212 protein-coding genes, 1 tRNA gene, 1 other RNA gene, 1 pseudogene and 4 other annotated features (2 of these 219 cut by a window edge) are annotated in these 230,686 nt (G+C 52.7%); of the genes and pseudogenes, 43 read left to right on the forward strand and 172 right to left on the reverse strand.

From position 1 onward, the window contains the following. The 6 genes from alaS to cymR form a co-directional block, all read right to left on the reverse strand. Nucleotides 1-2,496: the 5' portion of an alanine--tRNA ligase gene (alaS, locus tag BMX91_RS06645; protein ID WP_092051313.1), read on the reverse strand. Its footprint begins 138 nt before the window's first position; the window shows 2,496 of its 2,634 coding nt (coding positions 1-2,496); its start codon is at nucleotides 2,494-2,496; its stop codon lies off the left edge, out of view. A 303-nt stretch (nucleotides 2,497-2,799) separates the two neighbouring features. Further along, a complete protein-coding gene (recD2, locus tag BMX91_RS06650) occupies nucleotides 2,800-5,298 on the reverse strand; it encodes an SF1B family DNA helicase RecD2 (protein ID WP_092051314.1) in 2,499 nt (832 codons plus the stop codon). A gap of 19 nt (nucleotides 5,299-5,317) precedes the next feature. Further along, nucleotides 5,318-5,986: a tetratricopeptide repeat protein gene (locus BMX91_RS06655; RefSeq protein WP_092051316.1), complete on the reverse strand. Its 669-nt coding sequence runs from the start codon at nucleotides 5,984-5,986 to the stop codon at nucleotides 5,318-5,320. A 12-nt stretch (nucleotides 5,987-5,998) separates the two neighbouring features. Further along, nucleotides 5,999-7,114, reverse strand: coding sequence for a tRNA 2-thiouridine(34) synthase MnmA (mnmA, locus tag BMX91_RS06660; protein ID WP_092052148.1), 1,116 nt, complete (start codon nucleotides 7,112-7,114; stop codon nucleotides 5,999-6,001). A gap of 20 nt (nucleotides 7,115-7,134) precedes the next feature. Then, the gene (locus tag BMX91_RS06665; protein WP_092051318.1) at nucleotides 7,135-8,280 is read right to left on the reverse strand and encodes a cysteine desulfurase family protein; all 1,146 of its coding nucleotides are present in this window, start codon (nucleotides 8,278-8,280) and stop codon (nucleotides 7,135-7,137) included. Nucleotides 8,281-8,346: 66 nt separating this feature from the next. After that, nucleotides 8,347-8,766 carry a cysteine metabolism transcriptional regulator CymR gene (cymR, locus tag BMX91_RS06670; protein WP_008299834.1) on the reverse strand — a complete coding sequence of 140 codons (420 nt, stop codon included), beginning with the start codon at nucleotides 8,764-8,766 and terminating at the stop codon, nucleotides 8,347-8,349. Nucleotides 8,767-8,889: 123 nt separating this feature from the next. Here cymR and BMX91_RS06675 point away from each other — a divergent pair, with 123 nt between their 5' ends. Continuing rightward, nucleotides 8,890-10,170 (forward strand): replication-associated recombination protein A, encoded by a 1,281-nt coding sequence (locus BMX91_RS06675; protein ID WP_092052151.1) that lies wholly within the window; start codon nucleotides 8,890-8,892, stop codon nucleotides 10,168-10,170. Nucleotides 10,171-10,457: 287 nt separating this feature from the next. Here the strand turns inward: BMX91_RS06675 and BMX91_RS06680 are convergent, their stop codons facing one another. The 4 genes from BMX91_RS06680 to hisS form a co-directional block, all read right to left on the reverse strand. After that, complete coding sequence (locus BMX91_RS06680; RefSeq protein ID WP_092051319.1) at nucleotides 10,458-11,222, reverse strand: tRNA threonylcarbamoyladenosine dehydratase; 765 nt, start codon at nucleotides 11,220-11,222, stop codon at nucleotides 10,458-10,460. A gap of 71 nt (nucleotides 11,223-11,293) precedes the next feature. Further along, nucleotides 11,294-11,475: non-coding RNA, 6S RNA (gene ssrS / locus BMX91_RS06685), on the reverse strand. Between the two features lie 35 nt (nucleotides 11,476-11,510). Further along, complete coding sequence (aspS, locus tag BMX91_RS06690; protein ID WP_092051321.1) at nucleotides 11,511-13,304, reverse strand: aspartate--tRNA ligase; 1,794 nt, start codon at nucleotides 13,302-13,304, stop codon at nucleotides 11,511-11,513. Nucleotides 13,305-13,325: 21 nt separating this feature from the next. Continuing rightward, nucleotides 13,326-14,594: a histidine--tRNA ligase gene (gene hisS / locus BMX91_RS06695; protein WP_092051323.1), complete on the reverse strand. Its 1,269-nt coding sequence runs from the start codon at nucleotides 14,592-14,594 to the stop codon at nucleotides 13,326-13,328. 53 nt (nucleotides 14,595-14,647) lie between these two features. Then, nucleotides 14,648-14,888: a binding site (T-box leader), on the reverse strand. A 118-nt stretch (nucleotides 14,889-15,006) separates the two neighbouring features. Here hisS and BMX91_RS06700 point away from each other — a divergent pair. Further along, the gene (locus BMX91_RS06700; RefSeq protein WP_092051325.1) at nucleotides 15,007-16,560 is read left to right on the forward strand and encodes an N-acetylmuramoyl-L-alanine amidase; all 1,554 of its coding nucleotides are present in this window, start codon (nucleotides 15,007-15,009) and stop codon (nucleotides 16,558-16,560) included. Nucleotides 16,561-16,800: 240 nt separating this feature from the next. Here the strand turns inward: BMX91_RS06700 and dtd are convergent, their stop codons facing one another. The 7 genes from dtd to BMX91_RS06735 form a co-directional block, all read right to left on the reverse strand. Then, entirely contained in the window at nucleotides 16,801-17,259 is a 459-nt protein-coding gene (gene dtd / locus BMX91_RS06705; protein ID WP_092051326.1) for a D-aminoacyl-tRNA deacylase, read from the reverse strand. A gap of 18 nt (nucleotides 17,260-17,277) precedes the next feature. Beyond that, nucleotides 17,278-19,473 carry a RelA/SpoT family protein gene (locus tag BMX91_RS06710; RefSeq protein ID WP_092051328.1) on the reverse strand — a complete coding sequence of 732 codons (2,196 nt, stop codon included), beginning with the start codon at nucleotides 19,471-19,473 and terminating at the stop codon, nucleotides 17,278-17,280. Between the two features lie 118 nt (nucleotides 19,474-19,591). Then, a complete protein-coding gene (locus tag BMX91_RS06715) occupies nucleotides 19,592-20,110 on the reverse strand; it encodes an adenine phosphoribosyltransferase (protein ID WP_092051330.1) in 519 nt (172 codons plus the stop codon). After that, complete coding sequence (recJ, locus tag BMX91_RS06720) at nucleotides 20,101-22,449, reverse strand: single-stranded-DNA-specific exonuclease RecJ (RefSeq protein WP_092051332.1); 2,349 nt, start codon at nucleotides 22,447-22,449, stop codon at nucleotides 20,101-20,103. Before recJ ends, BMX91_RS06715 begins: the two co-directional genes overlap by 10 nt. Before the next feature lie 328 nt (nucleotides 22,450-22,777). Next, nucleotides 22,778-23,146 (reverse strand): LapA family protein, encoded by a 369-nt coding sequence (locus tag BMX91_RS06725; RefSeq protein ID WP_092051334.1) that lies wholly within the window; start codon nucleotides 23,144-23,146, stop codon nucleotides 22,778-22,780. Nucleotides 23,147-23,223: 77 nt separating this feature from the next. After that, complete coding sequence (gene secDF, locus BMX91_RS06730) at nucleotides 23,224-25,491, reverse strand: protein translocase subunit SecDF (RefSeq protein WP_092051336.1); 2,268 nt, start codon at nucleotides 25,489-25,491, stop codon at nucleotides 23,224-23,226. 116 nt (nucleotides 25,492-25,607) lie between these two features. Then, nucleotides 25,608-25,961, reverse strand: a complete 354-nt coding sequence (locus tag BMX91_RS06735) for a post-transcriptional regulator (protein ID WP_177168305.1) — start codon at nucleotides 25,959-25,961, stop codon at nucleotides 25,608-25,610. 94 nt (nucleotides 25,962-26,055) lie between these two features. Here BMX91_RS06735 and BMX91_RS06740 point away from each other — a divergent pair, with 94 nt between their 5' ends. Then, on the forward strand, nucleotides 26,056-27,567 hold the full coding sequence (locus BMX91_RS06740) for a putative polysaccharide biosynthesis protein (protein WP_092051338.1): 1,512 nt from the start codon (nucleotides 26,056-26,058) through the stop codon (nucleotides 27,565-27,567). 3 nt (nucleotides 27,568-27,570) lie between these two features. Here the strand turns inward: BMX91_RS06740 and BMX91_RS06745 are convergent, their stop codons facing one another. From BMX91_RS06745 to BMX91_RS06780, 8 genes are all read right to left on the reverse strand, one after another. Continuing rightward, a complete protein-coding gene (locus tag BMX91_RS06745) occupies nucleotides 27,571-28,212 on the reverse strand; it encodes a DUF421 domain-containing protein (RefSeq protein ID WP_092051340.1) in 642 nt (213 codons plus the stop codon). Nucleotides 28,213-28,961: 749 nt separating this feature from the next. Beyond that, entirely contained in the window at nucleotides 28,962-29,222 is a 261-nt protein-coding gene (gene yajC / locus BMX91_RS06750) for a preprotein translocase subunit YajC (RefSeq protein ID WP_092051342.1), read from the reverse strand. 39 nt (nucleotides 29,223-29,261) lie between these two features. Continuing rightward, nucleotides 29,262-30,404 (reverse strand): tRNA guanosine(34) transglycosylase Tgt, encoded by a 1,143-nt coding sequence (tgt, locus tag BMX91_RS06755; protein ID WP_092051344.1) that lies wholly within the window; start codon nucleotides 30,402-30,404, stop codon nucleotides 29,262-29,264. Further along, nucleotides 30,401-31,453: a tRNA preQ1(34) S-adenosylmethionine ribosyltransferase-isomerase QueA gene (queA, locus tag BMX91_RS06760; protein WP_092051346.1), complete on the reverse strand. Its 1,053-nt coding sequence runs from the start codon at nucleotides 31,451-31,453 to the stop codon at nucleotides 30,401-30,403. The genes tgt and queA overlap by 4 nt, the downstream gene beginning before the upstream one ends. Beyond that, entirely contained in the window at nucleotides 31,450-32,469 is a 1,020-nt protein-coding gene (gene ruvB, locus BMX91_RS06765; RefSeq protein ID WP_092051348.1) for a Holliday junction branch migration DNA helicase RuvB, read from the reverse strand. Before ruvB ends, queA begins: the two co-directional genes overlap by 4 nt. A gap of 44 nt (nucleotides 32,470-32,513) precedes the next feature. Further along, nucleotides 32,514-33,119, reverse strand: a complete 606-nt coding sequence (ruvA, locus tag BMX91_RS06770; RefSeq protein ID WP_092051350.1) for a Holliday junction branch migration protein RuvA — start codon at nucleotides 33,117-33,119, stop codon at nucleotides 32,514-32,516. A gap of 167 nt (nucleotides 33,120-33,286) precedes the next feature. Beyond that, nucleotides 33,287-34,159: an aminoglycoside phosphotransferase family protein gene (locus BMX91_RS06775; RefSeq protein WP_092051352.1), complete on the reverse strand. Its 873-nt coding sequence runs from the start codon at nucleotides 34,157-34,159 to the stop codon at nucleotides 33,287-33,289. Between the two features lie 6 nt (nucleotides 34,160-34,165). Continuing rightward, nucleotides 34,166-35,311, reverse strand: a complete 1,146-nt coding sequence (locus BMX91_RS06780; protein ID WP_092051355.1) for a LysM peptidoglycan-binding domain-containing protein — start codon at nucleotides 35,309-35,311, stop codon at nucleotides 34,166-34,168. A gap of 139 nt (nucleotides 35,312-35,450) precedes the next feature. Here BMX91_RS06780 and BMX91_RS06785 point away from each other — a divergent pair, with 139 nt between their 5' ends. Continuing rightward, nucleotides 35,451-35,990, forward strand: a complete 540-nt coding sequence (locus BMX91_RS06785) for a transcription repressor NadR (protein ID WP_092051357.1) — start codon at nucleotides 35,451-35,453, stop codon at nucleotides 35,988-35,990. Between the two features lie 121 nt (nucleotides 35,991-36,111). On the opposite strand, the gene pheA is transcribed toward BMX91_RS06785, so the two are convergent. The 34 genes from pheA to BMX91_RS06955 all read right to left on the reverse strand — a co-directional run bounded on the left by pheA (nucleotide 36,112) and on the right by BMX91_RS06955 (nucleotide 67,031). Further along, a complete protein-coding gene (pheA, locus tag BMX91_RS06790) occupies nucleotides 36,112-36,984 on the reverse strand; it encodes a prephenate dehydratase (protein WP_092052158.1) in 873 nt (290 codons plus the stop codon). Between the two features lie 22 nt (nucleotides 36,985-37,006). Continuing rightward, nucleotides 37,007-37,462, reverse strand: a complete 456-nt coding sequence (locus tag BMX91_RS06795) for an ACT domain-containing protein (protein ID WP_092052161.1) — start codon at nucleotides 37,460-37,462, stop codon at nucleotides 37,007-37,009. A 61-nt stretch (nucleotides 37,463-37,523) separates the two neighbouring features. Beyond that, nucleotides 37,524-38,816 carry a GTPase ObgE gene (gene obgE, locus BMX91_RS06800; RefSeq protein WP_092051359.1) on the reverse strand — a complete coding sequence of 431 codons (1,293 nt, stop codon included), beginning with the start codon at nucleotides 38,814-38,816 and terminating at the stop codon, nucleotides 37,524-37,526. Continuing rightward, the gene (locus BMX91_RS06805) at nucleotides 38,816-39,349 is read right to left on the reverse strand and encodes a Spo0B domain-containing protein (protein WP_092051362.1); all 534 of its coding nucleotides are present in this window, start codon (nucleotides 39,347-39,349) and stop codon (nucleotides 38,816-38,818) included. The genes obgE and BMX91_RS06805 overlap by 1 nt, the downstream gene beginning before the upstream one ends. Before the next feature lie 169 nt (nucleotides 39,350-39,518). Beyond that, entirely contained in the window at nucleotides 39,519-39,803 is a 285-nt protein-coding gene (gene rpmA, locus BMX91_RS06810; RefSeq protein ID WP_092051364.1) for a 50S ribosomal protein L27, read from the reverse strand. Nucleotides 39,804-39,815: 12 nt separating this feature from the next. Then, nucleotides 39,816-40,139, reverse strand: coding sequence for a ribosomal-processing cysteine protease Prp (locus BMX91_RS06815; RefSeq protein WP_092051366.1), 324 nt, complete (start codon nucleotides 40,137-40,139; stop codon nucleotides 39,816-39,818). Nucleotides 40,140-40,142: 3 nt separating this feature from the next. Continuing rightward, the gene (gene rplU / locus BMX91_RS06820) at nucleotides 40,143-40,451 is read right to left on the reverse strand and encodes a 50S ribosomal protein L21 (RefSeq protein ID WP_008299799.1); all 309 of its coding nucleotides are present in this window, start codon (nucleotides 40,449-40,451) and stop codon (nucleotides 40,143-40,145) included. A gap of 12 nt (nucleotides 40,452-40,463) precedes the next feature. Beyond that, nucleotides 40,464-40,536, reverse strand: a sequence feature (ribosomal protein L21 leader region). A 31-nt stretch (nucleotides 40,537-40,567) separates the two neighbouring features. Continuing rightward, the gene (locus BMX91_RS06825; RefSeq protein ID WP_092051368.1) at nucleotides 40,568-41,191 is read right to left on the reverse strand and encodes a site-2 protease family protein; all 624 of its coding nucleotides are present in this window, start codon (nucleotides 41,189-41,191) and stop codon (nucleotides 40,568-40,570) included. A 19-nt stretch (nucleotides 41,192-41,210) separates the two neighbouring features. Further along, nucleotides 41,211-41,771 (reverse strand): peptidoglycan DD-metalloendopeptidase family protein, encoded by a 561-nt coding sequence (locus tag BMX91_RS06830; protein ID WP_177168306.1) that lies wholly within the window; start codon nucleotides 41,769-41,771, stop codon nucleotides 41,211-41,213. A gap of 366 nt (nucleotides 41,772-42,137) precedes the next feature. Continuing rightward, on the reverse strand, nucleotides 42,138-43,127 hold the full coding sequence (locus BMX91_RS06835) for a nuclease-related domain-containing protein (RefSeq protein WP_092051372.1): 990 nt from the start codon (nucleotides 43,125-43,127) through the stop codon (nucleotides 42,138-42,140). Between the two features lie 112 nt (nucleotides 43,128-43,239). Continuing rightward, nucleotides 43,240-44,040 (reverse strand): septum site-determining protein MinD, encoded by an 801-nt coding sequence (minD, locus tag BMX91_RS06840; RefSeq protein WP_092051374.1) that lies wholly within the window; start codon nucleotides 44,038-44,040, stop codon nucleotides 43,240-43,242. 1 nt (nucleotide 44,041) lies between these two features. Then, nucleotides 44,042-44,713, reverse strand: a complete 672-nt coding sequence (gene minC, locus BMX91_RS06845; RefSeq protein ID WP_092052164.1) for a septum site-determining protein MinC — start codon at nucleotides 44,711-44,713, stop codon at nucleotides 44,042-44,044. A gap of 27 nt (nucleotides 44,714-44,740) precedes the next feature. After that, nucleotides 44,741-45,265, reverse strand: coding sequence for a rod shape-determining protein MreD (gene mreD / locus BMX91_RS06850; protein ID WP_092051376.1), 525 nt, complete (start codon nucleotides 45,263-45,265; stop codon nucleotides 44,741-44,743). Continuing rightward, nucleotides 45,262-46,179 (reverse strand): rod shape-determining protein MreC, encoded by a 918-nt coding sequence (gene mreC, locus BMX91_RS06855; RefSeq protein WP_092051378.1) that lies wholly within the window; start codon nucleotides 46,177-46,179, stop codon nucleotides 45,262-45,264. Before mreC ends, mreD begins: the two co-directional genes overlap by 4 nt. Nucleotides 46,180-46,197: 18 nt before the next feature. After that, nucleotides 46,198-47,214, reverse strand: coding sequence for a rod shape-determining protein (locus BMX91_RS06860; RefSeq protein WP_092051380.1), 1,017 nt, complete (start codon nucleotides 47,212-47,214; stop codon nucleotides 46,198-46,200). Nucleotides 47,215-47,544: 330 nt separating this feature from the next. Further along, nucleotides 47,545-48,240, reverse strand: coding sequence for a RadC family protein (radC, locus tag BMX91_RS06865; RefSeq protein WP_092051382.1), 696 nt, complete (start codon nucleotides 48,238-48,240; stop codon nucleotides 47,545-47,547). Then, a complete protein-coding gene (locus BMX91_RS06870) occupies nucleotides 48,237-48,839 on the reverse strand; it encodes a Maf family protein (protein ID WP_092051383.1) in 603 nt (200 codons plus the stop codon). The genes radC and BMX91_RS06870 overlap by 4 nt, the downstream gene beginning before the upstream one ends. 93 nt (nucleotides 48,840-48,932) lie before the next feature. Beyond that, nucleotides 48,933-49,589, reverse strand: coding sequence for a hypothetical protein (locus BMX91_RS06875; protein ID WP_092051384.1), 657 nt, complete (start codon nucleotides 49,587-49,589; stop codon nucleotides 48,933-48,935). Between the two features lie 87 nt (nucleotides 49,590-49,676). Continuing rightward, on the reverse strand, nucleotides 49,677-50,432 hold the full coding sequence (locus BMX91_RS06880) for a prepilin peptidase (protein ID WP_092051386.1): 756 nt from the start codon (nucleotides 50,430-50,432) through the stop codon (nucleotides 49,677-49,679). 2 nt (nucleotides 50,433-50,434) lie between these two features. After that, a complete protein-coding gene (gene gspM, locus BMX91_RS06885; protein ID WP_092051388.1) occupies nucleotides 50,435-51,112 on the reverse strand; it encodes a type II secretion system protein GspM in 678 nt (225 codons plus the stop codon). Further along, nucleotides 51,109-51,978, reverse strand: a complete 870-nt coding sequence (locus BMX91_RS06890) for a PilN domain-containing protein (RefSeq protein ID WP_092051390.1) — start codon at nucleotides 51,976-51,978, stop codon at nucleotides 51,109-51,111. The genes gspM and BMX91_RS06890 overlap by 4 nt, the downstream gene beginning before the upstream one ends. 3 nt (nucleotides 51,979-51,981) lie before the next feature. Next, the gene (gene pilM / locus BMX91_RS06895) at nucleotides 51,982-52,899 is read right to left on the reverse strand and encodes a type IV pilus biogenesis protein PilM (RefSeq protein WP_092051391.1); all 918 of its coding nucleotides are present in this window, start codon (nucleotides 52,897-52,899) and stop codon (nucleotides 51,982-51,984) included. A 20-nt stretch (nucleotides 52,900-52,919) separates the two neighbouring features. Then, nucleotides 52,920-53,372 (reverse strand): prepilin-type N-terminal cleavage/methylation domain-containing protein, encoded by a 453-nt coding sequence (locus BMX91_RS06900; RefSeq protein ID WP_092051393.1) that lies wholly within the window; start codon nucleotides 53,370-53,372, stop codon nucleotides 52,920-52,922. Nucleotides 53,373-53,510: 138 nt separating this feature from the next. After that, the gene (locus BMX91_RS06905; RefSeq protein ID WP_092051394.1) at nucleotides 53,511-54,716 is read right to left on the reverse strand and encodes a type II secretion system F family protein; all 1,206 of its coding nucleotides are present in this window, start codon (nucleotides 54,714-54,716) and stop codon (nucleotides 53,511-53,513) included. Then, a complete protein-coding gene (locus tag BMX91_RS06910; RefSeq protein ID WP_092051395.1) occupies nucleotides 54,716-55,756 on the reverse strand; it encodes a type IV pilus twitching motility protein PilT in 1,041 nt (346 codons plus the stop codon). Before BMX91_RS06910 ends, BMX91_RS06905 begins: the two co-directional genes overlap by 1 nt. A gap of 12 nt (nucleotides 55,757-55,768) precedes the next feature. Further along, nucleotides 55,769-57,424, reverse strand: coding sequence for a GspE/PulE family protein (locus BMX91_RS06915; protein WP_092051397.1), 1,656 nt, complete (start codon nucleotides 57,422-57,424; stop codon nucleotides 55,769-55,771). 23 nt (nucleotides 57,425-57,447) lie between these two features. Then, on the reverse strand, nucleotides 57,448-58,965 hold the full coding sequence (locus BMX91_RS06920) for a VanW family protein (protein WP_177168307.1): 1,518 nt from the start codon (nucleotides 58,963-58,965) through the stop codon (nucleotides 57,448-57,450). Next, entirely contained in the window at nucleotides 58,955-59,791 is an 837-nt protein-coding gene (locus BMX91_RS06925; RefSeq protein WP_092051401.1) for an ABC transporter permease, read from the reverse strand. Before BMX91_RS06925 ends, BMX91_RS06920 begins: the two co-directional genes overlap by 11 nt. Nucleotides 59,792-59,806: 15 nt before the next feature. Further along, nucleotides 59,807-61,270: a DUF7305 domain-containing protein gene (locus tag BMX91_RS06930; protein WP_092051403.1), complete on the reverse strand. Its 1,464-nt coding sequence runs from the start codon at nucleotides 61,268-61,270 to the stop codon at nucleotides 59,807-59,809. Further along, nucleotides 61,267-61,803 carry a prepilin-type N-terminal cleavage/methylation domain-containing protein gene (locus BMX91_RS06935; protein WP_092051406.1) on the reverse strand — a complete coding sequence of 179 codons (537 nt, stop codon included), beginning with the start codon at nucleotides 61,801-61,803 and terminating at the stop codon, nucleotides 61,267-61,269. Before BMX91_RS06935 ends, BMX91_RS06930 begins: the two co-directional genes overlap by 4 nt. Then, a complete protein-coding gene (locus tag BMX91_RS06940) occupies nucleotides 61,803-62,228 on the reverse strand; it encodes a prepilin-type N-terminal cleavage/methylation domain-containing protein (protein ID WP_092051409.1) in 426 nt (141 codons plus the stop codon). Before BMX91_RS06940 ends, BMX91_RS06935 begins: the two co-directional genes overlap by 1 nt. 121 nt (nucleotides 62,229-62,349) lie before the next feature. Continuing rightward, complete coding sequence (locus BMX91_RS06945) at nucleotides 62,350-64,044, reverse strand: GGDEF domain-containing protein (protein ID WP_092051412.1); 1,695 nt, start codon at nucleotides 64,042-64,044, stop codon at nucleotides 62,350-62,352. Between the two features lie 18 nt (nucleotides 64,045-64,062). Then, a complete protein-coding gene (locus BMX91_RS06950; RefSeq protein WP_092051414.1) occupies nucleotides 64,063-65,766 on the reverse strand; it encodes a GGDEF domain-containing protein in 1,704 nt (567 codons plus the stop codon). A gap of 80 nt (nucleotides 65,767-65,846) precedes the next feature. Further along, on the reverse strand, nucleotides 65,847-67,031 hold the full coding sequence (locus BMX91_RS06955) for a bifunctional folylpolyglutamate synthase/dihydrofolate synthase (protein ID WP_177168308.1): 1,185 nt from the start codon (nucleotides 67,029-67,031) through the stop codon (nucleotides 65,847-65,849). A 75-nt stretch (nucleotides 67,032-67,106) separates the two neighbouring features. Between BMX91_RS06955 and BMX91_RS06960 the strand changes: the two genes are divergently transcribed. Together BMX91_RS06960 and BMX91_RS06965 are read left to right on the forward strand one after the other, a co-directional pair. Next, nucleotides 67,107-67,970, forward strand: a complete 864-nt coding sequence (locus BMX91_RS06960) for an ATP-grasp domain-containing protein (protein WP_092051420.1) — start codon at nucleotides 67,107-67,109, stop codon at nucleotides 67,968-67,970. Next, nucleotides 67,967-68,764, forward strand: coding sequence for an ATP-grasp domain-containing protein (locus BMX91_RS06965; protein ID WP_092051422.1), 798 nt, complete (start codon nucleotides 67,967-67,969; stop codon nucleotides 68,762-68,764). The genes BMX91_RS06960 and BMX91_RS06965 overlap by 4 nt, the downstream gene beginning before the upstream one ends. Before the next feature lie 181 nt (nucleotides 68,765-68,945). Here BMX91_RS06965 and BMX91_RS06970 read toward each other — a convergent pair whose 3' ends face one another. Then, complete coding sequence (locus BMX91_RS06970) at nucleotides 68,946-69,923, reverse strand: nuclease-related domain-containing protein (protein ID WP_092051426.1); 978 nt, start codon at nucleotides 69,921-69,923, stop codon at nucleotides 68,946-68,948. 323 nt (nucleotides 69,924-70,246) lie between these two features. After that, a complete protein-coding gene (locus tag BMX91_RS06975) occupies nucleotides 70,247-72,901 on the reverse strand; it encodes a valine--tRNA ligase (RefSeq protein ID WP_092051430.1) in 2,655 nt (884 codons plus the stop codon). A gap of 47 nt (nucleotides 72,902-72,948) precedes the next feature. Beyond that, nucleotides 72,949-73,172, reverse strand: a binding site (T-box leader). Between the two features lie 53 nt (nucleotides 73,173-73,225). Here BMX91_RS06975 and BMX91_RS06980 point away from each other — a divergent pair. Beyond that, complete coding sequence (locus BMX91_RS06980) at nucleotides 73,226-73,426, forward strand: hypothetical protein (RefSeq protein ID WP_407640871.1); 201 nt, start codon at nucleotides 73,226-73,228, stop codon at nucleotides 73,424-73,426. On the opposite strand, the gene BMX91_RS06985 is transcribed toward BMX91_RS06980, so the two are convergent. From BMX91_RS06985 to BMX91_RS07085, 21 genes are all read right to left on the reverse strand, one after another. Continuing rightward, entirely contained in the window at nucleotides 73,385-74,134 is a 750-nt protein-coding gene (locus BMX91_RS06985) for a hypothetical protein (protein WP_092051435.1), read from the reverse strand. The two genes, BMX91_RS06980 and BMX91_RS06985, sit on opposite strands and share 42 nt — an antisense overlap. Before the next feature lie 296 nt (nucleotides 74,135-74,430). Next, a complete protein-coding gene (gene hemL, locus BMX91_RS06990; protein ID WP_092051438.1) occupies nucleotides 74,431-75,723 on the reverse strand; it encodes a glutamate-1-semialdehyde 2,1-aminomutase in 1,293 nt (430 codons plus the stop codon). Nucleotide 75,724: 1 nt separating this feature from the next. Beyond that, nucleotides 75,725-76,705 carry a porphobilinogen synthase gene (hemB, locus tag BMX91_RS06995; RefSeq protein ID WP_092051441.1) on the reverse strand — a complete coding sequence of 327 codons (981 nt, stop codon included), beginning with the start codon at nucleotides 76,703-76,705 and terminating at the stop codon, nucleotides 75,725-75,727. Further along, entirely contained in the window at nucleotides 76,702-77,466 is a 765-nt protein-coding gene (locus tag BMX91_RS07000; protein ID WP_092051444.1) for a uroporphyrinogen-III synthase, read from the reverse strand. Before BMX91_RS07000 ends, hemB begins: the two co-directional genes overlap by 4 nt. After that, the gene (gene hemC / locus BMX91_RS07005) at nucleotides 77,459-78,388 is read right to left on the reverse strand and encodes a hydroxymethylbilane synthase (protein WP_092051447.1); all 930 of its coding nucleotides are present in this window, start codon (nucleotides 78,386-78,388) and stop codon (nucleotides 77,459-77,461) included. The genes BMX91_RS07000 and hemC overlap by 8 nt, the downstream gene beginning before the upstream one ends. A gap of 22 nt (nucleotides 78,389-78,410) precedes the next feature. Next, nucleotides 78,411-79,241, reverse strand: coding sequence for a cytochrome c biogenesis protein (locus BMX91_RS07010; protein ID WP_092051450.1), 831 nt, complete (start codon nucleotides 79,239-79,241; stop codon nucleotides 78,411-78,413). Between the two features lie 85 nt (nucleotides 79,242-79,326). Beyond that, nucleotides 79,327-80,688, reverse strand: coding sequence for a glutamyl-tRNA reductase (hemA, locus tag BMX91_RS07015; RefSeq protein ID WP_092051453.1), 1,362 nt, complete (start codon nucleotides 80,686-80,688; stop codon nucleotides 79,327-79,329). Nucleotides 80,689-81,046: 358 nt separating this feature from the next. Beyond that, nucleotides 81,047-81,631, reverse strand: a complete 585-nt coding sequence (gene yihA, locus BMX91_RS07020; RefSeq protein ID WP_092051455.1) for a ribosome biogenesis GTP-binding protein YihA/YsxC — start codon at nucleotides 81,629-81,631, stop codon at nucleotides 81,047-81,049. Then, on the reverse strand, nucleotides 81,628-83,952 hold the full coding sequence (lon, locus tag BMX91_RS07025; RefSeq protein WP_092051456.1) for an endopeptidase La: 2,325 nt from the start codon (nucleotides 83,950-83,952) through the stop codon (nucleotides 81,628-81,630). Before lon ends, yihA begins: the two co-directional genes overlap by 4 nt. A gap of 125 nt (nucleotides 83,953-84,077) precedes the next feature. After that, nucleotides 84,078-85,352: an ATP-dependent protease ATP-binding subunit ClpX gene (clpX, locus tag BMX91_RS07030; RefSeq protein ID WP_092051458.1), complete on the reverse strand. Its 1,275-nt coding sequence runs from the start codon at nucleotides 85,350-85,352 to the stop codon at nucleotides 84,078-84,080. A gap of 171 nt (nucleotides 85,353-85,523) precedes the next feature. Beyond that, nucleotides 85,524-86,810 carry a trigger factor gene (gene tig / locus BMX91_RS07035; protein ID WP_092051460.1) on the reverse strand — a complete coding sequence of 429 codons (1,287 nt, stop codon included), beginning with the start codon at nucleotides 86,808-86,810 and terminating at the stop codon, nucleotides 85,524-85,526. Nucleotides 86,811-86,912: 102 nt separating this feature from the next. Further along, complete coding sequence (locus tag BMX91_RS07040; RefSeq protein WP_092051462.1) at nucleotides 86,913-87,890, reverse strand: tetratricopeptide repeat protein; 978 nt, start codon at nucleotides 87,888-87,890, stop codon at nucleotides 86,913-86,915. Nucleotides 87,891-88,028: 138 nt separating this feature from the next. Then, a tRNA-Arg gene (locus BMX91_RS07045) sits at nucleotides 88,029-88,102 on the reverse strand. Nucleotides 88,103-88,166: 64 nt separating this feature from the next. Then, a complete protein-coding gene (locus BMX91_RS07050) occupies nucleotides 88,167-88,688 on the reverse strand; it encodes a metallophosphoesterase (protein WP_092051464.1) in 522 nt (173 codons plus the stop codon). Then, nucleotides 88,685-89,290, reverse strand: coding sequence for an XTP/dITP diphosphatase (locus BMX91_RS07055; protein ID WP_092051467.1), 606 nt, complete (start codon nucleotides 89,288-89,290; stop codon nucleotides 88,685-88,687). Before BMX91_RS07055 ends, BMX91_RS07050 begins: the two co-directional genes overlap by 4 nt. Nucleotides 89,291-89,399: 109 nt before the next feature. Then, on the reverse strand, nucleotides 89,400-89,897 hold the full coding sequence (locus BMX91_RS07060) for a MarR family winged helix-turn-helix transcriptional regulator (RefSeq protein ID WP_092051470.1): 498 nt from the start codon (nucleotides 89,895-89,897) through the stop codon (nucleotides 89,400-89,402). 70 nt (nucleotides 89,898-89,967) lie between these two features. Beyond that, nucleotides 89,968-90,192, reverse strand: coding sequence for a helix-turn-helix domain-containing protein (locus BMX91_RS07065; RefSeq protein WP_092051473.1), 225 nt, complete (start codon nucleotides 90,190-90,192; stop codon nucleotides 89,968-89,970). 84 nt (nucleotides 90,193-90,276) lie between these two features. Next, nucleotides 90,277-90,738: an acyl-CoA thioesterase gene (locus BMX91_RS07070; protein WP_092051476.1), complete on the reverse strand. Its 462-nt coding sequence runs from the start codon at nucleotides 90,736-90,738 to the stop codon at nucleotides 90,277-90,279. Nucleotides 90,739-90,930: 192 nt separating this feature from the next. Then, nucleotides 90,931-91,731 (reverse strand): succinate dehydrogenase iron-sulfur subunit, encoded by an 801-nt coding sequence (sdhB, locus tag BMX91_RS07075; RefSeq protein ID WP_092051480.1) that lies wholly within the window; start codon nucleotides 91,729-91,731, stop codon nucleotides 90,931-90,933. A 25-nt stretch (nucleotides 91,732-91,756) separates the two neighbouring features. Beyond that, nucleotides 91,757-93,508, reverse strand: coding sequence for a succinate dehydrogenase flavoprotein subunit (sdhA, locus tag BMX91_RS07080; protein WP_092051483.1), 1,752 nt, complete (start codon nucleotides 93,506-93,508; stop codon nucleotides 91,757-91,759). 53 nt (nucleotides 93,509-93,561) lie between these two features. Continuing rightward, entirely contained in the window at nucleotides 93,562-94,167 is a 606-nt protein-coding gene (locus BMX91_RS07085; RefSeq protein WP_092051486.1) for a succinate dehydrogenase cytochrome b558 subunit, read from the reverse strand. A gap of 240 nt (nucleotides 94,168-94,407) precedes the next feature. Between BMX91_RS07085 and BMX91_RS07090 the strand changes: the two genes are divergently transcribed. Then, nucleotides 94,408-94,824, forward strand: a complete 417-nt coding sequence (locus tag BMX91_RS07090) for a DUF2507 domain-containing protein (protein WP_092051489.1) — start codon at nucleotides 94,408-94,410, stop codon at nucleotides 94,822-94,824. Nucleotides 94,825-94,885: 61 nt separating this feature from the next. Here the strand turns inward: BMX91_RS07090 and BMX91_RS07095 are convergent, their stop codons facing one another. From BMX91_RS07095 to zapA, 13 genes are all read right to left on the reverse strand, one after another. Then, the gene (locus BMX91_RS07095; RefSeq protein WP_092051492.1) at nucleotides 94,886-95,257 is read right to left on the reverse strand and encodes a DnaJ family domain-containing protein; all 372 of its coding nucleotides are present in this window, start codon (nucleotides 95,255-95,257) and stop codon (nucleotides 94,886-94,888) included. A gap of 13 nt (nucleotides 95,258-95,270) precedes the next feature. Continuing rightward, on the reverse strand, nucleotides 95,271-97,085 hold the full coding sequence (uvrC, locus tag BMX91_RS07100) for an excinuclease ABC subunit UvrC (RefSeq protein ID WP_092051495.1): 1,815 nt from the start codon (nucleotides 97,083-97,085) through the stop codon (nucleotides 95,271-95,273). A gap of 60 nt (nucleotides 97,086-97,145) precedes the next feature. Further along, nucleotides 97,146-97,460 carry a thioredoxin gene (gene trxA / locus BMX91_RS07105; protein WP_008301163.1) on the reverse strand — a complete coding sequence of 105 codons (315 nt, stop codon included), beginning with the start codon at nucleotides 97,458-97,460 and terminating at the stop codon, nucleotides 97,146-97,148. A gap of 206 nt (nucleotides 97,461-97,666) precedes the next feature. Next, complete coding sequence (locus BMX91_RS07110) at nucleotides 97,667-98,644, reverse strand: electron transfer flavoprotein subunit alpha/FixB family protein (protein ID WP_092051498.1); 978 nt, start codon at nucleotides 98,642-98,644, stop codon at nucleotides 97,667-97,669. A gap of 35 nt (nucleotides 98,645-98,679) precedes the next feature. After that, nucleotides 98,680-99,453, reverse strand: a complete 774-nt coding sequence (locus BMX91_RS07115; protein WP_092051501.1) for an electron transfer flavoprotein subunit beta/FixA family protein — start codon at nucleotides 99,451-99,453, stop codon at nucleotides 98,680-98,682. 25 nt (nucleotides 99,454-99,478) lie between these two features. Continuing rightward, the gene (locus tag BMX91_RS07120; RefSeq protein ID WP_092051504.1) at nucleotides 99,479-100,252 is read right to left on the reverse strand and encodes an enoyl-CoA hydratase; all 774 of its coding nucleotides are present in this window, start codon (nucleotides 100,250-100,252) and stop codon (nucleotides 99,479-99,481) included. A gap of 16 nt (nucleotides 100,253-100,268) precedes the next feature. Beyond that, nucleotides 100,269-100,856 (reverse strand): TetR/AcrR family transcriptional regulator, encoded by a 588-nt coding sequence (locus tag BMX91_RS07125; protein ID WP_092051507.1) that lies wholly within the window; start codon nucleotides 100,854-100,856, stop codon nucleotides 100,269-100,271. Between the two features lie 90 nt (nucleotides 100,857-100,946). Then, on the reverse strand, nucleotides 100,947-102,644 hold the full coding sequence (locus BMX91_RS07130) for a long-chain-fatty-acid--CoA ligase (RefSeq protein WP_092051510.1): 1,698 nt from the start codon (nucleotides 102,642-102,644) through the stop codon (nucleotides 100,947-100,949). A 282-nt stretch (nucleotides 102,645-102,926) separates the two neighbouring features. Further along, nucleotides 102,927-103,340: a DUF350 domain-containing protein gene (locus BMX91_RS07135; protein ID WP_092051513.1), complete on the reverse strand. Its 414-nt coding sequence runs from the start codon at nucleotides 103,338-103,340 to the stop codon at nucleotides 102,927-102,929. Between the two features lie 102 nt (nucleotides 103,341-103,442). Next, complete coding sequence (locus tag BMX91_RS07140) at nucleotides 103,443-105,803, reverse strand: endonuclease MutS2 (RefSeq protein WP_092051516.1); 2,361 nt, start codon at nucleotides 105,801-105,803, stop codon at nucleotides 103,443-103,445. A 38-nt stretch (nucleotides 105,804-105,841) separates the two neighbouring features. Further along, entirely contained in the window at nucleotides 105,842-107,557 is a 1,716-nt protein-coding gene (gene polX, locus BMX91_RS07145) for a DNA polymerase/3'-5' exonuclease PolX (protein ID WP_092051519.1), read from the reverse strand. Nucleotides 107,558-107,603: 46 nt separating this feature from the next. Then, nucleotides 107,604-108,143, reverse strand: coding sequence for a CvpA family protein (locus tag BMX91_RS07150; protein WP_092051522.1), 540 nt, complete (start codon nucleotides 108,141-108,143; stop codon nucleotides 107,604-107,606). Between the two features lie 7 nt (nucleotides 108,144-108,150). Beyond that, nucleotides 108,151-108,411, reverse strand: a complete 261-nt coding sequence (gene zapA, locus BMX91_RS07155) for a cell division protein ZapA (RefSeq protein WP_092051525.1) — start codon at nucleotides 108,409-108,411, stop codon at nucleotides 108,151-108,153. A 90-nt stretch (nucleotides 108,412-108,501) separates the two neighbouring features. Between zapA and rnhC the strand changes: the two genes are divergently transcribed. Continuing rightward, nucleotides 108,502-109,443, forward strand: coding sequence for a ribonuclease HIII (gene rnhC / locus BMX91_RS07160; RefSeq protein ID WP_092051528.1), 942 nt, complete (start codon nucleotides 108,502-108,504; stop codon nucleotides 109,441-109,443). Nucleotides 109,444-110,068: 625 nt separating this feature from the next. On the opposite strand, the gene pheT is transcribed toward rnhC, so the two are convergent. The 3 genes from pheT to BMX91_RS07180 all read right to left on the reverse strand — a co-directional run bounded on the left by pheT (nucleotide 110,069) and on the right by BMX91_RS07180 (nucleotide 114,645). Next, nucleotides 110,069-112,480 (reverse strand): phenylalanine--tRNA ligase subunit beta, encoded by a 2,412-nt coding sequence (pheT, locus tag BMX91_RS07170; RefSeq protein WP_092051534.1) that lies wholly within the window; start codon nucleotides 112,478-112,480, stop codon nucleotides 110,069-110,071. A 15-nt stretch (nucleotides 112,481-112,495) separates the two neighbouring features. Next, nucleotides 112,496-113,533: a phenylalanine--tRNA ligase subunit alpha gene (pheS, locus tag BMX91_RS07175; RefSeq protein WP_092051537.1), complete on the reverse strand. Its 1,038-nt coding sequence runs from the start codon at nucleotides 113,531-113,533 to the stop codon at nucleotides 112,496-112,498. A 72-nt stretch (nucleotides 113,534-113,605) separates the two neighbouring features. After that, nucleotides 113,606-113,833: a binding site (T-box leader), on the reverse strand. 50 nt (nucleotides 113,834-113,883) lie between these two features. After that, a complete protein-coding gene (locus BMX91_RS07180; RefSeq protein WP_092051539.1) occupies nucleotides 113,884-114,645 on the reverse strand; it encodes a TrmH family RNA methyltransferase in 762 nt (253 codons plus the stop codon). 102 nt (nucleotides 114,646-114,747) lie between these two features. Here BMX91_RS07180 and sspI point away from each other — a divergent pair, with 102 nt between their 5' ends. Continuing rightward, nucleotides 114,748-114,966 (forward strand): small acid-soluble spore protein SspI, encoded by a 219-nt coding sequence (sspI, locus tag BMX91_RS07185; RefSeq protein ID WP_092051542.1) that lies wholly within the window; start codon nucleotides 114,748-114,750, stop codon nucleotides 114,964-114,966. Between the two features lie 906 nt (nucleotides 114,967-115,872). Here sspI and argF read toward each other — a convergent pair. The 4 genes from argF to wrbA form a co-directional block, all read right to left on the reverse strand. Next, nucleotides 115,873-116,835, reverse strand: coding sequence for an ornithine carbamoyltransferase (gene argF / locus BMX91_RS07190; protein ID WP_245744316.1), 963 nt, complete (start codon nucleotides 116,833-116,835; stop codon nucleotides 115,873-115,875). 164 nt (nucleotides 116,836-116,999) lie between these two features. Next, nucleotides 117,000-118,088, reverse strand: a complete 1,089-nt coding sequence (locus tag BMX91_RS07195) for a M42 family metallopeptidase (protein ID WP_092051544.1) — start codon at nucleotides 118,086-118,088, stop codon at nucleotides 117,000-117,002. 85 nt (nucleotides 118,089-118,173) lie between these two features. Next, the gene (locus BMX91_RS07200) at nucleotides 118,174-119,223 is read right to left on the reverse strand and encodes a beta-carotene 15,15'-monooxygenase (protein WP_092051547.1); all 1,050 of its coding nucleotides are present in this window, start codon (nucleotides 119,221-119,223) and stop codon (nucleotides 118,174-118,176) included. A gap of 114 nt (nucleotides 119,224-119,337) precedes the next feature. Then, complete coding sequence (gene wrbA / locus BMX91_RS07205; protein WP_092051550.1) at nucleotides 119,338-119,961, reverse strand: NAD(P)H:quinone oxidoreductase; 624 nt, start codon at nucleotides 119,959-119,961, stop codon at nucleotides 119,338-119,340. A 151-nt stretch (nucleotides 119,962-120,112) separates the two neighbouring features. On the opposite strand from wrbA, the gene BMX91_RS07210 reads away from it, so the two are divergent. Next, nucleotides 120,113-121,270: an MFS transporter gene (locus BMX91_RS07210; RefSeq protein WP_092051552.1), complete on the forward strand. Its 1,158-nt coding sequence runs from the start codon at nucleotides 120,113-120,115 to the stop codon at nucleotides 121,268-121,270. 82 nt (nucleotides 121,271-121,352) lie between these two features. Here BMX91_RS07210 and BMX91_RS07215 read toward each other — a convergent pair whose 3' ends face one another. The 7 genes from BMX91_RS07215 to BMX91_RS07245 all read right to left on the reverse strand — a co-directional run bounded on the left by BMX91_RS07215 (nucleotide 121,353) and on the right by BMX91_RS07245 (nucleotide 128,274). Further along, the gene (locus BMX91_RS07215; RefSeq protein WP_092051555.1) at nucleotides 121,353-122,120 is read right to left on the reverse strand and encodes a LysM peptidoglycan-binding and 3D domain-containing protein; all 768 of its coding nucleotides are present in this window, start codon (nucleotides 122,118-122,120) and stop codon (nucleotides 121,353-121,355) included. A 98-nt stretch (nucleotides 122,121-122,218) separates the two neighbouring features. Beyond that, on the reverse strand, nucleotides 122,219-124,018 hold the full coding sequence (locus BMX91_RS07220; RefSeq protein WP_177168310.1) for an ATP-binding protein: 1,800 nt from the start codon (nucleotides 124,016-124,018) through the stop codon (nucleotides 122,219-122,221). A gap of 182 nt (nucleotides 124,019-124,200) precedes the next feature. Continuing rightward, complete coding sequence (locus BMX91_RS07225) at nucleotides 124,201-124,875, reverse strand: SOS response-associated peptidase (protein ID WP_092051561.1); 675 nt, start codon at nucleotides 124,873-124,875, stop codon at nucleotides 124,201-124,203. Nucleotides 124,876-124,961: 86 nt separating this feature from the next. Further along, complete coding sequence (locus BMX91_RS07230) at nucleotides 124,962-125,786, reverse strand: DUF368 domain-containing protein (RefSeq protein WP_092052172.1); 825 nt, start codon at nucleotides 125,784-125,786, stop codon at nucleotides 124,962-124,964. 118 nt (nucleotides 125,787-125,904) lie between these two features. Beyond that, the gene (gene trhO, locus BMX91_RS07235; RefSeq protein WP_092051564.1) at nucleotides 125,905-126,864 is read right to left on the reverse strand and encodes an oxygen-dependent tRNA uridine(34) hydroxylase TrhO; all 960 of its coding nucleotides are present in this window, start codon (nucleotides 126,862-126,864) and stop codon (nucleotides 125,905-125,907) included. A gap of 130 nt (nucleotides 126,865-126,994) precedes the next feature. Continuing rightward, complete coding sequence (locus BMX91_RS07240; protein WP_092051567.1) at nucleotides 126,995-127,267, reverse strand: hypothetical protein; 273 nt, start codon at nucleotides 127,265-127,267, stop codon at nucleotides 126,995-126,997. 14 nt (nucleotides 127,268-127,281) lie between these two features. Beyond that, on the reverse strand, nucleotides 127,282-128,274 hold the full coding sequence (locus BMX91_RS07245) for an NAD(P)/FAD-dependent oxidoreductase (RefSeq protein ID WP_092051570.1): 993 nt from the start codon (nucleotides 128,272-128,274) through the stop codon (nucleotides 127,282-127,284). Between the two features lie 177 nt (nucleotides 128,275-128,451). Here BMX91_RS07245 and BMX91_RS07250 point away from each other — a divergent pair, with 177 nt between their 5' ends. The 3 genes from BMX91_RS07250 (at nucleotide 128,452) to BMX91_RS07260 (ending at nucleotide 131,991) form a co-directional block, all read left to right on the forward strand. Next, entirely contained in the window at nucleotides 128,452-129,276 is an 825-nt protein-coding gene (locus BMX91_RS07250) for an STAS domain-containing protein (RefSeq protein ID WP_177168311.1), read from the forward strand. 149 nt (nucleotides 129,277-129,425) lie between these two features. Further along, entirely contained in the window at nucleotides 129,426-131,123 is a 1,698-nt protein-coding gene (locus tag BMX91_RS07255) for a M3 family oligoendopeptidase (protein ID WP_092052176.1), read from the forward strand. 247 nt (nucleotides 131,124-131,370) lie between these two features. Further along, on the forward strand, nucleotides 131,371-131,991 hold the full coding sequence (locus BMX91_RS07260) for a hypothetical protein (RefSeq protein ID WP_092051575.1): 621 nt from the start codon (nucleotides 131,371-131,373) through the stop codon (nucleotides 131,989-131,991). A 165-nt stretch (nucleotides 131,992-132,156) separates the two neighbouring features. On the opposite strand, the gene BMX91_RS07265 is transcribed toward BMX91_RS07260, so the two are convergent. The 5 genes from BMX91_RS07265 to BMX91_RS07285 all read right to left on the reverse strand — a co-directional run bounded on the left by BMX91_RS07265 (nucleotide 132,157) and on the right by BMX91_RS07285 (nucleotide 138,275). Beyond that, complete coding sequence (locus BMX91_RS07265; protein WP_092051577.1) at nucleotides 132,157-134,109, reverse strand: TRAP transporter permease; 1,953 nt, start codon at nucleotides 134,107-134,109, stop codon at nucleotides 132,157-132,159. 68 nt (nucleotides 134,110-134,177) lie between these two features. After that, a complete protein-coding gene (locus tag BMX91_RS07270; RefSeq protein ID WP_092051579.1) occupies nucleotides 134,178-135,188 on the reverse strand; it encodes a TAXI family TRAP transporter solute-binding subunit in 1,011 nt (336 codons plus the stop codon). A gap of 180 nt (nucleotides 135,189-135,368) precedes the next feature. Continuing rightward, complete coding sequence (locus BMX91_RS07275; RefSeq protein WP_092051581.1) at nucleotides 135,369-135,809, reverse strand: hypothetical protein; 441 nt, start codon at nucleotides 135,807-135,809, stop codon at nucleotides 135,369-135,371. A gap of 107 nt (nucleotides 135,810-135,916) precedes the next feature. After that, entirely contained in the window at nucleotides 135,917-137,188 is a 1,272-nt protein-coding gene (locus tag BMX91_RS07280) for an acetyl-CoA hydrolase/transferase family protein (RefSeq protein ID WP_092051584.1), read from the reverse strand. Between the two features lie 136 nt (nucleotides 137,189-137,324). Continuing rightward, entirely contained in the window at nucleotides 137,325-138,275 is a 951-nt protein-coding gene (locus BMX91_RS07285) for a threonine ammonia-lyase (RefSeq protein ID WP_092051587.1), read from the reverse strand. A gap of 160 nt (nucleotides 138,276-138,435) precedes the next feature. On the opposite strand from BMX91_RS07285, the gene BMX91_RS07290 reads away from it, so the two are divergent. The 4 genes from BMX91_RS07290 (at nucleotide 138,436) to BMX91_RS07305 (ending at nucleotide 141,995) form a co-directional block, all read left to right on the forward strand. Next, nucleotides 138,436-139,497, forward strand: coding sequence for a fatty acid desaturase (locus BMX91_RS07290; RefSeq protein WP_092051590.1), 1,062 nt, complete (start codon nucleotides 138,436-138,438; stop codon nucleotides 139,495-139,497). Then, a complete protein-coding gene (locus BMX91_RS07295) occupies nucleotides 139,497-140,729 on the forward strand; it encodes a sensor histidine kinase (protein WP_245744318.1) in 1,233 nt (410 codons plus the stop codon). Before BMX91_RS07290 ends, BMX91_RS07295 begins: the two co-directional genes overlap by 1 nt. Continuing rightward, nucleotides 140,726-141,331, forward strand: a complete 606-nt coding sequence (locus BMX91_RS07300) for a response regulator transcription factor (protein WP_092051594.1) — start codon at nucleotides 140,726-140,728, stop codon at nucleotides 141,329-141,331. Before BMX91_RS07295 ends, BMX91_RS07300 begins: the two co-directional genes overlap by 4 nt. A 244-nt stretch (nucleotides 141,332-141,575) precedes the next feature. After that, nucleotides 141,576-141,995, forward strand: a complete 420-nt coding sequence (locus tag BMX91_RS07305; RefSeq protein WP_245744319.1) for a DUF421 domain-containing protein — start codon at nucleotides 141,576-141,578, stop codon at nucleotides 141,993-141,995. A gap of 28 nt (nucleotides 141,996-142,023) precedes the next feature. Here the strand turns inward: BMX91_RS07305 and BMX91_RS07310 are convergent, their stop codons facing one another. The 8 genes from BMX91_RS07310 to BMX91_RS07345 all read right to left on the reverse strand — a co-directional run bounded on the left by BMX91_RS07310 (nucleotide 142,024) and on the right by BMX91_RS07345 (nucleotide 148,802). After that, nucleotides 142,024-143,007 (reverse strand): zinc-binding dehydrogenase, encoded by a 984-nt coding sequence (locus tag BMX91_RS07310; RefSeq protein WP_092051600.1) that lies wholly within the window; start codon nucleotides 143,005-143,007, stop codon nucleotides 142,024-142,026. After that, on the reverse strand, nucleotides 142,988-143,944 hold the full coding sequence (locus tag BMX91_RS07315) for an ArsA family ATPase (protein WP_092051602.1): 957 nt from the start codon (nucleotides 143,942-143,944) through the stop codon (nucleotides 142,988-142,990). Before BMX91_RS07315 ends, BMX91_RS07310 begins: the two co-directional genes overlap by 20 nt. A gap of 13 nt (nucleotides 143,945-143,957) precedes the next feature. After that, nucleotides 143,958-144,236, reverse strand: coding sequence for a cory-CC-star protein (locus BMX91_RS07320; protein WP_177168312.1), 279 nt, complete (start codon nucleotides 144,234-144,236; stop codon nucleotides 143,958-143,960). Nucleotides 144,237-144,275: 39 nt separating this feature from the next. Then, nucleotides 144,276-146,012, reverse strand: a complete 1,737-nt coding sequence (locus tag BMX91_RS07325) for a carbon starvation CstA family protein (RefSeq protein ID WP_092051605.1) — start codon at nucleotides 146,010-146,012, stop codon at nucleotides 144,276-144,278. Between the two features lie 196 nt (nucleotides 146,013-146,208). Next, entirely contained in the window at nucleotides 146,209-146,664 is a 456-nt protein-coding gene (locus BMX91_RS07330) for an NUDIX hydrolase (RefSeq protein WP_092051608.1), read from the reverse strand. 11 nt (nucleotides 146,665-146,675) lie between these two features. Next, nucleotides 146,676-147,155 (reverse strand): SRPBCC domain-containing protein, encoded by a 480-nt coding sequence (locus tag BMX91_RS07335; RefSeq protein WP_092051611.1) that lies wholly within the window; start codon nucleotides 147,153-147,155, stop codon nucleotides 146,676-146,678. A gap of 85 nt (nucleotides 147,156-147,240) precedes the next feature. Beyond that, nucleotides 147,241-148,017 (reverse strand): exodeoxyribonuclease III, encoded by a 777-nt coding sequence (locus tag BMX91_RS07340; protein ID WP_092052185.1) that lies wholly within the window; start codon nucleotides 148,015-148,017, stop codon nucleotides 147,241-147,243. 62 nt (nucleotides 148,018-148,079) lie between these two features. Further along, entirely contained in the window at nucleotides 148,080-148,802 is a 723-nt protein-coding gene (locus BMX91_RS07345) for a YebC/PmpR family DNA-binding transcriptional regulator (protein WP_092051614.1), read from the reverse strand. A 154-nt stretch (nucleotides 148,803-148,956) separates the two neighbouring features. Here BMX91_RS07345 and selD point away from each other — a divergent pair, with 154 nt between their 5' ends. The 5 genes from selD to BMX91_RS07370 all read left to right on the forward strand — a co-directional run bounded on the left by selD (nucleotide 148,957) and on the right by BMX91_RS07370 (nucleotide 153,528). Further along, nucleotides 148,957-149,997 (forward strand): selenide, water dikinase SelD, encoded by a 1,041-nt coding sequence (gene selD / locus BMX91_RS07350; RefSeq protein WP_092051618.1) that lies wholly within the window; start codon nucleotides 148,957-148,959, stop codon nucleotides 149,995-149,997. A 25-nt stretch (nucleotides 149,998-150,022) separates the two neighbouring features. Continuing rightward, nucleotides 150,023-151,105, forward strand: a complete 1,083-nt coding sequence (gene mnmH, locus BMX91_RS07355; RefSeq protein ID WP_092051621.1) for a tRNA 2-selenouridine(34) synthase MnmH — start codon at nucleotides 150,023-150,025, stop codon at nucleotides 151,103-151,105. A gap of 356 nt (nucleotides 151,106-151,461) precedes the next feature. Beyond that, nucleotides 151,462-152,160, forward strand: coding sequence for an ABC transporter ATP-binding protein (locus BMX91_RS07360; protein WP_092052189.1), 699 nt, complete (start codon nucleotides 151,462-151,464; stop codon nucleotides 152,158-152,160). After that, the gene (locus tag BMX91_RS07365; RefSeq protein ID WP_092051624.1) at nucleotides 152,157-152,915 is read left to right on the forward strand and encodes an ABC transporter permease; all 759 of its coding nucleotides are present in this window, start codon (nucleotides 152,157-152,159) and stop codon (nucleotides 152,913-152,915) included. Before BMX91_RS07360 ends, BMX91_RS07365 begins: the two co-directional genes overlap by 4 nt. Before the next feature lie 196 nt (nucleotides 152,916-153,111). Then, a complete protein-coding gene (locus tag BMX91_RS07370) occupies nucleotides 153,112-153,528 on the forward strand; it encodes a universal stress protein (RefSeq protein ID WP_092051627.1) in 417 nt (138 codons plus the stop codon). Between the two features lie 310 nt (nucleotides 153,529-153,838). On the opposite strand, the gene BMX91_RS07375 is transcribed toward BMX91_RS07370, so the two are convergent. From BMX91_RS07375 to BMX91_RS07395, 5 genes are all read right to left on the reverse strand, one after another. After that, nucleotides 153,839-154,210: a nuclear transport factor 2 family protein gene (locus tag BMX91_RS07375; protein ID WP_092051629.1), complete on the reverse strand. Its 372-nt coding sequence runs from the start codon at nucleotides 154,208-154,210 to the stop codon at nucleotides 153,839-153,841. 27 nt (nucleotides 154,211-154,237) lie between these two features. After that, nucleotides 154,238-154,648 (reverse strand): carbonic anhydrase, encoded by a 411-nt coding sequence (locus BMX91_RS07380; RefSeq protein ID WP_092051631.1) that lies wholly within the window; start codon nucleotides 154,646-154,648, stop codon nucleotides 154,238-154,240. Between the two features lie 274 nt (nucleotides 154,649-154,922). Then, nucleotides 154,923-156,110: an MFS transporter gene (locus tag BMX91_RS07385; RefSeq protein WP_092051633.1), complete on the reverse strand. Its 1,188-nt coding sequence runs from the start codon at nucleotides 156,108-156,110 to the stop codon at nucleotides 154,923-154,925. Between the two features lie 68 nt (nucleotides 156,111-156,178). Then, a complete protein-coding gene (locus BMX91_RS07390; RefSeq protein WP_092051636.1) occupies nucleotides 156,179-156,598 on the reverse strand; it encodes a MarR family winged helix-turn-helix transcriptional regulator in 420 nt (139 codons plus the stop codon). Nucleotides 156,599-156,703: 105 nt separating this feature from the next. Further along, nucleotides 156,704-156,976, reverse strand: a complete 273-nt coding sequence (locus tag BMX91_RS07395; protein WP_245744320.1) for a hypothetical protein — start codon at nucleotides 156,974-156,976, stop codon at nucleotides 156,704-156,706. Between the two features lie 156 nt (nucleotides 156,977-157,132). Between BMX91_RS07395 and proB the strand changes: the two genes are divergently transcribed. The 5 genes from proB (at nucleotide 157,133) to BMX91_RS07420 (ending at nucleotide 161,930) form a co-directional block, all read left to right on the forward strand. Further along, nucleotides 157,133-158,257: a glutamate 5-kinase gene (gene proB / locus BMX91_RS07400; protein ID WP_092051639.1), complete on the forward strand. Its 1,125-nt coding sequence runs from the start codon at nucleotides 157,133-157,135 to the stop codon at nucleotides 158,255-158,257. Beyond that, the gene (locus BMX91_RS07405) at nucleotides 158,254-159,516 is read left to right on the forward strand and encodes a glutamate-5-semialdehyde dehydrogenase (protein ID WP_092051642.1); all 1,263 of its coding nucleotides are present in this window, start codon (nucleotides 158,254-158,256) and stop codon (nucleotides 159,514-159,516) included. Before proB ends, BMX91_RS07405 begins: the two co-directional genes overlap by 4 nt. 156 nt (nucleotides 159,517-159,672) lie before the next feature. Continuing rightward, nucleotides 159,673-160,158 (forward strand): DUF2243 domain-containing protein, encoded by a 486-nt coding sequence (locus tag BMX91_RS07410; RefSeq protein WP_092051645.1) that lies wholly within the window; start codon nucleotides 159,673-159,675, stop codon nucleotides 160,156-160,158. A gap of 28 nt (nucleotides 160,159-160,186) precedes the next feature. Continuing rightward, nucleotides 160,187-160,942 (forward strand): cytochrome c oxidase assembly protein, encoded by a 756-nt coding sequence (locus BMX91_RS07415; RefSeq protein WP_245744349.1) that lies wholly within the window; start codon nucleotides 160,187-160,189, stop codon nucleotides 160,940-160,942. Between the two features lie 55 nt (nucleotides 160,943-160,997). Next, the gene (locus BMX91_RS07420; RefSeq protein WP_092051649.1) at nucleotides 160,998-161,930 is read left to right on the forward strand and encodes an aldo/keto reductase; all 933 of its coding nucleotides are present in this window, start codon (nucleotides 160,998-161,000) and stop codon (nucleotides 161,928-161,930) included. 88 nt (nucleotides 161,931-162,018) lie between these two features. Here the strand turns inward: BMX91_RS07420 and BMX91_RS07425 are convergent, their stop codons facing one another. Further along, nucleotides 162,019-163,401, reverse strand: coding sequence for an MATE family efflux transporter (locus BMX91_RS07425; RefSeq protein WP_092051651.1), 1,383 nt, complete (start codon nucleotides 163,399-163,401; stop codon nucleotides 162,019-162,021). Nucleotides 163,402-163,574: 173 nt separating this feature from the next. On the opposite strand from BMX91_RS07425, the gene BMX91_RS07430 reads away from it, so the two are divergent. Next, nucleotides 163,575-164,051, forward strand: a complete 477-nt coding sequence (locus BMX91_RS07430) for an S-ribosylhomocysteine lyase (protein WP_092051654.1) — start codon at nucleotides 163,575-163,577, stop codon at nucleotides 164,049-164,051. 50 nt (nucleotides 164,052-164,101) lie between these two features. On the opposite strand, the gene BMX91_RS07435 is transcribed toward BMX91_RS07430, so the two are convergent. From BMX91_RS07435 to BMX91_RS07455, 4 genes are all read right to left on the reverse strand, one after another. Beyond that, nucleotides 164,102-165,523, reverse strand: coding sequence for a sodium:solute symporter family protein (locus tag BMX91_RS07435; protein ID WP_092051657.1), 1,422 nt, complete (start codon nucleotides 165,521-165,523; stop codon nucleotides 164,102-164,104). A gap of 358 nt (nucleotides 165,524-165,881) precedes the next feature. Then, a complete protein-coding gene (locus BMX91_RS07445) occupies nucleotides 165,882-167,021 on the reverse strand; it encodes a zinc metalloprotease (RefSeq protein ID WP_092051663.1) in 1,140 nt (379 codons plus the stop codon). Next, the gene (locus tag BMX91_RS07450; RefSeq protein ID WP_092051666.1) at nucleotides 167,015-167,314 is read right to left on the reverse strand and encodes a TIGR04104 family putative zinc finger protein; all 300 of its coding nucleotides are present in this window, start codon (nucleotides 167,312-167,314) and stop codon (nucleotides 167,015-167,017) included. The genes BMX91_RS07445 and BMX91_RS07450 overlap by 7 nt, the downstream gene beginning before the upstream one ends. Before the next feature lie 18 nt (nucleotides 167,315-167,332). Further along, nucleotides 167,333-167,836, reverse strand: coding sequence for a DUF1648 domain-containing protein (locus tag BMX91_RS07455; protein WP_092051669.1), 504 nt, complete (start codon nucleotides 167,834-167,836; stop codon nucleotides 167,333-167,335). 149 nt (nucleotides 167,837-167,985) lie between these two features. Between BMX91_RS07455 and BMX91_RS07460 the strand changes: the two genes are divergently transcribed. Beyond that, nucleotides 167,986-168,729 carry a glycosyltransferase family 2 protein gene (locus BMX91_RS07460; protein WP_177168313.1) on the forward strand — a complete coding sequence of 248 codons (744 nt, stop codon included), beginning with the start codon at nucleotides 167,986-167,988 and terminating at the stop codon, nucleotides 168,727-168,729. A gap of 154 nt (nucleotides 168,730-168,883) precedes the next feature. Here BMX91_RS07460 and BMX91_RS07465 read toward each other — a convergent pair whose 3' ends face one another. The 4 genes from BMX91_RS07465 to BMX91_RS07480 all read right to left on the reverse strand — a co-directional run bounded on the left by BMX91_RS07465 (nucleotide 168,884) and on the right by BMX91_RS07480 (nucleotide 172,267). After that, nucleotides 168,884-169,639, reverse strand: coding sequence for a hypothetical protein (locus tag BMX91_RS07465; RefSeq protein WP_092051675.1), 756 nt, complete (start codon nucleotides 169,637-169,639; stop codon nucleotides 168,884-168,886). 77 nt (nucleotides 169,640-169,716) lie between these two features. Beyond that, nucleotides 169,717-170,145: a DUF1801 domain-containing protein gene (locus tag BMX91_RS07470; protein ID WP_092051677.1), complete on the reverse strand. Its 429-nt coding sequence runs from the start codon at nucleotides 170,143-170,145 to the stop codon at nucleotides 169,717-169,719. 14 nt (nucleotides 170,146-170,159) lie between these two features. Further along, a complete protein-coding gene (metA, locus tag BMX91_RS07475; RefSeq protein WP_092051679.1) occupies nucleotides 170,160-171,068 on the reverse strand; it encodes a homoserine O-acetyltransferase MetA in 909 nt (302 codons plus the stop codon). Between the two features lie 113 nt (nucleotides 171,069-171,181). Beyond that, nucleotides 171,182-172,267: an SDR family oxidoreductase gene (locus BMX91_RS07480; protein ID WP_322787452.1), complete on the reverse strand. Its 1,086-nt coding sequence runs from the start codon at nucleotides 172,265-172,267 to the stop codon at nucleotides 171,182-171,184. 206 nt (nucleotides 172,268-172,473) lie between these two features. Between BMX91_RS07480 and BMX91_RS07485 the strand changes: the two genes are divergently transcribed. Both BMX91_RS07485 and BMX91_RS07490 read left to right on the forward strand, forming a co-directional pair. Then, complete coding sequence (locus BMX91_RS07485) at nucleotides 172,474-172,725, forward strand: DUF2188 domain-containing protein (RefSeq protein ID WP_092051684.1); 252 nt, start codon at nucleotides 172,474-172,476, stop codon at nucleotides 172,723-172,725. A gap of 72 nt (nucleotides 172,726-172,797) precedes the next feature. Next, complete coding sequence (locus tag BMX91_RS07490; RefSeq protein ID WP_092051687.1) at nucleotides 172,798-173,124, forward strand: ArsR/SmtB family transcription factor; 327 nt, start codon at nucleotides 172,798-172,800, stop codon at nucleotides 173,122-173,124. Between the two features lie 23 nt (nucleotides 173,125-173,147). On the opposite strand, the gene BMX91_RS07495 is transcribed toward BMX91_RS07490, so the two are convergent. After that, on the reverse strand, nucleotides 173,148-174,110 hold the full coding sequence (locus BMX91_RS07495) for a formylglycine-generating enzyme family protein (protein WP_245744351.1): 963 nt from the start codon (nucleotides 174,108-174,110) through the stop codon (nucleotides 173,148-173,150). Between the two features lie 123 nt (nucleotides 174,111-174,233). Between BMX91_RS07495 and BMX91_RS07500 the strand changes: the two genes are divergently transcribed. Further along, nucleotides 174,234-175,814, forward strand: a complete 1,581-nt coding sequence (locus BMX91_RS07500) for a sulfatase family protein (protein ID WP_245744353.1) — start codon at nucleotides 174,234-174,236, stop codon at nucleotides 175,812-175,814. 38 nt (nucleotides 175,815-175,852) lie between these two features. On the opposite strand, the gene BMX91_RS07505 is transcribed toward BMX91_RS07500, so the two are convergent. The 6 genes from BMX91_RS07505 to BMX91_RS07530 form a co-directional block, all read right to left on the reverse strand. Next, complete coding sequence (locus tag BMX91_RS07505; RefSeq protein ID WP_092051693.1) at nucleotides 175,853-176,761, reverse strand: cation diffusion facilitator family transporter; 909 nt, start codon at nucleotides 176,759-176,761, stop codon at nucleotides 175,853-175,855. Nucleotides 176,762-176,918: 157 nt separating this feature from the next. Further along, nucleotides 176,919-177,569, reverse strand: a complete 651-nt coding sequence (locus BMX91_RS07510; protein WP_092051695.1) for an MOSC domain-containing protein — start codon at nucleotides 177,567-177,569, stop codon at nucleotides 176,919-176,921. Nucleotides 177,570-177,856: 287 nt separating this feature from the next. Continuing rightward, on the reverse strand, nucleotides 177,857-178,177 hold the full coding sequence (locus BMX91_RS07515) for a hypothetical protein (RefSeq protein ID WP_092051697.1): 321 nt from the start codon (nucleotides 178,175-178,177) through the stop codon (nucleotides 177,857-177,859). A gap of 114 nt (nucleotides 178,178-178,291) precedes the next feature. Beyond that, the gene (opuFB, locus tag BMX91_RS07520; protein ID WP_092051700.1) at nucleotides 178,292-179,812 is read right to left on the reverse strand and encodes an osmoprotectant update ABC transporter permease/substrate-binding subunit OpuFB; all 1,521 of its coding nucleotides are present in this window, start codon (nucleotides 179,810-179,812) and stop codon (nucleotides 178,292-178,294) included. Continuing rightward, entirely contained in the window at nucleotides 179,805-180,764 is a 960-nt protein-coding gene (locus tag BMX91_RS07525) for an ABC transporter ATP-binding protein (RefSeq protein WP_092052192.1), read from the reverse strand. Before BMX91_RS07525 ends, opuFB begins: the two co-directional genes overlap by 8 nt. Before the next feature lie 95 nt (nucleotides 180,765-180,859). Then, a complete protein-coding gene (locus BMX91_RS07530; RefSeq protein ID WP_092051702.1) occupies nucleotides 180,860-181,813 on the reverse strand; it encodes an alpha/beta hydrolase family protein in 954 nt (317 codons plus the stop codon). A 166-nt stretch (nucleotides 181,814-181,979) separates the two neighbouring features. Between BMX91_RS07530 and BMX91_RS07535 the strand changes: the two genes are divergently transcribed. Continuing rightward, on the forward strand, nucleotides 181,980-182,984 hold the full coding sequence (locus BMX91_RS07535) for an LLM class flavin-dependent oxidoreductase (protein ID WP_092051704.1): 1,005 nt from the start codon (nucleotides 181,980-181,982) through the stop codon (nucleotides 182,982-182,984). Between the two features lie 351 nt (nucleotides 182,985-183,335). Here the strand turns inward: BMX91_RS07535 and BMX91_RS07540 are convergent, their stop codons facing one another. Beyond that, entirely contained in the window at nucleotides 183,336-184,160 is an 825-nt protein-coding gene (locus tag BMX91_RS07540) for a serine/threonine protein kinase (protein ID WP_245744324.1), read from the reverse strand. 193 nt (nucleotides 184,161-184,353) lie between these two features. Between BMX91_RS07540 and BMX91_RS07545 the strand changes: the two genes are divergently transcribed. Further along, nucleotides 184,354-185,481, forward strand: a complete 1,128-nt coding sequence (locus BMX91_RS07545; protein ID WP_092051706.1) for a trans-sulfuration enzyme family protein — start codon at nucleotides 184,354-184,356, stop codon at nucleotides 185,479-185,481. Nucleotides 185,482-185,552: 71 nt separating this feature from the next. Here the strand turns inward: BMX91_RS07545 and BMX91_RS07550 are convergent, their stop codons facing one another. The 3 genes and pseudogenes from BMX91_RS07550 to BMX91_RS07560 form a co-directional block, all read right to left on the reverse strand. Beyond that, nucleotides 185,553-186,449 (reverse strand): PhzF family phenazine biosynthesis protein, encoded by an 897-nt coding sequence (locus BMX91_RS07550; protein WP_092051708.1) that lies wholly within the window; start codon nucleotides 186,447-186,449, stop codon nucleotides 185,553-185,555. A 48-nt stretch (nucleotides 186,450-186,497) separates the two neighbouring features. Beyond that, nucleotides 186,498-187,235 (reverse strand): annotated as a pseudogene (locus tag BMX91_RS07555) (arylamine N-acetyltransferase family protein). 76 nt (nucleotides 187,236-187,311) lie between these two features. Further along, nucleotides 187,312-187,857, reverse strand: a complete 546-nt coding sequence (locus BMX91_RS07560; RefSeq protein ID WP_092051711.1) for an NADPH-dependent FMN reductase — start codon at nucleotides 187,855-187,857, stop codon at nucleotides 187,312-187,314. Nucleotides 187,858-188,025: 168 nt separating this feature from the next. On the opposite strand from BMX91_RS07560, the gene BMX91_RS07565 reads away from it, so the two are divergent. Further along, nucleotides 188,026-188,448 (forward strand): VOC family protein, encoded by a 423-nt coding sequence (locus BMX91_RS07565; RefSeq protein WP_092051713.1) that lies wholly within the window; start codon nucleotides 188,026-188,028, stop codon nucleotides 188,446-188,448. Nucleotides 188,449-188,496: 48 nt separating this feature from the next. Here the strand turns inward: BMX91_RS07565 and BMX91_RS07570 are convergent, their stop codons facing one another. The 12 genes from BMX91_RS07570 to glmS all read right to left on the reverse strand — a co-directional run bounded on the left by BMX91_RS07570 (nucleotide 188,497) and on the right by glmS (nucleotide 207,453). Then, nucleotides 188,497-189,681 carry a macrolide family glycosyltransferase gene (locus tag BMX91_RS07570; RefSeq protein WP_092051716.1) on the reverse strand — a complete coding sequence of 395 codons (1,185 nt, stop codon included), beginning with the start codon at nucleotides 189,679-189,681 and terminating at the stop codon, nucleotides 188,497-188,499. A 1-nt stretch (nucleotide 189,682) separates the two neighbouring features. Beyond that, entirely contained in the window at nucleotides 189,683-190,117 is a 435-nt protein-coding gene (locus tag BMX91_RS07575; RefSeq protein ID WP_092051718.1) for a helix-turn-helix domain-containing protein, read from the reverse strand. Nucleotides 190,118-190,435: 318 nt separating this feature from the next. After that, entirely contained in the window at nucleotides 190,436-191,512 is a 1,077-nt protein-coding gene (locus BMX91_RS07580; protein WP_092051720.1) for a carbamoyl phosphate synthase small subunit, read from the reverse strand. Nucleotides 191,513-191,587: 75 nt separating this feature from the next. Continuing rightward, on the reverse strand, nucleotides 191,588-192,889 hold the full coding sequence (locus BMX91_RS07585) for an ammonium transporter (RefSeq protein WP_092051721.1): 1,302 nt from the start codon (nucleotides 192,887-192,889) through the stop codon (nucleotides 191,588-191,590). Between the two features lie 58 nt (nucleotides 192,890-192,947). Next, nucleotides 192,948-194,795 (reverse strand): asparagine synthase (glutamine-hydrolyzing), encoded by a 1,848-nt coding sequence (asnB, locus tag BMX91_RS07590; protein WP_092051724.1) that lies wholly within the window; start codon nucleotides 194,793-194,795, stop codon nucleotides 192,948-192,950. Nucleotides 194,796-194,838: 43 nt separating this feature from the next. Continuing rightward, nucleotides 194,839-196,164: a type I glutamate--ammonia ligase gene (gene glnA, locus BMX91_RS07595; protein ID WP_407640872.1), complete on the reverse strand. Its 1,326-nt coding sequence runs from the start codon at nucleotides 196,162-196,164 to the stop codon at nucleotides 194,839-194,841. Nucleotides 196,165-196,196: 32 nt separating this feature from the next. After that, entirely contained in the window at nucleotides 196,197-197,045 is an 849-nt protein-coding gene (dapF, locus tag BMX91_RS07600; RefSeq protein ID WP_218143877.1) for a diaminopimelate epimerase, read from the reverse strand. Nucleotides 197,046-197,072: 27 nt separating this feature from the next. Next, nucleotides 197,073-198,314 (reverse strand): LL-diaminopimelate aminotransferase, encoded by a 1,242-nt coding sequence (locus BMX91_RS07605; protein WP_092051729.1) that lies wholly within the window; start codon nucleotides 198,312-198,314, stop codon nucleotides 197,073-197,075. A gap of 19 nt (nucleotides 198,315-198,333) precedes the next feature. Further along, nucleotides 198,334-199,803 carry a glutamate synthase subunit beta gene (locus BMX91_RS07610; RefSeq protein WP_092051732.1) on the reverse strand — a complete coding sequence of 490 codons (1,470 nt, stop codon included), beginning with the start codon at nucleotides 199,801-199,803 and terminating at the stop codon, nucleotides 198,334-198,336. A 17-nt stretch (nucleotides 199,804-199,820) separates the two neighbouring features. Further along, on the reverse strand, nucleotides 199,821-204,305 hold the full coding sequence (gene gltB, locus BMX91_RS07615) for a glutamate synthase large subunit (protein ID WP_092051734.1): 4,485 nt from the start codon (nucleotides 204,303-204,305) through the stop codon (nucleotides 199,821-199,823). Nucleotides 204,306-204,599: 294 nt separating this feature from the next. Beyond that, nucleotides 204,600-205,391 (reverse strand): helix-turn-helix domain-containing protein, encoded by a 792-nt coding sequence (locus BMX91_RS07620; RefSeq protein ID WP_092051736.1) that lies wholly within the window; start codon nucleotides 205,389-205,391, stop codon nucleotides 204,600-204,602. A gap of 259 nt (nucleotides 205,392-205,650) precedes the next feature. Then, nucleotides 205,651-207,453: a glutamine--fructose-6-phosphate transaminase (isomerizing) gene (glmS, locus tag BMX91_RS07625; protein WP_092051738.1), complete on the reverse strand. Its 1,803-nt coding sequence runs from the start codon at nucleotides 207,451-207,453 to the stop codon at nucleotides 205,651-205,653. 638 nt (nucleotides 207,454-208,091) lie between these two features. On the opposite strand from glmS, the gene BMX91_RS07630 reads away from it, so the two are divergent. Beyond that, nucleotides 208,092-209,042 (forward strand): anti-sigma factor, encoded by a 951-nt coding sequence (locus BMX91_RS07630; protein ID WP_092051740.1) that lies wholly within the window; start codon nucleotides 208,092-208,094, stop codon nucleotides 209,040-209,042. After that, entirely contained in the window at nucleotides 209,033-209,326 is a 294-nt protein-coding gene (locus tag BMX91_RS07635; RefSeq protein WP_092051742.1) for a hypothetical protein, read from the forward strand. The genes BMX91_RS07630 and BMX91_RS07635 overlap by 10 nt, the downstream gene beginning before the upstream one ends. 110 nt (nucleotides 209,327-209,436) lie before the next feature. Here the strand turns inward: BMX91_RS07635 and kynB are convergent, their stop codons facing one another. From kynB to kynU, 3 genes are read right to left on the reverse strand one after another with little or no spacing between them, the layout of a single operon-like run. Next, complete coding sequence (gene kynB / locus BMX91_RS07640) at nucleotides 209,437-210,066, reverse strand: arylformamidase (RefSeq protein WP_092051745.1); 630 nt, start codon at nucleotides 210,064-210,066, stop codon at nucleotides 209,437-209,439. A gap of 14 nt (nucleotides 210,067-210,080) precedes the next feature. Next, nucleotides 210,081-210,935, reverse strand: coding sequence for a tryptophan 2,3-dioxygenase (kynA, locus tag BMX91_RS07645; RefSeq protein ID WP_092051748.1), 855 nt, complete (start codon nucleotides 210,933-210,935; stop codon nucleotides 210,081-210,083). A gap of 17 nt (nucleotides 210,936-210,952) precedes the next feature. After that, the gene (kynU, locus tag BMX91_RS07650) at nucleotides 210,953-212,227 is read right to left on the reverse strand and encodes a kynureninase (RefSeq protein ID WP_092051751.1); all 1,275 of its coding nucleotides are present in this window, start codon (nucleotides 212,225-212,227) and stop codon (nucleotides 210,953-210,955) included. Nucleotides 212,228-212,414: 187 nt separating this feature from the next. Here kynU and ilvA point away from each other — a divergent pair, with 187 nt between their 5' ends. Further along, nucleotides 212,415-213,683 carry a threonine ammonia-lyase IlvA gene (ilvA, locus tag BMX91_RS07655; protein WP_008299634.1) on the forward strand — a complete coding sequence of 423 codons (1,269 nt, stop codon included), beginning with the start codon at nucleotides 212,415-212,417 and terminating at the stop codon, nucleotides 213,681-213,683. 48 nt (nucleotides 213,684-213,731) lie between these two features. On the opposite strand, the gene BMX91_RS07660 is transcribed toward ilvA, so the two are convergent. Beyond that, nucleotides 213,732-214,304, reverse strand: a complete 573-nt coding sequence (locus BMX91_RS07660) for a uracil-DNA glycosylase (RefSeq protein ID WP_177168314.1) — start codon at nucleotides 214,302-214,304, stop codon at nucleotides 213,732-213,734. 78 nt (nucleotides 214,305-214,382) lie between these two features. On the opposite strand from BMX91_RS07660, the gene BMX91_RS07665 reads away from it, so the two are divergent. Then, entirely contained in the window at nucleotides 214,383-216,647 is a 2,265-nt protein-coding gene (locus BMX91_RS07665) for an ATP-binding cassette domain-containing protein (protein WP_092051754.1), read from the forward strand. A 57-nt stretch (nucleotides 216,648-216,704) separates the two neighbouring features. Here the strand turns inward: BMX91_RS07665 and BMX91_RS07670 are convergent, their stop codons facing one another. Beyond that, nucleotides 216,705-218,381: a formate--tetrahydrofolate ligase gene (locus BMX91_RS07670; RefSeq protein ID WP_092051756.1), complete on the reverse strand. Its 1,677-nt coding sequence runs from the start codon at nucleotides 218,379-218,381 to the stop codon at nucleotides 216,705-216,707. A gap of 129 nt (nucleotides 218,382-218,510) precedes the next feature. Between BMX91_RS07670 and BMX91_RS07675 the strand changes: the two genes are divergently transcribed. Beyond that, nucleotides 218,511-219,134 carry a DUF3298 and DUF4163 domain-containing protein gene (locus BMX91_RS07675; protein ID WP_245744328.1) on the forward strand — a complete coding sequence of 208 codons (624 nt, stop codon included), beginning with the start codon at nucleotides 218,511-218,513 and terminating at the stop codon, nucleotides 219,132-219,134. Between the two features lie 38 nt (nucleotides 219,135-219,172). Here BMX91_RS07675 and BMX91_RS07680 read toward each other — a convergent pair whose 3' ends face one another. The 6 genes from BMX91_RS07680 to BMX91_RS07700 all read right to left on the reverse strand — a co-directional run bounded on the left by BMX91_RS07680 (nucleotide 219,173) and on the right by BMX91_RS07700 (nucleotide 224,447). Then, complete coding sequence (locus tag BMX91_RS07680) at nucleotides 219,173-219,775, reverse strand: alpha/beta hydrolase (protein ID WP_092051762.1); 603 nt, start codon at nucleotides 219,773-219,775, stop codon at nucleotides 219,173-219,175. Between the two features lie 793 nt (nucleotides 219,776-220,568). Next, nucleotides 220,569-221,060, reverse strand: coding sequence for a PaaI family thioesterase (locus BMX91_RS07685; protein ID WP_092051764.1), 492 nt, complete (start codon nucleotides 221,058-221,060; stop codon nucleotides 220,569-220,571). A gap of 367 nt (nucleotides 221,061-221,427) precedes the next feature. Next, complete coding sequence (locus tag BMX91_RS07690; protein ID WP_092051766.1) at nucleotides 221,428-221,874, reverse strand: hypothetical protein; 447 nt, start codon at nucleotides 221,872-221,874, stop codon at nucleotides 221,428-221,430. Nucleotides 221,875-221,918: 44 nt separating this feature from the next. Then, nucleotides 221,919-222,617, reverse strand: coding sequence for a hypothetical protein (locus BMX91_RS07695; RefSeq protein WP_092051768.1), 699 nt, complete (start codon nucleotides 222,615-222,617; stop codon nucleotides 221,919-221,921). Between the two features lie 169 nt (nucleotides 222,618-222,786). Continuing rightward, nucleotides 222,787-222,930 carry a hypothetical protein gene (locus BMX91_RS15730; RefSeq protein ID WP_177168315.1) on the reverse strand — a complete coding sequence of 48 codons (144 nt, stop codon included), beginning with the start codon at nucleotides 222,928-222,930 and terminating at the stop codon, nucleotides 222,787-222,789. Between the two features lie 269 nt (nucleotides 222,931-223,199). After that, the gene (locus tag BMX91_RS07700; RefSeq protein WP_177168316.1) at nucleotides 223,200-224,447 is read right to left on the reverse strand and encodes a cytochrome P450; all 1,248 of its coding nucleotides are present in this window, start codon (nucleotides 224,445-224,447) and stop codon (nucleotides 223,200-223,202) included. Nucleotides 224,448-224,605: 158 nt separating this feature from the next. Here BMX91_RS07700 and pepF point away from each other — a divergent pair, with 158 nt between their 5' ends. Together pepF and BMX91_RS07710 are read left to right on the forward strand one after the other, a co-directional pair. Beyond that, nucleotides 224,606-226,420 carry an oligoendopeptidase F gene (gene pepF / locus BMX91_RS07705; protein ID WP_092051771.1) on the forward strand — a complete coding sequence of 605 codons (1,815 nt, stop codon included), beginning with the start codon at nucleotides 224,606-224,608 and terminating at the stop codon, nucleotides 226,418-226,420. Nucleotides 226,421-226,618: 198 nt separating this feature from the next. Further along, the gene (locus tag BMX91_RS07710) at nucleotides 226,619-227,845 is read left to right on the forward strand and encodes an NCS2 family permease (protein WP_245744354.1); all 1,227 of its coding nucleotides are present in this window, start codon (nucleotides 226,619-226,621) and stop codon (nucleotides 227,843-227,845) included. A gap of 64 nt (nucleotides 227,846-227,909) precedes the next feature. Here BMX91_RS07710 and BMX91_RS07715 read toward each other — a convergent pair whose 3' ends face one another. Both BMX91_RS07715 and BMX91_RS07720 read right to left on the reverse strand, forming a co-directional pair. Beyond that, nucleotides 227,910-228,659 carry a MerR family transcriptional regulator gene (locus tag BMX91_RS07715; protein ID WP_092051777.1) on the reverse strand — a complete coding sequence of 250 codons (750 nt, stop codon included), beginning with the start codon at nucleotides 228,657-228,659 and terminating at the stop codon, nucleotides 227,910-227,912. Nucleotides 228,660-228,791: 132 nt separating this feature from the next. After that, nucleotides 228,792-230,686, reverse strand: partial view of a cation-translocating P-type ATPase gene (locus BMX91_RS07720; RefSeq protein ID WP_092051779.1) — the 3' portion only. It continues 691 nt past the right edge of the window; only the last 1,895 of its 2,586 coding nucleotides appear in the window; its start codon lies beyond the right edge, outside the window; its stop codon occupies nucleotides 228,792-228,794.

Here is a 230,686-nt window from a genome sequence, read left to right on the forward strand (position 1 = left end):
CCCCGCATGATGCTCCTTGCCGGCAATGTTTTTGGTCACACCGGCAGCAAGTGTCACTTTGCCTCCGTCGGCGGAGCCGAGTACGATTACGCCGCTGTCTAGCTTCTGCTTGAGCTCATCCATCATTGTGCGCAGCTGATTGCCGTCGGCACCTTCCACACGGGCGGAGATGACCGACACTCCGCCGATTTCCTGTGCGGATTCGAGCAGCGTCCCCAGTTGGCCCTGTGCTTTCTGCGCGGAGAGCGATTCCAGCTCACGCTTAAGTTCCTTCTGCTCGGTCTGAAGGGCAGAAAGCTTTTTGAGCAGGTCTTTCGGGTTGGCCTTCAGCATCGCAGCCGCCTCTTCCAAGACCTTCTCCTCTGCCTTGAGCTGAAGGAATGCCTCTTTGCCTGTCAATGCCTCGATCCGCCTTGTGCCGGCTCCGATACCGCCTTCAGAAACGATCTTGAACAGTCCGATCTCCGCAGTGTCCCTGACATGGCATCCTCCGCAAAGCTCAAGCGAGTAATCGCCGATCGACACGACGCGCACAACATCTCCGTACTTTTCCCCGAACAGGGCCATTGCCCCCATCTTCTTCGCTTCATCAATCGGATGGAAGGCTGTTCCCACACCGATGCCGTCCCAGATCCTCTCGTTGACGATCTGCTCGACCTTGGCGATCTCTTCCTGGCTCATCGCACCGAAGTGGCTGAAGTCGAACCGGAGGCGTTCAGGTCCCACATAGGAGCCCGCCTGGTTGACGTGGCCGCCCAGGACATCCTTGAGTGCCTGATGGAGCAGGTGGGTCGCCGTGTGGTTCTTCACGGTCAGGCGGCGCTGTGCAGCATCGACTTCCGCCTTCAGCGTATCACCTGTCGACATTGTTCCGGCCTCTACTTTCACCGAGTGGAGGTTTTGGCCGTTCGGCGCTTTGCGGACATCCTGGACAGTTGCACGGAATGCGTCTCCTGTCAATGTTCCCCGGTCAGCGATCTGGCCGCCGCTTTCCGCATAGAACGGTGTGCTGTCTAGGATGACCTGGACTTCATCGCCCTCTTCCGCAGCATCCACAATTTCTCCGTCGCTGACGATCGCGATGACTTTTGCTCCAGAGACGAGGTGATCATAGCCGATGAACTCGCTTTCCTCATGGAATGCGCCGAGCGCTCCAGACTGGACCTGCATCGAACCGACATCCTGACGCGCGGCACGGGCGCGCTCACGCTGCGCCTGCATCTCGCGGCGGAAACCTTCCTCATCTATGCCGAGGCCGTGTTCCTCGGCGTATTCGGCCGTAAGCTCTTCCGGGAATCCGAATGTATCATACAAACGGAAGGCATCACTGCCCGAAATCTCGCTGCCGCCTTCTTCTTTGACCTTTGAGATGATGCCGGACAGGATCGACAGACCTTCATTTAGCGTTTCATGGAAACGGTCTTCCTCGTTTTTGATGACGCGCTGGATGAATTCGGCTTTTTCTGTCACTTCCGGGTAATAGCTTTTCATAATGCCGCCGACGACCGGCACAAGGCGGTACATGAATGGCTGGTCGATGCCGATCTGCTTTGCATAGCGGACAGCGCGGCGGAGCAGGCGGCGGAGCACGTAGCCGCGGCCTTCGTTTGACGGGAATGCCCCGTCGCCGACGGCAAATGCCACGGTGCGGACATGGTCCGCAATGACCTTGAAGGCTGTGTCCTGTTCTTCGTTCTTGCCGTAGACCGCACCGGAAATCTGTTCGATTTCGCGGATGATCGGTATGAACAGGTCAGTGTCGAAGTTCGTCGGCACATCCTGTACGACGGACGCGATCCGCTCCAGTCCCATGCCTGTATCGATATTCTTGTTCGGCAGCGGGGTGTACGTATGATCGCGGTTATGGTTGAACTGTGAAAAGACCAGGTTCCAGATTTCCAGGTAGCGCTCGTTTTCCCCGCCCGGGTACAATTCCGGATCAGAGAAGTCATCCCCGTAGGAAGGCCCGCGGTCATAGAAAATCTCGGAGTTCGGACCTGAAGGCCCTTCCCCGATATCCCAGTAGTTCCCCTCGAGGCGGATAATGCGCTCTTCCGGAACCCCGACCTCATCGCGCCAGATCAGGAGCGCTTCTTCGTCTTCGGGATGGACCGTCACGGACAGTTTTTCAGGATCGAACCCGATCCAATCCTGATGGGTCAGGAACTCCCATGCCCAGTGGATCGATTCGCGCTTAAAGTAGTCACCGATCGAGAAGTTTCCAAGCATCTCGAAGAATGTATGATGGCGTGCTGTCTTGCCCACATTTTCAATATCATTCGTCCGGATCGCCTTCTGGGCATTCACGATGCGCGGGTTTTCCGGCACCACACGTCCGTCAAAGTATTTCTTGAGTGTCGCGACACCGCTGTTGATCCAGAGAAGCGACGCGTCATCGATCGGGACAAGTGACGCGCTCGGCTCTACCGAGTGGCCCTTTTCCTCGAAGAACTTCAGATACATGTCTCTCAGTTCTGCAGATGTGAATGATTTCAAGCTGATTCTCCTCCTTATTAGTCCGGACGGTACGGCAATAAAAAAATCCTCCATCCCCTATGCAAAGGGACGAAGGATCTGTTCGCGGTACCACCCTGATTACAGCAGCACCCGCCGCTGTCTCTCAAATGCCTTAACGCGGCGGACGGCAGGGATGAGCTGCACTCTGGAGTAGCTTTCCGCATCATTGCCTGCGGGATCCCTTTCAGTCTGGGGGAACCTTCCTGTACCGGCGCCGTGCGTACTTTCTCCGTCATCGAATTGTCTTATACCCCGCATTATAGTGAATGGGGATGTATCTTGTCAACGCCCGTCCATGAAGTCATACGGCGTCACATTAGACATGCCGATCAGGGGATCGACCGCCTGGTGGTTCGCTGCGGTGAGCGACGGAGGGGTTTCGGATTTCTCAATTGCAGGAGGCTCAGAATCGGTTTTTCCGGAAACGTCCGCATCGGGAGAAGCTTTCTGAGCAGCCTGTGCGCTTGTTGTCTGCTCTCTCCCGTCCCGGGCCACCCCATCAGCTGAAGGCTCTTCCGTGCCTGACACCCGCTCCCTGAGCGTTGTCAGGCGGCTAAGGTCGTCTGCCCGGGCGATGCCTTCCCTGAAGACATCGGGTTCTCCGATCAGGATCAGGAAGTTTTTCGCCCGTGTCAGGCCCGTGTAGAGAAGGTTCCTCCGGAGCATTCTCCTGTACGTCCGTACGACGGGCATGATGACTGTTCCGAACTCACTTCCCTGGGATTTGTGGATCGAGATGCAGTAGGCGAGTGTCAGCTGGCTGAGGTCCTTCCGCTCGTACGTCACTTCAAGGCCGTCAAAAGAGACGACGATCATCTCTTTTTTGTCGACGGTCTCATTGGCTTTAATGATTGCGACGACTTCGCCGATATCCCCGTTGAACACATTGCTTTCCGGCTGGTTGACGAGCTGGAGCACTTTGTCGCCAATCCTATAGGTGATGTCGCCGAACACGGTCTCTTTTCGGCCTTCTTTGGCTGGGTTTACGATTCCCTGGATCAGTTTGTTGAGGTTATCGATGCCTGCAGGCCCCTTGTACATCGGCGCGAGCACCTGTATGTCATGGATCGATTGCCCCTTGGAGATCGCACTTTTCAGCACTTTCTCGACGGCTTCGGGAATTTGCGGAGTACCTGCTTTGATAAACGACCGGTCGGATGTCTTTCTGCCGAGGTCATCCGTCACCGCGCCCTTTTTCACCCGATGGGCCAGCTCAATGATCGAAGAACCGCTGCTCTGGCGATAGATATCAGTCAGCTCGACGGCCGGTACCTTGCCGGATGAGAGCAAGTCTTTCAGCACCTGTCCGGGTCCGACCGGCGGCAGCTGGTCCTGGTCGCCGACGAAGATGACCTGTGCGCCGTCCGGAATCGCCTTCATAAGCTGATGGGCAAGCCAGGTGTCGACCATCGACACTTCATCGATGATGAAGAGCCGGCCCTCCAGCTCCCGTTCCGTCTCCTCTTCCCGTTCCATCCCGTTGAAGCCGAGCAGACGGTGGATCGTCATTGCCGGCAATTCGGTCGACTCGCTCATCCGCTTTGCAGCACGTCCGGTCGGAGCGGCAAGGACAATCGGAAACGCTTCTTCCTTTTTCGCATAATCCTTCGGCTCCAGAGACAGCCCGTGGAGCTCTCCGTATAGTTCCACAAGCCCTCTGATGACGGTCGTCTTACCAGTACCCGGTCCGCCGGTCAGGATCATGAGTGACGAATGAAGTGCAAGCTCGATCGCCTCCACCTGGGTTTTTGCATACGTGACTCCGAGCCGCTCCTCGATACCGCCGAGTGTTTTGCGGATTTCCGATTGGGGGAAAGCGTCGCTGTGCGAATCATCTTCAAGAAGCGACACAACCTTGGAGGCAATGCCGATTTCTGAAAAATAAAGAGAAGGCAGATAGCAGCGTTGCTGCTCGACAGCAATCTTGCTTTCTTCCCCCAGTTCCACAATCGCCTGTGAAATGGCCTCAAAACCGATTTTATGGGGCTGGCTAGCCTCCAGCAACCGCTTGGCCTCGGGCAAAAGCGCCTCTGCTTCCACATACACATGGCCCTCTGACAGGGCCGCCATGTTCAATAGGTGGAGCACTGCGGCCTTTACACGATCTTTGTGATCCCCGGTGATGCCGAGCCTCGCACCGAGTTCGTCCGCCCGCTGGAACCCGACACCCTCGATCTCCCCGATCAGCCGATACGGATTCGTCTGCAGGGCGCTGATCGTCTCTTCCCGGTAGGTCTGATAGATCCTCATCGCGAGCTGCGGGCCAAATCCCCACTTATTCAGCGCGATCATGATCCGCTCCAGTCCCATGTTTTCCTGCAGGACGGAAACAAGCGTCTCTTTCCTCTCATCCGAGAGCTTCGGTACGCTGTCGAGGGAGGACGGATCGTTCAGGATGAGGCTGATTGTTTCATTTCCGAGTGCCCGGACAACGGACTGTGCGGTTTTCTGGCCGATGCCGGGGAACAGGTCGCTCGAAAGGTAGTGAATCAGCCCCGTCTCGGTGTCCGGCAGGTCTTTTGTGAATACCGATGCCTTAAACTGGGTCCCGTATTTCGGGTGCTCGACGAGACTGCCCTGGAATTTGTATGTATCCTCCCCTTCCAGGGGAGGGAAATAGCCTGTCACGACAATCTCCTTGCCGTCATAGCCAGAATTGGTCGCCGTGACTTTGACGCGGAGGATCGAAAAAAGGTTCTGCGGGTTATGGAAAACCGTGGCGACCGGCCGGCCGGTGATATAGTGTTCGTCTTCAGTTAATAGGTCCAGCTGCCCGGCCATCCGGCTTTCCCCCTTTTCCTTATTCTTCAGACTGGCTGATCATGTTGTAGACTTCACGGGCCTGGATATGGTCCGGGCTGACAGTGAATGCCTTTTTCAGGTGGTTGAGTGCATGCTCACGCTGCTGTGTGGATACAGCGTATAGCACACCGAGGTTGTAATGGGCGTCAGCGTTGTCCGGATCTTGTACAACGACATGCCCAAGCTCCTCCATTGCTTCCCCGAACATCTCAAGCGAAGCGAGCAGGATGCCGTAGGATAGCCTGATCTGAAGATCTTCCGGCGCAAGCTCCCGCGCGCGTTGCATGTAGGGCAGCGAAAGCTTCAGCTTGCCGGTGCGTTCAAGCGATTTCGCCAGCATGTAAGGCGCGTCCGCGCCCTCAATGCCGCCCCGGATCGCTTTTTCATAAAGCCTTGCCGCTTCGTCATATCGCTCGAGATTGTAGTAAAGCCCGGCAAGCCCGTAAACGGCTGTCATCGAATCCGAGTCCAGGGTGATCGCCTTCTGGAAGAACTTCTCCGCCTTCAGCGCTTCCTCTTCCCGGCCGATCGAAGCGAGCAGGTTCCCGAAATTAATGTAGCCGATCGGGTCGTCCGGGTTGGCCTCGATCGCTTCAGAAAATGCTTTAACAGCCTGTTCGTAGTCTTCGTTCCGGATCGCATTGATCCCTTCGTTATTATGGTCCATTTCCATCACTCCTCAGCCGACATAGTCAAGCCGGCTGCCGTTTTTGTACACTTCGTCGATGGTCCCGCCGCCGAGGCAGATATCGCCGTCGTAGAACACGACCGCCTGGCCCGGCGTGATCGCACGGACCGGCTCGTCAAAGGTCACCGTCGCAGTTCCGTCACCGTGAAGCTTCACTTCAACGCCGGTATCCGGCTGCCGATAGCGGAATTTCGCAGTGCAGCGGAAGGTTTCCGGCTTCGGCACATCAGACGTGAAGCCCACTTGGACAGCCTTCAGACTGTCGGAATACAGCGCATCATTGTGGAAGTTCTGCCCGACAAGCAGCACATTGCGCTTCAGGTCCTTCCCGATGACGAACCACGGGTCGCCTGCCCCGCCGATGCCGAGTCCGTGACGCTGGCCGATCGTGTAGTACATGAGCCCGTCATGGGTGCCCATGCGCTCGCCGTTCATCGTCTCCATTGCTCCCGGCTGTGCCGGCAGATAGCCGGAGAGGAACTCTTTGAAGTTGCGCTCGCCGATAAAGCAGATGCCGGTCGAGTCTTTTTTCTCCGCCGTTGCAAGGCCGGCTTCAAGAGCGATCTTGCGGACTTCCGGCTTCTCCAGATGACCAAGCGGGAACATCACTTTCGATAGCTGGTCCTGGGACAGCTGGTTGAGGAAATAGGTCTGGTCCTTGTTGTCGTCAACGCCTCGCAGCATGACAGATTCGTCTTCCCCATGCTCGACACGCGCATAGTGTCCGGTCGCAAGATAATCTGCACCGAGGCTCATCGCGTGGTCGAGAAATGCCCGGAACTTGATTTCCTTATTGCACATCACGTCCGGGTTCGGCGTGCGCCCCGCCTTGTATTCATCCAGGAAATAAGTGAAGACCTTGTCCCAGTATTGTTTTTCGAAGTTGACCGCGTAATACGGGATGCCGATCTGATTGGCTACACGGATCACATCTTCATAATCTTCGGTTGCCGTACAGACACCGAACTCATCGGTATCATCCCAGTTTTTCATGAAGATACCGATAACGTCGTAGCCCTGCTCTTTCAGGAGCAGCGCGGTCACGGAGGAGTCGACTCCTCCTGACATACCTACGACGACACGTGTATCTTCCGGTTTTTTATGCATTGCCATATTTGTTCACCTTTCTATTTTCCAGAGAGTCGCCGAACCGTTGCTGCTGTTTTTTCTGCAGCCGTTCTGACGTCCTGTTCCGAGAGACCGTATCCAAAGCTGAATCGGACGGAATTCCGAAGTTCCTCCGCGTCTTCCCCGTACATCGCAACGAGCACATGCGACGGGTCGATCGAACCCGCCGTGCAGGCGGAGCCGCTGGATACATGAACACCCGCCAGATCCAGATTTACAAGGAGTGACTCGATATCCGTCCCGGGAAAGCTGAGGTTCAGGATATGCGGAAGTGTCTGAGCCTGTCCCGCATTCACTCTGAACTCCACTCCGGCCTCATCAAGCGCATCCGTCATGATCCGCTTGAATGACTCATGCTGCTCATGGCGTTCCGCAAGGGATTCGTATGCGATTTCCGCTGCTTTTGCGAACGCCGCGATCCCCGGCACATTTTCCGTTCCGGCACGACGTTTGCGTTCCTGCTCGCCTCCGGAGGTCGGAGGAGTGAGCTTTGTCCCGTTTTTCTGGTAAAGAAACCCGATCCCCTTCGGTCCGTTGATTTTATGTGCGGAGGCACTGAGAAGGTCGATACCAAGGTCTCCGACTTCGATCGGGATTTCCCCGAAGGCCTGTACCGCATCGGTATGGAATGATGCCGGATGACCCTGCAGGATTTCGCCGATTTCCCGGATCGGCTGGATGGTGCCGACCTCGTTGTTTGCCGTCATGATGGTTACGAGGATGGTATCTTCCCGCAGAGCCTCTCTGACTGCATCAGGAGATATTTGGCCCTCCCGGTTGACCGGAAGCCAGGTAACCTCAAAGCCCCGTTTTCCAAGCCGTTTGCAGGCGTTCAACACGGCATGATGTTCAATTCCGGTAGTGATGATATGGCGTCCCTCGTCGGATCTTGCCTCCGCTGTACCGAAGATGGCCAGGTTATCGCTTTCCGTGCCGCCCCCAGTAAAGATGATTTCTTCAGGGCGCGCGCCGATCAGCCGGGCAATTTGCGCCCGGCTGTCATCAAGCAATTTTCTTGCGGCACGGCCTGTTCCATGGATGCTTGACGCATTTCCATAGGAGCTGGTCAGAAGCTCTGCATAGACCCGCGCCACTTCCGGATGGACCGGTGTGGTGGCCGCATGATCCAAATAAATTCCGTTCATCGTCAAAACCCTTTCCCTTCAGCATTGCCGGCACCAGACTTTAAGAGCCGGCAAAAGACCGAGGCATCAAATATAGAACATATAGCCCTCGTCTTCGCTGTCAGATTTCATATTGATCAGGTCTTCGATCGTTACCGTGTCTAGCACGTCTTTTACCGCATCGCGGATGCGTCCCCACAGCTGTCTCTGCGGCTGCGGCTCGTCCTCGATCCCCTCGACGGGCTGAATCGGCCCTTCCAGGACACGGATCACGTCTCCGGCCGAGATCTGATGCGGCGGCTTCGCCAGTTTATATCCCCCGTGCGCACCACGGACACTTTTGACGAGGCCCGAGTTGCGGAGCGGCGGAACGAGCTGTTCGAGATAAGCCTCGGACAGGTTGTTGATTTCTGCGATTTTCCGGAGCGGAACCGGCCCGCTGCCGTATTGCCGCCCGAGCTCGATCATGATGGCCAGCCCGTAACGGCCTCTTGTTGATATTTTCATCAGTCCACCTCTACCCTGCGCTTTTCTATCCGCCATTATAGCACAACGTTTCCCGGCCCCGCGCATGAAGAGTCCCGGAAGCAGATGTATAATGGAAGGCGGATGAAAGAAAGGGCTGATTTCATGCAAAACGAACCGCTCGCCTACCGGATGAGGCCGAAAAATATCGACGAGATCGCCGGCCAGCAGCACATCATCAGCGAAAAAACCGCACTTTATAAAATGATCAAGAACGGCCATGTGCCATCGATGCTCCTGTACGGCCGTCCCGGCGTCGGCAAAACATCCCTTGCGCATGCAATCGCGGGGACAAGCGGTCTGCCGTTCATCGCGCTGAACGCCACGGTTTCCGGCAAGAAGGATGTGGAGCGGGTAGTCGATGAGGCCCGCGTCACCGGAAAGGTGATCCTTTTCCTTGATGAGATCCACCGATTCAACAAGCTTCAGCAGGATGCCCTCCTGCCCCATGTGGAAAACGGATCGATCGTGCTGATCGGCGCCACGACCGAGAATCCTTTTCATGACGTCAACCCGGCGATCCGTTCAAGATGCGGTGAAATTCTTCAGCTGAACGGTCTGGAAACAGAAGATGTCGCAGGACTCGTCAGACGGGCGCTTGCGGATAAGGAACGCGGTCTCGGCCGCATGGATGTCCGGATTACCGATGAACAGATCGTGCGTCTTGCCGAAGGTGCGGGCGGGGATGCACGCAAGGCCCTGACTCTCCTTGAATCGGCCGTGCTCGCTTCAGACGAGGAAGACGGGACGACAACCGTGGAGGACGCAGTGATCCACAGCCTGATCGGCCGTTCCGGTGTATTTGGAGACAAAAAGGGATCCCACTTTTATAATCTCCTTTCCGCGCTGCAAAAATCCGTAAGGGGCAGTGACGCGGACGCAGCCGTCTTTTATCTGGCACACCTGCTGGAGAGCGGTGACCTGACGGCCGTTTGCCGGAGGCTTCTCGTCATGGCCTATGAGGATATCGGTCTGGCCAGGCCTGAAGTCGGGGCGCATGTGCTGGCCGCCACCCAGGCAGCGGAGCGCCTCGGAATGCCGGAAGCGCGAATCCCGCTGAGCGTGGCGGTCATCGAAATGTGCCTTTCCGAGAAATCTAATTCTGCGTATCAGGCATTTGATGCAGCTGCATCCCGGATCCACGCAGGCGACACCGGAGATATCCCGTCCCATCTTCGCGACGCCCATTACGCCGGCGCCTCCGCACTCGGCCATACCGGATACAAATATCCGCATGATACTCCTCTCGGTGAATTCGGGGGCTGGACAAGCCAGCAGTACCTTCCCGACAAGGTGGCTGATGAACGGTTCTATGAACCCGTCATCGCAGGCAAGGAGAAGAAGATGGCCGGCATCTATAAAAAGCTGAAGCAGTTTATGAAGTAACCACGAGGAAGCCGTCCGCCCGGGACGGCTTCTTTTAATTGGGGGCAGACGGAGTCGGCATCGCCGTTCCTTGTATCAAATTCGGGCTCCATGCTGCAACTTTTCATTTCTTATTTCAACTTGCCACTCCTTGTTTCAACTTTTCAGGCCATATTTCAACTTGCCCTGCCTTATTTCAACTACACAGTCCATGCTGCAACTCCGGACTCCATATTTCACCTTCCTTATCTGGTTAACACATTAAGGAAACAGAAAAAAATCCGCTCCCCAGGGGGAACGGATTTTATTTATTCGCCTTTTACCCGCTTGACCTCGATATCTTTCACGATATCGTTGAGTACCCATGAAGCGCAGAACAGGCCTGCGGTAGAAGGGACAAATGCATTCGACGCCGGCGGCATTTTGGCTTTCCGGATTTTGGCTTCCGGCTTGCCGACCACCTTATTGACGTCCTCTTTGGAGATGATCGGGCTCTCGTCAGAAAAGACGACGGGAACCCCTTTACGTATGCCGTCTTTGCGGAGCGTCGTCCGGATCACTTTGGCGAGCGGATCGGTATGGGTTTTCGAGATATCCACAATCTGCAGACGTGTCGGATCGGTCTTTCGTGCGACTCCCATGCAGGCAATGATTTTGACTCCGCGCCGGACACATTCCTTGATCAGATGGATTTTGTAGGCGATCGTGTCGGATGCGTCGATCACGTAGTCCGGTTTCAGGTCGAACAATTGCTCTGCTGTCTCTTCGGTATAAAACATGTTGAGCGTGATGACTTCACAGTCAGGATTGATGTCCGCAATCCGCTCTTTCATGATTTCGGCTTTTTTCTTGCCGACTGTCGACAGATAAGCGACGAGTTGGCGGTTGACATTCGTGATATCAACCTCGTCTTTGTCGATCAGGATGATCCGGCCGATCCCCGTCCGCGCGCAGGCTTCCGCCGCAAACGAACCTACTCCTCCGACGCCAAGCACGGCGACCGTCGTCTGCCGGTAGCGGTCAAGCCCTTCTTTTCCGACTGAAAGTTCATTCCTGGAAAACTGGTGAAGCATAAAGGTCCATCCTTTCAATTTTCGAAAATAAAAGCCTCCCGCTCAGGCGGGAGGCGGTCAGTCAAATTGGGACAGATCCCGAACGTGCCGTCTTTGGGTAATCGTTTTGAACCCGCACAAGGCAGGTGGGTGCCCTCACCAGCACGTTTGACTTCCCCCTGGAGGGCATGCCAGCAATGCCGGTATTCGGACTCCCTACGATTTGAATGTTCGGTCAAAACTGATAGACAAATAACGAACACATCAGGATCTGTATTAAAGTAATAGTAACATATCAGAATGTTGAAATCAATTCTGAATGTTTGTGGCTTCCGCCTTATTTTCCTTCCGGAGCTTTATACCCAGTTCCTTGAGCTGCGTGTCGGAAACCCCGGATGGCGCCTCCACCATCAGGTCGCTGGCGCTTGCCGTTTTAGGGAATGCAATAACGTCACGAAGGCTTGTTGCGCCGGCAAGAAGCATCGCCAGGCGGTCAAGACCGAACGCGATCCCGCCGTGTGGTGGCGTGCCGTAATCAAATGCATCCAACAGGAATCCGAATTGGGCCTTGGCCTCTTCGTCGGAGAATCCAAGTGCCTTGAACATCTTCTCCTGAATATCACGCTCATAGATCCGAAGTGATCCTCCGCCAAGCTCAAAGCCGTTCAATACCATATCATAGGCCATCGCACGGACTTCGGACGGTGCAGTATCCAATTTTTCGATGTCTTCCCTTACCGGCATCGTGAACGGATGGTGTGCCGCGTAATAGCGGCCTTCGTCCTCGTCATACTCGAACAGCGGCCAGTCCGTCACCCACAGGAACGCATGCCGTGTATCGTCGATCAGGCCGCGTTCCTTGCCGAGTTTCAGCCGGAGTGCACCAAGAGCATCAGCGACTACCTGCTTTTTGTCCGCTACGAACAGCAGAAGGTCACCCGCTTCCGCTTCCAGTGTAGAAATCAGCTGCTCAGACTTTCCGCCTTCGAAGAACTTGGCGATCGGTCCCTTCAGGCCGTCCTCCTCGACTTTCATCCAGGCAAGCCCCTTGGCACCGTAGCGGCCGGCATAATCGCCGAGCGCGTCAATGTCCTTGCGGGAATAGTCGCCCGCGGCACCCTTGACGTTGATCGCCTTGACCTGTCCGCCTGACGATACGGCACCGGCAAAGACCTTGAACGAGGAATCCGCGACCACTTCAGACACATCCTGAAGTTCGAGGCCGAAGCGAACATCCGGCTTGTCGGAGCCATAGCGCGCCATTGCCTCATCGTATGTCATGCGCTGGAATGGCACCGCCACTTCCACTCCTTTGACGTCCTTCATGACCTTCTGGATCAGCGCTTCGTTCAGCTCGATGACATCTTCCATCTCGACGAAGCTCATTTCCATGTCAATCTGAGTAAATTCAGGCTGGCGATCCGCACGCAGGTCCTCATCACGGAAGCATCGGACGATCTGGTAGTACTTATCGAATCCTGACACCATGAGCAGCTGCTTGAAAAGCTGAGGAGACTGCGGGAGCGCATAGAATTCACCGTCATGGACACGGCTCGGCACCAGATAATCACGCGCTCCTTCCGGTGTCGACTTTGTCAGATAAGGTGTCTCTACTTCCATGAACCCGCTGTCGTCGAGAAAATTCCTTACCGTCTTCATGATGTCAGAGCGCATCTTGAATGTCCTGTACATTTCCGGGCGGCGCAGGTCGAGATAACGGTACTTGAGACGCGTTTCCTCACCTACATTGCCTGCATCGTCAATGACGAACGGAGGATTTTTCGCTTCGTTGATGATGTCGATCTCTTCCGCCTGCACTTCGATCCGGCCGGTCTTAAGGTTAGGATTCACTTGGTTTTCCGCGCGCCCGATCACTGTTCCCCGTACCTCGATGACAAATTCATTGCGCAGTCGGTCACCCGTCTGCATGGCCTCACCGGAAAAGTCCGGGTTAAAGACGACCTGGACGATCCCCGTACGGTCACGGAGGTCGACGAAAATCAGTCCGCCGAGATCACGGCGACGCTGGACCCACCCTTTCAGGACGACTTTTTGTCCGACCTGTGCTTCGGTGACTTCACCACAATAATTGGTTCTCTTCATGTCAGCTCTTCCTTCCTACAATCAAGATCTGCTTTTCAGCGTTTCCGCCAGACGGCCGAATTCTACCGTCTCCTGTGTGCCATCCGCCATATTCTTGACGCCTGCAGCACCGTTTTTCAGTTCATCTTCTCCGATGACAATTACGAATCCGGCCTTTTGGCGGTCTGCCGCTTTCATCTGCGCTTTCATCTTCCGGTCCATGTAGTCCATGTCGGCGGCGATGCCTTCCCGGCGCAGGCTGCCGAGAATCTTCACAGCCTCTTTCCGGGATTCCTCATCCAGAGCGACGATGAACGCATCAAGACGGCTTTCGGTTTCAGGCATCTTGCCTTCTGCTTCCAGTGCCATGAGGAACCGCTCGATGCTCATCGCAAACCCGATGCCCGGAGCTTCCGGCCCGCCGATGTCCTCGGAGAGCCCATTATAGCGTCCGCCTCCGCAAAGGGTCGTGATGGCGCCGAATCCATCGGAGGTGCTCATGATTTCAAATGCCGTGTGGTTGTAGTAATCAAGTCCCCTGACCAAGTTCGGGTCGACCACATAATCGATCCCGAGCGCATCCAGCGACTTTTTCACTTCTCCGAAGTAGGCTGCGGACCCCTCGTTCAAGTAATCTGTAAGCGCCGGCGCCGAATTCATCAGAGGATGTTCGCGGTCGACCTTGCAGTCAAGGATGCGAAGCGGGTTTTTCTGAAGGCGGTTTTGGCAATCACTGCAAAATTCGCCGATGGACGGCTCAAAGTGCCGGATCAGGGCTTCCCTGTGCGCTTCCCGGCTCTCTTTATCACCGAGGGAGTTGATGACAAGCTTCAGATCCTTGAGGCCGGCGCGCTGGTAAACATCCATCGCCAGCGAGATGACTTCCGCATCGATTGCAGGCGACGCACTGCCGATCGCCTCAACGCCGAACTGCACAAACTGCCGGTAGCGGCCTGCCTGCTGGCGCTCATAACGGAACATCTGGCCCATGTAGTAAAGCTTGACGGGCTGATCCGGCGAGCCGAACAGCTTATGTTCGACAAAAGCACGGACAACCGGTGCGGTTCCCTCCGGCCGAAGTGTCAGCGAGCGTCCGCCACGATCCTCGAACGTGTACATTTCCTTCTGGACGATATCGGTCGTATCGCCGACGCTTCTGGTGAACAGCTCGGTCTGTTCGAAAATCGGTGTCCGGATTTCCTCATACCGGTAAAGACGGCATGTTTCACGGATCAGCGATTCGACCGCCTGCCACTTGCCTGTCTCCTCAGGCAGCAGATCTTTTGTTCCTCTCGGTACTTTGAACATCATTGAATTCCCATCCTTCCAAGGAATGACAAAAGCCCCCGTCCCCTGCAAAAAATGCAAGGGACGAGGGCTCGTAAGCCACCGCGGTTCCACCCTGATTGGCACAGTTCTGCTGTGCCCACTCGGACCGGGTAACGGCCGGTGCCGTCTTCTCCTACGCGGGGATACCCTCCCTTTTCGAAGAAGAGCCTCTCGGGTGTTGTTCACGGTTCCAGTCCTGCAGGTGGGATTTCAGCCTGGGTCCCACCCTCTCTTTTCAGTACATTGGACCACTACTTATCCGGTCAATGGCGTCCATTCCAGTATCAATTAACCATTATCTTAATGACTTAAGAATCAACTGTCAACCGTTTTCGAAAAAGGTATAGAATTCTCCGTCCCTTCCCCGTAAACTTATCGTTAAGGAGGTAGGTGCATGAGGAATAAAGGAAAAATCGCATTATCGATCCTGCTTGTATGCGGACTGCTTCTCAGCTTCCAGGCAACCCCCGGCACAGCCAGGGCTTCGGGAACAGTCACAGTCGACACCGAATCCATCAATGTCCGGTCGGGACCGGGTCTCACCCACAGCGTGAACGGCTCACTGAAGCGCGGCGATACAGTCACGGTGCTCGGGTCTGAAGGTGACTGGCTTTATGTCGACACCGGATCTGGCAAAGGGTATATCGCCGCTTATCTCACAAAGTCGTCCGCCGCTCCCGCATCCGGCTCGGCCACCGTCATTTCCCAGGTGGACCGGCTGAATGTACGCGCACAACCCGGTACCTCCGCTGCCGTTCTTCTTAAGATGAACCGCGGTGACCAGGCCATCTCCCATGGCTCTTCAGGAGGATGGACAGAAGTGACCGTAAACGGGACACGCGGCTGGGTAGCCAGCGAATACATAACCGCTTCTTCCGCACGGCCGGCTGAGAAAAAGACCCAGGAAAACGACACTTTCACGGTCTCCGTATCGGCATTGAATGTCAGGAAAAAACCGGACCTCAACGCAGATAAGGCGGCAGTGATCCGACAGGGTGAAACGTACCCGATAACGAAAACTTCCGGCAACTGGGTCAACATCTCGGTTGACGGCAAAGAAGGATGGGTGTACTCGTTCCATGGTGTCCGCTCTTCCGGCGGAAATGCCACAGGAAGTCAATCTGGCGCTTCCAAATCTGTTGAAGGAGCAAAGGCTGCCACCGTCACGATCCTTTATGATGGGACAAACCTCCGCAGCAGCGCATCCACTTCATCCGGAGTGGTCGACCGGGCAGCTGCGGGCGAAACATTCAGCGGCGAGCCTGAAGGCGACTGGTACCGGATTTCCCTTAAAAACGGCCAGAAAGCCTATGTTGCAAACTGGGTCGTCTCAGTTGGCGGTGAGGCCGCGGAACAGCATAAAGACAAAAAGAAAAAAGCTGACCGCAGTCCCGGCACCCTAAACGGGGTTACGCTGGTCATCGACCCGGGTCACGGTGGATACGACGGCGGAACAACCGGTCTGAGAGGGACAAACGAGAAAGACCTGACCCTCCCGACCGCCGAGCTCCTCGCTTCCAAGTTGAGGGCTGCAGGCGCGGATGTAATCCTGACCAGGGAGACCGATGAATATATCGGCTTGAGAAAGCGGGTATCCATCAGCAACCAGGCTGATGCCGATGCGTTTATCAGCCTCCATTATGATGCGACGACCGACCATTCGGTGAGAGGCTTTACGACTTATTACCAGAAAGCGATCGAAGAATCGCTGGCGGAACACGTCAACACTGCACTCGGTGAATCAGTCAAGCTGAAAGACCGTGGTGTCCAGAAAGGCAATTATCTCGTCCTGCGGGAAAACCAGCGTCCGGCAGTTCTCGTCGAGCTCGGTTTCCTGAGCAACCTGTCCGAAGAACGCCGGGTTATAAACCCGGAATACCGCGAACAGGCAACCGACGGCGTCTACAAAGGCATCATCGAATACTTTGATTCCCAGTTGGGAGAATAAGAAAAAGCAGGACCGATTCCGGTTCTGCTTTTTCCTATTCAATCAATTCTTTTGATTTACAAGTGAACCTGGCTTGGAGTAACCGGGACTGAATTGGAGCAAGGCCGTTTGATTTGGAGTAACGGGCGCGCAATTGGAGTAACGACCCCTCTCTTGGAATAAGAGGGCACGCAACCTTCCTCGAAAATGTCAAATCGGACCCGGAAGAGATGTCTTCCGGGTCCGGTCCTTAAGCGGTGTTCACTCCGTATTTGAGGTTTTCTTCGATTCGACAATGACGGTAACGGGGCCGTCGTTGACGAGACTGACGTCCATCATCGCGCCGAAGATACCGGTCTCCACTTGCAGTCCGAGATTCCGGAGTTCTTCGTTAAACCGCTCATAAAGCGGTTCCGCCTGGTCGGGCCTGGCCGCATCGGAAAATCCGGGACGGCGACCTCTGCTCGTATCTGCATAGAGGGTGAACTGTGAAACCGAAAGAACCGCTCCTCCTATTTCCAGGACAGACAGGTTCATCTTTCCGTCCGCATCCTCAAACAGGCGCAGGTTCGCAACTTTATTCGCCACGTACCGGACATCATCTTCCGTGTCCGTATGGGTGATGCCGACGAGGAGCACATAACCGCTGTCGATTGCGCCGGTCACTTTGCCGTCGACCGTCACGGATGCCTCACCGCTCCGCTGGATGACCACTCTCATTCCAAACTCCCCCTTTTCTCAGTTCGTGACCCGCTGGACATAATAGATGTCACGGATCTGCTTGATGCGCTCGACGATCCGGTGGAGGTGGGTGATGTTTGTGATCAGGAGCGTCATATTAATGGTTGCGATCTTGTTTTTATCACTTTTCGCACTGACGGCAGTAATCACCGTTTTCAGATCGTTGACGATGTACATCACTTCGTTCAGAAGTCCCGGCCGGTCAAATCCGGACACTTCGATGTTTACGTGATATTCCTTCGGCTTTCCGGCAGTGCCGTTTTCCCACTCAACATCGATCAGCCGACTTTCCGAATCTTCCGGAGAAACGTTCGGACAATCCGCACGGTGAACGGAAACACCGCGTCCCTTTGTGATGTATCCGACGATTTCGTCTCCGGGAACGGGGCTGCAGCATCGGGATAGACGGATCATCAGGTTATCGATGCCCGGGACGGTGACACCGGACTCCGTCTCTTTTTTGGGAGCAGGTGCCGTCATCTCTTTTGTGATTTTCTCAAGTTGCATTTCAGCTTCTTTTTCTTTTCGCAGCTTGTCCGTGAGCCGGTTGACCACCTGCTGGACAGTGATGCCGTTAAAGCCCACCGCCGCATGCATGTCTTCTTCGTTCGCGAAATTAAATTTGTCGCATACCCGCTTGATGTTTTCTTCGGTAAGTACTTCTTTTTTCGCGAGCCCACGTTCCTTCAGCTCAAGTTCGATCATCTCGCGGCCCTTGATGATGTTCTCGTCTCTGAGCTGCTTTTTGAAAAACTGTTTGATTTTGTTTTTCGCCTGGGACGTGTTGGCGATCTTGAGCCAGTCGCGGCTCGGACCGAAAGATTGCTTGGATGTGAGAATCTCGATGATATCCCCCGTATTAAGCTCGGTGTCGAGCGGGACGATTTTGCCGTTGACCTTGGCGCCGATCATCTTATTCCCTATTTCCGAGTGGACGCGGTAGGCAAAGTCGATCGGTACCGAGCCGGAACGGAGCTCCAGGACATCGCCGTTCGGCGTGAAAACGTAGACCATATCGGAAAACAGATCATACTTCAGGGATTCCATGAATTCTTCCGCATTGGAAGACTCGTTCTGGAAATCAAGGATTTCACGGAACCAGGTCAGTTTGGAATCCAGGCTATCCTGCTTTTCCTGCAGATTTTTGCCTTCTTTATAGGCCCAATGCGCAGCGACCCCGTACTCGGCGATCCGGTGCATCTCGTCTGTACGGATCTGCACCTCGAGCGGTTCACCGTGCGGACCGACTACAGTTGTGTGGATCGACTGGTACAAATTCTGCTTTGGCATGGCAATGTAGTCCTTGAAACGGCCGGGCATCGGCTTCCATAAAGTATGGATGATGCCGAGGACCGCATAGCAGTCTTTGATGCTGCCCACCATGACGCGGATCGCAAGCAAGTCATAGATCTCATTGAACTGCTTGTTCTGCAGCACCATCTTGCGGTAGATGCTGTAGATATGCTTCGGCCGACCATTGAGTTCGGATTTGATATTTACCTGTCCAAGCTCATCACGAATCTGCTCCATCACATTCTTGAGGTAATTCTCCCTCTCCGTCCGCTTCCGCTTCATCAGGTTGACGATGCGGTAATACTGCTGAGGGTTCAAGTAGCGCAGTGCCGTATCTTCCAGTTCCCACTTGATCGTCGAGATTCCGAGGCGGTGTGCCAGCGGCGCGAAAATTTCAAGGGTTTCTGCGGAGACGCGGCGCTGTTTTTCCGGGCTCGTATACTTGAGCGTCCTCATATTATGGAGGCGGTCCGCCAGCTTGATCAGGATGACCCGGATGTCCTGTGCCATGGCAAGGAACATTTTGCGGTGGTTTTCCGCCTGCTTTTCTTCCTTGGACTTGTACTTCAGCTTGTCGAGCTTGGTGACACCGTCTACTAGACGGGCCACTTCCTCGCCGAAGCGGGTGACAAGCTCTTCCCTCGTGACCGGTGTATCCTCGACGACATCATGGAGGAAGCCCGCGGAAACAGTTTCCGGATCCATCTGCAGTTCTGCCAGGATTCCGGCAACCTGGACGGGATGCGTGATGTATGGCTCGCCGGAACTCCGTGTCTGTCCTTCATGCGCCTTTTCCGCCACCGCGTAGGCATCCTTCACGAACTGGACATGTTCCTCATTCATATAGGAGGAGACGGATGCGAAAACATCTTCAACCGTCATCACCGTATTTTTCGCCATTCCGTCCACCGCCTTTCCGTTGCTTTTCTGATATAAATTAAAACTATTTTATCAAAAAAGCGCGTTTTTGCAAAAACGCGCTCTCGAATCAGACCCCCGGCTTCCGCCGGGGGCCGAATCAGTCTTCGTATTTCATCAGTGCGTGAACATCGTAGCCTTTAAGTCGTTCGCGCCCATCCAGGTAGGAAAGCTCGATCAGGAAAGCACAGCCGGCCACTTCACCGCCGAGTTCTTCAACGAGTTTGACTGTCGCTTCGACCGTGCCGCCGGTTGCCAGCAGATCATCGACGATGAGAACCTTCTGGCCAGGCCTGATTGCGTCGTGATGGATGGTCAGGACATCTTTTCCGTATTCCAATCCGTATTCGACCTTGATTGTTTCACGCGGAAGCTTGCCTTCTTTTCGGACCGGCGCAAAGCCGATGCCGAGTGCGTAGGCGACCGGGCATCCGATGATGAATCCTCGTGCTTCCGGTCCGACAATGATCTCTGCTCCGACTTTCTTCGCGTACTCGACGATCTGGTCGGTCGCGTATTTATAGACGGGACCATTGTCCATGACTGTCGTGATATCCTTGAAGCTGATGCCTTCTTTCGGATAGTTTTCGACAATCGTCACGTATTGCTTTAAATCCATAGTTGCTGCTCCTCCTTGGCGGTCTCTGGCGCATCTAAAATACTGCCGATGACCTGCCGTAATTCCTGATAGGGCGAATAAAGTAAACTCTGTTCGATATTGATTTGCCTCTCCAGCCCCGAATACGATTCGGATTCTGACAGATCCCGCTTTGGCGGGTTGTCCACGACTGTGGCAAGTCCGTTCTCCATTGTAACAAATCCGAGCTCAAAAAACACCTTTGTCATAAAAATGACAGAATCCCGGCTCCAGCCTTTGTGCTTGGCAAGGCGTTCCCCTTCGCGCATGACATGGAAACGGCCCTGCTGCTTCAGGAACGAATAATACCAGCCGAACTGCTTCCGGTCGGGGATACCCATGAAGTACCGGGACTCCGGAACATGGAAATGCGCATAGATCCGGGATGGCCCGCACGAACTGAGAAGCCCCTCCAGCTCCTCAAGCGAGCTTGGAAGGTCCAGCAGGACAAGTGTCGACGAATGAGACGGATCCAGCTCTGCCGGCTGCACGATTGCTTTCCCGGTGTCTGCACGGAACTTGCGGACGCTTTCTTTCCTGAAAGCGATGAATACCGCATCGTGCGGGATATTGGGAAGCCATCTGGAAAGCAGTCGTTCCCCCCGCACATCGAACAGCTGCCAGCCGTCCGACTTCATGTCCTTGAGCATGAGCTGAGGCTTTTTCCGCCCGTTCCATTCATTGATCTGCAGGTCACCGGCAACGCTGATACGGGCATCAGGCGTCAGCTCATCTTCGAGGTGGCCGAGACCGAAACCGACGATATCCAATGTGCCGACACCGTCCGACACGCTGAGTTTGAGGTGGTTTTTCATCGACCCGATTTTACGGCTCGATTCCACGCTGAGATCCGGCAGGCAGTAGACCGGCTTGGCAAAGCCGACTCCGTACGGCCCGAGTTCAGCGAGCGATTCAATTGAGGCGACATCGACTTCATCCAAGGATAGCCGGACATCGACGTCAAGCGTTGGAATCAGGTCCTCATCCGTCAGTGTTTCTTCGCCCTGTCTGATTAGATTCTTCCGCAGCTGATCCACATTCCCGATCGGAAGAGTCAGGCCTGCAGCCATCGGGTGACCGCCGAAATGCGGGACGATGTCAGCATTCTTCTTGAGCTCCCGGTACATATGAAAGCCTTCGATGCTCCGTGCAGATCCTTTGGCGACCCCTTTTTCCGGATCAAGCGCCAGGACGATGGACGGGCGATAATACTTTTCCGTGATCCTGGATGCGACAATGCCGACCACGCCCGGATTCCATCCCTCCCCCGCCACAATCAGCGCATGAGGAACGGCATCGCCGTATGTATCTTCGATCTGTGCGATCGCTTCGTCGGCAATGGCGGCAACCATCTTCTGCCTTTCCTTGTTCCGGTCATTTAGCTGGGAGGCGAGCATCGAAGCTTCTCCCGCATCCTCAGTCAGGAACATCCGGACAGCCGGCTCCGCATCGCCCAGCCGGCCGAGCGCATTGATCCTCGGGCTGAATGCGAAGCCGATGGTTTCTTCATTGATTTCAGGCTGTCGCACGTCCGAAACGCTGCATAGTGCCTTGATCGCCGGATTGGACGTCTTCCTCAGCTTCTCAAGTCCCATTTTGACGATCAGGCGGTTTTCGCCGTGAAGCGGCACCAAGTCGGCAACCGTGCCGATTGCACCGAACATCAGCGAGTCCGCCGGAAAATCACCGGTCAGCGCGTGGGCTACCTTCAGGGCAACGCCGACACCCGCCAGTTCCCCGAACGGATAGTTCCCCTCGGGATGGCGCGGATGGATGATGGCATCCGCCTCCGGCAGAACCTCGCCCGGCTCGTGGTGATCCGTGATGATCACGTCCATCCCCATCTCTTTGGCCGCAGCCACCTGTTCATTGCCGGAGATGCCGTTGTCGACAGTCACGATCAGTGAGGCGCCCCGCTCGTATACTTCGCGGAACAAATCCGTGTTCGGTCCATATCCGTGCCTGAACCGGTTCGGAATCACATGGAAGGCATCGGCGCCGAGTGACAGCAGTGCCTGCATGAGGACTGTTGTGCTCGTCACGCCATCAGCATCGTAGTCGCCATAGACGGCGATGCGGCTGTTTGTGTGTATATGTTTTTGGATCAGGTCCACTGCTTTATCCATATCTTTCATCAGGAACGGATCATGCCAGCTTTCCAGGCCGATCCGGATGAAGGCGGACGCTTTTTCCGGGTCCTCAAAACCCCGGGAAGCCAGTACTTTTGCCGCAATCGGCGAAAGACCGAGGGCGAGCCGGAGGTTTTCAACTGTCCGATCGTCCGTCTCCTGCGTCCGCCAGCGCTTCATCGATTCTATCATTGCCATCACTTCCTCAGAGTCTATTATACATGAGAATGCGTTATAGTTCCGGCTTGGAATATGGCGGCTGAATTGGAGCATAAGTCTCCGAAATGGAGTAACAGGCACTGAATTGGAGTAAGGACAATGAACTTGGAGTATAGACCACAGGCCACTGAAAAGCCCATCATGATTGCTGATTGAAGTGAAAGGCCCGAGACACCTGCGGGAATAGCATTAGCCGAAGACCCCACAGGACGAAGTCCGAGGAGGCTGAGGCAATGCCCGCGGTAAGCGAGGGCCTGAAGCGGAAAAAGACTAGAAAATAAAAAGCCTCCTGACAGTTGCGTCAGGAGTTGCTGGTGTCGGAGCCGAGGTTATTGTCACGCGGCTCGACGTCCGGGTCAGGCGCGAATGCCGAAGCGGCATGCTGAAGGCCGGCGATTTCATTTTGCTGGTCGGCAATCTTGACTTCCTTCTCGTTCACTTCGCTCTCAAGCCGCCTGATTTTGCGCTGTTGCATGATGGACCGGAACATCGACACGAACCCGCTTACCGCCGCTCCGAGAAGTGCGGAAGCAAGGATGACGATGATCAGCGGCCATTCTGCCGTGCCGAAAACGTAGTTCACCGGCACCGGATCCACATTGACAATCGCAAACCAGGCGACAATAAGTGCAAAGATAAGTCCCAATACTAGCGTCCACTGAAATTTCAACGCTGGTCCTCCTTTCCGTCCAAAAAAAGACAGGGCATACAAATGTATACCCTGTCCCATCCGGACCAAAAACCTGATCATACGACAGGTTCGTCGGAGCCCCAGTTCTTTTCTTTTTTCTGGACGTCGAGCGTCCCTTTCTTGTTGATCTCCCTCTTCTTCAACTGCAGCCACAACTGTGCGGCGATAAAGATCGACGAGTAAGTTCCCGCGATCAGGCCGAACAGCAGCGCGAGTGAGAAGTTCCGGATCGATTCTGCTCCAAAGAAGATGAGAGCGAGAACGACCAGGATGACCGTCAGTACTGTGTTGATCGACCTGCTCAGTGTCTGGCGGAGTGACTTGTTGACCACATTCTTGAGGTCTTCCTCCGTCTCGATCTTCTTCATCTTGTGCAAGTTCTCACGGATCCGGTCGAAGGTGACGATTGTATCGTTGATCGAGTAACCGATGATGGTCAGGATGGCCGCGATAATCGTGATGTCGACTTCGAGTCTCAACAGGCTGAATAGCGCGACCATAAAGAACGCATCGTGCAGGAGCGACACAATCGATGCCACACCCATCCGCCACTCAAAGCGGAAGGCAACGTAAATGATGATCCCCACCATGGCAATGGCCAGTGCTTTGACCGCATTTTCAGCCAGTTCCCGGCCGACTGTCGGCGAAACGGTGCTTACGTTTGGCTCATGGCCGTAAAGTTCTCCAAGGTCCGATTTTAACTGGTTGATTTCACCCTGACTCAAGTCTTCCTTATAACGGAAGACGGCGATTTCCTTGTTATCGCCCGAAATCAGAATGTCCTCGGTCGGATGGCCAGCCTGTTCGAGAGACGTTGCCACCTCTTCCTGGGTCAGCGGTTCATTGGAAAGGACTTCCACCCTTGTGCCGCTGGAGAAGTCGATTCCAAGGTTAAGCTTGAATACACCCAGGATGATCGCACCCGCAACCAGGAAGATGATGGAGGCCGTAAAGAATTTTTTCCGGTTACCGGCAAAATCGAAACGGTCAAATCTCGTTGAGAGATCAAGGACATCCAACTCTTCCTCTTTCGGATGAATATACTTTTTCGAAAGGCCGAATGCTCCCGCTTTTCCATCGAGCATGCCACTGTGGACAAGCAGTCCGAGCAGCAGGCGCGATCCCCAGACCGCGGTGATGAAGCTGAGCATGATCGACAGGATCAGCATCGTCGCGAATCCTTTGACGGAGCTTGTCCCGAAGACGAACAGGACGGTTGCTGCGATAAGCGTGGTGATGTTCGCGTCAAGAATCGCAGTGAAGGATGACTTGGCGCCGGCCTTGAAAGCTTCTTTCACCGAAGCCCCGATCCTGAGTTCCTCGCGGATCCGTTCGTATGTCAGGATGTTGGCATCGACCGCCATCCCGACACCGAGCACGATTGCTGCAATGCCCGGAAGCGTCAGCACGCCGTTCAGCAGGTTAAAGACGAGAATCAGCAGATAAACATATACAGACAGCGTGATCACTGCAACAAAACCGGCTACGCGGTAGTACACGAGCATGAAGAGAAGTACGAGTGCGATACCGATTGCTGCAGCAATGACGGTTTTATCAAGTGCCTGTTCACCGAACTGTGCACCGACCGATGTCGAATAGATTTCTTCCAAGTTGACCGGAAGTGCACCGGCGTTCAGAATGCCGGCCAGATGCTTCGTTTCTTCAACTGTAAAGGAACCGGATATTTCAACATCCGATGACAGGATCGCCTGCGAAACGTTCGGTGCGGAAATAAACTTCGGCTCCGGCTTCGTTACTTCTTCAGCGAAGCTGTCAACACCTTCCTCAAAATCAAGCCAGATGACAAGCTGATTATTCGGTGCCATCCCCGCGATTTCCGTGGTGATTTCGCCAAACTTTTCAGCACTCTTCAACTTGAGCGTGACAATAGGCTGGCCCTGGTCGTTGAACGTCGATTGGGCGCCGCCCTCGACAAGGTCATCCCCGTCAAGCATCAGGCGGTCGGCTGTATCGCGGAATGTCAGGTTGGCCTGCGTAGACAACAGTTCACGGGCCGACTCCTGGTCCTCGATGCCCGCCAGCTGGACACGGATCCGGTTTCCGGACTCGATCTGGATGCTCGGCTCACTCACACCGAGCACATCGATCCGGTCGGTCAGTGCCCGTGCGGTGTCCGCGACGACCTCTTCGGTGATCTTCTGTCCGTCACGGAGCGGTTCCACCTGGTAGAGTACTTCGAAACCGCCCTGAAGATCCAGGCCGAGATTGACGTCTTGGGCAATCTGCTTGCCCGTTCCGCCGATCGTTGTGGCAAACAGCACCAGGAGCAATAGAAAAGCGACTATGCGCCCACGAGTTTTCATTGATGTTCCCCCTATTCAATTTGCAGCAGAAGACAGTGTCCTTCAACTGCCGGACACCTATTTATAGACGTACAAAAAAAGCAACAGTTCCATTATGGAACACGTTGCCTGTCGTGTCAATTCAGCCTTTGGGCTGTATGACCTTCCCTTTTCTGCCCTTTTGGAGCAAGGAGCTCGCGGAATTCTTCCTCATCCAATCCCCCAAAACTGCTGTTGCCTGCGGCTTTTTTAAAGCCTTCGACCTGTGTATGGGACATGTATCGGGTCGGCGAGATGGACAGGATGTCACCCACAGCTTCATGTACCGGGAGTTCGTGAAGGTCCTTTTTCCTCCACAGTTTACCCAGACAGTATGACCACAGATCCTCTTCAGTTACAGATCCGTAGCCATAAAACACGAATTCATCCGTCTTGTTCGATAAAGCCGGACGGACCTGTTCAAAAAGATCCGGGAAACCTTCCTCTGCCATGCTGCCACATCCTTTCTGCGAGTCGTACGGGCCCTTGCTCCCGCATACGGATATTGTATAAGATTTCGGCCAACATGAGAAGGAAGTGTTCAGCGTGTCGACATTTTTCCGGGGGACGATTATCCTGATGGGCGCGGTTTTCCTGTCCAAGTTTTTCGGCTTCATCTACCGGATGCAGTTCATGCGGGTTGCGGGAGAAGAAGCGGTCGGCACTTACATGTCCGCTTATCCGGCTTTTATTTTCTTCCTCGCGCTCATTCAGCTCGGACTTCCGATTGGTGTAGCCAAAGTGGTCGCAGAACTGCATGCCCGGGGGGAGCGGAGCAGCCTGCAGCAGGTGATGCGCACCTCAGTCATCCTCTCCGCATTTGCTTCTATCGCACTTCTTCCGCTGTTTATACTGGGAATTCCTTATCTGTCCGGGACGCTCCTCGGCAACCCGGAGACCTCAGTCGTGCTGTACATCTCGCTTGCCGCTCTGCCGGTTGCGACCGCATCAGGCCTGATCCGCGGGTATTTTCAGGGGATTGCACGGATCGAAGAGACGGCATGGTCCCAAATTCTCGAGCAGACAGTGCGCATTGCCCTGATCAGCTTTCTTCTGCCGCTATTCGCTGACCCTTCCAGTCCTGCGCTCACGGCAGGCTACGCAATGGCCATCACCGGAGCGGCGGAAGTGGCCACTCTCCTGTACCTTTACATCAAGTACCGACAAGTCAAACTGAACAAGCCGGACCGTACAAAAAAGATGTACCCTCTCCGGCCCATCCTGTCTGTTTCCCTGCCGTCTTCCGGCAGCAGGCTCTTCGGTTCGTTCACTTGGTTTCTCGAACCGATCGTTTTTATCCGTGCACTCGGCATGGCGGGGATCGGGGTGACGGCGGCGACTTCGCTGTACGGCGTCATCTCTGGTGTGCTGATTCCGCTTCTCCTGTTCCCTGCTTTTATCTCCCATGCCCTTTCTGTCGTTCTCGTGCCGGCGGTGTCGAGCGCTGCCGCGCTGAATGATGTGCGGCTTCTTCGGGAGCGTATCCATCTGTCGCTGCGGATTTCTGCAATCACGGGAAGTGTCGCAGCAGCTGTATTCTTTCTCCACGGTGAGGAAATGGCAGTGAAACTGTTCCACATATCCGATGGCGGAGCCTATATGCTGATGCTCGCACCGATATTTTTCTTCTACTATATACAGGGGCCGCTGCATTCCATCCTGCAGGCGATGCAGGAGGCGAAGGCCGCCATGATGAACTCCGTTTATGGCGGGATCGGCAAGCTGCTTGTCATGTTCGTCCTTGCCTCACAGCCGGGACTCCAGGAAGCCGGTGCCGTCATGGCCATCGGGTTTGGGGTACTGGTGACTTCGTTCCTGCACATTGCGACGCTTCGCAAAAAGCGGGAGGCCTCTACCGGATTCACGATGTTCGTTATCCCTTACCTGTCCTTTGTACTGACCGTGGTCGCCCGTCCGCTTCTGATCGAGGAAGTGCCGTTCGGGATGCTCGGAGACATTGTCGTCACAAGCTTTTTCCTGCTCGTGCTCCTCTTCCTGTTCCGGTATTTCCGCCTGTCGGACCTCAGGACCGTCCATAAGCTGGCACGCCGGTTCTGATAATCACCCTGTCCTCCCTTTTTCCTGGATATGCATGCCTTCCTTATCGAGCGTGCAGAAAAACACCTGCTCAGGACTGCTGTAGCCAGCCGCATTCAACTCGTTCATCAGCCACTCCATATCCTTGCCGATCAGAGGCAGGTGCTCTTTCTGGATCACGCCATCCGAAATCAGCGGAAGGATGGGACGGTCGCTGTCTTTTTCAAACACTGCCAGATTGCCGCTTGCCTCAAGAAAAGCATAGGCGACATTACGGACGGATGCCACCTGCTGCTCCCTCAGCTGCTGAAGTAGGTTATCGATATTGTAGCGCTGTCTTCTTATGGTCTGTTCTTCAATTACACCGTTCCGGATGATGACCGCGGGCCCCCCCTCGACGACATCCCGGAACTTTTTGCTTTTCAGGGAAATGAACGAAGCCGTGATTTGGATGATCAGGAGAACCAAAATCGGCATAATGGCCATAAACAGCGGACTGTCCGGATCATCCAGCGCAAAGGCGGCTACTTCCGCCATCAGGACGGAAATGACGAGGTCGACCACACTCAGCTCCCCGAGTTCCCGCTTGCCCATGATCCGCAGCACGACGATGATCAGCACATATAGGAAAACCGTCCGCCATATCACAATTAACAAATCTTCCATGATGCACCTCTTTTCCCGTTTAGTATAGGGCATCCTGAAGGGAAACATTCACCGGACTGCCGCCATCACGCCAACTTTCCGGGAAAAGAACAAAAGCGCAAGTGCCGTTTAGCAACGTACAAACTGGAGCCCTTCGCAATGAGATAAAGGAAACAAGGTCTATAGTGAGCAGTTGCTTTCCGTTCCGGCGCTGGCTTTCCGCGGCCAGTTGCAAGGAGCCAGCCCTTCGGGTCATAAGCCATTCCACTCCGCGAAGCAAGCTTCGCTGCGCGGCACGTCTTATGCCTGTCAGGGCTTAACGGCTCCCTTCACTTTTGATGCGGGGAAGGCTAAGAGCCGAAGCCAACGCGAAGATTGGCGTCTGCGCCCAAAAGCAAAGCGTTGGGCAGCAAAGACCTTCCTGCGCCCTTAACGCAGTGGTGGGCAGCACAATCTACGAAGTCTCTCCGCTCTTCCTTTTCCGCTGTCCAGCTGTAGAGTCCAACTCCTCAGGTCATAAGACATGCCTGTCGGAGCTGACCGGCCCTCTTCGCTTTCAATGCAGGAGTCCGCGCCTCTACTGCAAGCAACCATGCCAAGTATGTTCGATTTAATAGTTCATTTTGCATTTTGCCAGGCGCTGGAGCTGGGCGGGGACGCCACGTGGATAGCCATTATCCACAGAGTGACGAATTATCATTTTCTAGGAAACAAAAAAAGACCGCAGGCACGGCGGATCATTCCGCTGTGCCTGCGGCCGTTCCGGCAAATCAGTTGTCGAGGACACGGCCGATTGCCGCGCGTTCAAACTGGAGACGGGAACCGTCGGCGCATTTCACAAACACGGTCGCATCATCGACTGCATCGACCGTGCCGTGAAGGCCGCCGATCGTGACGATTTTGTCGCCGCGCTGAATTTCATTCTGCATTTTCTGTGTTGCTTTCTGCCGCTTCTGTGCCGGGCGGATCAAGAAGAACCACATCACGGCGAACATCAGGATCAGCGGCATCAGGGCTACTAATGTTTCCACAAATTTTCCCCCTTTCTGTATGGTACAAGTATACAAGCTTCAGAAGTTTTTTGCATTCGGTTTGTTGTAGCCGTACTGCTCAAAGAATTCTTCCCGGAAATCGCCGAGGCGGTCTTCGCGGATCGCCTGGCGGACCTGTTCCATGAGGTTCATGAGGAAGTACAGGTTGTGATACGAAGTCAGGCGGATTCCGAACGACTCTTCCGCCTTGATGAGATGGCGGATATAGGCGCGGCTGTAGTTCCGGCAAACATGGCAGTCACAGTTCTCATCCAGCGGCCGGAAATCGCGCGCGAACTTCGCGTTCTTGACAACAAGCCGCCCTTCGCTCGTCATGAGTGTGCCGTTGCGCGCAATCCTCGTCGGCAGCACACAGTCGAACATGTCGATGCCGCGGATCGAGCCGTCGATGAGCGCATCCGGAGATCCGACCCCCATCAGATAGCGGGGCTTTTCTTCCGGAAGAAGCGGTGTCGTGAAGTCGAGCACCCGGTTCATCACATCTTTCGGCTCGCCGACGGAAAGGCCGCCGACTGCATAACCCGGAAAGTCGAGGGAAACGAGGTCCTGCGCGCTCTGACGGCGCAGGTCTTCATACTCGCCGCCCTGCACGATGCCGAACAGTCCCTGGTCTTCCGGTCGCATGTGAGCCTCCAGGCAACGTTCCGCCCAGCGGGATGTCCGCTCGACACTCGCCTTCATGTACTCATGGGATGCCGGGTACGGCGGGCACTCATCGAATGCCATCATGATGTCCGACCCGAGCGCATTCTGGATCTCCATCGCCTTTTCCGGGCTCAGGAAGAGCTTGCTGCCGTCCAGGTGATGACGGAAATGAACGCCCTCTTCCTCGATTTTCCGCATGTCGCTAAGCGAGAACACCTGGAAGCCGCCGGAGTCGGTCAAAATTGCCCGGTCCCAGTTCATGAATTTGTGTAGTCCGCCCGCTTCCCTGATGATTTCATGACCGGGCCGGAGCCAAAGATGGTACGTGTTGCTCAGGATGATGCCGGCTTTCATTTCTTTCAGTTCCTCGGGGGACATGGTTTTGACGGTCGCCTGTGTACCCACCGGCATGAATGCCGGGGTCTCGAACGACCCGTGCGGAGTATGGACAATGCCGAGCCGGGCACCTGTCTGCTTGTCTTTTTTAATCAGTTCATAGGTGATCGCTGGAGTCATTCGTTTCTCCCTTTCTTTGGAGGCATCAGGAACATCGCATCACCGAAGCTGAAGAACCGGTAACGCCCGTCCACCGCATGCCTGTATGCATTGAGTATGATCTCCCGTGACGAGAAGGCGGAAACGAGCATGATCAGGGTCGACTTCGGCAAATGGAAGTTGGTGATGAGCCCGTCGATCGCCTTGTATTCGTATCCCGGATAGATGAAGATGGACGTCCACCCGCCCGCAGCGACAATCTCTCCGCCGTTCTCGGAGGCGATCGTTTCCAGTGTCCGGGTCGAAGTTGTGCCGACCGCTATAACACGGCCTCCGGTTTCCTTTGTCTTCCGGATTGCAGCCGCAGACTCTTCGGAAACGCTGTAGTACTCCGAATGCATCTCATGGCTCTCGATCGTGTCGACGCTCACCGGCCGGAACGTGCCGAGACCGACATGAAGCGTGATGAACACGATCTTGACCCCTTTCTCCCGGATCCGGTCCAGCAGTTCTTCCGTAAAATGAAGTCCTGCGGTCGGTGCTGCCGCAGAACCGCGCTCTTTCGCGAACACGGTCTGGTAACGATCACGGTCATCCAGTTTTTCGTGGATATACGGGGGTAGAGGCATTTCGCCGAGCCGGTCGAGCACTTCATAGAAAATGCCCTCATAGCTGAACTTGAACGTCCGCCCGCCGTGGTCTCCCACTCCGGTGCATTCTGCTTTCAGCAGGCCGTCACCGAATGTCACTACCGTTCCCGGCTTTACGCGCTTAGCCGGCTTCACGAGCGTTTCCCACTCGTCTCCGCCCTTGTCTGTCAGGAGGAGCACTTCAATCGTCGCGCCCGTCTCTTCTTTTGTACCCATAAGACGCGCCGGGAGAACCTTAGTGTCGTTCAGGACGAGGCAGTCCCCCAGTTCAAAATACTCCAGGATATCGGAGAAATTCCGGTCGTCCATGCTTCCGGTCTCCCGGTCCACGACGAGCAGCCGGGATGCCGTCCGGTCTTTTAGCGGAGTCTGTGCAATCAGTTCCTCCGGCAGATGAAAATCAAAGTCTTCTACATTCATGATGGGTTCCTTCTTCCGTCGTCAGGCAATTCGATGCCGAAATGTTCATAGGCCCGGGGTGTAGCGATACGCCCGCGGGGTGTACGCTGCAGGAATCCGGCCTGCAGCAAATAAGGTTCATACACGTCTTCGATCGTAGCTGATTCCTCGCCGATGCTTGCGGCGATTGTGTCGAGGCCGACAGGCCCGCCCCTGAACCGCTCGATCATTGAAAGTAATAGCTTGTGGTCGATGCTGTCAAGACCATGCGAATCGACCTGGAGCAGCTCGAGAGCTTCCTTTGCAGTCGGAAGCGTAATCTCACCATTGCCGCGCACCTGCGCAAAGTCCCTTACGCGCCGGAGCAGGCGGTTGGCGATCCTCGGCGTCCCGCGGGATCGCATCGCCATCTCTTCGGCCGCGTCGCGCGAGATCGGCGCCCCGAAAATATCGGCGCTCCGAACGACAATCTCCGCAAGGGCTTCCCGGTCATAGTAATCAAGCCGGAGCGGCACACCGAACCGGTCGCGGAGAGGGGCGGACAGGGAGCCGGCCCTCGTCGTCGCGCCGATCAGTGTGAACGGCGGCAGATCAAACCGGATCGACCTTGCTTCCGGCCCTTTTCCGACAACAATGTCAAGGCAAAAATCCTCCATCGCCGGATACAGAACTTCCTCAACCGCGCGGCTCAGCCGGTGGATTTCATCGATGAACAGCACATCCCCCGGCTCAAGCGAACTCACGATGGCCGCAAGGTCGCCCGGACGCTCGATTGCTGGACCGCTCGTCGTCCGGAAATTAACACCCATTTCATTCGCGATGACCGATGCGAGCGTCGTCTTGCCGAGCCCGGGAGGACCGTACAAAAGCACATGGTCCAGGCTTTCCTCCCGCTGCTTGGCAGCCTCGATGAAGATGCCGAGATTGTGCTTGACCCGTTCCTGCCCGATGTACTGGACGAGCCGCTGGGGGCGGAGCGACTGTTCAAAACCATCGTCGAACACCGAAGCTTCCCCCGAGATCACCCGTTCTCCCATCAGTCCCCCTCCTTTCCGTCAGCTTGTTCAAACCTGCTCATTTCTTATCCCTGCTTTAAAAGAAGCGACAGTGCCCGCTTCATATAGGCTTCCGTATTTTCCAACGACTCATTTTCAAGCTTCAGCCGGACCTTGCCGAGCTCCTTTTCCGAGTAACCGAGCGCGGTTAGCGCAAGCATCGCTTCTTCGAGATCGTGATTCGAGCCGAGGCCCGTTTCAGGCTCTGTTTCAGTCAGGAAGACTACTTCATCCGTCACGCCGTCCAGCTTCCCTTTCAGATCCAGGATAATCTGGCGGGCGGTCTTTTTGCCGACACCGGGGAATTTGACGAGGAACTTCTCATCTTCCGCTTCGATTGCAGCAACAACCTGTGCGGTCATGCCGCCGGCCAGGATGGCTAGTGCCCCTTTCGGCCCTATGCCGGAGACCGTTATCAGCTTTCGGAACAGTTCCCGCTGTTCGGGAGCCTGGAAACCGATCAGCTGCATCACGTCTTCTCTGACGTGCAGATGCGTAAAGACCTGCATCTCCTCGTCCGCATGGAAGGCATAGGGATTGGGCGTGATCACCTGGTAGCCAATGCCGCCCTGCTCAACCGTGATATACTCGGGCGTCACCCTTGTGATGCGCCCTTTTATGTAATCATACAAGCCGTGTTCCCCCTCTTTCACAATGAGTAGATTATAGCATACATGTTCGCATCCCCGCATCAGGGGGGCAAAGGACACAACGCACCACCTCTGTCGGTTAACATAATATTTTATCTAAAAAAAATGTGTGTCTTCCCTATAAGGAAAAAACACACATTCATGAGCATTCATTGATTCGACCGCTTTGCCACCTGATAACAGAGCGGTATCCAGGCGGAAAGGGCTTTGTCGGTAAAGCGGTCCAGCCGAACTTTCAGTAGCTTCTGCTTTTCTTCATCGAGAGACAGCAGATACAGCCATTCCCTCAGCAGCTCGTTCGGATAAAGAAGCAGACTGAACGACGACGCCGACAGTGAGGCGAGTTCCGGCTGCTCGCCGCACAAGTAATCCAGGTTAAAGTCGACATGCGGCAGCACACGATGAATCCAGAGTGCAGTCTCCGTGCCGGCCGGACCCGTGCATGCAAGGTCAAAATCAATCATGACATAGTTGCCGTCGGTTGCCCTCAGAAAATTATGGTGGACAACGTCTCCGTGCAACAATGTACAATTCTCTTCCGGATCATAGGTTTTACGAATGGTCCGGAGAGCCTCTTCGGCATGATAGACGATTGATTCGTACTGATGATTTCCGATCAGAGGGACAAGCTGCTTTTTCTGTTTCCGGAATTTCGCCAGACGGTCTTCCCACTTTGCGACCAGCGGGTACGGGTACAGCACTCCGGTCCCTTCCCAATTCACCTGGCCGGACGTAGCGTGAAGCGTTCGGAGAACGGAAAGTGTCCGTTCCCGCCCCGCCCTGCTTGAATAATCGGCGGACTTGGCACGGTCCAGCCAGGGTTGGATGACTGCGCGCTCATCCGCTGAACCGATGATCGGCAGGACATAGGGGAACCCGATTTTCTGCAATTCATCGTGGATCCGCCTTACTTTCCTGGCCTGCTGGGCAGAATCATATTTCTTCAAAGAATAACGCTTGCCGCCGACTTCCCATTTCCAGACGTTCTGTTTGATCTGTCGGATGTTTCCACCGGCAGCCATGGCTGGTCAGTAGCCGCCGTATCCGAACGGCGAACCGCATACATTACAGCAATTTCCGTGATGGTGGCCCGGGAACGGCTGCCAGGAAGGCTGCGGCCAGTAAGGCCATGCGGCAGCCTGGACGGCGTACGGTACAGTTGGTCCCTGACCACCACCACCGCATCCGCAGGTCGACTCTGCCTGGTACATATGCTCCGGCATCTGATGCATCTGCGGCATGTGAGGCATTTGTGGAATCTGAAGGTCATCCATCATCGGGGATTCGTGCTCGTGACGGTCACCCATGTATACATCCAGCGATGACGAAACGGACGATGATTCACCCATCTTCCAGCCTCTGTCCGGTGATTCATGCTCTGCCGGCATGGCGTATTCCGGCATTCCTTCCGCGATCGGTAATGTATAGCCGGGTGCTGAAGGCATCTGAGGCATCGCCGGATACGGCTGGGCCTGAGGATATGATTCCATCGGCATTTGAGGATACGGCTGCATCATTTGCGGATAATGATGGGTCGGCATATGGCCATGACCGCACATTGGGCAGCACATATCAAACACCGGCATGCAACAGAACGGCATCGGCATCATCATCGGCATGGCCGCCTCCTTCTCGGGTGGACATGGTTCCTGCATCGGCGGTGCAGGCATTTCCATTTCCGGCATGACCGGAGGCGGAGCCATCGGAGATTCCTCGATCGGCATTGGAGGCGGTGTTGGCAATGGCTGCGGCATTGGCGGAGCCGGTTTTGGCGGCGCAGGCTTTGGTGCAGGTTTCGGTGCAGGTTTCGGTGCAGGCTTCGGCGCCGGTTTTGGCGCAGGCTTCGGCGGAGCCGGCTTTGGAGGGGCCGGTTTTGGCGGTGCCGGTTTCTCCATCGGAGGCGGCGGTGGCGGAACCGGTGTGAGTTCCGGTGATTCCATCTCCGGCTTTTCCCTCACCGGTTTTTTCGGGCGGCCGTCCTTGTACGGATGTTCCGCCGGCGGCTGGCCCTTGCCTTTCTTCGCTTGATCCGGCAGGAAGATCTTCATCCCCGGCACGATGTAGTCCGGGTTTGCCAGATGGGCATTGAGCCGTTTTACTTCTTCGAAGGGAACCCCGTACTGCCTGGAGATTTTCCAGAGGGTTTCCCCTTTCTGCACTATGTGCACGTGCATTGCTTCTCCCCCTTCCATCGGTATAGCGTATGAACCCGCACTGGGCGATGACACTGAAACTTTGACAGACCCCGAGGACGTCTTCACAATAAGCTATGAGAAAACGAACAGCACTTATGACGGGAAGGAGTCGAAGCCCATGGAAAAGTTGAAAGGGGACGAGCGGAGGGAACAGATCCTCAGAAACCTGAAAGAAAGCGGCAGTCCCACCAAGGGAGCGGAACTCGCAAAAATGTTCGGGGTGAGCCGCCAGGTCATCGTGGGAGATATCAACTTGCTGAAAGCCCATGGAGAATCCATCATGGCGACGAGTTCGGGATACGTGCATCTTGGCGGTGAAGCGCCTGAACGGCAGGACGGACTGTCCCGTAAAATCGCCTGCACCCATGCGCCGGACCGGACGGAAGAGGAACTGAATCTGATTGTCGATGCGGGCGCTTCAGTCCGCGACGTCACGGTGGAACATCCGGTATACGGGGAGCTCAACGCGGCCATCATGGTCAATAACCGGCATGACGTAAGGGAATTCCTCGCGCGGTTAAATGAAACGGGGTCACCGCTCCTGCTTGAATTGACCGGAGGCCCCCACCTCCACACCATCACCGCAGACAGCGAGGAAATTCTTAACCGCGCGGAAGAGGCATTGAGGGAGCATGGGATCTTGACCGACGAAGCATGATAGGGATTGCGGAAAATCACCGTGTTTTTGAACAGCGGTTTCGGACTATGGATGTCGCTTCGTGATATCCTGCGGAGTTTCGTAATCATCCTCAGACACATCAAAAAAACCGGCATCGCGCTTAATTTTCGCGCGGTGCCGGTTTGATTTCATAGGATTTATAGGTGCCAAGCGGCTTGACGACACAGCCGAGAGCGGCCAATTCCTCCAGCGCGCCCTTCATCATCGGATCATCGCCGCCTGCATCCACATCGACGATGAAAAAGTAGTCTCCGAGACCCGTCTTCATCGGACGGGATTCGATCTTGGTCAGGTTCAGCCGCCTCCAGGCAAATACCGACAGCACCTGGTGAAGCGCGCCGGAGCGGTTGTCCTTCGGCAAGTTGATCATCAGCGTGGATTTAATCTTATCCCCGCCCGGCTTGCCGATCTCCCCTTCCCGCTTCGACAAAACGACAAAACGGGTCCGGTTAAAGTGGAAGTCGTTGATGCTGTCCTGGACGATCTTCAGGCCGTACTTTTCCGCCGCGAACCGGTTTCCGATGGCGGCAATCGGCAGTTCCGGGTTTTCTGCGGCATATCGTGCCGCCCCGGATGTAGAGGTCGCCTGGATGAGCGGAACACCGCGGAACCGGTAATGCAGGAATTTATGGCACTGGGCCAGAGCCTGCGGGTGGGAATGGATCGACTCCACCTCTTCCCAACTTTCTGCGCGGTCCGGGTGGACCATCAGATGCTGGTCGATCGGCTGCAGGATTTCAGCCGCGATGAAAAGCTCCACTTCATGATACAGGTAGTCGACCGTCAGGGAGACGGCACCTTCCAGTGCGTTTTCAATCGGAACCACCGCATAGTCCGCCCGGTCTTCCGATACCGCTTCTATCGCTTCCGGAATAGTCGTGTACGGCAGGAGCCAGTCCCCATGGAACAGGCCGTCCGCCGCCAGATGGGTGAACGACGCCTCCGGTCCGAGATAGGCTACCCGTGTCACCATTTCTTCCAATATGTTCTCCCCCTCAATAAGCGCCCGAGCTGACCACATCTGCCGATTCAATGAACGGCAGCCGCTTCAGCGCCTGCAAAAACGTGTTCAGTTCCATCGTCATCGACGTTACATCCAGTGACAGCGTCACGTTGGCACGGCCCTGGATCGGTATCGTCTGATGGATCGTCAGCACATTGCATTGAGCTTCCGCAACGGTGCGAAGCAGTTCCGCAAGTGCACCTTCGCGGTCTTCCAGCTGCATGAAGATGGTCAGGATCCGCTCCTGTACAACGGAGTGGAACGGGAAGACGGTATCACGGTACTTATAGAACGCACTCCGCGACAGTCCGACCCGCTTCACCGCGTCCCAGATCGTGGATTCCTCGCCGTTCTGCAGCAGGCGCTTCGCTTCGAGCGTTTTCTGCATCGATTCCGTCAGGACGTCCTCCCTGACGAGATAATAGTTTTCATCCGAAACATCTTTCATTGTTTCAGCCCTCTTTTCTCTGCCTGCCGGCATGCCGGCAGGCCCCCTTGACGGGCAGGTCTCATTCTACGAATTCGAATTCGTAATCCATGATGCGTACGGTATCCCCATTTTCCACACCGCGCTCGCGCAGCGCATCATCGATGCCCATGCCGCGGAGCTGGCGTCCGAACCTGCGGACCGATTCCTCATGAGAGAAGTTGGTCATCTTGAACAGGCGCTCGATCGCCGGGCCACCTACCGTATAAGCACCGTCATCATCACGGCCGATGATGAACTCGTCTTTCTTCTCCGCCTCGAACTTGTATAGGACGTGGCGTGATTCTTCCACTTCCTCAGGATCGTAAAGCGGGAATTCCGGAGTTTGATCAAGCAGATCCGCGACGGCATAAAGGAGGTCAGACAATCCCTGGCGGGTGATTGCCGAAATCGGATACACTTTCACATCCGACGGAATCTGCTCCTTGAATTCCGCCAGATTCATTTCCGCCTCGGGCATGTCCATCTTGTTGGCCACGACGATCTGCGGACGCTCCATCAGGCGTAGATTGTACTGTTCCAGCTCTTCATTGATCGTTACATAATCCTCATACGGATCGCGGCCTTCCATGCCGGACATGTCGATGACATGGACGATGACGCGCGTCCGTTCGATATGGCGCAGGAACTGATGGCCGAGCCCGACACCTTCATGGGCGCCCTCGATCAGTCCGGGAAGGTCCGCCATGACGAAACTGCGCCCTTCACCGACATCCACGACACCGAGATTCGGGACGATCGTCGTGAAATGATAATCGCCGATCTTCGGCTTGGCCGCCGAAACGATTGAAAGAAGCGTCGACTTGCCGACACTCGGGAAACCTACCAGACCGACATCTGCCAGCACTTTGAGCTCGAGGACAACTTCAAGTTCATAGCCAGGCTCGCCCTTTTCCGAAATTTCCGGTGCCGGGTTCGCCGGTGTGGCAAACCGGATATTCCCCCGTCCGCCACGTCCGCCTTTGGCGATGACCGCCCGCTGGCCATGGTCGGTGAGGTCCGCGATGATTGTGCCTGTAACCGCATCCGTGACCGTTGTGCCCGGCGGGACCTTGACGATCATATCCTTCGCGTTTTTGCCGTGCATGCTCTTGCTCATCCCGTGCTCGCCGCGCTGGGCCTTAAAGTGTTTCTGATAACGGAAATCCATCAGCGTGCGCAGGCCTTCGTCCACCTCAAAGATGACGTCAGCCCCTTTGCCGCCGTCGCCACCCGCGGGACCGCCGTCCGGCACATATTTTTCCCGGCGGAACGCGACCATTCCATTGCCGCCGTCCCCGCCTTTTACATAAACCTTTACGTGATCGACAAACATCACCGATCCACCTTCCTTCCAACTACAGTCATAATTAGCTTTCCATCTTCCTCTGAATGATGGAATGTAAACCTTGCCTCCGGCGCCGCTTCCGGCAACCCTTCCTCCAGGTCATGCGGGCCGGCCAGTGTGAACGTGGCCGACCACCCGGCGGAATCCGCCTGAACCCGGATGTGGGCTTCGTACTCCGCATAAGGGCTGAGCCCATCCTGCAATATGGCGAACAGCTCCTCCAGGAACGCTTCCGTTTCCTGGTCGGCTTCGATGTCGCCCGGGCCTTCTGCGGAAACCTCCAGCGACACTTGGTACTCCGGGAAGCGCCAGGCGAACGTCTGCAGCCACACCGAAGTGCGCGGCATGCCGAGCGAGCCGAGTGCGGATTCATGCCGCGCACGACCGACCGCATCTTCGATCGCCTGCCGCACGCCATCCTCCATGCCAAGATCCAACTGCATGCGGATCAGGTGAAGAGTATTCATATGATCGTGCCTCGAGTATTTCAGCAGTTCCTGTGCAGACAGCCGTTCTTCCATCCCGGTCACTTCCCGTCATTTAAAAATCGTGTTCACCCCGTACGTACAGTATACCACTACAGGACAGGCCTGTTTCAATGCAGGCGGTTAAAAAATCCGTTCCCTTCCTGCACAAAAGAAAAAAAAGCGGGCCGCATGATAATCATGCAGCCCGCCGCCATCCATGAGCTTATTGAGCAGCCGGATAGACGCTAACTTTTTTCTTGTCGCGGCCGAGACGCTCGAAGCGTACGACGCCGTCAACCTTTGCGAACAGCGTATCATCGCCGCCGCGGCCAACGTTTTCACCAGGGTGGATTTTCGTCCCGCGCTGGCGGTACAGAATGGAGCCGCCGGTTACGAATTGGCCGTCCGCGCGCTTCGCACCAAGGCGTTTCGCTTCGGAGTCACGGCCGTTCTTCGTGGAACCTACCCCTTTCTTCGACGCGAAGAATTGGAGATCCAAACGTAGCATATAGTCCACCTCCTATCGGTTGATAGTCACTTTGATATGTTCACCATAGTCCCGCTCAATGGTCTGCAATGAAACGATCATGGACTTCAGGATCAGCTGGACGGACTCGTCTTCGGGATCTGGGACCCTGACGGACAAATATCCGCCGTCGTCGCCAAGCTCCACTTCAGGTTCCGTTTCCGTCAGTGCGTACACTGAGTTCACGGCACCGAACGATACGGCCGAAGCCGCAGCGCAGACAAGATCCTTCCCGTGCTCCGCAAAGTCCGCATGGCCGGTCATCTCGAATGAGATGATGCGGCCATCTGATGTTTCATCCACAATTACCCGGATCACGGCTTACAGGTTGATGCCGTCGATGACGACTTTCGTGTAAGGCTGACGGTGACCCTGCTTCTTGCGGTAGTTTTTACGGCGCTTGTATTTGAAGACAACGATTTTCTTGCCGCGGCCGTGCTTGGCGATTTTACCTGTAACGGTAGCGCCTTCCACGAATGGAGCTCCGACTTTTACGTCATCTCCGCCGACGAACAGTACTTTATCGAATGTGATCGTCTCGTCGACGTCACCTGCGAGCTTTTCGATGTAGATCTCCTGGCCCGCTTCAACTTTAACCTGCTTGCCGCCTGTTTCAATGATTGCGTACATGCTTGCACCTCCTCTTAGACTAAGACTCGCCCTCCAAGGTGACCAATTGGTGCTTAAGACCTTGTCGGCGCGGTTGTAGTAGCACGGGTGCGCTACAAACCAACATGAAAATACTATCACAGACGGGACTGCCGGTCAACTGCCGGCTTCGGGAAAGTTCCGGAATAGACTCTCTCAAGAATCCGTTCATATTTTCTGTAACGCCAGTGAAGAATATTTTGGAGCAGGAGGAACAGGGCCAGAAACAGATAAGGCGCGGACTGCGGCAGGTAAAGCGCCAAAAAAATGGCTGTTGCAGCCGAGACCGCTATGGAAATAAGGATGAATGCGATTTTTTGTTCCGGAAAGAAAACAAGCGCCGCCCGGCCGCCATCCAGCGGCAAAAGCGGCATCAGATTCATTCCGAGAAGGGCCAGCTGGGTGGAGATCAGCAGGTCACGCCCCGGCATCTGGATCGACAGTGCGATGATCAGAAGCAGTAAAGTGGCCGCCGGACCGCCGGCGATGATCAGGAGCCTGTCCTTTTCCGGAAGACGGGAAAAACGGGGAATCACGATTTCCCCGCCATACGGCATGATGACGCATTGCCTCACGGGAGCGCCCGTCCATTTTGCGGCCAGCAGGTGCCCGGCCTCATGAAAAAGGAGCGAGCCGAGGACGATGGCATAGAATGAGACATTTCCCCCTGCGATGATGGCGAGCAGGAACGGGATCATGACCGGATGCATCCGGTACTTCATTTTCCCCGGGCTCCGGCCGTCATTCCCCCGCCCCCCTCAGTGCAGCCAGCCAGTTTTTCACGCCTTCCGCATCCATCATCCCGCCGTCACGCTCCACGCCGAGGAACATCGCCCCCGTCTCCAGCTCGGCGATCGGCTCGCCCTCTCCGACCGTCGTATACGGCAGGGTAAGGAATTTTCCGATGAACCCATACGTCACCGTGTCCCCGTCGTCATACTGAACCGTCACCGTCTTCCCCGTCTGGCGCGTATGCCCCGTATAGATAACCAGCCCGTCCCCCTTCGCCGTCACCGGTATGGTCGCATTATACGACAGCACCACGCCTTCACGGAACGGCTGCAGTGACGAAAACTCCGCCATCGCCGGCGTCGTCCCGTCCGCGATGACCGGAACCGCAGTCTCCGGACGCCCCTGATCCACAAACGACATTACCCATTTTTTTAGGACGGTCAGCTCCTCGCCCGACCGTACCAGGTGCGTGATCTGTGTCTTCATCACCTGATGCTCCTCCAGCTTCGCCACCCCGAACAGCACGACAGTCACGAGCAGCGCCGCCACCCACTTCTCCCTCCACCTCATCAGCACCACACCCCTGCAAAATGTTTTCTCTATCATATGTAGGAGGGGGCCGAGTGATGATAAATTGTTGAGAGATTTGGAGAGTGGCGAGGAGGTGGGGGTATGGGGCGGGTTCTTGTGGCAAATCAGAATGCCATATTGCAAATGGCCTGCCCTTGTGGCAAATTCTGAAGCCATGTGGCAAATCGCTGGCCCATATGGCAAATCTGGAGGCCATATTGCAAATGGCTCGCCCATATGGCAAATCCGTAGGCCATATTGCAAATGGCCTGCCCTTGTGGCAAATTCCGAAGCCATGTGGCAAATCGCAGGCCCATATGGCAAATCCGGAGGCCATGTGGCAAACGGCCTGCCAATATGGCAACTTTACTTTCGGTAGAGCAGATGATTGATAAATGGTTCCAGTAGTGAGAGATCCGGTTTGATTTGGTATCGTTTATTTCTCTTATTTTTATTTGCAGTAGGAAATCTCTCTCGTAATAGGCGGTTTGCGAGGTAGAGGTTCGGAACTTGGATAAAATCCCTCATTTTCTTACTGGTGATTTCCTCTCCATACATCAATCGATATTCCTCCAGTGTTGCATGGTGGGCATCGGTTGATGTTGTTTTGCAATCCGTGCAACTCCACTTCCCATGCCCTCGCTCCATGCCAATTTTGAAGCAGCCGGGACATCTCACGCCAAGTTCAATATCAATATCTGTAAGATTATACCATTTAAAATACTGATCTTGCTTTTCCCGCGACAGAAGTTTGATCGTATCATCAACGTAATGCAGGTCCGATCTTCTTAAAATTGCTCGATTTTCCTTCTCCAATTTCTCAACATGCCCCGGCAGTCTGTCTACCGGGAAGATTGGCCGGCTTACGGGGCCCTGAACAATCAACCCATTATAGCTGGCGAGCACGATGGCTCCGTGTACCTTGACGGGTAAGTCGATGGAAGCGAGGAACCGCTCCGTTGCTATGACAGCACGGTTTAGCTGGTCTTCAGGGTTCCGCATGCCTTCCCGGACACCATTTTTCACACGGTAAAATTGTCCGGTTTCTTCGTCAAAGTGGAGTTCGCCTGTCATATTTTTAATTTCAAGGACGAGAATAAACGCCGGGTGCAACACAAGCGTGTCCACCTGCACGTGCTTTATGCCGGATGGAATCATGACATCCTTCAGCACCACCGGCTTCTCCTTCACCCTCGCCTCTTCAAGATAAAAATCCGCCTTTTTCTCCCCTGCAAATCCGGCAAGCCGCATTTCGAGGTCACTTTTGATCCCAGAGTAGGAACGGTGTCCCGGCTCCACCCTCGATTCCAGCACCGCCAGTGCGGCCAGCCGCTCCGGCACGCTCCGTTTCCCCATCACCCATCCTCCTTTCCAATATGAAAAACCCCCATCCGCACGCCTGAACAGGCATGTGATGGGGGTCACATTGTCGAATTACATTATTTGCTCCCGATTTCCCGGGAAACGATTATTTCGAGAAAAGAGACTTCAGTTTGCCGAAGAAGCCTTTTTTCTGTTCGTCCATGGACATGAGCGGGACCGATTCGCCGAGGATGCGGCGGGCAATGTTGCGGTAGCCCGTGGCAGCGCGGTTCGCCGGGTTCAGGACGACCGGTTCGCCTTTATTGGATGAAGAAATGACGTTTTCATCATCCATGACGATTCCGAGAAGATCGATCGACAGGTGCGTCGTGATCTCGTTGACGTCGAGCGCCTCGCCGGAGTCCATAAGGTGGCGCTTGATCCGGTTGATGATGAGCTTCGGCGGCTCGATGTTTTCTTCCTGCTCGAGAAGGCCGATGATCCGATCGGCGTCGCGCACAGCGGAGATTTCCGGTGTCGTGACGACGATTGCGCGGTCGGCACCGGCAACGGCGTTCTGGTAGCCCTGCTCGATTCCGGCCGGGCAGTCAATCAGGATATAGTCATATTCGCGCTTCAGCTCTGTGACAAGCTCTTTCATCTGCTCAGGCGACACGGCCAATTTATCCGCTGTCTGCGCAGCCGGAAGCAGGAACAATCTGTCTTCAAAGCGCTTGTCCTTCACGAGCGCCTGCCCGACACGGCAGCGCCCTTCCACCACATCGACGAGATCGTAGATGATCCGGTTTTCAAGGCCGAGCACGACGTCCAGGTTCCGGAGGCCGATGTCCGTGTCAATCAGGCAGACTTTCTTGCCTTGAAGGGCCAATGCAGTTCCCAGGTTGGCGGTCGTCGTAGTTTTGCCGACGCCCCCCTTCCCAGATGTTACAACGATGGCTTCTCCCACATTAGCTTCCTCCCTTGAATGTAGATAGGTTCGGCCTCAGGATGCGGAGCTCCTGAAGTCGGTCGATGGCGATGAAACCGTTCCGGTGGATGTAGGCACATTCCATTTCCGGGCGTTCGGACAGAACCGTCAGTTCGTCCGTCATCGTCTCCACTTTATCGGCGATCATCAGATGCGTCGCTTCCAGCCAGGAAGCTGCGATGACCGCGTCATGATTGCCTCCGGCACCGGCATGGGCGATGCCCTTGAGCCGGCCGAGGACAAAGATGTTCCCGTTCGCGATGGCCTTCCCATTCGGGTTGACGTCACCGATGATGACGAGGTCGCCCTCCGCCTTCAGGACCTGTCCGGAGCGCACAATCCCGACATACGTCTCAGACTGGCTTTCCCGGATGAGGCGGTTGCACTCCTCCACACGGATGACATCACTCTGCACTTTCGTTACTCGGAGATGGGGAGATTTCTGGACACAGTTGATGAGTTCCTTCACCTGCTCATCGGTACAGAACCGGTTGCCGAGGTGGAGCTGGATCTCCGTCGTCCCCTCAAGCGCCTCATCCCGGACTTTCTGCTCCAGTTCCGAAATCAGTTCGGAATAGGCGCATTGGTCGTCAAGGCGCAACACGAGGCCCGACTTCGTTCCTTTTATCATGACAAGCTGTTTTTTAGTCACTTGCGTCACCCCAATTCTCCTCCATGCTTACAACATTCTTTCCCTTTTCTGGATGCTCCGCCGGTTGGCAAGCGATTTGAACACCCAGCCCAGCAAAACAAGGAACACCGAGTTGGCGATCATCGTCGGCACGAGGCGGGTCGGAATGAATTCGTTGAACGGCATCCCGATAAATCCGATCAGTGTGAAGAATCCGTACAGCGCAGTTTCGAGCACAGCCACCAGAAGCAGCGTGATGACCGTGACGACGATGATGTGCTGGTGGATATGCTTCACTGCCCAGATTGCCAGCAGGCAGACGACCGGGTACAGGAAGGCGTATAGTCCAATAATATCAATGTGAAATAAATCGTACAAGAGTCCGAAAATGATTGCGTACACGAGGGCACGCTGCCGGCTGTAATAGACACCGACAAAAATCAGGAACATGATCAGAAAACGCGGAATGAGGAAGCGGAGCTCCCCGCCGATCTCAATCGGGGAAAACAGCCCGAACACCGGCTCCACATAGAACAAAACGACGGCGACGAGCGGAATGAGGAGCCGGATCATGAGCCGTTCCCTTCTTCCCCGCCATCCGCCGTATTATCCATTGCCTCTCCCGTGTTGCCGGCATCCGATCCGTCGACCGCAGTTGATGTCCGCTTGGCGACGATCACATGTTCCAGCAGCGAAAAATCGGCGGCCGGCTTGATGTGCGCCTGCTTTGTCAGACCAAAGTCATCCGTCGTCACTTCGGTGATTTCCCCGATCAAAAGCCCTTTCGGGAAAATGCCGCCGAGGCCGGATGAAATGACCTTCTGGCCTTCCTTGATCTCGAAGGCGGAGTCGATCCTCCGGAGGATCAGTTCCCTCCGCTCGGTGTCATACCCTTCGATCAGGCCGAACGCCTCCGTCTCACCCGTGACGAGCGCAGATACCCGGTAGTCCGGATCCTGTGTCGCGAGCAGCTGAACAGTTGATGTGAAAGGTGTCGTGAGAATGACTTTGCCGATCAGTCCGTGGGCCGTCATGACCGCCATATTTTTCTGGATGCCATGGGACTCGCCCCGATCGATGACGATCTTTTCTTCCCACTGATCCGGGTTCCTTGCGAGGACCGTTGCCTGGATCGGCTCGTAGTCCCTCAGGTCATCCTCTTTGCCGACAATATCCTTGAGCCGCTGGTTTTCATTGCGGACATCGCTGAGCTCCGCCTGGACGGCCGCGTATTCAACGAGCCGTGCCCGCAGGCGCTGATTCTCCTCATAGGTGTTCAGGAGTGAATCCACATCATCGACCAGGCCCGTTATGTAATGCGCCGGCTTCGAGAACAGTTGCTGTCCGAAGCCGACGACATCTTTTACGATCTGCTCGGGCACGTTCGCCTGGTCGCGGTCCCTGAGCGAGAAGAAGATCAGGGCGACCAGCACGATGACACCGACGAGGAGGAGGATCAGCCGTTTGTTTGAGAAAAACTGCGGCATGGTGCCTTCACTCCCGTATTATCTGGCTTGCTGTTTCTTGATGACATCGAAGTTGTCGAGCGCCTTGCCGGTGCCGACTGCCACGCAGTCAAGCGGGTCTTCCGCGATGGATACAGGCATGTTCGTTTCTTCCGCGATGACTTTGTCGAGGTTGCTGAGCAATGCGCCGCCGCCCGTGAGCACGATGCCGCGCTCCATGACGTCTGCCGCCAGCTCAGGCGGTGTGTGCTCGAGGGTCTTTTTCACGCCATCGATGATTGCGGTGATGGATTCCTTAAGCGCCTCCGCGATTTCTTCCGATGAGATTTCGATCGTCTTCGGCAGGCCCGTAAGCAGGTCGCGTCCGCGGATCTCCATCTTTTCCGGCTTTTCGGTGACATTGGCGGAGCCGATCTCGATCTTGATCTGTTCCGCGGTACGGTCGCCTATCGTCAGGTTGTAGGTTTTGCGGATGTACGAGATGATCGCCTGATCCATTGCGTCGCCGCCGACACGGATCGATTCGCTTGTGACGATGCCTCCGAGCGAGATAACAGCCACTTCTGTTGTCCCGCCACCAATATCGACGACCATGCTGCCGGTAGGTTCCCATACCGGGAGGCTTGCGCCGATCGCTGCCGCAAACGGCTCTTCGATGGTGAAGGCGTCTTTGGCGCCTGCCTGGCGGGATGCGTCGATCACGGCGCGCTGTTCGACCGATGTGATGCCGTATGGCACGCAGATCATGACGTTTGGCTTTTTCCATGTGCCGCCGGATGCTTTTTGTGCTTCGCGCAGATAATACTGGATCATGGCCGTTGTTGTGTCAAAGTCCGCGATGACACCGTCTTTCATCGGGCGTGTCGCGATGATCGAGCCCGGTGTCCGGCCGATCATGTTCTTCGCATCATTCCCGACTGCGACGATTTCTCCGGTCTTTACATTCTTCGCGACGACGGACGGTTCGCGGAGAACAATTCCCTTACCTTTAATGAAAACTAATGTATTTGCTGTGCCGAGGTCAATCCCGACATCTTTTGATCCGAATCCAAACACGCTATTAATCTCCCTTTCTGCGCGGCCGTTAGTGTTGCCGGTTTGAAATCATACACATCATTATAACGGATTCCGCGAGAAAGTGACAATCTTATATGAAGCTATATCGTGTAATAGATTAAAGTAAGTATTTTCTTGCTATGGCTAATGAGTCTTGGGTATTGGGCGGGTTGATTTTCGCTGCAGGCCCTCGCTTACCGCGGGCGTTGCCTTAGCCTCCTCGAGCTTCGCTCTGCGGGGTCTTCGGCTAACGCTTTTCCCGCAGGTGTCTCGGACCTTTCGCTGCAATCAACCGTAACAGAGAGACACTCGCCCCCTTTCCCTATACACTTAAATAAAGTCCCCTTCTTTCAGGCTGAGGAATTTGTGGTCGCCGATGATGATGTGGTCGAGGAGGTCGATGCCGACGATTTTGCCGGCTTCGGAGAGGCGTTTGGTGACTTCGATGTCTTCCGGGCTCGGGGACGGGTTGCCGCTCGGGTGGTTGTGGGCACAGATGATGGATGCCGCGGAGCGCTTGACTGCTTCCCTGAAAACTTCCCTCGGATGGACGATCGAGGAGTTCAGGCTTCCTATAAAGATGGTCCGACTGTGGAGCACCTCGTTTTTCACGTTCAGGAACAGGACGACAAAGTGCTCCTGATTCAGATTCGACATGTCGGGCATCAGGTAAGTGGCGGCGTCTTCCGGCGAGCGGATGACATAGCGTTCCGTTGATTGCTTGCGGGTGAGGCGCTTGCCTAGTTCTACGGCCGCTAACAGCTGCACCGCCTTTGCCTCGCCGATCCCCTTGACGGATGTCATTTCTTCAAGTGTCGCGTGCTGCATGTCCTGGATCCGGTCGAAAAAAGCCAGAACCCGGTTGGACAGCTGGAGGACCGATTCGGAACGGGTCCCGGTCCGCAAAAGAATTGCGACCAGTTCCTGGTTGGACAGACTTTCCGCCCCCTGACGGATAAGCCGCTCCCTAGGCCGGTCGGCGATATGGAGCTCACTGATTTTCGGAACATACAGGTCCGTCGTCAAGGCTCGTCCCCCTCTCCGGAGATTACGCCCATGTCATGAAGCACTTCGAAGACATCCGCGATCGGAAGCCCGACCACCGCGTGGTAATCCCCCCTGATCTCTTTCACGAACAATGCGCCACCGGACTGGATACCGTATGCGCCGGCCTTGTCCATCGGATCGCCCGAGTCGACATACCGGTCGATCACCCAGTCCGGGACACTCCGGAATTCGACGTCTGTTGTGACAGAGAAGGTCCGCTCCTGATCTCCATGTGCCACACAAACTCCGGTCGAGACGGAGTGGACCGAACCGCAGAGCGATTCGAGAAACGCCTTCGCCTCTTCCCTGTCAGACGGCTTTCCGTACACACGTCCCCCCTGGTGCACGACGGTGTCGGCACCGATCACGACAGATTCCGGCTCCTTTGCCGCCACGTCCCGTGCCTTCAGTCCGGCAAGACGCTCGGCATATGCCGCCGGCATCTCCCCCTGCCGGATCGGCGGTTCTTCCACCTGCGGTTTCCGGACGATGAACGGGATTCCCGCCACCCCCATCAGCTCGGTTCTCCTGGGTGATCCGGATGCGAGGATCACCTGCCGGTTTGTTATGAATTCCATGTGCCATTCCCCCTAATCGGTTTGTTTTCATCATAGCCGAGCCGGGGGAATTAGAGAAATCTTCACTTTTCAAAATTGAACAAGGAAAATGGCTTAAAATTCGATTTTAAGACACTCCGCCGCTTCGGCATAATGGCTGACAAGATGAAGCCTCATGACCGCCGGATCGTCGGTAATCCCTTGTACGGCACCGACATTCTTTTTCCAGGCGTCCGGAAGGGCATCGTCTTTTGTCTCATCCCCAAAATTGAAATTTGCCGCTTTCTGCCCGGCCAGCAAAACCGGCAGTTTTCCGCTGGTCTCCGCAGGACAGGCCGCCGCATCAACGGTGAACGGCTTAACGAACGTATCCTTTACGACAGACGCCCTCGCATCAGAATCCGTCAGATGGATCGACGACCAGAGATAAAACTTGTCCGCCACACGGACGATCGCCGCCTTATCCAACTGTGCCTGCCCGGACAAAAATCCGGTTGCCGCATCATAGCTCGAGAACATTCCGTGCTGGATCGCGAAGAACATTGTCTTCCGATTGCCCGTCGCCTCGTCCCCTTCCCCTTTCTTTTCCTCGGCAGGCTCCGTCCCGGCGGGCACCGTTTCCCCGGACTCAGCCGGTTCCGCACTCTCAGAATTTTTGTCATCCGACATGACGATGAAACCGAACAGCAGCACGCCCCCGATCCCCATCAGGAAGCCGTGCAGCATAGCCATTGCAATCGCCCCGCGCGAATACTTTTTCCGTAACCGCATGACACCACCCCTTTTATAAGGAACGATACCAGCCGGACGATGAAAAAGGACAAGACGGCTGTCGTCTTGTCCACAGAATTTATCGGGTTAAACAAACAGGTTCAGATACCAGCCGACAATGTCGTTTCCGTACAGATAGGCGACAGTCGCACCAAATGCGATCGAAGGCCCGAACGGCACCGGCGTGCGCCTCCCCTTGCCCTGCCGCTTCAGGATGATGAACCCCGAAACCGCACCGACAAGTGCCGCGATGAACAGGGAGAGAAATGAATTTGTCAGCCCAAGCACCAGCCCGATGACGACATACAGCTTGATGTCCCCCCCGCCCATGCCGCCTTTTGACACGATGGCGATAAACAGCAGAAGTGCGGGCAAAATCAGCGCTGCGGCCGGGCCGTCCCACCACGGCTCTGTAGGAAGCGCAATCCGAAGCAACAGGATCGGGATACCTAGCGCAAGGAGAATCTTGTCGGGGATGAGCATATAGGCGATATCCGAGACCGTGACGATGACGAGAAGCGACAGGAACAGCAGCGCAACAAGCAGTTCACCGGTAAAACCGAACCGGAGATACGCGAGCGCGAAGACGATTCCCGTCAGCAGCTCCATCACCGGATATACCCAGTGGATCTTCGAACCGCATCCGCGGCACTTGCCCTTCAGGAACACAAACGAGAAAAACGGCACAAGGTCGGCCGCCGTCAGCCGCCGCCCGCAGGACGGGCAGTGGGACGGCGGCCGGACGATCGACTGCTTTGCCGGAACCCTGAGGCCGACCACATTATAGAACGACCCGAATACAAGGCCGTAGATGAAAAACATCAGCGCCCAAAGCCAATCCACAGTCAGTCCTCCTGTTCCGTATCGTCATCAAACGGGAATGGATCATCTTTCAGAGACGGCGCCGGAGCCGGTGCGGTCGGCGTCTCGCCTTCAAGCGTGGTGAGATCGGGCCGGTAAAATGAGGAGAACGTGATCTCCATCGCGATCAGCTCGTCTTCCTGGGCCTCTTCGGTACGCTCCGGCGGGCCGGAGAATGTGACCGAATTGGTGACCGTGATCCGCTCCAGCCGCTCGACTTCCTCGATGAACGTAAGGATGCCGCCATAGTCCGGTGAAAGGATCTGCACCGTCGTCAACAGCTCGCTGACACTCGCGACACCCTCCGGCCGATTTTCGATCACCATTTCCCCGGTTGAGAACGCCACATTCTGGATTTCCGTACCGGACACCACTTCTGCCTTGCCGACCTGAAGCAGGACGACTTCTTCAGCAGGGCTCACAGGGACACGGCGCTGGAGCGGCAGGGTGCTTGCCGGCTCGCTTTCCGTTTCGCCCGCAGCCTGCTGCTGGAGCGAAGAAAGCACCTGGCGCTCGGTTTGCAACGTCTGCTGAGCCTGCAGACGGGTTTCCCTCGCCGGCTGGAACAGCAGGAAGTACGAATATAAGAGAAGCGCAACCAGGAACAGTGCCGATAGGACGACGAGGATCGTCTCTTTCCGGTTCATGTTGAATCGGTTCACTGGCCGTCGCCCCCTTCCGTTTGGCCGTCTTCGGCAGGCGTACCGTCATCTGCAGGAGTATCGGCACCGTCTGGCTGAACATCTTCCGGTGAAGTTCCGGCATTTGGATCGGAACTGCCGTCTGTTTCTCCGCCTTCGTTCTGGCCTTCACCGGTTTGGCCGGAGCCGTCCTGTTCCACATTCACATCGATGTCATTATCAACGTTAACCTCGGTATCGGTGCCGTCTTCTGCCGCCTCGCCTTCACCCGCTTCCGCCGGTTCCTCAGCCGTCCCTTCCGCAGGTACGCGCGGGTCGACGAATTCGATGGTGTAAGCGGCAATATAGCGCGGCACGACAACACCGTCCGTTTCCACCGGATTTCCTTCTTCATCAGTTTCCTCTTCCAGAGGCGCGGCGCTGACATCGTTCAGGATTGCACTCTCGACCGGCGTCGCCGCCTTTAGCCGTGCAAGATAATAGGCGGCCTGCTCGTACCGGTCAAACTGGACGGACAGGTCGGCCGTATGAGGCCCGGTATATGTATAGTCCACGAAAAATCCGCGGGCAGGCAGCAGCGAGACGAGATGACGGAGAAGCGGCGCGGTCGGGAACTGATAGCTTTCCGCCCATCCGATCGTCAGCTCAAGCTGCTCGCGGTCAGCCATCGTCTCCGTTCCCTGCATGCGGGAGCGGATCTCCGCCCCCGCAAGGCGCATCTCCTGCGTCCGGGCATCCAGCCGCTCCGCCTCATCCGCATTCCGGTTCGCCATGATGAAGAACGTCAGCCATAACAGCATCGCCGAAATCAGGATGACGAGCGAGAGGATAAGGGCTTTTGATCGTTCCCTGTCCCGTTCGGGAAGTAAGTTAATATCAACGAGCAAGCGCTACACCTCTTTCAATGCCAGTCCGATCACCCGGTCAAACCGGTCCGGGACTTCACGGCCGGCCGCGTCTTCAATCCGTTTTTTCCGGATGCATCCGGCTTCCAGGCGCATCTGGTCCCGGAACATCCGGGACAGTTCTTCGGTCATGCTGCAGTCGCCTGAGATAAGAAGGCAATCGACTGTCTCATTGCCGTCCATCATGTTGTATGTATAGAAGTTGATGAGTTTGGAAATTTCCCGGAAAGCGGCTTCCGCCGTCCAGCCATCCTCATCCATGTCAACCGACCGCATAAACAGTGGCTGATGCCGGTGGAACGTCGACACCGTCAGATCATTACCGCGGAAATCAGCGATCAGCACATTGCGGTGTGTTTCCAGGTCATGTTGCTGATAAGCAAGTCGATAAAGCGCAAGCGGTGCAATGTCACATTCGACAGGCTTCAGCTTCGCTTCGTCAAGCGCCCGCTCATACTGACGCACAATCTCTTCTTTCGACGCGATGATGAGCGATTCCTTCTCCTCTTTTTCGCTGTCGAACGGAACCACATCAAACAACGGATCATCAAACGGCAAATACAAAGAAGAGCCGATCTCAATGAAGAAGTAGCCTTTCAGCTCATCTTCAGGGACATCGGCCGGGGTTTCCACTTTTCGGATGATGACAAACTGATCAGGAGCGAGGAACCGGACGCGCTTGCGCCGCAGCCCCCAATCCTTCACTGCCTCCTCCACCGCAGCTTCCAACGCTTTCGGATCGATCACCTTTCCTTCGGAGATGACGCCTTCCGGGAGGGACCGCTCCTCTGCGCGCTCGATGATGAGCGGGTCGGCGGAGCGGAGCTCCGTGTAGCGGAGGGCGTCTTCTTCGATTGTGATTGAGGTGATGCGTTGTTTGCGGCGGAAAGGGTTTTTGGGCAATTATGTCAACTCCTAGTTTGTTATTGGTCTATCAATAGGTCTCTACCTTCATCAGAGAGTTGGCCTGCGGTGACCGGATTTTCGACTGTAACATCTCTTGAACCAGCGGTTGCAGTAAATGTAATTGTATTTGCTCCATTTGCTACGTTTGCAACTGTTGCATTGTCAATTTCACCTTTAGTTTCTAGATAGCCTTCACCAATCAGCGTACCAGCATTGTCTGTGTCTGATGCTTCAGGATCTCCAACTTCGACTTGGTCAACATCACCATTTTCGGCAAAGTAAATATTTGCAGCTGCTAGAATATTTTGAGCATCAGAGACAACAGCATCTTCGCGCGAGTTTTGAATTATATTTCCTATCGCCGGAATAGCAATCGCCGCAATAATGGCTAAAATAACAATAACCGCCAAGAGCTCGATGAGCGTAAGGCCTTTTTCCTCTTTTAATTTCTTCTGAACGAACTTCAACATGATGAATGATTCCTCCTCTATCAAATGGTGTAGGTTTTCTACAACTCTATTATAGCAATACCCATTACCATAAAATAGATTCACGCTGAAAATAATTGGTCGAATAGTCCTTCTTGTTAACAAATATTTAACAAATGTCTAGCCAACCTGCTCATACATACTGAACATCGGAACCATGATGGCCATGACAATAGTCCCGATGATGACAGCAAGGAAGACCATCATTAGAGGTTCAATCAAGGATTTCAGTCGCTCCGTTGCCGTATCTACTTCTTTTTCATAGAATTCCGCGACCTTGCCGAGCATCTGGTCAAGTGCTCCGGTCTGTTCACCGATCGCGATCATATGTGGAATGAGCGGAGGAAATGCCCAGTGGCCGGTCATCGGGCCGGCAATGGAGTTCCCTTTCTGCAAGGCGTCACGGGATTCGCGGACGACGCGCTTGATCACTTCGTTATCGACAACCCGTTCGACCATTGCCATCGCCTGCAGGATCGGCACTGAACTTGTAAAGAGGGAGCTCAGTGTCCGGGTCATCGATGCCAAAGCGGACTTTTTCATCAGGTCGCCGATCAGTGGCATGCGCAGGAGGATCGTATCGAGGATATACTTGCCTTCCTTGCTGCGATGCATGAAGTAGATTGCTAGAACAAGCAGCAACACAAACCCGATAAACAGGTACCAGTAGTTTTGCATGAACTGACTTGCCCCCAGGACAAAAAGCGTAATTGCCGGCAGTTCCGCTCCGAGGCTGTCGAACATATCCACGAACATCGGGACGATCGACACCAGAAGGAAGATGACAACGCCAAATGCCAGGACAAGTACGACAACGGGATAGACCATCGCGGAAACGACTTTCTGACGTGTGGCATACGACTTCTCGTAATGCATGGCCAGCCGGTCCAGAGAGTCATCAATATTACCGGAGGCTTCTCCTGCCGCAATCATATTCAATGTGAGCGGCTCGAACGCCTTCGGGTGCTTGGCCATTGCGTCACTCAGTGACCCGCCTCCCCGCAGATCGTCGGCGATTTCCGACAGAATCTTCCGGAACGGCTTGGATTCGACCTGCTGGGACAGGATGTGAATGGCATCGACAATCGTCACCCCTGCCCGCAGCAAGGTCGAAAATTGCTGGAGAAACATGATCAGCTGCGGGCGTTTGACCGGTTTCCCTATCGTGATTTCTTTCGTCAGCGTGGTTTCCGGAAGTTCGTTCAGATTCAGCACGCGGATTCCCTGTTCGCGCAGTTTCATGACCGCTTCCCGTTTCGTATCCGCCTGGATGGTGCCTTTTCGGACGCGTTTTGTGTCCCGCCCCTCATACTGGAAACGCGGCATTAGTGATCGTCCCCTTCAAGATACGGTTTGGCGGTTTCGTATGATATCGCGCCGGTGTCGACGAGCTTCTGGATGGATGATTCCATCGTGTGCATGCCGATCGCACGGCTTGTCTGAATGATGCTCGGAATCTGATGGATCTTCTCGGTCCGGATCAGGTTGCCGATTGCAGGCGTATTGATCATGATTTCGGTTGCGGCGCGGCGTCCCTTTCCGTCCGCCGTCTTGAACAGGCGCTGTGAGATGACGCCGGTCAGTACGCCCGCAAGCTGCACACGGATCTGCGTCTGCTGGGACGGGGGGAAGACGTCGATGATCCGGTCGATGGTGGAGGCGGCACTCCATGTATGGAGGGTGCCGAAGACGAGGTGGCCTGTTTCCGCCGCGGTGATGGCGATCGATATCGTCTCCAGATCCCGCATTTCCCCGACGAGGATGACATCCGGGTCCTGGCGGAGTGCGGCACGGAGGCCGTTGGCGAAGGAATCGGTGTCAAACCCGACTTCCCGCTGGTCGATGATCGACGCGCCGTGGTTGTGGACGAACTCGATCGGGTCCTCGAGGGTGATGATGTGCTTGCGCGTCGTTTCGTTGATATGACGGATCATCGCAGCGAGCGTCGTCGACTTCCCCGAACCTGTCGGGCCGGTCACGAGAATCATGCCCTGAGGTGTTTCCGCAAGCCGCTTGAGCGTGTCCGGCATGCCGAGTTCCTCGACGGTCATGATTTTTGTCGGGATTGTCCGGAAGGCGAGCGACACCGAGCCGCGCTGTCGGTATGCGTTCACGCGGAAACGCGATACACCCGGGACAGAGTAGGAAAAGTCCAGTTCGCCCTTCTCGAGGAACTGGTCATACAGCTTCTCGGGGATGACCGCCTTGGCGATCCCTAAAGTGAATTCCGGCGTGTTCACTTCCTTGCCGTACCGCTTCAGGTCGCCGTGAACCCGAAAAACAGGCGGCACGCCGACTGTCAGGTGAATGTCCGATGCCTTGAGTTTAAATGCCGCAGATAAAAGCCCGTCGATAGTCTGTTTCATCACTTCACCGCCTTAATCCAGCATTGCGACGCGGAACACTTCCTCCGTCGTCGTGATTCCCTGTTTCACTTTCAGCAGCCCGTCATCCAAAAGGAAAATCGTCTTGTTACGGATGGCGATCTCCCGCAGCTTGGAAACCGTATCACCCCGGTTGATCGCATTCCTCATCTCATCATCCAGGACAAGAACCTCATGAATCGCGATCCGTCCGCGGTAGCCGGTCATGTTGCAGGAAGGGCAACCCTTGCCGCGCATGACCTGCTCGATTTTAATGCCGCGCTTTGCCGCGATTTCCTTTTCGCGCTCGCTCGCCGGTTCTTCCGTCTTGCAGTCCCTGCACACCCGTCGCAGAAGACGCTGTGCAACGACCGCATTCAGTGACGCCGTTACAAGGAATGGCTCCACGCCCATGTCGAGCAGTCGGGTGATCGTCGCGATCGAGTCATTGGTGTGGATCGTGCTAAGAACGACGTGGCCTGTCAGAGATGCCCGTACCGCAATTTCAGCGGTTTCCACATCACGGATTTCCCCGACCATGACGATGTCCGGGTCCTGCCGGAGAATGGACCGGAGTCCTGCTGCGAACGTCATCCCGACATTCGGGTTCACCTGCACCTGGTTGACGCCGTTCAGCTGGTACTCGACAGGATCCTCGACCGTCACGATATTCACTTCTTCGCTGTTCAGCTTGTTGAGTGCCGCATAGAGTGTGGATGATTTCCCGGAACCGGTCGGGCCGGAAATCAGGACTATACCGCTCGGCTTTGTGATTTCCTTCATGAAGCGCTCCAGGTTGATCCGGTTGAATCCGAGATGTGTAAGGTCTGCAAGCGAGTTGCTCAGGTCGAGGATCCGCATGACGATCTTTTCCCCGTAGACGGTCGGCAGTGTCGATACCCGCAGGTCGATCGGGCGGAAGTCGACATTCGTCTTGATCCGTCCGTCCTGCGGGACCCGGTGTTCCGTGATGTCGAGGTTCGCCATGATCTTGATCCTGGCGTTGATCATCGGCTGCATATGCTTCGGCAGCATACGTTCGTCATGAAGCATCCCGTCGATCCGGAACCGGATGAGCAGCTGGTGTTCCCTCGGGTCGATATGGATATCCGACGCCTTCTGGACAACCGCCGCAGTCAGGATCTGGTTGACGAGTCGGACTACGGGCGAATCCAGATCCGTCAGGTTGTCCTCGTCCTCCTGCTGGAGCCGCTCCTGTTCGATGAATAGTTCGTCGAAGGATTCCTCATAGAATTTCGCGATCGTCCTAACGATGTCGTCTTTGGAAGCGATCACCGGCTCGATCTGGAAACCGGTGGACAGCCTGAGGTCCTCGATCGCGATATAATCCATCGGGTCGACCATCGCCACATACAGCCTGTCCTCTTCGGTTTTCAATGGGACGAGCAGGTTGCGCTTGGCAAACTCTTTCGGGACGAGGCTGAAGATCTGTGGTTCGAACGGATACCTGAACAAATTCACATGCGGGATTCCAAGCTGGATTTCAAGCGTCTCCACCAATTGGAGTTCGGTGATCAGCCCCCTCTGAAGGAGTGCATCCCCGAGCCGCTGCTCTTTCGGTTTTTCCTTGAGGGTTTCCTGGAGCTGTTCCTCCGTGATCAGCCCTGTTTCAACGAGGATGTCTCCCAGCCGTTTTCGTGCCTGGACCATATGCATCACCTTCCCCGGGCGGCTCAAGGCTTGATCGGGTTGCCGCCCTTGTCATATTGGATGTCATCTTTATTGCCGCCGGAGCCACCCGAGCTTCCATTGCCGTCGTTGTTGCCCATACCGGAATTTCCGCCGGAACTTGAGCCATTGCCTTGGCCTGATCCGCTGCCTGAACCCGTGTTTCCGCTGTTGCCGGAGCCTCCGCTGTTGTTGCCGGATGAACCACTGTTACCTGAGTCCGAGTTATTTCCATTGTTCGTGCCTGAGTAATTTGAAGACCCGGAATTCCCGCTGCCGTTGTTGCCGGTGTCATTCGTATTGCCGCCAGCACCTGTTCCCCCGGACGTGTTGCCATTTGCTCCGTTATCGGCATTTTCTTCCGGCTGTTCTTCCGGTTTCAGGCGATGGACTTCAATACGATGGACGGGCGGATAGAAGTCTGTCGAGATTTCTTCCATGGACATCTCAATGGATTCATCCATGACGGTTTTCAGAACCGTCGCCCGGATGCCGTCTTCCCCCTGTTCCTCGATCCTCGGTGCAACCGTCGTCACGTTCTCGCTGAACTGCTTGATCAGCCGGGGTTCAAACGATTCCGTTCCGGTCACGGAAGTACTGTATTCGTAGAGGAACGGCAGGCCGAGAAGGCTGAGTGTTGCCGTATCTCCATTCACTTCGGTTGCGAGGGTGAATGTTGCGCCGTTCGGATTGGTGAACATCAGGTCGGTTCCGGTTGCAGGGTCGACTGCCGCCTCGAATCCAAGCGGAATTCCGTCCGGAAGCCGGTTGCTGATGGACCGCTCGTCAATGACAAAGTTCGTGTTCAGAACTGCCGCATAAAGAAGTGAGGCAATCCTCGTCATCTCGTCTTTTGTAAGCGATCCGGTTTCAAGCGATTCCATGAGCTGGAGGAATGAAACAGTCGATCCGCCGGCAATTTCAACACCGTTCAATGCACCCAGTCCATTGATGAGCCCTTCCGTCATTGGCTGGCCATCAAATAGGGCAGAAGCACTGACTGTCTCGCCTGCTTTGCGTCCGGCATCCAGAAAGTCCGAAATCTGTACATTCGCTGGCATCGTGCCATTACGGAGCCTCCGCTCAATACCATCTGAAATGGCACTGATTTCTTCATCAGTGAGATCCAGCTCGCCAAGGTTCTGCTCGAGCAGTGTCTGGATCGCCCCATCTTTCACACGCACAAGCAGAGGATTTTCCTGCCCGCTGTCGGCTTCATTGATTGTGCCGGACACATCATACTCCACCGCTTCCTCCGGCAGTTTAAAGGAACTATCGAGATACCGGATTTCTACATCAAACCTGCTCTGCAGATCGGTGACCCCTTCGTTTAGCACTTTCGTGGTTTCCGCTTCCTTGTAGTCAGATACATCATATGGACCGATATATGTATTCTCGCCAAAGTCCTTTGACGGAAAGAGCAGATTGCCGGCAAGCAGTGACCCGCCGGAGGCAAACAGGTAGAAGAAAAAAGTGGAGAGAAGGACGCCGATCAGTACATTCAGGATCTTCTTATTTTCCATCGCCTTTCTCCTCCTCCACAATCCAGTCATCTTCAGTCAAAAGCCCGAACGGATCTTCTTCCCGGACCATTTCCGGCTCTTCAACCCGGTCATCTGCCGGTTCAGGAACCGGGCGGGCTTCCAGCCAGGACTCCAGGTCCCCGTCATCAAGCAGATCGTCTTCCTCATCTACGAAGGCCGGTTCCGTTTGAACGGATTCCTCCGTCGCCGGCTCGTCAGACAGATCGATCGGTTCCAGATAATCCTCATCTCCAACCGGATCCGGTGATACCGCCTCTTCGACTTTTTCCGGAACAAGGTTAACCTCCGGCGTATCGAGGTCGGTCAGAACTTCAAGTTCACCGTCTTCTATTTCGGTACCAACTGAATGATCCATTTGAAGATCTTCGGGCGGGTGTTCGATATCTGCCGTGCCGGGAAGGACAATTTCTCGGTAGCCTTCCGGTTCGATCGTGTCAGAGTCCTCCGTCAAGATTCCGGCCCGTACGTCTTCTGGAGTGACGTCGATTTCATCGTCATCTGTGGCAAGCCGCTCGTCTTCCAGCCGGATTGGCTCGGAAAGCTCATCCGGTACGTCTTCCGTGACTGTCTCGCCCGGCAGCCGGTTGGCGATCAGTACCGCCGCGGCAAATGACAGGCCGATCATCGCGAGCGCGGAATAATAGAACGCAAAATGGTTCTGTATATAGATACCGGCAAGCGCAATGACAAACCCCGCCGCCGCCATGATGACCATCGCTTTTCCCGCCTTCCCCCTGGTCATCAGGTAGTAGAGGACAGGGAAAATGATGATCGCGGCAACCAAGAGAAAGATATAATCCAGCATGTCGGGCCTCCTTTCTTAATTTTGAACTTCCCGCAACCCTGTACTTTTTAAATCCGGAAGCGCTTCTGTATTTGAACCGCCGGAGAATATCGGGTGATCATCGACAATATGGGTCTTGCTTTCAATTCTGGTTCCGCCGTTTGCCTCGAAATAACGTGAAATGACCGAACCATACAGATTTCCTCCACCCGTAAGTTTGACCTCTGCATGAGGGGCATAAATCAGGTTGCTTCCCTGACTGCTGGTTGCAGCTACTCCTCCGCTGATTTCGACCCGGTTTCCGCCGGTTACCAATAGTCCGTACAGGGATGCACCTCCCGAGAGTGTGAAGTTGGCATCTGCTGCATAAAAGGCCGTATTCATTCTCAGGTTGCTTGATAACTTGATTTCTTTGGGTTGGTTCGGTCTGGAGGAAGGGGCAATATACATAATGCTTTCGGCCCGGTTGGACCGATTAAATGAACCCTGATTCAAAGAGATTGTTCCCTTAAGATAAATGGTTAGGGTTCCGCTGCCTCTTATATCGATATGTCCGCTGCCGGTAATATTGTTTGCCACTATCGAGATATCCCGATCGCCAATATCGAATGTAACAGTGGAATTGGATCCGAGAATAATGTCATTAAATCGGATGTTTTTGGTTAACGGATACGTGTAATCCTCAACAATCCAGCTGTTGATTCTGAGGTCTCCATTTTTGACAACCTCATGTGTGTTATATTGATCGCCCTCAACCTTGTCAGCCGCCAATGGAAGATTCGGAAATGCCGGGAATTCCGGCAAATGGTATTCAGGCATGTCTCTTAGCTGCGAAACCTCAGGGAAGTCGTTCCACCAATCTGGAGCATCCAGAATGGGTTCCTGTGCACCAAAAGGAACCTTGATGTCTCCGTCGATACTGGCTCCGCCATCAACACTGACACTTTCTCTGGAAGTATTGTTTACGACCAGATCACCGACCACACTCGCCCCGCCAGTCAGCTTAATACGGGATCTGGAATAAATGCTTTGCCCCGGCGGGAGCTGGATTCCCTGGCCTTCTTCAATGCTGACAACAAAAACGCCGGAAACCGACCGTTCCCGATTTCCGATTTTCCCGGTCGATTCAATCCGGTACTGTCTGGGAATTTCATTGTTGACTTTACTGACTTTCACAAGAGCGGTTGGATTTTCACCGTTAAAGGGTGTAAAGGATGAAATACTGTAATCTCTGACGATGGCTTTCTCCAGTTCGGCAAAGTAACTTGTCTGTTTTTTTTCTGTTTTAGCAACCTGATACACCAAATCTTCCACCTGATGCATGACTTCTGCGGCTCCACCTTCCGCAATATAAAAAGCACTCACTGAATTCTGCTCCTGATCACTTTGCTTCAGGTTATTTGTCATTTTGATGGAGAGTGCAGCCATCGTAATAGCCATCACCATCACAAAAAGGAGAACCAGCAGGAGGGCATAGCCTTTGTTATTCAGATGTTTCATGGCAATGTCTCCTCATCATTAACATTTCTCACAATGATTTCTGTTGTAAGAATCCGATGGTTGCCGGAGCGGTTATCGGGTCCTTCCAAAATGATGATAATACGTTCAGTGTCCAACTCTGTATCGGAATCCGGATTTCGATCACACTTTAGTTCCTTATCCGGATAAAACATTCCAACAGGCGGATGACAGACATCGAATGATTCAAGATTAGCGGCAACAGGAGTTTGGTTTTTTAGCAGTTCACCATTCTTAAAGCGATACGTTTCGGTCTCATTGATGACCAACTCCTTCCTGCCCCCGACCACAATCACTTTTGGTTGATCCGCTGAACGGATGTCTCTCGTCATCATTTTCATCGCCAACAGCATGTCCTGCTGAACATCGCTCTCTTTGGAAATGGAGCCTGCACTGTTCTGTGTAAATAAGAACACGCTGTTAATCAAAAGAACCACAAGGGAAATCAGCACCAAAGCAGCCAGCAGTTCCACCAGAGTAACACCATTCTCACTTCTCAGCCGCTTCATTTTCATTAGCCCTGTCTCCTGGTTTCCATTTGTGAAACTAACTTCGTATAAGTGCTGTCTTCATAAACTTTCATCAGTATATTGTAGAGAGAACTGCCGGCGGCAGATTCTGAAACAGTTAACTCGATATAATAGCCGGATGAATCTTTCAGATATCGTTCCTGATTACCCGGTTTCTCCCACCCTGCATTTAATAGTTCCGTTTCCCATGCCCCATGTTCCTGAGATTCTGTGACTCTATAGACTTCCTCCATAAATCGCTGATTCACATAAGAAGCATCCAGTAATTTTTCAGTTGTGTCTGTTGTTTTCACTGAGGTTGAGAAAAATGCGCTAATCCCCAATATGATTATCGCTATGATCACCAGAGCTGCAAGGACTTCAACAAGCGTTAGACCTTTCTCGTTCCTCTCTATAGCCTGTTTCTTCATCCTCCGCCCTCCCAAACTCTATCAATCTACCTTCATTATCCTGCATTCGACAGTTGTTGTCATTTTCCTTTTCCCTAGTGTCGGAGTTTTGACACAACAAAAGACCGGTTTCCCGGTCTAGTCATCCCTGGTATACACCGACCTTATTTCTGCCGGATTGTTTTCCGCCGACATAAAGTGCCCGATCGGCATTTCTCAGGAGGTCCATCGGCTCGTCCGTGTCTTCCGGTACATTGGCGACGCCGAAACTTGCGGTGATGCCGACGAATTCCTTTTTCCGCTCCGCGCCGAGGTCCGGCCGGATTTCAAATACAGAGTCATCGATGTATTTCCGGAGCCGTTCCGCGAAGGCCACAGCTTCTTCCTTCCACCACCCCGGTAGCAGGATGACGAATTCTTCTCCGCCGAATCTGGCGACTTCTCCCTTTCCATGGGTTTCTTTTTCAAGGATGGCTGCAAGACTGACGAGTATGTCATTGCCGCTCTGGTGACCGTATGTATCGTTCAGCCGCTTGAAATGGTCGATGTCCAGAATGATGAGGGAAAGCCGGCTGAGCACGCCGCCGTTCACGTTACGCACCCGTCTGTCGAGCTCACGTTCGAACCACCTGTAGTTGTGCAGCCCGGTCAGCGGGCAGCGCTCACTGTGCGACGCGGCGTTCTCGACATACCTCACCTTTTCCAGCGATACGGTGAAGTGGGTGCAGAGAAGATCGAAAATCTGGACGTCTTCACGGGTGAACAGGTGGCGCCTGTAAGCTCCTGTCACTACATATCCTGAAAGCTCTTCTTCGTTCAGAAGAGGGGCGATCATCACACTTTCGATCCCCTCAGGCATACTGAATGGAAGCTCCTTTTTCCATTCCCGGACAGTACCATAGACAGAAGGCCTGATCCAGCCGAAGCCGTTCCTGTCTTTGTCGGCAAACAGAAGGTGTCGCGGATTTTTCGTCAACGTATCCGATTCCCAGGCGTTCGTGGCGAGAAGCCGGCCTTCGGACGATTCGATCAGGTAGACCACGTCCGCTCCCTGCGTCTGACGGATCCTGTGAATGAACAGACGGATCAGCTCCTCGCTGTTGAGCCTGCCCGCGAGTTCATAGCCTGTTTTCGAAGCGGACTCGAGTCTCCGGTTCACTCCTTCACTCGTGTTATACCGGCCTGCGAACACGAGAGCGATAAAGAACGGGATCAGGATCGGAATCAGACCTGTCGGGCCGAATGTCCGCTCCATGAAATAGGCGGCGACCCCGAACGGGAAAATGACAAGAAGGGATGCTCCGTCCCAGAGGGTCTCCCTCGAACGGAAGTGGTATGGCCTGCCGAACCATTTCGAATCCGCATAGAGGCAAAGGTGATTGGCCGCGAGATGGGCGACCGTGTAAAGCAGCCCAAAGCCGATCACATGCGAAACAGACGAACTGCCGGTCATCCCTCCCGCCAGAAAGAAAACACCCGCCGCAAAGACGGAAGATACGAAGAAAATCAGAGAATTGATGACGAACCGGTGGACCGGCGGCAGGGCCGACTTGGAGAAAAGGACGGAAGCGAGCACGACCAGCTGTGAAGCCAGCACCTCCGCGCCGGCGCCGAATCTGAGAAAGATAGCAATCAGCAGCCACTGCTGGAACGATACTGAGATGTTTCTGAATTCCAGCGGAAAAAGCCCGGTGGCGATTGCCGCGCCCGCCATGATGACATACGCGAGCCAATCGTCGATACCATCGCCAAACCGCAAGAGCATAGCCATCCCTCCGGGCACGATCACCAGCCAGGCCAACGGCAGTGAAATCCGCTCCCCCTTTCCGATTTGCATTGTGTTCACTCCCCCGTTTTACCCCGTATAAGCGGCCACTTTATTGCGTCCGACCTGCTTGGCCCCAGTGTAGAGCGCGCGGTCGGCATTCCGGATCAGTCCCATGGCACTATCGCCATCCGCCGGCGCTGCGGCGACTCCGATGCTGACGGTGACCGGGATCAAAGCAGGTCCGGCATCACCATCCGGATCTACAGTGAAGGCATGGTCTTCGACCTCTCTGCGGAACGCTTCCGAAAAAGTAATTGCCTTCTCCTTGCTCACCCCCGGCATCAGGATGACAAATTCCTCACCGCCGTAACGGCTGACTGTCCATGAAGGGTCAGAACGCTGCTGCAGAAGCCGTGCAAATTCTGACAGCACAGTGTTTCCGCCCTGATGCCCATGAATGTCGTTGATCTTCTTGAAATGATCGATATCAAGCATGACACAGGAAAGTGTTTCCGACTCCCGGCGTTTCACCTGATCCACATACCGGTGCAGCGCTGTCTCCATGTAACGGTAATTGTACAGACCCGTGAGCGCACAGCGTTCACTTTCCCGGACGGTCTTTTGCACATGACGGGACTTTTCAAGCGCCACTGCCAAATACGAACCAAGCAGTTCCAGCACCCGCAGATGATGTTCTTCATAGGCGTATGGCCGCTTTGACTTTACCGTCAGAACGCCTTCCACCGTTTTATTTCGGACGATATGCACACCGATCAGGCTTTCCGCATCGGGATGAACGGACCCGTCCGAAAAAACTTCCCATTCCTCCCGGCTTCCGAACAGCCGGCCCTTCCTGGAATGATAGACCATGGAACCGATGCCCGTGTCTTCGCCTTTACTGCGGGTGATGTTGACGAGCATCTCCCCGTTTTCCATCAGCTTCAGCGGTTCGACCCGTCCGTTCCTGATGTCATAGATATTAAGAAAATCCACGGGCACGAGCTCCGGAATTTTCCGGACGAACAGGTCCAGCACTTCCGGCTGTGTCAGCTTTCCTGACATCCCGTGACCGAGTTCGGCGGCTTGGGCAAGCATCTCATTGACCCGCTCCGTCGTATCATACAGCCGCATCAGCAAGATAAAGCTGAAAAACGGGATAGCGAGGATTGGCAGGCTGGCCGCTCCGATCGAAAGATACAGATAGTACGCCGACAGCGCATAGGGAAACACGACAAGAGCCGCGATCAGGTCTTGCCTGATCAGCCTGATGCGGAACGGGTACGGGTTTCCGATCAGCTTCTGGTACAGATGGATAAAGCCGATATTCCCCATCGTATGGACAGTAAGATAAGCGGCTGCCGGCAGGACGAGTTCGGTTAAGCCGATGCCTTTAGTGACGCCTCCTGCAGCATAAAAAGCGGCACCGGACACGACAGACAGGACGAAAAACATCAGCGAATTAAAGAAAAACCGATGGAGAGGATCCGGGCTTTTTTTGTTGCCCGGGATTGCAGCCAGGACAGCGATCTGCATCATGGCCGCTTCCGCGAAAATCCCCCCGAGAAAAAATGCCGGAAGGGTCAGCCAGCCGACAAGAGAAAGCGGAATCCCGTTCCGGGTGACCGGAAAGTAAACGGCCGCCATCGCAAGCAGTGTCGCTGTAAAAAGGACTGACAAGCTAACGGAATCCAGCGGTTCCCTGGTGTACCAGAGCCACACGAATCCCGCCGGAACGACAAGGAGCCAGGCGATAATCACTGCCAGCCGCACTGGCTTACCGATGCGGACCATCCCATCCCTCCTCCACGTTTCATGCCACTAATCTACACTTTACCAAATCCTAGAATCTATGTCTTCAAATTTTCAAAAAATTATAGGAAGTGTGGACGGAGTTCCGAGAGCAGGTATAGGGAGCCGGTCACGATCATGGGGGAAGCGTCATGGGTCCATCTGCCCTGCCGGATCCGGCGGATGTCCACTTGAGTTGACGGGAAATCTGTAGAGGCGGCAAGCAGTTCAGCAGGCGCCGCTCCCGAATGATTAAAATCTATAAATGAAAACGACTGTGCGACCGGCTCAAGAATCCGGATCACACTGCGGAAATCTTTATTCGAAAGCATCCCCACCATGAAATGGACTTTCGCTTCCTTGCCGAATCTGTCCCTGATTGTCCGGACGAGGACTTCCGCAGCTGCCGGATTGTGGGCACCGTCCAGGTAAACTCCCGGCCGGATCTGTTCAAATCTTCCTGGAAGAAAAGCGGTTTCCGCTCCTTTCTTGAGTTTAACTGCATCGAGTTCGACCCCTGCCGCCTTCAGCGCCTCCACTGCAAGTGCGAGATTGACCTTCTGATGAGGGCCTGAGAGGCCTGGAGTGATTCCCGGGATTGCGTTGAAATCTTTTCTATAAATAAAGAGTGGCGCAGCCGCTTCTTTAGCGGCTTGTTTGACCTTTTCGATCGCTTCCGGCTCGAGCGGACCGATGATTCCCGGTTTACCCGGCTTAAGGATTCCTGCCTTGTGCCAGGCGATCTCTTTAATTGAGTTGCCTAGGAATCCCGTGTGGTCAAGTGCAATCGATGTGATGACGGACGCTTCCGGTACGATGACATTCGTGCTGTCAAATCGCCCGCCCATGCCGGCTTCCAGAAAAATGAGATCCGGCTGATGGTTCTTGAAGACGAGAAATGCCGCTGCTGTGAGCAGTTCGAAATCCGTCAGCAGGCCCGAAATTCCCGCTTTTTTCATTTCGGCAAATGCCCCGTCGGCCTCATTTTCTGTGATCGGCCGTCCGTCAATACGGATCTGGTCATGAAGGTCGGTCATCGCGGGAGAGGTGAAAGAGCCGGTCCGCAGTCCGTGCGCACGGGCGATCGAGTCCATAAACGCCACCGTCGATCCCTTGCCGTTCGTCCCGGCCACATGGATATAGCGCAGATGCTTTTCGGGGTTGTTGAGTCGAGCGAGCGCTCGCTCCATCGCCTCCAACCCGGGACGGATCTCATCCGCGCTCATCAGTTCGTGCTTCTTTTGGTAGAAATCCAGTTTTGGAATCAATGCCGTCTCCTCCGTGTGGTAAACTTGTGATGAATTCATTTTAGCGTAGAGCGCGGTTCAAGTGGAGGAAGAGCGATGAAGAGTTGTTGGGTCATTTACAATGGAAGCCTCATATCGGATAAATTTGCGGACCAGGCGAGGCTTGTCGCCGAAGCGGCGGAGCGTGCTGGCGTCCGTGCCGAGGTCCGGAAAAACTATGAGGTCATGATGGATCTGCAGCGGGGCATCGGTTCAAAGCCTTCGTTTGTCGTGTTCCTGGACAAAGACATTCTGCTGGCCACCTGGCTGAAAGCGTCCGGCATTCCGGTGTTCAATGATCCGGAAGTGATCGAGACATGCGACAATAAGGCCAAGCAATACATCCGGCTCGCGGCGGAAGGGATCCCGATGCCGCGGACAGTCATTGCGCCGAAGGTCTACCCCGCCTTCTCCATCGCGGAGACCGGCTATTTCGAGCGTGTCCTCGCTGATTTCGGGTTGCCGATGATCATCAAGGAAGGCCATGGCTCGTTTGGCGCCAAGGTGTACCTGATCGAAACCGAAGAGGCGTTTTTTGAAAAGGTGGAGTCACTGCGCGGTGTCGACTTCGTCTTCCAGGAATTTATCGCATCAAGCCGGGGCCGTGATATCAGGGTGAACACGGTCGGCGGCCGGATTGTCGCAGCGATGTACCGGCACTCCGAAACAGACTTCCGGGCGAACATCACGAATGGCGGCGTTGCGGAGCCGATCGAGCTTACGGAAAATCAGCAGCATCTTGCCCTGGAAGCCGCACGGGCAGTGGGAGCGGAATTCGCCGGCGTCGACCTCCTGTTCGGACAGGACGGACCGCTTGTGTGCGAAGTCAATGCAGCGGCGCACATCCGGAACATCTATAACGTGACCGGCATCAATGTGGCGGACGCGATGATCGAATACATACTGGAGAAATTGCCATGAAGCATGGCATCGTCTATTACCGTCCCGATGAGGCAGCCCGCAATGTCAGCTTCATCAAGCTCCTGAAGCTGGCAGCCGAGCGAACGGGCCTTGTCCTCACCCTTTCGATGTATCCTGACGACCTTTCGGCGGACGCTGACTTCATCATCTTCCGGGAACGCAACGCGAAACTCGCCCGGGAACTTGAGAATGCCGGCCACCGGATTTTCAACCGGGCGCAGATCAATCAGATCGCCAACGACAAGTTCGCCACCTATCAGCTGGCGACTTTCCTCGGGATTCCTGCAGTCCCGAGCCGCCTTGTCGAAAGCCCGGACGAGCTGGATACCTATCCGGCGGTTCTGAAAACCGTCGACGGCCACGGCGGTGTCGAAGTCGCCCGCGTCCTCGACGAAATGGAAGCCGGCTGGTTCTTCACCCGCTTCATGGACCGCCGCATCATCGGCCAGCCCTTTATTGAATCCGGCGCCGCTGATGTCCGCCTGTACATGGTCGGCAACGAACTCGCCGGTGCTGTCAAACGCACCGGCAGCTCCGGATTCAAGTCCAACTTCACTCTCGGCGGCCGCGTCGACCCGCACATGCCATCGGCCGACATGGTCCGGGCCGCCCAGCGCATCACCCGCGCCCTGAAAAGTGACTACATCGGCGTCGACTTCCTGCTCCTCCCCGACGGCGGCTTTCTCCTCAACGAGATCGAAGACCCCGTCGGTGCCCGATCACTATACGAAACAAGCGACGTCGACATCGCCGACGTCCTCATGCAGCACATTAAAATGAAGTTGAATGACTAATCCCCCGGCGGGCAGGCCGGGGGATTTTTGGGTGCGGGGGGGTGTCGGTCGTAAGATATGTGTACTTTGGGGAGCGCTTGATGTACTTTCGGCTTGGTTTAGTGTACTTTCGTTGCCGCTTAGTGTACTTTCAACACCGCATCGTGTACTTTCGCAATTCGCTGTGGTCAGACAGTCTCCTTCACTCTTCTGATGCCAGCCATTCCCCGATCAGCTGGATCACTGCTTCGGTATTTACAAGCAGCGCATAGTCTGCCTGATATCCAATCGTCTTGCCGGAGCCGATTTTCTCAAATGGCAATTGCATCATCAGGTTTCTGACGCTTTTATGGGCTTTTAGATCGAAAAGGTTCATCACTTCCCGAGGGCTGATCGTTTTCCGGATGAGAATAAACCATGCCAACAAAGTCACGAGGTAAGGATCGCCATCCGACAGCAAACAAATATCGCAATACCATGTCCGCTTTGATTGCTTTTTCAATGGTTTCCTGCAATGACGACAAATCGGTCCGGTGAAATAAGCAGAGCGATTGGGATGCTGGAGCGGAAACGGCAAGTAAGACTGTGCGTGCTCTCTCATGGTTTCCGAAATGGCCATGACATCTTCGTCATTGATAACTGATTTTCTCTCCAGATGTCGCCTAACCAGATTTCGTACTTCCCTTATTTTGTATACAGGGGCATCCTGTCCAATTTCCTCAATGATCGGGTTGTTGGCAAAGACCACGGCTCCCAGTACCGGAACACGATAGCCTTCCATCCTGAGCCATTGAAGAAGATTCTCCTTCTGATCAGCCAACTGGGCCAACGGACAGTCATAGACAATTTGGATTTCTCCGTTCTCATCCACTTTACGCAATTCGGCCGGAACTGGATGAAAACGGAGCCTGCCGGCAATCTGCTTAGATTCAATCAGCAGGATTCCGCTTTTTGCCACGATAACGAGATCCATCTGGAACTGCATACCACCCAATAGGGGCAGCGCCAGATTTTGAATCAGAACCACACCATCTGGAAGCATGACAGAGCAGACTGTTTCAAAGATCCGTTTTTCCCCTGAAACACCTGCACGGAGGTTACTTAAGGACTGCTCTTTATCTGCGCGGGTCAAATCTCCGGGCGGGAGCCTGTCCACTGCCTGCTGGAGAGCAAATTCCATCAACAAGGTTTCCTGTATACTTACTTTTCTCACCCGTTTCCCTAGTTTTTCTTGAGCTTAGCATGACCAAGCTCCCTTGGGAATAGGTGGTTCCATCTTTGAATTTTGACGTCACGAACGCGGATCAAAATTGATTTTCAGGCGACTCAGAATGTCGAAAGTACACTTAGAACGCGGGAAAGTACACCATTCATTCCCGAAAGTACACAATCATGCCGCGAAAGTACACTATCCCCTCGTGAAAGTACACTATCCCCTCATCACCACGCCCCATCCACCCAAAACCCCCGCCAGCTCAAGCCGGCGGGGGTCCTTATTCATATTCAGATCTCTTTCAGCTCCGCGATGCGTTTTTGGACGGAGTCGTATTTATCCTGGTAGTCCTTTTGTTTGGCGCGTTCTTCTTCGACGACGGCTTCTGGGGCTTTGGAGATGAAGCGTTCGTTGGAGAGTTTGCCTTCGACGCGTTTCAGCTCGCCCTGCCACTTGCCCAGTTCCTTCTGAAGCCGTGCCAACTCTTCCTCAATGTTGATGAGGCCTTCGAGCGGCATGAAGAGCTCGGCACCCGTGACGACGGCGGACATGGATTTGTCCGGTGCCGTCAGGTCGCGGCTGATTTCAAGCGTCTCCGGGTTGCAGAAGCGCTCTAGGTACGCGCGGTTGTTTTCCAGCGCGGCCTGTGTCGTGTCATCGTGCGTGCGGATTGCGAGTGCGACTTTCTTGCTCATCGGCGTATTCACTTCGGCGCGGATGTTGCGGACTGCCTTGATGACATCCATGAGCGTCTTCATGTCGCCTGCGCGCTGTTCGTCGGACAGCGCCGGATCGGCAACCGGCCATTTGGCGGCGACGATCGACTCGCCTTCGTGCGGCAGGCTCTGCCAGATTTCTTCCGTGATGAACGGCATGAACGGGTGGAGCAGGCGCATCGTGTTGTCGAGAACGTAGGCGAGGATCGAGCGGGTCGTCTTCTTCGCCGCTTCGTCTTCCCCGTACAGCGGCAGTTTCGCCATCTCGATGTACCAGTCGCAGAAGTCATCCCAGATGAAGTTATACAGCGCGCGGCCGACTTCGCCGAACTCGTACTTGTCTGCAAGCTTCGTGACTGTCTCGATCGTTTCGTTCAGGCGTGTGAGAATCCACGCATCCGCCGCGGACTTTTCGCCCGACAGGTCGATCTCCTCAAACTTCAGCCCATCCATGTTCATCAATGCAAACCGGGACGCGTTCCAGATTTTGTTCGCGAAGTTCCAGACGGATTCCACTTTCTCGTTTGAGAAGCGAAGGTCTTGCCCAGGCGATGAGCCTGTTGCGAGGAAGTAGCGCAGCGAATCCGCGCCGTACTGATCGATGACATCCATCGGATCGACGCCGTTGCCGAGCGACTTGGACATTTTGCGGCCGTCTTCTGCGCGGACAAGTCCGTGAATCAGCACGTCATCGAACGGGCGCTTGCCGGTGAATTCAAGTCCCTGGAAGATCATCCGGGACACCCAGAAGAAGATGATGTCATAGCCGGTCACAAGCGCGTCCGTCGGATAATAGCGCTTGAACAGTTCGTTGTCCTCATCCGGCCAGTTCAGCGTGGAGAACGGCCAGAGAGCGGAGGAGAACCATGTGTCGAGGACGTCTTCGTCCTGCTTCCAGTTTTCCGCATCTGCCGGTGCTTCCATGCCGACGTGGATTTCACCCGTTTCCTTGTGGTACCAGGCCGGGATCTGGTGGCCCCACCAGAGCTGGCGGGAGATGCACCAGTCGCGGATGTTCTCCATCCAGTTCAGGTACGTTTTCTCGAAGCGCTCCGGAACGAAGTTTACTTTTTCCTCGCCCTTCTGCAGCTCGACTGCGGCCTCAGCGAGCGGCTCCATCTTGACGAACCACTGCGTGGACAGATACGGCTCGACAACCGCGCCGCTCCGCTCCGAGTGTCCGACCGAGTGCATGTGTTCCTCGATTTCGAACAACACACCCATTTCCTGAAGATCCTTCACAATCTCCTTGCGGCACTCAAAGCGGTCCATGCCCTGGTACTTGCCTGCGCGCTCGTTCATCGAGCCATCTTCATTCATGACAAGGAAGCGCTCCAGGTTGTGGCGATTGCCGATTTCAAAGTCGTTCGGGTCATGGGCCGGTGTGATCTTCACCGCGCCGCTACCGAAGTCCATCTCGACATAGTCATCGGCGACGATCGGGATTTCGCGCCCGACGATCGGCAGTTTGACCGTTTTGCCGATCAGGTGCTTGTAGCGCTCATCTTCCGGGTGAACGGCAACTGCGGTATCCCCGAGCATCGTCTCCGGACGGGTCGTCGCGATTTCGATCGACCCCGTGCCATCTGCGAGCGGGTAGCGCATATGATAGAAGGCACCCTGTACGTCCTTATAGATGACTTCGATGTCGGAGAGCGCTGTTTTCGTCTGCGGATCCCAGTTGATAATGTACTCACCGCGGTAGATCAGACCCTTCTCATAGAGCTTGACGAAAACGGTGCGAACCGCTTCCGAAAGCCCCTCATCAAGTGTGAAGCGCTCACGTGAATAGTCCAGGCCAAGGCCAAGTTTTGACCATTGCTGGCGGATATGTCCGGCATATTCCTCTTTCCATTTCCACGACTCTTCAAGGAATTTCTCGCGGCCGAGGTCATAGCGGCTCTTGCCCTCTTCTTTTAGCTTCCCTTCAACCTTCGCCTGTGTCGCAATCCCGGCGTGGTCCATCCCCGGAAGCCAAAGAGCGTCATAGCCCTGCATGCGCTTCATGCGGATCAGGATATCCTGGAGAGTCGTATCCCAGGCGTGGCCGAGGTGGAGCTTGCCCGTGACGTTCGGCGGCGGAATCACGATCGTGTATGGTTCCTTGCCGCTTTCCGGCTGCGCCTCGAAGAATTTACCGTTGACCCACCACTCATACCTGCCCTGCTCGATTGCCTGCGGATCGTACTTTGTCGGCAGAGACGTTTCCTGCTGGCCGTTCTGTTCCATGTCTTCTTCCTCCTTTGTTTCCGGGAAATCAAAAAACCCTCCGTCCTATAAAGGACGAAGGGCTGACTTCGCGGTACCACCTTTAGTTCCGGCACGCAAAACAAGAGCGGCCGGCGCTCAAAACGATAACGGTCGTCTGACCGGCACTCCGCTACTCGGTTCGCGGAGGCTGCTCACGGGCGACTTCGGACGGCGCTGACGGGAGCTCTCACCAGCCGCTCCCTCTCTCCGGACAACATCCGGTCCTACTCTTCCCGCTCACTGCATCGTTATCCATTTCATTTATTGTACAAAACCGGCAACCGCCCGTCAATACGAAAGGAGGTGTCCCATTTGAGAAAGAACTATAACCCGTGGCTCCTGCCGCCATGCCTCAGAAAAATCCGGTTTTACTGCAAGGCGATCATCATCCCGATCACCGTGTTCCAGCTGATCCGCACATTGTTTGTGCCGACTACTGGCGATTTTCTTCTGCTGATCTTGTTAATCGGACTCTGTGTCGCGTTTTACAAGGATTTTATATGAAGGATAGGAAAAGACGGTATACGTATCTTCGAGGCCCGAGATGAATGCCCTGACCTCATCCGGGCTGTTTTGCGTGGACGCATCGGCCCTTGCCTGCGGTATTTCCGGGCTCACTGCGACGGCCACCTGCTGCCTTTGTTCAGGCTCGGCAGCAGCACGTACTGATGCAGATTCCGACTCCTCTCGAACGGCCAGTTCCGGAACCGCCTCCCTGCGGTGGCTGCTGCTTTCAGGCCGGGAAGACGATTCATCATTTGTCTCCAACACTTCCGCTTTCGGGGCTGCTGCCTGGGCTTCATCTGATTCATCATCCATATTGTCACCGTACAGGCAATCCACTTTCCAGGTGACGCAAAGCGCCCCGTCTTCATTCACATGAGCACGGACATCCTGTGCTTTTATCGATGCCCCGTCGCCAGTCTCCGCCGGAAGGTCGATATAAAGGGGAACCGCATACTCAAAGTAGCCTGTCTCCCCGCTCAGGTCGATCTCCTCGATCATCGTCGCACCCTCCGGCTCGGGAGTGCCCCCTTCCCCGTCAAACACCGCCATGCACGTCAGGTGATAAATACCGGTCAGCCGGTAGGCATTCTCCGTATGCTCGTCCGTGTACTGGGGCGTCACATTCACTGATTCCGCACGCACCGGCTCGCCGCATCCCTGCGGAAAGCGGAACGTCTGCTCCATCGTCCATGCCGACTTCGCCATCTGCCTCTCCTCCTCTGTATGTTCGCGCATAAAACAATATATGCATCCGAAGGCTCCAATATGGCGAAGACGGGCGGTCTATTTTTGGGAAACGCAGATTGTTGACTGTGGAATGGCGGCTTGGAGCTGGCCACTTCATTTAGGATAGCTGAGTTGACATAATGAGCGAAAGTACACTAAGCGGTCCTGAAAGTACACGATGGCACGGCGAAAGTACACCATGGCCCGCTGAAAGTACACGATGACACCTGCCACAACAAAAAAACCGCCCCATTCCGGGACGGTCACACAAATCATTATCGCTTCAGCTGTTTGAACACTTTGTGGAATACCTCCACCGTGCGGTCGATATGCGCTTCGGTGTGGGCGGTGGAAATGAAGACGCCTTCGAACTGGGACGGCGGCAGGTAAATGCCTTCTTCCGCCATCAGGGCGTAGTACTTGCCGAACAGTTCTGTATCGGACGTCTTCGCGCTTTCAAAGTCGGTTACGTCCTCGTTTGTGAGGAAGTAGCCGATCATCGAGCCGGCACGGTTGACGGTATGAGGGATGTTGTTCGCCTCTGCCGCTTCGCGGAAGCCGGCTTCCAGACGGTCGCCAAGTGCCTTGAAGTGGTCATACGATTCAGGCGTGAGTTTGCTCAGAGTCGCAATCCCTGCCGCCATGGCGAGCGGGTTGCCGGATAGCGTGCCGGCCTGATAGATCGGGCCGGCCGGAGCGACCTGTTCCATGATCTCGCGTTTCCCGCCGAATGCACCGACCGGGAGGCCGCCGCCGATGACTTTGCCGAGGCAGGTAAGATCTGGTGTTACGCCGAACAGTCCCTGTCCGCTGTTATAGCCGACACGGAAGCCGGTCATGACTTCGTCGAAGATCAGGAGCGAGCCGTGCTGTTCGGTGACTTCACGGAGTCCTTCCAGGAAGCCTTCGTTCGGAGGAACGACACCCATGTTGCCCGCGACCGGTTCGACGATGACCGCGGCAATGTCTTCACCGAAGTTTTCGAATGCCTGGCGCACAGCGTCAAGGTCGTTGTAGGCAACGGTAATCGTATTGCCTGCAATCGAAGCAGGAACTCCAGGGCTGTCAGGCAGGCCGAGTGTCGCAACTCCTGAACCGGCCTTGATCAACAGCGAATCCCCGTGGCCGTGGTAGCAGCCTTCGAATTTCAGGATCTTGTCGCGTCCGGTGACACCGCGTGCCACCCGGAGAGCGCTCATCGTCGCTTCAGTGCCGGACGACACCATGCGGATCATCTCGATCGACGGCACGCGGTCGATCACGATTTTCGCAAGCTCGTTTTCGGCAAGTGTGGAAGCGCCGAAGCTGGATCCTTTTGCGGCCTGTTCATTGATCGCCGCGACGACATCGGCATCGGCATGGCCGTGGATCAGCGGTCCCCAGGACAGGACGTAGTCGATATAGTCATTGCCGTCGATATCAGTGATGACAGCGCCTTTGCCCTGTTCCATGAAGAGCGGGTCCATGTCGACCGCCTTGAATGCGCGGACCGGCGAGTTGACGCCGCCCGGCATCAGATTGACTGCTTCGGAAAAGGCTTTTTTCGAGTTCTCATACGATCGGGCCAAATCAGTTCCCCTCCATGTATCGTACCGCGTCTTTCGCGAAGTACGTGATGATCATGTCGGCGCCTGCGCGCTTCATCGATGTCAGTGTCTCCATGACGATCTTTTCCTCGTCGACCCAGCCGTTCTGTGCGGCGGCCTTGATCATCGAGTACTCGCCGCTCACGTTATAGGCGACAACCGGCACGCCGGAGAAGTCCTTGACTTCGCGCATGACATCCATATAGGACAGCGATGGCTTCACGATCAGCATGTCCGCGCCTTCCTCGATGTCGGACTGCGCTTCACGGATCGCTTCAAGCCGGTTGGCCGGGTCCATCTGGTATGTTTTCCGGTCACCGAACTGCGGCGTGCTGCCCGCAGCCTCACGGAATGGTCCGTAGTAGGCGGATGCATACTTCACCGCATAGGACATGATCGGCACATCTTCAAAGCCTGCTTCATCCAAAGCTTGGCGGATCACCGAAACAAAGCCGTCCATCATATTGGACGGTGCGATAATATCCGCTCCTGCCTTGGCCTGGCTGACAGCTGTGCGGGCCAAAAGGTCGAGCGACGGGTCGTTCAGGATACGGCCTTCCTCGATCAGGCCGCAGTGGCCATGGTCCGTATACTCGCACAGGCATGTATCCGCAACGACTAGCAGTTCCGGATGGCGCTCCTTGATCAGGCGTGTCGCTTCCTGGACAATGCCGTGGTCATGGTATGCTTCTGTGCCTTCCGCGTCCTTATGCTCAGGCACTCCAAACAGGAGAACTGCCGGAATTCCAAGTGACACAACTTCGTCCACTTCTGCGCCAAGATGGTCAAGCGACAAGTTGTAGACCCCTGGCATCGAACTGACTTCCGTGCGGATGTCTTTCCCTTCCGCTACGAAAATCGGATAGATCAGATCTTCCTTATTCAGAACGGTCTCGCGCACCATCGCGCGCATCGCTGCGGAGTTGCGCAGGCGGCGATGACGTGCAAACTGAAGTTCATTCATGAGATTCCTTCCTTTCGGTTGCCTAATTCCCGGACGAGGTCGAGCAGTGTGTACCGTTCGGGTTTCACATGGACCGCTGCGCCTGCTTCCTGCAGCGCCTGTTCGGTCACATGGCCGATCGCACCGATCGTGAAGCCGGCCCATCCGGTATCCGGCGCGATATGCTGATCAAACACCCTGACGGCAGACGGGCTTGCGAACAGCACGGCGATCCTGCCGCCCTTTCTGAGCTCATCCGCCAGTTCGCGGATGCCCTCCTCGTCGTTAACCGTCTCGTAGACGGTCCACTCATCTACTTCATTCGGAAGCCCTTCCTTGATCGTTTCCTTCGCGAGGTCACCTTTGAGGAACAGGCAGCGATCGTTCTCATCGGAAACCGATGGGAATTCCTCAACGAAATGATCCGCGCTGAACGTAGCCGGAATGAAATCCGCCCGGAAACCGATGTTTTCCAGCGCCTTGGCCGTTTCACTTCCGACAGCCGCGATCTTTACAGGGATGTCTTCCGCCGTGAAGCCTTCCTGTTCCATCTTTAGGCCAAAATAATGTGCCGCGTTGGCGCTGGTGAAGATCAGCCATTCATAGGAAGTGCACGTCTGCATCCTCAGCGAATCGGTCGGAACGATTTTCTCAACGGTCTTGATGAGCGGCAGGATGACGGGATTGCCGCCCTGCAGCTGGACGGAAGCCACCGCTTCCTTCGCCTTCGGGGTTCCGGTGAAAATCACCGTCATGCCAGAAAGAGGATGTTTGTCACGCATCAAGGTCCGCCTTCACTTTCCGGAGGACTTCGTCGGCACCCTGCTCTTTCAGCATGCGTGCCGCCTCCTTTCCGGCATTGACCGGGTCCGCATCCATAACGGTCGCACGGAATACATCTCCTGCATCAGGCGATGCCACAAAGCCTGTGAAGCGGATCTGGCCGCCGTCCACAATCGCGTGGCCGCCGATCGGCACCTGGCAGCTTCCGTCCATTTCATTCAGGAACGTACGCTCCGCCGTGACAGCCTGTTCCGTAGTCGGTTCGGTAAGTTTCGAAAGCTCGCGCAGAAGTTCCTCGTCATCCGAACGGCATTCGATGCCAAGGGCACCCTGTCCCACAGCCGGGATGCACTGCTCCGGCTCCAGGTATTGGGTGACGAGTTCCTGATCCCAGCCCATCCGGTTGAGTCCCGCAGCAGCCAGGAGGATTGCATCATATTCACCGTCACGGAGCTTTCTGAGCCGCGTCTCGATGTTGCCGCGGATCCACTTGATCTCAATGTCCGGACGGATCATGAGCAGCTGGGAACTGCGGCGGAGACTTGATGTTCCGACAACCGCCCCTGCAGGAAGATCTTCCAGGCGGATATGCCCGTTTGCGATGTAGGCGTCACGCACATCTTCCCGCTCCGGCACACAGCCGACCGTCAGGCCTTCCTGAAGCTCGGCAGGCATGTCCTTCATGGAGTGCACGGCAAAATCGATCTCTTTGTCGATCAGCGCCTGCTCGATCTCTTTGACGAACAGACCCTTTCCTCCGACTTTCGACAGCATGACATCCAGGATCTTATCGCCTTTTGTGACAATCTCCTTTACTTCAAACTCAAACGGCACACCCGCTTCCTTCAGCTGGTCGATAAACCAGTTGGTCTGCGTAAGCGCCAGATTGGAGCGTCTTGAACCGACAATGATTTTTCTCAAAGTGAACCCACCCTTTCAAATATCAATACCAGAAATGAAACACGGATAACCTGCTGATCAGCAGGAAATTTACGATTACCGCAAGAAATGCCAGGATATGTCCCCAGGCGATGTCAGGTCCGTTCAGCTTGCCGCGGTTCTGCAAGACCAGCAGCACACAGTAAATGACAAGCAGAAGAAACGAACCGATGATTTTCGGGTCCCACACCGGGAATGGCCCTGCCGCGATAAAAGCCCACTGGAGCCCGAGTATCAGGCTCATGAGAAGAACCGGCACCCCGACGACGACTGAAATGGTCATCGCGCGCTTTGCTTGCTCGAGAGATGGCAGCCTGCCCCAGCGGCCGTCCCATTTTTTGTTTTTCAGTGTTCGGTAAAGGAGCAGATAAAGGATCGCAAAAACAAATGACAGCGAAAAGGCCGTATAAGAGATCATCGCGAAAGTGATGTGGATAAACAGCAGTTCCGAAATGAGCGCCTCACCAACTGCGCTGCCGGGTGTTCCCGCTTCCCCGAAAGCCGTGATGACAACTGCCGCAAAGCCGATCACGTTCAGGAAAAACACAGCGAAATGGGCTTTCCTGAACAGGTGGACAATGAGCGACATCGTAATCAGCAGCCATGCATAAAAATTAATGCCTTCCGAAAGGCTGAGCACAGGAAAACGCTGCTCCTCCAGGATATTCCCGATAAGGAACATCGTCTGCATCACCCAGACTGCAGCAAGCGTGAAGAATGCAGCTTTCCTCGCTTTCGGCTGGCTGTTCAAAAAGTCGATAAAATAGAACACAAGGCTGGCCGCATAGAGGACGACCATGGCCTCATGCAGCCTCATCAGTCCGAATTCGGTCATTGAAACCCTCTGCTTTCTTATTAAAAAAGAGCGTTTCCGCGTCTATAGTGTATCACATAGATGCGGAAACGCCCTTTAAAAACAATCAGTTCACCGGTGACGGTTTCATGGCGGCCAGGCCGGCTTCCTTGGCCCGTTTTTCCTTTGCACGCACCGCCGTTTCGGCATACTCTTCCGCGACGGCTTCTTCGATTCCGAAGATCCGCTGGAACAGCTCAAGCTGGCGTGCGGCATCCGGTGATCCCGCAATTTCCTTGGCCTGCAGGATCGGTTCCTTCAGCATCTGGTTGATGATCGACTTTGTATGCTTGCTGAGGACTTTCTTCTCACGCTCCGTCAGGTCCGGCATCTTGTTGAGGATGCTTTCCATCGTTTCTTCCTGGATGGAAAGTGCCTTCTTGCGGAGTGCGGAAATGACCGGAACGACCCCGAGCGTTGTCAGCCATTCGTCGAAGGAGACAAGTTCCGTTTCGATCATGTCCATGATCTGGTCGGCCGCGCGGCGGCGTTCGGCAAGGTTCGCTTCGACAATGCCGTGCAGATCGTCGATGTCATACAGGAAGACGTTTGACAGGTCTCCGATTTTCGGATCGAGGTCACGAGGGACCGCGATGTCGACCATGAAGAGCGGCTTGCCCTTTCGCAGCTTCTCGACATCTTTCATCATGTCATAGTCGATGACAAAATCCTGTGCGCCTGTCGAACTGATCACAATGTCGGCCTCAAGCAGTGAGCACTGAAGTTCATTCATCGGCTTGGCGGTCCCGTTGAACTTCTCGGCCATCGCCTCCGCCTTGCTGAGCGTTCGGTTAAGGACGGTCACCTTACCTACGCCGTTTCCGTACAGATTCTTGATGGCCAGCTCTCCCATTTTGCCGGCGCCGACAATCACAACATGCTTGCGGCTGAGCGAACCGAAGATTTTCTTGGCCAGTTCGACTGCAGCATAGGAGACGGAAACCGCATTTTCACCGATTTCCGTTTCGGAATGCGCTCGCTTCGCATTGGTGATCGCCCGCTTGAACAGCTCGTTAAAGACGGTACCGGTCGTACCGTGTTCCTGTCCGATCATAAAGCTTGAGCGCACCTGTCCGAGGATCTGCGTTTCGCCGAGAACCATTGAGTCGATGCCCGCAGCGACCTTGTACAGATGACGGACTGCTTCGTCCTGCACTTCGATGGTAAGATACGGTTCAATCTCTTCCAGCTCCATCCCAAACCACTTAGCAAGGAACCGTTTGACATAATAACGCACAGTATGAAGCTGATCCCCGACGGCATAGATCTCGGTGCGGTTGCATGTCGAGACAATGACATTCTCCAGGATGCTTTTTTCATTCTGCAGCGCCTGCATGGCCGCGGGAAGGTCGGACTCAAGGAAACTGAGCCGCTCCCTGAGCTCGACAGGCGCCGTCCGGTAGTTTACACCGACGACAATGGAATACATAAAGGTGTCACACCTCTCACGTTCTTTCATTTCACGGCTCTCATTATACCACGCCATTCAGCCCGGAACCGGCCCAAATGTGAACAAGCCATGAAAGCCACTTTATAATGATTACAATCAAAGTATAGCAAAAGAAAATCGGCGAATCAAAAAACCCGCCTATGTAAATAAAGGATATGGTTGTCTATATACATCCAGCGGGCGGACTAAACCTGGCAGCCGCTCCAAAATGGATAATTCCCCGTCCTGCCAGTGTATGTAGAAATCCTGTGCCGTATGTACCGCATTCAGAACAAAAAGCAGCGGCTTGCCTTTTCCAAAGAGGAAAGGCTGCCGCTGCCTATAATAAATCCGGTTTTCACTTCATTCGTTTTTCAAGGATGGCCCAGGCTTCTTCCTTGCCCTGACCCGTTTCGGAGGAAAACAGGACAAACGGGTCGCCTTCTTCGAGACCGAGTGCTTCCTTGATGATCTTCCGGTGCTTAGGCAGCCTGCTTTTCGGAATCTTATCCGCCTTGGTGGCGACGATGATCGTCGGCAGGTTGTAGTGCTTCAGAAAATCATACATGATGATGTCATCTTCAGATGGCGGGTGGCGGAGGTCAATGAGCTGGATGACAGATTTAAGCTGCTCGCGGCCTGTCAGGTAGCGCTCGATCATCTTGCCCCACGCCTCGCGTTCTGATTTTGAAACTTTCGCATAGCCGTAGCCCGGCACATCTACAAAATAGAAGGAGTCCTCAATCTTGTAGAAATTGAGTGTCTGCGTCTTACCCGGCTTGGACGATGTCCTGGCAAGGCTCTTTCTGCCGATCATCTTGTTGATGAACGACGATTTACCGACATTCGAGCGTCCCGCCAGCGCGAATTCCGGAAAGCCCTCATCGGGATACTGTTCCGGCTTGACCGCGCTGATGGTGATCTCAGCATTGTTTACTTTCATTTCTGTTCCTCCTCCAGAGCGATTTCCAGCACTTCCGTCACATTGCTGACGGGGTGGAAAGTCAGCTCTTCACGGACCGTGTCGGGGATGTCCTCGATATCCCGTTCATTGTCCGCAGGGATGACAATGGTTGTCAATCCCGCGCGGTGCGCGCTCAATGTCTTTTCTTTAAGGCCGCCGATCGGCAGGACACGGCCGCGCAGCGTGATTTCGCCGGTCATGCCGACTTCCCTCCGTACCGGCCGCTTTGTCAGCGCAGAAACAAGCGCCGTTGCGATCGTGATGCCGGCTGAAGGCCCGTCCTTCGGTACGGCCCCTTCGGGCACGTGGATATGAAGATCGGTGTCTTCGTGGAAGGTTGGGTCGATTCCGAGCTCCTCGGCATGGGAACGGACATACGAGAGCGCCGTTTGCGCCGACTCTTTCATGACGTCCCCAAGCTTGCCGGTAAGGATGAGCTTGCCTTTTCCTGCGGACAGGGACACTTCAATCTGAAGGGTATCCCCCCCTACTGTCGTATAGGCAAGCCCGGTCGCAGCGCCCACCTGATTTTCCAGCTCGGCCATGCCATAGCGGAATTTCGGCTTACCGAGCATCTCAACGACAACTTTCGGTGAAACCTGGACACGCTTGTTCTTGCCGGATATAATGCGCTTCACCGCTTTTCGTGCGATGGCGGCAATTTGCCGTTCCAATGAACGGACGCCGGCTTCGCGCGTGTAGTAGCGGATCAGATAACGGAACGCCTCGTCCGAGATGCGGAGCTGCGCCTTTGTCAGGCCATGGCGCTCCAGCTGCCTTGGATACAAGTGGTTTTTCGCGATCAACTGCTTTTCCAGCTCGGTGTAGCCGGGGATCGTGATGATTTCCATGCGGTCACGCAACGGCCCCGGAATCATGCTGAGATCGTTCGCGGTCGCGACGAACATCACCTTCGAGAGATCATAGGTTTCTTCAATATAATGGTCGCTGAAGTTATGGTTCTGCTCCGGATCCAGTACCTCGAGCATTGCGGAAGACGGATCTCCACGGAAGTCGTTCGACATCTTATCGATTTCGTCCAGCAGGAAGACCGGGTTGACGGTCCCCGCTTTCCGCATCCCTTGGATGATCCGTCCCGGCATGGCACCTACATACGTACGCCGGTGTCCCCGGACTTCGGATTCATCTCTGACGCCGCCAAGCGCGATCCGGACAAACTTCCTTCCAAGCGATTCCGCGATAGAACGTGCAAGCGACGTTTTCCCGACCCCTGGAGGACCCGCCAGACAGAGGATCGGCCCTCGAAGGGAACCGGTCATCTGCTGGACGGCCAAGTATTCAAGGATCCGTTCCTTAACTTGCTCCAGGCCGTCATGATCACGGTTCAGGATCCGTTCGGCGCGGTTCAGGTCAAGGCGGTCCTCTGTCTCTTCAGTCCATGGAAGGGCAAGCAGCCAGTCGATATAACTCCGGATGACGCCGCTTTCCGCTGCGGCCGCAGGAAGACGTTCGTAACGGTCCAGCTCGCGCAGGGCTGCGGTAAGCACATGCTTCGGCATCCCTGATTCCAGAATCCGTTCACGCAGTTCCGCAGTTTCCCCGCCTTTGCCGTCCGCATCGCCGAGCTCCGTCTGGATGGCTTTCATCTGTTCACGCAGGTAGAACTCTTTTTGTGTCTTTTCCATCGCTTCTTTGACACGCTTGTTGATCTTCTTCTCCAGGCTGAGTACTTCCTGCTCATTGAGGAGGCGGCTGATCAGCCATTCGATCCGTTCCTTTACGTTAAACAGCTCAAGCACTTCCTGTTTGCCGGCCACTTTCAGCGGAAGATTGGCCGCAACCATATCGGCAAGACGGCCGGGCTCGGAAATGTCAGCCACCGACTCGTAAGTCTCATCGGTGACTTTCTTGGAGAGCTTCGTGTATTTCTTGAACTGTTCCAGCAGCGTTCTCATTAATGCTTCGTGCTCGATATCGGATTCCCGGTCCGGCTCGATCAGCTCGATATTGGCAGTTGAATATGACTCCCCATCATCAAGTGCGATCAGCTTTGCACGATCCAGCCCCTCGATCAGGACCCTCATCGTCCCGTTCGGAAGCTTGACTGTCTGCTTCACCTCCGCAAGTATGCCTGTCCCGTACAGTTCTTTCAGGGTCGGCTGTTCAACGGAAATGTCACGCTGGGAAACGAGGAAGATCTTGTTCTCCTCCACGATGGCACGCTCGATCGCCGCCATCGACCGCTCACGGCCAACGTCGATATGGAGCACCATTTTCGGAAACACCAGCATCCCCCGCAGGGGCAAGTATGGAATATCATTCATTTTATTTGTCGGCATATTCGGAGTCACCTCCATGTATTCATGTCCGTTTCGATACGGGTTAAAACTTATCCGTTGCGAAAAAGCCGGCATCCGTCCGCTGCCGCTAAGACGGCAGATGGATGCCGGCTCTTCCAGTTGGATCAAGCCGATGTCTTTTCGTTATCAGAGTCATTGCCGACCGGATCGCCATTCTCATCAAGGAGAAGCGGCTCAGCTCCGTCGGTGACAGAATCCTTCGTGATGATACAGTCCACCACATCCTCGCGGGATGGTAGGTCATACATGACATCGAGCATGATTTTCTCGATGATCGACCGGAGTCCGCGGGCGCCTGTCTTGCGCTCGATCGCCTCTGCGGCGATGGCACGGAGCGCCTCATCTTCGAAGGTCAGGCGGACACTGTCCAGCTCGAGCATCTTCTGATATTGCTTGACGACCGCGTTTTTCGGCCCGGTGAGAATCTGGACAAGCGTGTCCTCATCCAGCTGTTCCAAGCTGGCAAGAACCGGCAGACGTCCGATAAATTCAGGAATCAGGCCGTAGCGCAGCAGGTCTTCCGGAATCAGGCGGGAAAGCAGCGATTGTTCGTCGTCCGCATTCGCCTTTTCGGAGCCGAAACCGATGACCTTCTTGCCGATCCGGCGCTTAATGATGTCTTCAATGCCATCGAAAGCTCCGCCCACAATGAACAGGACATTCGTCGTGTCAATCTGGATGAATTCCTGATGCGGATGCTTGCGGCCGCCCTGTGGCGGAACACTCGCAACTGTGCCTTCAAGGATTTTCAGGAGCGCTTGCTGCACGCCTTCTCCGGATACATCGCGTGTGATCGACGGGTTCTCGGATTTCCGGGCAACCTTATCGATTTCATCAATATAGATGATGCCTTTTTCGGCACGCTCGATATCGTAGTCCGCTGACTGGATCAGCTTCAGCAAAATGTTTTCGACGTCCTCGCCTACATAGCCGGCTTCCGTCAGTGATGTAGCGTCCGCCATGGCAAACGGCACATCGAGAATGCGTGCCAAAGTCTGGGCAAGGAGGGTTTTCCCGCTGCCTGTAGGCCCGATCAGCACAATGTTGGATTTCGCCAATTCCACGTCGTCAATCTTGGAGTTGGAGTTGACACGCTTATAATGGTTATATACCGCAACGGACAATGCCTTTTTCGCACGGTCCTGCCCGATCACATACTCATCGAGGATTGTCTGGATATCGCGAGGTTTCGGAACATCCTTGAGTTCGAAGCCTTCTTCTCCGGTGCCGACTTCCTCTTCGACGATTTCGGAGCAGAGCTCGATGCATTCGTCACAGATATAGACACCCGGACCGGCAACCAGTTTGCGGACCTGTTCTTGTGGTTTGCCGCAGAAGGAGCAGTTCAGGTTTTCATTTTCATCGTTGAATTTAAACAAAGTCGTTCACCCCTATTCAAGTGACAATCTTACAAGATTGCCTAATCGTTGGCAAACATTTCGTACCGGGTACACCTGGCGCGAAAAAAGCTCCCCAATGTATGAAAGAAGGCGCTGGAGTCAACCGGCGCCTGTTTCTTTCATTTTTTTGCCCCTGATGGCAGAGGTGGATTATTCGCTGATTTTTGCGTTTTCGACGAGGAATTCGATCGTCTTCTTGAAACGGATGTCGTTTTCAAGCATTTCCGTGCCGCCGAGGATCTGCTTGATCTGCTCGGTGTCCATGTTGAACTGGCCGGACATTGTCTTGAGCTCTTCCTGGATATCTTCTTCTCCGACAGTCACGCCTTCCGCTTCTGCGATGGCTTCGAGGACGAGGGATACACGCACGCGCGTTTCCGCATCTTCCTTCATCTGTGCACGGAGTGCCGCTTCGTCCTGTCCGGAGAACTGGTAGTACAGGTCGAGTGTCATGCCCTGCTGCTGAAGACGCTGGCCGAATTCCTGGATCATGCGGTCAACTTCGCCTTCTACCATCACTTCAGGAATTTCGATGTCTGCGTTTTTCGCAGCCTGCTCGACAAGCTCATCGCGGAGAGCCGCTTCGGATGCGTCTTTCTTTTCTTGAGCTGTCTGTTCCTTCATCTTGCTGCGCAGCTCGTCAAGGCTTGCAACTTCGCTGTCGATTTCTTTTGCGAACTCATCGTCAAGCTCCGGAAGTTCGCGGGATTTCACTTCATGTACCGTCACTTTGAATGTTGCCGGCTTGCCCGCGAGTTCCGCTGCGTGGTATTCCTCAGGGAAAGATACTTCCACGTCTTTGGATTCGCCTGCTTTTACGCCTGTCAGCTGCTCTTCAAAGCCTGGGATGAAGCTGTTGGATCCGAGTTCAAGCTCGTAGCCTTCCGCTTTTCCGCCTTCAAATGGCTCGCCGTCCGTGAAGCCTTCGAAGTCGATGACAACCGTGTCGCCTTCTGCTGCCGGCTCGTCTTCTTTGATGACGAACTCAGCATTGCCCTGGCGGCGGTCGTTCAGCTGCTCTTCGATTTCTTCGTCAGTGACAGCTGTTTCCTGGCGTTCAACCTCAAGGCCTTTGTACTCGCCGAGCTTGACTTCAGGCTTGACTGTTACGTTCGCTTTGAAGACGACCGGCTGTCCGGCTTCGATCTGTTCGACATCGATTTCCGGCTGTGCAACCGGGTTGATGCCTGCTTCGTCGATTGCGTTTGTGTAGGCCTCAGGCAGGACTGCATCGATTGCATCCTGGTAGAGGGATTCTACGCCGAACATCTGCTCGAAGATTTTGCGCGGAACTTTCCCTTTGCGGAAGCCCGGTACGTTTACTTGCTTGACGACCTTCTTGAATGCCTGATCCAGACCTTTGCTGAATGTTTCTGCCGAAACTTCAAATGTGAGGATACCCTCATTACCTTCTTGCTTTTCCCAATTTACTGCCATGTTTACATACCTCCAGACGATATAATTCGCTTTTTGAGCGCTTGTGTTCACTGGTTTGACAACTTTCTCAGTATAGCACAGATGAGTGCATATTCAAGAATTTCATAGCTGCCGGCCATTGTGGAATAGTTCGATTTTGTTGATGAGGTCTATGACCGGGTGTGCCCCGGCATCTGTACCGTCAAACAGGCTTTCTATATATGTATGGTACGCATCCGCGACCTCCGCCGAGGAGTGCCCGGGCCATTCGAACGGATACGCGGTGAACCGGTAAGTTCGCAGAAGCTGGACGGCGATCTGCTCCTTGGACGGATCCTGTGTAAACAGGTCTTTCAGGATGTCCTCCACCTCTCCGGCTTTCTGCATATCACCGGGACCCGGGAGACGTGCCGGGATGACGGTTTCCCGGACGCCGAACTTTTGTACGGTCACCGGAGAATCATATCCGATTCCCGCAAGAAGGACAAGTGCATACGTCACTACAAGCGGCAGCGCAGACTCATGTTCCACCAGCCCGGCAAGGAAGCCGGACCATTCGGGAAGCTCGCTGTCAGGAACGGATGAAAGGCATTCGTGCTGCTCACCTTCCGGCAAAGCAAGAAATTTTTCCAGATCCGGCGGCCCTTCCGGCGTATCGGGCGGCTCTTCATAGCGGTCAAGGAGCCTCCGGTTCAGGCCCTGAAGATAAACAAACTTTTCCCGGCGCTCCTCCGGAATGATCCCTTCTTCAAGCAGTGCGGAAATCGTGTCCTCCACTTCATCATAGTCCCGGAGCTGAATGCAGATGGACAGATAAAGCTCCATTGCTTCGATGTAGTTGGAAGGACCGGCCTGCAGATACCGTGTCGCGGCCTCTTTGGCTTCCGCGTACTCACGAAGTTCATAAAGCGCGACGGTGAGGGCCCCGAGAAGGCTTGCATGCCCCGGCTCGTAGGAAAGGGCCTGGCGGATGAGGGGGGCCGCCTCATCATAGCGTTCCTCGGAGACCGCGCGCAGGCCATCATCCATCAGCCGTTCGAATGTACCCGGCATCACGATGACCTTGCCGTGTTTTCTGAGCTGGCGTCTCTTCCTGCGCATCAGTCCCACCCCCTTCTTTTCATCAATGATAGCATAGCCGCAAGACGCTGTGCATATGCTTTTGCGTCACGCAAAATCCCATGTAAAACGGTTTCCCGGCCGAAAAACAAAAAGCACCGCCTCCGGCGATGCTTCTGACGTCCCAGGAGGGATTCGAACCCCCGACCGACAGCTTAGAAGGCTGTTGCTCTATCCTGCTGAGCTACTGGGACAAGGAAAAGGCAACCTTCCGGCTGCGCAAGACAAAGATAATTATAGGGTCCTTGCCGATGAAAGTCAACGGCGTTTCTTAAAATCAGTAAAGACAGCTGTATCTGCCACTTTTCCGTCGGGATGAAGGAAGCTGACCGAGACACCGCCGGCCTCCCCTTCGATCACCGCATAAGTTGCCGGACGCCCTGACGGAGGCCTGTGGGTGCTGCCCGGATTCACATAAAGGACGCCGTTCTGCACTTCGGCACCATACAGGTGGGTATGGCCGAACAGGACAATGTCCGCACCGGTTTCTTCTGCCCGATACTGGATGGGCAGCATGCCGGACTTGACCCGCTCCAGATGGCCGTGCGTGACGAGCACCCGGAACTCTCCCGCCTCAAACATCCGATGCTCCTGAAGTCCGTCAGGGTCACAGTTGCCTTTGACCGAGATCATCTGTCCGAGCAGTTCATCATGCGCGGAGAGTTCACTGTCTCCGCAATGGACGAGATGATCCGCGTCAAGCTGCTTGTCCAAAAACTGCCGGACCGTTTTCACGTCACCATGGGAATCGCTCATCACTGCAATCCGCCAAACGGTCATGGCCTTTCCCCGAACACTTCACCGGCTTTTTCTTCAAGCTTGCGGATGGCTTCGCCCCGGTGTGAGACAGCCGCTTTTTCTTCAGGGGTCAGCTGGGCCATCGTCCGTTCTTCTGTCGGCACATAAAAGATTGGATCATAGCCGAACCCGTTTTCCCCTGCCGGTGCCCTCAGGATGCGCCCTTCACATGCCCCTTCGAAAAATCGTGTTTCGGTTCCTGGTGCGGCAATGGCAAGCACGCACACAAAGCGTGCAGTGCGTTCTTCGTCCGGTACTGCAGACAGGTCGGAAAGCAGCTTCTCGATATTCCGTTCATCTGTAGCCCCCTCGCCGCTGTAGCGGGCAGAATAGACACCGGGCTTGCCGTCCAGGGCATCCACGGATAGTCCGCTGTCATCCGCAATCACCATTTTGCCGAGCTGTGCGGCCACCGTCTCGGCCTTGAGTGCGGCATTTCCCCTGAATGTTGTGCCCGTCTCCTCGATATCGAGATCAGGCGCCACGTCGAAAAGTGTCAGAACCCGGATTCCATACGGGGATAACAGCGCTTCAAAATCCTTTGCCTTTCCCCTGTTTTTCGTTGCGATGATCACTTCATTCATCAGAACCACTCCTTCCGCACGGCATTTGCCGTCTCATCGTATCATAACCGTTCCGGGACGGCGAAAAACCCGAAGCTCCACCGGCTCCGGGCACTTTGCCGCCCAACAATCATCGTTGTGTATTTTTCAGTTCCATTCTTCGCTTCCTGCCTTCTTTCATGCCTGCATGCAGCTTGGACAGCATGCCGGAAAGCAGGACGACTTCCTCTGCCGAAAAGTCGGACAGCACGGCCTGGAGATCCTTCTGCCGTTTTTCGATGACTTCCTGGATGATGCGCTCCCCGTCCTCGAGCAGATGAATCCGGACGACACGGCGATCCTGATCGTCACGCACCCTCTTTACAAGGCGGTTCTTCTCCATCCTGTCAACGAGATCGGTTGTCGTCGAAAAAGCCAGATACATCTTGTTCGACAAGTCGCCGATCGTCATGTCTCCGTGTTCGAGCAGCCATTGCAGTGCCACGAACTGGGGTGGAGTAATCGGATAATTGTCAAGAATCTCCCGACCGCTCTGTTTGATCAGTGCCGAGATATGCCGAAGCTCTTTTTCGACGAACGCGATTTCTTCCCCGTCGTGCTGCAGGTCCTCTCCGTTCAAGCCAGCCATCAACTCACCACTCCCGAAACCGTTTGAATAGTTACATTGTGAACGGTTTCGTGCGGAATGGCAAGTATATTTAGTCAAGCGAGAGTTCCGAAAGCCGGAGAAGCTCGACTATTGCCTGAGCGCGTCCGGATACCCCTAACTTCTGAATGGTGTTTGAAATATGATTCCGGACGGTCTTTTCGCTGATCCCCAGCTTGGCTGCAATTTCTTTCGTTGTGTGATCCTTCACCAACAGCTGGAAGATTTCTCTTTCCCTTCCGGTCAGCAATGAACGATGATGCAGCTCATCCGCCACGTAGCGCCCCTCCCCTCAACTCTTCATCGTAGAGTATGAAGGGACGGGTCCGGCGGTGACGGCGTTTGCCCGGCTTTCGAATGTTTATCGGACGATGGAAGATGCGGCACCGAGTGCATCAAGTGCCTTGTCGGACCAAGGCAGCGGTTTTCCTGTCTTCCTGCTGACCTGGACAATCGTTCCCCGGCCGGTAAATGCAGGCTCCCCGTCAGGGCCGGCCGCCAAGTAATGGATGTCCAGGGAAGTGCTCCCGACCCTTGCCGTTTTGACGTGGATATCCAGTTGCTCATCAAAAAACACCTGTTTCAGGTAATCGCATTGCAGATCTGCGACGACCGTGATTGCGCCCTCCTCCGAATCCAGCCAGTTTTCCATGAGACCGAGATGTTTCAGATATTCGATCCTGGCATGTTCAAAATAAGTGAAGTTGACCGTATTGTTCAGGTGTCCGAACATATCCGTCTCGGAAAAACGGACGGTGACCGGAACCGAAAAGTTGAATCCCTGCTTCCATTCCTCGAAATCTCCGATGTATGATGCCCTCATGATCCTTTTCCTCCAATCAAAATGAATGACTATTCATTCTACTATGATAACAGATGGAGTCCCGGTTGGAAACAGAAGGCATGCCCCTACTATATAAGTCAACGACCGGATGTGACACGGCATGGACGCTCGTTTCGGGCATAAAAAAACCCCCGCATTCCGGACAGGCCGGTGCGGGGGTTGTGCGCAGCATCAGTCGACCATGTGGTCGGAGCCGAAGAAGCGCTTGAAGGAATAAACAGATGCCGCGCGGTTCATCGCAGCGATCGAAGTAGTGAGCGGAATGCCTTTCGGGCAAGCGACCACACAGTTTTGCGAGTTACCGCATTCTGCGAGACCGCCGTCCTGCATAAGGGCATCCAGGCGCTCGTCACGGTTCATCGCGCCTGTCGGGTGCGAGTTGAACAGACGGACTTGAGAAATCAGCGCAGGGCCGATGAAGTTCGTCTTGTCGTTGACGTTCGGGCATGCTTCGAGGCAGACGCCGCAAGTCATGCACTTGGAAAGCTCATATGCCCACTGGCGCTTGCGCTCAGGCATACGCGGGCCTTCTCCGAGGTCATACGTACCGTCGATCGGAACCCATGCTTTGACCTTCTTGAGCGAGTCGAACATGACTTCACGGTCAACGACCAGGTCGCGGACGACCGGGAACGTACGCATCGGTTCAAGCGTGATCGGCTGGGTCAGCTGGTCGACAAGCGCCGTACACGACTGGCGCGGGCGGCCGTTGATGACCATCGAGCAGGCACCGCAGACTTCCTCCAGGCAGTTCATTTCCCATTGGATCGGGGAAGTCTGCTTACCTTCAGTGTTCACCGGGTTCCGGCGGATTTCCATGAGCGCCGAAATGACGTTCATGTTCTGGCGGTAAGGGACTTCGAACGTTTCCCAATAAGGGCTCGATTCCGGGCTATCCTGACGCTGGATTTTAAAGCGGACGGTCTTAGCGGCCGTCGCCTCATTCCGTTCCTTTACAGCAGTTTCAGCCATTGTTATACGTCTCCTTTCGCAGAGATCAGTGCTTCGATGTATAGTCGCGCTTACGCGGCTTGATCAGGGATACATCGACATCGGCATACTCGAACTTCGGTGCGTTGGCGCCGCCGTTGAACGAAGCCATTGTCGTCTTCAGGAACTCTTCATCGTTCCGCTCAGGGAAGTCCGGCTTATAGTGCGCGCCGCGGCTTTCGTCACGGTTAAGTGCTCCGATTGTAATGACCCGTGCCAGGTAAAGCATGTTCTTCAGCTGGCGGGTAAATGCCGCACCCTGGTTGGACCAGCGGGAAGTATCATGGACGTTGATATTTTCGTAGCGTTCGAGGAGTTCCTGGATCTTGTAGTCCGTCTCCTGCAGCTTGTCATTGAAGCGGACGACCGTGACGTTATCGGTCATGATCTCGCCGAGTTCCTTATGAAGGACATAGGCGTTTTCCTTGCCGTCCATCTTCATGATGTCTTCCCACTTCTGCCCTTCCGACTTGATTACGTTATCGTAGATCGTCGAAGATAGGTCTTCGGCATGCTTGTCGAGGCCAGCCATATACTTGACGGCGTTCGGCCCTGCAACCATACCGCCGTAGATTGCGGACAGGAGGGAGTTCGCACCAAGACGGTTTGCGCCGTGCATGGAGTAATCCGCTTCACCTGCAGCGAAGAGGCCCGGGATGTTTGTCATCTGGTCATAGTCGACCCAGAGGCCGCCCATCGAGTAGTGGACCGCAGGGAAGATCTTCATCGGCACTTTGCGCGGATCGTCGCCGGTGAATTTCTCATAGATTTCAATGATGCCGCCGAGCTTGATGTCGAGCTCGCGGGAATCTTTGTGGGAGAGGTCAAGGTATACCATGTTCTCGCCGTTGACACCGAGCTTCTGGTTGACGCACACATCGAAGATTTCACGAGTCGCGATATCACGCGGTACGAGGTTACCATAAGCCGGATATTTTTCTTCGAGGAAGTACCAAGGCTTGCCGTCCTTGTAAGTCCATACACGGCCGCCTTCGCCGCGTGCCGACTCGGACATGAGACGGAGCTTGTCATCCCCAGGGATTGCCGTCGGGTGGATTTGGATGAACTCGCCGTTCGCGTAGGTTGCGCCCTGCTGATAAGCGATTGCTGCAGCGGAGCCTGTGTTGATGACGGAGTTCGTCGATTTACCGAAGATGATCCCCGGTCCGCCGGTTGCCAGGATCACGGCATCCGAACGGAATGTCTGGATTTCCATCGTTTTCAGGTCCTGCGCGACAACGCCGCGGCAGACTCCTTCCTCGTCCTGGACGATTCCGAGGAACTCCCAGTTTTCATACTTCTTGACGAGGCCTTCCACTTCAAAGCGTCGGACCTGCTCGTCCAGCGCGTAAAGAAGCTGCTGGCCGGTCGTCGCGCCGGCAAAAGCCGTGCGGTGGTGGAGCGTTCCGCCGAAACGGCGGAAGTCGAGCAGACCTTCAGGAGTCCGGTTGAACATGACGCCCATCCGGTCCATCAGGTGGATGATTCCCGGAGCCGCTTCAGCCATCGCTTTTACAGGAGGCTGGTTCGCCAGGAAGTCACCGCCGTACACGGTGTCATCAAAGTGGATCATAGGGGAATCGCCTTCCCCTTTCGTGTTGACCGCACCGTTGATGCCGCCCTGCGCACAGACGGAGTGGGAACGTTTTACAGGAACGAGGGAGAACAATTCGACAGGTGTGCCTGCTTCGGCAGCCTTAATCGTCGCCATCAGGCCGGCAAGGCCGCCGCCGACGACGATCAACTTGCTTTTCGCCATTCTATCTTTCACTCCTCAGTTAGATCAAAGTAGGTGACACGGGACGCCAGTCATCACACGAATGCGAAGATGGCGCGGATGCCGATCACGGACAGGACGAGGAACAGGCCCATCATGACCAGCGTGGAGATGCGCTGCGAGCGCGGAGACTGTGTGATGCCCCATGTGACGAGGAACGACCAGAAGCCGTTAGCCAGGTGGAATGTTGCTGCAATGACACCGGCCAGGTAGAACGCGATCATGAACGGATTGGCAAAGATGTCCGCCATCATGTCGAAGTTCACTTCGGCGCCAAGCGCCTTCTGGATACGTGTCTGCCAGATGTGCCAAGCGATGAAAATCACGAGGAATACACCTGTGATACGCTGCAGCAGGAACATCCAGTTCCGATATGTACCGTAGCGGTTCGTGTTCGGCTTCGAGGTGAATGCGATGTACAGGCCGAAGAACGCGTGGAACATGAGCGGGATGTAGATGACAATCCACTCAAGCCATAGGACAAAAGGCAAATTGCCCATGAAATCCGACGCAGTGTTGAATGCCTCGACACCCTGCGTTGCAAAGTGGTTGATCACCAAGTGCTGCGTGAGGAACAGGCCAATCGGGATGATCCCCAAAAGCGAGTGCAGCCGGCGCAAGCCAAAATCAGAATCTCTCATGAAATCTTTTACCCCCCTTAGTACTGACAAACAGGCAGGCAAGGACGCCCCCACCTGGTGGCAGAAGCGGACATTGACTGCTTATTTCATCATGATTACAATAATAAGACATGACCATTGTACTCCTAGAGTAAAGTGAAATCAAGATGACGGTCACATTTTCGACAAAAGCCGCGTCAGCGGTTCCGGGGCAGCTAAAAAGCTTCCGGCAAAGTTTTTTAACGGAAGAGGCGAACATAAATGGAGTTAAAACCGGATCAGGAAAAAGTGGAACAAGCAGGGCCGACAGCGTTCGGCTATGCCCTATTCCGCGACCATATCCTTCCTTCCGTCCTGGGCAGGCATGAAGAAGAAATCCTCTACTGGGCAGGCAAAGAATTGGCCTCGACATTCCCGTTGTTCGAAATGGATGAAGCACCCGGCTTCTTCCGGGAAGCCGGGTGGGGAGAACTCGCGCAGGAGTCATTGGGCAAACGGGAAATCGTCTATATTCTTTCCCCCGATCCGGAGCAGGTAAAAAAAGGGACTCGCTGCTATACGGCGGAAGCCGGATTCCTGGCAGGCCAGTACCAGAAAATCAATGGCAAGAATTCCGAATGCAGACCGGAACCCGATCGCAGGCAGGGAATCGTTAAACTGATCCTGGCCTGGGAATGATTCACGAAAAACAATAAAGATGCCGTGCGACGATACCCTGCCGCACGGCATCTTTTTGATGTCAGTCCCATTTTAGGCGGTCATGGATCTGCCGGCTGTACTGCCTGAACGCCGAACTGTTGGTTTGAAGGCCTTTCTTGGAAAGAAGACTGTTCATTTTCCTCATCTGACTGTTATAGGCCTGTTCCAGCTCGCGCTTTTCTTCATCAGGAGCATGTTTGAGCCGGCTTCCCAGTTCGTTCATCTCCCTCTGAACAAACAGTGCCTCTTCATCATAGCCGCTGTTTTTCAGGATCCGGACGGCCATCCGGATGTCCGCGGGGACATGCTCCAGCTCATCCTTCGGCAGAGGTTTGCCCGCTCCCGGTAGATTTTCGAACTTTCCTTCCTCCCGCGCCCTGATGATGGCATCTTCAACGATTCTCCAGTTCATCCCGTCGCTCCTTTTATTCACCGGTCCCGGACTTCTTTGCTCCTTTTGTCTTTTCCTGTTCCTTAAAATACTGTTCCACTGTCTCTGCGACTGACTGCGGGAGGCCAGCTTCCTTCAGCTCGGCCACCCCCGCCGCGCGGATTTTCTTGACGGATCCGAAATGGCGGAGCAGCTGAGTTTTCCGCTTGGCCCCGACCCCCGGGATTCCGTCCAGCGAGGAAGTAAGGGATTTCGCCCCTCTTCTCTGCCGGTGGAATGTGATGGCAAACCTGTGCACTTCATCCTGGATGCGCTGCAGAAGATAGAAGGCTTCACCGGTACGGTTGAGCGGAACGACTTCCGGCGGATCTCCGTAAAGGAGAAGCGCGGTCTGGTGTTTGTCGTCCTTGGCGAGCCCGGCGACCGGGATATCGAGGCCGAGTTCGTCCTCGATCACTTCCCTGGCGGCACTGATCTGCCCTTTTCCGCCGTCGATGAGGACTAGATCGGGAAGCGGCAGGTTATCGCGCAGAACACGGACATACCTTCTGCGGACCACCTCGCGCATCGCTCCGTAATCGTCATGGCGTGCCGCTGCTTTTGTCTTGTATTTCCGATACCCTTTTTTGTCGGGGCGGCCGTCCACAAATGTGACCATCGCGGAAACTGCCTCTGCCCCGAATGTATGGGAGTTATCGAAAGCCTCGATTCGGAGAGGTGTCGCGATGCCCATCGCATCCCCAAGCTGTTCACATGCACCGACCGTGCGCTGTTCCCTCCGCTCGATCAGCTGGAATTTTTCCGAAAGAGCAATCTGTGCGTTTTTCTCTGCAAGCTTAACCATATCTTTTTTCTGGCCCCGCTGAGGCACGGTTACTTTGGTGTCGAGCAGCTGGCTGACGATTCCAAGATCGGTACCTTCCGGGAAAAAGATTTCCTTGGGCTGGAAATGCTCCGGCTTGTCATAGAATGACCCGATGAACGTCAGAAATTCCTCATCGGGATCCCTGTAGATCGGAAAAAGTGAAACATCCCGCTCGATCAGTTTGCCCTGCCTGATAAAGAAGACCTGGACGCACATCCATCCCTTGTTGACCGCAAACCCGAACACATCCCGGTCGGTCATGTCCGTAGTCGTCATTTTCTGCTTTTCCATGACCGCTTCGATATTGGTAATCTGGTCACGGTATTCCTTTGCACGCTCAAACTCCAACTTCTCCGCGGCTTCCTGCATCTTGCGGGACAGATCATCCTTCACTTCTTTGTATCCGCCGTTCAGGAATCTCGTGATGCCGTTTGTCATCTCCCTATAGGTCTCGTTGGAAACTTCATTGACGCACGGGGCCAGACACTGGCCGAGATGGTAATACAGGCAGACCCGGTCAGGCAATGTATTGCATTTGCGGAGCGGGTAAATACGGTCAAGCAGCTTTTTCGTTTCCTGCGCAGCATATGCGTTCGGGTACGGTCCGAAGTATTTACCTTTATCCTTCTTTACTTTACGCGTGACAATCAGGCGGGGATGGCGTTCCCCGGTCAGCTTGATATAGGGATAGGTCTTGTCGTCCTTGAGCATGATGTTGTATTTCGGATCATGCTTTTTGATCAGGTTAAGCTCCAGGATCAGCGCTTCAATATCGGAGGAAGTGACAAAGTATTCAAAGTCCTCGATTTCGCTCACGAGACGCTGCGTTTTGGCATCATGCGAACCCGTGAAGTAGGAGCGGACCCTGTTTTTCAGCACTTTTGCCTTCCCGACATAGATGATCGTGCCTTGCCGGTCCTTCATCAGATAGCAGCCCGGCTGATCGGGCAATATGGCCAATTTCTGGCGGATTGTTTCATTCATATCGTTTCACCTGCCAAAAAAACCGGGTACCTCTGAGGGACCCGGTCAACTTTCTGTTTCTTAAGCGTGCTGCTCGATAAACTGGACAAGCTTTTCCTTCGGATTGAAGCCGACGACCTTGTCGACGATCTCACCGTCTTTGAAAAGAACGAGTGTCGGGATCGACATGATGCCATATTTGCCGGCAGTCTGCTGGTTCTCATCAACGTCCACCTTGACGATCTGAACTTTGTCGCCGATTTCGGCATCCACTTCTTCAAGTACCGGCGCGATCATCTTGCACGGGCCGCACCATGTTGCCCAGAAGTCGACGAGGACGAGCCCGTCGGATACTTTCGTTTGGAAATCTTGATCGGTTGCGTGTTGAATAGCCATTTGATTACCTCCTCATGATTAACCACTCTCGGCTCATTATAGCACCTGCCCAAATGACGGGCGAATGTTCTGCCTGCATCCTGCAGATGTCCGAAGGCGCCCTATCTGCCTGCATCTCCAGTGTCTGTTTACCCGCTTCATCAAAAGCTATTCCGGGCATCGGCCGTTAAAAACGGGACTGCCCGCATCGGACAGCCCCGCTGATATTATGCGTTGACTTTGAGCTGTTTGATCTCTTCGATCATCATCGGGATGACTTCGAAAAGGTCTCCCACGATGCCATAGTCCGCAACCTTGAAGATGTTGGCTTCAGGGTCTTTGTTGATGGCGACGATGACTTTGGAGTTGGACATGCCCGCCAAATGCTGGATGGCACCGGAGATGCCTGCCGCGATATAAAGGTCCGGTGTGACGACCTTGCCTGTCTGGCCAATCTGGAGCGAGTAGTCGCAGTAGTCCGCGTCACATGCCCCGCGGGACGCGCCGATCGCGCCTCCAAGCAGGTCTGCGAGCTCTTTGAGCGGCTCGAATCCTTCCGCGCCCTTGACGCCGCGGCCGCCTGCCACGATGACTTTCGCCTCGGACATGTCGACACCGTCCGTTGCCTTGGTAACAACATCCTTGACGACGGAGCGCAGGTTCTGGATGTCCGCGCTCACGGATGCAACATCACCGGAGCGTCCCGCATCCTGTGCAAGCGGCTCGATGTTGTTCGGACGCACCGTGACAAATACAGTGCCTTCGTTGATCTTGACCTTTTCAAACGCCTTCCCGGAATAGATCGGGCGGATAAAGACCGCCTCATCGTCTTCCCCCTCGATATCCGTCACGTCGGATACAAGTCCGCTTTGCAGCTTCGCCGCGATTTTCGGCGACAGGTCCTTGCCGAGCGCCGTATGGCCGAAAACAATCGCTTCCGGCTCTTCCTGCTCGTGGACCGCCATGAACGCCTGGCCGTAGCCGTCTGAAGTGTAGTGCTTCAGGTGCGGGTGTTCAACAGCCACGACGCGGTCTGCGCCGTACTGGATCATTTCCTGTCCGAGATTCTGGACGGAATCACCGATCAGGACTCCGACGATCTCGCCGCCGCCGGAAATTTTTTTCGCCGCTGCTATCGCTTCAAACGAGACGTTACGCAGAGCACCGTCGCGTACTTCCCCTAGTACAATCACTTTTTTGGACATAGTTTACCCCTCCTGTATCGAATGTGCCGGTCGGCTCAGATGACTTTCGCTTCGTTGCGGAGCAGCTGGACAAGCTCCTTGACCTGGTCCTGTAGGTCTCCCTCAAGAACACGGCCGGCCTGTTTTTCAGGCGGCAGGAAGACATCGACGCGCTCGACCTTCACTTCAACATCATCTTCATCGAGATCGATGTCATCAAGCTCAAGCTCTTCGAGCGGCTTCTTCTTGGCCTTCATGATCCCCGGAAGGGACGGATAGCGCGGGTCGTTCAGACCCTGTTGGGCCGTCACGAGAAGAGGCATCTGGGCTTCGATCGTCTCGGAGTCGCCTTCGACATCGCGGACGACAGTCGCCTTGTCCCCGTCGATTTTCAGCTCGGTAATCGTTGTGACATAGTTGATGTCAAGCAGCTCCGCCACACGCGGTCCGACCTGACCGGAACCGCCGTCGATGGCTACGTTGCCGGCGATGATGAGGTCTGCATCTTTGTCTTTAAGATATTCCGCAATGATGGTCGAAGCACCGAACTCATCCAGCTCGTCCAGGTCGTCCTCTGTGTTGATCAGGACGGCCTTGTCAGCGCCCATCGCAAGTGCCGTGCGCAGCTGCTTTTCCGCTTCCTCGGAGCCGATCGTCAGGACAGTCACTTCCCCGCCGTGCTCGTCGCGGACACGGATTGCTTCTTCCACCGCATATTCATCATATGGGTTGATGATGAATTCAGCGCCGTCTTCGGCGATCTGGCCGTTCTGGACAGAGATTTTCTCTTCTGTATCGAATGTGCGTTTTACCAGTGCGTAAATGTTCATATTGCCTTCCTCCCCTTCGTGTCGATTACTTTCCTTGGAATACAGGTTTCCGCTTCTCGAGGAATGCGCTGATACCTTCCTTCGCATCCTCGGATGCAAAGACTTCGCCGAACGACTCCGCCTCCGCCTTTACTCCGTCATGGAAGCCGGCATGCTTGCCAAACTGCAGCATGCGGAGTGCAGCGCGGACGGATACCGGGCTCTTTTCCGCAATTTTCCTTGCGATATCGAGTGTACCCTCGAGCAGCTCTTCCTCGCCGAAAGCCCGGTTGGCCAACCCTGCCGAGACAGCTTCCTCGCCCGAGATCGGATCCGAGGTCAGCATCATTTCCGCGGCTTTTGCCGGGCCGACGTAGCGCGGCAGCCGCTGTGTGCCGGCAAACCCCGGAATCAGTCCGAGCTGAAGTTCAGGCAGACCGAGTTTTGCACCCGGAGTGACGAACCGCATATGGCAAGCCATAGCCAGTTCGAGCCCTCCGCCAAGCGCCGCTCCGTGGATTGCGGCTATGACCGGCTTCGGGAAGTTTTCAAGTCGTTCGAACACTTCCTGGCCGTTTCCTGCAAGCTTGGTGAAGCCGGCCGCATCCGGAACTTCAGTGAATTCCTTAATGTCTGCACCCGCCGAGAAGAAACGGCCTTCTCCGTGCAGCACGACCACCCGGACATCATCATCATGCTCGACGAGATCAAGCAGTTCGCCCACTTCCTTGACCAATCCTTTTGAAAGCGCATTCGCAGGCGGCCTGTTTATGGCAGCCAGCGCGATTCCGTCTTCCTTTGTCACTTTCAAGAATTCCACTGTCCACTCATCCCCCTTACTTGGCTTTCATGCCTTTCATGAGCAGCCTATGTACATCCGGCGCAAGTTTAATTAAATCATATTTCTGATCATTCATCACCCATGTGGTGGAAATTTCATCGATGGTGCCGAATACCATCTGCCTGGCGAGCCGGATATCCATTCCTTTTTCAAACTCCCCCCGATCGATCCCTTCCTGCAGGATGCGGTCGAGCATGGCCAGATAGTCTTTCAGGACGCCGTTGATCTTTAACCTCAAGTCCTTGTTGGACTGTCTGAGTTCCAGCTGTGTGACGATCGCGAGATGCCGGTCAGAATAAAGCACGCGAAAATGGTTATCAATCATACGGAATAGCTTATCTTCCGATGACATCTGCCCTTCTTCGAGTACGGGTCTGAGGTTATCCATGAAGATCGCCATCTTTTCACGGAAAACCGAGACGAGAATGTCTTCTTTGTTCTTGAAATACAAATAGATGGTCCCGTCGGCCACTCCCGCCTGCTTGGCGATTTTGGATACCTGAGCCTGGTGGTACCCGTTCTCCGCAATCGCGATTACGGCTGCATCCACTATCTGTCCATATTTCGGCTTATTCCGATTCAAAGGGTTCACCACCAAATAAAAAAGAAATATGAATGGCGATTCATTCATATTTCTATATTATTCTCTGTTCGATTGGATGTCAAGCCGTGTTCAGGAGATTACCTTTTCTTCTTCCAGCTTCTTTTTCTCTTCATCGATCAGGGAGCGGCGAAGGATTTTCCCGACTGCCGTTTTCGGAAGCTCGTCACGGAACTCGTAGAGTTTCGGAACTTTATAAGCGGCGAGGCTCTTCCGGCAATGCTCGTTCAGTTCTTCTTCCGTCAGTCCTGCGCCTTCCTTTTTCACGATATACGCCTTGACCGTTTCCCCGCGGTACGGATCCGGGACCCCTGCGACGACGCATTCGGCAACGTCCGGATGCTCATAAAGGACTTCTTCGACTTCCCTCGGATAGACATTATATCCGCTTGCGATGATCATGTCTTTTTTGCGGTCAACCACGTAGAAGTATCCGTCTTCGTCCATATAGCCGAGATCTCCGGTAAGCAGCCAGCCGTCTTTCAGGGTTGCTGCTGTTTCTTCCGGACGGTTCCAGTAACCCTTCATCACCTGCGGGCCACGGACTGCAATTTCCCCCACTTCCCCCTGCTCCGCAGGTTCCGTCGTCCCTGCCTTGAACACCGCCGCTTCCGTGTCCGGCCAAGGAAGGCCGATCGAGCCTTTTTTCCTTTCTCCGTCCCAGATCAGGTTGGAGTGTGTCACAGGGGAGGATTCGGAAAGTCCGTACCCTTCAACCAGCTTGCCTTTCGTGATTTTTTCAAAATGGGTCTGGATGTCCACCGGAAGCGGAGCGGAACCGCTCAGGCATGCTTTGATAGAAGATAGGTCATAATTTCCGATATCCGGATGGTTCAGCAGGCCGATATAAATGGTCGGAGCTCCCGGGAACAGGGTCGGCGACTGCTTGTCGATCAGTTTCAGGACAGTCTCGGGATCGAACTTCGGCACGAGCACCATTTTGTTCCCCTGGCTAACTGACAGCACCAGCACTGTCGTCATTCCATACACGTGGAAGAACGGCAGGATTCCGAGTACCACTTCTTCGCCCGGTTCGCATTTGTACATCCAGGCTTCGCACATCGCCGTGTTCGCAATGAGATTCCTGTGGGTAAGCATGACGCCTTTTGGTGAACCGGTCGTGCCGCCAGTGTACTGAAGAAGCGCAAGATCGTCCTGATCAATGTCCTGAAGTCCGATCGGCTCAGGCTGTGTCTTTTTCATGATTTCAGTGAAAAGGTGATTGCGGCCCCGATGCTCGACTTTAACCGTCATGCCGTATTCCCGCTTCTGCACAAACGGGTAAAGGACGTTTTTCGGGAACGGGAGATAATCTTTGATCCCCGTGACGATGACATTATCCAGAACCGTCTCGCCGATGACCTTGGAAACCCTCGGGAACAGGATATCCAGAGTGAGGATCACTTTGGCGCCGGAATCATTCATCTGGTACGCGAGCTCTTTTTCTGTATAAAGCGGGTTTGTCTGGACCACGACGCCGCCTGCATACAGGATGCCATAGAACGCAATGACATTCTGCGGACAGTTCGGAAGCATGATCGCGACACGGTCACCCTTGCCGATTCCTAGTCCCTTCAGGTAATTCCCGAACTTCAGGGCGGATTCGTACAGCTCCTCGTAGCTTACTTGCCTGCCGAGAAAATGGATGGCCGTTTTTTCGGGATACTTGGATGCCGAACGGGTCAGGCCGTCCTGAAGCGGTTCATCAGGGTAATCGAGTGTCGGCGGAATTCCTTCGGGATAGTTCTTGAGCCATGGTTTTTCCGTCATGATCAGACCCCTTCCTTAGAATCGTTAGAAAATTCCTATTACTATCTTACCTTATGATGAATGCGCTTTCAACAATCAATGAAAAAAGACGCAGGTTCTTCCTGCGCCTTTGTGAACAGATGGCCTGCCGTGCTTTTTCCACGCGGTTTTGTACCAAACCCGTTTCAGAAAAATAGCCACCAGATGCCGACGATGAGGAAGCCGGCGCATAAAACCAGCAATAACTTCGCCAGTTTGATCATGTCCATACCATTGTACCGCCTTTCGGGACGGATCCGGAAATCAGGTGATGCTTGCAGCGATGACATAGCTCAGCCCGACCGAGATGATAAGGGAGATGAGTCCCACTGCCCGGTTGCCGTTTCCGATTTCTTCGTCCACATTGAACCGGGGGGTCAGGAACTCAAAAAGCCAGTAGGCCATGATGAGGAGGAAAAAGCCGAATCCTCCCCACGCGAGCATCTCAGGCAGCGAAGAGTGCTGCTGGATGGAATGGCGGAAGATGTTCGCCACTCCAAAAATTTTACCGCCTGTCGCAAGCGCGACCGCCACATTTCCGTTTTTGATCTCTTCCCAATTCTTATATTTCGTCACGACTTCAAATATTACCATTGATAAGACCAGGCAGAGGACCGTGACGCTGAAATAACCGGTGGTCTCCACTAGCGGGTGTGACCAGAAGCTTGATAGCAGCATTCCGTTTGCTCCTTTGCTGTTTAAATACCTATACGGAAAACAGACGGTGAAGTTTCATCTCTGGGGGAAATAAAGTTTACCCCGGTCTTTTTCCTATATGGGTTATTTCAGCTCGACCACGGTGACACCGTACCCGCCTTCGCCCGCTTCACCGAATCGGAAGCTCTTGACTCTCGGATGGCGGCGGAGGAACTTCTGGATTCCCTCGCGGAGTGCGCCAGTGCCCTTTCCGTGAATGATCGATACACGCGGATAGTTGGCGAGCAGCGCATCATCGATGTATTTCTCCGCCCTGCCGATGGCATCCTCGTAACGCTCGCCGCGGAGGTCAAGTTCAAGCTTCACACCGGAACCCGACCGGCCGCGGACTGCATTGACACTGACGGTGTCCTTTTCTTTTTCCGGCTTGATGTACTCCAGGTCGGCCTCATCGATTTTCATCTTCAGGATGCCAAGCTGGACCATCCATTCGCCGTCAGACATCTTCTCGACAAGCGAACCCTTCTGCCCGTAGCTGAGCACTTTGACTTCGTCGCCGGTACGGAATTCCCTTTTTGCGGGCTTCGCCTTCTGTTTCGGCTTCTTTGCGATTTCCTCTTCAGGGACAGCACCTTCAAGCCGTTTTTTCGCATCGATAAGCTCATGTTCTTTGACGGATGCGCCGGCATTCAGCCTGAGTGCACGGAGCTCTGAAATGACCGTTTCCGCTTCCCTGCGCGCATCATCAACAATCTTCTTCGCTTTTTCCCTGGCCTTCTGCTCAAGAGTTTCCTTTTTTGATTCATATTCGGAAAGCCTGACCTCAAGCTGTTGTTTGAGTGTTTCGGATTCCTCGAGCACACGGGCTGTTTCTTCTGCATCTTTTTCCGCCTGCACACGGCTGGCTTCCAGAGAAGTGATCATCGTCTCCACCTCGTTCCGGTTTTCACCGGTAAACGTCTCAGCGTGACGGATGATCCGATCCGGCAGCCCCAGACGGCTGGAGATTTCGAACGCGTTGCTCCGGCCGGGAACCCCGATCAGGAGCCGGTAAGTCGGGCTCAGTGTCTCAACGTCAAATTCAACGCTTGCATTGACGACGCCCGGACGGTTGTATCCGTAGGCCTTCAGCTCGGGATAATGGGTGGTCGCCATGACCCTGGCCCCCCGCCCGTGGACTTCATCCAGGATGGAGATGGCAAGCGCCGCCCCCTCCTGGGGATCCGTTCCGGAACCGAGCTCATCAAACAGGACAAGGGATTCGGAATCGAACTTATGAAGGATGTCTACAATGTTGACCATATGTGAAGAAAACGTACTGAGGCTCTGTTCGATGGATTGCTCGTCACCGATATCTGCAAAAACATCCTTGAAAACGGCCATCTCCGATCCGTCCAGCGCAGGAATCGGGATGCCCGCCTGGGTCATAAGGGTACAAAGGCCGACTGTCTTCAGTGTGACGGTCTTGCCGCCCGTGTTCGGACCGGTGATGACGATGGCCGTCGTCTCCCTGCCGAATTCGATCGTGTTCGGGACGGCTTCCTCCCTCGTCAAAAACGGATGACGGCCTTTGACAAGTCGGATGTAGCCTTCATCGTTGACTTTCGGGACCGTCGCTTTATGTGCCATTCCATATTTCGCCTTGGCCAGCACAGCGTCCATATCACCCAAAATACGTACCAGGACAAACAGCTCATGGGCATGTTCCTGAACATGTCCGCTCAGCTCTCGGAGGATGCGTTCGATCTCTTCCTTTTCCCTTGCCTTCAGCTGGCGGATTTCGTTGTTTGCCTGAACGACGGCATCCGGCTCGATGAACAATGTCTGTCCTGAGGAGGACTGGTCATGGACAATCCCGCCAAAATGCGTCCGGTACTCCTGCTTTACGGGGATGACGTACCGGTCGTTCCGGATGGTGACGATCGAGTCGGACAGCATCTTCGAATTATTCCGGGTATACTGCTCCAGTTTTTCGCGAACCCGGCCTTCCTGCGTCCGGAGCTGCTGTCGGATGGAACGCAGAGCAGATGATGCACTATCCAGGACCTTGCCGTTCTCATCGATGCAGGCATTGATTTCATGTTCCAGTGCGGTCAGGACGGGCATCTCTTCCTTTTTCGCAAGGAATAGCGGAATTTCAATCTCACCTTCTTCAGAGATCGCTTCAAGGAACTGGCGGAGAATACGGCCGGCACGAATCGTGCTTGCCGTCTCCATCAGTTCACCGGCCCCAAGCGTACCGCCGGCCTGTGCGCGCTTGGCGTACATCCGGATGTCGAACAGGCCGCCCATCGGGACGTTTCCGCGGATGCGGTAAATGGCCAGCGCTTCGTCCGTCTCTGCGAGGAGCGAGCGGACATTTTCGATGTCGTCCGAAGGGACCAACTCACCGATCCGCGCCCGTCCGAGTGCCGATGTGCAATGACCGGTCACTTCGGAGCGGATTTTATCAAATTCAAGTGTTTTCAGGACCCGGGCCTCCATGTGCCCCACTTCCTTTCAGATCAAGTCTGTCTATTGATTCATTGCTTCCTGCCGAGGTGTGACAGGAAGCGGTCGAGTGTCCATGTATTGACGATCATATCGCGGTCCAGCCATGCACGTTGTGCGTAGCGCACTCCGGTATCCATATAGGACAGCTGTCCGACACTGTGGGCATCGGTATTGACAGCGATCGGCACGCCCTTTTCTGCGGCGAGCACAAGCCATTCTTCGGCGAGGTCCAGCCGGTACGGATTGGCATTCAGCTCGAGGATCTTGCCATACTCTGCCGCCCATTCGATCAATTGTGCCACATCGGGCGAGTAACCGTCACGGCGTCCGATGATGCGGCCTGTCGGATGAGCGATCATATCCACATGCGGGTTTGAAATTGCCGCGTGGAGGCGCTCCATGATCTTTTCCTGCGGCTGGCTGAAATTCGAGTGGATCGAAGCGATTACGAAATCCAGTTCAGAAAGCAGTTCATCGTCAAAGTCCAGTGTTGCATCCGGAAGAATGTCCATCTCTGTTCCGCAAAGCACGGTGATGCCGTCCAATTCCGCATCCACTGCGCGAACTTCACGGATCTGATCACGAAGGCGTTCAGGGGTCAATCCGTTTGCCACACGCAGATACCTGGAATGGTCGGTGATGACGATATGGCTGTAGCCGAGTTCGCGGCAAGCTTCCGCCATCTCACGGACCGACTCCGCTCCGTCCGACCAAACTGTATGCATATGAAGGTCCGAGCGGATGTCTTCCGGCCGGATCAGGGTTTTCAGTTCATCTGTGCGTTCCAGTTCCGTCCCGTCTTTGCGGACGGTCGGCGGGATAAACGGCAGGCCGAAATGTGCAAAGAAGTTTTCCTCCGAATCAAATGTCAGGACACTGCCGTCTTCTTGCTCCACACCATACTCGCTGATCTTTTCGCCGCGTTCTTTTGCGATCTGGCGCATCCGGACATTATGGTCCTTCGATCCGGTAAAGTGATGGATGGCACTCGCAAACTGTTCTTCCGAAACAAAGCGAAAATCCACATCCACCGGCTCATCTGCGTTGACGGTGACTGACAGTTTAGCTTCTCCGGAAGCATCGGTGCCAATGACAGGAAGCGCTCCTGCCAGCGCTGCATTGACCTGATCCGGTTTTTTTGTGACGATGATAAAGTCTAGGTCACTGCTCATTTCGGCTGTCCGGCGGTAGCTGCCTGTCACCATATAACGTTCCGCTTCGGGGATTGAGTCCAGCACGGTTTCGATCATCCGGACGACGGGTTCCAGCTGCCAGTGCGGCAGCTTGTCCGGTCGCTGCCCGAATGTCTCGAGCTCAGCCAGGATTTTTTCTTCCGTCTTCTTTCCGAAGCCGGAGAGTTTGCTGACCTCCCCTGCCTCGCATGCCGCCCTGAGCGATTCAGCGGAGTCGATGCCGAGCTCACCGCGCAGCTTGGCAATTTTCTTTCCGCCGAGGCCGGGGATTTTCAGGAGCGGGATCAGGCCGTCCGGAACCTGTTCGCGGAGCTCTCCCAGAAGCTCCGATTCCCCTTTTTCCAGCAGGTCGGTGATCACCGCGCCGGTGCCTTTTCCGATCCCTTTCAGAGACAGGATATCATCCATTTCGGCAAGGCTGCGCGGATCCTGCTCAAGTACACCGGCAGCTTTACGGAATGCTCCTACCTTGAACGGGTTTTCGCCCAGCAGTTCCATGTGGAGCGCAATTTCTTCAAGCGTTTTGATGATGATTTTCTTATTCACCGCCATCATTCCCCTTTCGGATAAAAAGCTTCCCTCATCGGAAGGGAAGCTCTCATTTTGTATAAATGTACCACCAGTTTTTCACCATTTCGGATATCACGGGTGTATGTTTCAGCATCGCTCCGGATAGAAGCGATGAATCGATCATGTTCTGGATAGCCGCGATCGGCACCATTGCCACGATATAAAGGATGAAAAAAAGGATCAGATAAAATTCCAGGAACCCGAGTGCCGCACCCGCGAAGGAATTGACCGTTCCGAGCACCGGCAGGTATTTCAGGAAATCAAAAGCGGACGCAATCAGATGCAGCACCAGCTTCACTGCCAGGAAGATGAATACAAAAGCGAGCAGGCGGTAGAATGTCTGGTCGAAATCAATGCTTCCGAATGCGATCCGGAGCGAGTTCCCCGCCTCTACAGCAGGATACGGGATCCAGAGCACGAACTTTTCGGCAAGCGGCTTATAGTACTTCCACGCGACAATCAGCGCGATGATGATGCCGGTCATATGTAGAAGCTGGACAATCAGGCCCCGCTTGTATCCCGCCACGAGGCCGCCCAGAAGAACGATCAGTATGATTAAATCAAGCATGCACGTGTCAGCCCTTCAGTTGGTTCAATTCGTTTTCAAGTTCTTCGATCCGCTCTTTGAGCTTGATCGAGTCATTGACCATATTTAGTGCGGTCAGCACCGCGATTTTCGGTGTATCCAAAGAACGGTTCTTCGATGAGATCTCGCGCATCATATCATCCACGAGTGAAGCGACGAGCCGCATATGTCCGACAGACTCTTTTCCTACCATCTGGTATGTCTGTCCATAGATATCGACGGACACACGGTTTTTTTCCGGTTCAGCCACTCCCGCCACCTCCTTGAAAAATCCCATACACCATATTACCATGAAAAGGCTTGCCGTGTGTAGGTACCAAACGGCGGAAGGATGAGAATCATGTCGAATGCTGTAATCCAGCTGGGCCCGGACCGGATCCGGGCACTCATGGCCCATTATGCAGGCTCCAAGATTGAACGGAATGCACCAGGCGTGGTGTTTGCGGCCAAGTCCGGAAGTGTATCCATCACCGCCTATAAGTCAGGCAAGGTATTGTTCCAGGGCGGAGGTGCGGAAGCGGAAGCCTCCCGTTGGGGAGGATCTTCCGGAAGCCCCGGCAAACCGGCTTCCCGGCCAAAAGGGGAAACACTCCCTGAAGGACTGGCCCGCATGTCGGTTCTCGGGTCGGACGAAACCGGCACCGGCGACTTTTTCGGTCCAGTTACTGTCGCAGCATGCTTTGTGCCGGATGAAAAAATCCCGCTTGCCGAAGAGCTGGGTGTTAAAGATTCAAAGATGCTGACAGATGCCTATATGCTGAAAATCGGACCGGATATCAAAGAGGCATTCCTGAACAGCGTGCTTGTCCTCCCCACCGAGAAATATAATACTGTCCAGGCAAAAGGGTGGTCACAGGGGAAGATCAAAGCTCTGCTCCATAACCAGGCGCTCAAGCATGTACTCAGGAAGATGGACGGGACAAAGCCAGATCATATTCTGATCGACCAGTTTGCGGAACGGGGCATCTACTATCGGCATATCGCTTCCGAACCGGAAATCATCCGGGAGAATGTGCTGTTTTCCACAAAGGCTGAAAACCTCCATGTGTCAGTTGCCTGTGCGTCGATCCTTGCCCGGGTGGCTTTCCTGGAAGAGATGGACCGGCTGAGCAGCCTCGCCGGCGTCACTTTGCCGAAAGGCGCCGGCAAACCGGTCGATGAAGCCGCGGCCAAAATCATTTTGAGAAAAGGCGATGACTTCCTGGCCTCAATCACGAAACGCCATTTCGCCAACACCCGTAAAGCTGCTGCGCTTGCAGCCAAGCGATCCGGGAAATCCTGAATGTGTTTTCCATGCCGTCCGGCTAATGTCGGACGGCTTTTTTGGATTCGTGCGCAAGTACGGGACGGTTTGGCTTTTCTTAAGCGAACTTCTGCGGATTCGGGTGGCGTTCCAATTTCGTACGCGAACTTCTTGGATTCGTACGCAAACTCGGGTGGCACTCCACTTTCGTACGCGAACTTCTGCGGTTCGTACGCAAACTCGAGTGGCACTCCACTTTCGTACGCGAACTTCTGCGGTTCGTACGCAAACTGGAGAAGCGTTCCACTTTCGTACACGAACTTCTGCGATTCGTACTCAAACTCGGGTGCGTTTCACTTTTCGTACGCGAACTTCCCGAATTCATACGCAAACTCGGGTGGCATTCCACTTTCGTACGCGAACTTCCCGAATTCATACGCAAACACGGGTGGCGTTCCACTTTCGTACGCGAACTTCCCGGTTTCATACGCAAACTGGGGTCGCGTTCCACTTTTCGCACGCGAACTTCCCGAATTCATACGCAAACTCGGGACGCGTTTCACTTTTCGTACGCGAACTTCCTGGATTCGCACGCAAACACGAAATGCAAAACAAGAAAACCATTAAAAGCCCCGCCGAAATGCCGGCGGGGCTTAATCAACAATCAGTTACGGGTTTGGGCGCCTTCTGCTTCGAGTGCGGCCACAATGCGGTTGTGCGCTTCTGTGACTTCTTCGTCCGTGAGCGTGCGTTCCGGATCCAGATAGGTCAGCGAGAATGCGATCGACTTCATGCCTTCTTCCATCCGCTCTCCTTCATACACGTCAAAGATGCGGACTTCTTTCAGCATGCTTCCCGCATTGGCGCGGATGGTGTTTTCAAGCGTGGCGGCCTCGACAGCCTTCGGCACGACAAGTGCGATATCACGGCTGATCGAAGGGAACTTCGGTACCGGTGTATACAGGAGCGGTTCCGTATCTTCATTCAGCAAGCGCTGCAGGTTCAGCTCAAAGACGATGGTCTCCTTCAGATCCCTTGCCTTCTGTTCGGAAGGGTGCAGCTGGCCGATGACGCCGACCTGCTGGCCATTCAAGAGAACGTCAGCCGTACGGCCCGGATGGAGTCCATCCATCTCCCCTTTGCGGAAGGACAGATTCTCCGAAAGGCCTAGCTTTGCGGCAAGCTCTTCAACGACGCCCTTAACCGAGTAGAAGTCCACTTGCTTATGCCCTTCTTGCCAGCCTCCGCCGGACCAGTCGCCCGTGATGGCCCCGGCGACATGCTCGACTTCCGTCGGCAGCCCGTCCTCACCTTCTCCGAGGAAGACGGATCCGACCTCATAGAGCGCAACCGAGCTTGTCTGGCGCGCTGTATTGTAGGTGACCGCCGCCAAAAGATGCGGCAGCAGGCTTTGTCGGAGAGTGCTCCTGTCTTCGCTCATCGGCATGAGCAGCCGGGTCACAGGTGCAGTTTCCAGCGCGAATTTCTGGGATTCCGATTCGGAAGTGAGTGAATAGGTGATCGCCTGATAAAGACCTGCGCCCTCCAGGTAGCGGCGGACTGTGCGCCGTTTTTCCTGGTACGGGCTGAGGCCGCCGGGAATGGATTCCGTCACCGGAAGGGTCGCAGGAATCTCATCATATCCATAGAGTCGGGCGATTTCTTCAACGATGTCCTCCGGGATGGTAATATCAACGCGCCGGGTCGGAGCATCAATGATGAACTGTCCGTTCACCGCTTCGTACGGGAACTTCAGCCGCTTTAAAATCTCTTCCATCTCTTCGAATGGGATCTTCATCCCGAGACGTTCGTTGATGAAGTCCGGAGAAACAGCGACCCTTTTGGGTTCTTTGTCCAGTTCATCGAACAGGACGGTTCCGGAAAGCACTTCGCCGCCTGCGAGCTCCGCCATGAGGGCAGCTGCCCGTTCACCTGCTTCAACGACGCGGTTCGGATCGACGCCTTTCTCAAAGCGGGTGCTGGCATCGCTGCGGAGGCCGAGCTCGCGGGACGTCTTCCTGACTGAGGCCGGACTAAAGTAGGCCGCCTCAATTACGACGGTCGTCGTGCCGTCATGGACTTCGGAGTTCGCACCGCCCATCACTCCTGCGATGGCAACCGGTTCGCGGCCATTTGTAATCACCAGGTGATGCGGTTCCAGGCTCCTCTCAGTGCCGTCAAGGGTTTCGATGACTTCGCCTTTGGCTGCATGCCGGACAGCAATCTCTTTCGTGCCGAGACGGTCATAGTCGAATGCGTGAAGCGGCTGACCGTATTCCATCAGCACGTAATTCGTGATGTCGACGATATTGTTGTGCGGACGGACACCGGCAGCCATCAGACGCGCTTTCAGCCATTCCGGCGATTCTCCCACTGTGACATTACGGACCACCTTGGCCGCGTAAAGCGGATTCGCTTCCGGTGATTCAATGCGGAGACCAAGCAGATCTGACGCCGGCACTGCCGCTTCGTCGTGCGCAGTTTCCGGCAGTGTGACTTCTTTGGACAAGATTGCGGCCGTTTCATAAGCCACGCCAAGCATGCTGAGCGCGTCCGACCGGTTCGGAGTCAGGTCGAGCTCGAGTACCGTATCATTCAGTCCGAGCAGACCGAGCGCATCCTGTCCGGGCCGGGATTCTTCAGGCAACACGTAGATGCCCGATGCATAGGCCTTTGGGACGACCTTTCCGTCGAAGCCCAGTTCTTGCAGGGAACAGATCATCCCGTGGGATTCCTCCCCGCGGAGCTTCGCTTTTTTGATCTTCATCCCACCCGGCAAACGTGCCCCAGGGCGCGCAACGATAACCTTCTGCCCGGCAGCGACGTTTGGCGCTCCGCAGATGATCTGGGAAGGTTCCTCCTCGCCTACATCGACCACGCAGATATTCAGCTTGTCCGCCTGCGGATGCTGATTGCATTCCAGCACATGCCCGACAACGATGTTCTTCAGCCCTTCCGAGCGGTTGTCGACTGCATCCACCTCGATGCCGGACCGGGTAATCTTTTCTGCCAGCTCTGCCGGCTCCACGCCTTCAATATCGACATATTCGCTTAACCAGTTCAGTGATACTTTCATGTATAGTCGTCCTCCTCAGCCTTCCGCCCTGCGGAATTGTCCGATGAACCGGAGATCATCCGTGTAGAAGTGGCGGATGTCTTCGATTCCGTATTTCAGCATCGCGATGCGTTCCGGCCCCATGCCGAAGGCAAATCCGGAATGCACTTCAGGGTCATATCCGCCCATACGGAGCACGTTCGGGTGAACCATGCCGGCTCCGAGAATCTCGATCCAGCCCGTCTTTTTGCAGACGTTGCATCCGGATCCTCCGCATTTGAAGCAGGAGATATCCATTTCTACGGATGGCTCCGTGAACGGGAAATAACTTGGGCGGAGCCGGATTTCCCGGTCTTCTCCGAACATCTTCTTAGCGAAGCGATCAAGCGTCCCTTTCAGGTCGCTCATGCGGATGTTTTCTCCGACGACAAGCCCCTCGATCTGCGTGAACTGATGCGAGTGGGTCGCGTCGTCATTGTCGCGGCGGTACACCTTGCCCGGGCAGATGATCTTAAACGACTTTCCTTCCTTCGCTTCCATCGTGCGCGCCTGCACAGGCGACGTGTGGGTCCTGAGGAGTACATCCTCGGTGATGTAGAACGAATCCTGCATGTCGCGTGCAGGATGGCCTTTCGGCAGGTTCAGCGCTTCGAAGTTATAATAGTCCTTCTCGACTTCCGGTCCTTCCGCGACTTCATAGCCCATCGAAATGAAGAAGTCTTCAATCTCCTCGATGATGCGAGTAAGCGGATGATGAGTTCCCGTTTTCACCGGCGTGCCCGGAAGTGTTACGTCGATCGATTCCGCCTCCAGCTTCCTCGTCACCGCCTCTTCCTCGAGTGCCGCCATCCGGCTTTCAAGCTCGGCAGTCACCTCACCGCGAACCTCGTTGACGAGCGCACCCATTTTCGGCCGGTCTTCGGCCGGGAGCTTGCCCATCCCTTTTAGCAGGTCCGTGATCGGCCCCTTTTTACCCAGGTATTTGACCCGGACATCGTTCAGCGATTTCACGTCTGACGCTGAAGCGATAGCCTCTAGCGCTTCATTCTTTAACTGTTGCAGCTGCTGCTCCATTCATATTCTCCTTTCGTTAACCAGACTGCCGCCTGCTCTCCGGTTGCGGGCATACAAAAAGCCCCGCCCCAACAAAGGGACGAGGCTGAACTCGCGGTACCACCCTGATTACCGCACACGGGTGCGGTCACTCGGACAGGATAACGGCTGTGTGCCGGCTCGCCTTTACAGCTGATGCTGGTCCCGGCGGCAACTTGCGGGGTGAACTTCGGCGCCTTCTGATCACCGGCGCTTCCAGTCTCTGGCGCCGGCTCCCTGTCATCCGATAGGGTGCCTACTCTTCCCGCTTAATGTCTTTGGTCATTTACCCATTCAGTATATCGGAACATTCTGCCGGGGGTCAAGCAGGTTCAGGCACGCAGCGCATAGAGCAGAATTCCCGTCGCGACCGCCACATTCAATGACTCCGCCAGACCCCGGAGAGGAATCATCAGTTTCCTATCTGTTTCCGCAAGCAGTTCCGGATTGACTCCGCTTCCTTCATTCCCGACAATCAATGCAAAACTTTCACTTTTCCCGGGTTCATCATAGGCGACCGCGCCTTCAAGGGCAGTTCCAAAAACCTGGATACCCCTGCTTTTCAGTTGAAGCACGATGTCCTGGAGCTCGCCCCTGACCACAGGCAGATGAAAGTGCGATCCTTGAGCGGAACGGACGGTCTTGGGTGCATACGGATCGGCGCTGCCTTTCCCCAGTACCACGGCATCGATGCCGGCTGCATCGGCTGTGCGGATCATCGTGCCGATATTGCCCGGATCTTGTACAGCATCGACGAGAAGTAGGGTTTTCCAACTTTCCTGCTCGTCCGCGGTCACTTCCGGAATGCGGCACTGTGCATAGATCCCCTGGGGATGCTCAGTATCCGTGATTTCCCGCTCGACTTGGGAGGTGATTTCAATCATCTGGATCTCATCGGTCTCCCAATAGTCCGGGACGTCAACGCCTTCCCTGACAATCAGCGCAAGTACGGCGCCTTCTTTTTTAAGTGCTTCTTCAGCCAGGTGTTCCCCTTCCACGAGGAATTCACCGGTTTTATCACGCTCTTTCCTTGTGTTGACCAACTTTTTCCAATGTTTCACAAGCGAGTTCTGTGTGGATTCAATACGCTTCAATCTGTGACACCTTCCGTCATCCGTTATTTGACTTAAGTGTAGCAAAACAGATGTATAGCCGGCGAGCAAAACGGAAAACCTTTCCGCAGGAGGGTGATGAATATGAATTTTCAGATCCGCGATGCCATTACGGCCAATATGCAGGGGAATACCGCGGATGACATCCGCGGCGTCATTGATGACGCCATCTCTCGCGGCGAGGAGCATCTGCTTCCGGGACTCGGCGTGATCTTCGAGAAATTCTGGCAGCAGGCCGACGCCGCCGAAAAGCAGAACGTCCTGGCCGACCTGGAAAATGCATTCGGCAAAAAGGTACAGTAAGCCGCTGGTTCCGGCGGAGCTATCAGCAGACAAGCTGGTTCCGGAAGTCATATTTCTGGAACCAGCTTGTTTTCTTTTATAATTCTTAGCAAATTAGAGATGTTTTTAATTTCCGTTTCGGGCGGACGCTTTCCGCGGGGAAGGTATCGAGCCCCTTCCAGGGTCTCTCCACGCTTCCTTTTCCGCAGGAGTCGCCGCCCTTCACTACAATCAACAACTAGTTCAATAACCTTATTAAGCTTCGAGTTGGGCAGTTTTTCAGTACAACTTCGTCAAAACCAAGAATGATAACAAATTGAAGCGGATGGCCCGAGACTCCTCGAAAATGCTACGCATTTCCTTCATGCGAGGCAGATTCGAGGAGGTTTCTCTGTCCCGTAGGAAACGCGTTAATCAAAGACCCCAAGGATATTGCGCAATGCTCCGCTCCGCTGCTTTGCTCGCAGGAATCTTCCGCTATGCCATGTACACAAACGCCAGTCTCCATTGACTGCCGCGCAACGCTGAGCTTATGCACGCAGATGCCAATCTGCGTGTTGGCATCGGCTGAGGCAACGCTCGAGGACTAATTGACGCCGTCACGGAGAACGGCGTCTGTGCTCAAAAGCCGAGCGTTGACCGACAAGGCCCGCAGCGGAAGTACAGAGGTATTGGAGTATAAAAAACTGCAGACGAAGGAGTAATCAACTCGCTTTGTCTACAGTCTGGGGGCTGTCCAATAAGTATTAATACAATAAAAACAGCAAACGGCACGGACTCTGGTCGCTTACCGCGGGCCTGCAACGAGCCCCACGTAAAGCGGGTCTCGACAGCCCGGCTTTTCCCGCAGGTGTCTCCCGGCGTCCGTGCCGTTTGCTATATTAAGTTCTGAATCCGACTTTTCGGACATCCCTTTTACATATCTGCTTACAGAATCGATGCAAGTACCGCTTTTTGTGCGTGGAGGCGGTTTTCAGCCTGCTGGAAGATGTAGGAGTTCGGGCCGTCGATGACAGACGCAGACACTTCTTCCCCGCGGTGGGCGGGCAGGCAGTGCAGGAACATGAAGTCGTCCTTTGCATGTTTGACGAGCGCGTCATCGACCATGAAGCCATTGAATGCCTCGAGCCTTGCTGCCGCTTCCTCCTCCTGCCCCATGCTGGTCCAGGTATCGGTATAGACGGCATCCGCCCCGCTGACCGCTTTGACCGGATCGGATGTCCAGCTTACCTGGCCTCCGGTCTTGCCCGCGATGGCAACTGCTGTTTCCAATACGTCCGGCGATGGCTCATAGCCTTCGGGAGTCGCAACCGCGATTTCCATTCCTGTATGCGCGGCAGCGATAATGAGCGAGTGGGCCACATTGTTCCCGTCTCCGACATAAGCGATTTTTCTGCCTTTCAACTCACCCTTCACTTCACGCACTGTCAGAAGATCAGCAAGCGCCTGACAAGGATGGTAGATGTCGGTCAGGCCGTTGATGACCGGAATGCTCGCTTCCTCTGCAAGTTCCTGCACCATCGTATGTTTGTTGGCGCGGATCATAATGGCATCCAGATAGCCGGACAGAACATGGGCCGTGTCATAGACCGATTCTCCGCGTCCGATTTGCAGATCACGGGAATTCATATACATGGCATGCCCTCCAAGTTGGATCATGCCGGATTCAAAAGAAATCCTGGTGCGTGTCGAATGTTTTTCGAAGATCATGCCGAGGATCTTCCCGGCGAGCAGCTTCGGATAACGTCCCTCTGTACCAAGTTTCTTTAAGACAACGCCCAGTTCTACAAGGCCTTTCACTTCATCGCCCGAAAGCTGGTCAAGCGCCAGCAGATCCTTCCCCTTCAAGCTTTCAACCAAAACCATCTCCTGCATCCCCGTCATGAACATTCGAATCACCCTTCCATTTATTCATCTTGTTGAATTATTATACATTTGTATAAATATTAAATCAAGCGGTTCTTTATAACCACTTTTATTATTCCAGTTGCAAAACGCAAAAAAGCTTCCATGCCGTCCTGTCAGAGGATGCATGGAAGCTAGAGGGCAGGATCTTATTCGAATGTCAGGCGGTCGACCGTTTCGCGGTCCAGTTTCTTAATGACTTCCACGATAAGGCGGACGGCATTCTCATAGTCCTTCTTGTGCAACATTGCCGCATGGCTGTGGATGTAGCGGGTCGGGATGCAGATGGCAAGGGACGGAACGCCTTCGTTTGCCAAATGGATGGAACCAGCATCGGTGCCCCCGCCCGGAATCATCTCGAACTGATACGGGATCCCGTGCTCTTCCGCGGTTTCCACGACAAGGTCGCGAAGTCCTTTATGAGAGACCATCGATGCGTCAAACAGGACGATCTGCGGGCCGTCGCCCATCTTGCCGGAAGCCTCTTTGGAAGAGACGCCTGGCGTGTCTCCTGCGATGCCGACATCCACTGCGAATCCGATGTCCGGTTTGACCTTGGCAGCGACTGTCCGTGCACCGCGAAGACCGATTTCTTCCTGTACGGCTCCTGCAGAAAAGACAGTATTCGGGTGCTGCCCGTCTTTCAGTTCGCGGAGAACGTCGATCGCGATTGCGCAGCCGATCCGATTATCCCAGGCTTTGGCCAATAGATAATCCGGGTTGTTCATTACTGTGAACTCGAAATATGGTACGGCCATGTCCCCGGGTAGTACGCCCCACTCCATCGCCTCTTCTTTTGAGGAAGCACCGATGTCGATAAACATATCCTTGATATCCACCGGTTTCTTGCGAGCATCAGCAGAAAGGATATGAGGCGGCTTGGATCCGATGACTCCGGTAAGTTCACGTCCGTCGCGCGTTACGATGGTCACACGCTGTGCAAGCATGACCTGCGACCACCACCCGCCGACTGTCTGGAATCTGAGAAAACCTTTGTCGTCGATTTTAGAGATCATGAAGCCGACTTCATCGAGGTGACCGGCCACCAGTACACGAGGGCCTTCCTCTGCACCTTTCTTTTCTGCAATCAGTGAACCGAGGCCATCGTAACCGATCGAATCGGCCAACGGTTCGATATAGCGCTTCATCACTTCGCGTGGTTCGCGTTCGTTGCCCGGTATCCCTTTTGCATCTGTCAGGTCTTTTAACATCTGTAGCTGTTCGTCAAGCTGGACCATTACTTCGACCTCCTAAACATGTGTCATTCAAATTATAGTGGATAGAGCAGGCGTTTTCAAAACATTTCGGGAAAGAATGATTCTCTCAGTTGGCATCAAGTTCTGTTTTCAGTCGCCTGATGAATGCATCCTTTTCATCCACTCTGATTGCGACCGTCCGATAAGGCTTCCGGATTCCCATGAATAGAGTCGCGGAAACGGGACGTTTCAGCTTGATGAGGACATCCGGACAGGCCTCTTCAAAATCCCGTGCAATGAATCCGGCGGTGTCTTTGGAGAGTTTCGCGGACAATTCTTCCCCTCCTGTCACCATTTCGGCTATGTCCGAATAGCGGATTTCCATCCGGTTGGCCATCCCAAGCGAGAGGTAAAGACGATCCCGGCCGAATACTGCCGGATTCAGCCTGACTGCCTGCATGTCAGCGATGAAATAGATGACCGAATACACGTTCAGGATAAGAAGGATGATTGACAGTATAAGTGATTTTTCATGGAGCCACCAGTGGATGCCGATGGTTTCGATGATGATGGCATGAATAAGCATAAGCTGCATGGCCATATGACTCGTTTTGCGGTGGAGGGTGAATGCATCCTCAGTGAGCAAAGGCTTCTTTTTCCACGATACGAATGCATAATAGAACATCAGCATCTCGGAACAGAATGCGTGAACGATCGGATGGCTCCGGATATGGAGATCGACAGCTTCTGGGAAAGCGAAAAGAAGCGGCTTTGTGCCCTCCCTGGTCGTCCGTAGGATTTTTGGCAGGTAGACAAACAGAGATACGACAAGCACCAGCTCAAGCAGGAGAAGCGCGCCTTCTGCGGCAAATCCGACATAGGTGATCGGTGCGTAGCCGCCCAGCCACTCGGCTGGAATCAGGAACCGCGCAACGATCAGGCCCGTCGCCGAGCCGAACAAAAAACTCTTCAGCGTAATCGCTCTTCTCCAAGCCAGGAACAGGAGCGGTGCCACGATTGCCAAGTCGAACAGGGAACCGAGCACAACCCCCTCTGATGCATCCGAAAGTACATAGTCGCCGAACTCCGTTCGATAAAGCATCAGATTGGAGCCAAGCACAAGCAGCAGGAGAACCAGCCATACAGGGTTTGCGGATTTGCGGACGACAGTATTCATCGGATCACCCTCCACTATCTTTTACTTCTATTATACGTTGCCGCTGTTGCTGCCTCCTTCCTCCGCATAAATAAACCGCCCCCAAAACGGAGGCGGTTCACACATTGTTCAGATTCAGCTGCCGGACCCTTGCTTGACCCATTTGGCGACTTCAACCGTCCGCCGGGCCTGATGCCCGACAGCTGCTTTGATTTTTTCTTCGCCTTCAATCATATTCCCGTCCTGGTCGACCGAGACACTGGTTCCATACGGGTTTCCTCCAGCCGCAAAAATCGACTGGTCCGTATAGCCCGGCGCGGCGATGATGGCACCCCAGTGGAAAAGCGACGTGTAAAGGGAAAGGATGGTCGCTTCCTGCCCACCATGAGGATTCTGCGCGGAAGTCATGGCACTGCACACCTTGTTGACAAGCTTGCCCTGCGCCCACAGTCCGCCTGTAAGATCAAAGAACTGCTGCATTTGGACAGACTTGCTGCCGAAGCGGGTCGGTGCACTGAAGATGACGGCGTCCGCCCATTCCAGGTCTTCCGGCTTTGCTTCCGGCTCGCCCTTGACGGAGTCGTGATGCTGTTTCCATGCCGGATTGGAGGCGATTGCCGCTTCCGGAGCAGTTTCCGCCACTTTTAGAACCTTGACTTCAGCGCCTGCTTCTTCTGCTGCTTCTCCGGCCCAGTGAGCCAATTTGTGGTTCGTTCCCGTCGAGCTGTAGTGAATGACCGCCAGTTTGATTTTATCCATCTGAACAACTCCTTTTATGTCGTCATTTGATACGCAAACATTACTACTATCTCCTATCCCCTGAATGGTAAAACACGAACCCATTAACGGATGACGGCTTCAGGCACCCGTGATAAAGTGAATCTACTATGTAAGGGAAAGAGGCCAGAATATGCGCGTCTTTATCTATTTCATCATCTTCTTTTCTTTTTTTGATCTGTTCAGCCAGCTTCCAGTGATGAGTCCGCATGCCGTTCTGCTCGGCGCGACCCCCTTTGTGACCGGTCTCGTCGTAGGCATTTATTCATTCGCCAATACAATCGGCAACGTGTTCTCGGGTTTTGCAACGGACCGGCTCGGACCGTTCCCGATTCTGATTGCTGGGTTGCTGTTATCTTCGGCTGCGCTGTTCCTCTACATGCCCGCGGATACGCCGAACGCCCTTCTGGCGGTCCGTACAGTCCACGGTTTCATGGAAGGGCTGATCGTGCCTGCGGCGTTCACTTTCATCGCCAACCGTTCGGAAGGAACCAAGCGCGGCAAGAATTCCGCCCTGTCAGGTGCTTTTGTCGGACTTGCTGCAATTGCCGGCCCGGCACTGAGCGGCATTATTGCTTCCCGGACAGGTGCCCCGTTCATCATGATGATGAACGGCGCTTTTCTCCTGACGCTTGCCGTTCTTGCGCTGTTCGTCCTTCGCGGAACCCCCCTGCAAAAAAATGGCCGGAAGGTTTCGGGCCAATCTTCAGGCCACTTCCCGGTCCGCGAGCTGTTCCGGCATCCCGGAATTATCCGGGCGTTTGCCGGCGCCTTTTTCCTGATGTTTTCCCAGGGCGTGCTCGCCCTCGTCCTTCCACTCCGTGTGGAAGCACTCGGATATGATACAAAGACGAGCGGTTTGCTTCTCAGCGTTTTCGGCGTTGTCGCCATCCTGATCTTCATCCTGCCGACCAATCGCCTGTTCGATAAAGTGAGACCGGAAGCCACACTGGCATTTGGAATCGCCCTTATGGGGGCCAGTATGCTATTTCTGTCTGTTGCGGACCAGCTGCCGTTACTCTTTGCGGCGATGTCATTGTACGGTGTGGGATTTGCCTTCTTGTTCCCATCCGTCAACTCACTTCTGATCGACTCGACGGATGCGGAATACCGTGGGAAAGCCTATGGATACTTTTATGCTTTCTTTTCGATCGGTGTGGTCGCTGGATCCGGAGTGATCGGATTGTTGGGACTGGAAGCAAAAGGCGCCTTTGTGCTTACCGGTGCGCTTCTTCTTGGGGTGGCTGCCTATGCACTGTCCGGACTTAAACGGGGACAGACTGGATTATGATGACGGGATCCCCATAAACAACAAACAGCCATCCGCACATCTGATGAACAGATGATGCGGATGGCTGTTTTCATTTCCCTTATCAGTTGAGGACCTTCACTTTGACTGTTTTGGATCCCCACTGGAGTGCGCGGCTCTTGTTCGGGATAAAGACATCGATGCGATTGCCTTTGATGGCGCCGCCGGTGTCTCCTGCGATAGCTTCGCCGTAGCCTTCAACCCAGACTTTCGTCCCGAGCGGAATGACTTTAGGGTCAACGGCGATGACTTTCTGGTTAGGGTTGGCTCTCAGGTTAATGCCTGTCGCCGTAACTCCGGAGCAGCCGTTGCAGTATGCCGTGTAAGCTGTTGCGCGAACGGATAGTTCACGGGCAGCTGACGGAGCAGGCTTGGATGCGGACGCCGTATTGGATGCGCTCGCCTGGACCGCCTTGCCGGATACTTTCAGGGCTTGGCCCGGATGGATAAGCGAACTGCTGAGACCATTCAGTCCCATGAGGGTGTTGACGCTCATGCCATGGTTGGTTGCGATGCGGTAAAGAGTATCACCGCTTTTAACAGTATATGTGGAAGCGGGAGCTGCTGCCGATTTTACTGCAGCAGACGCTTTCTGTTGGGTTTGGGCTGGTGCGGCCTTGCTGCCCCCAGATGTTGTAAGTACATCTCCGGGACGGATCAGATCAGAGGAAAGGGAATTCCACTGTTTCAGCTGTGCGACTGTGACAGAATTGGCCTGAGAGATGGACCAGAGTGTATCACCTTTGGAAACTGTATGCTCCGCTGCCGAAGCGGTTCCCACCCCTGCACCCAGAGTCAGAGCTGCCGTTAGCGCAATCAAGCTTTTTTTCATATGGTAAATGTCTCCTTTCTTCAACGACACCCACTCTACCACGCCTATGTTACAGCGGCGTAACAAATCGATGAAGAAACGAAAACATTATATTACACTCACGAAATAGAAGTCTCTGAATCTAGCGGCAATCGGATTCTTGCCGTTGTCCCTTTCCCTACCTCACTTTCGAACTCGATCGAACCCCCGTGCCGTTCCAGGATTTTAAAACTCTTCATAAGGCCCATGCTGGTGCCTTTTTCTTTGTTCGAGTAAAAAGGTTCCCCTAAAAGCGGCAGCCGGTCCTCCGGAATGCCGATGCCTTCATCCCGGACTTCGATGATCGGCCCTTCCCCGCTGTCCCAGGCCGAGAGATAAACCGTACCGCCACCCGGCATGGCTTCGTATGAATTTTTAACCAGATTGATAATGACATGCTTGATCTCATCCGATTTGCAGATGGCCGGCAGCGGCCCTTCCGGAATATTAAATCGGATTGTGCAGTTATGCACCCGGGCTTCCGCTTTGAGAAGAATGATAAGATCCGACAAAACATTTGTCAGGTCAGCCAATCTCATTTCGTCTTCCTGATGGGGATCTGACAGCATCAGCAACTCATCGACAATTTCTCCAATGCGATCCAGTTGTTCTACAACAATGTCTTTATATGCATCGGCAGAACCGGTTTCGTCGATCAGCTGGATGAAACCTTTCACAGCTGTCAGAGGATTTCTCACTTCATGGGCAATGCCGGCGGCCAAATGACCGACCATGCCTAGCTTTTCCCATTTCAGATTCATCTGTTCCGAGAATTTCTGTCTGGTAACGTCCTCAGTGAATCCAATTAGCCGGACAACCCGGCCGTCATTGTCGCGAATCGGCACCGATTTAGTCCGCAGCCATTTCAATTCCTTTCCAGGCACAACAACCCGGAACTCCATTTCACCCGTTGAATCCGGATTGCAGAGCACATCTGCCATTTTTGCCCGATCGTCGGCATGGATATATTTTTGAAACGCAAGGGAATCAACATAGATTTCGTTTAGCTCCACCTCAAATAAGCCTCTGATTGCCGGACTGAGATAGATAAAACGATTTAGGATAAAGTCATATTGAGCAATACCCAAGTCCATGTTTTCCATAATATCGACAATGAGCTGGTCGCGGTCCTTGATGATCCGTTCCTGCAGGCGGATCAGGGATTGAGTTGCAGCTGAAGACTCCTGAGAAATAAATAAGGCACAGGTAGCAGACAATTCACCATCTCCGTCATATACAGGAAACGCGCTGATGGTGACAGGAATGCGTTCGCCACTTTTGTTTAAACGGACCGTGAAATATTTGACCAAATGCTCACCGGCAAGCAGACGTGCACGGACCATCTCAAATTCATCTGTTCTTTCGTGAGGAATAAAACTTAAAATACTATCGCCCAGGTCTTCGCTCGTCCAACCAAATTCCTTCGTAAATGCCCGGTTAAAGCCCCTTATGCTTCCATCCGGTTCAAGAATGACCGCCGCTTCATCCATATATTCAAAAAGCGGACTCATGAAACCTGTGGTTTTCATCGGTACGGAAATAAATGACGCAGTTTTTTTGATATGAAAGGTTCTGATCATAACGTGATGTTCATCAAGGCGTTCTGCGTTTTCCAAATAAAGCGGATCATAAAATTCATCTCTGTTTCTGATGGAAAATGGAACGAATTCTTCTCCTCGATGAGCTTGGCGAATCCTTTCAAAGAAAAGAGGAATATCGCGAACATGGACCGTATCATGCACAGATAGATCTTGAGGGGATGGAGGCCTGAGAGGCGCAGTTTCCTCTGGTTTGCAAACATAGTAAGTTCCGCTATCGATATGAACGATAAAGTATAAATAACCAGTGCTATTTGAAGTAGAAAGACTTAAATTTTCCATTGGACAACCCACTCTCATATAAAAAGTCGAACCTTAGTCTCCCTTCCGGACCCAAAGCCTCACTATTCTGTCAAGCAGTTATGCATATTATACTAGTATTCTGTAATTATTAGAAGAATTATTGTTTAATTCAGCGTATACAAAAGTGTTTCTATCCCATGTATTGTCCGGAGCCGTGTTTCTCAGCAAAACGGCACAATGAGTTCAGGACTATTGTTCTTCGGAGAATTGACGGCCGAAGAGACCTCATAGGCCTCCATCCTGTCCGCATCGTAAGGGACAAGCAGACGGTTCAGTGATTCGATGTCCCGGTTGTCCGGATTCAGCCACTCCTCTTCACCGGACTTCTCCAGAATGACGGGCATCCGGTCATGAATCTTCTCCATCAGACGGTTCGGTCGGGTTGTGATGGCTGTGCATGTATGGACTTTCTCGCCGTTCGGAGAAATCCAAGTCTCCCATAGTCCCGCCATGCCGAAAACCTCCTCATCCTTCAGCCTGATCCTCATCGGCCTGCGGATGTCTCCCTCCCGCTGCCATTCATAGAACGAATCGGCAGGAATGATGCAGCGTTGCCGCTCGAAAGCCTGCCGGAAACTAGGTTTTTCCGACAGGGTTTCCGCACGCGCATTAATCATCCGGCTGCCGATTTTCAGATCTTTCGCCCAACCTGGCACAAGTCCCCAGCGCAGCTTCCCCATCCTGTTTTCCCGGCCGTCGCTGATCACTGCAACCACCTGTTGCGTCGGAGCGATGTTGTAGCTCGGACTAAAATCCACCTCTTCGAATGATCGGGTGATTCCGAACCGGGCAACCAGTTCCCCATATGGGACATACAAAGTAAACCTTCCACACATCGTAAAACCCTCCCGAACAATCGCTTTTATCCGTTATACAAAAAAAGAACGGCCTGTGCAAGCGCACAGGCCGTTTTCTTCAGTATTCAGTGGACTTCGTGTTTTTTTCCAGCCCTACCTATGGCTGCCGTAGACATGAGCCCGGCTATGAACGTGATAAGACTGATGGTCCCTGTCAAAAAGTCCGCAGGAAGCCCCGGGAAGATGACAAACACCGAACCGGCGATCAGGCCGATGATGATGGAATACATCACGATAGGAATCTTATTGAGCAAATAGTGGATGACCTTGCTGCTGATGATGAAGCCAACACCGACTCCTGCACCGATCACCGCGATGATCGGCAGATTCAGGTCGGACAGTGCCGCGATTGCAGTGGAATAAGCTCCAAGAAGCAGCAGGATGAACGAACCGCTGATGCCGGGCAGGAGCATCGCCATGCTGCCCAGCCACCCGGCAAAAAAGAGGCCAATGGCATTGGAAGCATTCAGTTCACGTATTGGTTCAGATTCTGCGGGATTTAGGAAAGCGGTGGCTGCAAGTGCGACTCCTACTGTGATGAGCAGCACGTAGTGACCAGCCCTAAAATTCCGTGACATCCCAGCCTCTCTAGTCAGAAAAGGCAACACACCGAGTACCAAGCCGATAAAAAAGAATTGTGTCGGCACGATGTGATAAGTAAGCAAATAATCAATTAGTCGGCTAAACAGCAACAGAGCCGCTCCGATCCCCACCCCGAGAGGCGCCAGGAACAAAAGATGCTTTTTCCAGTCCCTGCTGAAGAACCCGCTGATTCCAAGCAGCAAACGATCATATATTCCGAGGATCAGCGCAATGGTTCCTCCGCTTACCCCGGGAATCAGATCGCTGATGCCCATCATAAGGCCACGGTAAATGTTTCTCCATTCCATCATCCATTCCATCCTTCCAAATCTAAATCAACTTCTCTACTATAACATGGCAACCGCATTAACCCGGGCTACCTATCTATCCCAATAAAAAACCCGCATCGTTATGCGGGTCTGTGCATTATGCTTGTTGGGCTTTGAGAGCGTCCACTTTCTCTTGCCACTCCGCTTCCGTCATCCCTGTTTCCAGGAAATAGCGGTTTCGCGGATGCTCGCGGCATTCGTCGGAGCAGCTGCGCTGATGCAGAAGCTCGTTTTCTTCAGAGGCCAGGATTTTCTTATTGCATTCCGGGTTTGCACAATTGACATATCTTTCGCAAGGTGTCCCATCAAAATGATCACGGCCTACGACGACGTGCTCAACCTGGTTGACCGGAACAGCGATGCGGTTGTCGAACACATAGCACTGGCCGTCCCACAGCTGCCCTTTTGCGACAGGGTCTTTTCCGTAAGTAACGATACCACCGTGCAGGTGAGCCACGTCTTCAAAGCCTTCACGTTTCAGCCAGCCGGTAAATTTCTCACAGCGGATACCGCCTGTGCAGTATGCCAAAATCTTTTTGCCTTCAAATTTTTCGCGATTATCACGTACCCATTCCGGCAGCTCGCGGAATGTTTCCACTTCCGGCCGGATGGCACCGCGGAAATGTCCGAGGTCATATTCATAGTCGTTGCGCGCGTCAAGGACGACAACATCGTCACGCTGCATCTGCTCAAGGAACTCTGCCGGCTCCAGGTACTCGCCGGTCAGTTCATTCGGATTCACATCTTCTTCAAGGCTCAGGTTGACGATTTCATTTCGATATCGTACGTGCATCTTCCGGAAAGCATGGCCTTCCGCTTCATCCACCTTGAATACCAAGTCGTTGAAGCGCTCGTCAGCATGCATCGCATCCATGTATTTCTGTGTTTGTTCCACTGTGCCTGAGCAAGTTCCGTTTATACCTTCTGCCCCGATGAGGATGCGGCCTTTCAGCCCGAGCTCCCTGCAAAACTCCAGGTGCTCCTGTGCGTATGTTTCCGGATCCTCGATCGGCACGTATTTATAGTACAAGAGGACTCTGTGTGTGAATTTTCCCATAATCCGACACCATTCCCTTTCTCCTTTAAGTTTAAAAATGCCACACACCAATATAACAAAATCTCCGCCGATTGTGTAGCGGAAATCAACGGAAAACAGGCCCGGAGATGGTCCGCGGGCCTGTAATTCATCATGTTTTCATATTTCTGTACCTATCGATAAAGACATCGGGCGACTCTTCCGTCCGGAAGGCGAACACACCCTCATCCGTATGCAGGTACAGGAACCAGCACCGTACTGCTACGGCACGGACACTCATGTCCCAAACTTTTACAAGAGGAAAATCACGCTCGTAGGAGATCACGGCATTCTCGGTAAGTACGAGGTCATACTCCACCTGCTCTGTCCGCTGCTGCAGACGGCGGATCGACCGCTCAGTCCGGATGCAGCGGATGGCCGCCACTGCCCGCTGCTCCATCATTTGAATACGGATGTGCTATGGAGCGGCTGGACACGGGACTTCGGATCAAGGTAGGCCTTTGCGTTGTTGATGGCGATTGGGGCTTCGCCTAGACCGACCGCAATCAGCTTGACCTTGCCGTCATAAGTTGTGACATCGCCGGCCGCATAGATCCCCTCGATATTGGTCTCCATCTTAGTGTTTACGAGAATCGAGTTTTTATCCATTTCAAGTCCCCATTCCTTGAGTGGACCGAGCGAAGAGACGTTTCCATAGTTCACGATCACATGGTCAGCATGGAGATTTGTCTCGTCGCCTTCCTTGCTGACGAGCACGACCTCGTTCAGCTTGCCCTCTTCTCCCTGCAGAATCTTCACGTTATGCGAGGTTTTCACTTCGACGGTCGATTCATGGAGTTTTGTGACACTTGTTTCGTGGGCCGTGAATCGTTCACGCCGATGGACAAGCGTTACTTTATCCGCAACTTCTTCGAGCATCATTGCCCAGTCCACCGCGGAGTCTCCTCCTCCGCATACCAGCACTTCAGTGCCCCGGAAGCTGGAAAGGTCCTTGACGCCATAGTGCAAACTCTTGCCCTCAAAGCTTTCTGCCCCCTGGACGTTGAGTTTGCGGGGCTGGAAGGCTCCTACTCCCGCGGTGATCAGCACCGTGCGTGAATAGTGAACACCTTTGTCCGTTTCAATGACGAACAGGTCCCCATCGCGATTTGCTGCGAGTACAGTCTCACCCAGGCAAATTTCCGGTTTGCCGTATTTAGCCTGTTCCTCCAGGTTGGCAACCAGATCTTTTGCAAGGATTTTTGGGAAGCCGCCGACATCGTAGATATATTTATCCGGATACAGCTCAGAAAGCTGACCGCCCAGCTGTGGAAGGCTATCGAGAATTTTGACTTTCATTTCGCGCATTCCTGCGTAGAATGAGGCAAAGAGCCCTGTAGGTCCTCCACCAATAATCGTTATATCAAAAACTTCATGTTCATTTTCCAACATTATTCACTCCTATTTCAGTTGCGGCTGAGAGTTCTATTCAGTACACATTATAACGGTAACCCGCGTCATTAGAAAACACATTGCTTTGACTTTTCCCGTGCATCCACTGCTGCCTTGCTTTAAAATAGAAACCGGATGAAAAATATCGGAAAATCATTGCAGAAAGGTTGTTTTAATGTGGGAAAGCGGGAGGACATCTACGAGTATATCATCAGCAAAAAAGAAGAGATGGCAGATGAATGGCTTGAACGGAGCACCGGCAGCGGAGAGGAATCAGTGTTCCGATCCGACGAAAAAGGCAAATTGCACATTCAACACGACCAACTGATCGAAACCGTCAGCCGGATTTTCATCGAAGACAACAACGACTTTAAACTACATATCGATAACTGGTCGGAAGCTGTCGCCTCCCACTGGGTTAAAAGCGGTGTGACTATGCATGAGACCATTGCGCAGTTCCGCCTGATCCGGGGAGATTACTGGAACAGCGTCAAAAACTATATTCTTTCGGAGAAACAGGGTTTTTCCATTGAAGACGCCTTTTATTGGAGCAATATCGTCAATGATGCCTTTGACTTTATCATGGAGAACTTCGCCCGCCATTTTGAAGATGCCCATAAAAAGATTCTCACTTCCCAGCAGCAGATGATCACCGAGCTGAGCAGTCCCGTCATTCCGGTAAAGCGCGGTATCGGCATCCTCCCTCTTGTCGGAGACATCGATACATACCGTGCACGGATTATTCTTGAAACCGGTCTGGAACAGGCCGCAACTCAAAAGTTGGACATGCTTTTTATCGACCTCTCTGCCGTCCCGATCGTCGATACAATGGTAGCTCACCAGCTGTTCCAGCTGATCGACGCACTGCGGCTGATCGGCGTGGAAGCCATCCTGTCAGGCATCCGTCCGGAAATCGCACAGACCGCCGTCCAGCTCGGAATCGAATTCCGCGGCATCAAGACACAGGCTACTCTTATGAATGCACTTGAACGGTACAGCTGAACGGCTTCTGCCCTTCCCTCCCGACGGAGCGGGAGGGCTTTTCTGTAACGGAATCGATTTTCACAATTCTCCGCCGATTGCCATTGCAAATCGGGCCGCACTAATCAAAAATAGAATAGAGGGCTATTTTTGAAAAGGGAGTGGTTTTGGTGACCACATTCAAAGACTACGAATACAAGCGGCCGGAGATGGAAGCACTCAAGGCGGAATGGCACAAGCATCTTGAACAGTTCCGGCAATCTGCTTCCGCCGATGAACAGGACCGGGAAATCCGGGAAATGAACCGCCTGGCGGATGACTTCTCCACAGCATCTAATCTGGTGTATATCCGATCCTCCATCGACACAAGTGATGCGTATTACGAAGAGCAACGGGATTACTTCAATGAAATCGGCCCCGAGTTTGATGAGCTAAATACTGCTTTCTATAAAGCACTGATTGCAAGTCCGTACAGGGAAGAGCTTGAAAAGCGATGGGGAACGCAGCTGTTCACCATCGCCGATCAGAAAATACGCTCCTTCAAGGCGGATGCCATCCCTCTTCTCCAGCAGGAAAACAAGCTGGCTTCCGAATATGCGAAGCTGATCGCTTCGGCACAAATCGAATTCGACGGCAAGACACTGACATTGGCCCAGCTCGGCCCCTATGCACAGTCAACAGACCGGGAAGTTAGGAAAGCCGCCAATGAAGCACGGTTCGGCTTTTTCAGCAGTCACAAGGATGAGTTCGATGGGATATATCAGAAACTGGTCGAGGTCCGCCATAAAATCGCCCAGATCCTTGGCTACAAGGATTTCGTGGAAGTCGGGTATTTGAGGATGAACCGAATTGGGTATGACCGGGAGATGGTAAAAAACTTCCGTGAACAGGTCAAGCAGCACATCGTACCTCTTGCTACCCGGTTATATGAACGTCAGGCAGCCCGGATTGGCGTGGACCGCCTCACCTTCCATGACGAAGGACTGAACTTTGTCACCGGAAATGCTGTTCCGAAGGGCGATCCGGAATGGATCATCGAAAACGGAAAAAAGATGTATGATGAGCTTTCACCGGAGACTTCGGAGTTCTTCCGGTTCATGATGGATCGGGACTTGATGGATCTCGTCGCCAAAAAAGGAAAAGAAGGCGGCGGTTACTGCACGTTTATCGATAACTATGACTCCCCGTTTATCTTCTCGAACTTTAATGGCACATCCGATGATATCGACGTCCTCACCCATGAAGCGGGTCACGCATTCCAGGTCTACTCCAGCCGGGGAATCGGGGTGCCAGAGTATATCTGGCCAACGAGTGAAGGTGCCGAGATCCACTCGATGAGCATGGAGTTCTTCACATGGCCATGGATGGAACAGTTCTTCAAAGAAGACACCGAGAAGTATAAGTTCAGCCACCTCAGCTCTGCACTGCTATTTCTGCCATACGGTGTAGCCGTCGATGAATTCCAGCATCTCATCTATGAAAATCCGGGAATGACACCGGAAGAACGTAAAGCAACCTGGAAGAGGCTTGAGGCAGAGTATCTCCCCCATCGCGATTACGAAGGCTTCGAGTATCTTGAAGAAGGCGGGTTCTGGCAGCGCCAGGCCCATATTTATGAAGTGCCGTTCTACTACATCGACTACTGTCTCGCCCAGATTTGCGCGCTCCAGTTCTGGAAGCGATCCCGGGAAGAGCATGAAACGGCGTGGGCGGATTACCTGCATCTTTGCCGCCTGGGAGGTTCCTTGCCGTTCACAGAACTGGTCAGGGAAGCAAATCTGATTTCCCCATTCGAAGACGGCTGCATCGAATCCGTCATCGGACCGATCACCGAATGGCTGGATTCTGTGGATGATCAGGCACTTTAAGTGTGAGTAGATAAGAAAAAGGACAGGTCAGCAGGCCTGCCCTCAGACTGCAGACAAAGTGAGTGGCTTTTCTCTTTGTCTGCAGTTTTTTTTCAATTCCTGAAGATCCACTGGAATAAATCACACGTCAGACTTATCAGATTTGCATGAAGAAATTTACTTCGATTAACGAACAAAATATCCTTCATTTTTGATAATTGTTATTTTATGATAACTTATGAAAATAAATAATTTAGGGGGTCATCCAATGAATAAAAAATGGATTGCCATGGGTGCTGCCGCAGCGCTGTTTCTTGGAGCATGCGGAACAAAACCAGCGGATATCAAAGATGTATCTGCTGATGCGGAAAGTTATAAAAAAGCGGCTGACATTGATGCGCCTGATGCATACAGCGAGGACTTTCTTCTCGACACGAGTATCTTCATGTCGGAAATCGCAGAACACACTGGTCTCCTAAACCGCAATGTGGAAGTGGCAATCGAAAATGGATCAGTTGAAGATGAGGAAGCAGTGAAGGAAGCCATAAGCGCCTACACGGATTTCACTTCTGCCTTCGAGCTGAATGGCGAGTCGAAAACGGAAAAGGAAATTGAGAAGATTGCTGGTGAAATCGACGACAACATGAACACGTATATCGATTACATCGAAGACTATCTTGAAGAGCCGAAAGAACTTCACAATACAACGCTTGATAGCGCGAAATCACGAGTGATGCGTCTTGCGGGAGATATGAGTTCCGAGTTGGCCGACAACGGTGCGCAACCGGCTCTTGAAGACCTGAAAGAGCAGTTCGATTCCCTTCACTACAATGCTGATTTTGTTGGATTCAAAGGCAACTTCGCAGTATCCGGCGATTCGTCCCAGTAATGGCGATGGAATCTAGCCTGGGGAATTTATCGACTAACAGTCTGCAGACGCGATGATAAATAATACGCATAAAAGCTCCCGTCAGATCTGATTGACGGGAGCTTTTATGCATGCCAATGGTTATTGGGCTTTTTGCTTCATATAATTCCTACGTTATTTCTACGTTTATGCAAGACGTGGCGGCCGGTTCTCAGACTCCCTTTTTCTCTGAACAGCCCAAATTGCTGCGATCACCAAAATTCCAATGATGTTGGTGATCATATCCGGATCGATCAAACACAATCCTCCGATGACCAAAAGCAGCCGCTCCCACCAACTGGACGGGCCGACGAAATAACCTATCAGCCCGCTGCTCACTCCTGCCATACCAATCAGTGCAGTCAAGATGGCGATCGATATCCCGATAAGCGTAGTATCAACGCCGACCAACATCGGGTTATAGACAAAAATGTAAGGAATGATGAATGCCGCAATGGCAAGTTTCACGGCTGTGACACCTGTCTTAAACGGGTTGGCCCTCGCAATGCCGGCACCTGCGTAGGCCGCCAGGCAAACTGGCGGTGTGATGTCCGCCACGATGCCAAAGTAAAAGACAAACATATGAGCCGCAATAGGAGCAACGCCGAAGTCATTGATCAGTGCGGGCGCTGCGATTGTCGCGGTCACTACATAATTGGCTGTTGTCGGAAGGCCCATTCCGAGAACGATGCAGGCAATCATTGTGAAGATAAGTGCCAGTATGAGAGATCCACTGGCAAGCGCGATGATCCCCGCAGCAAATTTGGATCCGAGCCCCGTCATGCTGACGACTCCGGCAATGATGCCTGCCGTCGCCACCGCAGCGATGACAGGAAGTGCCACGCGTGCACCTTCCTCAAGCACCCTGACCGTTCCGCGCAGCGACATTCGGGTGTCTTTTCTGATCAGACTCACCAAAAAGGCAGATAAAATCCCGTACAGGGCGGCGCGCTGCGGAGTAAAGCCGATAAGGATTGTGCCGATGATGACGACAAGGGGCACGAGCATATAACCGTTTTTCAGCAGAAGCTGTTTAAAAATCGGCAACTGCTCTTTCGGCATCCCGCTGATCCCTAGCCTCTTCGCTTCGTAGTGTGTACCTATAAATATCCCTGCAAAATAAAGAATCGCCGGAATGACGGCAGCTGCCATGATATCCGTATACGGGACTCCAAGGTACTCCATCATGATAAAGGCAGCGGCACCCATGAGCGGCGGCATGATTTGACCGCCAGTGGATGCAGAAGCTTCCGTTGCAGCTGCAAACTCTGGTTTGAAACCGGATTTCTTCATCATCGGTATCGTAAACGAACCGGATGCGACAGTATTGCCGACAGAACTTCCGGAGATCATCCCCTGGAGCGCGCTAGCCGTTACTGCGGCTTTGGCCGTTCCCCCTGTAAATCTGCCGGTCAATGAGTAGGCAATATCATTGAAGAATTGTCCGATCTTCGTATGGACCAGCATAACCCCGAAGAACAAGAATAGAAAAATGAATTTCGCGGAGATTTGGATTGGCGTCCCGAATACACCGCTTTCCCTGTACCAAAGATTCGTGGCAGTGCGTTCGAATGAAAATCCTGCATGGGAAAGAATCTGAGTCGGAACGTATTTGCCGAATACCGCGTAGGCGATCATCACTGAAGCGACAATGACAATAGGAAGTCCGACAGTACGCCTGGTTGCTTCCAACACCAGAAGTATCCCTGCCACCGATATGATGACATCGGGTGTACTGTATCCGGAGATCCTGCTCTGCAGAATTGAATCGAAAAAGATGATTTTATGGTAGGTGACATACATGGCGGCGAAGGCAAGAATGACATCATACCACGGAACGCTGTTTTGCTTTTTCTGAAGACCGGCCTTTGCAGGAAACAGCAGAAAGATGATGCCCAAAGCTGTCCCTAAATGGACCGCGCCCTGCTTTTGCGAGGGCAGCATTCCAAAATAAGCCGTATAGAGATGGAAAACTGTCAATGAAACCCCGAGAAAAGTAACGATCCATGCCCATTTTCCGAGATTTGTTCGAACGTGGCTTTCTTTATCGTATTTTTCCAGCATTTCACGTGCATCTACCTGTTGCTCATTGCTTCCCATCCCTTCGTCCTCCTTCCAAGAAAAAAGACAAAGAGGGAGACGACCCTTCCTCTTTGCCTCCCCCTATCTTAGTTCAGATCTTCAAAGCCATTGATGCCGCTTGCTTCTCTCGTGACAATCTGGACAACTTCAGGATAAATATGGCCGATGAATGCCGCATTTGGGACTTCGTTGTCCGCAAAGTCCTGTTCTCCGTTCACCGCAAACAGGGCGGTCTCATGAACGGTCATCCCCAAATCCATATTCCCATCACGGATTGTTGCCATGTTTTCAATCGATGCCCCAGTCTCTGTGTTAGTGATGTTGATGCCGTCGATGGTCTGATTCCAGATAGTCGCCATTTCTCCGCCGAGCGGATAGTAGGTCCCACCCTGGCTTCCTGTTCCCAGAATCAGCTCATTCTTGGATCCGTCAGCAGAAACTTCTGCCACTGGATTGTCCACGGTCAGCCCTTGTTCTTCATAATAGCGCTTTGCGCCGGGGTGGATTGGCAGCCCTTCCGATCCTTTGAGGGCATTTTCAAGTGTCATTTCTTTTGCTTGGGCATGGGTGTTTTCACTTGCCTTCTCAATCATGGTTTTCGTGATCTGATAGCCGGTTTCTTCATCAATTGTGTCCGTGTTTGCCATAAGGATGGCGTATGCCGTTACGGTTTGAACATCTTCTTCCTGGAACTCATACGTGCCTGCTGGGATTGTCATCGCTTTGTATTGTGTGTTTTCTTCAATATGGGTGACTGCTTCTTCAGTTAGACTGATCAGTTTGACGTCTCCAGCCGCCGATTGAAGATTTTCGATGCTGGCAGCCGGCAGGCCTAGAATCCCGATCGAGATGTCGATATTCCCATCTTGCACGCCGTCAGCAGCATCCCCGAATCCTTCCTGAAATTCTTTGTAGTCTCCTTCTTCCAAGCCGTACGCTTCAAAAATCACTTTAGAAAGTCCATTAGTTGCGCTGGCAGGAGGGCCGATTGCGATATTTGCACCGCTTCCTCCACCGCTACTCTCACCGCCACAAGCCGATAGTGCCAGCAGGCTCACCACTAGCACCGCCACCTGCCAAAATCTCTTCCCTTTCATTGGTCATCCCCCTTTATGTGATGGATATGCATCCCACAGGTGACTGCACAGAGAAGTTCTTCTTTAATTATATGAATCTTCTAACACATTTGCAATATTTTACTGAAAACGCTTTCCGAAATAGATTCGACAAAGAAAAACGGGCTGGTGAGATTAAGTACTGCACCGGCCCGCTTTCTGTTACCAGAAACTTGGTTTGACGACCATAAAGTAAAGCATGAGCATCAGCAGCAGAATATAAATCCAAAGTTTTCTGTTCAGGATCCTCAGCAGACGCACACGATCCTTCCCGTCTTCTTTAAGTTCCATAATGACCGGCTTAAATGCCCGTGCCAAAAAGACGATGGAGGCAAGCATGACCAAAATCGTCATGGCCACCCAAGAGGTCGTCCACATGTACCCGGAGGAAAGAATCAGCAGGACGCCGGACAAAACAAGAAGATGTCCCGCATGTTTCACAATCCGCACCGCCGATTGGAAAACCGCCAATTGGACACCCAGGGCGGCCTGATCGGCAACCTTCATCCTTCCGATCAACGGAACGAGGACAAAAAACGGTCCGATCGAAAGTGCCGCGCTGAAGACATGCAAATACAAAATCAGTTGATAGTAAACACTCATTCCCCTTTATCGCCCGCTTTGATCGGGGTAACCGCGGACGCCCCCACCCCTGCATTCTTCATGTAAGGCTGCAGATCTCTATATTCCATGTTGCTCTCTCCCTGATGTCAGATAAAGAAACCGGCTTTTTTCGCTTCAAACTCCAGCTCTTCCCTGAAGTTCGGATGAGCGATGGAGATGAGCCGGCGGGCTCTTTCAGAAAATGGCTGTCCGTACAGGTCGGCAATCCCATACTCTGTAACGATCGATCCGACCGAGTTCTTGGATGTAGTCACGACAGAACCGGGTGTGAGCGCCACTTTGATGCGTGACAGAGTATCGTTTTTTGCAGTGGAGTGAAGGCAGATAAAGCCCTTTCCGTTCCTGGAAAAACGGATGCCGTTTGCAAAGTCGGCCTGGCCGCCGCTAAGCGAATAATATTTTCCGGCTACCGTCTCTGAAGCCGCCTGGCCGTATAGGTCGATTTCAGTTGATGCATTGATCGAGACCATCTGATCTTCCAGCGCAATTTTCGCAGGATTATTGACGATATGGACCGGCTGGAATTCTACGCCCGGGTTGTCATTGAGAAAGTCATAGAGTTTCTGGTCGCCGAGCGCGAATGTGCAGACGATTTTCCCCCGATTCGTCGTCTTCCTAGTCCCGTCTACCGATCCGGCATTATACAAATCGACGACGCTGTTCGTCAGCATTTCTGTATGGATGCCAAGGTGGCGGTGATCTTTCAGCCTGGACAAGACAGCATTCGGGATGGCGCCGATGCCAACCTGGATGGTGTCACCGTCTTCGATGCGTTCCACGACTCTTTGGGCTATCGCGATGTCCTTCTCGGTGACAGGAGGGGCTTCCACCTGTACCAATGGTGAATTATCGCGGATATACCCTCTGATCTGACTGATATGGATCTGGTTTTGACCAAATGTTCTCGGCATGTTTTCGTTCACTTCGAGGACAAATGGTACCTTCCCGATAAACTCCGCGACATAGTCCGCATTCGTCCCGAGCGAAAAGTAGCCGTGCTTATCCATCGGCGATGCTTTTGCCAAAACCATCGACAATTTGGTTGTCCGTTTCAGCAGGTAAGGGACATCCGAAAAATTGTTCGGCACCAGTTCGATGGTTCCGTTATGGTAGGCTTTTCGTGTCGCCCCGCTTAAAAAGTAGGACACGTGGTTCAGCTTTCCGTTGAATGCTCCGTTGATGTATTGGCGTTCCCGTATCACATGCATTTGGTGGATCCTTACGCCTTCAAAACTTTCAGCATGCGCCTCGAGAATATCAAGGAGGTTGATCGGTTCACCGTTTGCAATCGGAACAACCAGGTCATCTCCTGGCTTAATGAATGAAAGGAATTCCTGCTCTGTCATTTCTTTAGTCATAGGTTTGTCTCACTCCAATCCGTTTGACTGTTTCATCATCATGATCGTACCACAGCTGGGCTGTATCATTATCTCCGGCGTCCTGTTGTCACTCAACTGCCGAACAATTGGCCGATATGCAGCCAACCGTCTTCAATCAGGCTTTCAGTATTTCCGTGAAACCTTGTGGAGAAACATTTCCTCCCGATAACACCGCAGCCGTTTTCCTGCCGGCTATGCCAGACTTTCCGGACAGGAGGCCGGCGACGGAAACTGCACCAGACGGTTCCACCACCTGTTTGGATGCCTGGAAAAGGAATGTGCAAGCAGCCGCAATTTCTTTTTCCGAAACCGTGATGAGGAGATCAAGATGATCCTGCAAAATCGGGAAGGTCAGTTCACCGGGAATCGACGTTCGCAGGCCATCTGCAATTGTCCCGGTCGGGCCGATAGCAATTCGCTCTCCGGCTTCCAGGGAGCGCCTCGTGTCGTCCGCCATTTCCGGTTCCACGCCAATTACGAGGATATCCGGGTTCAGCTGTTTTACAGCACAGACAACGCCGGCTGCAAGTCCCCCGCCTCCAACCGGGACAAAGATCGCTTCACAGCCGGGAACCTGAGAGATGATCTCCATGCCTGTAGTCCCCTGCCCCGCGATGATATCCGGGTCATCGTATGGAGGCACAAAAACGCCGCCGCTCTCTTTTGCTATCCTGAGTGCTTCCGGTATCCGCTCTGCCGAAGTCAGTCCGCACCGGACCACCCGGCCTCCGTATGCTTCAATTGCTGATATTTTCACAGGCGAGGCATCTTCCGGCACAACGATTGTCGCCTGTATGCCTGATTTCCCGGCAATATAGGCGACTGCCTGACCATGGTTGCCCGAGGATGCCGCCACTACATGGCTGGCTCCTCCGCGGACGGCCTTCAGAACTTTGTTCGATGCCCCTCGAATCTTGAACGATCCCGTTTTCTGCAGATGTTCTCCCTTAAGATATACTTCATTGCCCGCCAGCTCATTGAGCCTCATTGAAGTCAGCACCGGTGTGCGGTGGACGATGCCACCAATTTCTTCAGCCGCTTCCCTGATCTTGTCCATCCCGATCATTGTCATCCCCCCTGATATCTTCCTATATATAGTTTACGTTCCCTGTAATCGGCAGGGCAACCATGACAGTTGTCATGCGCAACTGTTTACACATGTGCCTGTTTTCTGAATACACTTCCGGGTAACCTAGAGTTAACATCATTACGATCGGGAGGCAATTATGAGCAGAGAAAAAACGATTCAGCTCCGAAAAAGCGTCAAGCCCTTTGAAACGACCGATAAGAAGGCCAGCATCATCCAGATCCTCAATACGATTCCTCCGTTTTTCATTCTTTGGGCACTTGCCTACATGAGCCTGTCAGTGTCAGTCTGGCTTGCGGTCGGACTGTCTGTAATTGCTGCAGGTTTTCTCGTCAGGACGTTCATCATTTTCCACGATTGCACCCACGGTTCGTTCTTCAAGAACAAGAAAGCCAATGATACTCTTGGGACGATCACCGGAATCATGACCTTGTTCCCCTACGAAAAGTGGAAGCGCGAGCACTCGATCCACCATGCGACGAGCGGCAATCTCGACAAGCGCGGAACAGGCGATATCTGGGTCATGACCGTTGAAGAGTACCGTGCTGCAACACCGCTTCAGAGACTCGGCTACCGGCTTTACCGGAATCCGATCGTCATGTTCGGGTTCGGGCCTCTCTATCTGTTCCTTGTATCCGGACGCTTTAACCGTAAGGATGCCAAGCCAAAAGAACGCCGCAATACATGGTTCATCAATGTGGCGGTCATTGTCATCTACACCGTCACCGCTCTTCTCGTCGGGTGGAAAGCATTCCTCCTGATCCATGGAACGATCATGTTTGTGGGCGGGATGCTCGGAATCTGGCTGTTCTACGTCCAGCATCAATTCGAGGATTCGTATTTTGAAGATGAATCGGAATGGGACTACGTGAAAGCTGCCGTTGACGGAAGTTCCTACTATAAACTTCCGCTCGTGCTTCAGTGGGTCACGGGCAACATCGGTTATCACCACGTCCACCACCTTGCGCCGCGCGTTCCGAACTACAAGCTTGAAGAAGCCCATGAGTCTGTCGAGCCATTGCAGAAAGCGACGACCATCACACTCAAAACAAGCCTTGAATCACTCCGCTTTAAGCTGTTTGATGAAGCGAACAAGCGATTTATCACTTTCCGTGAACTGAAGACCTCCGCGCCGGCACGCACACGCGCCGCACTGGGCGAAGCCATGAGCCGGCCAAAGCCCGATGCGAGGAAATCCTAATGAACAGCCGCCCGGAACAACCCGGTGCGGCTGTCCGCATTTCCGGAGTCTGGTATAATGCAGAAAACAGACTGATGGGACTGAAGGCATCCGTGCAGAAATGGTATCAACTGTATCCCAAAAACCGATGGTTCAATATTTACGCATGGATTTTCTTTTTGGCCATGCCGTTCTTTTTCATCTTCAGGACCATGTCAGCAAGAGAAATCGGCATCGGAATCATTTTGTTCGCGCTCTTCCTGGTGGCCTACAAATTTTCTTTTATCCAGAATACAGGGGTCCGCTATACCTGTCTGACCTTCGAGATCCTGATCAGTTTCACGCTGACCGTGGCATTCGGCTACATCTACTTTTTCCTGTTCCTTGCCCTGTTTATCGGGGAAATAAGGAGACGGACACCGTTCTTCCTGTTCTACTCGTTTAATATTGCGGCATCCGTCGCCGCGCTTGTTTTGGTCATCTTCACCGAACCGGAAATCTTCAGGACACAATATTCGTTCCTGATCATGTCGGTGATCGGCGTTATCCTGATCCCATTCCATAAATACAGCCGGCACCGCCAGGAAGTTCTTGAAGAGAAACTTGAAGATGCCAACCGCCTGATCGGCGAACTTCTTGTTCACGAGGAGCGCCAGCGCATCGCAAGGGATCTCCATGACACGCTTGGACAAAAACTGTCGCTGATCGGGATGAAGAGTGATCTTGCCTCAAGACTTGCCGGAAGGGATGCGGACCGTGCAGAAAAAGAAATGCTCGATGTCCGCCAGACGGCGAGGACTGCATTGAAAGAAGTTCGGGACTTGGTTTCAGGCATGCGCGGCACGACTCTCCAGATCGAACTCGCCAGAGCTACACAAATTCTTGACGCGGCTGATATCGGGATCACCATCGAAAATAGCATGGACAATTTCGATCCCGGCCCCCTGATCGATGACGTGCTGGGTATGTGCCTGATGGAGGCTGTGACAAATGTCGTCCGTCACAGCAGTGCCTCAAACTGCATGATCCGTCTTGCTGAAACCGGTTCGGGCATCCGGATGGAAGTTAGCGATGACGGAACCGGTATAGGTACACAGCCGGTTCGGGGAAATGGTCTCCGCGGAATGCAGGAACGCCTTGAATTCGTTAATGGCACACTGATTGTGGATGGACGGGGGCCGCTCGGCGGTACCCTGCTTCAGATTGAGGTGCCTGATGTAATCCAGGAAGGGAGAAAGGAAGAGATGGGATGATCAGGATTGTGATCGCGGAAGATCAGCGCCTTCTTCTTGGCGCGCTCGCTTCCCTGCTTGATCTTGAAGAAGATATGATAGTCGTCGGTCAGGCCGCAGACGGTGCCGAGGCAGTGCGGCTAGTCCGGGCGGAAAATCCCGATATCTGCATCATGGACATCGAAATGCCGGTCATGACGGGACTGGACGCAGCGGAAGAACTGAAAGATCATCCCTGTAAGTTCATCATCCTCACAACATTTGCCCGGGCCGGTTATTTTGAACGGGCCCGCCATGCACATGTCGACGGCTATCTCCTGAAAGACAGCCCAAGCGAAGAGCTTGCCGACTCGATACGTTCGATTGTGGACGGCAGGAAAATCTATGCCCCGGAGCTTGTCGACATGGCTTTCAGCAATCCGAATCCCCTCACTTCGAGGGAAGCGGAAGTGATGGAACTGATCGCCGAAGGCAAAGAAACAAAAGAAATCGCGGAGGCCCTGTTTCTGACGACGGGCACCGTCCGGAACTACATCTCCACCATCCTCGACAAGCTGAATGCCGCTAACAGGATAGAAGCCGTTGCCAGGTTCCGGGAAAACGGATGGTTCCGTGGAAAGTGATTTCCCCTAGCCTCTGAATCCTTACCGGCAACCGGATGCTTAATTGCATCCGGTTGCCGGTTTGATTTTTGTCAGAAAGGTTTTCAGGTGACCTTCCGTGGTAAACGCCTAATAGACAGGGAGGTGCGCACAGTTGTTTTTTGACAGTTGGAATGCCATCGGCAGAGTTCTTGTCACAGGAGTCATTTCGTATCCAGTACTAATAATATTTCTTAGAGTTTCAGGAAAGCGGTCTCTTTCCAAAATGAACATGTTCGGCTTCGTCGTGACCATTGCAATCGGTTCAGTATTGGCGACGACCCTGTTGGACAAAAAGACACCTCTCGCGAGTGGGATTACTGCACTGGGGCTGCTCCTGTTTCTCCAGTTTCTGGTGTCATGGCTTACACTGAGATGGAAAGCTGCCAGAGACCTGATCAAGGGGTCTCCTGAAGCTCTCTATGCAGACGGCACCTTCCGTGAAGAAGCCATGAGGAGGACACGGGTACATCAAACTGAAATTCTGCAAAGCGTTCGCGAAAAAGGGATTGCCTCACTTGAACAAGTAGAAGCAGTCGTTCTGGAAACGAATGGAGACATCTCTGTGATCAAAAAAAGCAGCCAGGGAGCTGTTTCCGATACGCTCACAGATGTTAACGGCATGAAAAAGACGCCGGTCCCCTAAGAGGCCTGCGTCTTTTTCATGCCGTCAATTAATTCGCTATGCGTATGGCTATCTTCCCGAACTGTGTGCTGTTCTCGAGTTTTTCCATGGCGTCCCGGATGTCTGCCAGCTGATAAACCGAATCGACGATCGGATGGATATCCTTTTCCCCCATCAGCTTCAGCAGATCACGCAGTTCTTCCCGGTTACCCATCGTAGAACCGAGCAGATCATACTGTCCGTAGAAGAAGGAACGCAGGTCGAAACGGATATGGTCGTCAGTTGTTGCACCAAACGTGACGATGCGACCGCCCTTTTTCAGCACCTCGAGCGAACGGTTGAACGTCGCTTCCCCAACGCTGTCAATAATGAGATCGATGTTTTCCTCCTTCAGCTCTTCTTTCCAGTCCGCATTCGTGTCAATGGCACGGTCTGCACCGATTTCGACCGCCCGGCTGCGCTTGTCCGCGCTCCTGGAAGAGACCAGTACCCTGGCGCCGAGTGCTTTGGCAAATTGGATAAGATAAGTCGCCACCCCACTACCCGCTCCCGGGATGAACACCGTTTGGCCGGCTTTGACCTGACCCCGTGTCACAAGCGTCCTGTATCCGGTCATGGCTGCAAGTGAAAGGACGCCAGCCTCTTCCCATGACAGCCCAGAGGGTTTTGGTTCCAGCTGATCTGCAGAAATCACGATTTTCTCCGCCATCGTCCCGTTGTCCGGCATGCCGAGGATATCGAACTCTGCGGGAGGCGCTGCTGACTGCTCCATCCATCGAAGAGCGGGATTGATGATGACTTCATCCCCTTCGCCAAACCGAGTCACTCCATCCCCGACCTGGCTGACGACACCCGCTCCGTCCGACCCGATGACGACCGCTTCCTTGTCAGGCCCGAGGCGTCCAGGAATGTAGAGGTCCCGCCGGTTCAGTCCGGACACTTTCAGCGAGACGACCGCCTCCCCCGGTCCTGCGACCGGATCTTCCATCTCTTTCAGTTTCCACGTTCCCATTTCATAAACGAATGCCTTCAATTGGTCCACCTGCCTTAAAATGTTGACTGAATGCTTCCAAATCTTCCATTGATGCGATATCCCTCGGGAAAAGGGGTACTGAGATTAACTCCTGATCCCGAAAAGTTTCTGAAATCTGATTTAAATAACCACGTTCATGCTCCCTGCGTTCCCGGAGAAACTCCCCGTCCGCTTCTTCCGGCAGAACCTTATTGATGATGAGTGTACGGACATGAAGGTCGTGGCTGCCCAGGAGCGTTACTGCCTTCTCGGTTTCAAGGATCGGCAACCGCTCGGGATTCAGCACAAAGATAAATCCTGTCTTGTCGGGATTAAGAAGGATTTCCCTTACTCGGGTAAAACGGTCCTGCCGCTCCCGCAGGACATCGTAGATGGGGTCTTCAACAGGATCTCCATCATTCAGCAGCGCCGAATAGTTTTCGTTCGTTTTCCTCCGTCTCTCAAGCAATCCCCTAATCCAGACACCCATTAGCTCAGGCAATGTCAGAAGCCGGATAGTATGCCCTGTCGGCGCAGTATCGAATATGATGCGGTCGAACCCGTCCCTCTCCTCGAGGAGGATGGTGACGAGCCTGTCAAACAGCGCTGCTTCATCTGCTCCGGGAGACGCCTTTGCCGTGTCCAGCTGCCGATTGACTTCGTCGGCCATGCCCGAATGGACAATTCCTTTCAAATTATCCTTCACGGTTCGGATATAATTTTCGGTCTCCCTGTCCGGATTGATTTCCAGCGCGGACAGGCGTTCTGATACGTCGGTGATGTCCCCGTCCAGTTTCCTCCCAAAAATGTCCCCGGTGTTATGTGCCGGGTCGGTGGAGACGAGGAGGGTCCTGTGTCCTTCTGCAGCGGACTTCAGTGCAATGGCCGAAGCCGAGGTGGACTTGCCGACACCGCCTTTTCCTCCCACGAAAATAACTTCCTTATTTAACACGTCCATTCAGATCCCTCCTTTAGCAGCAACGGATTCCGGTAAGCGGGGATTTCTCCATTCCCATCCGGAGGTGCCAGTCATGGAACTTCTCGATCATGTAAGGGTACAGCTCCAGTGTGTAGTAATAGACTGGATTAGGAATGCCGATCATCTCGGAGTATAGAAGAAGCAGGAAAAGATCATCCTCATCCCGGAGTTCCGCCGCTATTTCCCGCTTATGGGGAAGACTGATGACTTCCTCATAATATCGGATCAGTTTCTTGAGTTTTTCTGACAGTTCGATCTGGTCCACCTCCATTAAAGAAAGGGGCCGTTCCGACGGCCCCCGTTCCTCACATCAGTCTTCCACCGGCAGTTTTCGGTCGATGCCCCGCGTCAGGACATTAAAGGCAGTGAGAATAATCCAGACTGCAAACACGAAAATGATCGCTCCGAAAACGAACAGCAGCATATTCGAGTTGGTGCCCCACATCGACCATTCGAAGAACACCTGCTGGAACATGGCAATGAGCGTCATGAACAGGAGGAAGATCATCGGGATCAGTGCGACCATATAGTTTCTGCCGAGTTTTTTGAGCCAGACTGCTATCAGCATGAGACTGATGCCGGCAAGAAGCTGGTTTGCGGTGCCGAATAGCGGCCAAAGCAGATATCCGCCTGATCCGAAGCCATTCGGCCCTTTGGGGATCAGGACAAGTGCCGCACTGGAAAGGACGGCCACGGACGTTGCCACGTGAGTTTTGGAAAGTACCGGCATTTTGTACTCCATGCCAATTTCGGCGATGATGTAGCGCATCAGCCGGACGGAAGAGTCCAGCGTCGTTGCTGCAAAACTGATAATGATGATGGAGACAATCGTTGTCGCCACACTTGCGGGGATGCCGATGCCTCCCGCAAGGCTGGACGCACCTTCCACAAAGTTGCCGAGGCCGCCGGCATTTGCCGCTCCAAAGCTGCTGTAGGCTTCTGTAAATGCCGCCGCACTAGGGAACAGCGTCACGACAGCCAGGATGGAGATCAGCGCAAGGATGCCCTCACCGACTGCTCCGAGATAGCCGACAAAGCGGGCATCGGTTTCTTTATCCAACTGTTTTGACGATGTTCCTGAAGACACGAGGCCGTGGAACCCGGAAATCGCCCCGCACGCAATGGTGATGAACAGAAGCGGGAACCAGGAAACATCATTTGCAGCATGGACAGCCGGAGCCGTGATCTCCGGATTTGTGAAAATCAGGCCCAGATACAAAATACCGAGTCCGACAACAAGCTGGTGGGAGTTGATGAAATCACGCGGCTGAAGAAGCTTCCAGACCGGAAGTGTCGAGGCGATGTACACATAGATCATGAGGATGATGATCCAGATGAAGAAGGCTGACGACACGGCACCCAGACCGAACAGCCCTGCTCCTTCCTCTCCCCCCATCATGGATACCAAATCCACCTGCAGCCAGCTTACCTGGCTCGCGATAATTGCCGTTATATACATGACCGCAAGCGCGATCAGCGAAGGAATAAGCATCTTCTTCTGCCGTTTATATACGGCATAACCGATCCAGACCGCCAGCGGAATCTGGATAAACACAGGAATTACACTTGCCGGGTACTTGATGAACAGATTGGAAATGACCCAGGCAAATACTGCGTTGACCATCAGGACGAGGATCAGGATGATGAACAAAAAGAGCATCTTTGCTCTCTGTCCAATCAGCCGGTCCGCAATGGTTCCGACGGACTGCCCCTTGTTCCGGACAGACAGTGCCAGCGTCCCGAAATCATGGACACCTGCCGCAAAAACCGTCCCCAATACTACCCACAAAAATGCGGGCAGCCATCCCCAATAAACGGCAATTGCCGGCCCGAGTATCGGGGCCGCTCCGGCGACAGACGTAAAGTGGTGTCCCCATAGCACAAATTTGTTTGTCGGGACAAAGTCAACGCCGTCCTTGTACTTGTGGGACGGTGTGACATAATTCGGATCGAGACGGAAGATGCGTTCCGCGACAAACTTTGAATAATAGCGATAACCAAGCGCAAAAACAATCATCCCGATCACAGCAACCAGAATTGCATTCAAACGATTTACCCCCTTTTTGAAATAGTTATATGGAACCCGCTGACGGCAATCTGCCGCAGAGGCGGAAACCCCAATTACTTTACTTTGTCTTGTATTCTATGTATATGTGTACATTATAATTGAAATTTCCGTTTATTCAAAGCTATCGGATATATTTCTGAGTTTCTCATTAAAAAAAGACGGGGCTGCCTCCCCGTCATCTCTCAATTGTGCTCAAATATTGGAAAATCTGTTCTCTGATTAACTGGTTCAGCCCTTCCGGCAGCTCATCCGGCAGGAAGAACCTGGCGTCTGCAGTTTCCTTGCCATCCGGCTTAGGTTCCTGGTCTCCTGATGCATGTGCTGCATAAACGATCGTTACGGAGTAATACTCATCTCCATTTTCCAATCTGGAGAATGTCTGTGGACCGGAAACGACCGTCACGAGAGTCAGTCCGTCAATTTCGATGCCCGTTTCTTCAAGTACTTCCCGACGCCCCGCCTCCTCCGCAGTTTCATCCAGCTCCATGAACCCTCCTGGGAGGCCCCAGCGCCCGTCAAAGCCCTGTTTCAGAAAAACCCGGCCCTTGTCGTCCAACACGCCTACCCCGACGCCGGTAAGCAGAAGCGGCCGGCTTCCCGTAAGTTTCCTAATTTCCTCAATGTAACCCATCCGGCTTCCTCCTATAGCTCCCCGACCGCACGGGCATAAGCATCATGCCATGCTTCCCAATCTGCATGCCGGTCTTCGGGCTTTTCGCCGTCCAGAAGACAGCCTATGACATCCAGGCACACATGCCAGCCAGCCAAATCTTTGACGGTCTGCTCCGTCAGTTTTCGGATCGTCTCTTTGAAAGCGAGCACTGTGCTGCCTCCATCAGAAATCAGATCGAACCTGACCACATCACCGAACCAGTCGAATTCGATGGTCTCTCCGGATTCAAATCTGAAAATCTCCAATTTCTCTTTTCCGTGCTCTCCCATGTCAAACAGATAATGGCCGCCTTCTGCAGCCTCACCCATCCGAAGCTCGTCAAACCAGCCTGAGAGCCGGTCATTGTCGGTCAGATAGGCCCAAACTTCCGTTCTTTCATAGGGATACCGGACTTCCCGATAAGCCGTCAATCCTTCCCCGTTCCTTTTCAATTCAGCGATTCCAGCCATTGGTCTCCCCCTCTGATAAATCAATCCGCCCTGCCATCATTTCGGCAGGACGGATCGGGATTCCTTCTTAAAATTGACAATTCGGTCAGGACAATATGCGGCCTGGCTCAATGTCGGCTTCCAGTACAACCGGACAATGATCGCTCCCCATGATGTCACAATGGATATCCGCGTTTGTCAAAAGCGGTGCCAGCCGTTTGGACGCAAGAAAGTAATCGATCCGCCATCCGATGTTCCGCTCGCGGACCTTATTCATATACGACCACCAGGAATAGACATCGGTACGGTCCGGATAAAAATGCCGGAACGTATCGATGAAACCTGCTTCCAGCAGATTTGTCATCTTCCCGCGCTCTTCGAAGGTAAAGCCTGAATTACCGACATTCGTCTTAGCATTTTTCAGGTCGATTTCTCTGTGGGCGACATTCAGATCCCCGCAAATGATGACAGGTTTTTCTTTATCAAGATACTTCAGGTGATCCAGAAATCGGTCTTCCCATTCCAACCGCAGCGGGAGGCGGCCCAAGTCACGCTGTGAATTGGGCGTATAGACGTTGACCAGATAGAAAGCCGGGAATTCCAGGGTGAGTATCCTGCCTTCGTCCTGGGCATCCTCATCACCGAGGCCATAACGGACCGATAAAGGTTCGTGCTTTGTGAAAACCGCGGTACCGGAGTAACCTTTTTTGACGGCATAGTTCCAATACTGATGATAGCCCTCCAGCTGCAGGTCGATCTGACCTTCCTGGAGCTTCGTTTCCTGCACGCAGAAAACATCAGCATCCACTTCATTAAAATAATCCAGAAATCCTTTTTTCACGCAGGCCCTCAGCCCGTTTACATTCCAGGAAACGAATTTCATCCTGTTGCTCCTTTCATGCAAAAACCCGCCTTCCTTGGAGGGCGGGCATGCCGATTCTATTATCATTCATCGCCGAGGTCGACGTTGTGGTAGACCTGCTGTACATCTTCAAGGTCGTCCAGTGCGTCGATCATCTTCTCGAACTGGGCTTTGTCGTCATCTCCAAGTGCGACTTCCGTCTGCGGGAGCATGCTGAGCTCCGCCACCTGGAATTCCGTGATGCCATTCTTCTTGAAAGCTTCCTGGACCGAGTGGAAGTCTTCAGGCTCGGCATATACGATGACACTGCCCTCTTCCTCGAAAACATCTCTGACTTCGATGTCTTCTTCCATCAGCATTTCAAGAATTTCTTCTTCCCCTTTGCCTTCAACACCGAAGACCGCCGTGGAGTCGAACATGTAGGAAACCGAGCCGGCTACCCCCATATTGCCTCCGTTTTTGCCGAATGCCGCACGCACTTCCGAAACCGTCCGGTTGACGTTGTTTGAAAGCGCATCGACAATCACCATCGAACCTCCGGGACCGAAGCCCTCATACCGGAATTCATCAAAGTTTTCATCCGAGCCGCCTTTTGCCTTATCGATGGCCCGGTCAATGATGTGCTTGGGGACGTTATAGGTTTTTGCACGTTCCAGCACCATCTTTAGTGCCTGGTTGGATTCCGGATCAGGTTCTCCGCGCCGTGCGGCCACGTATATTTCACGGCCGAACTTTGCGTTAACCCGGCTGGTGCTTTGGTCTTTTGCTGCTTTTTTATCTTTGATATTATTCCATTTACGACCCATGAGATTCACTCTCTTTCGGATTTGAACTTCTCTGCAGTAATACAGTATACCAAAAACTCCCGGCAATATGAATTCTGAATCGCCACATCCATACCGGAAATGGCCAATATGATATCATGGGAGAAAAGACTCGTCAAAGAAAGGCCGGGATGACATGGCTTCAATCAAACTGACTACCCTCACTAAAAAAGGCGGATGCGGATGTAAAATCGGACCAGCAGACCTTGCGGGCGTACTTCGTGAACTGCCGGCTGCCTTACCGGATCCGAACCTTCTCGTTGGACTGGATACAAGTGACGATGCAGGCGTATACCAGCTCACCGACGACCTGGCACTTGTCCAGACAACCGACTTTTTCACGCCGATCGTCGATGATCCTTATGACTTTGGACAAATTGCCGCAACCAATGCCATCAGCGACATCTATGCCATGGGCGGCACACCTGTGACCGCTCTGAACATCGTGGCATTCCCGATCGGCAATCTCGACAAGAAGATCCTCGCCGATATTCTGCGTGGCGCGGCAGAGAAAATGAAGGAAGCCGGCGTTACGTTGGTCGGCGGCCACTCAATAGATGATCAGGAGCCAAAATATGGGCTTGCCGTAACCGGGACAATTCACCCGTCGAAAATCCGCACCAATGCTGGTGCAAAACCCGGCGATAAGCTCATACTGACAAAACCGATAGGAGTCGGCATCTACACCACTGCCCTGAAGCGTGATCTTCTTTCGGAAGAAGATATCCGGGAAGTGACGAACGTGATGACCACACTCAACAAAACAGCAGCCGATACGATGAATGAATACGACGTCCACGCAACAACCGATGTGACCGGATTTGGACTCCTCGGTCATGCAACGGAAATGGCCCAGGGCAGCGGCACGGGGCTGATCATCCGTTCCAAAGACGTTCCGGTCCTTCCGCGTACCCAGGAACTTGCCGGGCAGGGTGCCGTTCCGGGCGGTACCAAGAACAACCACGCCCATGTTGCAGACAGCATCACCTATCCGGCCGGGATGGACGAGACCGCCCAGTGGATCCTGTGCGATGCCGTTACATCAGGCGGACTCCTTGCCGCTGTAGAGGGCAGCCAAGCTGAAGGCTTGCTTGATGACCTTCGCAAAAACGGAGTCGATGCCCATATCATCGGTGAAGTGACTGAAGAAAACGCAGGCACCATCCGAGTCCTGTAAGCCAACAAAAGGAAAGAGATGAATCATGAAGCGAGAACTGACACTCGACGAACTGTTTAAACAACGAAAAAACAGCAATCATGCCCTCGTGGACGTACGATCTCCGAAGGAATACGCTGAAGGCACGATGCCCGGCGCCATCAATATCCCGATTTTCGACAATGAGGAACGGGCGGAAGTGGGTACAATCTATAAGCAGGATGGACAACAGGCCGCAATGAAGCGCGGACTTGAGATCTTCTCCGCAAAACTGCCTGAGTTTGTTGAAGAATTCCGGAGCCTGAACCAGCCGTTCACCGTCTTTTGCTGGCGTGGAGGCATGAGAAGCAAAACAGCGGCAACGATGACGGACCTGATGGGCCTGCGCGCAAGCAGACTGATCGGAGGCATACGCACATATCGCCAATGGGTAGTTTCAGAGCTTGAAAAAGCTGAATTCAGTCCCCCGCTTATCGTACTGAACGGTTATACGGGCGGCGGCAAAACCGCGATTCTCCATCGCCTGGAAAGTGACGGGTTCCCCGTCATGGACCTGGAAGGGATGGCCGGCCACAGGGGATCCATCTTCGGCGCGATCGGCCTGGAACCAAGCAATCAGAAAAAATTCGATGCCCTGCTGGTCGGTGGCATGAAAAACTTTGAAGACGCACCTTTCGTCATTATTGAGGGAGAAAGCAGAAGGATTGGCAAGGCCGTACTCCCTGAATTCTTCGATCAGAAAAAGAACGAAGGCATCCACCTTTTCCTACGTCTTCCGATTGAGGAAAGGGTACAGAATATCCTGAATGATTATGACACGGAAGCCTATCCCGAGAAATTTCTTGAAGCATTCTCAAAAATCGAACGCAGGATCCATACGCCAATTGCCAAAGAGATCAGAAACCATCTTGAGGAAAACCGGTTCAGGGACGCGTTCAGGCTTTTGCTGGAATTTTATTACGACCCGCGCTACGAGCATTCCGCAGGACTGGATGAAAACGATGAACGCCAAATCTTTATCGATGCCGACAATATGGAAGACGCCTACCGGAAAGTCCGGCAGCAGATCCAACGCATCGGAAGAAAACTTGCAGCCGGGGAAGCCGCGGCGGGACAAGACCATAAATAAAATTAAAAGCAGGCGGGGAAACCTCAAGGACTCCCCCCTGCTTTTTATCTTGCTTGCCAACAGGAATAGCAGGTATGCAGCAAGCCGGTCTGATCAGTTTTTCGTTCATCGCTTTATTTTATCATTCAGCTCTATAATCTCATCGTTCGCGTATGACTGCCGGACGAATGACGAGATTGACGTCATGAATGATGAAACTTCCACCTCGAATGACGAAACTGAACCGCAAAGACGCTCCATTTCCCTTCCGGTTGTATCGTTTTGTTTCTCATAGGTTTTATGCTACATTATAATTATTCTAATTTAGTTTCCGGGAGCGATGCCAAGTGACTATTTACGAACCCGCCATCCATTTCATGGATGTCCGATATTCCATTGACAACAAGCCTATTGTCGGCCCGATTACGGGGTCATTCCCCTCCGGCCGGATCACCACATTGGTCGGACCTTCCGGAGCCGGAAAAACAACCGTCCTCAAACTATGCAATGGACTGCTGTCTCCAGATTCCGGAGAAATCCTGATCGATGGTCAGTCAGCGACCACCTTCGAGCCGACTGATCTCCGGAGAAAGGTCGGGATGGCCCTTCAGGATGCTCCGATGGTCAACGGGACTGTCTATGATAACCTGGCCCTCCCGCTCCGGCTTCAAAAAAAAGAACTCCCGGAGCCGGATGCCATATCATGGCTCGAGGATGTTGGCCTATCCGGAGACTATCTCCATAAAAAAGCTTCCGAGCTTTCGGGCGGTCAACGCCAAAAAGTCTCCATCGCCAGGACGCTCATCAACCGGTCTGACATTTTACTGATGGATGAAATCACATCTGCACTGGACAAGGCATCCAGGCGCGAAATCGAATCGCTCATCACACGCATCAATCAAAAGTACGGTACGACAATCATCTGGATTACACACAATCTTGAACAGGCCATCTCCATCGGCGACTACACTTGGGTGCTGATTTCCGGTGAGCTGATTGAAACCGGTGACAGCCACATCCTTGAAGACCCGGCAGATGAACGGGTCCGGCGGTTTGTTAAGGGGGAACTGCAATGAGTCCGCTTGCCCTCTTTCTCACACTCATCTTCGTTCTCATTCCCCTGGTTCTGTCAAAAACCTTAAACCTCGGGCTGGAGAGAGATACTATTATTGCGACCGTCCGGTCGATTACCCAATTGTTTGCGGTTGGGTATATTCTGAAGTTTGTCTTCGACTCTGACGGTTACCTGTACATTCTGCTGATGATCGCTCTCATGATTTTTGCAGCAGTGCACAATGCTTCGAAGAAAGGCAAGGCCATTCCCGGCATCCTTTGGAAAATTACCGTCACCATTGTCGTCGTGGAACTGCTGACACAAGCAATCCTGCTTGGCTTCGGAATCGTACCGGCTACGGCACAGTACATCATACCGATCAGCGGGATGGTCGTCGGAAATTCAATGGTGCTCTCCATTCTTTTCCTGAACCGCTTCACAGCGGAGCTTGAAGCCAACCAGAACCGGACTGAGCTGATTTTATCCCTGGGCGGGACGCCCAAACAGGCAGTCCATACACAGCTGACAGATTCCATCAAAGCCAGTACGATTCCGACCATTGAAAGCCAAAAGACGATGGGTCTGGTTCAGCTGCCGGGCATGATGAGCGGTCAGATCATCGCAGGCGCCGACCCGGTACAGGCGGTACAGTTCCAACTGCTGATTTTGTTCCTGCTTTTGACGACCGCAGTCGTTTCAAGCATCCTGCTCGGGTTCTTGTCCTATCCTTCCCTTTTCAATGAACGGATGCAGCTAATCCGCCAGAAAAACGACTGACCATTCGCCCGCAGCACTTCCCCGTGCCTGCGGGCGTTCTTAATCTTTCCGGATTCCGAATGAAAAAGAGGATTTTCTCTATCCCGGACGAAACTTTGTCATGATGGAAATGGTTTTCTGCTGTGTGACAGGACATTAATACGGGAATTGAGAGAATGACGAAGAGCGGATCAGAGAGATAGAGGAGGAGATTGTCATGTATAAGCGGATACTTCTGGCCGTGGACGGATCCGATCATTCGCTTCGGGCCACAGGACAGGCGGCCGCTCTGGCAAAAGCGATGGATGGGGCGGTGGAAATCGCCTATGTCGCGGATTTTTCAAAATCAAAGAATGCTGTGCTTCACTCAAGGGGGCGCTCAGAATTGGATCTTCAAAGACGGAAGCAACTTCTGCCGGCTGAAGAATTGTTGAAGAGTGAGCAGGTGCCTTTTGAAGTGAATATCCTTCACGGCGACCCCGGGCCGGCCATCGTTTCCCATGCAAATGCCCATGCATTCGATCTGGTCATCATTGGCAGCCGTGGCTTGAATCCTTTGCAGGAAATGATGCTGGGCAGCGTCAGTCACAAAGTATTGAAACGCACTGAATGCCCGGTCATGATCGTTAAGTAAGTATCATTACCCCATAATAAAAAAGGGAACTGCGAAAATGAATCCGCAGTTCCCTTTTTGCCGCGACCGATCAGCGCCAGTTTTTCATGATTCCAAGACCGATGATGCCGATAAAAGCAACGATCGATACAATGATCAGAATCGGAAGTAAAGTATCTCCCAAGTAATTCAAGGCAGTTCCTCCTTAACTCCAACTCAATAACTTTCATCCGGGCGTAACCCTCATTCTTTATTGTACCCCATAGCCAGGTTTTGTGACAGATACTCTCTGCAAAATTTAAGTGCAGAGTTCATCAGGAAAGCCGATTTTTCACGATTCCGCCACTTCTTCATTGCCTGGCACAGGCGTCCCCTGATGGAATATCATTTTCCAGCGGCTGCCGTCAGATTTCCAGATCGAGCTGCGGTTGGCTGCATTTCCTGTTTCTTCATCCACTGTCCGGTAAACAGCCAATACGGCACGATCTCCGATTGTCTGTAAGCGAAATTGATCGATGCTTAGTCTGACGTTCCCGAGTGAGCCTGCCCTCATACAATCGTCCTTCGAAAAAGATCCGCCGGATTTGCCGAATTCGAAAAACGTTTCATCGAGCAACGGGCCAAAACGGTCCGGATCGCTCCTGACCTGATTGTCCAACAGGTCCATTTCAAGCTTTAGAATGTGTGCTGTCAACGCTTCCAATTCCGATAACCCGCCTTTATGCTGATTTCAAGCTTCCACAGGATTATCGGTTTTGATGCAGACAATCTCGACTTCCCACTTGTCATTGATATATAGGCCTACAATTTCCTTGAATCCGAGGTTCCAGGACTGGATAAGCTCCACTGAATCCAGTATTTTCCCTTTTTTCTTTTCGGCACTGACCGGATATCCGGCACAATCATAATGGCCGGCAATGGCAATATACTTAGAAGCGTGTCTGTCCGTCGATACGCGCACACGGTCGTAGATATTCTTGATGATTTCCGTATTGTCGCTCCGGAGCAGCTTATTGGGTCCGGCTTCGGTGATCATATCCACATAAAGCGCATTATAGCGCTGTTTCATCCAATTCATAACCGGTTCCTGGACGCGACCATCCATACAGTTGATTGCTGTTACAAATTCATTCTTTTCCATGACATTCCCCCCGTTTCCGGACCGCCCATAGGGTCGCGATCCAAATCAATCTTCAAAAGCTATTTACAGAATATCAATATCCCGCCACAAGATGCGAATTTTTTCGATTCTTGTCGAAATTCGTTCTTAAGTCATGGTTCTCCGGAACGGGAATTCGAACCGGATTAGACCGCGTGCGCGGTAATCACCGTTCGGTTGTAGCGATTATACATGATTCCCATTGCCGCGTCTCTAAAGAAAAAAAAGGATGCCGGCATTGGCATCCTTTTTTGCATTATGCAGTGTTTCTTTCCCGATGTTCCCGAACTCCATACAAAGCGACGTACAACAGAACTGCGAACAGGACAACTCCGGCCAAGAGCTTAAAGATCCCGTCATAACCGACGTGCGGCACAAGGCTACCTAGGATGTAGGGGCCAAAGCCCACACCGAAGTCGAGAAAGATGAAGAACGTTGAGGTTGCAAGACCCATCTTATGAGGGTCTGCGACCTTAACCGACAGTGCCTGTGCGCTTGATTGGAAGTTGCCAAAACCAAGCCCGATCAGTACACCCGCCCCAAGAAGCATGGCCCCGGTGGATGATTCACTCAGCAGTACCAGCCCGCCGGCGAAAAGAAAGAGTGCCGGCATGACTACAATATTGCCGCCCTTCAGATCAAGCAATTTGCCGGTAAATGGCCTTGAAAGCAGAACCGTAATCGCATAAACGAGGAAGAAGAAGCTTGATGCGGTCACCAGATTCACTTCTTCTGCGTAAAACATGATAAAGCTCAGCACCCCGCCATAGGCAATTGCCACAAAGAGTGTGACAATACCGATCGGAAGCGCATTTTTTTCCATGAAGGACCATACGCTGAAGCTTTCTTTTTCCTTCTGTGAATGGACAGAATCCAAATCCTCATCCGCCTTGATTGTAATGGCCAGTACAAATGAGGCAAGAGCCAGGATCGTACAGAAAAGGAAGAGCATCGAAAATGGCAGATGCTTTGCAAGCAAGATTCCAAGGAACGGCCCCAATGCAGCGCCTAGTACGCCGCTAAGGCTATAATACCCGATCCCCTCCCCCCTGCGGTCCGGAGGCAGCACGCGGGCAACGATCGATCCCGTAGCAGTAGATCCGACCCCCATCCCCATACCGTGGATAAAACGGATCAGCAGAAGGAGCGGCAGATTAAAGGCCAGGAAGTAAGTAGCGCCGGATACAACATACAGCAGTGTTCCGGCCACAAGGACCTTTTTATTGCCGATTCTTTCGACAAGCGGCCCGGCAATAAAACGTGCCATGAGCGCACCGATGATATAGGAACCGGAAACAAGTCCTGCAGTGCCGGCATTTGCCTGGAACCTGTCAGCCGCAAATGGCCCGATCGTCACCATCAGCAAATACATGACGATAATCAGGAAGAAGTTAATAAGTGAAGCGAAAATAAAATCTTTCGTCCAAAGCTTGTGAGTCTGCATATACAACCTCATTCTGACTTATTGAGTAATGCCTATAGAAATTCTCCAACCCAAAAAAGCGCCACACTCTACAAGCGGCGCTGCATCTCTGTGAAGCGTTCGGACATGGCGTTCTGTTCATGTTCCGGGATGTCCCCAATCACTTCCCGCTCCAGCTTTTCAATAATTGCTGACGCTCCGTTATAGACGTTGCGTCCATGATCAGTCAGCAGAATCTGTTTGGCTCTCCGGTCCTGCCCCTGCCTGGTTTCGATCAGGCCGATTTCCAGCAGCTGCTGAATCGTTCTGGAGACGCTCGGTTTTTCAACAAATTGCCGTGCAGCCAGCTCTGCAGGTGTCATCCCTTCCTGCTCGGCGATCAGACGGAGTGCCGACCATTGAGGCAGTGTCAATCCCACTTCCGAAAGCGCTTCTGAAGTTTTTTGAATGAACGGGCGATATAGATCGGTGAACCTCCTGAAAAACAATTGATGCGATTTCAGATTCATGGAATCCTCCGGAAATAAAATATTAGTTAGTTTAGCTAACTAATGATATCATGTTCTTTTTCACCTTGTAAAGTAAACTCCCCATCATAGAAAGACAGCTGATGATCATTTGCCATCAGCTGTTTCTTTTAACAAGATAGGTTCTTCTTGGGTTGGCTTCGGTGAGATACCTGCTGAGTAATCCAGTTTAAGTTTTTCCAATTCCAATTTCATCTTTTCTGTCTCGGCAATAAAGTTCTGCTGTTTGAGCTTTTCCAATTCGATTTCATCCTGAAGCCTGTCTTTCTGAAAAGCAAACATTCTTCTCCGATGTTCAGTGATGATTGCTGTTAGTGGGATCGTCATGACGATCATTACGATCAAAATTGCTCCCGACATTTATAACAGCTCCTTTTAAAGTTTGTTAAGATACGGATAGAGTGGCGGAAAAGTTTCAATTATCAGATGAAAGTATTTTTTGCGCCAATTTACCATTGATTAAAAATCAATAATGATGCATAATCATTCTTAACATTCGCATTGGAGGCGTTTCGGATGAAGAAAAGGCGGATTGTCGTCAAGATTGGAAGCAGTTCACTGACTGATACGTGCGGCGGACTGTCGGATGCCATGGTTCGTGAACATGCGGCGGCAATCGCTTCATTGATGCAGGCTGGACATGAAGTGGTTCTTGTTTCTTCAGGGGCAGTTGCAGCCGGTTTCAGGAACCTTGGGTACACCTCCCGTCCCGGCTCTACGGCAGGCAAACAGGCGGCGGCTGCAGTCGGCCAGGGACTGCTGGTGCAGGCCTATACTGAAGCGTTCCGCAGCCACGGGATCGTGGTGGCACAGCTTCTGCTGACGAGGCAGGACCTCATGCGCAAGGAGCGCTTCCACAACACCGGCCGGATGCTGGAGGAACTGCTTCACCGTGGTGCTCTTCCCATTGTAAATGAAAATGATTCGGTATCTGTTGAAGGAATCACTTTTGGGGACAATGACATGCTTTCGGCTCTTGTGGCCGGCCTGGTCCACGCTGACTTTCTCTCGATCCTCACTGATGTTGACGGACTTTACGATGGCAATCCGAACTCCGATCCGGAAGCTAAAAAATATGCCTTCATCCCGGAGGTCCATGACGGTTTGCTGAAACAGGCCACAGGGACAGGATCGGCTGTCGGAACCGGAGGCATGCGTTCAAAAGTGCTTGCCGCCAGAACTGCTGGCAGTCTCGGTGTCCATGTATTCATCGGTACCGGTGAAGGGGCCGAAAAACTGATCGATATTGTGGAAGGTCGCGGAAACGGCACCTACATCGGAATTTCCTCACTTATGTCCGGCAAGGATTCAAAACGCTGGATGGCTTTATGTTCCGTGCCGGCGGGAAGCATCACCGTGGACAGCGGCGCAGCCCGTGCACTTGCCGGGAAAGGCACCAGCCTGCTGCCGGTCGGCATCACCTCTGTCACTGGCACATTCAAACAAGGTGAAGTGGTGGACGTCCTCGACGAGCAAGGCGAACTGATCGGCAGAGGCATGGTGAATTATCCGGCTGAAACAGTCAGGGAGATTATCGGAAAACCGGGAGATGATGCCATGAAAATTTCCGGAGGGACCACACCTGAAGTTATTCACTGCAACCGGTGGATTCATCTGAAAATCAAGGAGGCGGTACGATGACAAACGTTCAGAGCACCCATTTCGACGCACTTCAGACAATCGGGATCAACTCGAAGAAAGCCGCGGCCAGCCTGACAGGGTTGCCGACTGCGGCAAAAAACGATGCCATCAAGTCGATCTCAGAGGCACTCCGGTCCAAGGCGGCAATTATCCTTGACGCGAACCGTGAAGATTTGGAAGCAGGCCGTGCCGCCGGTTTGTCCGAATCCCTTCTGGACCGGCTCATGCTGGATGAGTCCCGCATCGGTGCCATAGCGGATGCGCTTATCGAACTGACTGCAATCGACGACCCGGTCGGTCAAATTGTAGATGAATGGGAACGGCCAAATGGCCTGAGACTGTCCACTGTGCGGGTTCCGCTTGGTGTGGTCGGAATCATTTATGAAGCACGTCCCAATGTCACCGTCGATGCGGCGGCCCTGTGCCTCAAGACCGGGAATGCCGTCATTCTGAGAGGCAGCTCGTCGGCCATCCGTTCCAATATGGCACTTGTGGCCGTAATCCGGGATGCCATCGAAACTGTGGGCCTTCCGGCAGATGCAGTGCAGCTCGTGGAAGACACGAGCCGGGAAACAGCCGCCCGCCTATTTAAGATGAATGATGTTCTCGATGTCCTCATTCCCCGGGGCAGCGCAAATCTGATCCGAACCGTTGTTGACCAGGCGACAGTTCCCGTAATCGAGACCGGTGCCGGTAATTGCCACGTCTACATCTCTGAGTCTGCCGACAAAGAGATGGCGATCCATATTGCAGTAAACGCCAAAACGCAGCGTCCCTCCGTCTGTAATGCGGCGGAAAAGATTCTGATCCATCAAAACTGGCCACATACGGCGGAGCTGGTACAGGCATTGCAATGGGAAGGTGTGGTCATCCATGGTGATGAAGGCATTATAGACCGTGCGGATGGTGTACTTGTCGCCTCCGACGAGGATTGGGCGATGGAATACCTTGACCTCGAAGTCGCGATCAAAGTTGTTTCTTCAACCGAAGAAGCCATCAGCCATATCAATACTTATGGCACCCGGCACTCGGAAGCAATCGTCAGCAATGATACGGCCGAAGCGGCTAAATTCCAGATCGGTGTCGATGCGGCTGCCGTTTACCATAACGCGTCCACCCGCTTCACTGACGGATTCGAATTCGGATTCGGCGCCGAGCTCGGCATCAGCACACAAAAACTACATGCCCGCGGACCAATGGGACTCCCTGCCCTCACTTCGGTGAAGACATTAATTGCGGGCAGCGGTCAGTGCAAGTGATTCCTGCGGGACTAAAAAAGCCGGCTCCGATCTTGGGAGCCGGCTTTCTCATGACCATATTCAATCACATAATTCCTGCCGTGATGACAACGGTTTACTGTCTTTCACGCAAGGCAATACTTTACATGCGTGACCGAAAAGGAGGAAGCAGTGACCATGTCACCACATCACAAATTCAGCCATAAGACGAAGAATCTATGGGCAGGTGTTTTGTTTGGTCTTGGCTTTGTTGCATTTATCGATGAAACCATCTTCCATCAACTGCTGCATTGGCATAAATTCTACGATCGTTCTACGACATCCGTCGGACTCATTTCAGACGGGCTTTTTCATGCATTCAGCTGGTTCGCCACAGTTGGCGCGCTATACCTGGTTGCAGATCTGATGCGCCGGCATGCATTTTGGCACAAGATGTTCTGGGGAGGGAAACTGCTCGGCGGAGGAGGCTTTCAACTGTATGATGGCATCATCCAGCATAAGCTGATGAGGATCCATCAGATCCGCTACAATGTGGACATTCTGCCGTACGACCTCATTTGGAACATTACAGCCGCTATCATGATCATTGCGGGGCTTCTATTAATCCGGAGTGCCAGGAAAGATAGCATACGGATAAGCGGGGGCGAGACCTTTGCATCATGAGCATGCATTCCTTCCCCCTGCCCTCCAGATGCTCATTGTGTTTTTCGCAACTTTAGGAACTGCTGGATACCTCCTCCTGATGCTTAGGACAAATAAAGTCCAACGGCTAAAACAATGGCCGGCCTGGAGGTTTATTTTGTGGCTATCAGGATCGTCAATGGCGGTGGCGGTTTTTGCAGGACCGCTTGCCGACGCTGCCCATCTGGATTTCCGATTTCATATGGCTGGCCACCTGCTCCTCGGGATGCTTGCGCCGCTCCTGATGGCCCTTTCCGCACCCGTCACCCTGCTACTCCGGGCACTCCCGGTACCGGCTGCCAGGCAGGTTACGAAGATGCTTCGGCATCCGGTCGCACGCTTTTACCGGAATCCCATCACGGCGTCCGTGCTGAACATCGGCGGGCTCTGGCTCTTGTACGCCACACCCCTGTTTCAGCTGATGCACCATCACCTGTGGCTTTACCTGCTCATTCACATCCATGTATTTGCTGCGGGCTATCTGTTCACAATATCCATGATTTATATCGACCCGGCCCCTCATCCAAGCAGCCACTTGTTCCAGACGGTCATTTTTATCTTTGCACTTGCGGCTCATGGCATACTGAGCAAGTACATTTATGCAAACCCCCTCCCCGGCTTTCCGGCAGATGAAGTTAGGGAAGGCGCCATGCTCATGTATTACGGAGGCGACCTTGTCGATCTTGTCATCATCATCCTGCTGTTCAGCAGCTGGTATCGGGCAACCGCTCCCCGGCATTCCTATCAAAAAATTGAAACGTCTTAGCCTCTCCCCTAAACTGTAGTATGTATTCGCTACAAAATGAAAGGGGCTGGCGTTCATGGGCAAACAGGTTAATCTAGGAAAGTCAGGTCTAAGCGTAAACCCGATCGGTCTTGGTACAAACGCGGTCGGCGGCCACAATCTCTACCCAAACCTGAATGAGGATACAGGACGGGAACTCGTGCGGACGGCGATCAGCCATGGCATCGATTTTCTCGATACTGCATTTATTTACGGAATGGGCCGTTCTGAAGAGCTTGTAGGTGAAGTGGTGCGCGAATCCGGCAGACGACAGGACCTGGTGATTGCCACAAAAGGGGCTCACCGTCAAACCGGGGACGGGATCGTCGTCGATAACTCCCCTGCCTTCCTGCGGGAGGAAGTGGAAAAGAGTCTGAAGCGGCTTCAGACCGATTATATCGACCTTTACTATATCCACTATCCTGACGAAGACACACCGAAAGCCGAAGCTGTCGGTGCGCTGAAAGAACTGAAAGACGAAGGCAAAATCCGCGCAATCGGCATCTCGAACTTCTCACCGGAACAACTGAAGGAAGCCGACCAGGATGGCTATGTGGATGTGTTTCAGGGAGAGTATAATCTTCTTGAGCGCGGCGCCGAAGAAGCCTACTTCCCGTACACTTCCGGGCACGGCATTTCTTTCGTCCCTTACTATCCGCTCGCCGCAGGCCTTCTTGCCGGGAAGTACAGCGGCAATGAGACATTCGACGACCTCCGGAAAAGCCAGGCACGGTTCCAAGGAGAGACGTTCAAACAAAATGTACAGCGCGTGAACAAGCTGCGGCCCATCGCTGAAGCCCACAATGCGGAAATTGCACATATTGTTCTCGCTTTTTACCTCGGAAAAGGGCCGATCGATTCGGTCATCCCGGGTGCAAAGCGTTCTGAACAGGTGCTCGACAACCTGAAGACACTTGAAGTGTCTCTTTCGAAAGAAGAACGACGAGAAATTGAATCGATTTTCAGATGAAAATCTCAATATGAAAAACAGCAGCCGGTTCCTCTTTTGCAGGAACCGGCTGCTGTTTTTATAATAAATTTGAATAACCCTCTTGCCGTCAGGCAATTTCAGGGGTTGGCTGAACGTCGTCGTCGACGAGTGCATGGCGCTCCCAGGCACGGCTTTTCCACCGTAGAGCCATGAAGATCCCCCTTGTCCATTCGTCAGCAGCAATTGCGAGCCAGACACCGACGAGACCAAGGTCCATCACAAATACAAGGAAGTAACCGAGCGGAAGGCTCATCATGACCATCGAAAGTGCCGCCATCAGGACCGGGAATTTCGCATCGCCCGACGCACGTAGGGAGTTGATGATGACGATGTTGAACGTCCTGCCCGTCTCCAGCAGGAAGGCTAGGAGGAGAACCGAAGCCCCAAGTTTAATGATCGCTTCATTGTCCGTAAAGAGCCGCATCAGAGGATAGCGGAACGTCATGACGACCGCAACCATGATGATCGTAAACAGGAACGCCCATTTCAGGCTTTTCCAGAGCCCGGTGTAGGCCTCTTCCTTATTTCCGGCTCCGACAAGACGGCCGGTGATGATCGACGTCCCAAGGCCGATCGCCAATGCGAACAGATAGCTGAACATCGAAATGTTCACCGCATACTGCCGGGCGGCAAGCGCTTCTGTGCCGAGATGAGTCACATAGTATAGGAAGACGAGCTGGCATCCCTGATACAAGATCTGCTCAAATGCGCTCGGAAGCCCGATGTTCAGGATTTTGGCAATGTATGAACGCGTCCAGGTAATGTAGTATCTGAATTCAATCTTATACTCCATCACTTTGTACAGCAGCCAGAAAAAGACGAACACAGCAATGACCCGGCTGCCGACTGACGAAATCGCGGCTCCCTGTACGCCAAGTTCGGGAAGCCCGAACTTACCGAAAATAAGGGCATAGTTACCGATTACGTGAATGATATTCATCCCGAGCGAGACGAACATCGTCTGCTTCGTGAAGCCGTGCACCCGGATCACGGCAGCAAGGGAGTTGATAATAGCCTGCAGGAAGATCGCACCCCCGACAATGGATAAATACGCTTCCGCATGCGCAAGCACTTCACCCTGCAGATTCATCGCAGTCATCAGACGGTTCGTAAACAGCATAAACATGCCACTGAGGCCCAAACCGACCAAAAGGTTAAGGGAGACCGCAAGTCCTGAAATTTTCGCCGCCTCTATATAACGTTTGGAACCCAAGTACTGGGAAACCACAATCGCCGCTCCGTTCCCGACGACTTCAAGCACCAAGATTGCGATATGAATATACTGGTTGGCAGCCCCCACACCGGATACTGCATCATCCGACAGTGAACTCAGCATGAAGGTATCGGTCAATCCCATCAGCATGAACAAAAACAACTCGAGAAAAATCGGCCACGTCAGGTGAAACAGGCTCAGCTTCTTTTCCTGGCCGCCAACTGCAGTCGCAGACATCGCAATTCCTTCTTCCTTTTTTTAGAATCAAAACAGGAAATATCATACCATGCCGACTTTACATTGGAAACCACTTCAGCTTGGAATTTCACCTGGAAAGTTTAGATGGTTTATTTTGTATTTTTAGTCTGATATGATAAGTAGGAAATGAACCTCGAAAGGATGAATGCCCGATGGCACAAGTCGAAAGCTTCCTTCTCGACCACAACAAAGTGATTGCCCCTTATGTCAGGCTTGCAGGCACTGAACAGCATACAAAAGGTGCATCGCTTCAGAAATATGATCTCCGTTTCCTCCAGCCCAACAAAGATGCAATGCCGACTTCTGCGGTCCATACACTTGAGCACCTGCTCGCCACCTATATGCGGGACGAAGTCGAAGGCATTGTCGATATCTCCCCTATGGGATGCCGGACCGGCTTCTACATGATCATCTGGGATGAACACGATCCTGCAGAAATCGCGCGTGGACTAAAGGCGACACTGGAAAAAGTGATCGAAACGGAAACAGTTCCGGCCGTTTCCGCACTTGAATGCGGCAACTATAGGGACCACTCCCTGTTCGCCGCCAAAGAATATTCCAAGCAGGTCCTTGATGCGGGAATCAGCATTGATGCATTCGAACGGAAATTTGCAGAGCCTGTAAACTGAATTTTAAAAGGAGACCCCGTCAAGGAGTCTCCTTTTGTGTTTTATGGAGTTCATGAACTGAGTGCAGGCTTTTCCCTGTTGGGAAGCAGCAGTGAGACCATTATCGTTAAAATGGTTGAAGCGAGCACTCCCCAAAGGATCCCTGCAGTCACCGACACAATGGCGCCGGAAAGTATTCCGGCCCTTGCTCCCCATACCGTGACACGGCTGTTCCGTTCTCCCATCTCAAACCGTTCTGACTTTCTCTTTTTCCACAGCAGCCCGACGATCAGCACCGGAACAACGCCTCCCCCGGCCATCGTATAGGCCAGTGAGAACAGATCGATGATTGATTCGAACAGGAGGGCAGCCCCTACAGAAAACACACCGACCAGCAGAACGCACCAGCGGGTCATGTTCACATAGAAGGCCTCTTTCCTTTCCCCCATGTTGGGGATGATCAGATCATTCACGATCACGACTGAAGCCGCATGAAGCAGTGAAGAAGCGCTGGAGATTGCAGCAAGAAAGACGAGCAAGAAAAAGGCCAGCACTGCCACAGGGGTCAGTTCTTCCAGAATAAAGTGGGAGATGGCCTGATTCGGATCAAGCGACTGGTTTTTCGTATAGACGACAAGTCCTGCCAGAGTGGTAAGTGAAGTGAATACGATCGCGATAATGCCACCGAATAGCATCGCCCGGCTTGCCACCTTGGGACTCTCCGCCGCAAAACAGCGCTGCCAATATACCTGAGCGGCCAGGATACCGAACACGCCTGTCACGAACAGGCTCAATACTTCCATCGCCGATAGGTTCAGTGCTGTCAGATGGAGCCCGTCCACATCGGCAAGCTGGTTTTGGAGTGTCGAATAACTGAAGTCGACCTCGCTGAATACACGGTAATAGAACCATAGGGCGATCGCGATTAGAAGAGAACCCTGAATAAAGTCCGTCCAAACAACCGAATACATGCCGCCTATGGTTGTATAAACGATAAATACACCGGAGAAAAGAAGTATCATCGGAAGCGGTTCGGTTCCGGTGAAAGTCGAGAAAAGCGCACCCATCCCGATTGCCTGACCGCTCGTCCATGCAATCATGATCGCCGAAGTGAGGACAGCAATCAGAGCCCGGGCAACCCGGTCACGCAAAATCAGATCATCCATCATTTCAGCTATGGTGACGTATGTAAACCGTGCTGCAAAACCGGCAAAAACAAGGGCAAATAAGACCTTGGCACCCTGCTCCCCAAAAACAAACGGGATATTGGCCACTCCGATCTCATAGCCTTTGGCAGAGTGTCCGACGAAATTCCCTACTCCCATAATGGTGGCGATATCAGTGAAAAGAATCAGGATAAAAGGAAGCGTGCCCCCCGCAATGGCATACTGGACAAAACTTTCCCCTGATTTTTTCCTGAACAAAAACGCAATCATAATGAAGAGCGCACATAACACGATGGTCAATCCCCAAATCCAAACTGATATATTCACTAAATCCCCCCTGTCCCGCTGTCTTCTCCCTCCCTTCCACACCTTTCTGCAAGATTCCTTTTTTCTCCCGAAATTATGCCGATTAAGAAAAGGCCGTGCAGATACACAGCCTTTTCTTGGTGTTGCCCATTATGATCCATGTTTGCACCGGATTTCCTCAGGTTGGTTTGGTCAGTTTCCCACCCGATTCCAAAGAAGACTCTCAGGAACTGCATATTTTCCGAAAGGCGTCCGCAGCCCCCGATATGCATAAGCTCAACTTAAACTTCCGGAGACTCTGTCACCAACTGTTCCACTTATTATGCGATCGTTTTTCGTCAAACGGAAAACTCGAATAAATCCAGCCGGCATGACCGTACTAAACATCTTTGGTTTGATCCAAGAGAACCTTTCTTAATGCCGCAATGCGCTCCTTTTCGTACTTGCATTCCAGATAAAGAGAATGCCATTGGCCAAGTACAAGTTCAAGCTCCTCCAGGCAATTGTGGAGCTTCCCGGGCTGTTCATCCAAATATGCTAAATAAGCATCGCGGAACAATCTGGTGACTTTTTCGGCATCTCCGATCTGAACAAGCTTCAAACGGATTTCCGGTTCGGAAGTGAGCTTGCCGGCAGCATAAAGCACATGGACCATAGCGATGTCTGCCATGTCCTGCAGTGGATCGATTTTCAGATACCGTTCGCGGAATGCGATTCCGCTGCCCAGAGCCTCGGCTTCTGACGGGTTTTCAGGTATGTAATAGGGAGACAATGACGCATACAAGGCAGGCGTCAGCGGATGATCAGGATGCCGCCTGATCAACTCCTCTGCTTGAGCAACTGTTTCCGGGCTCCAATCTGTCCCTTCAGTATCTTCCTGCATCAGACGGTAACTGATCAGCACCAGTTCCTTGCCCGGCGTTTTTCCCGAAAGCATGGACAAGTGCTTTCCATCCGTCATCATTCCCTTGCTGTCGGTTGGGATCAGGTTGGCTGCTCCCAGAAGGAGATTGACGATGGCAAATGTCAGAAGGATGCCGGATGGAAGGATAGTGTAAACGAGAGCAGTTGCAACGGCTGCCGCAACAATATTGGCTGCAGGACCGCCGGCCACATACCGTTTTAGCCCGGATTCCATCTGTTCCGAAGGTGTTTCGGCTGGAAACCGCAACATGGCACGCCCCAGGTAACCAAGTGCAGGCTTCTGAAAAATGATCCGGCTCCTTCCGCCTGACCGGATTATAACAATCGGGCCGATACTCATATTCATGAACTTCATGCCTGAGAAGGATCCTGCGATGGCATGCCCGAATTCGTGGACGATCAGGGCAAGTACTGCACTAATAACGATGGCGACCAGAATGACCAGTGTGCTTTTCAGATCGATGACAGGATCATGGATAAACAGATAAGGAAGGAACATCGGCCACAAGAGGACACCGATGGCAAGGCCGGCCAGTGTTTGTCTGAGACTCTGCTTTTTGTGTCCTCTCTTCTTTTCTTTGGGTGCCGTCACCAAATCGGTTCCTCCTTATCCGTAAGTTCAATGAGTTGCGGGTAGATCAGATGAAAGACGGCTGCAATCAATGCCATTCCCCCAAACAGGGTCAGCCAGTTAAGGTCAAAAAACGCATTGAGGAGCATTGGAATCAGAATCAAGAACGGCATATAAGCTCCGCGCTTTCTGGAAACGGAAGTCAGATGCTGTTCCTGCCTGCAGTTTGGACAGGTCATCGACGGCTTAAGGGTATACATCGCTCGCATTGTTTCCTTGAATGACCACTGATGACAACATGTTGCACAGACGGGCATGAAGGTACCCCCCTTTCTTTATTTGTGCTTTATCGAACGGATCATAAACACAATCATCGGAACAAACATCAGTACAAGGAAAACCGGAAGGAACATTATTCCGATCGAATCTTCGCCGCCATGCGCTACTTGAACTGTTTGATAGGTCAGGTAGATGAATACAAAAACGACGATGTTCTTCAGAACGTTCAGCATCATTCTGGAATTGCGGTACTGGAACTCAATATTGTGCTCATTCAGTTCCGCCAGGTAATTGTGCTTTTCGGGATATTTCTCAAGAATGGTCATTCCGATCCAGAGCAAGGCCGCGATGATGGGCAGCATCACAAGTGTCCATTTGGATTCCCAGCGGTCCACTTCTCCTGCCCCATTAAAGTGGGCAGGAACTTCAGCGGGCAGATCTCCCCACGTCAAGATCAGATAGCCGGTACCCGCGACAAACAACAGAATAGCAGCCCAGTCGAGTATTCGTTCCAATGCTGTTTTTGGAATGTCCAGTTTCGGACGATTATAGGTCTTCACGCTTATCACCCCTGCTTTATTTACGCTTTGTCCCCTTTGCAGGTTTCAAGTTTTTCGTGCTCACCAGCCGTGTATTCCGGATTTCTATTGCATAGAACTGTTGAAACGGGTATAGGACAGTAACCAAGATACCGGGAGGAGGCACGATGATGAATACTGCAATCATCATTCCCGCTTACAATCCGGATGACAGCCTGCCGGACTATATCAGCCAACTTAGGCAACAAGGGAATTACCGGATCATTGTTGTGAACGACGGAAGCGCCCTTCGGTCTTCGACGGTCTTTGATTCGATCCGTAAAATGAAGGGATGTACCATACTTACCCACGAACGGAATCAGGGCAAGGGGGCAGCACTTAAAACCGCATTCCGTCATGTACTCGATCAATGCGAGGACGTCACTCATGTCGTGACAGCCGATGCAGATGGCCAGCATGCCGCCGGGGATGTCATCAGAGTAATGGCGGAGACCGAAAAGTCTATCCGTGGACTCGTGTTCGGCGTGAGGGACTTTATCCACCCGGACATTCCGGCGAGAAGCCTGTTTGGAAATCGGATGACGTCCCGGCTGTTCCGCATGCTTTTTGGCAGGCGGCTCCACGATACACAGACCGGCCTCAGGGGCATCCCCCGAAGGGATCTCCATTGGCTCATGACCATCCGGGGCGATCGGTATGATTATGAAATGAACATGCTGATCCATGCCGTCCGGGAGGATCTCGATATCCGGGAAATCACCATTGAAACCATCTACCTGGACCACAATGCCAGCTCCCACTACCGTCCCGTACTCGATTCAATCCGGATCTTCGTGAAGATCTTCTCCGGCTATTTCAGCGGAAAGTCGCTGTATGTAAAACCTGCAGAAAAGAAAGTTGCAGAGGAAACCTAAAAACTGGTCAAGCCTGTCCGGAACATCCGGGCAGGCTTTTATTGATTGAACACACAAAAGAGGCCGCGCAGCTTGGCTGACCGCGGGCGTCTTTTGAAGAGGAACATATTCTATATTCAATATTTACCCGATTATCCGTCAGGGAAACGTTGCGTCAGTGAGTGGTGGTACCGCTCATCTCGTCGAGGACCTCATCAGGAATATCAATGCCCTCTACCTCGTTTATCCGGTCGTAATTCAGCTGATAGCTGATCGTTTCGGTCTGCCCTTTTTCCGTTCCGGTAACGGTATAGTAAAAACTTTTCATCATCGACGATTTGTCATCAAGACGGACCTCCAACCGGCTCATTGCTGATTCCGGCTGGATATCTCTAAAAGAAATGGACAGCGTTTTACTGAAGGCCTCAAATACCTTCTGGCTATCTCCCTCGTATATCAGCGAGTTCCGTGCATCGGCTATGTCCAGTTCCCCTTCGATCTCCCGCAACAACTGTACGATGTCCATATAGCGGACCGAGGGCAGATCATTTGCAGTGATGTCTTCAGTGCTTTCGTTTGTCCATCCATCGCCCAGATTGACGACAAGACGTTCACCTGCCTGGTAATATTCCAGTACAGACGTATTCTCCCGGGATACGACTTCTGGCATTTTCTCGTATATTGCGTGCATCTCGGGCATATCAAAGTCTGCCACTTTGACCTTTCCCATGGTTGTTTCCTGCTTTCCGTCCGGGGTTTCCACTCCGATCTCAACATCCATTTCATAGGAGTCCACTTCTGAAATCGTGCCGAGCAGCTCACCAAACAGCTTGTTTCCAGATTTCTCTGCGCCGATTTCATCGTCAGCTTCTCCTCCTCCACACCCTGAAAGGAAGAGGATGAATATCAACAGTATCCATTGTTTTTTCATCTGCGTCCCTCCTGCTGTCCGCTCTTACTTTACCCCCACGAGAAAAAAGGAACCTGCTGTTCGCAGATTCCCTTTTCTTATTCGATGCCATCGGGGTATGTCTTTTCAAGAAAAGTAATGGAACTCAGGATGATCTCTTTCAGGACATCCTGGTCGATGTCATCGAGTTTATTGACATACACACACGACTTGCCGGAAGTGTGCTTTCCCAATCTGGAGAGCTGTTCTTCCCGTTCCGAATTGTCCACTGTCACGTAAAGGCTGATTTTTGCCTTTCGCGGGGAAAACCCGACAAGCGGCGAGTCCCCCTCATGACCCGTGGCATATTGATAGTGATACTTGCCGAATCCGATGATGCTCGGTCCCCACATCACTGCTTCCCTGCCGGTGGTTTCTGTAAATAAATCGAGGAGGCGATAGGCATCCTCTTTTTTCCGGGGATGCTCGATCTGCTCGATGAATTCGACAACACTGCTATCTGATGGTTTGGTTTTCTGCTCATACATGAAAATCCACTCCTTTATTCCCAGACGTATGGCGTTTCTTGATACACATAGTAGTTAAGCCAGTTCGAGAATAGCAGGAACGTATGTGATCTCCACGTATTGAGCGGAATATTCTCCGGATCATCATCCGGAAAGTAATGCTCGGGGATGGCGGTGCCCAGTCCCTTATCTTGGTCTCGACGATACTCGATCGCGAGAGTGTCTGCGTCATACTCCAGATGCCCAGTGATCATAATATGCCTCTCGTCTTTTGAAAGGATGATAAAGGCACCCGCCTCATCCGATTCTGATAGAAGATGAAGCTCCGGGTGATTACGGATTTCTTCCGAGTCCACCTCGGTATAGCGTGAATGGGGCGCGACGAACAGGTCATTGAATCCACGCGCCAGCCGTACAGTCGGGTCTGAAATCGTATGCCTGTATACTCCGAAACATTTTTCCGGAAGCGGCCGCTTTCCAATTCCGTAGAAATGGTAAAGCGCTGCCTGTGCGCCCCAGCAGATATTGAGGATTGACGTTACATTCTGGTCTGACCATTTAAAGATTTCTGTTAGTTCGTTCCAATAATTCACTTTTTCGAAATCCAGATGCTCGATCGGGGCACCCGTAATGATCATTCCGTCAAACCGCCGGTGCCTGACCTCATCGAACGTGACATAGAAAGCATCCAGATGTGACTTACTGGTATTTTTCGACTGATGGCTGGCCATCGTCATGAATGTGACATTCACCTGTAGAGGCGTATTGCCAAGCAAGCGCAGCAGCTGGAGTTCGGTCCGTTCCTTTTCCGGCATAAGGTTCAGGATCAGGATGTTCAGTGGCCGGATGTCCTGAGAAACCGCCCGGTCCGAGTCCATGACAAAGATTTTCTCCTCCTGCAGTTTTTTTGTAGCAGGAAGGTCTTTTGGTATGTTGATCGGCATGTCCGATTTTCCCCCTTCTTGGCAGGTTGTCTATATGAAAGCATATGGATAAACCGCAATATCCAAATGATAGACGATTCAGAGGCCGAATGGTAGGAGAAAGTTTCGGAACTTTAGATGACTTCGATCAATTTCGCCGGATCATTGCGGTGCAGCCGATAGTATTCCACTGCAGCAGGGATATAATCGGCAAAATCAGGGCATGTGATTCCGGAGGGTTTAAGATCCCTTTGTGCTTCTGTGCAATCATAGACTGCTTCCAGCCGGAAATAATCAAGTGTTTCCCTTTCCACCTTCACCCATCTGCGGAGCGGAGGGAATGACAGCATGATCCGGACCGTCGAATGAGGCATCGTGAATGAAGGCGCTTTCCCCGTCAGCGCCTCGGAAATCAGCCTGAAAGCTTCCCTCGCCTGATACGGGTTCGGATCGGTCAGATGGTAGACTTTATCAATTCCATCGGCATGACGGGAAAGATATACTGTGGCCTCGACCACATAATCTACAGGTACGAGGTTGATCAGCGCCTCGCCTTTGCCCACGTAAGGTATCGGCATCCGCGAGAATTTATCCAGATAGCGCATCATGAAATACGGGCCGTCAAACTTTGCGGTTTCACCGGTTTTTGAATCCCCTAGTACGATTCCAGGGCGGATGATGGTAGTCGGTATGCGGTCCCTCATGTACTGGACCAGCACTTCAGCATCATGTTTCGTCTTTTCATAATGGTTTTTAAATTCTTGGCCAAGCGCCAGCTCGTTTTCATAAATCGTACCCTTCCGGTCTCCGGATACATAAGCGGTGCTAAAATATACATAGCGTTCAATCGCTTTGCATTCCAAAACCCAGAGGTTCACATTCCTCGTCCCCGTAACATTCACTGACTGGGCGATGCGGTCATGTACGGCAAGATCGTAGATTGCCGCAAGATGAAAGACATGGGTCACCGTCTCTTTCAGGCGCTCGGATACTGCCTTTTCCAGTTTCAGATTGGTCTTTGTTATATCGCCGGCATGGATCCTGAATCGCTTGGTTCGTTTGTTTCCCTTGAGCCTCTGAACAATGCGCTCGGCCTCGGGAATGGCAGATTCATGGACGAGCAGCTCAAATTCGGACTCCGGCTCCTCTTCGGCCAGCCTGCTGATCAACCGGGTTGCGAGAAATCCCGGAAATCCCGTAAAAAAATATGTTCGCTTCACCAACTCCTATATACCTCCCCCGTATCATCTCTTTCACGGACCCGTTGGAACGATTGACTATGCCGGTTTTTCAACGCAGATGATCCCTATTCCTTCCCATTCAGAAAGAAAGTCAAAACAAGATGTGTTCTCACCTATTTCGACAGCCGTTTCACAATAGGCAGTACGGGGAAAATACAAACTATCACTGATTGGGAGGGTTCTATATGCCAGGAAAAAACAACAATGGTCCTGATAAGTACTTTGATGACCGGGCCGGGACAGACAATGCCAACTACCACGTCGTACCGGACGATGGCAAATGGGCATTGAAAAAAGAAGGCGAAGAAAAGCAGATCCTGCAAGAGGATGACAAATCCCATGTGGTAGCCCGTGCCAAGAAGTTGGCGGAGGAATACGGAAGCATGGCCATCATCCATGATGATGACGGGAAAATCGAGGATCAGATTGAATATTGACAGGCAAAGGCGGCCCGCAAGACCGGTCCGCCTTTGATATAATGATGAAAATGTTATTAAGGAGGCAGCGATATGCAGGACGAAAACACCCCGAAGTTTTCCGACGACAAAGATCTTGATGAAGAGACCCTGTTTATCGTCTCCCAGACATTCAAGGCCCTGTCTGATCCGACAAGGCTTAGAATCCTGAACCTTCTTTCGGAGCATGAATATCCGGTCAATGAGATCGCCTCCCGGCTTTCCCTTCTTCAGAGCACCGTATCCCATCAGCTGCGCTTTCTGAAAAACCTCCGGCTCGTCAAGTATCGCAGAGAGGGCACTTCACTCCATTATTCCATCGACGATGAACACGTAGTGGACTTGCTCCGTGAGGCGATCGATCACGCCAGACACCATTAAGGAGGTGACCCCTGTTCCACGGGTCACCTCCTATTTGAATATCCCTTATCCGCAACACAACGAAATCCAATATTTCCGGTAGAACTTTCAGGTGTATTCGATGAACGGGCAGCTATACGGTAACGATTGCAGTATGAATCGTGACACAAATAAGAACCGCCCTTCATCACCTTCACCATTCCTATTTCCGGACCGGCAGGATTATGGTTGCCGCTTCGGCGTTCTGTGAACCAGTCCGAGCACCACTCCCATACATTGCCGGACATATTATAAAGGCCGAAACCGTTTGGTGAATAGGCTCGGACTGGAGCCGTTCCCACATAGCCGTCACCTGCCGTATTTCTCATCGGGAATTCTCCTTGCCAAATGTTGAACCGATGCTTTCCATCCGGCTTGAGCTCATCTCCCCAAGGATACTTTTTGGACTCAAGCCCCCCTCTTGCCGCATACTCCCATTCCGCCTCTGTTGGCAACCGTTTGCCGGCCCAGCTGCAGTAGGCCAGTGCATCCCGGTAAGAAACATGCACGACAGGGTGATTCATACGTGCATCAATCACAGAGTCCGGACCTTCAGGATGCCGCCAGTCTGCCCCCGGAACGGCAAGCCACCATGGCGCCTGAGGAACACTTCCCATTACCGTTTCTGCAGACTTGTCACTGACCAGCAGATGAAAGACAAACGACCACCCCAACTGTTCAGCATCTGTTATATATCCCGTCTGATCGACGAATTCGCAGAACGATGCATTCGTCACTGAAACAGGATCGATCAAAAACGAATCGACCGTTACCACGCGGACCGGCCCTTCCCCGTCTTGCGGATAACCTTCCTCCTCCCCGGCGCCCATTCGAAATGAGCCGCCCGGAATATAAATCATGTCTTCCCGGTCAAGGGGCTTTCCGAACCGTTCTATGATTTGCGGCTTTTCCGGCCGTACAGTGACTTTTCGTCCTGGTGTGCAACAGCCGGCATCCGGATTTGTCAACTCGCCCACTTCCTTTCCGTTCTTCTGCATAGCCTTCCCTGTTTTGCCATCCGCGCAAACAGGGAAGAATAGCTGGAGAATACAATTGAGGTGATTCAATTGGAACAAAACAAGCCGAACGTGGTGTTGATCCTCGCGGACGATTTGGGGTATGGGGACGTTTCTTCTTTTAACCCCGATTCCAAAATCAAGACATCGAATATTGATGCCTTGGCAGGAGCAGGAATGCGCTTCATGGATTCCCATGCAACTTCCGCACTGTGTACACCGTCGAGATACGGCCTGCTTACCGGCAGATACAACTGGCGCTCGCGGCTGAAGAGTTTCGTCTGTCCCGGAGACTCCGAACCGCTGATTGAAAAGAGCAGACGGACGATGGCGCAGATGCTGAAGGATCAGGGGTACCAAACTGCAGCAGTCGGAAAATGGCACCTCGGTCTCGGCTGGCATCTGAAGGATGAATACGACTTTGATAGATTCGGTCTGAATGCAGATGAATTTGCAGTACCCGAAACCCGGATGGGACGTGACGGTAATTTCGATCCGACAATTGGATTGATCGACATGGAAGGGCTGGACATCGATTATTCAAAGCCTATTGCACATGGACCGCTCCAAATGGGGTTCGACTATTTTTATGGAACTCCGGCTTCCCTGGATCAGCCGCCTTTCGTCTATATCGAAAATGACAGGGTGGTTGAAGAGCCGACAGAAATTACAGGTGTACCCGGACTCGACAGGATCGGTGCCAGCCAGCAGAAAGCTTGGCAGATCGGCGTGAAAGCACCTCATTTCATTCATGAAGAGGTCCCCGCCAACATGCAAAACAAGGTACTGGAACTGATCGAGCAATTTGCCGAAGGCGACCGGCCGTTTTTCCTGTACTATCCGGTTCACCTCGTCCATGGTCCGATTCTTCCCCTCCCGGAATTCGAAGGCAAATCCGGGATCGGAGATTACGGGGATTGGGTTCTCCAGCTTGACGCCTACGTCGGCCAGATTACGGATAAGCTGAAGGAGAAAGGGCTGTTCGGGAACACCATCTTCATTTTCACAAGCGACAACGGGGCATCAGGAGTTGCAGACTTCTCCAGCCTGATCAAACAGGGTCATAATCCGAGCCATCATTTCAGAGGTCATAAATCAGATATTTGGGAAGGCGGACACCGGGAACCGACCATCGTCTCCTACCCTCCGATGATCAAGGGCGGCACTTCTTCCAACCATATGGTGAGCCTGTCGGATTTGTACCGCACGCTTGCCGAGCTGACCGGTGCGGAAATTGGAGACAATGAAGCTGAGGACTCAGTATCCAATCTTACGATCTGGAAAGGAAATGAACAGTCCATACGCAACGATATCGTCCATTCTTCAGGAAACGGCGGATTCTCAATCAGGAAAGGCCACTGGAAACTCAACCTTGTGACAGATGGCGGAGGCATGGATCTGATTGGTCCGGATATTTCATTCATGCCTTCCGAGCTATTTGACCTTAGCCGGGATGTCAAAGAACTTCAAAATGTCATTGACCAGCATCCGGACATCATCGAATCCCTAATGAATGACTTGAAGGACTATGTTAAGAATGGCCGGTCGACTCCCGGTGGCCCCCAGCAGAACGAGCGCAACAATCCGACGGGCAAATGGCGGCAGCTGGAATGGATGGATGGGTACGGAGACTATATTGAGGAATTTAAGAAATAGCAAAACAGGTGATCCGCAAAGTATGCGGATCACCTGTTTCAATTGCATGTTCCATGAGGGCTCGGGCATCCCCCGCTGCCCGACTCAAGCTGGATAGTGCTGTGTTCGATGCTGTACCTATCATGAAGAATCCGATGTGCATTGCGGAGGATCCGATCCGGATCACCCTGTCCATCAATGGTTATATGGCAGCTAAGGAGCGGTTCATCCGGTGTAACCGACCAGACGTGAAGATCATGTACATCTGTCACATCGTCCAGTTGTTCAAGTGATTGACGGACTTCCTCCGGATCGATTCCTTCCGGAGCGGCTTCCATCAGGACATTGGCGGCATCCTTTGTCACCCGCCAGCCGCTCACCAACACGAGGATGGAGACGAGAATGCTGGCAATCGGATCGGCAATCCACCAGCCAAATAAGATCATCAGCAATGCGGCAGCTATCGCTCCCACTGAGCCAAGCATATCACCCATTACATGAAGGAACGCACTCCGCACATTCAAATTATCATCTTTCCCGCCACGCATCAGGATAAATGCTGCCGCTATATTAATGAGCAGTCCGATGGCTGCAATCACCAGCATGCCGGTGCTCTGAACTTCCGGAGGTGCCATGAAACGCCGCACTGCTTCTATCATGATTAGAACGGAGATGACAATAAGGGTGATACCGTTAATTGCGGCAGCAAGGATTTCAAAACGGCGGTAACCGAACGATTTCTTCTCTGTCGCCTTTCTGGCCCCCAGTACAATGGCGACAAAGCTGAGTCCCAGTGCCGCCGAGTCGCTCAGCATATGTCCGGCATCCGACAACAGCGCCAGACTGTTTGTCAGGAATCCACCGATGAATTCAACAACCATAAACGCAGTGATCAGTATAAACGCCCAGAACAACGCCTTTTTATTGGAAGTTGCATGACTATGAGAATGACCGTGATGATGGCCCATGAATATCCTCCTCCCAAACTAATTATATGACTATGTGTTCATATATACATTATGTCAGTATGGTCTATAATGTGCAACCGGCTCGTAATTTCTTTTTACCCTCTTCTGCGGCAGTCAATTCAAATAAAAGAGCAGCCACAATGGCTGCCCCCGTCCCTCATTGCTTTTTCAGTAAACCTGCTCGTTTTTCCAGGCCCTCCCGCCATTTTTCGGCGAGTTCTTCGACGGACAGCACACGCTCCACCGCTGTCGGGTCGGTATACTTCCTGAAATAAACATCATTTGCTTCCTGTACTGAAATCCCCGCAGGATGCACACTGATGCGGCTGATTTCCGAATCCTGTCTGACCATCCCTTCCTCGATGACACGGCAAAGGTAGCCAGTAAACCCTGTTTCGATGATTCTTGGAAGAATCATCGGAATCCCGAGCCTGCGTGAAATGGTGTTGCACGGTACACGGCTCTGGGTAACCTGGATCAGGGCTTCGCCGATCCTGTACACGTCGCCGATGTGAACCTCACTCTCCGTCATGCCGGTGACTGTGAGGTTTTCACCGAAGGCAGATGCCGGCAGTGTCACACCGAATTCCCGTTCCCATAGAGCATAGTGTTCATGCGAGTAAATACAAACTGCCCGATTGCGTCCGCCGTGGTGTCGGGTGTCCGCCACTCCGTCTCCTGCAAACCCATCCCGGGACAAATATGCCTGTTCTGTTTTTTCCTTAGCAATTCCTGACACCATTTCCTTGCCGTCGTCCAATTCCAGGGTTTTTGGTTTCCCCGTGGAAAAGTGAACCAGTTTATTCATCCCTTAGCCTCCATCCGCAACACATGTTATAGAGTCCAGTATATCGCAATTTCAAGCTCCGGGAATCAGGTTCATTATACGTCCAGTTCTTTTTTCCACCTTTACTTATTCGTCCATCCAAGAAATCTTATCGAACTTCTCGCCGGCCAGCGGAGAAGCGGCAATGGATTCAATGATATGCCCTTTCATCACAGCCAGGTGTCACCCCCTGCTTCCAAAGTCTTTGGGAGAAACTGCATGGGAAGAATGCCGATACCCATTCGGCAGACTGGATTCCAGCGGTTGGTTTACCAGATTTTCCGGTAGCGCTTATAACGATAATCACCAAGTGTAAAGGTCGTTTTCCCGCTAGCTTCAACTGTTGCATCTTTACGGTCTGAAATGGATCCCCCACTGACCGTGACCAGCTCTGCATGATTACCGCTGCACACGAGAAAGTACGCCTCTTTGCCCTTAAGCTGACTGAAAGCCCGGTTCAGTGTCAGCGTTTCATCAAACAGCATATCCAGCAGCCTGGTCTTTCTTTCTGCAAACCCGGTTCTGATCATCTCATATACTGCTGATCCTTCAACCACTGACTTCAGAATGATTTCCTCCGCTTTGTTCATTTATGTCCTCTCCTCAAATGATTTTCATATTCTACTTAGGTTTACGGAGGGGTCGGGAATTGGTTTCAAATAAGAAAAACATGATCCTGTGCCGCAAAGAGCACAGGATCATGTTCACTGGCGTTCTATAAGACTTGTTGATTCAAGATAATCCCTGGCAACATCTTCGGCAGGAACTCCGTCAACATTGACCCGATAATTCATTTCACGCATTTCATCGTCGGAGATCTTCCCCGCCAGCAGATTCAGCGCATCGATGATTTCCGGATATTTTTCTGCTGTCCCTTCAAGCATGAGCGGAGCTCCCTGGTATGGCGGGAACAGATTCCGGTCATCTTCGAGCACTTTCAGGCCGTACCGTTCGATCTCACTGTCTGTCGAATAAGCATCTACCAGATTGATATCGCCTGAATCGATCGCTGTATACCTCAGCTTCGGCTCCATGGTGACAACATCGGGAAATTCGATGCCGTATAAGGATTGGATGCCCAGATAACCGTCTTCCCGATCTGAAAATTCCAATGTGAAGCCGGCACGGACCTGGTCTTGGATTTTTTGCAGGTCAGAAATCGTATCCAGACCTTGTGCTTCGGCAAATGCTTCCGGCACCGCTAGCGTATAGGTATTGTTGTATTGCATCGGTTCCAGGAGCGCCATGCCGAACTGTTCAGACAGGCCATCGCGGGCCTGCTCGTAGACTTCTCGGCTGTCCGTGCTCTCGGCGGTATCTTTCAGGAATTCGGAAATGGCGGTCCCGGTGAATTCGGGATAGATATGGATTTCTCCTGATTGGAGCGCATTAAAGACGAAACTTGTCTTGCCAAGGCCCGGCTTCAACTCGACTTCCAGATCCGTCTCTTCTTCAATCAGGATTTTGTACATATTGATCAGGATTTCAGGTTCCGAACCAAGCTTCCCGGCGAGGATCAATTTTTCATCATCCTTCGTAAAAAGCGGGGCAAACAGCACGATGGCCGCAATTGCAAGAATGACCGTAAAGGAGATCAGGCTTTTTTTGAATGGCATCTCTTCAAGCTTTTTCAGGATAAAGTCGAAGGCGATCGCAAGAAGGGCCGCAGGAATCGCTCCGAGCACAATCAGGCCAGTGTTGTTGCGGTCGATTCCGAGAAGAATCAGATCACCCAGACCTCCAGCGCCAATCAGTGCAGCCAACGTCGCTGTCCCGATGATCAGAACGGTGGATGTCCGTATTCCTGCCATGATTACCGGCATTGCGAGGGGCAGCTCAACTTTATTCAGGCGTCTGCGTGTGTTCATGCCCATCGCCTGAGCCGCTTCAATCAGAGACGGATCGATTTCCCGGATGCCAGTATATGTATTTCTTAAGATGGGCAGCAGCGCATAGGCAGTCAGCGCGATGATGGCGGGAATCCAGCCAATACCCACAACAGGAATCAGCAGTCCAAGCAGGGCGAGTGACGGGATGGTTTGGATAACCGAAGCCACTCCGATGATACCGTCGGCCAGTTTCCTCTTTCGGGTCAGCCAGATACCGGTAGGCACCGCAATCAGGACTGCAAGAAGCAGAGCGATAAAGGAGATTTCGATGTGCTCCAGAAGGGCGGTCCACAAGTCACTTTTCCGTTCTTCGAAGATGGTCCACAAATCACTCATGATGAACCTTCCCCCTTCCCTCAGAAGCAAGCAAGCGGAAAGCCGATTCACGGTTGATCATGCCGATCAGTTCCCCTCCGTCTTCCACTCCGGCTGCTTCATGGTCGGCCATGACGCTAACAAGCCGGTCTGTGTGAATATCTGCCGGAAGAACGATCTGCGGGTGCACGGGTTCGGCAGGAAATGCGGTTACCCATCGCCTCAGATCCAGTACTTCATGCAGGCCGCCTTCCCCTCTTCCGATAAACTCGCGCACAAATGCCCCGGCAGGATTTCGCCTCAATTCATCTGGTGTTCCGGTCTGAACGATTCTTCCCTCCCGCATTACACAGATCCGGTCAGCCAATTTCAGAGCTTCGTTCATGTCATGAGTGACAAACACTGTAGTCTTGCCGAACGTCTTCTTCAGAAGCAGAAGGTCTTCCTGGAGTTTTTCCCTGGCCACCGGATCGAGCGCACTGAACGGTTCGTCCATCAGGAGAATCTCCGGGTCCGCAGCCATCGCCCGGATCACTCCGACCCGCTGTTGCTGGCCGCCGGATAACTCGGAGGGTTTCCTCTGAGCGAAAACAGCAGGATCAAGACCCACTTGTTCCATGAGCTCATGTGCGCGCCGTTTCATTGTTTCTTTATCACTTTGTTTCATTTCGGGGACAACCAAAATGTTATCTTCAACCGTCATATGCGGAAAAAGGGCAATCTGCTGCAGGACGTAGCCGATATTCCACCGCAACCGGTCAACGTCATAGCTTCCGACATTTTTTCCTTTGATCAGGATGGATCCGGATGTCGGTTCGATCAGCCGGTTGATCATCTTGAGGGTCGTCGTCTTTCCGCATCCGCTCGGACCGATCAGGACAATAAATTCTCCGCTCTTGATCTCTAAATTAAGGGAATCCACGGCTTTTGTGCCGTCCCCGTATTGTTTAGTCACGTTCTGAAATTCAATGATCGATGCGATTGTCACTCAACCCCTCCCGATTGTTGTTCCCATTTTACCATTTACATGAAAGAACAGCGGTCCGGAATGGTTCCGGCCCGCTGTCTTTACCCCGGTTGCACCGATCGTTGCTTTGCCAGCCAATCCCCGATGATGGCAGTCAGCTTCGGGGACAGCGGACTGTCGGCAATGGATTTATATTCTTTCAGGAGCCCCAGCATCGTATGCTCGCCCTCATAATCTTTCAGCATATGATTCATGTCCGGGATGATGTGCCACTCGGAATTGCCCTGTACGGTATCTGCAGTCAGGCGTGCATGGTCCGGCGGTACCTGTACATCTTTTGCGCCGGTGATGGCGAGAACGGGACATTCCACCCGCTTCAGGTAATCGATGACGTTGTAGTCCAGTGTCTCCCTGATCCATTTTGCATTTACCTTGATGCCTTTGATTCTCATAACCGGTTTTTCAGAGTCGGATACTTTTTTAAAGATCTGTGTGTTCTGCTTCCTTGCCCGGTCCGCCACCTTGAACGTTCTGAATATCCATCCTTTCAGCCCTGCCGCTTCATACATCTCCGAGTAGGCCATTTCACTTTGCCTCGGGATAAGGTCTGCGGATGGTCCGGCTGCACCGGCCAGGAGGATCAGACCGTCCACCGGCTCCCGGTCGTGGACGGCAGGCCCGATCAGCGCTCCTTCGCTATGACCGAGAATCAGTATCCGATCCGGGTCAGCGTTGGGATGGCGTTTTAGGAAACGGACTCCTTCTACTGCATCATCGATCAGATCGGAAAGCCCGGCTTCATTGAAGTTCCCTCCGCTTTTATAGGTTCCGCGCTTGTCATAACGGAGAGTCATATATCCATTGGATGTCAGATATTCGGCAAGATCTTTATACAGATTCATCTTCAGATTCTTAAGGTTCCCATCACGATCCCCCTTGCCGGATCCTGAGATGATGAGTACTGCAGGATAGTGATCCTGTTTTTCTTCCGGTATCGTTAATGTCCCGCTCAGCTGAAATTCCGATTCAATCGTCACCAGCGCCTCATTGTACACCTTCTGTTCCCCCCTGCTCATTCCGGTTTAATACATTAATTTCGCTGAATGATCTTGTTACTCCTTTTCTCGCACCGGTTCATTTGAAACTGACAGCCGGCCGGGTGCCCACCCGCTGTGGTAGAGTGGAGTAGAACATACGAGAGTCACAAAGGAGATATGACGGATGGTCACCTATAATATCCTTGACTATTCCCTGATTGATGAAGGATCAGACGCCCGTAAAGCACTTTTACAAACAGTGGAACTTGCAAGGCTGGCTGAGAAGCTTGGTTACCGAAGGTTCTGGGTGTCGGAGCATCATCACGTGCGTTCCGTTGCCGGCAGCAGTCCCGAAATGCTGATGATGCACCTTGCCGATTCAACCGAACACATCCGCATCGGTTCAGGCGGTGTCATGCTTCCCCACTACAGCCCCTATAAAGTAGCTGAAAATTTCCGTGTCCTTGAGGCACTGCATCCGAACCGCATCGATCTCGGCATCGGACGGTCACCCAGCTATCAGCTCGTGAACCGCGCCCTGAATGAATCAAAAGGAAAACGCTTATCTTATGAACAGCAGATAGAAGATATTCATCATTACTTGACGGGGAAAGTTATCAATCACCGCTTCCGTGACCTTACTGCCATGCCGGTCATCGACACCTCTCCCGAGATGTGGCTTCTTGGGACCGGCCAGGGCAGCGCGGAGATCGCTGCCCAACAGGGTCTGTCTTACGCCTACGCCCATCTCGCCAAACCCGGTGGAGGGCATGAAGCTGTCAGGCATTACAAGGATCACTTTCGCCCCAATTCCATGCTCAGCCGCCCAAGAGTTATGATTTCCATTTTCGCGGTTGTGGCAGAAACCTCAAAGGAATCGGAGATGCTGGCAAAGGCATTGGATCTGTGGTTGCTTACCGTGGAATCTTCAACCCCCCCTCCTTATTATCCGTCCGTTGACACGACTTTGAAGCGGGGGTTCAGTGCTTTGGAGAAGGAAAAAATCAAACACAACAGGAAACGCATATTTATCGGCACTCCTGAACAAGTTGCCAATGGCATCCAAAAGACAGCCGAAGAGTATCAGGCAGACGAAGTGACAATCGTCCCGAATGTATTTGGTTCGAAAAATCGCATGAAGGGAATCTCCCTGCTTGCGGACGCGCTTGATATGGGACAAGCAGAATGAAAAAAGCCTTTCGGGGCAGGCATGACGCCGTTCCGGAAGGCTTTTACTCTTTCTGTAGCTTTCTTAAAAACATCATTTAAAATGCCGATTACACCGAAGCCAAGAATCAATATTCCATAAAAGCGGCCATGCAAGCTTTGTTGCAATCTCCGTGTTATACTGAAAAACACTTTAAAAAGGAAAGAGGTCGCGCATGTTTAAGAAAATCTTGAAACAGCTGAAAAACCTGTCACGCGGAAGCAGCTCCCGAAGACATAATCATTATCGCCGGGGAAGCTCAAGCAGCCGGAGGTACAACCGTTCTCCGATGAGCGGAAGCAAATACTACAAGAGGCGCGGCCGTAGCAGCAGCTAACTTCCGATTCTGGTATGTGAAACTGCATTCTGGAGATCAGCGGCGATTTCGCTGATATTCGTATAAGGATCTGTGATACCCAACAGCCGTTTCAGCAGATGGACGGTTTCATGATTTATGGTCAGCTCTTCCGTCCAAGGAAGAGCTTTTTTATTTGTTGGCGTGTAGGTAGTGTAGAGCAAATAAAGCAGAATCTCCCCCAGATCGTAGTAATCCTGAAGCCTCAGCTGCTCGATCCTTTTGCACAAATCGCTTTGACTGGTTGCCTGCGAAACTTCACTCTCACAAACCGAAAGCCCGAAATCGATTAAATAAAGTTCTCCATCGTTGATCAGGATGTTTGGGATGCGCAGGTCCTGATGATAAATTCCCTTTGCGTGAAGGTATTGAACCATCTGCAGCAGTTGCTCCACAACTAGCAATGATGCTTCTTCGCTAAACGATTGTTGCCGGGTGAAGATTTGCTCTTCCATATTTTCTGCCTCGATGAATGTCATCACATAGTACAGGTGTTGATCGTCATCAGAGAAGTCTTCAATGAAGGCCGGCATATTCGGGTGTGAGAGCTGTTTCATGATTTCCATCTCATTTTGAAACATGCCGATCTCTTTCCTGCTATGCCGCTTACTCGGCCGCAGCTGTTTTACAGCTGTCTTCTGTTCGGTATGCAGGTCGGTGCAATCATAAATGATGCCATAACTGCCGGTTCCAATGACATCAGAGACTATATACCGTTTATTAAGAATCGTGTCTTCCCGGATTGGCCAGTCCACAAAAAACTGGCGGATTTTTCGTGTGACGCGCAAAATGTCCATACTCATAGATTAAATCCCTTCATCAAAAACTGCTCATTGAAATCCTTTCTATAGGCGAATGTATCATTGCCGGCTTCACAAGACCAACTTGGTGCTCTTTAAAGTCTGACTTGCATGAAATTCGTGTAAAATGGTACTGGGAAGGTAATTGGAGTAACAAAAAACCTTCATACATAACCATGGAAAGCGGGGCATTCATATGCGTTTTGAAACAAAAGCCATCCACGCCGGACGTTCGATTGACCCATCAACAAGTGCGGTCACCATGCCGATCCACCTCTCTTCAACATATGAACGGGCAGGAGACGGATCTTATCCGAATGAATATATCTACAGCCGAATTGATAACCCAAATCGCCGGGCTTTGGAAGACTGTCTCACATCGCTTGAAGATGGGTTTGATACGGTCACATTCGGATCAGGAATGGCGGCGATTTCTACACTGATCGAATCGCTGCCTGCCGATAAACCCCGGCGCGTGGTGATGCCCGATGATATGTATCACGGAATCCGTTCCCTGCTTGCAGACACGGATATCGGAACCAACTTTGAAGTTGTGTTTGTAGACATGACCGATCTAACACAAGTCGAGGAAGCCATCAATGAGGCACCGACCGGGCTCATCTGGATGGAGTCTCCTTCAAATCCCCAGCTGAAAGTGACTGATATCCAGGCAGTGGCAAAGCTGGCCAGCGATGCCGGTGCATATTCTGTTGTTGATAATACATGGGCAACCCCGGTTCTTCAGAAACCTCTCAGCCTCGGCGCTGATTTTTCACTTCACTCAGTGACCAAGTATATCGGCGGGCACAGCGATCTGCTCCTCGGAGCAGTCATCGCAAAAACAGATAGCCCGATGCTTGCCAGATTAAAGGCTGCCCAACAGGCAAAAGGGGCTGTTCCTTCCCCATTCGACTGCTGGCTTGCCTTGCGAGGAGTTCAAACACTTCCCCTGCGCATGGTGACCCACTGTTCAAACGCTTCCGCAATTGCGGATTTCCTGAAACAGCACCCGAATGTGGAAGCCGTCCATTATCCCGGACTCCCAGAACATCCTGGACACCAGGTAGCGGCAAAGCAGATGAGCTCCTTTGGCGGTATGCTGTCCTTCCAGGTAAAAGGCGGACAGGAAGCGGCCATGGCAGTCACTGCAAAAGCGAAACTGTTTATACGGGCCACAAGCCTTGGCGGAACTCATAGCCTGATCGAGCACAGGGCTTCGCTTGAAGGCGTCCATGCGGTTGCTCCTGATAATCTGCTGCGTGTTTCGGTCGGAATCGAGCACGTGGAAGACCTTAAAGAAGATTTGTTGCAGGCGCTGGAATAAAATGCAGACAAAAAAAGATGATCTCGGGAATTCTTCTTCCAAAGATCATCTTTTTTTGGATTAAAAAATCTTCAGGGTAATGTAATTTCTACCTCTTTCACATACACTGCTTTTCCTGTGATTTGTACTTCTAATGCTTCCTGGTTTTTTGAGACATGCACGCCAACTCTACCATCTTTACCGATTTCCTGGCCCTGCTCTACAGCGAGATCCAGTTGACCGGTGAATCCCGGTTGGATGAACTTGGCATAGTAAGCACCCATGACTGCGGAGGCTGTGCCTGTGACTGCATCTTCGACCGTACCGGAATAAGGGGAACTGAAATGGCGCCCGTGAAGATCAGCAGTCGGGTCATGGGTTTCCAGGCAAAACGGATGTACAGAAGCTTTCGGAACTTCCTTCAACACTTCAGGAAACCGCTGATTATCCGGTTTCATTTCCTGGAATTTTGAAAGATGTTTTACCGGAACGAGAAGAGTCCAGCTTCCTGTGCTTCCATATAGAATCGGCAAAGTCGGATGGAGATCGGATTCCCCCAATCCTATTGAATGCATCAGTTCTTCTTTTGAGCCTTTGTATTCGATGAACTTCGGCGATGCCTGTTTCATCGTGATGGACCATTCACCGTCTTGGTTTCTTGTGGCTTTTATAGGCAGGATGCCTGCCTTCGTCTCAATTGTCAGCTTTTCTTTTTTACCCAGTTGACCTCTGCTGGCCAAAGCGAAAATCATCGCCATGGTCGCATGGCCGCACAGATCCGTTTCATAACCCGGTGTAAAAAAACGGATCCTCAAGTCAGCTAGATCCGAATCCAGTAAAAAAGCTGTCTCATTGTAACCTGCTTTAGCAGTGATTTCCTGCATATCGGAGTCGGACAGACCTTCACTATTCAAAACAACTCCAGCGGGGTTTCCCATATCTGGCTCCGTGCTGAAAGCATCATATTGGTAAACCGTGACTGTTTTCATTTTCTATCCCCCGCTTCATTCTGACCAATCGTTTCGTTTAGTGGTTTATTAAATGGACACTGACCGGTCAAGATCAATTCCAAAATACTGTTTCAGAACGGTCGCCATCTCCTTGTCGTCGATGACTGTTTTTTGCTTTTCACCACTGCGTGTCGTGGTAAATGTGTTTCCTGACAGTGTCAGCCTGCCGTCTTCTGTCGCCAACGAGACAAGTGGTTGCCTTGTAAAAGGGGACTGAGGAGAAGTCTGGTTGTAGTAGCAGACCACCTCAAAATCATTGAGTATTCTCAGGCTCGTATCGAGGCGATAGAGCGTCTCCCAACCGCCCTGCTTTTGATGTTTTTGGAGATCAAGTTCCCCATCTCCTGACTTTTCCAGCCGGTAAGTTCCGCTGACGTCTTCCCTTTCTTCCCCTGATAATGGGAGAGGCACCCTGACTGAATCACCGAAGCCGACATCGACAAGGTAAGGCTTCCCCATTTAAACGATCAGGCAGGCATGACTTCCCGTCAGCGTCCAGCCGCCATCCGGCCGTTTGACTGTTGCAGATGCCAACTTGCTTTTAAAGCCTAAACTCTGGAGCAGCCAGTTAAATAATCCGTTCAGCTCATAGCAAAAACCACCCCAATGATTCAGAACCACTTTCCTGAAGTAATTCTCCACATCAAGCGGGATCCGGATTTTTTGTATCACATCCAGATTTTCAAATGGAATATGAAGCATGTGATGATCCTGAAGTTGAAGGAGTGTGTCCATATTCACTTCAATCGGGCCACTCCAATTCATCCGCTGCAAGTACCGTTCTATTTCCAATCCAATCCCTCCCTCAGATTTTATAGGAGTGCCTGTTACATGAGGAGGATTAGTCCCTGTTCAAGATACCGTTCTGCAATTGAATCATTTCTTCGGCCAGTTTACGGATTCTCTCCATTATTCGCTTATCCATAATTTCATCTGTCTCGGGATCGAAGTTGTCATTCAATATAAAGACATTGTCTGTGGGGATGAGGCCTTTGAAATACGACAGGATAGAACCGAGATGATATTCCAGCACCAGAAAATGTTTTTCCGTCAATCCTGTTGCAACCATGCCTGTCACCTTATTCCTGAATGCATGTTCCGGCAAGTGATCGAACAGGTTCTTCAAGGCTCCCGTGAGCGATGCCTGATAGATGGGGGTTCCGAAAACAAGAAAGTCGGCAGATTGGATTTTCTTAACGACATTCCAGGTGTCTTCATTATAAGCTGCCAGGGGAAGCCCTGCCGCGAACTCTATTTCATAATCCCTCAAGTCTATTAATTCAATTTCTATGCGAGGATCTATGTGACGAGCTGCAGCCAGAACACTGCCTACAGCAACTGATGTTTTATCTCCCGCAAGCGCTCCGGAAACACCGACTAGTTTCATAGATAAATTTTCTCCTTCCATACTAAGCTGTTTAGATTTCACTTTACTGGATTTAAGAGAAGATTGTCCGGTTTGGGATTAGGATGATTTTATCAGAATATTAACTCTACAGGTCGCCTTTTAAGGTATAATGGAATCCGTGCTATCAAACGGGAGGAGATGAACAAAATGAATTTCATCCCATATTTACAGCTGAATGGGACCGCAAGAGATGCGATCGGATTTTATGAAAAGGTGTTTGATGCAGAAAACCTGGGGGTCCTGACGTTTGGCGATATGCCTGCTTCTCCGGAGTCCCCTTTCCCTGAAGACGCAAAAAATCTGGTTGCACATGGCGCGATCAAGGTCGGCGGGTCAATGATCATGCTATCAGATACATTCCCCGGCCAGCCGGCTCAAGAGGGAAATATGGTGATTATTTGTATTACGTTTGACGATGCTGACAAAGCCCATCAGGTATTTGAAGCGCTGCAGGATGGCGGACAGGTTGAAATGCCAATAACAGATACAGGTTTTAGCCCTGCCTTCGGTGTCATTAAAGATAAATTCGGAGTAACGTTTCAGTTTTATACAGAAGGATACCAAGGATAAAACCTGCATCATGGAGTATCGGCTTTGTCTTCTGACAAAGCCGAATTTTCATGGCTCCTCCCGGTTGATCCTCGACAAAATCACGTCAGCTGCCGCTGAGGCACCGCCGGCATTCCTGAACAGCCCTGAGATCTTTGCAGCATTTCTTCGAAATTGGGGATCCTCTAAGATCTGATGGACAGCTTCTCTGATTGTCTGTGGACGGTCGTTTTTAAGGATGATCCCTGCTCCCAGTTCAGCGACGCGCTGTGCAGCCAATTTCTGTTCACTGTGTGTTGGGTACAGGACCATCGGGACTCCCTGATACAGACTCTCACTGACACTGTTCATCCCGCTGTGGGTTATGAAGACGTCTGCCCGTCCGAGAACCGCTATCTGATCGACTGTATTCTTGATACGTATGTTGTCAGGGGCCGTTCCAAATTGTCCGATGTCGGTTTTTTCTCCGACCGACATTACCACCTCGCCTTTACTGCCGGTCAAAGCGCTGATGCAATTCTTATGGAAATGGGAGTTTGTCAGAACTGTTCCTAGCGAGACATACACCAAGGTGCCGGACTTCTCTTTTTCCACGGTATTTTGGTCTTTGCCCGCTATAGAAGGGCCGACAAACGCGAACCGATCGGAAAATGTCTCGGCAAGCGGCTGGAACTCCCTCGTGGTGAACACGATCGTCTCGGTGTCATTGTCATTCCCGATCAGAGATGTAAAGCTGTTCACTTCATAACCGGCTTGTTGCAGTTCTTTGATTTTCCCCCGTATCCTTCCCATTCCGATGATCATTTTTAGCGTTTCCTTGAATCCCGGCTTCATCAGCTTAGCCGTATGCTGATTAAATGCGAAAGTGGTCGTCGAGCAGATATAGGGAATGTCCAGCTTTTGGGCATACAGCTTCCCCCATACACTCATCGAATCCGACACGATACAGTCCGGCTTGGCGGATGACAGTTCCTTAAGCACTTTCTCCTGCATCGCAAGTGTCGTGTCCACGGTCATTTCAATGAGCGCAGCAAAGTCCTTGCCGGCTTTTTTGCTGATTTCCTTATCCGTCGCCTGAGGAAGAAATTGATCACACCCGATAAACTTGGCACCGGCTGCTATGATTTTCTCCCGGAACTCCCTGAACGAGTAATACCAGACCTCATGTCCCCTCTCCGTAAGCTCCCTTACGACCGGCAGGGTCGGATTCGTATGGCCGTGTGCCGGCAATGAGAAGAAAACGATTCTGCTCATCTCATTCCCCTCCTTCCGGCTCGGCATTCCGGATCATTTCCGCAAAGTCGAGCAATGTATCACGCTTCATCAGAGCAATCCCCATGGAGCTGTCGTCACCCAGAACCACCAACTGGTCCCCTTCACGGATTCCGAACCTCTCCAGCGCCTTTTTAGGAACATTCACCTGTCCGTCTTGACCAACCTTGGCCACACCAAAAAAGTGCTTCCCTCGAGGCGCCATCCGGTTCGCTTCCGCTTCGGTCAGATCTCCCGACAGTTGGTCAAGTGAAACCTGAAAATGATCCGCAAGCACCCGGCATCTGTACAGGTCCGGAAGCGACTCCCCCGACTCCCATTTAGCGATTGTCTGCCTGGATACCCCCAGCCGCTCCGCCAAAAATTCCTGGCTCTGCTTGTTCCGCTTCCTTAACACACGAATATTGGTGCCGATCATCCCGCTCAACTCCTTTGGTTCCACTTTACCCTAAAGAAATGTTAATGACTATCAACCAACTAATACAGTTATCGTTAATATTCGTGGCAATTAAAACAGCAAAATGCGTGTCCCGCTGCTCTGGTTAATTTAGATAACTAAAGAATTCCTGCGATTAACCTGCTTAGGTTCGTCTGCAAATTCAACAGAGGCATCATCATACAGTTGACCATCCCTGAGCAATGCGAAATCACCAATCAGAAAAATGCTGTCACGCCGTTCCCTATTCAAAATGAAAGATCAGGCATCCCTGCGTGAACGCAGAATGCCTGATCTTTATCATCTTATTGATGTTCCAGACAGCTGTCTTTCCTTGAGCCGGCCGACAAATTGTTCAAATATAAACACCGTATCCAGAGGACCGGGATGCCCTTCCGGATGAAACTGGACGGCCTGAACCGGTTTTTTCTTATGTCGCAGGCCCTCCACGCTGCCGTCGTTTATATTTCGGAATGACACTTCAAACAAATCATTGTCGATCGTCTCTTCTTGCACGACGTACCCGTGATTCTGTGAGGTGATGTAGGCTTTGCCTGTTTTCAGATCTTTTACAGGATGATTCCCACCGCGATGGCCGAAGAGTAGCTTTGTTGTTTTCGCGCCGTAGGCCATTGCGATCAGCTGGTGGCCAAGACAGATCCCGAGGGTCGGATGCGTATCTGTGAGTTCCCGGATCTTCTCCAGTTGATCGGCTGCATGTTCCGGATTTCCCGGTCCGTTGCTGATGACGACCCCATCGGGATTCAGACCTCGGATGTCTTGTATGGAGTGATGGTAAGGTACAACGGTCACTTTGCACCGTTGTTCAATAAGATAATCCAGTATGGACTTTTTGTAGCCAAAATCCAGAAGTACCACATGCGGCCCTCTATTCCCGTAGGTCTCCACCTTTTTCGTGGTCACCCGATCATACATCGCGCCATCCTCACCGGCCTGAACCGCGGCATCTTTCCGTTCGGAAATGATACCCCGGACCGTTCCTTTTTTCCGAATGGTCCTGACCAAACTTCTGGTATCTATATCCATCAGGCAAGGAAGTCGATTTTCCTCCATTCTTCCCTGCAGTGAGCCGGTCGCCCGGTGATGATGCAGGTCAGACGACATCTCTCCGGTCACAATTCCCCTCAAGTGAGGGAACACACTTTCATCATCTTCCCCGCTGACTCCGTAATTCCCGATCAGCGGATAGGTGAAGACAATGATCTGACCGGCATAGGAAGGGTCTGTAATGATTTCCTGATAACCGCTCATGCTCGTATTAAAGACGACTTCGCCTTCTGTTTCTCCAGAAAACTCTCCGGCCAGAACACCTTCAAATACCTCACCGGTTTCCAAGATCAAGTATCCCTGCTTCATCTTCTTCCCCCTTTATCCAACCTCAGTATGTAACCCACCAAAGTATCCGGTGGGTGGTGTTCATTGTTTTTATTGTTACTCTTTCAGAAGCTGGGTATTCAGCAGGTGTCGTGGGAGAACAGAGGTCGAATCGTCCCGGTTGAATGCTTCGGGATACCCATAACTGCCATGTTCACTGATATCGAGGCCGGCAAGTTCCTGTTCTTCGGTAACCCTGAGGCCCTTCATGACTGCTTTCATGCCAAGGAGGAGCAGGAAGGATACGGCAAAAGCGTAACCCGCGGATACCGTGATGCCCATTGCCTGCACTCCCAGCTGTTCAAGACCTCCTCCATAAAGAAGGCCTGCCTGCCCGACAACAGCCAGCTCTTGTGTGGCAAAGATACCGGTCGACAAAGTGCCCCATACGCCTGCGATCCCATGAACGGAAAGTGCAAAAATCGGATCGTCGATTTTCAGCTTTTCAAAGAATCTGACACTGTAGAAAACCATGATTCCTGCAACGGCTCCGATGATGACGGATGCCCATGTTTCCACAAAGGCACAGGATGCGGTGATGGCAACCAATCCGGCAAGTGTTCCGTTCAACATGGTCGGGATGTCGGATTTTCCCAAAGCCACCCAGGAAATCAGCAATGCACTGACCGCACCGGCAGCCGCAGCCATCGCGGTATTCAGGGCGACGAATGCGAAGAAGCCGTCTTCGACCCCCAGGGTGCTCCCCGCATTGAATCCGAACCAGCCGATAAAAAGAATCAGAACTCCCAAAGCTGTGTACACCTGGTTGTGACCGCTGAGATTGTTGGCCGTGCCGTCGCTGTTGTATTTGCCGATCCGCGGTTTCAGGAGGATGGTGGCAGCCAGGGCTGCCATGGCGCCTGTCAGGTGAACAACCGTCGATCCGGCAAAGTCCTGTTTGCCGTGCTCAGCAAGCCAGCCCCCGCCCCAGATCCAGTGGGCGATGACCGGATAGACCAGGACTGAGAACAACACAGCGAAGACGAGGTAGACAGACAGCTTCGCCCGTTCCGCAAATCCTCCAAATGCGATGGTCAATGCAATGCCTGCAAAGGCCAGCTGGAAGACAAAGAACGCAACGGTGGAATACGGACTTCCCGCGATTTCCTCACCCGGGTAGAAGAAATCACTCATCCCGATGAAGAAATTGCTGTTTTCTCCAAAGATGAACCCATAACCCACTGCCCAAAAAACGATTGCAGCAATCCCGAATGAAAAGATCGTCTTTCCGGCGATATGTCCTGCATTTTTCATACGTGTGGAACCTGCTTCAAGCAGGATGAACCCTCCCTGCATGAAGATCACCAAAATGGCACCCAGCATGATCCAGACACTGTTCAGATAAAACAAGTCCGCCATATCCATTCCTCCCGTATTCAATTTTTAAATTGCGATGGGGGCTGTCACCCCCCATCGTTCAGCTGTCTACAATGTCAATGCCGTAATGATCGAACCATGTGTGGATCTGAGAAAGATGGGCAATCAGCTGCGGCGCAGTCATCAACTGGCCAAACCAGGGAGTCTTGAAGGAGGCACCGTCGGAATTGAGGATTTCTTCAACCTTCCTTCTTGAAATGATTTCCCATAGCGGAGAAGGCTTCCCAAGAATATCTTGCAGCTTTTCTTTTACAAGCCTCATGTATGCAGGATGATGGGTTTTCGGATACGGACTCTTTTTCCGATAGAGGATGTCTGTCGGAAGGATCCCTTCCATCGCTCTTCTCAGCAGTCCCTTTTCACGGCCATCGAGCATTTTCATATCCCATGGAATATTCCAGGCATATTCGACAATCCGGTGATCGGCAAACGGGACACGGACTTCAAGCCCCGCTCCCATGCTCATCCGGTCTTTGCGCTCCAGCAAGGTTGACATGAACCAGGTCATATTCAAGTAAAACATTTCCCTCCGCCGGGCTTCTGTCGGGTCCTCTCCATCCAAAACAGGCACCTCAGCGATTGTCCGATCATAGCGGTACTGAATATATTCCTTCAGTGATAGCTTTTTCCGCCAATCTTCCTGCAACAACACTTCTCTTTCTTCCTGAGATGTCATCCATGGGAACCGGCTTTCCTGCAGGAGGTCAGACCTGTGAAACCACGGGTACCCCCCGAAAATTTCGTCAGCGCATTCCCCCGAAAGAGCGACGACATGGTCCTGCCTGATCTGTTCACAAAACCATAGGAGAGATGCATCCACATCAGCCATGCCGGGAAGGTCCCGGACCAGTACCGCCCGGTCCAGACCGTTGACCAGTGTCTGTTGATCAATCACCTTTGAATGATGGTCTGTACCGATGAAGTCCGACACCTTTTCGATCCACGGCGCATCCTGATCCGGCTGAAAGACACTTGATTTGAAATAGTGAAGATTCTGTTCATAGTCAATGGAATACGAGTTCAGCCTGCCTCTTCCCTCTGAACGGAACTGTTCGGACGCCACAGCTGAGATAATACTGGAGTCCAATCCCCCTGACAGAAATGTACACACCGGAACATCTGCGATGAGCTGACGTCGGATGGCATCTTTTACGAGGAAAGAAACTCTTTCCAGCGTTTCTGCGAGATCATGGTCATGGTTCCGGCTTTCCACATTCCAGTATCGCCATTTCCGGATACCGCTTTTGTCAAAGGTCAGGGCATGCGCAGACGGGAGTTCGTCGATTCCGCGGAAGATTCCGTTTCCCGGACTGCGCGAAGGACCCAATCCGAACACTTCCCTTAATCCGTCTCGGTCCACTTGCGCTTTGATTTGCGGATGCTTCAGGATCGCTTTGATTTCGGAAGCAAACATCAGGGAGTCGGCACCTGCCAGGTAAAATAACGGCTTAACGCCCAGCCGATCTCTCGCCAGAAATAGCCGATCCAGCGTTTCGTCCCATATTCCGAAGGCGAAGATCCCGTTCAGCCGCTCCAGGCACCGCTCTCCCCATTCGATATAAGCAGTCAGCAGCACTTCCGTATCAGACCGGGAATGAAACGGATAGCCCTTGCCGATCAATTCTTTTCTGAGCTCTTCCGTATTGTAAAGCTCACCATTGTAGACAATCCGATAAGTGCGGCCCTCTGATTCTTTGGTCATCGGCTGCGCCCCTCCTGCAGGGTCCACGACGGTCAGCCTTGTGTGGCCAAGCGCCATATGTTTGGAGCACCATGTGTTCAACGCATCCGGCCCGCGTCTTGAAAGGGTGGCGGCCATTGACTGTATCACCGGCACTTGCTGTCTAAGATCCTGCTTCCAATCTGCCCAACCGGTTATTCCACACAATTCTGCTCACTCTTTCTAAAATGTTTTCACAGGCTGCCGCGGCTCAATATTGAGTCAGGTACTGTTCCCGCTCCCAAGGGTGGATCTGGGTACGGAACATATCCCATTCGATTTCCTTGGACTCCACGAAGTGTTCAAACAAGTGGCTCCCCAGGCCATTGATGATGATTTCATCCTCCTTCAGCAGTTCCAGCGCGTGCGCCAAAGTGGAAGGCAGATCGATGATTCCGTTTTCGTTTCTCTCCTTTCTGGACATGTCGTAGATGTTCTGGTCAATCGGTTCCGGTGCTTCCAGCTGATTCTTAACCCCATCCAGTCCGGCGGACAGAAGGACAGCCATCGCCAGATACGGGTTTGCGGACGGATCTACGCTTCTTACTTCGACACGGGTGCTTAGCCCCCGCGATGCCGGAATCCGGATGAGCGGGCTCCGATTTCTTCCGGACCATGCGACATAGCAAGGCGCCTCGTAGCCGGGAACAAGCCGCTTATAGGAATTCACTGTCGGATTCGTGATGGCCGTGAAGCTTGGTGCATGTTTGAGGATTCCCGCCAAAAAGTGTCGGGCTGTATCGCTCATTTCCATCGCACCTTTCGGATCATAGAACGCATTTTCTTCCCCTTTGAATAAACTCAGGTTGCAATGCATGCCGGATCCGTTGATGCCGAACAGCGGTTTCGGCATGAAGGTCGCCAGGAGGCCGTGTTTTCTGGCAATCGTTTTGACGACCAGCTTAAATGTCTGGATATCATCACAGGCTTTTAGTGCGGACTGATACTTGAAGTCGATCTCATGCTGGCCTGGGGCAACTTCATGATGCGAAGCCTCTACCTCGAAGCCCATTTCTTCGAGTTCCAGTACGATATCGCGGCGGCAGTTTTCCCCCAGATCTGTCGGCGCCAGGTCGAAATAGCCTCCGCTGTCATTGAGTTCGAGCGTCGGATTCCCGTTTGCATCCAGTTTGAATAGGAAGAACTCCGGTTCAGGCCCAAGATTAAAGTAGGTGAAGCCCAGTTCTTCCATCTCTTTCAGCACACGCTTGAGGTTGGAGCGCGGATCCCCTTCAAAAGGCGTTCCGTCGGGATGGGCGATATCACAGATCAGACGGGCAACCTTCCCTTTTTCGGACGTCCAAGGAAAGATGACGAACGTCTCCAGATCCGGGCAAAGATACATGTCGGATTCTTCGATCCGTACAAAGCCTTCAATCGAGGAGCCGTCGAACATCATTTTGTTGTCCAGTGCTTTCGGGAGCTGGCTGACCGGTATTTCTACATTTTTGATCGTTCCGAACAGGTCCGTGAACTGTAGGCGGATAAACCGCACATTCTCTTCCTTCACCAATTCCATCACTCGCTGTTTATCCATTTCCCCCAGCTCCTTTTCTTTTTTAATTTCATTCAGGCAATGAGTTCTCCTGAGCAAATATAAGCAGCTTCTCCTCTTTTCCGCACATGCCCCTCTTCATCCCAGATGATCTCCAGGTCACCTCCGGGCAAATGAACGGTGATTGGCTGATAAAGATCAACCAGTCCATTGAGCGATGCCGCGACTACGGCCGCACAGGCGCCTGTGCCGCATGCCATCGTGATGCCGGATCCCCTTTCCCAGACACGGTACTCGATTTCCCGGGGACCTTTGACTTCCACCCATCCGACATTCACCCGTTCCGGGAACAGGATGGAATGCTCGATGAGCGGACCCAGGCGCCCAACTTCGGCAGCCTTTACGTCATCAGTGAAGATGATTGCATGCGGATTTCCCATTGAAATACAGGTGATGCGCAGTAGTTGTTCGCCAAAAGTGTGCAGTTCATCGATTGTCCGGGCTTCCGGATCGCCCTGCATCGGTATCGCCCCCTTCTGCAGCCCCGGCTTCCCCATGTCCACTGTTACAAAGCTGACATGGTCGTCAACTGTCCGGCCTTCTTCAACTTCTGCGCTGACAATTCCGCCCAATGTCTCTATCGTGAAATTTCGCCCGCCGGCGTATCCGTGATCGTAAACGTACTTTGCCATGCAACGCAGCCCATTGCCGCAGTTTTTCGCTTCCGAACCATCTTCGTTGAAGATCCTCATTTTGAAGTCCGCTTTTTCCGAGGAGCCGATCAGGATGATTCCGTCGGAACCGATTCCGAAATTGATCTGTGAGACTTTCCTGGACAGTGCCGGATACCGGTCTTCTTCCAGGACATTGCCCGGATCATCCAGTTGGTTGAAAATTACATAATTGTTTCCGAGCCCGTGCATCTTCGTGAACTTCAACTTCTCACCTCCTTAAAAGAAGAACTTGCATGTCTGGAGCCTGCTTCTGATTTCATTCAGGATCATTTGCTCTTCTTCCGGCCCATCGGCTTCGAAGGTCACCGAGAATCGCACGTACGATCCCGAATCGTCCCATGGCACGGTTGAAATCGAGTGCTCCTGGATCAGGTAGTGGCTGAACGCTTCGGCATTCATGAACGTCGGGCCATTCTCCACTCCTGCAGGTGCTTTTACATACAGGAAGAAGGACCCTTTAGGCTTAATGGCGTCCAATCCGCTGTCCTGCAAGATGGATGACAGTTGATCATGCCTCCTCGAGTACTTTTCAGCCGTTTCAATCGTGATTTCCGGATGGGCCAGCGCATAGGCGGCCGCTTTCTGGATCGGAATGAACTGGCCTGAATCACTGTTGTCCTTCACCGTTGCAAAGGCGGAAATCAGTCGGGCATTCCCTGTGATAAACCCGATCCGCCATCCGGTCATATTGAACGACTTGGAAAGCGAATGGAGTTCCACCCCGACATCTTTCGCTCCCGGAACTGACAGGAAACTGAGCGGCTGATTGCCGTCAAATACCAATGCTGCATAAGCGGCATCATGGACGACGATCAGTTCATGCTCTTTTGCAAAACGGACAACCTCTTCAAAAAATGAACCGTCGGCCACCGCTCCGGTCGGGTTATTCGGATAGTTCAGGTACAACAGCTTTGCTTTTTTCAATATTTCTTCCGACAAAGAATGAAGATCCGGCAGAAAACCGTTTTCTTCAAGGAGCGGGAGTTCAACAACTTCTCCTCCGAGATATCGGGTATGGGTTCCGAGGACCGGATAACCTGGGGTCGTGACAATCGACACATCGCCGGGATTGATCAGCACTTGAGGCAGCATGGCCAGGGCAGATTTTGTCCCGATCACATGATTGATTTCCGTTTCCGGATCCAGGCCGGTCACTCCGAACACTCCTTGCATATAAGCAGCTGCTGCCCGTCTGAATTCCGGAATCCCGTTGTCGGCATAAAACCGGTTTTCCGGCTTTCTGCACTCGATCATCAGTTCCCTGAGCACACCGTCATCCGCCATGGCATCCGGCTCTCCGACGCCCAGGTCGATCAATGCTTTGTCCGGATTTTTCTGCAGCGCTTCCCGCTTGGCCCGCTTGATCTTCTCGAACTTGTATACTTCATTGTCCATCCCGAAACGGGAACCCCCGATCCGTTCGGCAAACCGGTTCTGGATAAAGTCCGCACTCACCATTCTTTTTCCCCCGTCCCGTTCATGATGTTTTTCTTGTGATGTAGTTGTGGCATTCCTCTGCAGCTTCCTTTCCTTCCTGGATCGCCCAGACAATCAGGCTGGCTCCTTTCCGGGCATCTCCGGCTGCAAAAACGCCGTCATTCTGAGTCTGATAGGAGGTGCCGATCACTTCGACGTTGGATCGCCGATCGGTTGTCATTCCCAGATTTTCCGTCTCGGCTCCTTCGAATCCGATTGCAAGCAGCACCAGCTGTGCAGGCCAGACTTTTTCGGTGCCCGGAATCACTTCCCTGATCTTCTCGCCGCCTTTGCCGATGATGGTTTTGATCCCTGCACTTTTCACCCCGGAAACCCGGTGGCGGTCATCATAAGTAAATTCCAGGGCAGTCGTGGCAAATTCTCTGGGGTCTTGCCCGAACTTGGCAATGGCATCTTGCTGGCCCGTATCAACCTGATGGATGATTGGAAACTGCGGCCACGGGTTTTCGGCTGAACGTACGTTCGGGCGTACCGGATAAATATCGAATTGGACCAGGCTTCTGCAATTCTGGCGGACTGCAGTTGTCACACAATCCGTCGCGGTATCACCTCCGCCAATTACAATGACGTCTTGATTTTCCGCGGAGATATATGCCTGATCCTCAAAGCCGGAGTCCAGGTAGCTTTTTGTATTCAGGTGCAGATAATCCATTGCGTAGTGGATTCCGGCCGATTCTCTTCCGGGAATTTCAAGGTTTCGTGGTCTAGTCGCACCGATACAGAGGACAACGGCATCGTGCTCTTCCTTTAATTGCTCAAGCGAAACCTGTTTACCGATCTCGATGTTTGTAACAAATCGGATGCCTTCCTCCTCCATCAGCCTGATCCTGCGGTCAACCACTTCCTGTTCGATTTTCGTTTTCGGTATCCCGTATGTGAGCAGGCCCCCGACCCGGTCCGCCCGTTCATAGACGGTCACTTGGTGTCCGTGCTGATTCAGGACAGATGCACACGTCAGGCCCGCAGGTCCCGATCCGATCACCGCCACTTTGTTTCCTGTGCGCTTAAGCGGTACTTTCGGGAGAACCCATCCTTCTTCAAATGCTTTGTCTATGATTGCCCTCTCGATGTTCTTGATCGTGACCGGCTCATTGGCAAGCGATGCCACACAGCCACCTTCACACGGTGCCGGACAGGCGCGGCCTGTAAACTCCGGAAACGGGTTGGTGCGGCTGAGCCGCTCGTAAGCCTCTTTCCACCGTCCCCGGTAAACCAGGTCATTCCATTCGGGAATCAGGTTATAAATCGGACAGCCAGTCGTCATCCCTGCCAGTTCACTGCCGTTCTGGCAAAACGGCACCGCGCAATCCATACACCTGGATGCCTGTTCACGCAAAATCCGATCAGGCGGCAAAACGGAAATCTCTCTCCAGTCTTTGATTCGTTCATCGGTGTCGCGATAGTTGCCGGTGATTCTCCGGTAATCCATGAAACCTGTTGCGCTTCCCAACGGCCTCACCTCCTGTGTTAGTTCAGACTATATTGCAGTTCCTCACTTTGCCGGGGACTTTCAAGAATCCGTTTATATTCAGTCGGAATCACCCTTACAAACTGCCGGATGTACCGGTTCCAATCATCCAGGATCGACTTGGCAACCGGACTATCCGTATATCGTGCATGCCTTCCGATTTGCCGTTTCAGGAACTTGATCTCCTCATGATCCCGGGGCTGTTCGAGCGTCACCAGTTCATGGTTGCAACGGTTGGCGAAATCCTCTCTGTCCTCCGTCAGGATATAAGCAATCCCCCCCGACATGCCGGCTGCAAAGTTATCTCCGACTTCTCCGAGAATGATGGCAGTTCCGCCTGTCATGTATTCACAGCCATGATTACCGGCTCCCTCCACAACGACATGAGCCCCGCTGTTCCTGACACAGAACCGCTCGCCTGCAATTCCACGGATATAGGCTTCGCCGGAAGTGGCGCCATAAAAAGCGGCATTCCCAATGATCACGTTCTGTTCAGCCTGAAATTTTGAAGCGGTTGGAGGATAAATTGCGATCTTGCCTCCCGAAAGCCCTTTTCCGACGTAATCATTGGCTTCGCCTTCCAGGGTAAGGGTCATTCCCTTCGGCACAAATGCACCGAAACTTTGGCCGGCGGAACCTTTGAAATGGAATTGGAGAGTCTCCTCCGCAAGTCCTTTTCCTCCGGTTTTCCGGGTCAGCTCGCTTCCGAGAAGAGTGCCAACCGAGCGGTTGATGTTTCTGATTTTCCGCTCCAGACGAATCGGCTTTCCTTCCTCCAAGCACTGTTGGAAGTCAGGAAGCAACTCTTTGCTGTCCATGGTCTGATCAATGTGATGGTCCTGCTCTTCCTTCGGCAGGCGGATTTCCGTCTGATAGTGAAAGATCGGAGACAAGTCCAGTTTCTTAGCTTTCCAATGTTCGGTTTCTGCCTGGCAGAGAAGATCGGTCCGGCCGATCAGTTCTTCCATCGTCCTGAACCCAAGGCGTGCCATGTACTCCCTGATCTCCTCGGCGAAAAAGTGCATCAGGCGGACAATATCGTCCGCAGTCCCGAGCATGTTTTTCCGGAGCTGTGGGTTTTGTGTGGCTATGCCGACCGGACAGGTATCGAGGTGACAGACCCGCATCATGACGCAACCAAGTGAAACGAGGGGCATCGTGGAAAACCCGTATTCTTCTGCTCCAAGAAGTGCTGCAATGACCACATCACGGCCGCTCATCATCTTTCCGTCTGTTTCAAGGGTGACTTTTTCCCTCAGGCCATTCAATTTGAGTGTCTGATGGGTTTCGGAGAGTCCGATTTCCCATGGCATGCCCGCATGCTTGATGCTTGAACGGGCGGCGGCACCGGTCCCGCCGTCAAAACCGCTGATCATGATCACGTCTGCTTTCGCCTTTGCCACACCTGCCGCAATCGTCCCGACTCCAGCACCGGAGACAAGCTTCACACTGATTCTCGCCTTCGGATTGGTATTTTTCAGATCGTGGATCAGCTGTGCCAAGTCTTCGATCGAGTAAATATCATGATGTGGCGGAGGCGAAATCAGTTCAATTCCCGGAGTGGCCCCTCTCGTCTTTGCCACTTCAATCGTTACTTTGTGTCCGGCAAGCTGGCCGCCTTCACCGGGCTTTGCCCCCTGCGCCATTTTGATCTGGATCTCTTCGCTATTCACTAGATAATGGCTGGTAACCCCGAACCGGCCTGAGGCGACCTGTTTCATTTTGCTGCACTTGGAATCTCCATTGTCCAAAGGGACGAACCGGCCGGGATCTTCTCCGCCTTCCCCGCTGTTGCTCCGGCCTCCGATCCGGTTCATTGCGATGGCGATCGCTTCATGGGCCTCCTTGCTGATCGAACCGTATGACATGGCTCCGGTCTTGAACCTCTTGAAAATCGATTCAACCGGTTCCACTTCCTCAAGCGGTACAGACTCGCCTGACGGTTTGATCTCCATCAGACCGCGGAGTGTCGTCTTCATGCTCAGTTCCTCAGTCAAGAGTCGGCTGTATTTCCTGTAAACTTCATATTCTCCGCTGCGGACGGCCTGCTGAAGCAGATGAATCGTTTTCGGCTGGAACAAGTGAGTTTCACCGCCTGCGCGCCATTGGAAGTCAGATCCGCTTTCAAGAAGCGGTGAGTTCTTCTCCAGCGCCTGTGCGTGCCGAAGCCGGACTTCCTTTTCAAGGTCATCAATCGACAACCCTCCGAGTTTTGAAGGCGTATTCGGGAAGTAGCGGCTGACCACCTCATCGCTCATTCCGATTGCCTCAAATATTTGAGCTCCCATATAGCTGCGCACCGTTGAGATTCCCATCTTGGACATGACTTTCAGTATGCCTTTTGTGATTGATTTCACATAATTGCTTATAGCGAGTTCTTCCGAGATCGATTCTTCCGCGTCTGGAAGCGACTCGAAAACCAAGTATGGACAGATCGCATTGGCTCCGTAGCCAAGAAGCGCTGCAAAATGGTGGACTTCCCGCGCTTCACCGGAATCGACTATCAGGCTGGTTTTGTTGCGGATCCCCTTCCTGATCAGATGGTGATGTACAGCGGATACGGCAAGTAATGATGGAATGGCGGCAAATTTTCCGCTGACATCCCGGTCGCTGAGGATAAGCAGGTTACTTCCTTCTTCCACAACAAGCTCTGCCTGTTCGAACAGATTATCCAGTGCATCTTCCATTTTTCCCGAAAGCGGAAAAACAGTGGAAAGAACGGCTGATGTTAATGCTCCAGAATTCAATGATTCAATCTTGCTCATCCCGACTGGTGTCAGAATTGGGGTCTTGAGGAGAAGATTCTTTCGATCCATATCCTCTGGACAGAGCAGATTGCCGCTGCTTCCAAGCAGTACTTCCATCGAAGTGACCCGTTCTTCCCTAATGGCATCAATCGGCGGATTGGTTACCTGCGCAAATCTCTGTTTAAAATAGTTGAACAGAAGCTGCGGCGCATCGGACAGTACCGCTAAAGGAGCATCGTACCCCATTGAAGCGACAGGCTCGGACCCTGATCGGAACATGGGTTTCAGCACTTTCTCCCATTCTTCGTCGGTATATCCGAAAACAGCCTGCTTTTGGAGAAGTTCACTCTTGTGGCGCACTTTTTTAGGGACATCGGTGCCTTTCAAATTTTCCAATGGGACAATCAAATCATCCGCAAGCTTTTTATAATCTTGCTCTGATGCGATTGATTGTTTGATCTCCTCGTCCTCATAGAGCTTGCCGTTCTCCATGTCCACCAGTATCATCTGGCCGGGCATCAGCCGCTTTTTGGTGAGGATGCAGTCATCAGGGAAGTCCACCACACCCACTTCGGAAGAAAGACAGACAATGTCATCGGATGTAACCACCAGTCGGGCAGGACGCAGACCGTTGCGGTCCAGACGTGCACCGATTGCTTTCCCATCAGTGAATGCCATGGCGGCCGGGCCATCCCATGGTTCCATGAACAGACTGTGATACTGATAAAAGGCTTTTAGTTGTTTATCCATCCGGATGTTTTTCTCCCAGGCTTCGGGCATCATCATAAGCATCGCTTTGGGAAGTGACCAGCCGGAGAGCACAAGGAATTCCAAAGCATTATCAAACATGGCGGAGTCACTGCCGTCCCTGTCGACGATCGGAAGCAGGTCCTCAGCTTCATCTCCCAGGATCTCCATGAACTCCGCTTCCCTGGATTCCATCCAGTTCACATTGCCGTTGATGGTATTGATCTCTCCATTGTGCATGGCAAATCTGTACGGCTGAGCACGATGCCAGCTCGGGAATGTATTCGTGCTGAAACGGTTATGGACCATGGCCATAGCCGACTCGTAAGTCTCATTACTCAGGTCCTGAAAGTAATCCCGCAGTTGACGCGGGAGCAGCAAGCCTTTGTATATCAATGTTCTTGAAGAAAAACTGACCACATAATGGGGCTCGATTTGAGCAGCTTTCAGTTCTTTTTCGATTTTCTTTCTGACCTTGAAGAGATCCCGTTCAAAACGAATATCATCTGGCAGTTCATAAGGCGACTTCACAAACACTTGGCAGATATCCGGTTCGGAATCGACAGCAAGCTGATGCAGGTTTTCTCCACTCGTAGGAACCTCCCGCCAGCCTGCCAACTCAAAATTCGCATCAACGATGATATTGTTAATGATTTCTTCGCATTGATTCCGCAAACTCTTCTCTTTCGGAAGAAAGAACATACCGACTCCGTACTTTCCTTGTTCGAGCACAGGTACTCCCGCTTTTTCCCACTCTGCTCGGAATAATCGGTGAGGAATCTGCGTGAGTATACCTGCACCATCACCGAGCTGGTTGTCGGCACTGCTTCCTCCACGGTGGTCCAGCCGCTCCAGTGCGGTCAAAGCCTGTGTGACAATGGAATGTGACGGTTTTCCCTTAAGATGCGCAAGCACTGCGATTCCGCAGGCATCGTGTTCAAAACGAGGATCATACATCCCTTCGCTGCTTTTCATCCATGAATGATGCATAATTATCCTCCTCCACGAATCATTTTTCGGCTTATTCTTATGTTATTACCTTGAAAAGGAAATGTATTTAGAAGTTTTAGATAAATATTTGCACTTTTTGAACAATAAAATAAGCGAATGATTTTGAATTTGAATCCAAAATCATTCGCTATATTTACATTATAAGTCGTGAAATTTGTCGTAATCTGTTTGTTATTCATGTAAATCTGAACTAAAAATCTAGCTGACATAGAAATAGGCAGCTATGAAAAGCTCTCTGCCTTCCATAGCTGCCTAACCTGAAAAAATGCATCTTTATCTAATCTCAGACGGATTTCTTCCGGTATATTGTTTGAATTGCCTGCTGAAATAATGAAGATCCCGGTATCCTAGAGCATGGGCTGCTTCCGTGACAGTCAGACCCGTAAAATGCAATAGGTGTTCTGCCCGTTTGATCCTGCAGTGGACAACATAAGACTTTACTGTATGCCCGATAATCTGCTTGAACTTTTGGGAGAAATACCGTTCTGACAAGTGAGCCCGCTCAGCAAGGCTCTCAACCGTATGAGGTTCACCCGGGTGTTGTTGGATATAGTTCGCAATCTCCCTGATCGTTTCAGCCAGCCTTCTGCTGCTTATGTCCTGTTCATCCTGCGATTCACAATGTTCTTCTCTAAGCAGATGGATCATGAGTTGCTTCAGAATCAGCTTTCCCTCGATTTCGGCTCCGTATGTCTTCACCAAAAACAGACGGACATACCTGCTCAATAAAGATTCAAAGCTGATCGGGTCAGCCAGTATCCGATGAGAACCCGGAATCAGCCGGGGTTCGTTGACAAGATCAAAATGAATATAGGTCAGAACAAAAGGGTTTTGTGGATTATGAATGGCTTCAGTATCATCGCCAGGACAAAACAGGAAGCAATGCCCTTTTCCCACCTTATAGGACTTTTTGTTCAATACCACTGTTCCTTCACCGCTCCATACATAAAACAGATCATAATTCGGCATGGGATGGTCTCGTTTCTTCCATTTCCAATCTGGCTCGCAGTGAATGGTTGCGAGTGCCGGCTTCAGCAAAAAGTCATCTGGATTTAAATTAAGCATCCCATTCCTCCCAAAAATATCAGCCTGCCTGCTGTTTTCAGATCGACTTGACGTGTTTCTGGTCTGCTGTTTGATCTGGGTTGATTGAAATTCTAATTGACCATTTGTTTTTCTATTATAATATTAAAATCAAATTACTATCAAATCAGAAAGCATATATACAAACTTCAGTATCTTTATGATCAATAAAATGTCATCACATTATTAAGAAAGACTCCGGTAAATAACCGGAGTCCCCATTTCGCCACTGATAATCGTATTATTCTACTGTAACGGACTTGGCCAGATTGCGTGGCTTATCGACGTCACATCCACGGTGAAGAGCTGCGTAGTAGCTGATAAGCTGGAGCGGAATCACAGAAACAAGAGGTGTAAGCATCGGATGAACAGCCGGGATCACGATTCGGTCGCCTTCCTCTTCTATTCCTTCCATCGAGATGATGCACGACTTGGCACCGCGGGCTCCGACTTCTTTGACATTTCCCCGGATATTCGGGCTGACGGCTTCCTGAGTGGCCAGTGCAAAAACAGGCGTGCCTTCTTCGATGAGGGCAATGGTCCCGTGCTTTAATTCCCCTCCTGCGAATCCTTCCGCTTGGATATAGGAAATTTCCTTGAGCTTGAGCGCTCCTTCCAGGCTGACGTGATAATCAAGGCCACGTCCGATAAAGAATGCATTCCGGCTCAGTTCAAGGAAGTCGAAGGAGAGACCTTCCATTTCCTCTTTCCTTACGATCATCGTCTGGACGGCATTCGCAGCGATGCCCAGCTCCTGGATCAGGTCAAAACCGATCTCTTTGCCTTTCGCTTCAGCAGCAAGACTTGCAAGAATGGCGAGTACCGCAACCTGGGCGGTATAGGCTTTAGTCGAAGCCACCGCGATTTCAGGACCGGCATGAAGCAGGACCGTGTGATCCGCTTCGCGAGACAGGGTCGAACCAGGAACATTCGTCACAGTAAGGGACGGATGTCCGAGTTCCTTAACCTTGACGAGAACTTGTCGGCTGTCTGCCGTCTCCCCCGATTGGGAGATGAAGACGAACAGTGGCTTTTCAGACAGGAGCGGCATGTTGTAGCCGAATTCACTGGAGATATGGACTTCGGTTGGGACACCCGCCAGCTTTTCAAAGTATTCCTTCCCGACAAGACCTGCATGGTAGCTTGTTCCGGCAGCGATGACATAAATCCTGTCGGCACCGTTAATCGCTTCGAGTGTTTCCTGCTCGAGGCTGAGATTTCCGTTTTCATCCTGATAGGCCTGTATGATCTTCCTTAGAACAGCAGGCTGTTCGTCGATTTCCTTCAGCATGTAGTGCGGATAGGTACCTTTCTCAATATCAGAAGCATCCAATTCGGCTGTATACGCCTCCCGGCTGACTGTCTCTCCGGATATCGTGCGGATCCGTACATTGTCTTTCGTAACGATTACCATTTCTCCGTCATGCAGCTCGACAAACTGGTCAGTGACCTGAAGCATCGCCATCGCATCGGATGCGACTACATTAAATCCTTCTCCAAGACCGACGAGAAGCGGTGATTTGTTTTTGGCGACAAAGATCGTGTCCGGCTCTTCTTCATCAAGCAGGGCGATTGCATATGAACCGTGAAGCATACCAAGCGCCTCAGCGAACGCCTCTTCCGTTGTCATTCCTTCGAAGACAAACTTGGCGATCAGCTGGACGATGATTTCTGTATCGGTATCTGAGACGAGCTGAACATCTGCCAGTTCCTGACGGCGGAGCTTCTCATAGTTCTCGATAACTCCGTTGTGTACGAGCGTGAAACGGCCGGATACGTCTTGGTGGGGATGAGCGTTTTTCACATTCGGCACACCGTGAGTCGCCCAGCGGGTGTGGCCGATTCCGGTCTGGGCTTCAGTGGAATCATCCACAATGATTCGCAGGTCGGCGATCCGTCCCTTGGATTTGAAGAGAGATACCCCTTCTTCGCCGGCAACGGCAATCCCCGCAGAATCGTATCCGCGGTATTCCAGCTTTTCCAGGCCTCTCAACAGAATTTCCTTGGCATCCAATTCACCGATATAGCCTACAATTCCGCACATATTCAATTCCTCCAATATCAGTCAAAGTCAAATAAGCGTCCTGTTTACCGTTTACAAAACGGCCAGTGGGCGCTGTTCGTGCAAGTTGGATTGATTCCGCACGAGCAGGCAATTCCTGCTCCCGCATGCGGAAATTGATGCCGGCTTTCCCCTCTGTCTCACACAATCACTTGTGTGTTTTGCTGGAAAGCATGACAACCGGACATCACGGTCGGGAGGCATCCGCCGAATTGTCGATGAACCTCCACCTCGTCTGCTGGGACTGTGTTCTGATTTCCCCAGCTCAGGCGCTTTTGATTGTTTTCCGATTTGGGCGTGTCGCCGGTCCTCCTTCGCCTTATTACTGCTTTTGTAATGTATTATACGGAATGTGCTGTTGTCAATTACCTTTTCCTTCAAAATCATTATTTTTATTGCAGAATTCGCGCTGTCCAGTATAAAAAGGCGAGCGATACTGAAGCATGCAGTAATTTACCATATTTACGAAACTTTCCGGAACAGTAACCGTTAATGGTAAGGAGGGATTCAAAAAAACTTAAGTAGCCTATACCACAAACCCGGTCTCCCGAATCCAGAAACCATAAGAGGTCTTCGCTTCGTGGCTGATAACTGATATTGATTGAAATGGAGGAGAAGGAATGGGTTCATACAACGAGCAAATCGGCAGCGCTAATAAAACCGGGCTTACTGGAAAAATGCGGACTGTTTCCAGGTGGAAACTGATTTTGTCGACGTTCACAATAGCATTGATGATTGTGCCGACCAGTTATATGCTGACATTCGCCTATTACGCATTCGGTACGAAGTCCACGACACTGATGGATACTGCCAGTAAAGTCCTTTATCTGACCGAGCCGAACACCGCTTTGGAAGAGATGGAATTTGAGATGGAATTCTCACTGTTTTCGATGGATCTTTCATTTGACCAGTACAAGCAGATCGGCAGTGAACTTTATCCGGTACGCCATTATGATCTTCATTTTGTTCTGGACAATCTTGTGGATAAGAAGATGACCTCAAACCTGGACAGGACACCTCCAAAATACCCGACTCAAACCAATCAGTGGCTCGTCCATCCGGCACAGGGAATGCCGGAATTCAACAGCGGTCACGATTGGCAGGTACTCGCCGGACTGCCGGACGAAACCGTTGTCGAAGCCTACTTGTCATTCAATGATCTTTATAAAGTGATCGATGTTAGAAAAGAGTTCCCCGGCATTGACGTTGTATGGGCAGCCATCTACACCGGCACCGAAGATGAGATGTTGAGTGCGGATGGTGATGTGGTTTCCCCGCTCGGTTACCCGGTACAGCCTGACCGGACATACTGGTCGCCTTTCCGGGATTCAATGTCACACGAAGAGACGTTCCTGCAGCTGCTCAAGGAACTTCAGCCGTACGAGGAACTTGCAGCAGAAGTATCGTCGCATAAAAACCTGAAACTTCAGGAACGAATTGAATTTATCGAGCAAAATGGCTTCACCGCATACGGTGCGGTGATCACCGGACCCAAGCAGGAGGTCGAAGCATTAAAAGATTCGCAAATGATCCGACATATGAAATTGGGTGAGGTGAAATTATGGAATTGAACAAAGTAAAACTTAAATCTTTTCAGGTTCTCGGATGGTTCAGTGTCATCACGGGAATCATTGCGCTGGCGCTTCTTAACATATCCATGCTGTCCGGTTATGATTTGTCATTTATGGAACAGCTGTCATTCTGGATTTCCTCCATACTCATCTCGGGCCTGATTGCGCTTTTCGGCAGGAATAGCCGGTCACTCGGGCTATGGGGTATCGGAATAGCCGTCTACCTGGGAATCTTCACCGCCGTCATCTTTATTCTTGGATGGGTCATTATGCCTTTCCCTTAATCCGAACACGTTGGACAAATCGAAAAAATAAAGAGACTGCAGATCCGGCTGAGGAATTCCTCTTCCGTATCTGCAGTCTTTACGGTTATATGAACTTCCTCTCCGGCCTTTTAGATCTTTCTGATGACGGCTCTCACCGGGCTCCCGTCAGCTCCATGAATGGCAAGCGGCAACGCGATAAATTCGTAATCCCCCGGTTCCGCATCAGCCAGCATCAAATTCTCGACGATATGGATGCCGTTGTCTCCAAGTGAGTGATGGGTCTGCAGTTCCTTGCTGTCCGTCCGGTCCACTGACGGGACATCGATTCCGAGAAGGAAAACTCCTACAGATTTCAAATACGGGCCGATATCGGGCCGCAGCTCGATAAACGACTCCGGAAAAACAAGCGGATTGTTTGTTTCCGATGTTTTCAGGAGAAGACGCCCCGCCCCTTCCAAGTCGTAGCCTTCCAGTTCGTTTTGCCCAAGTGATGTATACATGGTGACATCGATGATCCTTGCCCTGCCGATATAAGTGTTCACGTCCAGTTCATGGAGTTTTTTGCCCGCCTCGTCAAAATGAAATGGTGCGTCCGCATGGGTCCCCATATGCAGGCTCGTCCGGATCTCCCCAATGTTGACCGAGCCGCTCTGTTCCTTCGTAACCCCAAGATCAAAACGGAAAGGCGTGTCTCCCGGCCAGTGGGCCATATCATTCGTAAGCGGCTGAGTTATATCGATCCATCTGCCTGTTTCCATCCGTTTTCCTCCTTTCAGAGCGTTGTCCTCAAATCCCAAAGTTCCGGGAAGAACCGATGGTCAAGCACTTGCCTCAAGTAACCGACACCGGACGACCCTCCCGTACCTTTCTTGAATCCGATGATGCGCTCCACTGTTTTCATATGGCGGAACCGCCATTGCTGGAGCCAGTCTTCCACGTCGACCATTTTTTCCGCCAGCTGGTACAAATCCCAGTAACGGCCGACATCCCGGTAGACCTCTTCCCAGGCCGCCGCGACCGTCGGATCTCCTGCATAAACAACCGAATAGTCCCTGTTCAGCAGGTCTTTATTGATCGGGAAACCGGCCCTGGAAAGTGCCCCGATGGCCGCATCATAGAGACCTGGTTCCACATAAGCCTCTTTTAGTTCGTGGTGGACCTGAACATCTTTTTCATAGATTTTCAGGATGGCTTCCGACTTGTATCCGAGTGCAAACTCGATCAGCCGATATTGGTAGGACTGGAAACCGGAAGCACGTCCCAGACTGTCCCGGAATTCCAGATATTCTGCCGGGGTCATGGTTGACAGCACATCCCATGCCTGGATGATCTGCGATTGTATCTTCGAGACACGTGCCAGCTTTTTGAACGCCGGCTGCATATCGTCTTTTCCGATGTCTTCAATGGAAGACCTGAGCTCATGCAGGATCAGCTTCATCCAGAGTTCACTCACCTGATGAATGATGATGAACAGCATTTCGTCATGGTGCCCGGACAGGCGTTTTTGAGAAGAAAGAATCTGATCAAGTGACAGGTATTCACCATAAGTCATCGATTCCCTGAAGTCCGTATGGATGTCCTTTTCCTGTTCAAGTGCTTTTTTCAGGTCAGAAATTTTCTTGGGCATTGCACGCCCCTCCTTTGTCAGGCGACGATGCCGCGTTTGTTTTCAAACTTCTTGTACGCTTCCTCATCCATGATCTTCTTGAGAATCCGGATGGTTTCATAGACATCCTCGAATGAGTTATAGAGCGCAGCCGGCGCCAGCCGGATACCTTTTGGTGCCCTGAAATCAGGAATGACACCTTCCGCTTTCAGCGCACTGCAGATACGTGCAGCCTCTTCATGCTCCAGATAGACATGGCCTCCCCGGCGCCCATCTTCCCGAGGATTGGCCACCCTGAACCCGTGACCGTCCAACTCCTGGTCAACCAGATCCATCATGAAGCGAGTCAGCTTAAGCGACTTTTCCCGCAGCCGTCCGAGCCCCGCTTCTGCGAAAAGCTCCAGCGAGCCGGCAAGCGGTGCCATACTTAAAATGTTCGGCGTCCCCACCTGATAAGCACCCGCATGCACAGCCGCAGTCATGTCATGTTCCATGTCAAACTGTTTTTCCTTGTCGGAGCCGAACCAGCCGGCAAGTCCGGGAGCCGCCCCAAAATGACGCTCATGGATAAACAAACCGCCAGTTGAACCCGGACCACCATTTAGGTATTTGTAGGTGCACCAGAATGCGAAGTCGGCTCCCCAGTCATGAAGGTCATGCTCCATCGCACCGACCGAATGGCAGAGGTCAAATCCGATCAGGATTCCGTGCCGGTGCGCTGCTTCCGTCAGTGCCGGCATGTTGAGGACCTGGCCGCTCCGGTAAAGGACCGATGGCAGAATGGCGACTGCTATTTCATCCGACATGGCACTAATGATGTCCTCTTCTTCGATCAAATGGCCGTCGCGGCTTTTCACGCTGACCAGATGGAGTTCCGGATCCAGTCCACGAAGTTCCAATTGGCTTTTGATCGCGTAAATATCACTCGGGAAATTAAGTTCGTCCGCTAGGATCTTCGTCTTCTTCCCTTCAGGCCGGAAGAATGTCGCCAGGATCTGATGAAGATTAGACGTGGTCGACCCGGTCACGATGACCTCCTCTGCCTTCGCCCCTACAAACGGTGCCATTTTGGCCGAAAGCTCTTCCGGAAGATAGAACCATGGACGGTCTCCACCCGTCCAGCCGTTGATGCCGTGCGCCTTCCATGAATCCATCAGGCCGATCAGCGCCTGCTCTGCCCGACGGGACATCAGGCCCAGCGAATTTCCGTCCATGTAAATCGTTTCCGGCTGTATGTAGAATTCTTCCCGGAAATCCTTCAGGCTGTCCTGCCGGTCAAGTTCCCTCGCCTCTTCCATAGTCCTCTTCGCCATATCATGGCCCCCTTTGCTGTTTACTCCGACTGTACGGCAATGCCAGAAACCTTGCAAGCGCTTTCCGCAATAATGGCTAGTTTTTGAAGATATAATTGTACTCGAATCTTTAGAAAATTACCGTGAGATTTAGCTTTATCCGTGATAGAATAAAACCATTCAATTTCAAAAAAAGGTCGTGTTATGGATGCCAGCTACAAATGAACGGACTAAATTGCTCCACGTGGAGGATATTCTGATCGCCTACCAGAAGCTGAAGGAAGTCGTTGCACATACGCCCCTACAGCTGAATAAACGGCTTTCCGAAAAATACGGCTGCCGGATATACATCAAGCGCGAAGACCTTCAGCACGTCCGGTCGTTCAAGCTCCGGGGCGCCTACTACAAGATCAAATCTGTCGAGAACGAAGCCCGCGAAAAAGGCGTCGTCTGTGCAAGTGCAGGAAACCACGCCCAGGGCGTCGCCTATGCATGTGCCGAACTCGGCATTGAAGGCAAGATTTTCATGCCTCAGACCACGCCGAAGCAGAAGATCAACCAGGTGAAAATGTTCGGCCGTGACCAGGTCGAGATCATCCTGACCGGTGATACGTTCGACGAGTCCTCTGCCCAGGCACTTGCCTATAAAGAGGAGCACGGCCAGCTGTTCATCCATCCGTTCGATGATCCGGTCCTGATGGCCGGCCAGGGAACGGTCGCAGTCGAGATCCTGAATGACATCGAAGAACCTGCCGACTTCGTATTCGCATCCATCGGCGGCGGAGGGCTTATGTCCGGACTTGCCACCTATATGAAGAATGTCTCTCCGCAGACAAAAATGATCGGTGTGGAGCCGGCGGGCGCCGCCAGCATGAAAGCTTCCATTGAGAGCGGACAGGTTACTCCGCTCGCTTCCATCGATAAGTTCGTCGACGGGGCTGCTGTACAGACACCGGGATCCCTCACTTATGAGATCTGCAGCGAATATGTGGACGACATCCTTCCTATTCCGGAAGGCAAAGTGTGTACGGCTATCCTTGACCTGTACAATGAACATGCCATTGTGGCAGAGCCTGCCGGTGCACTGCCGATTGCGGCGCTGGATGAATACAAGGATGAAATCAAAGGCAAAACCGTGGTCTGTGTGATCAGCGGCGGAAACAATGACATCAGCCGCATGCAGGAAATCAGGGAAAAGTCCCTGATCCATGAAGGGCTCCTCCACTACTTCATTCTTGACTTCCCGCAGCGTGCGGGCGCACTCCGCCAGTTCCTGGACAATGTGCTTGGTCCCGATGATGATATCACGACGTTTGAATACACAAAGAAAAATAACAAAGAAAGCGGGCCGGCGATTGTCGGCATCGAGATCAAACACCCCGAAGACTACACAGGCCTGATCGAACGCATGACCACCCTCGGCTTCCCTTATAAAGAACTGAATAAAGACAGCTACCTTTTCGGCCTGCTGATCTGATTCCATTGCTGTCCGGCGCTGCCGGACAGTTTTTTTCGGTTCATCCGGTCAGTCCTGTTCAAGTTTGTTTTTGACGAGTGCCATGTCTTCGAGAAAGAGTTTATAGAGATTGGGGCGGCGCCTGACCGCCAAGGGATGGTAGGCAACGGTCGTCTCATAACCGTTTACTCTATGCCAACTGCCCCGCAGTCCTTTCACATCCAGTTCGGGGTTCCCGAAAAACGATTGCACGGCGACATTTCCGAGGCAGAGGATAAGATCCGGCCGGTAAGTCTCCAGTTGTTCGTCCAGATGGCGCCGCATGCAAATGTCCCTCGCTTGTTCCTTGTCGTATTTCCGGACCGGCTTGCGTTTCAAGATATAGGTCACATAAAACAGCTTGTCGTCCAATCCGGTTTCAGCGATGGCCTGCTGGAAGGTCTGCCGGGTACCGCAGACAAACGGATCCCCCTCCCGGTCCTCCCGGGCACCCGGGTTGTCGAGAATCACCATTATAGGCGCCTCCGGGTTCCCTTCTCCCCATACCATCCTCGTCCCGTGCCGGTCAAGCCCGCACTCCCTGTAATCCCGTTCACTTGCAGGAGCCGGATCCTCCGGCCAGATTCGGGGGCAAAATGGCATTTTTCATCACCTTCCCGTTCGTGTAAAGTACCTATAACGGACTTTTATATATAAACATTGCCCTGAAGGAGTGTCGTCATGCCATCGGTCAGCCAAGAATTCATCCGAATCATCCATGCCAATGAAAACAATCTGAAAAATGTCTCAGTGGACCTGCCAAAAAAGAAAATCACCGTTTTCACCGGTGTCTCCGGTTCCGGCAAGTCTTCGCTCTGTCTGAATACAATCGCTGCCGAGTCCCGACGCGAGCTGAATGAAACGTTTCCCAGCTTCGTCCAGCAGTATCTTCCGAAGTACGGAAGGCCCCGGGTCGGCAGGATCGAGAATCTGCCCGTGACAATAATCCTCGACCAGAAAAAGCCCGGCCAAAATTCGCGGTCGACCGTCGGGACATATACGGATATCTACGCCCAGCTCCGACTGCTCTATTCCCGTGTCGGCCGGCCGTTCATCGGCTATTCCGACGCATTTTCCTTTAACCACCCGTCGGGCATGTGCCCGCGCTGCGAAGGCATCGGCGAAGTGACGGACCTGGATGTCCACCGGCTGATCGATTTCGATAAGTCGCTGAATGACGAGGGAGTCATCAATTTCCCGGCCTTTACCACGGGGGCCTGGCGGTGGAAGCGGTATGCCTACAGCGGCCTGTTCGACCTGGACAAGAAAATCCGGGACTACTCACCTGAGGAATTGGATCTGTTCCTTTACTCCCCACAGATCAAATTGAAGAACCCGCCGGCTAACTGGCCCAAATCCGCCAAGTTCGAAGGGATCGTCCCGCGCATGTACCGGAGCGTCATCACCCAGAAGGAAGGCAAACGCCACCAGAAGCTGCTTGACCAAATGGTGTCGACATACAAGTGCCCGGAATGCGGCGGCACCCGGGTCAACGAAAAAGTACGGAGCTGCAGAATCGACGGCAATAGCATTGCGGACGTGGTGGCAATGTCCATAGATGAGTCCGTCCAGTTTATCCGGTCCATCACCGACCCGATTGCAAACGAGCTTAAGAAAGAGCTGGAACTCCGACTTTGCGCACTTGTCGACATCGGTCTCGGGTACCTGACGCTCAGCCGCGGTGTCAGCACCCTGTCAGGAGGAGAAGCGCAGCGGACGAAGATCGCGAAGTATATCAACTCCTCGCTTTCCGATATGGTGTACGTGTTCGACGAGCCTAGTGCCGGCCTTCACCACTCGGATATCAGACGCCTGAGCAAGTCGCTGATGAGGCTTCGTGACCACGGCAATACCGTACTGATTGTCGAGCACCATCCCGAAATCATCAAACTGGCCGATCACATCATCGATATGGGTCCGCATGCCGGTGAACATGGAGGTGAGGTCGTATTCACCGGGAGCTATCCGGACCTCTTGGCATCGGATACGCTTACCGGACGGTCCCTGCGGCATTCCGTTCCGCTGAACAACAGACCCCGGACGCCAGCAGGATGGCACCGCCTGGAAAAAGCTGCGCTGCACAATCTGAATGATGTCACGGTCGATTTCCCTCTCGGCGTGCTTACAGTGATCGCCGGCGTGGCCGGGTCCGGCAAAAGTTCACTGATGCAGCTGTTTGAGCAGGATTGGACAGGTCCGATTGTCTCCATCAGCCAGAACGCCATCGGCGCCACGTCCCGCTCGACGCCTGCAACTTATCTGGACATTTCCGATGCCATTCGGAAGCGGTTTGCCCGACAAACCGGGCAGGCAGCCTCCCTCTTCAGCTTTAATTCCAAGGGGGCCTGCCCTGCATGCGGAGGCAAGGGCATCATCGTCACCGGCATGCACTTCATGGATCCGATCGAGACGGTCTGTGAAGTGTGTGACGGCACCCGGTATGCCCCGGAAGTCCTTCAGTACCGGGTGGACGGACAGTCGATTGCCGATGTGATGGGAATGTCTGTAAAGGAAGCGGTCAGTTTCTTCGAAGAGGAACCGTTTAAGAAACAGCTCATTTCTCTGGATCGTGTCGGGCTCGGCTATATCCGCCTGAACCAATCGATGTCGACTCTTTCAGGCGGTGAATTGCAGCGGGTAAAACTGGCGAGCCACCTGAATGAGAAAGGCACCGTTTTTATCATGGACGAACCGACAGAGGGTCTCCATACCGATGATACGCTGAAGCTGATGGACCTCTTTCATCAGCTCGTTGATGAAGGAAACAGCCTGTTTTTGGTCGAGCACCGGCTGGATGTTATCAAGCAGGCTGACTATCTGATCGAACTGGGTCCCGGAGGAGGCAATGCAGGAGGCAATATCCTCTTCACGGGACCACCCGGAGAGCTTCTGAAAAGCAGCAAATCCGTCACCAGGCCGTATGTCGAGGAAAACCTGCAACATTGATAGGCCAAATAGAAAAATCGGACCTTCGAAAAAACTGAAGGTCCGATTTTTTAACTTTTACATCAGGCCGACCGCATGTCCTTCACGGTCAATGTCCATGCGCATGGCGGCAGGTTCCTTCGGCAGGCCCGGCATCGTCATGATATCGCCTGTCAGACAGACGATGAATCCGGCACCGAGTTTTGGGATCAGTTCACGGATGGTGATCGTGAATCCTTCCGGACGTCCGAGGACTGTTGGATCATCCGTGAACGAGTACTGGGTCTTCGCCATGCAGACCGGCAGGATGTCCCAGCCCCGCTGCCTGATTTCGGCCAGTTGCTTTTGTGCACGGTCTGTAAAATGCACCCCTGCTCCGCCGTATACTTTTGTCACGATAGCTGCCACTTTGTCCTCGAAAGCATCCAATTCATCATACACCGGGGCGAATTGGTTGCCTTCTCCGATTTGTTCAAGGACGAGCCTGGCCACATCAGTACCGCCCTGACCGCCCCGTGCCCATACATCGGCTACCGCGGCCCGCACACCGTTTTCAAGGCAAAAACCGAGGATCGTTTCGATTTCTTCCTCTGTATCGGTGATGAAACGGTTCAGTGCCACGACAGGCTCGATACCGAACGCCCGGATCGTGTCGATATGCTTTGCCAGGTTCGGAAGTCCCTCGGCGACGGCAAGCGCATTGGAGGCGGAAAGGTCTGTTTTCGGAATGCCGCCGTGCATCTTCAGTGCCCGTACGGTCGCGACAATGACGACTGCATCCGGCTTAAAATCCCCCTGCCGCGCTTTGATATCCATAAACTTTTCCGCACCCAGATCGGAACCGAAACCGGCTTCCGTGACCACGATGTCCGCCAGCTGTTTCGCAGTCAAGGTGGCGGCAAGCGAGTTGCAGCCGTGTGCGATGTTGGCAAACGGGCCGCCGTGGATCAGCGCCGGGGTCCCCCCGATCGTCTGGACAAGGTTCGGCTTAAACGCCTCTTTCAGCAAAAGGGTCAATGCCCCTTCGGCACCTAGGTCACGGACAGTCACCGGTTCTCTCCCGTACGTATAGCCGATGACGATGCGCGCAAGCCGTTCTTTCAGGTCATCCAGGGACTTTGCCAGACAGAAGACAGCCATGATTTCAGAGGCGACGGTGATGTCGAATCCGTCTTCTCTCGGAATGCCGCCTGACGGGCCGCCGAGCCCGACGGTCACATGACGGAGCGCCCGGTCATTCATATCCAGTACCCGCTTCCAGGTGATCCTTCTGGGATCGATACCGAGTGAATTGCCCTGATGAAGATGGTTGTCAATCAAAGCGGAAAGCGCGTTATTGGCCGTTGTGATCGCATGGATATCTCCGGTGAAGTGAAGGTTAATGTCCTCCATCGGCAGGACCTGCGAATAGCCGCCGCCTGCCGCTCCTCCTTTCATTCCCATGACCGGACCGAGCGACGGTTCCCGCAAAGCGACCATCGTTTTCTCACCCAGCAGAGAAAATGCATCGGCAAGACCGACCGTTACCGTCGACTTTCCTTCACCCGCCGGAGTCGGGCTGATCGCCGTCACGAGCACGACCTTTCCTTCCGCATCGTTAGGAGAAAGCTTGTCCACATCGATCTTTCCTTTGAATCGGCCGTATGGTTCCAATGCCTCTTCAGGTATTCCTGCCTTTTCTGCAATCTCTCCGATCGGTTTCATCTCGGCACGGCTTGCGATTTCCAAATCAGTCAGCGGTGTTGTTGTCTTCATCACTGTCTCCCCTTCCGGGCTGTTGTTATCTTCATTATACTGCCCGGAAAGACACGCCGTCTTCAGACTTCTTACAAAAGAATGACACCTAAACTTTTCCCTGCGCATGGAATGAAGAAAACAGAGAGGATGATACCGATTCCATTCGAACTTCCTGTGCAGATTGTTTCCCATCCGATCCGGATGGCAACTCCCGAAATCGATCTGGTATATCCGCAGGTCACCGGTCTGGCCAACCCATCAGCCCAGACTGCGATCAATCTGGAGATCGTCACTGAGTTCGCTCTGCTTGTGCAGCAGCTTGGCTATGGAAATCAAAATCTGGTTGAGATGACCGGCTACTATGAGGTGAAGACGAATGAACGGGGCGTGCTCAGCCTTCTTCTCGTCGTCTATTCCTTCACGGGCGGGGCTCACGGCCTGACGCTTGCCAAAGGATTGACCTTTGACGTCCACACCGGAAGGCGATATCGCCTTGGAGATCTTTTTAAACCGGACAGCGGATATACAAAGGTGCTGTCCGGTTTTATCGGTGAATGGATCGAACAATGGGAAGTCCCGGTTCTTGAACCGTTTGAGTCGATTTCACCTGACCAGGACTTTTATCTGGCCGACCATTCCCTCACTTTGTTTTTCCAGTTATATGAGCTCACTCCGTATGTTTACGGCTTCCCCTATTTTCCGATTGCGCTGAAATCACTGGAGTCTATTATCGCAGATCCCAGTCCGGCAGCGACACTCCTCCCATTTTAAAAAAGCTCCGATCCCCGACCGGGGACTGGAGCTTTTTCTCAGTATTTATTGTGATACCATGCGGCAGCAGCCTGAATTTCCGACTGGGTCAATGAGTGACCGAAGTTTTCCCAATGGACATGGACATCTGCGCCCGCGCTTTCCAGAAGGCCCTTCAGATCTTTTGCTTCATCCATCGGACAGATCGGATCATTGGTGCCCGCGCCGATAAAGACGGATGTTCCATCCAATGACGGAAGTCCTTTATCACGGACCGGAACCATCGGATGGTGGAGGATTGCGCCCTTCAGGGCATCAGCGTAATGGAACATCAGGCTTGCCGCGATGTTAGCCCCGTTCGAGTAACCGACTGCAATCACGTTATTCCGGTCGAATCCGTAGTCTTCTGCAGCTTTATTGATGAATGTATTCAGGTCTTCCGTACGTTTGACCAAGTCTTCCAGGTCGAACACGCCTTCCGCCAGCCGCCTGAAAAACCGTGGCATGCCATTTTCAAGAACCTCGCCCCTGACACTCAGGATTCCGCCATCCGGATCGATAAAATTACCGATAGGGAGCAGGTCATTTTCTGTTCCTCCGGTTCCATGCAAGAGTAAAAGCGTCGGTCGGTTAGCTTTACCTTCCTTATAGATATGCTTCAATCGGATCCCTACTTTCTTTATCTCGAATTAAAGATAATAGTAACAGGTTTTATCCTGCATGGAAAGTCAGTTGTTTTATCGAAAATAAAAACCGTAAAAAAGTATGCACGAAATGTTTACTCCAATTCCTGCCGGGTAAATAAACAGTACAAGGCGAACACCGCTGGATGCATCGGTACGATTGATGCCAAAGGCGGAGAACTGCACAGCCTTGGCGGAAAATTTGCTTTATGTGACGTAGATCTATTCTCGTCAGCGCCGCATGATCCGTGTCGGCCGGACCGAATATCCGCAAGACGAATCATCAAAAGGATGATGGATCATGGAAACCAGGAGGACAAAAAAATAGGCAGATTGAAGTAGATATCTGCCGGTGCGATTGACCGGAGTGAATCCGGACAGCTATGCAATGGACTCAGGGGATGGTAGACAATGGACACCAGGAGGACACAAGAAAACCCGCCTAAACGGGCTTAGGTTTTCGCAAAGAACGAACGGATCGATTTTCCGTACAATCCTTGCACGTGACTCAGGAGATGGTGCCGATGGAAACCCGGAGGTCCGACAGGGACTGCGGCGGACAGTAAGTTTTTTGTGAAAGTGCATTTGACAGCCTGACTGCAACTTGGGTGGTCAACCGACTTGACACCTTTGCCGGAAAGGCGACGGCAGTTTGGCCGATCCTGCAACAGACGAGATGGATCACTTCTTCGTCAGAGCAGTATCTGAATCAGCAAGTTTTCCGTTTGCAGGGAAACCGCCCGATCGATGGATCGGGCGGTTTCTCCTTTTTTTATTTCTGAAGAAATGTTTCAGGCATAACCACCGCTACGACTTCACCTGTTACACAGACTTCCCCGTCTGCTTCAACTTCAACAAGCACCTTGAACTTTTTCGGGTGGATTTCCTCCACTCGGCCGGTCGCCTTCAGGAGCTTTCCGTGAGGTGTCGGTTTTTTGAAGTCAACATGGAGCGAAGCAGTGACGAATCTTGGCGGGTCCTCTCCGTCTCCCGGTTCGTGGCCGTTTTTTCTGTGCAGCGCCAAAGATGCAGAGCCTGTGCCGTGGCAGTCGATCATGGAGGCAATCACACCCCCGTAGACAAACCCCGGAAGAGCCAGCTCATCTTCCGCAGGGTCGTAGTAGGTGACTGTTACGTCCCCTTCCCAACCCGTCCGAAAATGATGGCCCTTTGCATTACGCCTTCCGCACCCGTAGCAACAGGCGAAATCGTCCGGATACTCATCCTGGATGGCATGGATGATTTCTTTTGCTTCTCGCACCATCTAAATCCCTCCTATTTCCCCATTATCTTCTTCCCCTCTTCGACAGCTTTTCCGGATTTCCTGCTAGCAAATTAAGAGACAGGGAAGGAATAGGGTCGCAGGAAGAGCTTTGTTGGCCACGCATCGCTTTTGGCCACAGATGCATTTACTGAGATTGCTTAGCTGTACCTCGTATGATTACCAAACGTCCAAAGGTGTAAGACACACTAATGTGTGTTAAATCAACTGAAATTGAGTTTAGTTAACATTAAATTCGGTTTCATCAGTGATTAAATTCCAAATACTTCTGTCTATACAGTTGCTAATAGACAAACAAAAACCAGGCAAAGAAAAACATTTTGCTTTTCTTTGCCTGTTATTAAAAAACTCAATTTACTTTCTGATAAGTTCTGGCGTTTAACCAAGTATGTCTTATGATTTGATAAACAACTAAGACCCCTACTATAAAGCTTGGTCCTAAAAGTTGTTGAGTCAGATTAAATACCGCAGTGTCGATATACAACGCCAACAACCATCCGACGATCAAAAAAACGACTTGAGTTAATGCACTTACAATTAGAATTTTTTTAAGAAATTCCTGATTTTTTATCATAAGCCAAACTGCAACAGTAATAATATAAATTGACAATGCGAATTCAATATAAACAGTCCAGTTGTTTAATGTGTTAAGTTCCATATAAGCAACGTTGGCTTTCAGTTGGTTACTGGCCCACTGATTTCTAATCGCTTCCTTGTAGAGTTCTAATCCTATAAAGAGACCATTTAAAATAACGAGAAAGCTCACAAACAGGCCTATTAATCTGTTATTATTCATTAAGCGGACTCTCCCCTCTATTAGCAATGATTCTCTTGTGAACGTTATCTTAATTTATATGTTGGATTTACATATCCCCAATCATACCATTTCCCTAAGGGGATTTCGACGCCTCCAATTTCAATTGGAATCACTACCCTTCCTCGCATTCTGTAAGAAGCATAGAAATCAATTCCTCTGTTACCACTAGTGTATCGATATCCCGTTGAAATATTGCTGACCTCTTCAGTAAATGCTGCTCCAAAGTTAGCGCTTACATTTACTGTTGGATTACCTAATGCTGTAAAAGTACCATTTGAATTCTCTCTATAACTAATCTTTAAAGCAGTTGACCATTCTTTTCTAAACTTTTTTGTATTGTCATATTCCAAGTGATAAACATGAACTGTGCGGTTTACTGTCGAACCTATTGAGTATGGTTGGATTAACATAGGATTAATATTGTCTTCAATATATCGCAAAGATAATCCGTGTTCCTCTAGCCCTCTAAGAACTGTTTCATAATTTTGATGTTCTAAATTCTTCTTGATTTCCATACTTATTCCTTTTGAAATAACATCGCCTGATGTTTGAATAACATCAATATCATCAATTGGAGCATTTTCAATAAAATCCTGGAAAACATCATTTGTTTTCTTAACGGTTACACTTTCAGTTTTCAGCTGATCTGCACTTACTCTATCAATCTTCATAAACATAAATAGCGATGAAATCACTAGCAAACAAACAGCAACTTTCTTCATGTACCTTACCCCTTTTCTCTTTTTTAGTGCCAAGCGTATTGTGTTAATCCTCCTTCTTCAGCATTTCTGGAATTGGCACTTCCACTCTATCATTTCAAAAAAAGCCAGTAAATGACTATTTAGCATTATTATTCAGTATTGTCGTGAGCATAATTATCTAATTCTTTTTTCATGTTGCGCCGACTTGTTCGCCATAAACAAAACGAGATGTTTTATTTTCTTCTGCTGTCGGTACGGCGGTTTGTCGTAACTTTTTTGTGATTTCGACATACTTATTACTTTTTATTGAAACCCATCCTTTACCGAGACTCATCCAATGCCTGTTCCTAATATCGCTGATCGTCTCGGCAACAGACACCAGATGGTTTTAAGGATTTATGGACATGCTATAAAATAGCTCGAAAACCGAAAGCCCTTGCTTTTTCCAGAGCACTCGCCTTGTGAATTGGGCAGTTTTTACAAAAAGACCTCGGATTACCCGTGATGTATGGGGTTTCCGAGGTACTAACCGTTTTATATAACAAAATGGACCAGAAAAATTTCTTCTAATTCCGTACATATCCGCTGGACCACTACTTTGATTTAATTTTCCTTCACGCTGATATTGTCCATGATGAAGCGGTCTTTCGGCAAGGTCGGCATGCGGACCATGTTGATGGTGAGGTCCTGCTCCGGAACATCGTAAGACAGATTTTCATTGAGGTACCTTACGCTTTCCTCGATAATCATGACCGCAATCTGTTCCCCCGGGCACCGGTGACCGGTGTCCGGATCCCCGCCGCCCTGCGGGATGAAGTTGAACCGGTCATCGACAAAGTCATTGAACCGGTCCGGATTGAATGTCTCCGGCTCTTCCCAGATCAGCGGATCCCGGTTGATGCCATGGACATCCAGGATGACATGACGGCCTTCTTTGAACAGATAGCCTTTCCATTCAAAGTCTTCTTTGACGACTGCCGGGAGGAAAGGGGTGAACGGATAAAAACGCCGGACTTCGTTGGCAAAGTTGTTCAGCTCTTTGGTGGTGGACAGCTTGTCCTTCCATTCCGGGAAATCATGCAGGGCCAGTGCGGCAAACGCGACAAATCGGGCGACTGCGACGGCAGGCCGGATGACATTGAGGAGTTCGATGGCAGCCATATGGGCATCCAGCAGTTCCCCTTCTTCCTCATGGAAAGCGACGGTATGTACCGGTGTGCCTTCCTCGGCCTTCATCCGGCCGTCCCGGACCGCTTCGATCACTTCCTGGATCCAACCTTCCGTCTCCGTCCGAACTTTTTCTCCTTCCCGGTATCGTTTACCGACGCCGCCCGCAGCATCAATCATCACACCGACCTCATAGGCCCGCCGCCAGGATTCCGCATCCGTCAGCGGAACGCCTGTCCACCGGCACATGGCTCTCAGAATCAGTTCCTCTGATTCATCAAACAAAACAGCACGCTTTTTCTGTTCCATTTCCAGCCCCTTGCGTTTCCACTCTTCCTGAAGGATTGTACGGAGATGGGCCAGCCTTTCTTCGGTCATCATCGACATGAACATGGCTTTCCGGATTTTGTGCTTTTGTCCGTCCTTCGTATGGATTCCGTTTACGCCGAACAGCGTTTTCTGGATGCGTTTTGGCATGGCGCCTTCCCGCTTGATCCTGGATTCGTCATAAAACAATTCAGCGGCATCCCGCCCGGTCATGACGATCATCTTCTTGCCCAGGATCCTCGCCTCGAAGACATCGGTCTCCAGTTGGGCCATCCGTTTTCCGACAAAGTTGTATCCTTCGGTGACCACGTTGAACGTACTGTCAATCATCTTGATCTCTGGAATCTGCTTTGTCATCCCTACACCTCTTCTGTCAGATAGTCCTCTATGTATTCCCTGATTCCCGCTAGGAATAACGTAATGCCGCAAGTCAGAAAGGTCAGAATCTGCTTTCAATGATTGCCCGAATGTTATACAATTAGTTCGACTACCGTAAGAATAAGGGGGATATACCAATGTCCGCAATTCCGCGTTCAAAAGTGAAGCTGGAAGAAACATGGAACCTGAATGATCTGTTCGCTTCGGAAACTGATTACGAAGCACGGCTGGATGAGATCCGTGAAGATGTACGCACGTTTTCCGCAAAATACAAAGGCAATGTGACTGATGCCGCATCTGCGCTTTCCGCGCTCAAAGAGTACGCCGCAATCTATGAAAAAATCATTCCGGCGGGAACTTATGTCAATCTATTGCAGAGCGAAGACCAGACGAACAGCGACCATCAGATGAGAGGGGCAGCATTCGGTTCACTCATGGCAAAAAGCTCTGCCGAGATGAGCTTTTTCGAGAGCGAGCTCTCTCAACTTCCTGAAGAAGAGCTGAAACAGGCGATGGAGCAATCGGAAGAGTTCCGGATTTATCTGCGGGATATTCTACGTTTTAAGCCTCACAAGCTGCACCCGGAAGTGGAGAAAGTTCTTGCGGCCTTCTCTTCCGTATTGGATGCTCCATATGAACTCTACAACGTCACTAAACTGGTTGATATGGACTTCCCTGACTTTGAAGCGGGCGGCGAGCAGTTCCCGAACAGCTACAACCTGTTTGAAGGAACATGGGAAACCGATCCGGACACGGAAAAACGCCGTGCAGCCTATAAAGCGTTTTACGAAAAACTGGCCGACTATCAGCACACGACTGCCAAGACGTATGACACTCATCTCCAGACAGAGAAGACGACTTCCGACCTTCGCGGATTCGATACGGTCTTCGATTACCTGCTGTTCAACCAGGAAGTCGACCGGGAACTGTACGACCGCCAGATCGACCTGATCATGAAAGAACTGGCGCCTCATATGCGCCGTTACGCCAAATTGCTTCAGAACGTGCATGGCATCGACCGGATGACCTTCGCGGACCTGAAAGTGCCGCTTGACCCGTCGTATGAGCCGAAGATCACCATCGAAGAGTCCAAGAAGTATATCTTCGAAGCCCTGTCCGTAATGGGAGACGACTATTACGAAATGCTGAAGCGCTCCTATGACGAACGCTGGACCGACTTCGCCCAGAACAAAGGAAAATCCACGGGTGCTTTCTGCTCCAGCCCTTACGGCGTGCATCCTTACATCCTGATCTCCTGGTCCGGCAGCATGGAAGATGTGTTCGTCCTCGCGCACGAACTCGGCCACGCGGGTCATTTCTACAATGCCAACAGAGAGCAGGGAGTCTTCAACGCCCGTCCGTCCCTTTACTTTATTGAAGCACCGTCGACGATGAACGAGATGCTGATGGCCAATCACCTGCTCAAGAACTCGGATGATCCGCGTTTCAAACGTTGGGTCATCGCCTCCATCGTGGCGCGGACGTACTATCACAATTTCGTCACCCACCTTCTTGAAGCTGCCTACCAGCGGAAAGTCTATGAGCGCATCGATGCCGGCCAGAGCGTCAATGCAGGCGTGCTGAATGAACTGAAGCGCGGTGTGCTTGAAGAGTTCTGGGGCAGCGATGTAACGATCGAAGAAGGCGCGGAACTCACTTGGATGCGCCAGCCTCATTACTATATGGGCCTTTATCCATATACCTACAGTGCAGGCCTGACAATCTCAACTCAGGTGTCGAAGCGGATCCTGGACGAGGGCGAGTCGGCTGTGAACGACTGGCTGGAAGTCCTTCGCGCAGGCGGTACGAAGTCTCCGGTGGAACTTGCCCAAATGGCAGGTGTCGACATCACGACTGATGCCCCTCTCCGCGATACGATCGCACATATCGGCAACCTGATCGACCAGCTTGAAAAGCTGACAGAAGAAATTTCCGCCAATACCGAAGCATAATTTCCTTACCCCTTCCACATGTTGTGGAAGGGGTTTCCTTTGATGGTCCGGTGATTCCGGAGTATAATAAAGACTTGTGGCTTCCTCTTTTTTAGAGCGAAGCGGGTTGGGAGAGGGATAATTGAATAGCAGGTTTTACCATTGAAAAAAGATTTATTTGATTTGAAGGGACACGGGACAAATGCCCGGACCGAGATCATGGCAGGACTGGTGGGCTTCTTTACCATCGCCTACATCATCGCGGTCAACTCGTTTATCCTGGCTGAATCCGGCATGCCGCTCGAAGGCGCGATGGTGGCAACCATCCTGATTTCATTTATCGGCTGTGTCCTGATGGGCTTCTGGGCCAATGCGCCGATTCTTCTCGTCCCCGGGATGGGCATTAATGTGATGTTCACATACACATTCGTCCATTCGATGGGACTGGATTACCGGACAGCATTGACGCTCGTCTTTATCTCCGGTGTTCTGTTTGTTGCGGTAGCCTTCACAAGGCTCGGATCCATCTTGAACCGGGTGATTCCTCAGTCCTTGAAGATTGCCATTACAGTCGGAATCGGACTGTTTCTCATCTTCATCGGCCTGGAGAAAGGCGGAATCATCGATCGGGGGACAAGCTCGATGATCGCTCTTGGTGACCTTTCAGACCCAAGGCTGATCGCGACGGTCCTGACACTGCTGATCGCCCTCGTCCTGTTCCTTCGCAACGTGAAGGGACATTTCCTCTGGGCGATGATTGCAGGCACCGGGATTGCTGCACTCTTTGGTATTTTGCCGGAAGGCTCCGGCAATAAGGAAGTCTCACTGGCATCCTATAGCGAAGTGTTTGCTGCATGGTCTTTCGACAGCGTGCTTTCCATGGCGTTCCTCGTCGGGACCTTTTCCCTGACGATGGTGACCGTTTTTGAGAACATCGGCCTTGTGCAGTCCCATACTGCAGCGGCCGGCCGGCCAGAGAAAGCCCAAAAAGCGCTTCAGGCGACATCGGTATCCGCCATGCTTTCCGGCCTGTTCGGCTCCAGCACGCCGGTAGCAACCGCCGAAACCGGCGCGGTCATAGCAGCCGGCGGCAGGACCGGACTAAGTGCGATTACCGCAGGAATCCTGTTTTTGCTGTCTATTTTCTTTATTCCGGTCATCCAGTATATTCCGGACAATGCGATCGCCCCGATTCTTCTGATCATCGGTGGTCTGATGGTCCAGAACATTACTGACCTGGAAACATCCGATCTGACTGAGGCGTTCCCTGCGATCTTCCTGATCGCCATGATTCCATTCACTCAGAGCATCGCTGATGGCGTTGCCGTCGGATTTATCCTCTATCCGCTGCTGAAGCTGGCAAGCGGCAGAGCCGCGGAAGTCGCCAAGCCGCTTTATGTGATTGCGGTCCTCTTCATCTTGAACTTTGCGGTTTACCTGATCTGAGGGACCGCCATAAAATTAAAAGCTTTCCGGAGTAGATTCCGGAAAGCTTTTTTGTTATGACTGGTCAGTCCTGCAGACGGTCAGCCCTGATTCCCATCGCTTCTGCCATGAACCGGGCGAACCCATCACCGAATTTGTCCATGTTTCTGGTGAAGCGCTCATCCTGGATATAAAGTTGCCCGAGACCTCTGAAGGCTTCCGGTGAATAGCTGTGGCCCATGCTGTTCAAGAAGGCATGCCATTCGCCGATTGACTGCTGGACCTCGTCGGAACCCGCGTCCTGATGCCTCATGGCCGCAAGTTTCCGGAACAGGGCCTCCATCTGTTCGCTGATTTGCTTCTGCCCTTGCGCTCCCATGTCTGCCAGAGCCTTATTGGAGCGGTCGACCGCCTCATTCCCCCATCGTTGCCGGGCTTCTTCTTCGTAGGGGTTATTCGTGAAATCGAACCCTTGGAACTTCTCCTTATCGGTCATTTCAATTTCTCCTTTCGCATCCTGTATGGTATTCTCCAGCGTCTGAATCATCCGGTCGAGCCTTGACCGTTTTTCCAATAGTGCTTCACGCTGCAGGGCAAGGGCTTCTATCCTGTCGAAATCCGGATTTTGCAAAATTTGACCGATCTGCTTTAGTTGAAAGCCCAGTTCCCGGAAAAACAGGATCTGCTGGAGTGTTTCCAGGTCGCGCTCAGAGTACTGCCGGTACCCCGCCTCCGTTACGTGTTCCGGAGACAAAAGCCCAATCCGGTCGTAATGATGCAGTGTCCGGATACTGACACCGGTCAATTCTGCGACTTCCTTTACTTTTCGGAGCATCCCGACCTCCTCCTTCTCCTTCTTGAATCCAGTATAAAGTCTGACGATGCGTCAGGGTCAACACTTCAGTCCCAATAAAAATCCGAATTCACCCGTCGGAAGCGGGTTGAATTCGGATTGGCAAGTTATTCTTTATGATTTTACAAAAATCAGTTTCCACGTCTGGATGACGACGAAAGGCACAAATGCCAGACCATAAATTATATACAACTGTACCTTGTCGAGGGCAGCCGCTTCAAACAGCCCGAACGTCAACACGAGGTTCAGCAAAATCACACCGATCAGAAACGCGGTCCAGCAGGCGATGTTGGTAAATAGGCCGAGCCTGAAAATGGAGTCTTTTGAGCGGCAGTTGAATCCATGGAACAAGCGGGCGAGGCATAGCGTGGCAAAAGCCATCGTGGTGGCATCTGCAGGGCCCCCCGCAGATAATCCATATTGGAATGCGATAATTGTGACAGCTGCAATCAGCAGGCCTTCCGTGGTGATCTGCATGACATCCCGCTTGCTGAACAATCCTTCATCCTTGTCCCTCGGCTTTTCTTTCATCACTTTTTTGCTGTGTGGCTCGAGTCCGATAGCAATTGCAGGCAAACTGTCTGTCAGCAGATTGATAAACAGGAGGTGTGCCGGAAGGAAAGGAACCGGTAGTGCAAAAAGGGAAGCGTAGATCACAACGAAAATCGCCCCGGCATTTCCGGACAATAAAAACTGGATGGCATTTTTGATATTGTTATACATGCTCCGGCCATTGGATATGGCTTTTACGATCGTTGAAAAATTATCATCGGTCAGTACCATCGAGGACGCGTCCTTGGCCACTTCCGTTCCGGCCATTCCCATGGCCACTCCGATATCCGCCTGCTTCAGGGCCGGTGCATCGTTCACACCGTCCCCGGTCATGGCAACTACGTTCCCTTTTTCCTGCCAGGCTCTCACAATCCTGATTTTGTGTTCGGGAGAAACCCGTGCATAAACAGAAATCCGGTCAATTTGGGCCTTAAGCTCTTCATCGGACAGTTTTTCGATGTCTTTGCCCTCTACCGCTTCAGATGGGTCTTTTAGGATACCGATTTGTCCGGCGATCGCAATGGCTGTGATTTTATGGTCACCCGTGATCATGACCGGCTTGATGCCTGCATGGATACAATCGGCCACTGCCTGTTCCGTTTCCTCCCTTGGCGGGTCCATCATCGCAATCAGGCCCAGAAAAGTCAGTCCCTCTTCTTGTGCCGCACCCGGGAGTGTCGGGAGAACTTCCTTATAAGCAAGAGCCAACACACGCAGCCCCCCGTCGGCAAACGAATGGCTGGCCTGTCTGATCGATTCAATCTGATGCAGGGAAATTGCCTGCACACCGCCGGCCAGTTCGATGCGGCTGATTCTCGGAATCAGAACATCTGTCGCACCTTTGGTGACCATCACCTGCTTATGGCCGATCCGGTGAATTGTTGACATCAGCTTTCTTCTGGAATCAAAGGGGATCTCCCCGACGCGCGGGTTCAGCTCCCTCTCCGCCTGCTCATCAAATCCATATTGCTTCCCGATGTGTACAAGAGCAACTTCTGTCGGGTCCCCGATTTCCTGTCCGTCTGCCGTTAAGGCATCGTTGCATAGCAGTGCCATGCGCAACAGCTTTTCGTGATGTTTATTTCCCGGCTGCAGCTGATCATGGCCGAGCATCTGCCCGTCGGTGTAAAACAGCTGGACCGTCATTTTATTCTGGGTGAGCGTTCCCGTCTTATCCGAGCAGATCACAGAGATATTGCCCAGGCTTTCAACCGCATGCAATTTCCGGATGATGGCATTTTCTTTGGCCATCTTCTGTGTCCCGAAAGCAAGGACAATCGTCACAATGGAGCTGAGCGCCTCAGGTATGGCTGCAACTGCCAGTGAAACGGCAAACATAAACGAATCCGACAGTTCCCTTCCGCGGATCACATCCAAACCGAAAACGATCACGCAGATCACCGTGATTCCGATGGCCAGCGCTTTGCCGAATTGATCCAGCCGCTCCTGGAGTGGCG

Source organism: Bhargavaea ginsengi (assembly GCF_900109165.1).
GTDB classification, from domain to species: Bacteria; Bacillota; Bacilli; order Bacillales_A; family Planococcaceae; genus Bhargavaea; species Bhargavaea ginsengi.

Coding starts and splice junctions, on each gene's coding strand:
- recD2 (WP_092051314.1), bottom strand. CDS start 5,298: ATGGCCGGGCAGCTGGACCTATTAACTGAAGACGAACACTATATCACC.
- BMX91_RS06655 (WP_092051316.1), bottom strand. CDS start 5,986: ATGGACCATAATAACGAAGGGATCAATGCGATCCGGAACGAAGACTAC.
- mnmA (WP_092052148.1), bottom strand. CDS start 7,114: ATGCATAAAAAACCGGAAGATACACGTGTCGTCGTAGGTATGTCAGGA.
- BMX91_RS06665 (WP_092051318.1), bottom strand. CDS start 8,280: ATGAACGGAATTTATTTGGATCATGCGGCCACCACACCGGTCCATCCG.
- cymR (WP_008299834.1), bottom strand. CDS start 8,766: ATGAAAATATCAACAAGAGGCCGTTACGGGCTGGCCATCATGATCGAG.
- BMX91_RS06675 (WP_092052151.1), top strand. CDS start 8,890: ATGCAAAACGAACCGCTCGCCTACCGGATGAGGCCGAAAAATATCGAC.
- BMX91_RS06680 (WP_092051319.1), bottom strand. CDS start 11,222: ATGCTTCACCAGTTTTCCAGGAATGAACTTTCAGTCGGAAAAGAAGGG.
- aspS (WP_092051321.1), bottom strand. CDS start 13,304: ATGAAGAGAACCAATTATTGTGGTGAAGTCACCGAAGCACAGGTCGGA.
- hisS (WP_092051323.1), bottom strand. CDS start 14,594: ATGATGTTCAAAGTACCGAGAGGAACAAAAGATCTGCTGCCTGAGGAG.
- BMX91_RS06700 (WP_092051325.1), top strand. CDS start 15,007: ATGAGGAATAAAGGAAAAATCGCATTATCGATCCTGCTTGTATGCGGA.
- dtd (WP_092051326.1), bottom strand. CDS start 17,259: ATGAGAGTGGTCATCCAGCGGAGCGGTGAGGCATCCGTGACGGTCGAC.
- BMX91_RS06710 (WP_092051328.1), bottom strand. CDS start 19,473: ATGGCGAAAAATACGGTGATGACGGTTGAAGATGTTTTCGCATCCGTC.
- BMX91_RS06715 (WP_092051330.1), bottom strand. CDS start 20,110: ATGGATTTAAAGCAATACGTGACGATTGTCGAAAACTATCCGAAAGAA.
- recJ (WP_092051332.1), bottom strand. CDS start 22,449: ATGATAGAATCGATGAAGCGCTGGCGGACGCAGGAGACGGACGATCGG.
- secDF (WP_092051336.1), bottom strand. CDS start 25,491: ATGAAAACTCGTGGGCGCATAGTCGCTTTTCTATTGCTCCTGGTGCTG.
- BMX91_RS06735 (WP_177168305.1), bottom strand. CDS start 25,961: ATGGCAGAGGAAGGTTTCCCGGATCTTTTTGAACAGGTCCGTCCGGCT.
- BMX91_RS06745 (WP_092051340.1), bottom strand. CDS start 28,212: ATGGAAGATTTGTTAATTGTGATATGGCGGACGGTTTTCCTATATGTG.
- tgt (WP_092051344.1), bottom strand. CDS start 30,404: ATGACTCCAGCGATCACCTATGAACTGATTAAAAAAGACAAGCAGACA.
- queA (WP_092051346.1), bottom strand. CDS start 31,453: ATGAATGTAGAAGACTTTGATTTTCATCTGCCGGAGGAACTGATTGCA.
- ruvB (WP_092051348.1), bottom strand. CDS start 32,469: ATGGGAGAACGGGTGATCTCGGGGGAAGCTTCGGTGTTCGACGATGGT.
- BMX91_RS06775 (WP_092051352.1), bottom strand. CDS start 34,159: ATGGCTGCCGGTGGAAACATCCGACAGATCAAACAGAACGTCTGGAAA.
- BMX91_RS06780 (WP_092051355.1), bottom strand. CDS start 35,311: ATGCACGTGCACATAGTGCAGAAAGGGGAAACCCTCTGGAAAATCTCC.
- BMX91_RS06785 (WP_092051357.1), top strand. CDS start 35,451: ATGGAAAAGTTGAAAGGGGACGAGCGGAGGGAACAGATCCTCAGAAAC.
- pheA (WP_092052158.1), bottom strand. CDS start 36,984: ATGGTGACACGGGTAGCCTATCTCGGACCGGAGGCGTCGTTCACCCAT.
- BMX91_RS06795 (WP_092052161.1), bottom strand. CDS start 37,462: ATGAAAGATGTTTCGGATGAAAACTATTATCTCGTCAGGGAGGACGTC.
- obgE (WP_092051359.1), bottom strand. CDS start 38,816: ATGTTTGTCGATCACGTAAAGGTTTATGTAAAAGGCGGGGACGGCGGC.
- BMX91_RS06805 (WP_092051362.1), bottom strand. CDS start 39,349: ATGGAAGAACGGCTGTCTGCACAGGAACTGCTGAAATACTCGAGGCAC.
- rpmA (WP_092051364.1), bottom strand. CDS start 39,803: ATGCTACGTTTGGATCTCCAATTCTTCGCGTCGAAGAAAGGGGTAGGT.
- rplU (WP_008299799.1), bottom strand. CDS start 40,451: ATGTACGCAATCATTGAAACAGGCGGCAAGCAGGTTAAAGTTGAAGCG.
- BMX91_RS06825 (WP_092051368.1), bottom strand. CDS start 41,191: ATGAAGTACCGGATGCATCCGGTCATGATCCCGTTCCTGCTCGCCATC.
- BMX91_RS06830 (WP_177168306.1), bottom strand. CDS start 41,771: ATGAGGTGGAGGGAGAAGTGGGTGGCGGCGCTGCTCGTGACTGTCGTG.
- BMX91_RS06835 (WP_092051372.1), bottom strand. CDS start 43,127: ATGGGGAAACGGAGCGTGCCGGAGCGGCTGGCCGCACTGGCGGTGCTG.
- mreD (WP_092051376.1), bottom strand. CDS start 45,265: ATGATCCGGCTCCTCATTCCGCTCGTCGCCGTCGTTTTGTTCTATGTG.
- mreC (WP_092051378.1), bottom strand. CDS start 46,179: ATGCCGCAGTTTTTCTCAAACAAACGGCTGATCCTCCTCCTCGTCGGT.
- BMX91_RS06870 (WP_092051383.1), bottom strand. CDS start 48,839: ATGGAATTCATAACAAACCGGCAGGTGATCCTCGCATCCGGATCACCC.
- BMX91_RS06875 (WP_092051384.1), bottom strand. CDS start 49,589: ATGCGGTTACGGAAAAAGTATTCGCGCGGGGCGATTGCAATGGCTATG.
- BMX91_RS06900 (WP_092051393.1), bottom strand. CDS start 53,372: ATGTTGAAGTTCGTTCAGAAGAAATTAAAAGAGGAAAAAGGCCTTACG.
- BMX91_RS06905 (WP_092051394.1), bottom strand. CDS start 54,716: ATGCCGCGTTTCCAGTATGAGGGGCGGGACACAAAACGCGTCCGAAAA.
- BMX91_RS06910 (WP_092051395.1), bottom strand. CDS start 55,756: ATGAAACAGACTATCGACGGGCTTTTATCTGCGGCATTTAAACTCAAG.
- BMX91_RS06915 (WP_092051397.1), bottom strand. CDS start 57,424: ATGGTCCAGGCACGAAAACGGCTGGGAGACATCCTCGTTGAAACAGGG.
- BMX91_RS06920 (WP_177168307.1), bottom strand. CDS start 58,965: ATGGAAAATAAGAAGATCCTGAATGTACTGATCGGCGTCCTTCTCTCC.
- BMX91_RS06925 (WP_092051401.1), bottom strand. CDS start 59,791: ATGCTGGATTATATCTTTCTCTTGGTTGCCGCGATCATCATTTTCCCT.
- BMX91_RS06930 (WP_092051403.1), bottom strand. CDS start 61,270: ATGAAACATCTGAATAACAAAGGCTATGCCCTCCTGCTGGTTCTCCTT.
- BMX91_RS06935 (WP_092051406.1), bottom strand. CDS start 61,803: ATGAAAATGAAGCGGCTGAGAAGTGAGAATGGTGTTACTCTGGTGGAA.
- BMX91_RS06940 (WP_092051409.1), bottom strand. CDS start 62,228: ATGAAGAAACAGGCTATAGAGAGGAACGAGAAAGGTCTAACGCTTGTT.
- BMX91_RS06945 (WP_092051412.1), bottom strand. CDS start 64,044: ATGCAAATCGGAAAGGGGGAGCGGATTTCACTGCCGTTGGCCTGGCTG.
- BMX91_RS06950 (WP_092051414.1), bottom strand. CDS start 65,766: ATGGTCCGCATCGGTAAGCCAGTGCGGCTGGCAGTGATTATCGCCTGG.
- BMX91_RS06960 (WP_092051420.1), top strand. CDS start 67,107: ATGAAGAGTTGTTGGGTCATTTACAATGGAAGCCTCATATCGGATAAA.
- BMX91_RS06965 (WP_092051422.1), top strand. CDS start 67,967: ATGAAGCATGGCATCGTCTATTACCGTCCCGATGAGGCAGCCCGCAAT.
- BMX91_RS06970 (WP_092051426.1), bottom strand. CDS start 69,923: ATGGAATTTGCTCTCCAGCAGGCAGTGGACAGGCTCCCGCCCGGAGAT.
- BMX91_RS06975 (WP_092051430.1), bottom strand. CDS start 72,901: ATGGAACAGAACGGCCAGCAGGAAACGTCTCTGCCGACAAAGTACGAT.
- BMX91_RS06985 (WP_092051435.1), bottom strand. CDS start 74,134: ATGGCGAAGTCGGCATGGACGATGGAGCAGACGTTCCGCTTTCCGCAG.
- hemB (WP_092051441.1), bottom strand. CDS start 76,705: ATGAATGAACTTCAGTTTGCACGTCATCGCCGCCTGCGCAACTCCGCA.
- BMX91_RS07000 (WP_092051444.1), bottom strand. CDS start 77,466: ATGCGTGACAAACATCCTCTTTCTGGCATGACGGTGATTTTCACCGGA.
- BMX91_RS07010 (WP_092051450.1), bottom strand. CDS start 79,241: ATGACCGAATTCGGACTGATGAGGCTGCATGAGGCCATGGTCGTCCTC.
- hemA (WP_092051453.1), bottom strand. CDS start 80,688: ATGTATTCCATTGTCGTCGGTGTAAACTACCGGACGGCGCCTGTCGAG.
- yihA (WP_092051455.1), bottom strand. CDS start 81,631: ATGAAAGTAAACAATGCTGAGATCACCATCAGCGCGGTCAAGCCGGAA.
- lon (WP_092051456.1), bottom strand. CDS start 83,952: ATGCCGACAAATAAAATGAATGATATTCCATACTTGCCCCTGCGGGGG.
- tig (WP_092051460.1), bottom strand. CDS start 86,810: ATGGCAGTAAATTGGGAAAAGCAAGAAGGTAATGAGGGTATCCTCACA.
- BMX91_RS07040 (WP_092051462.1), bottom strand. CDS start 87,890: ATGCGCAGGAAGAGACGCCAGCTCAGAAAACACGGCAAGGTCATCGTG.
- BMX91_RS07050 (WP_092051464.1), bottom strand. CDS start 88,688: ATGACCGTTTGGCGGATTGCAGTGATGAGCGATTCCCATGGTGACGTG.
- BMX91_RS07055 (WP_092051467.1), bottom strand. CDS start 89,290: ATGAATGAAGTGATCATCGCAACGAAAAACAGGGGAAAGGCAAAGGAT.
- BMX91_RS07060 (WP_092051470.1), bottom strand. CDS start 89,897: ATGGCTGGCTTGAACGGAGAGGACCTGCAGCACGACGGGGAAGAAATC.
- BMX91_RS07070 (WP_092051476.1), bottom strand. CDS start 90,738: ATGAGGGCATCATACATCGGAGATTTCGAGGAATGGAAGCAGGGATTC.
- sdhB (WP_092051480.1), bottom strand. CDS start 91,731: ATGGCTGAAACTGCTGTAAAGGAACGGAATGAGGCGACGGCCGCTAAG.
- sdhA (WP_092051483.1), bottom strand. CDS start 93,508: ATGGCGAAAAGCAAGTTGATCGTCGTCGGCGGCGGCCTTGCCGGCCTG.
- BMX91_RS07085 (WP_092051486.1), bottom strand. CDS start 94,167: ATGAGAGATTCTGATTTTGGCTTGCGCCGGCTGCACTCGCTTTTGGGG.
- BMX91_RS07090 (WP_092051489.1), top strand. CDS start 94,408: ATGGAGTTAAAACCGGATCAGGAAAAAGTGGAACAAGCAGGGCCGACA.
- BMX91_RS07095 (WP_092051492.1), bottom strand. CDS start 95,257: ATGAACTGGAGAATCGTTGAAGATGCCATCATCAGGGCGCGGGAGGAA.
- uvrC (WP_092051495.1), bottom strand. CDS start 97,085: ATGAATGAAACAATCCGCCAGAAATTGGCCATATTGCCCGATCAGCCG.
- trxA (WP_008301163.1), bottom strand. CDS start 97,460: ATGGCTATTCAACACGCAACCGATCAAGATTTCCAAACGAAAGTATCC.
- BMX91_RS07110 (WP_092051498.1), bottom strand. CDS start 98,644: ATGTCCAAAAAAGTGATTGTACTAGGGGAAGTACGCGACGGTGCTCTG.
- BMX91_RS07115 (WP_092051501.1), bottom strand. CDS start 99,453: ATGAACATTTACGCACTGGTAAAACGCACATTCGATACAGAAGAGAAA.
- BMX91_RS07130 (WP_092051510.1), bottom strand. CDS start 102,644: ATGACGGAAAAACCATGGCTCAAGAACTATCCCGAAGGAATTCCGCCG.
- BMX91_RS07135 (WP_092051513.1), bottom strand. CDS start 103,340: ATGCTGCTATCAAGCTTCTGGTCACACCCGCTAGTGGAGACCACCGGT.
- BMX91_RS07140 (WP_092051516.1), bottom strand. CDS start 105,803: ATGGAGGCCCGGGTCCTGAAAACACTTGAATTTGATAAAATCCGCTCC.
- polX (WP_092051519.1), bottom strand. CDS start 107,557: ATGGCGGTGAATAAGAAAATCATCATCAAAACGCTTGAAGAAATTGCG.
- BMX91_RS07150 (WP_092051522.1), bottom strand. CDS start 108,143: ATGCTTGATTTAATCATACTGATCGTTCTTCTGGGCGGCCTCGTGGCG.
- rnhC (WP_092051528.1), top strand. CDS start 108,502: ATGTCGAATGCTGTAATCCAGCTGGGCCCGGACCGGATCCGGGCACTC.
- pheT (WP_092051534.1), bottom strand. CDS start 112,480: ATGAAAGTATCACTGAACTGGTTAAGCGAATATGTCGATATTGAAGGC.
- pheS (WP_092051537.1), bottom strand. CDS start 113,533: ATGGAGCAGCAGCTGCAACAGTTAAAGAATGAAGCGCTAGAGGCTATC.
- sspI (WP_092051542.1), top strand. CDS start 114,748: ATGAATTTTCAGATCCGCGATGCCATTACGGCCAATATGCAGGGGAAT.
- argF (WP_245744316.1), bottom strand. CDS start 116,835: ATGTTCATGACGGGGATGCAGGAGATGGTTTTGGTTGAAAGCTTGAAG.
- BMX91_RS07195 (WP_092051544.1), bottom strand. CDS start 118,088: ATGGTCCAGCTTGACGAACAGCTACAGATGTTAAAAGACCTGACAGAT.
- BMX91_RS07200 (WP_092051547.1), bottom strand. CDS start 119,223: ATGAATACTGTCGTCCGCAAATCCGCAAACCCTGTATGGCTGGTTCTC.
- wrbA (WP_092051550.1), bottom strand. CDS start 119,961: ATGGATAAAATCAAACTGGCGGTCATTCACTACAGCTCGACGGGAACG.
- BMX91_RS07210 (WP_092051552.1), top strand. CDS start 120,113: ATGCGCGTCTTTATCTATTTCATCATCTTCTTTTCTTTTTTTGATCTG.
- BMX91_RS07215 (WP_092051555.1), bottom strand. CDS start 122,120: ATGAAAAAAAGCTTGATTGCGCTAACGGCAGCTCTGACTCTGGGTGCA.
- BMX91_RS07220 (WP_177168310.1), bottom strand. CDS start 124,018: ATGGAAAATTTAAGTCTTTCTACTTCAAATAGCACTGGTTATTTATAC.
- BMX91_RS07225 (WP_092051561.1), bottom strand. CDS start 124,875: ATGTGTGGAAGGTTTACTTTGTATGTCCCATATGGGGAACTGGTTGCC.
- BMX91_RS07230 (WP_092052172.1), bottom strand. CDS start 125,786: ATGGAATGGAGAAACATTTACCGTGGCCTTATGATGGGCATCAGCGAT.
- trhO (WP_092051564.1), bottom strand. CDS start 126,864: ATGGGAAAATTCACACACAGAGTCCTCTTGTACTATAAATACGTGCCG.
- BMX91_RS07245 (WP_092051570.1), bottom strand. CDS start 128,274: ATGTTGGAAAATGAACATGAAGTTTTTGATATAACGATTATTGGTGGA.
- BMX91_RS07260 (WP_092051575.1), top strand. CDS start 131,371: ATGAATAAAAAATGGATTGCCATGGGTGCTGCCGCAGCGCTGTTTCTT.
- BMX91_RS07265 (WP_092051577.1), bottom strand. CDS start 134,109: ATGGGAAGCAATGAGCAACAGGTAGATGCACGTGAAATGCTGGAAAAA.
- BMX91_RS07270 (WP_092051579.1), bottom strand. CDS start 135,188: ATGAAAGGGAAGAGATTTTGGCAGGTGGCGGTGCTAGTGGTGAGCCTG.
- BMX91_RS07275 (WP_092051581.1), bottom strand. CDS start 135,809: ATGAGTGTTTACTATCAACTGATTTTGTATTTGCATGTCTTCAGCGCG.
- BMX91_RS07280 (WP_092051584.1), bottom strand. CDS start 137,188: ATGACTAAAGAAATGACAGAGCAGGAATTCCTTTCATTCATTAAGCCA.
- BMX91_RS07285 (WP_092051587.1), bottom strand. CDS start 138,275: ATGATCGGGATGGACAAGATCAGGGAAGCGGCTGAAGAAATTGGTGGC.
- BMX91_RS07290 (WP_092051590.1), top strand. CDS start 138,436: ATGAGCAGAGAAAAAACGATTCAGCTCCGAAAAAGCGTCAAGCCCTTT.
- BMX91_RS07295 (WP_245744318.1), top strand. CDS start 139,497: ATGAACAGCCGCCCGGAACAACCCGGTGCGGCTGTCCGCATTTCCGGA.
- BMX91_RS07300 (WP_092051594.1), top strand. CDS start 140,726: ATGATCAGGATTGTGATCGCGGAAGATCAGCGCCTTCTTCTTGGCGCG.
- BMX91_RS07305 (WP_245744319.1), top strand. CDS start 141,576: ATGAACATGTTCGGCTTCGTCGTGACCATTGCAATCGGTTCAGTATTG.
- BMX91_RS07315 (WP_092051602.1), bottom strand. CDS start 143,944: ATGGACGTGTTAAATAAGGAAGTTATTTTCGTGGGAGGAAAAGGCGGT.
- BMX91_RS07320 (WP_177168312.1), bottom strand. CDS start 144,236: ATGGAGGTGGACCAGATCGAACTGTCAGAAAAACTCAAGAAACTGATC.
- BMX91_RS07330 (WP_092051608.1), bottom strand. CDS start 146,664: ATGGGTTACATTGAGGAAATTAGGAAACTTACGGGAAGCCGGCCGCTT.
- BMX91_RS07335 (WP_092051611.1), bottom strand. CDS start 147,155: ATGGCTGGAATCGCTGAATTGAAAAGGAACGGGGAAGGATTGACGGCT.
- BMX91_RS07340 (WP_092052185.1), bottom strand. CDS start 148,017: ATGAAATTCGTTTCCTGGAATGTAAACGGGCTGAGGGCCTGCGTGAAA.
- BMX91_RS07345 (WP_092051614.1), bottom strand. CDS start 148,802: ATGGGTCGTAAATGGAATAATATCAAAGATAAAAAAGCAGCAAAAGAC.
- selD (WP_092051618.1), top strand. CDS start 148,957: ATGGCTTCAATCAAACTGACTACCCTCACTAAAAAAGGCGGATGCGGA.
- mnmH (WP_092051621.1), top strand. CDS start 150,023: ATGAAGCGAGAACTGACACTCGACGAACTGTTTAAACAACGAAAAAAC.
- BMX91_RS07360 (WP_092052189.1), top strand. CDS start 151,462: ATGGATGTCCGATATTCCATTGACAACAAGCCTATTGTCGGCCCGATT.
- BMX91_RS07365 (WP_092051624.1), top strand. CDS start 152,157: ATGAGTCCGCTTGCCCTCTTTCTCACACTCATCTTCGTTCTCATTCCC.
- BMX91_RS07370 (WP_092051627.1), top strand. CDS start 153,112: ATGTATAAGCGGATACTTCTGGCCGTGGACGGATCCGATCATTCGCTT.
- BMX91_RS07380 (WP_092051631.1), bottom strand. CDS start 154,648: ATGGAAAAGAATGAATTTGTAACAGCAATCAACTGTATGGATGGTCGC.
- BMX91_RS07385 (WP_092051633.1), bottom strand. CDS start 156,110: ATGCAGACTCACAAGCTTTGGACGAAAGATTTTATTTTCGCTTCACTT.
- BMX91_RS07390 (WP_092051636.1), bottom strand. CDS start 156,598: ATGAATCTGAAATCGCATCAATTGTTTTTCAGGAGGTTCACCGATCTA.
- BMX91_RS07395 (WP_245744320.1), bottom strand. CDS start 156,976: ATGTCGGGAGCAATTTTGATCGTAATGATCGTCATGACGATCCCACTA.
- proB (WP_092051639.1), top strand. CDS start 157,133: ATGAAGAAAAGGCGGATTGTCGTCAAGATTGGAAGCAGTTCACTGACT.
- BMX91_RS07405 (WP_092051642.1), top strand. CDS start 158,254: ATGACAAACGTTCAGAGCACCCATTTCGACGCACTTCAGACAATCGGG.
- BMX91_RS07410 (WP_092051645.1), top strand. CDS start 159,673: ATGTCACCACATCACAAATTCAGCCATAAGACGAAGAATCTATGGGCA.
- BMX91_RS07415 (WP_245744349.1), top strand. CDS start 160,187: ATGCTCATTGTGTTTTTCGCAACTTTAGGAACTGCTGGATACCTCCTC.
- BMX91_RS07420 (WP_092051649.1), top strand. CDS start 160,998: ATGGGCAAACAGGTTAATCTAGGAAAGTCAGGTCTAAGCGTAAACCCG.
- BMX91_RS07425 (WP_092051651.1), bottom strand. CDS start 163,401: ATGTCTGCGACTGCAGTTGGCGGCCAGGAAAAGAAGCTGAGCCTGTTT.
- BMX91_RS07430 (WP_092051654.1), top strand. CDS start 163,575: ATGGCACAAGTCGAAAGCTTCCTTCTCGACCACAACAAAGTGATTGCC.
- BMX91_RS07450 (WP_092051666.1), bottom strand. CDS start 167,314: ATGCCCGTCTGTGCAACATGTTGTCATCAGTGGTCATTCAAGGAAACA.
- BMX91_RS07460 (WP_177168313.1), top strand. CDS start 167,986: ATGAATACTGCAATCATCATTCCCGCTTACAATCCGGATGACAGCCTG.
- BMX91_RS07465 (WP_092051675.1), bottom strand. CDS start 169,639: ATGAAAAAACAATGGATACTGTTGATATTCATCCTCTTCCTTTCAGGG.
- BMX91_RS07470 (WP_092051677.1), bottom strand. CDS start 170,145: ATGTATGAGCAGAAAACCAAACCATCAGATAGCAGTGTTGTCGAATTC.
- metA (WP_092051679.1), bottom strand. CDS start 171,068: ATGCCGATCAACATACCAAAAGACCTTCCTGCTACAAAAAAACTGCAG.
- BMX91_RS07485 (WP_092051684.1), top strand. CDS start 172,474: ATGCCAGGAAAAAACAACAATGGTCCTGATAAGTACTTTGATGACCGG.
- BMX91_RS07490 (WP_092051687.1), top strand. CDS start 172,798: ATGCAGGACGAAAACACCCCGAAGTTTTCCGACGACAAAGATCTTGAT.
- BMX91_RS07505 (WP_092051693.1), bottom strand. CDS start 176,761: ATGGGCCATCATCACGGTCATTCTCATAGTCATGCAACTTCCAATAAA.
- BMX91_RS07510 (WP_092051695.1), bottom strand. CDS start 177,569: ATGAATAAACTGGTTCACTTTTCCACGGGGAAACCAAAAACCCTGGAA.
- BMX91_RS07515 (WP_092051697.1), bottom strand. CDS start 178,177: ATGAACAAAGCGGAGGAAATCATTCTGAAGTCAGTGGTTGAAGGATCA.
- opuFB (WP_092051700.1), bottom strand. CDS start 179,812: ATGAGTGATTTGTGGACCATCTTCGAAGAACGGAAAAGTGACTTGTGG.
- BMX91_RS07535 (WP_092051704.1), top strand. CDS start 181,980: ATGGTCACCTATAATATCCTTGACTATTCCCTGATTGATGAAGGATCA.
- BMX91_RS07540 (WP_245744324.1), bottom strand. CDS start 184,160: ATGAGTATGGACATTTTGCGCGTCACACGAAAAATCCGCCAGTTTTTT.
- BMX91_RS07545 (WP_092051706.1), top strand. CDS start 184,354: ATGCGTTTTGAAACAAAAGCCATCCACGCCGGACGTTCGATTGACCCA.
- BMX91_RS07550 (WP_092051708.1), bottom strand. CDS start 186,449: ATGAAAACAGTCACGGTTTACCAATATGATGCTTTCAGCACGGAGCCA.
- BMX91_RS07560 (WP_092051711.1), bottom strand. CDS start 187,857: ATGAAACTAGTCGGTGTTTCCGGAGCGCTTGCGGGAGATAAAACATCA.
- BMX91_RS07565 (WP_092051713.1), top strand. CDS start 188,026: ATGAATTTCATCCCATATTTACAGCTGAATGGGACCGCAAGAGATGCG.
- BMX91_RS07570 (WP_092051716.1), bottom strand. CDS start 189,681: ATGAGCAGAATCGTTTTCTTCTCATTGCCGGCACACGGCCATACGAAT.
- BMX91_RS07575 (WP_092051718.1), bottom strand. CDS start 190,117: ATGATCGGCACCAATATTCGTGTGTTAAGGAAGCGGAACAAGCAGAGC.
- BMX91_RS07580 (WP_092051720.1), bottom strand. CDS start 191,512: ATGAAGCAGGGATACTTGATCTTGGAAACCGGTGAGGTATTTGAAGGT.
- BMX91_RS07585 (WP_092051721.1), bottom strand. CDS start 192,889: ATGGCGGACTTGTTTTATCTGAACAGTGTCTGGATCATGCTGGGTGCC.
- glnA (WP_407640872.1), bottom strand. CDS start 196,164: ATGGATAAACAGCGAGTGATGGAATTGGTGAAGGAAGAGAATGTGCGG.
- dapF (WP_218143877.1), bottom strand. CDS start 197,045: ATGCACGGGCTCGGAAACAATTATGTAATTTTCAACCAACTGGATGAT.
- BMX91_RS07605 (WP_092051729.1), bottom strand. CDS start 198,314: ATGGTGAGTGCGGACTTTATCCAGAACCGGTTTGCCGAACGGATCGGG.
- gltB (WP_092051734.1), bottom strand. CDS start 204,305: ATGCATCATTCATGGATGAAAAGCAGCGAAGGGATGTATGATCCTCGT.
- BMX91_RS07620 (WP_092051736.1), bottom strand. CDS start 205,391: ATGCTTAATTTAAATCCAGATGACTTTTTGCTGAAGCCGGCACTCGCA.
- glmS (WP_092051738.1), bottom strand. CDS start 207,453: ATGTGCGGAATTGTAGGCTATATCGGTGAATTGGATGCCAAGGAAATT.
- BMX91_RS07630 (WP_092051740.1), top strand. CDS start 208,092: ATGGGTTCATACAACGAGCAAATCGGCAGCGCTAATAAAACCGGGCTT.
- BMX91_RS07635 (WP_092051742.1), top strand. CDS start 209,033: ATGGAATTGAACAAAGTAAAACTTAAATCTTTTCAGGTTCTCGGATGG.
- kynB (WP_092051745.1), bottom strand. CDS start 210,066: ATGGAAACAGGCAGATGGATCGATATAACTCAGCCGCTTACGAATGAT.
- kynA (WP_092051748.1), bottom strand. CDS start 210,935: ATGCCCAAGAAAATTTCTGACCTGAAAAAAGCACTTGAACAGGAAAAG.
- kynU (WP_092051751.1), bottom strand. CDS start 212,227: ATGGCGAAGAGGACTATGGAAGAGGCGAGGGAACTTGACCGGCAGGAC.
- ilvA (WP_008299634.1), top strand. CDS start 212,415: ATGCCAGCTACAAATGAACGGACTAAATTGCTCCACGTGGAGGATATT.
- BMX91_RS07660 (WP_177168314.1), bottom strand. CDS start 214,304: ATGCCATTTTGCCCCCGAATCTGGCCGGAGGATCCGGCTCCTGCAAGT.
- BMX91_RS07665 (WP_092051754.1), top strand. CDS start 214,383: ATGCCATCGGTCAGCCAAGAATTCATCCGAATCATCCATGCCAATGAA.
- BMX91_RS07670 (WP_092051756.1), bottom strand. CDS start 218,381: ATGAAGACAACAACACCGCTGACTGATTTGGAAATCGCAAGCCGTGCC.
- BMX91_RS07675 (WP_245744328.1), top strand. CDS start 218,511: ATGATACCGATTCCATTCGAACTTCCTGTGCAGATTGTTTCCCATCCG.
- BMX91_RS07685 (WP_092051764.1), bottom strand. CDS start 221,060: ATGGTGCGAGAAGCAAAAGAAATCATCCATGCCATCCAGGATGAGTAT.
- BMX91_RS07690 (WP_092051766.1), bottom strand. CDS start 221,874: ATGAATAATAACAGATTAATAGGCCTGTTTGTGAGCTTTCTCGTTATT.
- BMX91_RS07695 (WP_092051768.1), bottom strand. CDS start 222,617: ATGAAGAAAGTTGCTGTTTGTTTGCTAGTGATTTCATCGCTATTTATG.
- BMX91_RS15730 (WP_177168315.1), bottom strand. CDS start 222,930: ATGAGTCTCGGTAAAGGATGGGTTTCAATAAAAAGTAATAAGTATGTC.
- BMX91_RS07700 (WP_177168316.1), bottom strand. CDS start 224,447: ATGACAAAGCAGATTCCAGAGATCAAGATGATTGACAGTACGTTCAAC.
- pepF (WP_092051771.1), top strand. CDS start 224,606: ATGTCCGCAATTCCGCGTTCAAAAGTGAAGCTGGAAGAAACATGGAAC.
- BMX91_RS07710 (WP_245744354.1), top strand. CDS start 226,619: ATGGCAGGACTGGTGGGCTTCTTTACCATCGCCTACATCATCGCGGTC.
- BMX91_RS07715 (WP_092051777.1), bottom strand. CDS start 228,659: ATGCTCCGAAAAGTAAAGGAAGTCGCAGAATTGACCGGTGTCAGTATC.